Genomic DNA, 222012 nt, shown 5'->3' on the forward strand with positions numbered 1-222012 from the left:
CAGCGTCAGGAAGGCAAAGAGCAACGAAAACAGCCCGCCCGCGACGATGCCGCAGATGATGCCGACATAGGGAGAGCCCGAGATCTGCGCACCGGCGAAGGCGGCGACAGCGCCCATAATCATCATGCCCTCGACACCGAGATTGAGGACACCGGAGCGCTCCGTCACGAGTTCGCCGAGTGCGGCGATGACGAGCGGCGTGGAGGCGGTAATGACCGTCAGAAGAATGGCTTCGAAGATGCTCATGCCACGCCACCCCTGACCCGCGACCAGACGATGCGGATTTTGTAATAGATCAGCGTGTCACAGGAGAGCACGAAGAAGAGGATCAGCCCCTGAAAGACACGCGTGACCTTGTCCGAAACACCGATCGAAAGCTGCGCCGCCTCACCACCCAGATAGGTCAATGCCAGCACCAGACCCGAAGCGATGATGCCGAGCGGATTGAGGCGGCCGAGGAAAGCGACGATGATGGCGGTGAAGCCATAGCCCGGCGAAATCGCCGGCTGCAGGTGGCCGATGGAACCCGAAACCTCGCAGATGCCGGCAAGGCCTGCCAGCGCGCCGGAAAAGAGGAAGCTGAACCAGATCATCTTCTTCGAAGAGAAGCCTGCAAAGCGCCCTGCCCGTTCCGACTGGCCGAGCACGACGATCTCGAAGCCCTTCAGCGTGAAGCGCATCATGAACCAGACGAGCACCGCCGCAATAATGGCGAAGATGAAGGCCCAATGGGCGCGTCCCGATTCCTCCCAGATCGTCGGCACAATCGCCTCCGGCGCGAAATCGCGCGAGACCGGGAAATTAAAGCCTTTGGGATCACGCCATGCGCCCCGGATCAGCCAGTCGAGAAACAGCTGGGCGATATAGACCAGCATCAGCGAGGTCAGGATCTCGTTGGTATTGAAATGCGCCTTCAGGAGTGCCGGAATGGCAGCAAACAGCGCGCCGCCGAGCGCGCCCAGGATCAGCATCAGCGGCAGGACGAGCGGCGAATGCCAGTCGTAGAAGACGATCGGAATATATGAGCCGGTGATCGCGCCGATGGTGAACTGGCCTTCGGCGCCGATGTTCCAGTTGTTGGAGCGATAACAGACCGCGAGACCGACGGCGATCAGGATCAGCGGTGCGGCCTTGACTGCCAATTCATGCAGCGACCACACTTCCAGAAGCGGCTCGAGGAAGAAGGCGTCGAGCGCTTCGACCGGATCCTTGCCGAGCATGGCGAACATGATAGCGCCGAATATCAGCGTCAGGACGAGAGCGAGAAGCGGTGAAACGAAGGCATAGAGTTTCGAGACCTGCGGGCGCTTTTCAAGCTCAATGCGCATGAGCAGCCTCCGCAACATGCTTGCTTTCATGCAGCCCGCCCATCAGCAGGCCGATCTTCTCGCGCGTGAGTTCACCTGCCGCATAAGGTTTCGAAAGACGTCCCTCGGAAATGACAGCGATATCAGTCGCGACTTCGAAGATCTCGTCGATATCCTGGCTAATGACGACGACGGCCGAACCCGCCTTTGCCAGGTCCACCAATGCCTGACGGATGCGGCTTGCGGCACCAGCGTCCACGCCCCAGGTCGGCTGATTGACGACCAGAACGGAGGGCTGACGATCAAGCTCGCGGCCGACAATGAATTTCTGCAGGTTGCCGCCGGAGAGCGAGCCTGCGGCTGGGTCATCTCCGCTCTTGCGCACGTCCATGGCTTCCGAAATGCGACGTGCGGCAGATTTTACTGCGCCGTAGCGGATGATGCCGAGGATGCCGAGGAAGGCTTTGCGGTCGGACTGGCTGCGGGCCAGCACCAGATTATCGGAGAGTTTCATGGTGGAAACGGCCGCATGGCCATGCCGCTCTTCCGGCACGAAGCCGGCACCGAGCAGGCGGCGCGCGGTAATGCCCTGCGCTCCGACCGGCTTCTTGCGGATCACGATCGCTTCGGCCGAGGTGACAGGATATTCGCCTGACAGCGCATCGAAGAGTTCGCTCTGTCCATTGCCCGCAACGCCGGCGATCGCGAGGATCTCGCCCGACCGTACCGTCATGGAGACACCGCGCAGCGGCATGGCAAAGGGCGTGCGTGCAGCGACGGAAAGGTTCGAGACCGCAAGCTGCACATCACCCTTGTCACTGCGCTCGGGATGCGTGACGGAAGCTACCTCGCTGCCGACCATCATGCGGGCGAGAGAGGCTGGCGTCTCCTGCTTCGGATCGCAGGCGCCGGTTACGCGGCCATGACGCAGCACGGTGGCGCGATCACAGATGCGCTGCACTTCTTCCAGTCGGTGGCTGATATAGAGAACGGAGCGACCCTCGGCGCGCAGCTTGAAGAGGGTTTCGAAGAGCTTGTCGGCCTCCTGCGGCGTCAGCACCGATGTCGGCTCGTCGAGAATAATAAGCTTCGGGTTCTGCAATAGAGCGCGAACGATCTCGATCCGCTGGCGCTCACCGACCGAGAGATCGGCGACATGGGCGTGCGGATCGAGCGGCAGGCCATAGGCCTGCGACAGCGCCCTCGCCTCTTCGGCGATCCTGCCGATCGGAATGCTGTCATCAAGCGAAAGCGCGATGTTTTCCGCAACGGTCAGCGCCTCAAACAGCGAGAAATGCTGGAAGACCATGCCAATGCCGAGCTTCCGGGCCTCGCCCGGCGAGGTGATCGTGACCGACCTGCCCTCCCAGAGGATATGCCCGTCCGTCGGCTCCAGAACGCCGAACAGCATCTTGACCAATGTCGATTTGCCTGCGCCATTTTCGCCGAGGAGCGCATGAATTTCGCCCGGCGCTATATCGAGATCGATTTCATTGCAGGCGGCAAAGCTACCGAAGAATTTCGTCAGCTTCTGGACCGATAATAACGTACCGGAAGCCGGCACATTCAATGGCGACACGTTCCCCTCATTTCTTCTGCCGACCGGTCCGTTCGGATCTCATGGAATCAGCAGCGTCGTTCCGGTTGTTCTTCTTGTTTCCAGATCTGCGTGGGCCCGCCCAACCTCACGCAGCGGATAGGTTTGGTTGATATTGATACGCACTTTGTTGCTGCGCACAACATCAAATAGATGGTTTGCACAATCGGTTAGCTCCTGACGTGAGGCGATATAGGTGAAGAGCGTCGGCCGCGTGGCATAGAGCGAGCCCCTCTGGGCGAGATGCGCCATGGTAAAATTCTCGATCGCGCCCGAGGATTGGCCAAACGACGCGAAGAGCCCGCGCGGCTTCAGGCAATCAAGTGATTGCGGGAAAGTATCGCGGCCGATCGAGTCATAGACCACGTCCACACCCTTGCCACCGGTGATCTCCCGCACGCGCTCTGCGAAGTTCTCGGTCTTGTAGTTGATGACATGATCATAGCCATGTTCGAGCGCCAACTGGACCTTGTCGGCGGAACCTGCCGTGCCGATGACGGTTGCACCGAGCGCCTTCGCCCACTGGCCGGCGATGAGGCCGACGCCGCCGGCTGCGGCATGAAACAGCAGCACGGTCTCGGGGCCGACCTTGAAGGTTCGGTTCAACAGATATTCCGCCGTCATGCCCTTCAGCATCATGGCAGCGGCCGTTTCCAGGCTGATGCCGTCAGGCACCTTTACCAGATGTTTCGTCTCGATATTGCGTTCCGCGCTATAGGCGCCATCGGCACTGGCATAAGCGACGCGGTCGCCCACGGCGAAATCGGCTGCGCCGGGGCCGACGGATGTGACGACGCCGGCGCCTTCCTTGCCGGTCACGAAGGGCAGATGCGGCGCCTTGTAGGTGCCGTCGCGGAAATAGACGTCGATGAAATTCAGTCCGACCGCTTGCTGGCGGATCTGCACCTGCCCCTCAGAAGGCGGCGGCAGATCGATATCGACATATTCGAAAACCTCGGGACCACCGTTTCTGGAGAAAGAAACCGCTTTCGTCTTTGTCATCTCAGTCTACCTCATTTACGTCCAAGCGCCGGGAAGAATTGGAGCACGGCACCGATAACGTAAAGATAGATCCCGCTCACGATGAAGAGAACGACCGCCCATTGCGGCATGTCGAAATACTTCAGCAGCGAATAGGCACCGAGTGCCGACCACAGCAGAAAGACGCCGAGGTTCAAAGGGCGCAGACGCTGGACCCGTACGGGGTGCAGGAAGTTGATCGGCAGGAAAGTCAGGATCACGGAGACAGTGACGACGATAAAGGCGGTCATTTCGCTCGCATGCATGACGAAGAGCGTGAAGACCACCATATTCCAGACGACGGGGAAGCCGGAAAAGAAATACTCCTCCGTCTTCATGCCCATATCGGCATAATAGATGGCACTGGAAACGACGATCATGCCGGCGGCCGCAAAGGACCAGGGCTCGCCGATCATGCCGCTCTGATAGAGCGCAAAAGCCGGCAGCAGCACATAGGTCACGTAATCGATGATATTGTCGAGCGTATCGCCGGACCAGTTGGGCAGGACTTCCTTGACGCGCACCTTGCGGGCGATCGGCCCGTCGATGCCATCCACCAGGAGTGCCAGGCCCAGCCACCAGAACATATCGACGAAACGATGCTCGGCGGCGGCCACCACACCGAGAAAGGCGAGGAAGGAACCGGACGCCGTCAGTATATGGACGGAAAATGCGCGCATTTCCGCGTAAGGAACGCGCTTGTAATTGAAGATTTTCATGTTCCCCCGTGACCACCTGTCGCGCCCCGCGCCGCGGCGGGCGTCATTTTTCGCCTAATATGCATCCTTTGAATAGCTTAGCCAGCGCAAAAGCGACAGTTCATCACAGGCCAAGAATCCTGACCGTGACATGCATATTTCGCTCCCCAGCCGTGCGATGGAATGGATTGCCTTTAATTCAGCGAGGTTTTGTAATATCTGCCTCGCATGCCGATGATCATCCTGCGAACGACGAGCCCGATATCGAAATGAACGCTCCTGCAAAGACCGAAGAATTCGCCTCCGCCATTCCCGCCGGCGTTTACGCCGAGACGGTGCTGAGCGTGACGCATTACACTGACCGGCTCTTCCGTTTCACGATGACCCGGCCGGATGGCTTCCGTTTCCGTTCGGGCGAATTCGCGATGATCGGCCTGATGGTCGAAGGCAAGCCGGTCTTCCGCGCCTATTCGATCGCAAGCCCGGCCTGGGCCGAGGAGCTGGAATTCTTCTCCATCAAGGTGCCGGATGGCCCACTGACCTCGCATCTGCAGCTCATCAAGCCGGGCGACCAGGTGCTGATGCGCAAGAAGCCGACGGGCACGCTGGTTCTCGACGCGCTCACCCCGGGCAAACGCCTCTACATGTTCTCGACCGGCACCGGCGTCGCGCCGTTCGCGAGCCTCATCCGCGATCCGGAAACCTACGAGAAGTTTGACGAGGTCATCCTCACGCATACGACACGCGAGATTTCCGAGCTGAAATATGGCTTCGATCTCGTCCACGAGATCCAGAACGACGAGCTCCTCAAGGAAGTCGTCGGCGACAAGCTGCGCCACTATGCGACCGTCACCCGCGAAGATTTCGAATATCGCGGCCGCATCACTGATCTTATTTCCTCCGGCAAGCTCTTCACCGATCTCGGCGTTCCGCCGATCGATCCGGCGATCGACCGCGGCATGATCTGCGGTTCCTCCGCCATGCTGAAGGACACAAAGGAGCTTCTGGAAAAGGCCGGTCTCGAAGAAGGCGCCAACAGCAAGCCCGCCGAATTCGTGATCGAACGCGCCTTCGTCGGCTGAAGCCAGAAAATAGATTTCCAGGTAACGGCTCCGGAAACGGGGCCGTTTCTATTTCTGGCTCAGATAATCGATCAGATCGGCCATGGCCTCGCGCGCCTGCTCGACCTCACCCTGCTGAATAGCCGTTATGACTACGACGTGGAGAGAGATGGAGCGATCCATCCGTTCCGGATTGGCGGTCGAATACCACAGGCGGCGGGAATGGGTCTGGACCGGCCCCAATGCTGCGGTCATGAAGCTGTTCGGGCAGGCATCCTCGAGGATCTCGTCAAAGGCCTTGTCGGCTGCGAAAAAGCCCGCCACATCGCCGCTGACAGCACATTCTTCCATCGCGCGGGCGCAGGCAACGAGCCGGGCCCTCTGCTCCTCATTCGCAGCATCGGCGACGAGAGCTGCCGCAACCGGCTCCAGCTTGCGGCGCACCTGCATGACATTGGCATGATCTTCAGCATGGATTTCGGCGATCTGCAGGCCGACGCGCGGCTTCACTACGATCAGCCCCTGCCAGGCAAGCTTCTGGATCGCTTCACGCACCGGTGTGCGGCCATGGCCCGCAAGATCGATGAGCTGTTTTTCCGTTACCAACGCACCCGGCGCCAAAGCCAGCGTCACGATAGCGTGCTCCAGCGCCAGGTAGGCGAGATGGCTTAGCGATTCCTGCATGCGGGCGAATCCCAGACTGATATATCAATACTGGCACGGTTAAATGCCAAAGACAAGTTATCCTGATATATCAAGGTCATGCAGTACGCGAAAGCACTCCCTTATTCGTGACGCAGCGCCTCGATGGGATTGAGCTGTGCTGCACGTCTGGCCGGAAAGAAGCCGAAGATCATGCCGATCGCCGCCGAGAAGACGAAGGCAATGAAGATGATGAGCGGGCTGACCACGAAGGGCACATTGAGGAAGCTGACCGTACCGTATGCAAGTGTCAGACCCAGCATGATGCCGGCTATGCCGCCGAAGAGCGACAGGGCGACGGCCTCGACGAGGAATTGCGTCAGCACCTGATTTTCAAGTGCGCCGATCGCAAGACGGATACCGATCTCGCGCGTGCGCTCTGTCACCGATACCAGCATGATATTCATGATGCCGATACCGCCGACGAGCAGGCTGACGGCGGCGACCGCGCCGAGCAGGCCGGTCAGCAACGTCGTCGTACCGGTCATGGCCTCGGCGATCTGCGTCATGTCGTTGACGTTGAAATCATCCTGACGGCCGGGGATGATCTTGCGGCGTTCGCGCAGCAGGTTCTCGACATCGGCTTGCACCTTTGATGTCGAGACGCCGTCACGCGCGGAGATGAGGATCGTCGGCACATTGGAGCTGCCGCTGATGCGTCGCTGGAACACCTTGACGGGCATGATGACGGCATCGTCCTGGTCGTTGCCCATGCCGGACTGGCCGCGCTTTGCCAGGACGCCGATGACCGGGCAGGAAACCTTGCCGACACGGATCAGCTGGCCGGTCGGATCGGCGGCGCCGAAAAGCTGCTCGCGCACAGTCTCGCCGATGATGCAGCGCGACTGGCCGCGCTCTTCTGCCGGCGTGAAATTGCGGCCAAGCGCCAGATCCCAGTCCTGTGCGATGAAATAGTCGTTGGTCGTGCCATAGACCGTGGTGGAATGGTTCTGCCCACCGAAGATGACCGTCGCCGTCGACTGATTGGATGGCGCCACTGCCCGCAGGCCGGAGACCTGATCGCGGATCGCCTCGACATCCTTCAGCGTGAAGCGCCGCGCCTCGGAACTGGCGCGGCCGGGACCGAACTGGCCGGGGCGCACAAAGAGCATGTTGGTGCCAAGGCGCGAAAGCTCGGTCGAAACCTGCGCCGTCGTGCCATTGCCGATGGTGACAAGCGCGATGACGGCGGCAACGCCGATGACGACGCCGAGCACGGTCAGGAAGGAACGCAGAAGATTGCGGCTGATGGCGCGCAGCGCCAGCTTCAGCGTCTCAAAGAACATGTTCTGCCCTCCGCTGATGCTCGACCTCTGTTTCCAGCTTGCCGTCGACGAAGCGCAGCAGGCGCCCTGCATAGGCGGCAATATCGGGCTCGTGGGTGACCATGACGATGGTGATGCCCTGCTCGCGGTTCAGCCGCGTCATCAGATCCATGATCTCCATGCTGGTCTTGGTATCGAGGTTGCCGGTCGGCTCATCGGCAAGCAGCAGAGCGGGTTCGGTGACGATGGCGCGGGCGATCGCCACGCGCTGCTGCTGACCGCCGGAAAGTTCCTGGGTCTTGTGGTTTTCCCTGCCCGACAGGCCGACAAGGCCGAGCGCTTCCCTCGCCCGCCTGCGCCGCTCGCCGACCGCCATACCGCGATAGATCAACGGCAGTTCGACATTCTCGACTGCAGATGTGCGCGACAACAGGTTGAAGCCCTGAAAGACGAAACCCAGCATATGGCGGCGCAAAAGTGTCAGCTGGCTGCGATCGAAGCCACCTGTCGAAATACCCTGGAAGACATAGTCGCCCGAGGTCGGTACATCGAGGCAACCGAGAATATTCATCCCCGTCGACTTGCCGGAACCGGACGGTCCCATGATCGCGACGAATTCATGCTCGCGGATCGAAAGGTCTACGCGGTCGAGCGCGCGGATGGCCGCAGCGCCCTCACCGTAGATTTTCGAGACCTGCCTGAACTCAAGAAGTGGCGGGCGTTCCATCATCGGCTCCCGTCAGTTCGTCCGTGCCGCGGCATCGGTGATGATTGCATCCTTTTCGGTGAGTTCGCCCGATGTGACCTGGGTGAATTGACCATCGGAGGAGCCGACCTGGATCACGACGGGCGCGGGGTGGCCGTCGCGCAGCACCCAGACGCGGCGCTGCGTGCCGGTGAGCTTGGAATCACCACCGCCGCCACTGCGGGGCAGACGCGGCGGACGGAACAGGCTGAAGATGCCGCGACCACCGCGCCCTTCCACTTGCGGCGGCGCATAACGGAGGGCCGCATTCGGCACCATCAGGGTATCCTTGACGGCCTCGACGGTGATATCCGATGTCGCCGTCATGCCGGGGCGCAGCAGCAAGTCGGCATTGTCGACCGAGAGGACCGCCTTGTAGGTGACGACATTGTTGACCACTTCGGAAGCAAAGCGGATCTGCTCGATCACGGCCGGGAAGGTGCGGTCGGGATAGGCATCGACAGTGAAAGTCGCCTTCTGGCCGACGGCGATCTGGCCGACATCAGCCTCATCGACATCCACTTGCAGCTCCATCTTCTTGAGATCGCCGGCAATTGTGAAAAGCACGGGCGCCGAAAGCGAGGCAGCAACGGTCGCACCCGGATCGACGGAGCGGGTGAGGATCACGCCATCGATCGGCGAGACGATCTTCGCCTTGCCGAGATTGACCTCGGCAAGCTGCAGGTCCGCCTCTGAGGCCAGGACCTCGGCCTCATTGATATCCTTGGCGGCGACTGCCGAGTCATATTTGTAGGTCGCATCGTCGAGGCTCTGCTGGGTGGAGACGTTACTTTTCACGAGGCTCTTCAGGCGGTCGAGCGAGGTCGCAGCCGATTCCAGATCTGCATTCGCCTTGACCACGTTGGCCTTTGCCGAGTTGAGCTTGGCACGCGAACTCTTCACATCGGCTTCCAGCTTGTTGGTATCGAGGACGGCCAGAACATCGCCTGCCTCGACGGTGCTGTTATAGTCGACATTGACGTCACGCATGGTACCCGACAATTCGCTCGATATATCAACCTGCTGGGTCGGCTGGACGGAACCGGTGGCGGTGACGAGCACTGTGAGGTCGCCGTGCTTGATCGGCTGGGTCGTGTAGGTGATTTCGGCACGGCCTCGGCCCGCATAGAAATAGGCGGCAGCGGCGGCAGCCAGGATCACGAGCACCAGAACGATCAGGCGTCCACGCCAGCGACGGCCCTTGCTCTGCCGGCCAGCAACCAGCACGGCAGCCAGATCGGCATTTGCGCCTGTTACAGAACCGGTCTCTTTACCAGCCTCCAAATTGTCCATCTAATCCTCGATGTATGCTTCGCCGTATCAGCCCTGCTTCACGCCGAGATAATCATGCCGAAGATGAACCCAACATTACCGATGCCCTGACGATGGCACGGAAATGCGGCTGAAAAACATGAAATATTCGTAAGGAAACGGCTGGATGGCGCAGTCAGCGAAAGCTGTTCGGCAACAAGCCCGCGGGCTCGACGCGAATAATTCGGTCGACCTAGAGCGATCCACGGCTCTGGAAAGGCCGCGGCATCGTCCAAGCCCTAACGTGCAGGCAGAATTGCGGCGCCGCCTGCCGCCTGAACCGCGAGGCTGCCCATGGCAATGCCTTCGCGCAGGCAGATATCGGCGCTCGCGCCGCCAAGCCAGGCATGGATGAGCCCGGCATTGAAGGCGTCCCCCGCACCGGTCGTATCCACGACGTTGACGGTGGGGGCATTCTGATGGAGGCGCAGATCTCCGGCCGCGAAATAAGCTCCGCCGGCGCCAGCCTTCAACGCCACCGCCGGGAAGCGCTCGGCGAGCCTATCCAGCGCTACGTCCGGATCGGAGTATCCGGTGATGGCGACGGCTTCCTCGACATTCGGAAGGAAGAGATCGACGCCCTCGCAGCGATCGAGGAAATCGTGCTGGTAGATCAGCGTCTCGTCCCAGCTCGGATCGAGAGATACGGTGAGACCGTTCTCCCTCGCCTTTGCGATCAGACCGGGGATTTCCGCCAAGGTGGCAAATTCGGCGATGTGCAGATGACGCGCCTCGTTCCACGCAAGCGCCTCACCGAGCGTAGCCGGCTCCGCGCCGCCGGCACGACGGGACAGAAAGGCCCGCTCCTCGCCATTGTTGATCGCGACCGTGACCTGTGGACCGGCATCAGCCGCCCGGTCGAGAAAACGAAGGTCGACGGCGCTCGCTTTCAGTTCCGCGATCAGGCCATTCGAAAGCCCATCAGTGCCGAGACGGGAGAGCAGAGCCGTCTTGCGGCCGATATGGGCCGAATAAGCGGCCATGATGAAAGCGCCACCGCCTGCTGCAATACGCAAGTCATCGGCAAAGAGCTCACGCCCGAGCACAGGCATGGTCTCCAGTCCTGTGAAAATCAGGTCGCAATAGATCCGGCCGATGCTGAGCACCGCGGATCGCATGTCATTATCAGATGTCATTGGCGCCCGAGGGCCTTTTCCGTTTTTGCATCGAAAACATAGAGAGCACCGGAGGCTGCATGGGCATTCACGGTGCTGCCGACGGCCGGTATCACCTTACCGGGGGCGGTTGCAATCACGGACGTGCCCGTCACATCGAAATGCACCAGCGTTTCGGCGCCGAGCGGCTCGACGGCCGTCACCGTACCTGAGAGCGAAAGGACGCCCGTGCCTTCGCCGATAACCAGATCATGCGGACGCACGCCGATCAGATGCGGACCGCCCTGCCCGATGCGCAAACCATCGGCAGCAGCCGTGCCCGGCAGAAGGTTCATCGACGGGCTGCCGATGAAGCGCGCGGTGAAGACGTCGGCGGGGTTCTCATAGATATCCATCGGCGTTCCCGCCTGCAGGATGTGACCATCCTTCATGACGACGATACGGTCGGCCATGGTCATGGCCTCGACCTGATCATGGGTGACGTAAACGATCGTCGTGCCCAAGCGCTGGTGCAGGCGTTTGATCTCGATGCGCATCTGGGTGCGCAGCTGGGCGTCGAGGTTTGACAACGGTTCGTCGAAGAGGAAGGCAGAGGGATTGCGCACCATAGCGCGGCCGATCGCAACACGCTGACGCTGGCCGCCGGAGAGCGCGGCCGGACGACGGGCAAGATAATCCGTCAACCCGAGGATCTGCGCCGTCTCATCGATGCGCTTGTCCTTGTCCGCCTGCGAGAGCTTGGAGGTGTAGAGACCGAAGCCGATATTCTGGCGCACGCTCATATGCGGATAGATGGCGTAGTTCTGGAACACCATGGCGATGTTTCGCTGTTTCGGCTCGCGCTCGTTGACCACCTCGCCGCCGATCCTCAGCGTGCCGCCGGAAATGTCTTCAAGGCCGGCGATCATGCGCAGCGTCGTCGACTTGCCGCAGCCGGACGGGCCAACGAAGACAACGAATTCACCATCGGCGATCGCGAGATCAATGCCGTGGACGACATCCAGCTTGCCGTAGCGTTTGACGAGCCCCTGCAGTTCAATATTTGCCATCAGGCCGTCCCCATCAATGCCGTGAATCTGGTTTGAAGTTCCTGAGCAGCGGCGGCTTCGCGCGCTGCATTTTCCTGCGCTTGTCTGGCGAATGCGGCAGCCTTTTCCTGGTAGGCTGCAAGCGCATCCGCCATCGGTGCCGGCGCGGGGCCGCCGAAGCGGGCGCGGACGGCAACGAAATGTTCCGGCGAGACGATCTCGGCAAATTGCGCCTTGTCGATACCGGGTTTGCGGCCGGCCAGTTCCTCGAAAGCTGCGAGGAAAGGCTCGTAACCGTCATCCGAAAGACCACCGCCCTTGGCGACCACCGCGCGGGCCACCGTTGCGGCAATTTCATGCGCCTGACGGAAGGAGAGCCCTTCCAGACGCACCAGCGAATCCGCCAGTTCCGTGATCGTGATGCAGGAGCGGCGGATATTGTCCGCTACGCGCTCGGGATCGATGCTGATCTGGGAAATGAAGGCGGCCAGCAGGTCAAGTACGCGGGCGGCCGAGTGGAAGGCCTCGTAGCCCATGCCCTGCGTTTCGCCTTCGCTGTCGTTCATATCGGTGAAGGGCGTATTGTGCATGACGTCGAGCACAGTGCGGGCGCGGCCGAAGGTCTGGCTCGCGAGATGGCGCATATGCTCGATCGGCACCGGATTTCGCTTCTGCGGCATGATCGAGGAAATCTGCACCAGCGCGTTCGGCACATAGATCTGGCCGACCTCGAAGCTCGTCCAGAACTGGAAATCCTGGATCAGGCGGCCGAGATGCAGGAACATCAGCTCGATCGCGCTATAGGTCGAGGTCGTATAGTCCACAGCGGCGATGCAGCTGTAGGAATTGCGCAGCGGCGCGGCAAAACCCAGCAGTTCGGCAACGCGGGCGCGGTCGATCGGGAAGCCCGACGTTGTGATCGCCGCAGCGCCCATGGGGCTGAGATTGACGATCTCGCGAGCTTCGGCAAAGCGCTCGATATCGCGGATCAGGACTTCAATCGCTGCCGAGAGATAATGACCGAAGGTGGTCGGCTGGGCCGGCTGGCCGTGGGTATAGGCGACGATCAGCGTCTGCTTCTCCCAGTCGGCCGTGGCGATCATCGCATCGAGCAGCTTGCGCGCCTTGACCATGAGCGCATCGATGCGTTCCTTCAGGCCAAGCTTGAACAGCGTATGGTCGATATCGTTGCGTGAGCGCGCCGTATGCAGGCGGCCGGCGATATCGACGCCAATGCGAGCCTTCAGCTCCTTCTCGATGAGGAAGAAAAAGTCTTCGACCTCGCCGGTATAGACGAGCTTTTCGGGATTGATGTCATGGTCGATCGCCTCGAGCGCGCCGGCGATCTTGCCGGCCTGCTCACGGTCGAGAATGCCGGTTTCGACCAGCATGACGAGATGAGCGCGGTCGATGCGGCGGAAGCCATCAACATGATGGGTCTTGGCGCCATCGAAGAGCGGCTTCAACACCGTTTCCTTATAGACAGGATCAGGAAAGACGCTCTTGTCGGAAAGACGGGGGTTGGTTTCGGTCATGTTTTATCCCTTCAGACCGGCCAGCATGACGCCGCGCACGATGTAGCGCTGCAGCACCAGGAAGACGAGCAGCGTCGGCAATGTCGCAAGTGCTGCACCGGTCATGATCATTTCCCATTGGATGGATTGCTCGACGGCAAAGCTCGAGAGGCCCACCGGCAGCGTGTAGAGTTCGCGGCTGGTGGTGACGATCAGCGGCCAGAAGAAGGCCGTCCAGTTGCCGAGGAAGGTGAAGATCGCCAGCGCCGAGAGGGCCGGCGTCACCAGCGGCATCGCCACCTTCCACCAGATCTGGAATTCGTTCAGGCCATCGATGCGGGCAGCTTCGAGGAAATCGTTCGGCACGGTTTCAAAGAACTGCTTCATCAGGAAGGTGCCGAAGGCCGTCATCATGCCCGGGAACATGATGCCCCAATAGCTGTCCAGCCAGCCGAGTTGCGCCGACATCAGATACCAGGGAATGACGAGCATTTCCGTCGGGATCATCAGGGTCGAGAGGATCGCCAGGAAGATCAGGTAGCGACCACGGAATTCGAACTTGGCGAGCGTATAGCCGACAAGGCTGTCGAAGAAGACGTTCGAGAGCGTCACCGTGCAGGCAACGATCGTCGAGTTCAGGAACCAGCGCATGAAGCGGCCGTCCGAGAGAACGGTGATGTAGTTCTGCAGCGTCGGTTCGGCCGGGATGAGGCGCAGGTCGTAGACCTGGCCTGCTGTCTTCAGCGATGTCGAGAACATGAAGAGCAGCGGCGAGACCATGATCAGGCCACCGATGAAAAGCAGCGTCCAGATGAGGATGGCGCCGGGGCGGATATTGGCTTTCGGCAGCGGTGCCGTGGTGTTCGTGGTCACGGCACTCATTTGCGCTCCCTCAGGATCCAGAGCTGCAACAGGGATACACAGAGCAGGATGGCGAAAAGCACCACGGTTTGAGCTGCCGCATAACCCATGTTGTAGGATGAAAAGGCCGTCTGATAGATCATGAGAACCAGAGGCTTGGTCGATCCGAGCGGGCCGCCGGGATCGTTGGTTGTCATGTTGTAGACCTGGTCGAAGATGCGTAGGAAGCCGATCGAGGAGAAGACGACGAGGAAGACGGTCGTCGGCTTCAGGAGCGGCAGAGTGATCTTCCAGAGGATCGGCCATTCGCCGAGACCATCGATCTTCGCAGCCTCGTAGAAGGTGCTCGGGATGGCGCGAAGGCCAGCCATGAAGATGATGATCTGGAAGCCGAGGCCAGCCCAGATGGACGTGACCATGATCGACGGCAGCGCCTGATCGACGGAGCGGATGAACTGCTGCTGCGGCAGGCCGATCATGCCGAGCACATCGTTGATGACGCCGATCGGAGCCGGCTGATAGAACCAGCGCCAGACCCAGGCCATGGCGGCAGCCGTCGTCAGGAACGGCAAGAAATAGAGCGCGCGGATCAACCCGTGCAGGAAGCGCACGCGATCCAGGAAGAAGGCCACGACGAACGAGATGATGAGGCTCAGCGGCGTGCCGATGACGAGATAGGTGAAGGTGTTGCGGAAAACCTTCCAGAACTGCGGGTCGTTATAGAGCTTCACATAATTGGCGACGCCGATGAATTTCGGCGGCTTCATCAGGTTCCAATTGGTGAAGGACAGGTAGAAGGCCTGCAGCGTCGGATAAAAACGGATCACGCAGTAAAACAGGATCGGCAGGGCAAGGAATGTCCAGACCCAGACGAGGCGCTTCTGGCGCATCGTCAGCCGATCCCAGAACGATCCGGCGGGACGGCTCAAGGCCGCCCCCTCCGTATTCGCGGGTGCGGAGCTCATGGCCGTCCCTTATTTGCTCTTGGCATTGTCGATGATTTCCTGCTCGGCCGTTGCGGCCTGGGCAATGGAATCCTCGGGTGATTGTCCCTCGAGCAGAACGCGGTTGACCATGTCGATGGCGTTCTGGCGCTGGCCGGCTTCATCCACGAAGAGCGAGGTGTGGGAGTATGCGAGCGCCTTCAGGAAAGGCGCGTAGATCGGATTCTTGAGGTTCTCGTCGGTCAGCGCTGCTTCGCGGCGGGCCGGCAGTTCGCCGACGGTGCCGAGCCAGATCTTCATGGCTTCCGGCGAGGTCACGTAAGCGAGGAACTTCTTGGAGGCCTCAAGCTTTTCGCCCGATACCTTGGCGCCGATGCCGTTGGCGAAGTAGCTTGCATAGTTCGAGCGCAGGCCATCGGCATTGGCCGGCAGCTCGGTCACACCCCATTCGAAATCCTTGATGCTGCCGAAGGAGCCGAGACGGAAAGTGCCGTCGATGGTCATCGCCGCCTTGCCGCCGCGGAAGGCTGCCTGGCCCTCATCCATGAAACCGGTCTGACCGACCTTCTTTTCAGTCTGCAGGCTGGTGTAGAATTTCAGCGCCTTGATGCCGGCATCGCTATTGTAGGTCACCTTGGAATAGTCGGCAGTATAGGGCTCGCCGCCAAACTGGCGGATCAGCACTTCACGCCACCACTGGTGATCCTGGCCGCCCATGTCGAGCGTCGTGCCTTCGACGGCAATGTTGCCGGCGGCATCGCGCTTGACTGTCTTTTCGGCGGCAGCGACGAATTCATCGACGGTCTGCGGCGGCTTGTTCGGGTCGAGACCAGCTTCCTGGAAGAGCTTCTTGTTGTAGAAGAGCGCCAGCGAACGGACGGCGGTCGGCAGGCCGTAATAGTCGTCACCGCGCTTCATGGCTGATACGATCGGGAAGAAGTCCTTCTCGATCTGGTCATGCGGGAAAGCGTCTGTTGGCAGCGGCTGCAGCAGTCCACCAGCGATGAACTGGTCGAGCCAGCCATAGAAGAGCTGCATCACATCAGGACCATTGCCGGCGAGATTGGCGGCAACGACGCGCGTCTGGTAGTCAGCATAGGGGAAGGTCGTCTGCTTGACGGTAATGTCGGGATTGGCCTTTTCGAAATTGGCGATCAGTTGGTCCATCGCCTTGACACGCGTATCGTAGACATACTGCCAATATTCGATTTCGACGGCCTGGGCGCTGTTGACCGCAACCATGCTGATGCCGGCAAAAAGCCCGGCCAATAAGATTCCGCGACGCATATTATCCCTCCATTGCCGAGCCGGCCTTCGAACCGCTCGCGCTCATCTGGTTCCCCAGGGCATCCCGCATATCGGCAGCGCCCCGATTTGATTGGCTCGGGAAGATGGAACTGAGGCTCCTCTTCCTCGGCATCGCACTGCGACCCTTTCAGGCTGGTTCGGGCGAAAGGTTTTGTCAATAAGATAATTTAGTTTAATTATTCTATTGCTCCTTTCATGATATCGGCGCTATCCATATCGGCAGAGACGAGGGCGGCGAGATGACACGGCAATCCGGCAAGCAGCAGATCGCGATGGGCAAGAACCCCGAGCGCAGCCGTGACCACAATCGTCGTGTCGTGCTCGATGTCGTGCGCATGCATGGTTCGCTCGGCCGCATGCATATCGCCAAGCTGACGCACCTGACTGCGCAGGCGGTGGCCAATATCGTCGACGAGCTCGTCAGCGAAGAGCTGCTGATGGAGATCGGCCGCTTGCGTTCCGGCCGCGGCCAGCCGCCGATCCAGTTTGCCGTCAACCCTGATGGAGCCGTCACGATCGGCGTCGAAATCGCTGCCGACCATATGGTTACGACGGTACTCGACCTTTCCGGCAAGGTGCGTTCCGAGACCATCATGCCGGTGGAGAATACGAGCCCGGAACATATCGTTCCGCTCTTTACCGGCGAGGTGAAGAAGGTCCGCAAGCACTTCCCGTCCAAGCTTCTCGGCATCGGTGTGGTCATGCCTGGCCCCTTCGAGATCGAAGGCATGAGCTCGGTCGGCCCGACCACCCTGCCCGGCTGGAGCAGCATCAATCCGGCTGCATTGCTCAGCGAAGCGAGCGGCGAGACCGTTATCGTCGAAAACGATGCGAATGCTGCCGCCGTCGGCGAGCGGCTGTTCGGTGCGGGCCGCGCCATTTCCAATTTCTGCATGATCTATTTCGGCGTCGGCGTGGGCCTCGGGCTGATCCATGACGGCGCACCTTTCCGTGGCGCCTTCGGCAATGCCGGCGAAATCGGCCATGTGGTCGTTGCCCCGCGCGGAAAACCTTGCCCGTGCGGCCAGCGCGGCTGCCTGGAACGTTATGCATCCCTGCATGCGCTGAAGGAGAAGCTCACCGAGGCGGGCTATGAGAATGCTGATTTTGCGGCGATCGAAGTGCTGCACCGGGACGGCAATCCCGTCGTGAAGGAGTGGATCGCGGAGACCGCTGACTATCTCTCGCCGATGGTGGCAATGCTGGAAAACGTTCTCGATCCGGAGACCGTCATCCTCGGCGGTGCGCTCCCCGATGCCGTCATCGATGAGATCGTCGCGGCCATGCAGACCCTTCCCGTTTCTGTTGCCAGTCGGCGCACGCGCGCCTTGCCGCGCGTCATTCGCGGCCAGACGGGCCAGTTGACGGCCGCACTTGGCGCAGCGGCGCTGCCGCTCTTCGAAGCCGTCACCCCCAAACTCGACATTTCACCGACCGCCGTCGCCGATAACGCAGCTTAAGATGCGCGCCACCGGTCTGCCCCAATGGAGGAACCATGCTGACCGATCGAGATCGTATTGAGAAACAGAAGCGGAGCCTTTCGCTCACGCGGCTGCACCGGGCCCTGTCCCGCCTGACCTCGACCGTCACCATGATGAATACCGGCGCGCATCCCGATGACGAGCATAACGGCCTGCTCGCCTATCTGCGCCTCGGCCTCGGCATGCGCGTCATCGTCGCCTGCTCGACGCGCGGCGAAGGCGGGCAGAATGCGCTCGGACCGGAACGGCTCGGCGCGCTCGGCATCATGCGAAGCCGCGAGATGGAAGAGGCTGCCTACGAACTCGACGCCGATGTCTACTGGCTCGGCCACGGCCCTGATGATCCGATCCATGATTTCGGCTTCTCCAAGAATGGCGACCGGACATTCGACCGATGGGGCGAAAAGCGCATCGTCGAGCGGCTAGTGCGGGCCTATCGCACGGAGCGTCCCGATATCGTGCTGCCGACCTTTCTCGACGTACCGGGTCAGCATGGGCACCACCGCGCGATGACGCGGGCGGCGGAAGCCGCTGTCGGACTTGCCGCCGATCCCTCGGCTTTTCCCGAACATTTCGACGAGGGTCTGTCGCCATGGCAGGTCGCGAAATTCTATCTGCCGGCATGGTCAGGCGGCGGGGATACCTACGATGACGAAGTGCCGCCGCCGGTTATGACATTGCCGCTCGAAGCCACTGATCTCGAACCTGTCAGCGGCGTCACCTACGACCATATCGGCGAATGGTCGCGGTATTACCATGCCTCTCAGGGCATGGGCCGCTGGTACGATATCGGCGATACCGAATGGCCACTGCATCTGAAGCTCAGCGCGCAGGGTTCCGTCGCGGAGGCGTCCATCCTCGATTCGCTTCCCTCGACGCTCGCCGATCTCGCCCGCGAAACGGAGCTGCCGCAAAGTGTCGTCGATGCGCTGATGCGCGCGGATGGCGCAATCGGCAAGGCGATCGAGCGCTTTCCGGAACGATCCGCCATCGTCGATGCGCTGCTACAGGCGGCACATCAAGTTGAAAAGGCGCTTGAGGAAGCGCCTGACGCCTTCCTCGAAACGCACGGGCATCGTCTGCAGCGCAAGCTCGTGGAAATCGATGCCGCACTTTGCGAAGCCGAACAGGTCTTCGTCCGGGCGGTTGCCGAACCCGCCGCGCTTTCGCCTGGAGCAACCGGCACGCTGATCCTTCATCTCAGCGGCAATGCCGGAACCGCTGTTGTCGACGCCAGCATCAGATTGCCGGCAGGCATTTCGGCGAGCGTCAAGGAAACCTCGCCGAAGCAGATTGTGTATGCGCTGACAGCAACCGCAGATGCGCCGCTCACGCGGCAATATCAGCCAGGATGGTCGAGCCTCGGCGGCAACGGCAATGCCTTCGTCGAGGTAACGGCACAGGTCGGAAGCCGTTCAGTCACGGTGACCGTCGATCTTGAGGAGCCGCTTACAGTCGCGTCGCAACACTCGCTGAACCTTCAGCCCAATGCTTTCATCATTCCCGTAGATGGCGAGAGGCCGGAGCTGGAGATCAAGGCTGCGTCTGCAGGACCTGTCAGCTTTTCCGCGCCGGCCGGCTGGGCGATCAAGGAGGCTGATGGCGCGCTTACGCTTTCCCCTCCTACCTCGATAAGGCCTGGCCTCTTCGCCATCACGCCGCTCGTGGACGGGCAGCCGGCGATGCGCATCTCGCCGATCGCCTATCCGCATATCGGCCGCACCAGCTTTCGCGAACCGGAACTGCTGCGCGTTTTGGCGCTCGACCTCAAACTGCCTGATGGCGCCAAGATCGGCTATGTCGGCGGCGGTGCCGATCGCGTCGGGCTCTGGCTTGGCCGCATGGGGCTCGATGTCACCGAACTCGATGCGCGGGCCCTGTCCGGCGATCTCTCGCGCTTTACGACCATCGTCGTCGGCATCTTCGCCTTCGGCAGCCGCAAGGATCTGGCAGCTGCAACCGCCCGCCTGCATCGCTTCGTGGAAGATGGCGGCCACCTGCTGACGCTCTATCATCGCCCGAGCGATGGCTGGCAACCGGATGCCACGCCGCCGAAGCGCATCGATATCGGCTCGCCCTCCGTCCGTTGGCGCGTGACCGATCCGGCAGCAGAGGTGACTGTGCTGGAGCCCGAGCATCCACTGCTTAAGGGGCCGAACAGGATCACATCCGTGGACTGGGATGGCTGGGACAAGGAGCGCGGCCTCTATTTCGCCGCCCGCTGGGACGAGGCCTATGTACCGCTGCTTGCCATGCATGACCCCGAGGAACAACCACTCAAGGGCGCATTGATTTCGGCTGAAATCGGCAAGGGGCGGCATACACATACGAGCCTCGTACTGCATCACCAGCTCGACAAGCTGACATCAGGTGCCTTCCGGCTGATCGCCAATCTCGTCCAGCCCGCCTGAGGCAACAGGAATGGATGCATCCACTGCAGCCAGGGACAGCCGTTTCGGCATTGTCTGGCTGCTTTCCGATACGACGCTGGTGACCGGCATGACGGTGCTGGTGAAGATGCAGGGTGCGTCCTATCCGGCGATCCAACTCGTCTTTATCCGCGCGCTGATCGGGCTCGTGCTTATCTTGCCATTAATTTGGCGACACCGCCGGCAGCTTGCCGGTTCCAGGGATCCCCTGCGCAACATCATGCGCATCAGCTGCAATGCCGTCGCGCTGACCAGCAATTTCGTGGCGCTGACCATGCTGCCGCTGGTGCTCGTCAATGCACTTGGCTTCACGCGGCCGCTGGTTTCGATGCTGATGGCCGTCGCCATGCTCGGCGAGAGGGTCAGCCGGTGGCGGTGGATCGGCGCGGTATTTGCCTTCGTCGGCGTGCTGATCATGTTGGCGCCGGATACATTCGCCTGGAATCTCGGGCTGTTGGCAGTGCTCCTCTCGATCATCTTCGGGGCGCTGGCGACGATCCAGACTCGGATGCTGCATTACGAAAACACGACTGTGATGATGGTCTTCTATACGGCCGGCCTGACCGTCATCACCTTCATTCCGGCGCTTTTCGTATGGCAACCGGTACGCAGCGAGGATTGGCCCGCCCTGCTCGGAATCGGACTGCTGGCGCAGATCGGGCAATTCTGCTTCCTGCGCGCCTATCAGATCGCCAGCGCCAGTCTGCTTGCGCCGTTCGGTTATCTGTCAATCGTCTTTGCAACGGCGAGCGGCTATGTCTTCTTTAGTGAGGTGCCGGACTTGCGCACGCTCATCGGCATAATCGTCATCATCGCAACGCTGCAGGCAGTCGCCTTCCTGGAACGACGCAAACGCTAGCGTAGCGTCGGGTCCAGCCAGTCGCGGAGCCAGTCACCCACAACGGAGACGGACAGAGTAGTGATGACGATCACCGCGGCCGGCATGAGCATGATCCAGGGTGCGGACTGGATATAGTCGCGACCGTAACCCACCATATTGCCGAGGCTCGTCTGTGGCGGCTGCAGACCGATGCCGAGGAAGGAGAGGCTCGATTCCAGCAGGATCACAGCGGGGATGTTGAGCGTCATGGCGATGACGATCATGGCGGAGATATTCGGCAGGATGTGGCGCAGATAGATACGCCAGGGCGAAGCGCCGATGTCGCGTGCCGCCGCCGCATAGCCCTGCGCATTGGCCGAGATCGCAAGCCCCCGGGCGATGCGGGTCACCTGCTCCCAGCCGTACAGGCCGAGCAGCATGATGAAGATCGGAAGCGAATTGCCGAGGAAGGCGAGCACGGCGATTGAGATGATCATGAAAGGCATGGCAAGCTGCGCATCGACGAAGGTCAGAATGACCTGATCGACCCAGCTGCGGAAATAGGCGGCGATAAAGCCGAGCGTCACGCCGACCACGGTCGAGAGCATCGTGGCGCATATGGCGATGGTCAGCGAGATGCGGATCGAGATCAGCGCACGCGAAAACACGTCGCGGCCGAGCTGGTCCGTTCCGAGGATATGAGCGAAATCGCCGCCGAAGAAGACAGGTGGTTTCAGGCGTGCGCGTACATCGACCGCCATGAAATCATAGGGGACGATCAGCGGCGCGATCACGGCGACCAGGATCACCAGAGCAAGCCAAAAAATCGCGATCAGAACCGCCGGCGGCCAGGCCTCCAGAAAAGCGGTGATCTTCTTCTTTTCCTCGATGACGCTGCCGCTGGCGGCAATCTGCTGGTCGATAGCCATTTCGTTCTCCCTCAAGCTGTGACGCCGCGACCGCGGCTGCGCATCCGCGGATCGATGAGCCCGTAGAGCAGATCGACCACGAGGTTGGAAATCACCATCATCAGACCGATCAGGAGCACGATGACCTGCACCACGGCGAGATCGCGCGCCTGGACCGAGGAGACGAGCAGCCGGCCGATACCCGGCCAGGAGAAGACGCTTTCGACGATGACCGCGCCACCGACGAGATTGCCCATCATGAAGCCGAAGATCGTGACGATCGGCACGGCGGCATTCGGCAACACATGGCGGGTGACGACCTCCGAGGACCGCACGCCCTTGGCGGCTGCGGTGCGCACGAAGGGGCGGCCAATCACCTCGATCATGGCCGAGCGCGTGTAGCGGGCAATGATGGCGGCACCTGCAATGCTCAACGTCGCGATCGGCAGGATCATGTGGGCGTAGGTCGAATAACCGCCTGACGGCAGCCAACGCAATTGCACGGCAAAGATCAGCGCCAGCACTAGGCCGAGCACGAAGGTCGGCACCGTGAAGCCGAGGACTGAGAGTGACATGATGAAGCGGTCGAAGAAGGAATTACGATACAGCGCCGCAGTGACGCCGGCCGTGATGCCGAGCGCGGTCTTGATGAACAGCGTCGGCACCATGATCTGAAGCGTCGCGGGCAACCTCGCCAGCACGGACTCAATCGCCGATCGGTTCTCGCGCATCGAATTTCCGAGATCGCCGTGGATGATGGCGATCAGGTACTTATAGAACTGCACCCAGAGCGGCTGATCGAGGCCCCACTGACGACGGAAGGCGGCAATCACCTCAGGCTGGGTTTGCGCCGGATCGAAGAAGCGCGTCGCGGGATCCCCGGCAACACGCAGAATGATGAAGGTAAAGGTGACGATGATGAAGAGCGTCACCAGCGCCCGCAGCAGGCGGATCAGAATGAATTGCAGCATGTCAGGCCGCCTCCCCGCCTGTTAGCGACGGATTGTTGACGAGATGGCAGGCGACGGAGCGGCCGCCTTCGGCGATGAGTTCGGGTTTGAGCGAACGGCAGACCGGGCGCGCCTCCGGACAGCGTGTGTGGAAGGGACAGCCGGAGGGTACGTTGACGGGATTGGGCGGATCGCCGGTCAGGATGATGCGGCTGCGCGCCGGTCTTCCCGGTTGCGGCACGGCCGAAACCAGGGCCTTCGTATATGGGTGGGCCGGAGACTGCAGGATATCTTCCGGTATGCCCATCTCGACGATGCCACCGAGATACATGACGGCCACGCGGTCCGAGACCTGGCGCACGACCTTCAGATCGTGGCTGATGAAGACGCCGGTAAAGCCGGTGCGGGCGCGGATATCCTCGAAGACATTCAACACCTGTGCCTGCACCGAAACATCGAGGGCCGAGACCGGCTCGTCACAGACCAGCAGCTCCGGCTCCATCGAGAGGGCGCGGGCGATGATGACGCGCTGGCGCTGGCCGCCTGAGAGTTCATGCGGATAGCGGCTGCCGTGATGGGCGATCAGGCCGACGGCGGCCATCACTTCGGCGACGCGGCGCTTGCGGTCGGCCGGCGTCATTTCGGGATTATGGATGATCAGAGGCTCTTCGATCTGGCCGGCAACGGCGATGCGCGGATCGAGCGCGCCGAGCGGATCCTGATAGATCATCTGCATGCGTTTGCGCATGGCACGCCAATGGGCGTTCGGCACCGCACCGACTGGCTCGCCGCCGAACCAGACATCTCCTGATGTCGGCGGGACATGGCCGAGCAGCAGCCGCGCGGTCGTCGACTTGCCGCTGCCGCTTTCGCCAACGATGCCGAACATTTCGCCCGGCGCCACGGTGAAAGTCAGGCCATCGACTGCCTTGAGGGTCTTTGCCGACGAGAACAGGCCGCTGCGCTGGCGGAGCGTATAGTGGCGCTTCAGCGCGCGAACGGAGAGAGCGCCCTTCACTACGCCACTCCCGCAGCATTTGCCTGAACGACAGCTGATGTCTTCGGCACAAAGGAGGATCCCGCGCCGAGATGGACGCAGGCAGCCAGGTGCCTGTCATCCACGCCCGCCGAACGCATGGGCGGCACGCAGTGCAGGCAGTCCTCATCGGCCAGCATGCAGCGCGGCGAGAAGGTACAGCCCGGCGGCAGCGCGCTCGGCGGCGGTACCGTGCCGGGAATGGCCATCAGACGCTGACGCGGGCCGTCGATGCGCGGCAGCGCGGCGATCAGGCCGCGCGTATAGGGATGGGCCGGATTGGCGAACAGATCCGATGTCGGGCTATCCTCGACGATGCGGCCGCAATACATGACCGCGACACGTTCGGTCATTTCTGCCACCATGCCGAGATCGTGCGAGATCAGCACCAGCGCCATGCCGCGCTCGCGCCTGATGTCGTCGAGCAGGTCAAGAATCTGTGCCTGGATGGTCGCGTCGAGCGCGGTCGTCGGCTCATCGGCAACGAGAAGATCAGGATTGCCGGCAAGCGCCATGGCGATCATGACACGCTGGTTCATGCCGCCGGAAAATTCATGCGGATATTCGCCGAGCCGCTGGCGGGCATTGGCGATGCCGACGCGGTCGATCAACCTTTCGGCCTCCTTGCGGGCCGCCTCCCCCCGCATGCCCTGATGCAGTCGCAGCGCCTCCGTCAACTGCCAGCCGATCTTGTGCAGCGGATTGAGCGAGCTCGACGGGTCCTGGAAGATCATGGCGATCCGCCCGCCGCGCACGCGGCTGAGCGTTGCGTCGTCGGCACCCAGTATCTCCTGGCCGTCTGATGTCACAGAGCCGCTGACACGAGCGTTGCGGCCGAGAAGGCCGAGCGCCGCCATCCAGGTGATCGACTTGCCGCAGCCGGATTCGCCGACGATGCCGAGCACCTCGCCGCGGGAGAGTGTCAGATCGATGCCGTGCAGCGCACGGGTGAAATGGCGGTTGCTCTCGAAATCGACCGAGAGATTGCGGATTTCAACAAGGCTCGACGGCGTGCTCATGCTCGTCCTTCCGTTACTGACTCTCTTGCTGGGTGATATTGCCGACCTGCAGGACGTAACGTTCCCGGCCTTCCAGGATCACGCAGCTCAAGATCTGCTGCACATAGGCGCCGGTATCGACGTTGATGCGGTTCGGAAAGCTTTCGACTGCATCGCGGTGGCTGTGTCCGTGGACGACGACCTTGCCGAAATTCTTGCGCGAGAGCAGAAACTTGTCGCGTATCCATGTCAGATCCTCACGCCGCTGATCGGCGAGCGGGCGATCCGGATCGACCCCGGCATGGGCGAAGAAATAATCGCCATCGCTGTGCGAGAATGGCAGCGAGAGCATGAAATCCTTATGACGTTTCGGAAGCGCGGACAGAAATTGCTGCCGCAGCGCCTCGGCAAGATCCGGATCGGCTACTGCTGCGAGCACATCATCTTTCGAGAGCCCGTAGGAGGTGAGCGTCTCAAGTCCACCCTTCAAAGCCCAGGGCGAAACGACACCGGCATCGTCGACAAAGGCGATCAGCCAATCGTCATGATTGCCTCTGAGGCACATAACCTGCGCATTGGCCGGCGGGTTTGCCCTGTGGTCGATGATCATGTCGATGACATCAAGAGAATTCGGACCGCGGTCGATGAGATCGCCCAGATAGATGATCAGCGCCTGCTCTGCCGGGTGCTGCTCCATATCGGCAGCAATCGCCTGCTGCATGGCTTCGAGAAGATTGCCATAGCCGTGGATATCGCCGATCGCATAGATCCGGCGCGCGCCTGTAACGGCAGGGCTTGCAGTGTCGAATTCAGGCCAGTCACCATCCGTCCTGTCGACGGGCAGCACGCGGCGCATCGGGGCAATCATCAATACTATCCTCGGGAGAATGGAGGGCGGGTTGGCCAGCACCCCGCCCCGCCTGCATTACTTCTTGATGGAGAAAGCGCCCGGACGGAAATCCATGACGAACATGGCCGACGGCTTCCACTGGATGTCGGCGCGCTTGCCGTAGAGGATGGCGTTCTGGTGCAGGACGATCAGAGCCGGATCCTCGACTTCGATGATTTCAAGCGCGCGAGCGAAGGCTTTCTTGACTTCGGCCCTGTCTGTCGAGGTGTTCAGGACGTTGCAGAGCTTGTCGAACTCCTCGTTCTTCCACATGCCGGTCTTCGGGTTCGTACCGCTGTGGTAGGTGCCGTTCGGGCAATTGTTGGCGAGCAGCGCGACCGGATAGGCGAAATATGCCGTATTCGAGAGATCCTGCATCATACGATCAGGAGCGGGGTCGTTCGGGTTGTCGACAACCGAGAAGTCGATGTTGAAGCCGATATTGCGCAGATTATCGAGATCGAACTGGGCGACCGTCAGCTCGTTCGGATAATAGTCGTTGTGCACGCGATAGGTGATCGGTTCGCCCTTGTAACCGGCCTCGGCCAACAGCTTCTTGGCGAACTCCGGATCGTAGGCCGGCGACTTGAAATCGTCCACGAAGAGATCGCCGAACAGCTTATGCTGGAAGCCCTGCGGAACGGCGGTAAGGCCACCCCAGAGCGAGTCGACGATCGTCTGGCGGTCGATCGAGTGCGAGAGAGCCTGGCGGATCAGCTTGTTCTTCAGCGGGCCGTTGTTGGTGTCGAGCGCGATGAAGCGGATATTGGCAACCGGACCGCCGGCGACTTCGAAATCGGAATTGCCCTTGATCATCGGAACCTGGTCCGGACCGACGTCGCTAACGATGTCGTATTCGCCGGATAGCAGGCCGTTGATGCGGCTTGCGGCTTCTGGAACGATGTTGAAGTTCAGCTTGGCGATCGGTGGCTTGCCGCCCCAGTAATCGTCATGGGCAACGAGATGGATGGCTGAATCCTGATCGACGCTGTCGACCTTGTAAGGGCCGGTTGCGACTGGATGCAGGGCGAAATCCTTCCAGGACTTAGCGTTCTGGAAGGCGCGCTTGGAGATGATGGCGGCATAGTTGACGCGGGCGAGACGCGCTTCGGTGTCAAGCGTCGACTTCTGCATGACAAAGCGGACGGTGTAGTCATCGACCTTCTCGACCGACTTCAAGAGCGGCCATTCAGACTTGCGGCCTGCGGCGGTAACGGCCGGAGGAACGATGCCGGTCGTGCCGTCGGCGCGGGCGAAGGTGGGCTGGTTGGCGTCACGGGCCTTTGCCTGTTCCGGCAGCAGGCCATAGCGTTCGTCGGAGAAGGAGAAGACCACGTCATCGGCCTTCATCTCATCACCGTTGTGGAACTTGACGCCCTGGCGCAGCTTCACTTCCAGGATCTCAGGCGAAACCCACTTCCATTCGGTGGCGAGGCCCGGTTTGGCGCCGAGGTTCGGATCGGACAGATCGAGCGCGATCAGCTGCTCGTAGATGTCGTTCTGATATTTGCGGGCTGCCGTACCCGTATTGTCGGTCGTGTCGAGCGTCCCGGCGCTGCCCATGCTCTGCAGCGCGACATTGATGGTCGGACGGTCTTCGGCACGCGCGATCTGGTTGAAGCCGAGGACTGTAGTGGCAAGAAGGGCTGATGTCAGTGACAATGTTCTGAAATTCATGTTCATGGCTATGTCTCCGTTCGGAAAAATGGCGCCGGCTTCGGAAAGCCGGCATGGCTTCGCCGTTCGCCTGCCACTCCTCAGTCGGCCTGCGTCCGGGATCTGAATGAAGCGCCCCGGCTAATCGGGGCGCTGTTTGGTGAAAATGCTTAAAGCGTGCCGCGATCTTTCAGATGCGTCTGCCACGCTTTAGTTTTTTGTTTTGCGTATGCCGTTATCGCAAAACCGCTGCGCGTTTTTGCGCGTCATGCTTATGCGGTCTGCAATTCGACCTTCAGTTCCTCGCGCCGCATCGGCTCGGCGGCCGGCCTGCCTTCGAGGACGAGATCGGCTTCGTCGATATAGTGATGGGTCCCGACGCGGGCGATCGCGATGCGGGAGACCTTGTCGCCGGCAGATGCGGTAAAGTGGGTGACGACAGGTGCCGAAACTGGCTGGCCGCCTTCCAGCAATTCGTGCATGACGCGGCCAGTCATCGTGGCGGCCGGCTCGACACCGAGAAGATGCAGCACGGTCGGGGCAATGTCGTAGATACCGGTGCGCGAGGCGATCACCTCGCCGCCGCTGCGGATGCCGGCGCCGCCACCGACGAGCACGGCAGCAAGCTCGGTCGCATGCAGGCCGCCATGCGTGCCGCCCCCAACCGGAATGTTGTAGTTTGCAGCATCGCAGTAAGAGGTGCCGGGAATGCCATGGGCGTTGCTGTCGTTATCGCCCTTCAGGTTGATATAGAGATCCGGCGCACGGCGATGTGCCGCGCCCGACAACCCTAGCGCCAGCGTGCCGGCGATGATGCCCTCACTTGCGCCCGGTGCGATCGCCCGCGTGAAGGTCGCGCCGTACCATTCCTGTGCGGCCAGCACATCGAAGGCTGCCTGCAGCAGACCGCGGTCGAACTTGCGCAGCCAGAGACCAGGGGCGCGGCCGCCGCGGTAAAGGATGTCGGCGTCATTATCGAAGTGGTGGTCCGCCGAAATGCCCGCGTCTCTCAACGCTTCGCCGACGGAAATGAATTTCGCCGAGGTGGAATGGCCGTGATCCGAGGTCACGAATATCGCAATTGCATGCCGCTCCGGCTGGCGTTCGCGCCACTCCATGAGGTCACCGATCGCCGCATCGCAATCGCGCATCGAGGCGAGCATGCCTTCGGCGCCGAGGCCGTGGACATGCGAGGCGCTGTCGACCTCGGTCAGCCAGATGATCGCCGCCGACGGTTTCCTGGCAGGCCAGACGCTATCGGTGAAGACAGAGACCGCGCGCCGCTCGGCGCCGCGGTTGAAGCCGGTCGGCGGAACGGAATGCCGTTCGGCAATCTCGACGGCAAGCTCCGGCGGGAAGGCGATTGCCGGATGGCGAACATTAAAACCCGCCTGCCCCCAGTCGGCGCCCTTCCAGTTCAGCGCGGTGAAGGAGCCCTGCCCGCTCGACGTGACGGTCGCGAAGGAGAGCCCATGCTTGGCAAGCGTTTCCGACAGATTGGTCGCGGTCGCCATGCCGCCGACGAGGCGCCGGTCGCCGGCCCGCCAGTCGTGGATCGTGTCGGTGCCGGTCAGCCGGCCGGAGCCATCGCGCGAGTAGAACTCGTTGCCGAGAACGCCCGTCGTTTCGGGGCGTGCACCGCTTGCAAGCGCCGTCAGCGCGCCGCGCGTCTCGCTCGGGAAAACCGTGCGGTGATCGCGGCTCGTAACACCGGACGTCTTCAGCGCCGCGAGATTGGGCATGGTCGTCGCGTCGATCATATCCGGCCGCAGGCCGTCGACACCGAGCACGATGACATGGCGGACATCAGTCATCTTCATTCACCTTCTCTTCTATTGTCGTGCCGGTCGGACCGGCATTGTCATTGACGCTTTGGGGATAGAGGACACTGGCGCCGGCCTCCGTCAGCAGGCGCACGAATGGCTCCTCCAGCGGCTGGTCGGTCACGAAGGTCTCGATTTCGGAGAATGGAATACTGCGGTAGCGGCCGACGGCGCCAATCTTGGTGTGGTCGGCCACATAGACATTGGAACGGCTCTGTGCGGCGAGCCGTGTCTTGAGCTGCATGTAGTGCTTGGTGCGCTCGACCAGCCCGTATTCGGCATCGAGGCCGTAGACGCCGATGATCGACAGGTCGAAGCTGCAGTCGCGGATCGCGTCGAATACTTCGTCGCCCAGCAGCGTCTTGCCGTTATAATCATATTCGCCGCCGGTCAGGATCACCTTGTGACGCAGGCCCGCCTGCAGCGCCTCGCCGATAGCTGGCATGTTGGTCATGACCGTTACCGGCGGGCCATTGCGCATCGCCTGGGCGACAGCAAGCACCGAGCTTCCGCCCGTCATGAATATCCATTGATCGGGCTGGATCATCGCGGCGACGAGATTGCCGATCGCCTGCTTTTCAGCCCGCTCCATGTTGACGCGCTCGTCGAGCGCCGCCTCGCGGCCTGATGGAATCGCGCCGCCGTAAACACGCTGCAGCGAGCCGCCCCGCTCCAGCGTCACGAGATCGCGCCGGATGGTTTCTGTCGAAACACCGAAGGTCTCGGCAATCGCGCTAATCGACATGCCGCTGCCGCCATTGATGAGACGGATGATGGTCTGGTGACGGCTGGCTGCGGGAAGCTTGGACATGAAACAACTGCTCGCCTTGATGACGTGGCATTTCTAGGCCGGTCATGTTTCAATGCCGTGACAGTTTTTTGATGTTTTTGTTTATTCCCTCAAAGTCGCACAAAGCTCCACATTTTCGCGCTATGCGCCTTTGTCGCTCGCTGTGACGAGATCAAATGATCGGTGGGTGGGCAGTTTCCGAAAAATGGCACGTCCGCAAGAAATGCGCCAAACGCGTAAATAGGAGGATTTTTTCAGTTGACCGCGATAGGTCACCTGCATATGTTCCGCGCACTTCCGGCCGGGGTGCTTCGCACCGCGGAGAGTGAGAGCGTAGCTCAGCCGGTAGAGCAACTGACTTTTAATCAGTAGGTCTCGGGTTCGAACCCCGACGCTCTCACCATAATTTCCTAATGAAATCAAATCCGTAGAGATAACAACCGGCGCAGATTGTTGACGCCTATTGCCCAGCCTTTACGGCACATGGCGAGCATTTGCGGAACACGACTGGCGCAAGCCACATCGGGAATTTGCCGAGTTAGCAAAGCGATGGGCCGGCCGCCTTCCAGTCGAATCGCGAGGAATCTGCGACACTGCCGCCTTCTGTGTCATGTTCACGCCTTGGCCATCGGCCGCTAACTCCTGTGATTTCTCTGAAAGTTTGGTCATGTCCTTCTCTCTGGCAACGCGGCACAGGCACGCCCAGTTGATGAACGACTCGCTCTTCTCTGAGGCTGGGGGGTCGCTCAGGTTTTCTTGACGTTCGCATACAAGGCGGGCATTCGCTGGCCAATCAAGCGGCGTCGGTGTAAAGCACGTGCCATGGCCCTAGATCCTCAGAAGGCATTTACAGATTACAGTGCGGCGGACTGCAGCGTGCAGTTCTGGACCGCCAACGCACCGGCCGTGCAATTCACCTCTCTGGAAGCCGCTGTCAGGTTCGCAAAAGACCATGGCGGCAGATGGGAGGAGATTGAGATAACGGTCCATCTGCCGCGCGAAGACATCGTCTTCGCCACCGGAAAGGTGCATCAGCTAATTGATGCTTTGCCAGGTGACGCCCGGGAAAAGCGGTAGCCAGGTCGATCAGTTGCAAATCGGAACCGTACTGCGCATATACCGGCCGGGTTGTAAGGGCTGCCAGGGGCACAAGCCCAATGATCCCATCTCCTCACTGCGAGGCGTTTTCATTGATTAATTTCGCTCACAATGATAATAAATCCCATCGACAGAGCGTATCGGGCGATATTTTCATAATGAGCGATTTTGATCATTTAACCGGCCGACAGTTGGCGGCCGCCCGCGTTTTACTGGGGATTGGTCAGGTTGAGCTGGCCAGCAGGTCAAATGTATCAGCACCGACCCTGCGACGCATGGAAGCCAGCGAGGGCGCTGTCGAGGGCATGCGCAATAACGTCGCTTCAGTCATTGCGGTATTGCAAGCCGCCGGCGTCACCTTTCTTGATGGGAACTATTCCGGTTCAGGCGGCCCAGGTGTACGCCTGACGCAGCCTTCCGGCGCGTCGATCGACGTCAAAGAGCGCGAGACCATTCAGTATCGCGAGTTTTATGAGAATGATGCACCTCCTGGTGCTGGAGGTTAAAATGGCGAAAACACCCAAAGAACCAAAGCTCGAGCATTCCGATTTCTCCGGCGAGTTCGAAGACGACGGCGTAACCGTGCTCGTCGATATACATCGGCCGGCGGGCACCAATGGCGATTGGACTCTCGAGGTCATTTCGCAAACCGAGGTCGTGACGACCTGGGAAGATGCATTCGCCACGGATCTGGAAGCTTGGGAAGAGTTCCTGGCCACCGCAGAACGAGATGGCGTGCGAAGCTTTCTCGATGAGGATGAGCCGCTGGTGCATTGATGGGATCGACCCGTTCCCTGGCCTCTCCTCGCGGCCTACCAATCCGTGCACTGCCACATTGAGGAGACCTTTAAGCTTCCGGCACTGGTGCCGGAAGCGAGTTTCTCAACGCGAATTCGCGATGCTCACCGTCAGTAGCTGCAGGAGCGACCATCCCTGGGCCTGAAGCCATCTGCACAGGCGCGATTCATCGAATCTCCCGGCACGTAGCCCGAAGCGGAGCCGTATGAATTCGGGGGAGTTGCGCACGCGGTGAGCAGCGAGATGCCGATCAGCGCTCCGGCTGCTACCAATGCCCGAAATCTGCTCATCAATGTTTCTCCTCGGTGGATGTTCCAGCGTCAATCTCTGACGCTAGAGCGCCCTGCGTTCATTCGGATGCACAAAGGACGCTCTAACTCTTTGAATCTACGCATCGGCTTTCCGAAAATCGATTCCGATTTTCGGGCCGATGCTGTAGCGCATACCAGCACCAAACAGTCATCGCAACTAAACGACATCACAAGCTTGCTCTTGGCCGCCGTAGCCAACAGGCCGGATAGAGTAGCGAGAGATCCGGCGTCGGCCTCGTATGTCCGCCGGCCGGACCTCCCGGCATTCGCAGTGGGGTGCCTGCAAATGCCGGGCAATACCACCGGTCATGCCCGAGTCGATCCACTCACAGAGCCAAAGATGGTTTGCGCGCGGTTAATATCCACATGCCCTGTCCCGTGTTGGGATGGACAGAGCTGCCTCAAGGCCTGCGGCAATTTGGAGATCCGCCCGGCTGCGCTCAGCGCAAAAAGGTGATTGGCAATCACCCCTTTGCGGCGCTAGGAACATCGCTCAGACTGCTGCCGGAGAGAATGCGTGTCGATTGCCGATATTTCCCTTTGGAGCGCGCTGCTTGCCGGAGCGCTTTCCTTCCTGTCGCCTTGCGTGCTTCCACTCGTTCCGCCTTATCTCTGCTATATGGCGGGCATTTCGGTCGAGCAGTTCCGCGGCGGCGGCACGGTTGCTGCGGCACCGGATGTGCGGCGCGGCGTGCTCTTTTCGGCGCTTTTCTTCACGCTCGGCTTTGCGACCGTCTTCGTGGCGCTCGGCGCCGGCGCCTCGACCATCGGCATGGTGCTGCGCCAGCACCTCGATCTGCTTTCCAAGATCGGCGGCCTGATCATCATCGTCATGGGGCTGAATTTTCTCGGGCTTTTCCGAATCGGCCTCTTGGCGCGGGAAGCCCGTTTCCAGGGCAATGGCAAGCCGGCGACGCTGACAGGCGCCTATATCATGGGACTTGCCTTCGCGTTCGGCTGGACGCCCTGCATCGGGCCCGTGCTCGGGGCAATCCTCGGCGTTGCCGCATCGCGTGAAACGGTCGGCTCAGGTGCGGGTTTGCTTGCCGTCTATTCGCTCGGCCTTGCCGTGCCCTTCTGGATCGCTGCCGGCTTTTCCGGGGCCTTCATGCGCTTCCTGTCGCGCTTCCGCCGGCATCTCGGCACGGTGGAGAAGATCATGGGCGTCTTCCTTGTGCTGACGGGGCTTGCCTTCCTGCTTGGCTGGGTCAGCAATGTCGCGATCTGGTTCCAGCAGACCTTTCCGATCCTTATGCAAATCGGCTGAGCGAAAGGCTCAGCCGGTATATTGCGACAAATCAGGCTTTCTTCCGGCTCAGCCGTTCCTTGATCGCATCCGGAATATCGCGGAGGCCGCGCCCCGGTTCGATGCCTTCGCGCATGACGATATTGCGCAGCGGCGGAATGGCTGAGAGGACATGCAGGCCTGCGGCGCGCAGAACCTGTACCGGCAAGAAATCGGAGAGCAGCGAACGATTCAGAAGATCGACGCTTGCGGTGCGCGTCATGATATCGGCACGGCGTTTACGGTCGAAGCTTGTGCCGGCATCGGCGGCGACAGGCAATTCCGCGCGCGCGCAGAGAAGATCGGTCAGCGCCATGATATCGCGAAGGCTGAGATTCAGGCCCTGGGCGCCGATCGGCGGGAAGACGTGTGCGGCCTCGCCGATCAGTGCGATCCGGCCTTTGCCAAAGCGATGCGCCATCATGCCCGACAGCGGCCAGATCTGCACGCCCTCCTCGACAGTGACTTTGCCCAGCAGGGATTGCATGCGCTCTTCCACGACATTGCCGAGTTCGGCGAGCGACAGCTCGACGCGGGCGGCGGCATCCGAGGGATTCTGTACCCAGACGAGGCTGGAGCGGTTGCCCGGCAGCGGTACCTGGGTGAAGGGGCCGTGCTCCGTGTGGAACTCTGTGGAGATGTTCTGGTGCGGCAGCGTGTGGGCAAAATTCAGCACCATGGCCGATTGTGGGTAAGACCAAGTGCGCACATCGATGCCGGCCGTCTCCCGCAGCTTCGATTTGCGGCCATCAGCACCGATAGCAAAATCGGCACTGATCTCTTCTCCGCCTGCGAGCGTGATCGTTACGGATTCCGGAGCGATCCCGATCGTCTCGGCCATGTCGCTGAAACGGCTGATATTGCCCTCAGCGGCCACCGCAGCTTCGAGCACATCCATCAATGCCTTGTTCGGGAAATTATAGCCGAAGGCATCCAGCCCGACTTCGGCGGAGCGGAAGGTCGTCGTCGGCGCACGCAGCAGACGGTTGGTGCCGTCGATGATGCGCATGCTGGTGAGTGGTGCGGCTGCCGGGCGAAGCTTTTCCCAGAGTGTCAGGCGATCCAGAAAGCGAATCGACTGGTCCATCAACGCCGTGGTGCGGCGATCTTCCTTGGGGGATGGAGGGGCGACCAGCGCCACGTTGCGACCGCCGCGCGCCAGGGCGACTGCGGCGATCATGCCGGCGAGACCGCCGCCGATCACCGCCACTTCGAATTTGCTCATGCTATCGTTCCGTCATCAAAAAGACGGCAGAACCGGCAGCCTCAGGCGGCCGGCTTTGCCTGACGGCGCCAACTATAGCCCTTGCCGGCTTCGGCGTCACGCACCGCCGGCTGATAATGATGCGGAATGGACGGCAGGCGCTTTTCCGACAGGCGGCGGATCGCCGTCTCATTGGTAACGGCGAAACTATCGATGCCGACGCGCAGCATCAGCGGCACCTGGTCGATCAACACGTCGCCAACGGCGCGCAGCTCGTTGGTGTAGCCGAGGCGCTGGCGCAGCAGCGAAGCATGGCTAAAAGCACGGCCATCGTTGAAGGCCGGGAATGCGACAGCCACGATCTCCAGACGATAAAGATAGGGCTCGAGCTTCGACACATCATCCGCCGGCCTGATGACCACGCCCAAGCCGACATCATTGCTCTCGTCAGCCTTGGCGACCAGCTCGTCGAGCGTCAGCAGCGGCTTCTGATCGCCCGTCGCCTTCACCTCGTCGGTCTCGATCACCCAGGGATCGTTCTCGATAAAACCGGTTTCTCTCCAGATCTTCGTCATCATCCCCTCCTTATGCCGCTTCCGCTGCCGAGCCGTAGAGCGCTTCCTTGAAAGGCTGCGGGCCGACGCGGCGGTAGGCGGCGAGGAAGATTTCCGAGGGATCGAGACGCAGGCGGAGATAGGTATCGACGATCGTTTCGATCGCATCCGTCACCTTGTCCGGCTCGAAGCCGCGGCCGATGATTTCGCCGATCGAGGTGTGCTCGTCGCCGGAACCGCCCAGCGTGATCTGGTAGAGTTCGGCACCCTTCTTTTCCACGCCCAGAAGGCCGATATGGCCGACATGGTGGTGGCCGCAGGCATTGATGCAGCCGGAGATCTTGATCTTCAGCTCGCCGATCTCGGCCTGACGGGCCGCATCGCCGAAGCGGCGGGAGATTTCCTGGGCGAGCGGAATGGAGCGCGCATTGGCGAGCGCGCAATAGTCGAGCCCCGGACAGGCGATGATATCGGTGATCAGGCCGGCATTGGCTTCAGCCAGATTGATCGCGACGAGGCCGCGATAGACGGCTTCGAGATCGGCGAGAGCGACATGCGGGAGGATGAGGTTCTGCTCGTGGCTGACGCGGATCTCGTCGAAGGCATATTCCTCTGCGATATCGGCGATGGCATCCATCTGTGAGTCCGACGCATCACCCGGAATGCCGCCGATCGGCTTCAGCGAGATCGTCACCATGCCGTAATCGGGGTTCTTGTGCGGCTGGACATTCTGCTGAACCCAGCGGGCGAAAGCCGGATCGGCCTTCTTCCAGCGGGCGAGGTTTTCCCAACCCTCGGCACGTTGCGGCAAAGCCGGCGGCGCGAAATAAGCGGTGATGGCCTGCACGTCCTGTTCCGGCAGCTTCAGCTCGGAATCCTTCAGCTGTGCGAATTCGACTTCGACCTGACGGGCAAGCTCTTCAGCGCCGGTCTCGTGAACGAGGATCTTGATGCGGGCCTTGTACTTGTTGTCGCGGCGGCCATGCAGGTTATAAACGCGCATGACTGCGGTCGTGTAGGACAAGAGATCCTCTTCCGGCAGGAAGTCGCGGATCAGCTTGGCAACCATCGGCGTGCGGCCCTGACCGCCACCGACATAGACGGCAAAGCCGATTTCGCCCTTGTCGTTCTTCTTCAGATGCAGACCGATGTCGTGGACCTGGATGGCAGCGCGGTCGCGCTCTGCACCGGTGACGGCGATCTTGAACTTGCGCGGCAGGAAGGAGAATTCCGGATGAACGGAAGACCACTGGCGCAGGATTTCGGCATAGGGACGCGGATCGGCGACTTCATCGGCGGCGGCACCGGCAAAATGGTCGGCCGTCACGTTGCGGATGCAGTTGCCCGAGGTCTGCATGGCGTGCATTTCGACCGTCGCGAGCTCGGCCAGCACATCAGGCATATCCGACAGCTTCGGCCAGTTGAACTGCAAGTTCTGGCGCGTGGTGAAGTGGCCATAACCGCGGTCATAGGTGCGCGCGATATGGGCGAGCATACGCAGCTGGCGCGAGCTCAGCGTGCCATAGGGAATGGCGATGCGAAGCATATAGGCATGAAGCTGCAGATAAACACCATTCATCAGGCGCAGCGGCTTGAATGCGTCCTCGGCCAGTTCGCCGGAAAGGCGGCGCTGAACCTGATCGCGAAACTGCTCGACGCGCTCGGCGACAAAGGCGTGGTCAAATTCGTCGTAACGGTACATCGTCTTCCTCAGACTGCAATGAATTCTGGATCGGCCGGCTTGTAGCCAGGCGCATATTCCATGGTCGGGCCTTGGGCGCGGATACGCTCGCGCAGACGTAGCGGCCAGAGCTGGCCGTTGGTTTCCTGAACTTCGACGACAGCAACGTCAACGACCTTGTTGTCGGCATAAGATTTCTTGCCGATCTCCTCAAGGGCAGCGACGGCTTCGGCATGGCGGGCGACGAGCGCCTCCTGCAACGAGGTCACCCATTCGCCATTGGCGTTCAGCCAGACGGCAACGCCGTCCGTCAGGCGGTTGGCGGTCAGAACCTTGTCTACCATGTCAGCTCCTTGCAAGTTCATCGAACCGGATGCGTTCACGCACCAGCGGTTCGGACAGTTCGAAATTGGCGCCTGCGACCGCATCGCCGATAATGACCATGACCGGTCCCGTCAACTCGTCACGGTGCTGCAGGTCGGGAAGATCGCGCAGGATTCCGTGCAACAGGCGGCGATCCGGACGGCTGGCATTTTCGATGACAGCGGCTGTGGTTTCCGAGGGAATGCCGGCCTGCATAAGACGTTCGGCAACAGAGGCCGCGACGGTGCGGCCCATATAGACAGCGATCGTGGCGCCCGACACGGCAAGGCTCGCCCAATCCGGCAAAACGTCGCCGGTCAGATCATGTCCGGTCGTAAAGACCAGCGAAGAGGCAACGCCGCGCAGTGTCAGCGGCAGCTCGAAATCGGCGGCAGCGGCAAAGGCGGAGGTGATGCCGGGCACGATCTCATAGGAGATGCCGGCCGCGCGTAGCGCTGCCATCTCTTCCCCTGCCCGGCCATAGACGAGTGGATCGCCGCTCTTCAGGCGCACAACGCGTTTTCCCTGGCGACCGAGATCGACCAAGAGATCGTTGATCTCCTCCTGAGACTTCGAATGGCAGCCCTTGCGCTTGCCGACCGAAAGACGCTCGGCATCGCGGCGGCCCATATCGACGATCGCCTGCGGCACGAGCGCGTCATAGACGATGACATCGGCCTCCATCATCACGCGCTGGGCGCGCAAGGTCAGGAGATCTTCGGCACCGGGACCGGCGCCGACCAGCCAAACATGGCCTTCAACGCGATCCAGCGAGCGCAACAGACCATTGGCGGCGCGGCGGGCCTGCGGCAGGTTGCCGTTAGCGACAGCATCGGCGACCGGGCCTGCAAAGAAACGACGCCAGAAGATGCGGCGGGAAACGCCACGGGGAACGAGGTGTTCGACGGCCTTGCGATAGCTGGTCGCAAGAGCGGCGAGACGGCCGAGCGAGGGCGATAGGAGCTGATCGATCTGGGCTCGGATCATCTGCGCCAGCACCGGCCCTGCCCCTTCGGTACCGATCGCAACGGCAACAGGCGCACGATTGACGAGAGCGGGCGTGTAGAAATCGCAATAATCGGGCTGGTCGACGGCATTGGCCGGTATCTTCGCGGCGCGTGCGGCATCGACGATACGGCGATCCTGATCCGCGTCACCGGTTGCCGCAAACACCAATACGGCACCCTCGACCTGTTCGGGCGCAAAAGCTTCGCGGACAGTCTCGATGCGGTTGGCAATCAGAAAAGCGTGGTAGTCGGCTTCAGGGCGATCCGCATGCGCGACAATGCGCGCCTGCGTGTTCAAGAGCAGGCGGACCTTGGCGAAAGCTTCGTCGCCATTGCCGAAAACGGCCGCAGTCCGACCTTCCACGCGAAGGAAGGCGGGAAATACCGAAAGCTGTTCAGTTCTGGGAGGCATTCTCAATCCACTTCGAAGTTCTCCGAATATGCATTCTCCGGACAGGCGAATGAAGAAACAGAATTCCAAAGGCCGGCCAGTCGCGTATTCTTTTACCCGCTTGATCAATGATTTGAGAAAACTGACCCGTGCGGCGCAAAAACCACATATCTTGAGCGGTTCGCGCAGCTTTTCGCCCAAAGGATGAAGCGATAAAGCCTGTGGCAAAGTCCCCGGCGCTGGACTTATGCATTCCGCTTCATTCCGCGGGGCGATAGGATGAGCCAAACAGGAGATTTTCATGCCGGAAAAGACAATCGCCTCCCGCCTTCTGCAGGTCATGGAGGATAACATCCTGCCGATGACGGAACTTGGGGTCGCTTCCGGCAACAAGGTGTTCGGGGCAGCGATCCTGCGCAAATCCGATCTTGCGCTCGTCGTCACTGAGACCAATAACGAGCTCGAAAATCCGCTCTGGCACGGCGAAGTGCATACGCTAAAGCGCTTTTACGAGCTCAACGACAAGCCGGCGACGAAAGACCTGATCTTTCTCTCCACGCACGAACCCTGCACCATGTGCATGTCGGCGATCACCTGGGCCGGCTTCGATAATTTCTATTATTTCTTCAGCCACGAGGATTCGCGCGACAGCTTTGCCATCCCGCACGATCTCAAGATCCTGAAGGAAGTCTTCGGGCTCGAGCCGGGCGGCTACAGGCGGCAAAACGCTTTTTGGAAGAGCTTTGCGATCGCCGATCTCGTCGAGACCGAGGATGCTGCGCTGAAGGCCGAACTCAAGGCGCAGACAGAGCGGATCAAATCGCGCTACGCCGCGCTCTCCGACACCTATCAGGCCACCAAGAGCGCCAACGACATTCCGCTGAGCTGAGAGACCATGGAACCTTCGAAAGACATTTCGCGCCTGATCGAGATCATGGCCGCGCTTCGCGATCCCGAGACCGGCTGCCCGTGGGACATTGTGCAGAATTTCGAGACCATTAAGCCCTATACGATCGAGGAAGCCTACGAGGTTGCCGACGCGATCGAGCGCAAGGATATGGACGATCTCTGCGACGAACTCGGCGACCTGCTGCTGCAGGTGGTCTTTCATGCGCGCATGGCCGAAGAAGCCGGCGAGTTTTCCTTCGGCGATGTGGTGGAAGCCATTACCCGCAAGATGATCCGTCGCCACCCACATGTTTTTGCCCGTTCGGATGCGGATACGCCCGACGCCGTGAAGAAGCAGTGGGACGAGATCAAGCAGGCAGAGAAGCGCGAGCGCACGGAGCGCCGAGCGCTACGTGGCATCACGGAAGATTTCAAGACGGGCTTCCTCGGCTCGGTGCAACGCAGCTTTCCGGCGCTGACGGAAGCGTTGAAGCTTCAGGAACGTGCCGCCAAGGTTGGTTTCGACTGGTCGGCACCTGAGCCCATCCTCGACAAGATCGAGGAGGAGGTCGATGAGCTGCGCGTTGCGCTGCGTGAGGGCGATAAGTCAAAGGTCAGCGACGAACTCGGCGACCTCATCTTCGCCGTCGTCAATATCGGCAGGCATGTAAAGGCCGATCCGGAACAGGCGCTTCGTGGTACAAATACGAAATTCCGGCGCCGATTCAATCACATCGAGACGGTTCTTGATGCAGAAGGTGAGAGCCTGGAGGCGGCTAGTCTGGAACGGATGGAAGAGATCTGGCAGGCGGCCAAGGCGATCGAGCGGGCTGTCGTAGCCGGGGCGGAGTGAAACTCCGCTCGAACGGGATTACCGCTCCCAGTCTTCCTTTGCAGGCTTCGGACCATTGCCGATCCGGCGCTCGAGCTCGGTAGCCTCCGTCTCAGATAGACGCAGGTCCAATGTCACGGAGCCATCCTCATTGTCCTCGCGGCTATCGACGATAGCGTGGTCGTAAAGCCAGGGCAGCAGCGCGAGCTTGTCGACCGGCAACGTGACAGTCGTTTCCGTCATGACACCGGACAAACGACGGCTGATTTCATCCATCAGCCTGTCCACGCCCTCACCGCTGATAGCGGAAACGGCAATGACATTCTTCATGCCGGAGGACTTCTGCACCATGGCGTCATGGGCTTCGGGTTCCAGCCGGTCGATCTTATTCCAGACTTCGAGAATGCGGCGCTCGCCTTCGGCCTCGTCGATGCCGAGGTCATTCAGGATGCGCAGAACATCAGCGCTCTGGGCCTGATTGTCCACATCAGACATGTCGCGGACATGCAGGACAAGATCGGCTTCCAGCACCTCTTCCAAGGTCGCGCGGAAAGCGGCGACCAGATGGGTCGGCAGGTCGGAGATGAAACCGACGGTATCGGACAGGATGACGGTGCGGCCATGCGGCAGCTTCATACGGCGCAATGTCGGATCGAGGGTGGCGAAGAGCATGTCTTCGGCGAGAACCCCTGCCCCGGTAATGCGATTGAACAGCGTCGATTTGCCGGCGTTGGTATAGCCGACGAGCGCCACGATCGGATGCGGCACCTTCCTGCGCTTGGCGCGGTGCAGCTGGCGTGTGCGCACCACCTGCTCAAGCTCGCGTTCGAGCTTGATGATGCGGTCCTGCAGCAGGCGTCGGTCGGCTTCGATCTGGGTTTCACCCGGACCGCCCATGAAGCCGCCACCGCCGCGCTGGCGTTCAAGGTGGGTCCAGCTTCGGACCAGCCGGCCCTTCTGATAGTTCAGATGCGCAAGATCGACCTGCAGCGTGCCTTCCTTGGTGGAAGCGCGGCGGCCGAAGATTTCGAGGATCAGGCCCGTCCGGTCGATGACCTTGGCGTTCCATTCCTTTTCCAGATTGCGCTGCTGTACCGGCGTCAGCGGATGGTCGACGATGACGAGGCCGGAATCACGCTCATCGAGCTGGTTCTTGATCTCTTCGATCTTGCCGGTGCCGAGCAAGGTTGCCGGGCGCGGATCGTTGACCGACACGATGGAAGCGTTGACGACGTCGAGGTCGATCGCCTGAGCCAGGCCCGTCGCTTCGTCGAGACGGCTTTCGGGAGTGCGGGTCGATGCCGATTCGGTCTGCCCACCGCGCGAGCGCGACTTCAGCACGGGGACGACGACGGTCGCGCGCATATCATCCCTGTGCTTGGCTGCCTCAGGGATGATGGAATCGTTCTTTGTATCGCGTGTCGAAATGACGGCTGGCCTTGGTTAGGAAGCTGCTTCTTCGCTCTCGAACATCTGCATTGGCTGACCAGGCATGATAGTCGAGATCGCGTGCTTATACACGAGCTGCGAATGGCCGTCACGGCGAAGCAGAACACAGAAATTGTCAAAAGAAGTGACAACGCCCGTGAGTTTCACGCCGTTAATGAGAAAGATTGTCAGGGAAATCTTTTGCTTGCGTACAGTATTGAGAAATAAGTCCTGCAGATTCTGAGAACGTTCCGCCATCGCGCCGCTTCTTTCTTTATTGCCGACCTGATCAAGCCGGTAGAATATCAATCAACCTCACCAGCAAGGCAGGTGGCACCCTCATTCCACCTGTCCAGCAAATCTTGGTATCAAATCGTAATCTTTTCCGCAACGTCGAAAAAGGCTTCCCGAATATTCTGCGAGAGGCTTCCGGGATGACCATTCGCAATCGCCTGTCCATCAATGGAAACCACTGGAAAACAAATGCTTGTGGCTGCGGTAATGAAGACCTCGCGAGCGGCCATCATCTCCGAAACGGAGAACTTTCGCTCGACGATTTTAACCCCCAATTTGGCCGCGACATCGATCAGAGTCGTGCGGGTGATGCCGCGCAGGATGCCATGTTCGGCGGGCCGCGTTACCAGTGTACCGTCGGCATCGACGATCCAGACATTGGTCGCAGCCCCTTCCTTCACCATGCCATCGGCATCGACGTAAATCGCTTCCTGGGCACCGGCTTCCTTCGCCTGCTGGCGCGCAAGCGCATTCGACAGCAGCCCGACCGACTTGATGTCGACGCGATCCCAGCGATTGTCGGGAACGGTGATCGCCTTGATGCCAGCGGCATTCTTCTTGGTAATGACAGATGGATCCGTGCTTTTGGCAGTGACGACGATCGCTGGCGGCGTGCCTTCGGCGGGGAATACATGATCTCGGCGGGCAACGCCGCGCGTCACCTGCAGGTAGAAAAGGCCGTTGCGGACGTGGTTGCGGCGCAGCGTCTCGCGAATCACCTGCGTCAGCGCCGCACGGCTCATCGGCCAGGCGATGCGCAGCTCAGTGAGCGAACGGTCGAGACGGTTCAGATGCCGGGTCAGGTCAACGATCAGGCCGTGACGGACCTCACAAACCTCATAGACGCCATCCGCGAACTGATAGCCACGATCCTCTATATGCACCATGGCGTTGGAATGCGGCACGTAGCGTCCATTCACATAGGCAATTCTTGGCATTGAAAACCTGTTTGGGGCAAAAGAAGGGAGCCGGCGCGACTTGAGCCCGCGCCGGAGAAAATCAGACGCCGAGCGACTTCAACTTGCGATGCAACGCCGAGCGCTCCATGCCGACGAATTCGGCCGTGCGTGAAATATTGCCGCCGAAGCGGTTGATCTGGGCGATCAGGTAGTCCTTCTCGAACATCTCGCGGGCTTCGCGCAGCGGCAGTGTCATGATGTGGTAGTCGTTCTTGGCTGAGACCTTGGGCAGCATGTCCCCGAGATCCGTCGGCAGCATGTCTGCGGTGATCGGCGCATCCGGACCGTCTGTGCGGGCAAGGATCATCAGCCGCTCGATATTGTTGCGGAGTTGGCGGATATTGCCGGGCCAGTCATGGGCCTGCAGCACAGCCATGGCGTCATCGCCGATGCGGCGCGGCCGGATACCCGCCTGTTCGGAAATCTGGCGCATGAGCTGGTCGACGAGGAATGGAATGTCCTCACGGCGCTCGGCAAGCTGCGGCACGCGCACCGGCACCACGGCCAGGCGATGATAGAGATCCTCGCGGAACCAGCCCTCGGCGATGCGGCTTTCCAGATTGTAGGCGGTCGAGGAAATGATGCGGACATCGACCTTCACCCGCTTGGATCCGCCGACACGCTCGAACTGCTGATCGACCAGCACGCGCAGGATCTTGTTCTGAGTTTCACGCGGCATTTCGCCGACTTCATCGAGATAGAGGATGCCGCGATGGGCCTCTTCTAGCGCGCCGATCTTGCGCGCCTGCCCCGGCGCCCCCTCGGTGCCGAACAGCGCCACTTCCATGCGGTCGGGGGTGATGTTGGCGGCATTGAGCGCCACAAAGGGGCCGTTGGCGCGCGTCGATTTCTTGTGGATCATGCGCGCCACCAGTTCCTTGCCGGAGCCGGATGCGCCGAAGATCATGATGCGGCTATTGGTTGGCGCGACCTTTTCGATCGTCTGGCGCAATTGCGAAACAGCGACCGAAGTGCCGATCAGCTCCAGCGCATCGCCGGCGCGGCGCTTCAATTCGACGTTTTCGCGCTTCAGCTTGGAATTTTCCAGAGCGCGCTCGGCGATCAGGATCAGGCGGTCGGCCTTGAAAGGCTTTTCGATGAAGTCGAAGGCGCCGCGCTTGATGGCGGAAACAGCCGTCTCGATATTGCCGTGGCCGGAAATCATCACCACGGGAAGCTCGGGATGGCGCGTCCTGATCTCGTCGAGAAGCGAAAGACCGTCGAGCTTGCTGCCCTGCATCCAGATATCGAGGAAGACAAGACGCGGCACGCGATCGGAAATTGCCGCCAGCGCGCTGTCGCTGTCATGCGCCATCCGGGTTTCGTGGCCTTCATCCGACAGGATACCGGCAACGATCTCGCGAATGTCATGCTCATCGTCGACGACGAGAATATCAGAGGCCATAAACGCTTTCCTTGTCACTGGCTGACGGGGTAGCGGCCACATCCCGGCGTGGCAGATGCACGCGGATCATGGCCCCTCTTCCCTGGTCAAAATCTGCGGGTGCATCGTGCAGTTCGAGCTGCCCGCCATGTTCTTCGATGATCTTCTTGACAATGGCGAGGCCGAGGCCGGTGCCCTTCTCGCGCATCGTCATATAGGGTTCCAGAATGCTGTGGCGGTTCTCGACAGGCAGGCCGCGGCCATTGTCGACGATATCGACGGTAAAGCGGTCGCGCGCCTCATCCAGAGAGGCGCGGACGAGGATCTTGCGCGCTTCGCGTTCCTCGCTCGGCACGGCCTCGATTGCTTCCACAGCGTTCTTGATGAGATTACCGAAGGCCTGCCCCAGCATGCGACTGTCGAACATGCCTTCCAGCCGCTCCTCGCCGAGTTCCTGCTGGAAGGCGATATGGTTGTTGCCCATCTCGCGCAGGAAGATTGCGTCGTGAAGGATAGCGCGCAGATCGCTCGGTTCCTTCGTCGGCTTCGGCATGCGGGCAAAGGCGGAGAATTCATCGACCATGCGACCGATATCGCCGACCTGGCGGATGATCGTGTCCGTGCACTGGTCGAAAACGGCGCGATCGTTCTCGTCGATCTGCTTGCCGTAGCGACGTTGGATACGCTCGGCCGACAGCTGAATCGGCGTCAGCGGATTTTTGATTTCGTGAGCGATGCGGCGGGCGACATCGCCCCAGGCGGTGGAGCGTTGCGCAATGACGAGATCGGTGATGTCATCGAGCGTGATGACGTAGGATTCACTCAGATCGCGCACTTCCTCGCGCGTCACCTGGACGCTCAGTGTGCGCACCGTGCCACCACGCACCAGCGCGATCTGCTTGCGGAAATCGCCGCGGTAGCGAGAGGCGGCTTCCGTCAGTACCTGTTCCACTTCGGGGGTGATTTCCGACAGCTGCTTTCCGAGCATTTCGTCGGCATGCAGCGCCATCAGCGCCTCGGCTGAACTGTTGACGATGGTGATGCGCCGGTCCTGCTCAACGCCGATGACGGCGGCGGTGACACCCGAGAGCACGGCTTCGATGAAGCGGCGGCGATCGTCCACCTCGTCCTTCGCCTCGAGGATCTCGTCGCGCTGCGTGCGGATTTCCGAGATCATCTTGTTGAAGGTGCGCGACAGGCTGGCAACGTCGCCATCGACAGCGTGAACGGGCACAACGATATCCATGTTGCCGGATGCGACGCTATCGGCAGCAGTAATCAGCAGGCGGATCGGCCGCACGATACGGTCGGCCACCGCAATCGCGGTCCAGATCGCCGCGAGCAGCACGATCAGAGCAAAGCCGATGTAGAGCACTGCAAAGGCGATCTGCAGCGAGACGCGACCGGCTTCCATCGAACGGTATTCGGTGGCGTTCTCCTCCATCATGCGCATGGCATTCATGACCTTGGGGTCGACTGCGCGCACCGTGTAGAGGAAGGTTCCGGGGATCGACTCGAGCCGGATGATGGCGCCGACAAGGTTGGTCACACCGGGCGGGATCAGCGTCGGCTGGCCGGCCGCCGCCTTTTCCAGCGCATCCTGCGGGATGGCGGGCAGCGGTTTTTCCGTGGCGATGTCTGCCTGGACGATGACCGAGCCATCGCGCTCGACAAGGAAGGCGCCAAGCAGGCCGCGGCCCCTTGCCTGACGGGTCATCAGCTCACCGAAGCCGGTCTTGTCAAGGCTGTAGAGCGCGCGGTTACGCTCGAGATCGTTTGCCATCGAAACCGTCTGGCCCTGCAGATAGCTGGCGTTTTCCAGCATGTAGGCCTGGCCGATATTGCGGGACGAACTGACGATCGCCTGGGTTCGGAGAGCAAACCAGCGGTCGAGGCCGGCGTTCAGCGTGATACTGGCAAAGATCGCAACAAGGATCGCCGGCGTGATCGCGACGATCGAGAAGAGCACGACGATCCGGATGTGCAGGCGTGCAGCGGCGCGGCCGCGCGTGCGGGCCTTGAAAAGCCGCGCAACTTCGCGACCGATCAGCGCGATCAGGCCGAGGACGAAAAAGGAATTGATGACGACGGAGCCGATGACGACGTGAGAGGTCGGGGCAATCGGCGTCACGCCGAGCAGCACGAAGAGCGTGACGGTTGCGCAGACCAACGCGCCGCCGGCAAGCACAAGACCGGGTACGGCAAACAGGGCACGACGATCGGTCACCGTTGTCACCGCCTCGTTCGCCGTTTCCGGCGATACCCCTTCTTCGTCCATTCAGCCTCTCTTCGAACGGCAGTGCCGTCGCGCCCAACGAGAAGCCCAACCAACGCCGGTTTACGAAAAACCGGCGTTCCAACGACTCGATCGTGGGCGAATGTCCAAACCCTATGCGTGACCTTTAAGCAACGCATTGTGGCGAAAATGCAACGCACATTGCCACAATGTCAAGGTCGAAGGTCAGGCTGTACGCGAGCTTCTGTAGACGGAAACGCCGAGTTCGCGGATCTTTTTGCGCAGCGTATTGCGGTTCAGACCCAGCAAATCGGCAGCCTTGATCTGGTTGCCACGGGTAGCCGTCAATGCCGCAAGTATTAACGGATATTCCATTTCCGTCAGCACGCGGTCGTACAGGCCGGGCGGTGGCAAGTTTTCGCCGAAACTGGCGAAATAACTACGCATATTCTCTTCGACCGCCTGGGCAATCGTCATCGAACCGCTGCGGATCGGACCCTTGTCGATCGGGCTATCGGGAACATCGGAGCGAAGCTCGGCGTCGATGATTTCGCGGGTGATGACATCCTGTGGATAAAGCGCCATCAGGCGGCGGATGAGGTTTTCCAGCTCGCGCACGTTGCCCGGCCAGGCATAGGCCTTCATCAGTTCCAGCGCTTCCTGATCGAAACGCTTGGAGCCGAGGCCTTCCTTTTCGGCCTGCTGGACGAAATGGCGGACGAGATCGGGAATATCCTCCGCACGGTCGCGCAGCGGCGGCAGGCGCAGCGGCACGACATTGAGGCGATAGTAGAGGTCTTCACGGAAGAGGCCCTGATTGATCGCCTGCTTCAGATCCTTGTTGGTCGCGGCAACGATTCGCACATCGGTGCGGATCGGCGTGCGGCCACCGACGGTCGTATATTCACCCTGCTGCAGAACGCGCAGAAGACGCGTCTGGGCATCCATCGGCATGTCGCCGATTTCATCGAGGAAAAGCGTACCGCCTTCGGCCTGTTCGAAACGGCCCGTAGAGCGGGTCTGTGCGCCGGTAAAGGCGCCCTTCTCGTGGCCGAAGAGCTCGGACTCGATAAGGTCACGCGGGATGGCCGCCATGTTGATGGCGACGAAGGGGCCGTTGCGGCGCTTGCCGTAATCATGCAGCGCGCGGGCGACGAGCTCCTTGCCGGTGCCGGATTCGCCGGTGATCATCAGCGTCAGGTCCGTCAGCATGAGACGAGCGAGAACGCGGTAGATTTCCTGCATCGCCGCCGAGCGGCCGACGAGCGGCATGCCGTCCTGTGTGTCGTCGTCGAGCTTTGCCGGCTTTCTCTTCGGTTCGGCGAGCGCCCGGCTGATGATACCGATCAGCTCCGTCAGGTCGAAGGGCTTCGGCAGGTAGTCATAGGCGCCCTTTTCCGACGCCTTGATCGCCGTCATGAAGGTGTTCTGCGCGCTCATGACGAGAACGGGCAGGTCCGGCCGCGCCTTCTTGATGCGCGGCAGAAGGTCGAAGGCATTCTCATCCGGCATGACGACGTCGGTCACAACGAGATCGCCCTCGCCGGCCGAAACCCAACGCCACAGCGTCGCGGCATTGGAAGTAATGCGCACATCATAACCGGCGCGGCTCAAGGCCTGATTGAGCACCGTGCGGATGGCCGCATCATCATCGGCAACGAGGATCGTGGCTGTCATCGATTGGGTCCTGTCGAGCTTGCAATAGCGGCGTCATCAAGCGAGGCATCCTTTGAGGCCGGCATGAGGACGCGGAAAATCGTGCGGTTGTTCTGGGTGTCGCATTCGATGATGCCGCCATGATCGCCGATGATCTTGGCAACCAGGGCGAGGCCGAGACCGCTGCCATTCGGCTTGGTGGTGATGAAGGGATCGAAGAGATGCGGCAAGAGGTCCGTCGGCACGCCGGGACCATTGTCGATGACACAGAATTCCAGCGGCAGCGAGATTTTCTCGCGCGTGCCGGCGACCGAAAGACGGATGCCCGGACGATAGGCCGTCGTCAGGATGATCTCGCCATCCGGCCGGTCACCGACGGCTTCGGCAGCGTTCTTCACCAGATTGAGGAAAACCTGCACGAGCTGGTCGCGATTGGCGTAGACGGCCGGCAGCGACGGGTCGTAATTCTCGGTCACGCGGATATTGCGGGCGAAACCCGCCTTGGCAACGGCCTTCACATGATCGAGCACGGAATGGATATTGACCGGCACGCGGTCAACAGGGCGCTCGTCGGAAAAGACTTCCATGCGATCGACCAGCGAGACGATGCGATCCGTCTCGTCGCAGATCAGGCGCGTCAAGGCGCGGTCGTCATCGATTACGGACTGTTCGAGAAGCTGGGCAGCGCCGCGGATACCGGAGAGCGGATTCTTGATCTCATGTGCGAGCATGGAGGCAAGACCCGTGACCGAGCGGGCAGCCGCGCGATGTGTCAGCTGCCGGTCGATCTTGTCTGCCATCGACCGTTCCTGGAAGACGACAACGACCGAGCCCGGCTCCGCAATGACCGGCGCAACATAGAGATCGACGAGCTTGTCCTGGCCGAGGCGCGGCGAGCTCAAATCAACGCGGTATTCGTTGACCGGCGCCTTGCGTTCGCGCACCTGATCGATCAGCGCCAGAAGCGGGCTGCCGAAGGGAATAAAGGTCGAGATGCGGTAGCGGGAGAGATGCGCAGCGCTGGCGCCAAAGAAGGCCTCGGCTTCCCAGTTCGCAAAAACGATGAAACCGCCCTCATCCACCATGACGACGGGGTTTTGGATGGCGTTCAGCACCGCCATTGCCATAGCGTTGACTGGATTCTCGGAAGAAGCTGTGCCGTCCGTGCTCATGCCGCCTCCCGCCGCTCTACTGCACCTGCCGCTATCGCATCGCCGAAGCGGGCAATCACATTATCAGGATCGCGCGATGTCATGATCGCAGCCTTTTGCTCGCCCGGAAGATCCGGCGCGAAGCGCTCCAGATACCATCCGAGATGTTTGCGGGCGTGCCTGACGGCAACGGTCTCGCCATAAAATTCCAGCATCATGCGATAGTGCTCGACGGCAATGGCCGCGATCTCTTCGCGCGCTGGTTCACGGGCACCTGCCAAAACACCGGCATGCCACGGCCTGCCCTGGCTGCCGCGGCCGATCATGACAGCATCGGCGCCCGAGCGGCGCAGGATCTCCTGCGCATCCTCAGCCGTTTCAACATCGCCATTGGCGATCAGCGGCACGGAAATGACATCGCGCACGGGACGGATGGCATCCCAGTCCGCCCTGCCCTCATAAAACTGCATGCGGGTGCGGCCGTGGATGGTGATGAGCTGGACGCCAGTCTCTTCGGCGCGCTTGGCAATATGTGGTGCGTTGATGGAATTCTCGTCCCAGCCGAGGCGCATCTTCAGCGTGACGGGGATATCGACTGCCTTGACGGTCGCCTCGATCAGCTCCAGCGCATGATCCGGATCGCGCATCAGCGCCGAACCGGAATAACCACCGATGACCTTCTTGGCCGGGCAGCCCATGTTGATGTCGATGATATCGGCGCCATGATCGGCCGCGATCTTGGCGGCTTCGGCCATCCAGCGCGCTTCACGGCCGGCGAGCTGCACCATATGCGGACGGAAACCGGCAGCCCGCAGGCGCACCCAGGATTCGGCGGTATCATTCACCAGTTCCCGGCTTGCTACCATTTCGGTGACAACGAGGCCCGCGCCATGGCGCCAGGCAAGTTCGCGGAACGGCATATCCGTGACACCCGACATCGGCGCAAGCACAACGCGGTTCCGCACGGACACTGGTCCGATTCGGAAAGGCGCTGCGAGGTCCTTGGAAATCAAATGATTATCTTTCAGGCACACCATGTAACTGCATTATTTTTAGCCATAGTTCTGCGGCTTGCCAAGAGGGTCGAGACCGAATTGATATTTTTTGGGCAAATGCTGGAAAAGGTCCGAGCAAGACGATAGAGCAACTGACATCCATTCCGCATATTCAGGGATTTATGCTGCAAATGCATACTAAGCAACCGATATCGGCTGGAATTGTCGTCGTTGCGGCGGGCCGCGGTGAACGCGCCGGATCACACGAGGAAGGCCCCAAGCAGTATCGGATGGTCGGCGGCAAGCCGGTTATCGTTCACACGCTTGAAAATTTCATGACATGGGAAGCGGCAACGCACATCGTCGTTGTCATCCACCCCGATGACGAAGCGCTTTTTGCCAGGGCATCCCGACACGTCATCTCCGCAACGCCGATCGAGACGGTTCATGGCGGCGCGACCCGACAGCAGTCGGTGCTGGCCGGCCTGCGACACCTTAGGGATAAGGGCATCAGCCACGTGCTGATCCACGACGCGGTGCGCCCCTTCGTCGATCACCAGCTTCTCGACCGGATCGCCGATACGCTTTCGGCCGGCGCGCCCGCGGTTCTTCCGGCAACGCCGGTCGCTGATACGCTGAAGCAGGCCGGCAGCGACGGGATCGTAGTTAAGACCATTCCGCGCGACCAGCTCTATGCGGCCCAGACGCCGCAATCCTTCGATTTCGCCACCATTCTCGAGGCGCATGAGAAGGCAGCCGCCAGCGGCAGGACGGATTTCACCGACGATGCATCAATCGCCGAGTGGCTCGGTATTCCTGTAACCATCGTCGAAGGCGCACCGACCAACGTCAAGCTGACAGTCAGAAGCGATATAGCCATGGCCGACGATAAGCTCTCAAACGCCCGTATCCCGGATGTGCGCACCGGCAACGGTTATGACGTGCATCAGCTCGAGCCCGGCGACGGTGTTACACTCTGCGGCGTCTTCATTCCGCATGATCAGAAGCTCAAGGGCCATTCGGATGCCGATGTGGCGTTGCATGCCTTGACGGATGCGCTGCTTGCCACCTGCGGCGCCGGAGATATCGGCGATCATTTCCCGCCATCCGACCAGCAATGGAAGGGTGCCCCTTCCCGCATCTTCATCGAACATGCAGCAAAGATCGTGCGCGATCATGGCGGCACCATCACCAATGCGGACGTCTCGCTGATTGCAGAGGCGCCGAAGGTCGGGCCGCATCGCGAAGCCATGCGCGCCAATCTTTCGGAATTCCTCGGCATCGACATCGAGCGCTGCTCGGTGAAAGCCACCACCAACGAGACGATCGGTTTCGTCGGCCGCCGCGAGGGGATCGCCGCGATTGCAACGGCAACCGTCGTCTATGGAGGCAGGAAGCGATGAGCCTGTTTCCCGCAGATATCACTTCGATGGCGGAAAACATCATCCGCAATTTCACGGCTGCGGGTCTGATGGTATCGACGGCAGAGTCCTGCACCGGCGGACTGATTGCCGGCGCGCTCACGGAGATCTCGGGATCGTCCGCTGTCGTTGACCGTGGCTTCGTGACCTATACGAACTTGGCCAAGATGCAGATGCTCGGCGTGCTGGAAGAGACGCTCATCCGTTTCGGCGCGGTTTCAGAGGAGACGGCCCGGCAGATGGTGCATGGTGCCCTCTTCCGCTCGCGCGCCGACCTTGCGGTCGCTGTGACGGGCATCGCCGGGCCTGGCGGCGGATCACCGGAAAAGCCAGTCGGGCTGGTGCATCTTGCGGCGAAATCACGTTCGGGTAAGCTTGTCCATCGTAAGATGCTTTACGGCGACATTGGCCGCACGGAAATCCGCCTGGCAACAATCCGGACGGCACTTCAAATGGTTATTGAAATTGCGTGATATTGAGTGAAGGAACAAAACGCAGGAATTTCAGTTTTTGCCGCGTGTAGGCAAGAACTAGTTTTGAAGGAACGGTCAAATGAGATACTTGGCATGCATCGGTGTCGTCTTGAGCCTCGCCTGCGTTTCGGCGGCTGAAGCACCATCCAACTATCAGGTTAATGGTGGCGTGCGGGTGGATTCGGACCCCGTTCTTCTGCGCAAATACGACCATGCGCTCCGCCGCTGCCAACCGGAAGCGCTGGGCTATCGCGGATCGCCTGATACCACCAGCCTGCTCTACAACGCAGCACTCAGAGGCTGCCTCTATCGCTACAGCTTCATCGACCGTGGCTCCTACGCTTATCCCGCGACGCAGATCTTCGACCATTTCTTCGATCGCTGACTGTCAGCCGTAGATCGTTGCCGCCCGTTTTTCGAAGGCGTCCGTGAACATGCGGAAAGCCCTGTCGAACATTGACCCCATGAGCGCGCCGAGAATGCGGCTCTTGAACTCATAGTCGATGAAAAAATCGACCGTACAGCCGCCGCCTTCCGCCTCGACGAACCGCCAGCGATTGTCGAGGTAGCGGAACGGGCCGTCGATATATTTGACGTCGATGACGCGCTCGGCCCTGTTGAGCAGGACCTGGGTCGTGAAGGTTTCGCGGATCGCTTTGTAGCCGACCGTCATGTCGGCGATCAGCAGTTCCTTGCCGTCACGCTCCTTGCGGTTCTTCACCGACAGAGCTTCGCAGAGCGGCAGAAATTCCGGATAACGTTCGACATCAGACACCAGGTTGAACATCTGGTCGGGCGTGTGCGGGACAGGGCGATGCGTTTCGAATTGCGGCATGAAGCGCAGTTAAGCCGGGACATCGAGAAGATCAAGAAGCGCTCGCATCTGGCGGCGGGATTTCACCTGCAAAACGGGCACATGCGGTCCGTGCGCAGCAATGGCTGATGTCACGCGCGGCGAGAATTTCTTCTCGAAGGTCCAGATGAATTCCAGAAACTGCCAATCGACCTTCTCGATGCAGCCGGGTGCCATTTCCGGGCGTGTGCGGCCAATGTGCTTCAGCCAGCGGGTCACAACTCCCCAGACGCAAAGCAGGCGCGGCATCCGCACCCAGATGACGATATCGGTGCGCGGCAGGCGGATATCGAAAGTGGACGGATTGGTGCCATCCATGATCCAGCGCTCGCCGGCAATCCTTTCGACGATCCGCTGGCGCTGTTCCTGCCTGCTGCGTTCCACCCAGCCCGGCAGCCAGAGGATATCGCGGTCGATCGAGAGATAGGTCAGGTCGAAATGGTTCGCCAGTTTCTGAGCAAGCGTCGACTTGCCGCCGCCCGAGCAGCCGATGACCAAGATGCGTCTCGCGTCGCGAATCTGCCCGGCGGCAAAGGCGTCGTCGACATAGTTGATTGCCTCGTCCGATTGCCGTTCCATTGCGAGTTCCTTCTTACTCGTTCACAGCCGGCAGTCTGGAGAGCAATTCGTCGCTCTCTTGGAAGGACTTGAGCGTCAGAACCGGGATGTCGCGGCCATGGCTTGCCAGCATCGCCGCGAATTTCGGCGCTTCCCGCTTTTCGAACGTCCAGATGTATTTCAGGAATTGCAAGTCGATCCGCTCAGGGCATCCCGGTGCCATGTCCGGCCGGGTCCGACCGCGATATTTCCACCAACGCCCGAGCACGCTGCGCACGGAAACGCTGCGCGCCGGGCGGCGCCAGAGCACCATATCGGCGCGCGCCAGACGGATCCGGCAATGTGCTTGGGTTGTTGCCGTCCATGATCCAGCGTTCGCCCGCAACGGCATCGCGGATGCGCTGAACGGATTCCTCCCGCGGACGCAGCTTCCAGCCGGGCAGCCAGAAGATGTCGCGGTCCATAGAGACGTAAGTCAGTCCGAATCGCCGTGCGAGCGCCTGGGCAAGCGTCGACTTGCCGGTGCCGGAGCAGCCGAAGACCAGGATGCGCTCGGCACGGGGAATAATGGTGGCAGCTTCGGCAATGGAGACTGCACGCACGGATTCAGGCGACGTCGTCACTTGATGCATGGCAAACTCGCTTTCGACAGGATCGCCTTCGCGGACCGATCTGTTGCGAAGAGCGGCGTGCTGGCTAGCTGCTTCGCGTGACCTGATGATGACAATGAAGCGAACAAAGAAAAACCGCGGCGAAAATCACCGCGGTCCTATTAAACACATGTGGCAAGCTCTTACTCGGCAGCCATCAGCAGCTTCTTCTCACGCGCAGCCTTCAGGCGGGCGAAGTCGTCGCCAGCGTGATGCGAGGAGCGCGTCAGCGGGCTGGAAGCGACCATCAGGAAGCCCTTAGTGTAAGCGACCGTCTCGTAGGACTTGAACTCTTCCGGAGTGACGAAGCTCTCGACCTTGTGGTGCTTGCGGGTCGGCTGCAGGTACTGGCCGATCGTCAGGAAGTCGACATCGGCGGTGCGCAGATCGTCCATGAGCTGGAGAACCTCGTTCCGCTCCTCACCGAGGCCGACCATGATACCGGATTTGGTGAACATGGTGGGATCGAGCTCCTTCACGCGCTGCAGCAGGCGGATGGAATGGAAGTAGCGGGCGCCCGGGCGAACCGTCAGATAGTTGCCGGCAACCGTTTCCATATTGTGGTTGAAGACGTCGGGCTTGGCAGCGACGACGCGTTCCAGCGCGCCAGGCTTCTTCAGGAAGTCGGGCGTCAGGATTTCGATCGTCGTCATCGGCGAAGCGGCGCGGATTGCCCAGATGACCTTTTCGAAATGCTCGGCGCCGCCATCTTCCAGATCGTCGCGGTCGACGGAGGTGATGACAACGTGGCTCAGGCCCATCTGCTTGACGGCCTTGGCGACGTTTTCCGGCTCGGCCATGTCGAGCGCATTCGGCTTGCCGGTCGCGACGTTGCAGAAGGCGCATGCGCGCGTACAGATCTCGCCCATGATCATGAAGGTGGCGTGCTTCTTGTCCCAGCACTCGCCGATATTCGGGCAGCCCGCCTCTTCGCAGACGGTGACGAGCTTGTGCTCCTTCACGATCGAGCGGGTTTCGGCGTAGCCTTTCGAGGTCGGCGCCTTCACACGAATCCAGTCCGGCTTGCGCAGGACTTCCGTATCCGGGCGATGCGCCTTTTCCGGATGCCGCACACGCTTTGCGTCTGGATTGATCGTGTCGAGAATGGTGACCATGTCAGTTCAACTTTCCGCCGCCCCATGCGGCCCGGATTGTCATATTGCGCATCGTTCGTTTATTCAAATCTTTCGATCTGAAGGGATGCGCCCTGTCTTCGCACTTTATCTTCGAACCAGCCGCGCGAAGAATATCAGCAGGCAGGCGCCAATGAAGCCCGTCACGAAGTAGCCGAACCTTCCGCCGGCAACCTCGATATGGAACTGTGCCAGGATGGCGGTGGCGACGACCGAGCCGACAATGCCGAGCACGATGTTCAGCAATATGCCGTAACGCGCTTCCATCAGCTTGCCCGCGAGCCAGCCCGCAAGTCCACCGATAATGATTGCCGAAATCCAGCCGACGCCTTCCATCCCGTGTTTCTGCCCTACGCTATCGCCCTTGCGATCAGCACCACGACAATGGCGCCGACAGTGGCGTGGATGATCTGAACCACCAGTGCATTTTCAATGCCCAGAGAAATCCCCAATGCATTAAACAAAAACCCGCCCACGAACGCGCCGATGATGCCGCTGAGCAGGCACCGTATCAACCCACCACCACCGACGACCAGGCTCGCGAGGAAGCCCGCGACCAGACCGATCAGCAGAAAGACGAGAAGCGACTGCGTGCTCATAGACATGATGATTTCCTTTCGTTTTTTCCACCCCGGGGAGCGAATGGATTTTCCATCCCGGGCAATGGCGTTCCGCCACGGGATAGAGGGCGCACAAGAAAATTATCAAGCGTTCAGAACGCGGCCGTAAGCATCGAGCACGCTTTCCTTCATCGTCTCCGAAATGGTCGGATGCGGGAAGATCGTGTGTATCAGTTCTTCTTCCGTCGTCTCCAGGTTCATGGCGACCACGAAGCCCTGGATGAGCTCGGTGACTTCGGCGCCGACCATGTGGGCGCCGAGCAGTTCGCCGGTCTTCTTGTCGAAGATCGTCTTGACCAGACCCTGGTCTTCGCCGAGCGCGACAGCCTTGCCGTTGGCGCTGAAAGGGAAGCGGCCAACGCGGATATCGCGGCCCAACTCCTTGGCCTTAGCCTCGGTCAGGCCGACAGATGCGACCTGCGGGTTGCAGTAGGTGCAGCCCGGGATCTTGAGCTTGTCCATCGGATGAACGTTCGGCAGGCCGGCAATCTTCTCGACACAGACGACGCCTTCATGCTCGGCCTTGTGGGCCAGCAGCGGCGGGCCGGCAACGTCGCCGATCGCGTAGATGCCAGGCACATTGGTCCTGCCATAGCCGTCGATGACGATGAAGCCACGATCGGTCTTCACGCCGACAGCCTCAAGGCCGATGCCTTCGACATTGGCCTGCACGCCGACGGCTGAAATCATGCGGTCTGCAGTGATCGTTTCCGTCGTTCCGTCTTTCTTCTGGATGGTGGCAGTGATCGAATTTGCGCCCTTCTCCACCTTGGCGACCTTGGCCTCCAGATGGATCTTCATGCCCTGACGCTCGAACTGCTTCTTGGCGAGAGCGGAGATTTCCACATCCTCGACCGGCATGACCTGGCTCATGATCTCGACGACGGTGACGTCGACGCCCATCGTGCGGTAGAAGCTTGCGAATTCGATACCGATCGCGCCCGATCCCATGACAAGCAGGGACTTCGGCAGTTCGTCCGCCTTCATTGCTTCAAAATAGGTCCAGATCAGCTTACCATCCGGCTCGATGCCCGGCAGTGCGCGCGGACGCGCGCCGGTCGCAACGATGATGTGCTTGGCCGTATAGGTGCCTTCGCCGAGCGCGTTCTTCGGCACCGGACCCATCGGCTCCATCGGCTTCTTCGTCGTCTTGGAAACGACAATCTCGCCGGGCTTGGTGATCTTTGCCTCACCCCAGATGACATCGACCTTGTTCTTCTTGAACAGGAAGCCGACGCCGTTATTCATGCGATGCGCAATACCGCGCGAACGGGTGACGATCGCCTTGATATCGGGCTTGATCGTGCCTTCCAGCACCAGGCCGTAATCCTTGCCGTGCTGGGCGGTATGCAGGACGTCAGCCGAGCGCAGCAGCGCCTTGGTCGGAATGCAGCCCCAGTTGGAGCAAATGCCGGCGAGATGTTCGCGCTCGACGCAGGCGACCTTGAGGCCGAGCTGCGCGGCGCGGATGGCGGCGATATAGCCGCCGGGACCGGAACCGATGACGATGACGTCGTAGGATTGAGCCATTGCTTTCCTGCCTTTGTTACGCTCGCGCGCGGGTCATGAGAACCCATGCGTGCTTTTTGCTGTTATCGAAGAGCGGCACGGCATTCATGCGCGCCGCTTCCGAAAATCCGTTTCTTCCGTAAAGCGACAGAGCCGCTTCGTTACTATCCGACGTGATCAGGCTGACCGGCAGCACGTCTGCCCTTGCGAGCTGATCTTCCAGCAGCCTCTTGCCGATGCCGATACCGCGCATATGGCGATAGACCGCGAGACTGCCAATGAACCAGTGTCCGATCACCGATCTCTGCATCGCCAGCATCGGCTCTATGGCCGGATGCCGCGCTTCGAGATCACGTATGCCTTCATCCACTTCGTAACCGATCGCCATTCCGGCGATCTCATCATAGGCCTCGCCGATGACGGCGTTCTTCCAGCCGCCGAGCGCCTCGTCGCTCATCTTCAGCCGGCCCCGCTCCAGCGGTGTATCGCTCGTGCCGCTTGCGACATCGGCAAACCAGAGCCATGAGGCAAAGCCGTGAGAAGCAATATCCGCCAGTATCGCCAGTTCCGAAGCATCCCGGCGGGAGGCCTGTCGGAGAGCGAGAAAGGCAGTCATCGTCAGAGGCCCAGCATCATCCGCACGATGGGCTCAAGGCCGCGACCGAGCGCACGCGTATTCTCCGCATCGAGGTGAATACCGTCGATCGGCGTCGTCTTGGCGACGGAATTGCCGTCGAAGAAGCCGCAGCCGAGTTCATCAGCGAGATCACGGTAAAGCGTCGGAAGCTTTGCCGATTCCTCGATGCCACCGGGGAAGGATGCCGCGAAGGGCACATTGCCCGTCGCGCAGATTGCCGGCGACGCCACGATCAGGATCTCCGGCCCATCGAATTCGAAGGGCCAGGCATGATTGCGGATCAGCCGCACCAGACGGCCGATGCCCTGGCACGCGGCAAAGGCCGAGCCGGCAACGACCGGCTTCATGTCGTTGGTGCCGAGCAGCAGGATAACGAGATCGAGCGGCGCATGCGTCTGCAGAACAGTCGGCAGAATGCGTGCGCCATTGCGATCGCAATCGGCAAGATGGTCGTCAAAGGCGGTGGTGCGGCCGTTCAGGCCTTCCGCGATGACGCGAACTCCGCTTCCGAGCGTTGCCTGAAGCACGCTCGGCCAGCGGTTTTCGTAGGCATGACGGCCGATCGTGACGGCGTCATAGCCCCAAGTCAGCGAGTCACCATAGCAAAGAACAGTCTTCGTCATGTCCGCCCTCCCGCGTCCTGCTTAGACCAGCATGCCCATCGGATTTTCGATGTAGCCCTTGAAGGCCTGCAGCAACTCAGCACCGAGAGCACCGTCAACGCAACGATGGTCAGTCGAGAGCGTCACGGTCATGACCGTAGCAATCGCCATTTCGCCGTTCTTGACGATGACGCGCTGCTCCCCCGCGCCGACTGCGAGGATGGTCGCATGCGGCGGGTTTATGACGGCTGCGAAGTTCTTCACGCCCATCATTCCCATGTTGGAGACCGAGGTCGTGCCGCCCTGATATTCCTCAGGCTTCAGCTTGCGATCTTTCGCGCGCTTGCCGAGATCGCGCATCTCGTTGGAGATGGTCGATAGCGTCTTCTCCTCAGCCTTGCGGACGATCGGGGTGATCAGGCCGCCAGGGATCGAGACAGCCACGCCGACATCGGCATGCTTGTGCTTGACCATGGCATTTTCGGTCCAGGAGACGTTGGCATCCGGAATGTCGCGCAGTGCCAAAGCCATGGCCTTGATGACCATGTCGTTGACCGAAAGCTTGTAGGCCGGAGCACCGTCCTTGCGGGGAGCGGCGTCGTTCAGCTGCGCACGCAGCGCCATTAGCGCGTCGAGTTCGCAATCGACCGAAACGTAGAAGTGCGGAACGGTCTGCTTGGATTCGACGAGGCGACGGGCAATCGTCTTGCGCATGCCGTCATGCGGCACGAGCTCGTAGGAGCCCGGCTCGAAGAGCTTGAGCACGGCTTCATCCGAAGCGCCCTTCGGAGCGGCAGCGGCCGGAGCCGGTGCAGCAGCCTGCGGGGCAGCAACAGCAGCCGGAGCGGCCTTGGCGCCACCACCGGCAGCAGCAGCTTCGACATCACTCTTGACGACACGGCCATGCGGACCGGTGCCGGCAACGGCAGAGATATCGATACCGGCTTCCTTGGCGAGACGGCGAGCAAGCGGCGAAGAGAAGGTGCGAGCGCCAGCCGAGGAGGCGGCAGCCGGGGCGGGGGCCGGAGCTGCCGGTGCCGGAGCGGGTGCTGTCTCAGCCTTCGGTGCTTCGGCTGGTGCCGGAGCAACCGCAGCCTTCGGCGCCGGAGCGGCGGAGCCGGCACCGCTTGCGGCGGCGGCGACATCTTCGCCATCGGCGGCGAGAACGGCGATCAGGGCGTTGACCTTCACGCCTTCGCTGCCAGCCGGAACGACGAGCTTGGCAACGGTGCCTTCGTCGATGGCTTCGACTTCCATCGTCGCCTTGTCGGTCTCGATCTCAGCGATCACATCGCCGGACTTGACCTTATCGCCTTCCTTGACCAGCCACTTGGCCAGATTGCCTTCTTCCATGGTCGGAGAGAGGGCGGGCATCGTGATATTGATCGGCATCGAAAGGCCCTCCCCTTATTTGTAGCAAACGGCTTTCACCGCATCGACCACTTCGCCGACATTCGGAAGCGCGAGCTTCTCGAGATTGGCGGCGTAAGGCATCGGAACGTCCTTGCCGGCGATCGTCAGGATCGGCGCATCGAGGTAATCGAAGGCCTGCTGCATGACGCGGGTGGCGATTTCGGTGCCAACGGAGTTCTGCGGATAACCTTCTTCGACGGTGACCAGACGGCCTGTCTTCTTGACCGATTCGATCACGGTCGGAAGATCCATCGGGCGAAGCGTGCGCAGATCGATCAGTTCGACATCGATGCCGAGCTTTTCGAGTTCAGCAACCGCCTTCGTCGCATAGGTCATGCCGATGCCGAAGGAGACGACGGTGACATCCTTGCCCGGGCGGTGGATGCGGGCATTGCCGATCGGCAGAACGAAATTATCGAGCTTCGGTACATCGAAATGCTGACCGTAGAGAATTTCGTTTTCGAGGAAGACGACCGGATTCGGGTCACGGATCGCGGCCTTGAGCAGACCCTTGGCGTCGGATGCCGTGTAGGGCATGACAACCTTCAGGCCGGGGATCGCGCTATACCAGGCCGCGTAATCCTGGCTGTGCTGGGCGCCGACGCGGGCAGCAGCACCGTTCGGGCCGCGGAAAACGATCGGGGCACCCATCTGGCCGCCCGACATATAGAGCGTCTTGGCAGCCGAGTTGATGATCTGGTCGATCGCCTGCATGGCGAAGTTGAAGGTCATGAACTCGACGATCGGCTTCAGGCCGGCCATGGCAGCACCGACGCCGACGCCGGCGAAGCCGTGTTCGGTGATCGGCGTATCGATAACGCGGCGAGCGCCGAATTCCTGCAGAAGACCCTGGGTGACCTTGTAGGCGCCCTGGTATTCGGCAACTTCCTCGCCCATGACGAAGACGTTGTCATCGGCGCGCATTTCTTCGGCCATGGCGTCACGAAGGGCTTCGCGCACCGTCATCGACACCATCTCGGTACCGGCAGGAATTTCCGGGTCGTTCGGCACGAAAGCCTTGGGCTCGGCCGGAACCGGAGCAGCAGCTGCAGCCGGCTTTTCTTCCTGGGCAGCAGGCGCCGCGGCGGCCGGAGCCGGCTGAGTGGCAGCCGGAGCGGCGGAAATCGCGTCGGCGGATTCGCCATCCTGCAGCAGGATGGCGATCTTGGCATTCACCTTGACGTTTTCGGTGCCTGCCGGAACCAGCAGCTTGCCGATGACGCCTTCATCGACGGCTTCGACTTCCATCGTCGCCTTGTCGGTTTCGATTTCGGCAATCACGTCACCGGACGTGACCTTGTCGCCTTCATTCTTGAGCCACTTGGACAGCGTGCCTTCTTCCATCGTCGGAGAGAGGGCGGGCATGAGGATATCGATAGGCATGGGTTCCCTCCCCGATTAGAGCAGAATGTCGGTGTAGAGTTCGGATGCATCCGGCTCCGGATCGGCCTGGGCGAAATCGGCACTGTCGGCGACGATGTCGCGGACTTCCTTGTCGATCGCCTTCAGATCGTCTTCGGTCGCCCAACCCTTTTCCATCACGCGCAGGCGAACCTGCTCGATCGGGTCCTGCTCGGAGCGCATCTTCTGCACTTCTTCCTTGGTGCGATACTTCGCCGGGTCCGACATGGAGTGGCCGCGGTAGCGATAGGTCAGCATTTCAAGGATGATCGGGCCCTTGCCCGAGCGGCAGTGCTCGAGCGCCTCATCGGCAGCAGCTTTGACGGCGCGAACGTCCATGCCGTCAACCTGGACGCCCGGGATACCGAAGCCGGAACCGCGAAGCGAATAGTTCGACTGAGCCGTCGCGCGAGCCGTCGACGTGCCCATGGCATAACGGTTGTTTTCGACGATGTAGATGATCGGTAGCTTCCAGAGAGCAGCCATGTTGAAGCTCTCGTAGACCTGACCCTGGTTGGCAGCACCGTCGCCGAAATAGGCAATCGAGACAGAGTTGTTGCCGCGGTACCGGTTGGCGAAGGCGAGACCGGTGCCGAGCGACACCTGCGCGCCGACGATGCCGTGACCGCCGTAGAAATGCTTCTCCTTGGAGAACATGTGCATCGAACCGCCCTTCCCGTGGGAATAGCCGTTGCGACGCCCCGTCAGCTCAGCCATGACGCCGCGTGCTTCCATGCCGGTAGCCAGCATATGACCGTGGTCGCGATAGGCGGTGATGACCTGATCGCCTTCCTTCTGCGCCATCTGCATGCCGACGACGACAGCCTCCTGGCCGATGTAAAGGTGACAGAAACCACCGATGAAGCCCATGCCGTAAAGCTGGCCCGCCTTTTCCTCGAAACGGCGGATGAGCAGCATCTCGCGATAGGCCTTCAGCTCCTCGTCGCGATCGAAATCGGCGATAGGACCACCGTTCGATGCCTTGGCTGCGGATTTCGCACTGTTTTTGCGGCTGGAAACGGTCGCGGTTTTGCGCAACGCCATTCAACCCTCCCTATGGGTTTATCGGTTCTCAGGTGGCGCGTACCATAGGGAAGAAAAATGACCACAGCAATGCCATAATTGCATGGCTCATATTCGCAGGTAAATTATTGATAAATAACAGGAATTTTTGATTAACCCAAATTCGGTTAATTGCGGTAGTGATTGTAAATGACAATCTCATCCGCGCGCGACATGTTGAGCTGATATCGCGCCTTTTCGTCGAGCATATCCTTGTCCAGCGAGCCGTCACTCAGGAGCGCTACCTGCGCCTCCAGATGCTCACGCTTAACCTTCAGCACAGCCAATTCCTTCTCACGCGCGACACGCTGGCGCTCGAACGCCTCCGTCGCACGCAGACCATAGTCACCGTGAATGCAATGATAACCGAAATAGGAAAGGAAGGCGACCGTCATGGCCGGAATGACGAAGCGGCCAGTCTTTCTCTTCTTATGATGCTTTGTCCACATACACGCATGCTCTAACGCATTACCAATCGTTTCAATTTACCGCGCAGAGATTAACCGTTCGTTGACTCAAAGCCCACCACGGGCAGACTCAACAAAAAACCCGCGCCGGAGCGCGGGTTCCAAATGACTGATTTATCAGTTCGTATTAGCCGCGGATGATGGAGCGGCCGGCATACTGAGCCTGCGGGCCGAGACCTTCTTCGATGCGGATCAGCTGGTTGTATTTGGCAAGGCGATCCGAGCGCGACAGCGAGCCGGTCTTGATCTGGCCGCAGTTGGTGGCAACTGCGAGATCGGCGATCGTGGAATCTTCCGTTTCGCCCGAGCGGTGCGACATCACGGCAGTGTAGGCCGCCTTGTGCGCGGTGTTGACGGCATCGAGCGTTTCCGTCAGCGAGCCGATCTGGTTGACCTTGACGAGGATCGAGTTGGCGACGCCCATGCGGATACCGTCACGCAGGCGAGCCGAGTTGGTGACGAACAAGTCATCGCCGACGAGCTGGCACTTTTTGCCGACGAGATCGGTCAGTGTCTTCCAGCCTTCCCAATCGTCTTCTGCCATGCCGTCTTCGACGGAAATGATCGGGTACTTGCCGACGAGTTCGGCGAGGTATTCGGCCATTGCGCCCGGTTCGAGCGTGCGGCCTTCGCCTTCCATCACATACTTGCCGTCCTTGAAGAATTCCGTCGAGGCGCAATCGAGGCCGAGATAGATGTCCTCGCCCGGCTTGTAGCCGGCTTTCTCAACCGACTTCATGATGAAGTCGAGGGCTTCCGGAGCGCTCTTCAGGCCCGGGGCAAAACCGCCTTCGTCGCCGACATTGGTGTTGTGGCCCTGGGCGGCGAGTTCCTTGCGCAGCGTATGGAAGACTTCCGAGCCCATGCGGACAGCTTCACGGATAGAGTCTGCGCCAACCGGCAGGATCATGAATTCCTGGAAATCGATCGGGTTGTCGGCATGTGCGCCACCGTTGATGATGTTCATCATAGGAACCGGTAGCAGGCTGGCCGAAGCGCCACCAACATAACGGTAGAGCGGCAGGCCGGAAGCCTCCGCGGCGGCCTTGGCAACAGCGAGCGAAACGCCGAGGATGGCGTTGGCCCCAAGGCGCGACTTGTTCGGCGTACCGTCGAGCTCGATCATGATCTTGTCGATCTGGATCTGGTTTTCAGCGTCGATGCCGCCGATGGCGTCGAAGATCTCGGTGTTGGCGGCTTCGACGGCCTTTTCGACACCCTTGCCCAGGTAGCGCTTGCCGCCGTCACGTAGTTCGACGGCTTCATGCGCGCCGGTCGAGGCACCCGAGGGAACAGCCGCACGGCCCATGCTGCCGTCTTCGAGATAGACATCGACTTCGACGGTGGGGTTACCACGGCTATCAAGAATCTCGCGGGCGATGATATCGGTAATTGCAGTCATGGTTTTTTCCTGCTCGGTGGGTGGATAAATCGTTTGAAACCGTCTTAATCGAAGGTGCGCAAATTACAATGCCGCAATTTTGCACGTTCGGGCAGCGCATCAGACGTGGCCTATAGCACAATCATGTCAGGGTTTTGAAGGGAACGGCAGTCGCCGGCCAGCATATCCCATCCATCGAAAGACGATAAACTGTTTATCCGGGCGGAATGTTGGCAAGCCACCATCGTTGGCAGCAACCCACGGCTGAAAATTCCTGCAACAGCCCCAATTTTGGACGGCTTCTCGCCCTTTGATTTCAGCCTTCGGTAACCATCCCGGTTTAATTTTGAAAGCTTGGGAGAGGCCCTCAAAAGTCGGTCGTTTCGGCCACTCAGGCAAATACGGAACGGCTGGAATGAACAGCTGCGGCCCCCTCCAAAAACAACCAGTACGGGATTTTATCGACTCTCTTGGCGGCATTTCATATGAGGCACAGATGAAACTCAATATTGCACGCAGCCTTGCCATTTTCGGTGCCGTTGTCATCCTCGGACTGGTGACCTCCATCGGCTTGCAGAATTACGCGTTCAACATGCTTCGCGTGAACGGACTGATGTATAAGCAGATCATCTATGGCAAGGATCTCGTCGCCGATATTCTCCCGCCGCCGCTCTATGTCATCGAACCCTACATGCTCGCGCTCGAAGCCGTCGAGCAGCCGGCCTCGGCAACGGCCAATATCGAACGCATCCGAACGGTTCTGAAGCCGGCTTATGAAGACCGCCGCAAATATTGGTCAGAAACGCCGCTCAGCGCCGATCTCAAGCGCAAGCTTCTCGATGACGTTCTCGTCAGGGGCGACGCCTTCTGGCAAGTCATGGATGAGGAGGCGGTGCCTGCAATACTCAAGGGCGACAAGGCCGCCGTCGAACCGGCGCTCCTCAAGCTTGCGACGAATTTTCATGTTCACGAAAAGGCCGTGAACGAACTCGTGGCGATGGCGAACGCCTTCCAGGCGGATGCCGAAAAGCAGGCTGCCGAACAGACGGAACTGCTCTCCGCCGTTACGCTGTCCGCCGCCGCGCTTTCCTTCGTGCGGGCTCTACATGTTCCGCAGGCGCGCGATCGTGCCGCTATCGGCGATGCGCGACTACATGGCGGTCCTCGCGAGCGGCGACTATTCCCGCGAAGTTCCCTATGTCAGACGATCCGACGAAATCGGAGAAATGGCGCGCGCAGTCACGGTCTTTCGCGAATCGGCGGAAGAACGGAACGCCATCCGCGCGCACCAGGACGAGGAACGGCAGGCACAGATGCGCCGCGATGCAGAACTCGACGCATCGAAGAGCGTGGAGAATGCCACGCGCCAGCGCGTCATCGAAAGCCTGAGCGCCGGCCTGGAGCGTCTTTCACGCGGCGACCTGACCGTGCGTCTCGACGAGCAGTTCGCCAACACTTATGAGAAGCTTCGCGAGACCTTCAATACCAGCATCATCATTCTTTCCGATGCCATGAAGGACATCTATGCCGCCACGAATACGGTCGGCGACAGTTCGCGCGAAATCGCACTCAGCACCACTGATCTGGCACAGCGTACCGAGAGTCAGGCTGCCTCACTCGAACAGGCGGCTTCGGCGCTGGATCAGATCACGGTTACGGTGAAAAACTCCTCGGAGCGGGCCCAGGAAGCCAATGCGATGATGTTGGCCACGAAGGAGAGTGCCGCGCATTCCGCCGAGATCGTTCGCGAAGCGGTTACCGCCATGGAGAAGATCGAGGAATCAGCGGTCAGGATCGGCGATATTATCAACGCCATCGATGAGATCGCCTTTCAGACCAATCTTTTGGCGCTCAACGCGGGCGTCGAGGCAGCACGCGCCGGAGACGCAGGGAAAGGCTTTGCCGTCGTAGCTCAGGAAGTCCGCGAGCTTGCCGGCCGCTCCGCCAATCTCGCCAAGGAGATCAAGCTTCTCGTCGAGACGTCGTCGCGGCAGGTCTCCGCGGGCGTGGCACTTGTCAACCGCACCGGCGAGGCACTCGGCGATATCGACCGCCAGGTGCTGCAGGTGACGGCGCTGACCGAAGCGATCGTGCGCTCGTCTTCAGAACAGTCGGTCGCGCTCGTCGAGGTCAACGCTGCCGTCAACCGTATGGATCAGGTGACACAGCAGAATGCGGCGATGGCCGAGGAGACAAACGCCGCCTGCCAGGAGCTCGGCAACGAGGCGTCCCATCTCGGGCGCATGCTCTCCCGCTTCGCACTGGAGGAAAGGCGCCCGTCCCGCGCGGCAGCCTGATGCTGCCTGCCGTTCAGGCGGCCTTGGCGATCGCGTCGAAGGCGAGAAGCTTCTCGAGAAGCCGCGGCATGTCCTTGAGATAGACCATGTTCGGCCCGTCGCAGGGCGCGTTATCCGGATCCTGATGGGTTTCGATAAAGATGCCGGCAACGCCGACGGCAACGGCTGCACGCGCCAGCGTTTCCACGAACTGCCGCTCTCCGCCGGAGGTTTCCCCCTGCCCGCCAGGCTGCTGGACTGAATGCGTGGCGTCGAAAATAACGGGGGCGCCGGTTGCTGCCATGATCGGCAGGGAACGCATGTCGGAGACCAGCGTATTGTAACCAAAGGAAGCGCCGCGCTCGCACAGCAAGATGTTCGGATTGCCGCTCTGGTTCAGCTTGCCGAGCACGTTCTTCATATCCCAAGGCGCCAGGAACTGGCCCTTCTTGACGTTGATAACGCGGCCGGTCTTTGCCGCAGCCACCAGGAGATCCGTCTGACGAGACAGGAAGGCCGGTATCTGCAGGATGTCGACGACCTTGCCCACTTCGGCGCATTGTTCTTCAGTGTGGATGTCGGTCAGAACCGGAATGCCGAGTTCCTTCTTGAGATCGGCAAAAACCTCCAGGCCCTTTTCAAGGCCGACGCCGCGTTTGCTCGACAAGGAAGAGCGGTTCGCCTTGTCGAAAGACGTCTTATAGACGAGCCCGATACCGAGCTTGGCGCACAGTTCCTTCAACGTGCCGGCAACCATGAACGCATGGTCGCGGCTTTCCATTTCGCAAGCGCCGGCAATCAGCGACAGGCGCCCGGCATTGGAGAAAGTGACCTTGCCGGCGCCTTCGCCGACCGTCACCACGGAGTTGGTAGTAGAGCTCATGATGTTTCCTCGAAAGCGAAGAGCACGCCCTGGCCGGGCGCGGGCTTCACCAGAATACGGTTGCCCTTGCGTGTGTAGGTCACCCCGTTAGCAGCCAAATGCGCTTCTGTCACGGCCAGATCGCCAACCGCAAAGAGGATTGCCCGGCCGCCCAGGCCGCGATCGATATCCGGCGTCGCCAGATCGAAATAGGCCTCCAGCCCCTGCGGGGTCATCAGGCTGATCTTTGCGTTTCCGGTAAGCACCTCCAGCCCGAAACTCGTATCGCCAGCAGAAGCGGCTTTTGCCGCCGAGCGAACGAAGTCGCCGAAGGCTGTCGGCTCGGGGGCTGCGAGAGCGATCTCGGCAATGCCTGTCACGCCATTGGCGTGGGTCTCCAGCACGTTGCGGTCGGCAGGAAGCGGGTTGATGCGCTCGACAGCGAAGAGAAAGAAATCCGGTGCCCGGAGGTCGGCAGCGAAGGCGAGCCGGAAGCCGGCAATGCTCTCAGTGCCATCCGGCATTTTCACAGGGCGTTCGAACTGCAGCACAGAACCGGCACTGATGCTGCCCTCCACGAATCGAGCATGTTCGTGCTTTGCATCCGCGGTGGCGAAGGCGATGGCGGACAGTCCCTCGCTGCCGCAGCGGAAGCGGAAAGCCTGATCGCGAGCCGTGAAGACATTGCCCTCACGTGCCGTCACCTCGCTCTCCTCGACGCTCGCGACACCGAGCGGCTCGATATAGGTTTTGTCGGCAAAGAAAACACAGGCATTCTCCGTGCCGAAGGGATGGCGGGCATCGGGCGCGACGGTAAAGCCCAGCTTGCCCAGCCTTTCGCGGGCAAGGTCGATATCGGTAACCGGCAAAACGAGATGATCGATCGGAAGCGTGTCTTGGCTCATCGGTTCTTCTCCCAGCAGTGACAAGGAGATGTGCTTCAGCAGGTCTCGTGAAACAAGGCCAGACAGGCCTAAGGGCGATAAAAATCAAATTCTCGACAGATTGAACAGAAGTTTTACGAAAATTTAGCTACTTGCGGAACACATATGGAACATATAGTGTCCGTTCTGGATTTGTTTCAAGACTGGGGAGACGCCATGCTCACGCGCAAACAACAGGAACTCCTTCTTTTCATTCATGAAAGGATGAAGGAGTCAGGCGTTCCACCGTCTTTCGACGAGATGAAGGACGCACTGGATCTGGCCTCGAAATCCGGTATTCACCGGCTGATCACGGCGCTCGAAGAACGCGGCTTCATTCGCCGGCTTCCGAACCGGGCGCGCGCGCTCGAAGTCATCAAACTGCCGGAAGCCTACAGCCCGAGCCTGCAGCCTCGGCGCGGCTTTTCACCGAGCGTCATCGAGGGCAGCCTCGGCAAGCCCCAGCCCGTGGCGCCTCCTGCCTCGGCGAAGCCAGCACCCGCTGCCGATAACGGCAATGCGGTCTCCGTTCCCGTCATGGGCCGCATCGCCGCCGGTGTTCCGATCTCGGCAATCCAGAACAATACGCATGACATCACCGTTCCCGCCGATATGCTTGGCTCCGGTGAACATTATGCGCTGGAAGTTCGCGGCGACTCGATGATCGAAGCCGGCATCTTCGATGGCGACACGGTCATCATCCGCAATGGCAGCACAGCCAATCCGGGTGATATCGTCGTCGCGCTCGTCGATGACGAGGAAGCAACGCTCAAGCGTTTCCGCCGCAAGGGCGCATCGATTGCGCTCGAGGCAGCAAACCCTGCTTACGAGACCCGCATCTTTCCGCCGGATCGCGTCAAGGTCCAGGGCAAGCTCGTCGGCCTCATTCGCCGCTATCACTGACCGGTGACAGATTGGCGTCTGCGAATGTGTTACTGCGCCAATCATAGGCGCGGTGGCGCATCCAGGGTCGCCCCAATGTGTCGAATGCGGTTGCGACCTCAATTCCCTTATCGGTGAATCGAAGTTCGACAGAACCTGTCTTGCGCAGCGTCTCGCCGGTAAAGAGCAGCGCGCCGGAACGACAGCGGTCGAAGCGCAATCGGACAGGGGTCACCACAATATCAGCCGTATCGCAGGCTGGTCCGAGATAGGCAGCATTGTCGATGACGGTCAGTTTCTTTCCATTGACGAGCAAAGTGGTGCACCAGGCGCCCTTCAGGCAGGAGAAGCGTGACGGCGGGCTAATGGCGACTGCCTGTCTCATTGCCTCTCTGGCTTCATTCTGTTGGTCGGGTGACAGTTGCAGTCTTTGACCATCAGGCGCAGTGGGCGCCTTGGCAGCTTGAAGCATAACTGGCTTCTGATGCTCTTCGACGGCAAGGGCCCTCTGCCATTGTTCGAAGATGAAGGCGGGCGGCTTTTCACGGTTCGAAGCCATCGCCTCTCCATCGACTATAGCGACCAGGCTGCCATCTTCGGAGATAGCGATATCGGGCATCGCCTCCGATGGAAGAAGGACAACAGCGAGCGTCGAGACCGCGACAATTGCCGTTCCCATGTGCCGCAGCCGGGTTCTGAGCAGGGTCAGCAGCAGAAATCCGAAAACGGCGGTCGGGAAATACCAGCCGGGCAAGCGGCCTACATCTATGTTGCCGCCCCACCCCGCTACTGCCTTTGCGATGGTGATCACCAGATCAAGCCCGAAGCCTGCCACCGGCCATAGCCAGCCGTCCAGACCAAACGGCATCAGCAGCATTGCCAGCATCCCGGCCGGCATGACGATGAAGGTGATGACCGGCATGGCCGCGAGATTTGCCGGCAGGCCATAGGCAGTCAGCCGGTGGAAATGCTCGATCGAAAACAGCGCCGTCGAGAAACCACCGATCAGCGACGTCAGGAAAACGCCACCGAAGAAGCCACCAACCATGAAGAAGGGCTTCATGATCGGCAGCTTGGCAAAGGCATTCTCCCGCATCGGCCGCCCCTTCCAGAGGTCGTAGCCGGCGACCAGTGCAAGCGTTGCGGCAAAGGACATCTGGAAACTCGGCCCTAGCCCCTCCGATGGCGAGACCGCGAGGATCACGAGAGTGGATAGCGCCACGTTTCTGAGACTGATCGACGGCCGGTCGAAGAAGACCGCAACCAGCATAATCGCCATCATGATGAAGGCGCGTTCGGCGGAGACGGCAAAACCCGAGATCAGATAGTAGGCCGTCACCGCAGCAAGCGCACCGGCCGCCGCGATCTTCTTGGTTGGCCACGCCTGGGCAATGCCGGGAAAAAGACTGAGAATGACGCGCAGCCCGACAAAGAAGATGCCAGCGGAAAGCGCCATGTTGAGGCCGGAGATCGCGATGATATGCGCAAGGCCGGACTGCCGCAGCGCCTCCGTCGTTTCATCCGAGATCGCCCGTCTCTCGTCCGTGACGAGGGAGGCGGCAAAAGCCCCGGTGTCGCCGGGTAGTGTGGAGCGAATCCGATCGCCGATGCCGCTTCTCAGGCGGTAGAGCGACTCCAGAATTGCCTCACCGACCGAGTTCGATCGCTCCGGCTGTTCCGCAACCCTCTTGGGTACTCCATAGAAGAAGCCGTTGGCACCGATGCCGTCAAAATAGGCGCTGAAGGCAAAATCATTGAGGTGGGAGAGCGCCGGCCCCGCCGGAGGCGTGAGACGTGCCCTGCCCTCGATGACGTCGCCGAGTTCGAACGGCTGGGCGGCTCCGCGGACCAGCACGGAGATGCGTTCGGGCGGACGCTTGATCTCAGGAGCATCCGTACCGGTGACGTCAAGAATATAACGCCAGCGCCCTTGGCCATCGCCTTCTCGGCGTTCGATCCGGCCGGTCACCGTTGTCGTTACGGCTGAATCGAGGATCAGGGTCTTTGCCCGCCATGTTTCGATCTGCGCGGAGAGCATTCCACCGGCAAAAAGAAGTAGAGCAAGCAGCGTCGCCTGCAGTTTCGTCCGGGCATAACCGCAGAGCGCAACGGCAATAAGGAGAACAAGCAGGCAGAGACCGAGCGACACGGCCGGAAAGTCCGAGGCCGCCAGAAACCAGGTCGCGGCACCTGCACCAAGGAAGACCGGAGAGAAGAGGATGAGGCGACCGTGGCCGGCCTCTTCGGTGGCCATACGCATCGACGACCCGACGTATCGTTTCGCAACAGTCACCAATCGCCATCGAAATGGGATCGCAACCTGGGTCCGAGCCGATTGCGTCACAATGGCGCGCGGGGCAATGCCAGCAAAATCCATCTTTTCATCAATGGATTGCTCTTGTCGTTCTCTTGTCTCTATCCCCGCCATGATCGCCTGGACCCGCCCCCGGATACCGGCAGAATGCAACCTGAAATCAAAACGAGCAAACAATAATCGATTGAAATAAGAGGAAAATTCGCGGGAGCAAAAAATCCAGTCAAATCATGGTGTTCTGATATGCATTTAGCTCATCGCTGCACTGCCTAAAAGATGATGCCGCGATGCACAAAATGGCATCACGGTAACTTGGCATTAGCTTCGCGATCATATAGCTATCGCTTAGGACGCTTAACCCTTATGGCGCTTTTGCGGCGCCACCGCCACCCCGGAGGATCAGCATGACGGATCAAAGCGCTACAATCAAAATCGGTGACAAATCAGTCGATCTCGCCGTGCGAAAAGGCACGGTTGGACCCGACGTCATCGACATCGGTGCCCTCTACAAGAACACGGCTTCCTTCACCTACGATCCCGGGTTTACGTCGACTGCATCCTGTGAATCGAAGATCACCTATATCGACGGCGACGAAGGCGTTCTGCTGCATCGCGGCTACCCGATCGAGCAGCTTGCCGAGCATGGCGACTTCCTGGAAGCCTGCTACCTGCTGCTCTACGGCGAATTGCCGACCGCCGCCCAGAAGAAGGACTTCGACTATCGCGTCACGCACCACACCATGGTGCATGAACAGATGAGCCGCTTCTTCACCGGCTTCCGTCGCGACGCCCATCCGATGGCCGTCATGTGCGGCTGCGTCGGCGCGCTTTCGGCCTTCTATCACGACTCCACCGATATCACCGATCCGCACCAGCGCATGGTCGCCAGCCTGCGCATGATCGCCAAGATGCCGACGCTCGCAGCGATGGCCTATAAGTACCATATCGGCCAGCCCTTCGTTTACCCGAAGAATGATCTGGATTACGCGTCCAACTTCCTGCGCATGTGCTTTGCCGTTCCCTGCGAGGAATATGTCGTCAATCCGGTGCTCGCACGCGCCATGGACCGTATCTTCATCCTCCATGCCGATCACGAGCAGAATGCCTCGACCTCGACGGTCCGTCTCGCAGGCTCCTCGGGTGCGAACCCGTTCGCCTGCATCGCCGCCGGCATCGCCTGCCTCTGGGGGCCCGCTCACGGCGGCGCCAACGAAGCAGCCCTCAACATGCTGACGGAAATCGGCACTGTCGATCGCATTCCGGAATATATCGCCCGCGCCAAAGACAAGAACGATCCGTTCCGCCTGATGGGCTTTGGTCACCGCGTCTACAAGAACTACGATCCGCGCGCCAAGATCATGCAGAAGACCACGCATGAAGTTCTCGGCGAACTCGGCATCAAGGACGATCCGCTTCTCGAAGTCGCGATGGAGCTGGAGCGCATCGCTCTGACCGACTCATACTTCATAGAGAAGAAGCTCTACCCGAACATCGACTTCTACTCCGGCATCACGCTGAAGGCCCTGGGCTTCCCCACGACCATGTTCACCGTGCTCTTCGCTCTGGCTCGTACCGTCGGCTGGATCGCACAGTGGAACGAAATGATCGAGGATCCGGAACAGCGCATCGGCCGTCCGCGCCAGCTCTATATCGGCGAACCTAAGCGCGACTACGTACCGGTTTCCAAGCGCTGAGCGCTGACTTCGAAGCAAAAAGAAAACCCGGTCAGGAATGGCCGGGTTTTTTGTTGGTTAGAACATCGAGCAATATCTGTGCTGCATGCTCTCCAGGCGGCTTTTCTGTCTGCATGCGCTGCCAGATGAGCTCGTAGCCTTCCTTCATCGCCTTGAGCTGGTAGGTGTCGGCTGACAGCCTCTCCATCCAGCGCGCGAGGCTTGCGCCGCGAACGATATCGTTCAGATATTCCGGCACGACCGCGTAGTCGGCGATCAGATTGGGCAGTGCGCCGCTCCAGGTCTTGATGTCTGACGTCAGCATGCGCATGATCCAGTCGACCTTGTAAGCGGAAACGACGGGTACATCAGCCAGCGCCAGTTCCAGGATCACCGTGCCGGACGCTGCCATGGCCGCATCGGCTTCGGCGAAGGCCTTCCATTTCGCTTTGGCACCCACAACGATTTCCGGCTTTATCTTCCATCCCGCCGTCATTTCGCGCACAAACGCTTCCTTGTGCGGCACAGTCGGCAGCATGAAGCGTATCGGTCCATTGCGGGCGACGAACTCATTGGCGGCGGCTTCGAAATAAGGCAGAAGCTTCTTGATCTCGGAGGAGCGCGAGCCGGGAAGAAGCAGGATCGCACCGTTGCCGGGCTGCCGGCCAGCGCGCAGGCGCCGGGTCTCCAGGAGCGCTGCGTCCGCAACCAGACGGTGACCCACATAGGTTGTCGCCGGCCCGTTGAGACGCTGCATCACCGCCGGCTCGAAAGGAAGTACGGCCAGCACATGGTCAACATAGGCGAGCATGCGCTGGGCGCGATATTCCTTCCAGGCCCAGACACTGGGACAGACATAGTTGACGACTGGGAGGTCCGGCAGCGCCTTGCGCACGCGCTTGGCGACGCGATGGGTGAAGTCCGGGCTGTCGATGATGAGCAGGATATCGGGTTTCGCCGCGATGATCGCCGCTACCGTCTGCCGGATGAGAGACCAGAGCTTCGGCAGCTTCGCCAGCACCTGGGTGATGCCCATGATGGAAAGCTCGGAGAAATCGAAGAGCGATTTCAATCCCTGGCTCTGCAACCCCTCACCGCCGACGCCGACGAGTTCGATCGGCCCGGAATGGATCCTCTTTAGCGCGGCAATGAGATCGGCACCTAAGAGATCGCCAGAGACTTCGCCGGCTATGACGGCAATCTTCAGCGGTCTGTCGCTCATTGAAGCCCCCATCCCGGCAAGCCCTTGTCGATACCGCAGACAAAAAGACCGTTTTCGTCTGCCACTTTAATGAGTGCGTCGCGATCAAGCACCAGCGCCCGGCCGGCTTCGATGGCCACTCCTGCAAGCCCGGCGGCTTTGGCGTTGAGCACGGTGGACACACCAATCGCCGGCAGGTCGGCGCGAATATCCTGCTGCGGCTTACTGAGCTTGACCAGCACACCGCGCCGGCGCGGCGATATGCGGCCTGCTGCTCTGAGGTTCGCCACGCGGTCAAGCATGCCGTCCGTGCCCTCAACGCCCTCAACAGCGACGACGCGTCCGCCGATCGATACAGCGCCCTGCCCGATATCCAGACTGCCAAGCACATCCGCCGCCTTGCCTGCGCGCTCTATGTCACGACGATCCTCTTCATTGGGCGAAACAGCGCCCAGCGGACCTGCGGTTGCCAGCAGATCCGGTGCAATCTCATGGGCGCCGACAACACGCAGACCTCGCCCTTCTATCAGCTTGATGACCATCTTCAGAACGGTGTCGTCGCCCCCGGAAAGCAGCGTACGGATGGCGGCGGGTACCTTGGTCAGAATACGCAGCGTCGGCCGCACCTCGCGCCATTCCGGTCGCCGACGGACGCTGCCCGACATGACGACACGGCTCACTCCATACCGCTTGAAAAGCCGATCGAGCGAAGCGAAATCACCGATACCGATCGTGGCGTGGTCGAAACCGTCCCAACGACGGTCGCCCTCATCCTTCAGTATAACGATAACTGGATTTTCGCCGGCCGAACGTGCAGCTTCGGCGACATAGGACGGCAGAAGGCCGCCACCAGCAATGATCGCCAGCCGGCCTTCAGCGGTGTCGCCGTCGGAAGCCACAGATCAGCCCTTCTGTCCCCGGCTCGGCGAAGACAGCGCGCGATCGCTTTCGGCCGCGATGAAATCGAGGATCTCGATCACCTGCTCGCAATCGGCATATTCGTCGCGAATTTGGGCGGCATTCTCGCGGATCGAACCGGCACCCTCGAAGATCGACTTGTAGGCACGTCGAACGGTGTGAATGACAGCACGATCAACGCCGGCGCGCGTCATGCCGACGACGTTGAGACCGCTCAGAATGCCGGGATTGCCGTTCAGCATACCATAGGGAATCACATCGTAGCTGACGGCCGAGAGGCCGCCGACAAAGGCATATTTGCCGACCCGGGTGAACTGGTGCACTGCGGCGCCGCCGCTGATGATCGCGTGATCGCCAACGAAAACATGGCCAGCCAGCATGACATTGTTCGACATGATGACATGGTTGCCGACCCGGCAATCATGGGCGACATGCGAGTAGGCCAGGAAAAGGCTGTTGTCGCCAATCACCGTCGAACCGCCATGTTCGACGGTGCCGGTGTTCATCGTAACGCCCTCGCGAATCGTGCAGTTGCGGCCGATGATCAGCGACGTATCGACGGCGCTGTGACGGGCGCTTTGAGAGTCGCCACCGATGACTGCCGAAGGAAATATACGCGTACCGGCGCCGACGGTCGTCATGCCGAGAACAACCACATGGCTGATCAGTTCGACATTATCGTGAAGCGTGACCTTGGGGCCAACATGGCAAAATGGGCCGACCACCACGCCTTCGCCGATCGTGGCGCCATCCTCGACCACGGCCATCGGATGGATTCTGGCGCTTTCGGCGATCATACTCATGCGTTGTCCTTACGTACGATCATCGCGCCGATATCGGCCTCGGCGACGAGTGCACCGTCGACCTTTGCGTCGCAATGGAATTTCCAGATATTGCCGCGCTGCTTGATTTTCTGCACGTGATATTCAACGCGGTCGCCCGGCACGACCGGCTTGCGGAAGCGGGCATTGTCGATCGTCATGAAGTAGACGAGGTTGCCGGTCTGGCCTTCCTTCTTGGCGCAGATCGCGCCTGCCGTCTGTGCCATGCCTTCGACGAGCAATACACCCGGCATGATCGGTGCTTCCGGGAAGTGGCCGGTAAAATGCGGCTCGTTGACCGTTACATTCTTGATGCCCACGGCGGCATTGTCGCCATCGATATTGACGATCTTGTCGACCATCAAGAACGGATAGCGGTGCGGCAGCAGCTTCATGATTTCCATGATGTCTGCCGAAGAAAGCGTGGCGGCTGTTGCTTCAGTCATTCTTGCCTCCCTTTTTTCCGCGAGCCCCTGATTTTGTCATGAGCTGTGCAACATATTTCAGATAGTCATTTAGAGGACGTGCAGGTATTCCGCCATAGCGGCCGCCCGCGGCAAGATCGGTCATGACACCACTTTTTGCAGCGATCTGCGCGCCATCGCCAATGGTGATATGTCCCTTGAGGCCAACCTGCCCACCGATCTGCACGCCATCGCCGATGATGGTGCTGCCGGCCATGCCGACCTGCGAAACGACGGCGCAATGGCGACCGATACGGACGTTGTGGCCGATCTGCACCTGATTGTCGATCTTGGTTCCCTCGCCGATGACAGTGTCGTCCATGGCACCGCGATCGATCGTGGTGTTGGCGCCGATCTCCACGTTGTCCTGAATGATCACCCGGCCGATCTGCACGATCTTGATCATCCCGCGCGGACCGGGCGCGTAACCGAAGCCATCCTGACCGATACGAGCGCCGTTATGAATGATGACGCCATTGCCGAGGAGTGCACACAGAATGCTCACACCAGTTGCGATGGAGCAATTGCGGCCGATTTTGACATTGGGACCGATGATCGTCTGAGCGCCGATGCGCGTGCCTTCGCCGATCTCCGCGCCAGGGCCGATAATCGCCATCGGCTCGACAATCACGCCCTTCTCAAGCCGGGCGGTCGGATCAATGATAGCGCTCGGCGCGATCTCCGTCTCACCGGATGAAAACGTCACCGGCTTGAGCGCTGCGGGATAGAGAAATCCACCGGCCATCGCGAAGGCAGCATGCGGATTGGAGGAAATCACCACAGGAATATGCGGCGGCACCAGCTGAGCCAGTGCCTTGTCGCAAATCACGGCTGAAGCCTCGCAGGTCAGGAACTCGTCACGGTTACGGCGGGAGAGGATATAACAGATATCTCCCGCCTGCGCCCTGGCTATAGGAGAGACAGAGCGGATAATGACATCGCCATGATCGGAATTGCCAAGCTCTGCCCCAAGAAATTGCGCTAACTCAGCAAGTCTCACGCCTTCATGGGGCAGAAAAAAAGTATTTTGCTCCATCGGCAAAACTCCAGAACGGAATTGAAATTTACAGTTCCGGACTGCCGATATCAGAATTGGTTGTTAATGCCAAACTTGAAGCGCTGAGTCTTGTCGAAGTCTTCCTTCACGACCGGGATCGCGTAGTCGACGCGGAGCGCACCGAAGGGCGACTGCCAGATCAGACCGACACCCACCGAAGCACGCAGCGAGGAACCGTCACCTTCTGCAGTATCCGAACCGAGAAGCTCGACATCGTTGCCGAACAGCGTGCCGGCATCTGCGAAGACCGCGCCGCGCAGGTTGAAGTCACGCGGGAAGCCCGGCATCGGGAATGTCGCTTCGGCAGAAGCGGTAAAGTAAGTCGTACCACCGAGCGGATCGTCCGGGTTGGTGATGCGCGGGCCGATACCCTTGTTCTCGAAGCCGCGAATATCGGAATTGGTCAGCGTGAACTGGTCGAAGACGTTCAGGTGATCACCGAAGCCGACAACATAACCAGCTGAAGCCGAGAGCGAACCGATGATATCGGCATCGTCAGCGAGCAGATGGTAGTAACGGGCCTTACCGTAGATCTTGTAATACTGGGAGTCGCCGCCGAGGCCGGCGATTTCCTGCGTCGCAGTAGCGTAGATACCTTCACGCGGCAAGACGGTATCGTCGAGCGTATTGTAGGTCAGCGTCTGCGATATGGAGGACCGCGTCCACGGGCTCTCGTTGACCAGGTTTTGATAGGTAGCAGACAAATCGGCCAGACTGCTTCCGCTGGAATCGTACTTCATCTGTTTGTAATTATAGCGGAACGTCGTTGCCAGATCTTCAGTGATCGGCGCCGTTACGCGCAGAACACCGCTGGTTTCCTCGTAATCGTAGTTGTCGTTGCTCGACGTCTCGCTGTGATTGACGTCAAAACCGGCGGCAAGGCGATAGCCGAGGAAGTAGGGCTCGGTGAAGTTAAGACCGTAAGCGCGCGAGCCTTCCTGACCACCACCAGCCGAAATGCGGATATACTGGCCGCGGCCGAGGAAGTTCTTTTCTTCGATCGAAGCTTCGAGCAACAGGCCGTCACCGCCGGCCGCATAACCGGCACCGATACCGAACGAACCGGTCGACTGATCCTGCACATCGACAACGATGACGACGCGATCAGGCGAACTGCCCGGCTGGGTCGAAATGTTGACTGAGGAGAAGTAGCCGAGCGCCTCAAGACGGCGCTTCGCGCGGGTGATCATCTGTTGATTGAAGGCGTCGCCTTCGCTGAGATCGAACTCGCGGCGAATAACGTAATCGCGCGTGCGGCTGTTGCCGCGGATTTCGATACGCTCGACATAGGCGCGCTCGCCCTGGTCGACGAGGTATTCGACGCCGATCGTATTGTTGTTCAGGTCGCGGTTGCCGCGCGGCGTGACGCGCGCGAAGGGATAACCGGCCGAAGCAACCTGATCCGAAATCGCCTCGATGGACTTCTGGACTTCCTTGGCGTTGTAGACCTGGCCTTCGCGGGTCCTGACCAGCCCCTGTAGCTGCTGGGCATCAACACCTTCAACGGTCGACTGAACGCTGACCGCGCCGAAATCATAACGCGGGCCTTCTTCGATGTTGAAGGTCAGCGTGTACTTGTTCGTCGCTTCGTCGAAAGCGGCATCGGAAGAAACGATGCGCATGTCGGCATAACCGCGATTGTAATAGAACTGGCGCAGCGCGTCTTCATCAGCGTGCAGCTTGTCTTCGTTGTAGACGTCCTTGCGGGTCAGGAACGAGAGAAAGTTCGAACGCTTGGTCTGGATGACTGCGGCGAGACGTCCGGCACTGTAGGCCTGGTTGCCAACGAAATTGATGGCGTCGATCTTGGTGCGGTCGCCTTCATTGATGACGAAAGCGAGGTTGACACGGCCTTCGCCGAGCGGAACAACCTGCGTGGTCACTTCGACTTCGCTGCGGCCGGTAGCGGCATAGGCTTCCTTGATCGCCGCGATATCGGACTGGATCTGCGCATCGCTATAAGGACCAGCGGCATGCGTCTTGACGACAGCTGCCAGCTTGTCGTCCTTGACCTTGCGGTTGCCGTTGAAGACGACCTGGTTGACGAGCTGCGCTTCCTGAACATTGACGACGAGGGTGCTGCCGGAAACCGAAATCTTGACGTCGGAGAAGTAACCGGTGCCGTAAAGCTGCTTTACGGAGTCGTCGATATCGGTGTTGGAGAAGCTCTTGCCGGGAGTAATGGTGATGTTCGACCGGACGGCCTCAGCACCGACGCGGCTTGCACCGTGTACATCGATCCGCTGAATGACGGCAGCTTCCGCAGCCGTAGCCGAAACGAAAGTCAAAGCACCTGCGCCAGAAGCAACAACACTAGCAGACAGCGCAATCGCCGATACTGCGTTCAAAAACCTTGAACCAGCCTTCATTTCACCCATTACCTTTTTTCCCTCGTCTCCGGCCCCAGGGGACCCCCCGATTCCGGCCACGTGTGTCGTTTTACCCGCTTTTGACATACAAGCAAGGGAGCTCGTTAATTTCTGTTTACTTCATTTCGAAGCGTGACCCATTCGCCACTACAGCTTTGAAACATCGTAAATAAACAGTAATTTTCCCTATCTTTTTACGCGCTAGCCGATGAGCGCGCTAATGTCATTCCAGGTGGCAAAAACCATTAATGTAAGCACCATGGCCAAGCCAATGCGAAACGCAATTTCCTGAGCCGAAGAACCCAGCGGCCTTCCCCTAACCGCTTCCACCGCATAGAACATCAGGTGGCCGCCATCAAGTACCGGAACCGGCATCAAATTCAGCAATCCAATCGAAACTGACAAAACCGCAGCAAGCTGCAGCAACGCGCCTATTCCAAGCGTAGCCATCTGGCCCGAAGCTTGCGCCACGCGGATCGGCCCACCCAATTGGTCGGCTTTCATCGATCCATTGAGCAAATTGCCGATATATTTGAAGGTGCCGGTCACGATGTGCCACGTCTGCGTCACACCTTCATTCAGCGCCTGAAGCGGCGTATAGGTCTGCAGACGGAAGTGGCCAACCTCTTCGTTCGTGACGATCCCGATCAGGCCAACCTCGATCTTGTTGCCGAACTGGTCGGTGATATCGGTGCGCTGCGGCACCATCGGCAGGTCCATCTTCTCGCCGTTGCGCTCGATGGTCACGACGATGTTCTGGTTCGGACGGATGCTGACATAACGCCGCACGTCGTCGAAGGTCTGAACCTTGGTGCCATCGATTGAGACGAGCAGGTCGCCCGGCAGGACGCCGGCTGCCGCAGCAGCGCTATCCGCCTTCACTTCGGCGACGACGGGATCGGACACTGTACGGCCGTAGACCGCGAAAAGGACCGTGAAGATGGCAATAGCAAGGATGAAATTGGCGATCGGGCCGGCTGCAACGGTTGCGGCGCGCTTCCAAAGCTTTGCACCGGCGAAGGAACGTTCGCGCTCCTCATCCGTCATCGCGGCGAGCCTGTCCGTATCCGGCTTGCTGGACGCATCCTCATCGCCGAAGAAGCGAACATAGCCGCCGAGCGGGATCGCCGATATCTTCCAGCGCGTTCCGTGGCGATCGGTGAAACCGACAATCTCCGGGCCAAAGCCGACGGAGAAGGCGAGGATACGGATGCCGCTCCAGCGCCCGACGAGATAGTGGCCCATCTCATGCACGAAGACGAGCAGCGACAGGACGATGACGAAGGGGACGATATAGCCCGTCAAAAAACCGAATATGCCGGTCACCGCTTCCATGACTTCCTTCTTCTATCTGGCCGTAATGATCAAAGGCCGAACAATGCCGCACCGAGCGACGGCGTTCCGCCGCCCTTTATCAGCGAAAAAAGGCCAGCAAGCAAGAACGCTGAAAAACAGGCAAAAATCAGTCCATCGACACGATCCATGACGCCGCCATGCCCCGGAATGAGACGGCTGGAGTCCTTCACGCCGAATTTTCGCTTGATGAAGCTTTCGAAAAGATCGCCTGACTGGCTGAAGACGGACAGGACGAGCGCGATCACCGCGGCACGATCCAGGGCTTCCGGAATCAAAAAATGGACAATGACGGCTCCGGCGATGACGGCTGAAATGGCGCCACCGACTGCGCCCGACCAGGTCTTGCCGGGCGATATGCGCGGAGCAAGCTTTGGACCGCCAAGCGCGCGCCCAACGAAATAGGCGAGAATATCGGTCGCCCAGACCACGGCGAAGATGAAGAGCATCGCGTAGAGGCCAAGCGTTTCATCGCCGCGGATCGCCGCAAGCGCCAATCCGGTGCCGCCGGCATATAAAAGCCCCGGAGCGAACCAGCGGCTGGCACGATGCAGGAAGATCATGGCAATGCCGACCGCAGTCAGGGCAATCAGCATTCCGAACGCATATTCGAACGCACCCGCCAGAACGAGCAGGGCAACCAGCACCTCGCCCACCCAGCCGAGCACGTTGGTCACCGGGTCGCGCACGATCCCTGTGATCGTCGACCATTCGTAATAGATCAGAAGCGCGATCGCCGCCGCCACGGCGCGGAAGATAAAGCCGCCATACCACGTGGCGGCAAGAACGATGATTGCGAGAATCAGGCCTGAAACAATGCGGAGCTTCAGTTCCTGCTTCATCAGGTGTTCACTGCAGCAGCCTGCGCGGAAAGACCGCCGAAGCGGCGATCGCGCGAGGCAAACTTCTCGAGTGCCGACAGGAAAAGCTCGCGGCTGAAATCCGGCCAGTATTCCGGCAGGAAGACAAATTCCGAATAGGCGGCCTGCCACAACAGGAAATTGGACAGCCGCTCTTCACCGCTGGTGCGGATGATGAGATCAGGGTCGGGGATGCCGGCTGTATCGAGCCGGGCGTCGATCAGCGCAGGGGTGATATCCTGCGATCTGAGGCGCCCCTCCTCCACATCCTTGGCGAGGCTCATCATGGCGCGGGCGATCTCATCGCGAGAACCATAGTTGAAGGCGATGACGAGTGTCAGCGCCGTATTGGCCTTGGTCGTCTCCTCGGCTTCCAGCAGAAGCTTGAGGATATCGCTGCGCAAGTTGACGCGGTCGCCGATCACCCTGATGCGCACATTCTGCCGATGAAGCTCGGCCAGGTCACTGCGGATGAAGGCCTTCAGCAGGCCGAGAAGGTCAGTGACCTCAGCCTCCGGGCGACGCCAGTTCTCCGAGGAGAAGGCAAAGAGCGTCAGGTATTTGATGCCAAGATCGCCGGCAGTGCGCACGGTCTGGCGAACGGTCTCGACCGCCCTGCGGTGTCCCATCGTCCGCGGCAGGCCGCGCTGCTTTGCCCAACGACCGTTGCCATCCATGATGATGGCAACATGTTCTGGCGCAGTCAAAAATGAGGTTTCCGACATTTTCCGTCCGGTCTTTCTTGGCAAGGACGCAAGTATACTAGACCTGCATGATTTCCTTTTCTTTCTCGCCAAGCAAGCGGTCGATTTCCAAAATCGTCTCGTCCGTCATTTTCTGAACGCGTTCCGACTGTGCCCGACTTTCGTCCTGGCCGATTACGCCATCCTTTTCGGCTTTCTTAAGGCCGTCCATGCCGTCTCGGCGAACATGGCGAATCGCAACCTTGCTCTTTTCGGCATAGTCATGAGCGACCTTGACGAGAGACTTGCGGCGCTCTTCGTTGAGTTCCGGCAGCGGAATGCGAAGGTTCTGGCCGTCGACGATCGGGTTCAGGCCGAGATTCGATTCGCGAATCGAACGATCCACGGCGCCGACCATGCTCTTGTCCCAGACGGATACCGTCAACATGCGCGGCTCCGGAACAGTGATGTTGGCGACCTGGTTCAGCGGCATGCGCGAACCATAGGCTTCAACCGTCACCGGGTCGAGAATGTTGGCCGAAGCGCGGCCCGTACGCAGCGATGCAATGTCGCTCTTGAACGCGGAAATGGCACCATCCATGCGGCGCTTCAGTTCCTTGATATCGATACCTTCACTCATGTCTATGCTCCCGTATCAGAAGATTTGCGCCGGCAACCGCGCAGCTCCCTATCAGTTGTCGGATACGATGGTCTTGAGACCACCACCCGTCAAGATTTCAGCGAAACGTCCCTTCTCGTGGATCGAGAAAACAACGATCGGAATGGAATTCTCGCGTGCGAGCGCAACAGCGGCGACGTCCATAACGGCGAGGCCCCGGTCGAGAACCTCCTTGTGGGTCAGATGGTCGAAACGCGTCGCCTCCGGATCTTTCTTCGGATCGGCGGTATAGATGCCGTCTACCTGTGTACCCTTGAAGATCGCCTGGGCACCCATTTCGGCAGCGCGCAGCGCTGCAGCAGAATCGGTGGTGAAGAAGGGATTGCCGGTTCCGCCGGCAAAGATCACCACCCTGCCGAGCGACAGGTGATACAGCGTGGCGCGCTGAGAGAAACTTTCGCAGATTTCCGGCATGGAAATGGCCGACAGAACCACCGTGTCAATGTTGAGCTTGCGCAGCGAGGTCGCGAGTGCGAGCGCATTGATGACGGTGCCGAGCATACCCATGTGGTCGCCGGTGACGCGGTCGCCGCCCTTGGACGCAACCGCCACGCCGCGGAAAATGTTACCGCCGCCAATGACGACGCCGACCTCGACGCCCATCTGCCGTGCATCGGCAATGTCGGACGCGATGCGGTCCGCCACCGCAACGTCGATCCCGAAGCCTTGGCTTCCCATCATGGCTTCCCCGGAAGCCTTGAGTAGAACACGTTTATAGATTGGTTCCGACGTCATGTTGGCTCCTCGTATATTGCCGCAATTGCCCGATACACGAAGGGCACCGCGTTGTCACGCGATGCCCTTCGGTTTTCCCAAATACGGCAGCAAGATCAGCCCTTGGCGACAGCGGCGACTTCGGCTGCAAAGTCAGTTTCTTCCTTCTCGACACCTTCGCCGAGGAGCAGACGAGCCATACCGACGACTTCGATCGGGGCGCCGGCTTCCTTTTCGGCTGCTTTGATCGCAGCGCCGACCGTCAGGTCCGGGTTGATAACGAAAGACTGCGAGAGAAGAGCCACTTCCTCGAAGAACTTGCGCATGCGGCCTTCGACCATCTTCTCGATGATGGCTTCCGGCTTGCCGGATTCGCGGGACTGCTCGATGAAGACGTTGCGTTCGCGCTCGGCGACTGCGGCATCGACTTCTTCGGCGCGGATCGCCAGCGGGTTGGTAGCAGCAATATGCATGGCAACCTGGCGGCCGATCGACGTCAGAACGGCCTTGTCGCCGACCGACTTCAGAGCAACGAGAACGCCGAGCTTGCCGATGCCGTCGCCGGCAGCGTTGTGGATGTAGGTCGCGACAACGCCGTGCTCGACTTCCAGCTTGGCCGCACGACGAAGCGTCATGTTCTCGCCGATGGTCGCGATTGCTTCCTTGACGGTGTCGGCGACCGGCTTGCCGGATGCCGGATAGGTCGCAGCCGAAATGGCTTCAACCGTACCGTCCGTGGACAGCGCAACTTCGGCGATGCCGCGTGCGAGATCCTGGAAGGCATCGTTACGGGCAACGAAGTCGGTTTCGGAATTGAGTTCGATGACAACGGCCTTGTGACCGGCGCCGGCGATGGCGACCAGACCTTCAGCAGCGGCGCGGCCCGACTTCTTGTCGGCCTTGGAGATGCCCTTGGCGCGCAGCCAGTCGATCGCGGCTTCGATGTCGCCGTTGGTCTCGGTCAGCGCCTTCTTGCAGTCCATCATGCCTGCGCCGGACTTTTCGCGCAGTTCCTTCACCAGTGCAGCCGTAATCTCGGTCATAAGTTTCCTCTTGTCGGTTCAAGCGGTGCCCGCAGTTTGCGGCGCGGCACCGGATTGAGGCACGAAATGTACCTGTATGTATGACAGCGTTATGAAGACGCGTCACAACAGAATTCATTGAGGCAAAAGCAGTCACAGCTTCCGCCTGAAAAGGGCAAGGCCGCCGAACTTCAAAGAGTCGCGAGCGGCCTTTCCCAATCTTTGCAAGCTTTGACGGAGCTTTGCTCCGCCTGCTTTTATCAGGCTTCGGTCGCCTCATCGAGCGCCGGCTCGAACGGAGCTTCCGCAGAAGCGCCGAGGTCGCGGCCCGATCCGCTCTGCTGACGGGCAATACCGTCGATGGCAGCGCGGGCGATCAGGTCGCAGTAGAGAGCGATGGCGCGCGAAGCGTCGTCGTTGCCCGGGATCGGATAGTCGATCAGGTCCGGATCGCAGTTCGAGTCGATGATGGCGACGACCGGGATGCCGAGGCGCTTGGCTTCGTCGATCGCGATCTTTTCCTTGTTGGTGTCGATGATGAACATCAGGTCCGGCGTGCCGCCCATGTCCTTGATACCGCCAAGGGCCTTATCGAGCTTTTCGCGCTCGCGCTCGAGGGTCAGGCGCTCCTTCTTGGAGTAGCCAGACTGCTCGGACGACAGGATTTCGTCGAGCTTGCGCAGGCGCTGGATCGAGTTGGAGATCGTCTTCCAGTTCGTCATCATGCCGCCGAGCCAACGCGAGTTGACGTAGTACTGGGCAGAACGCTTGGCCGAGTCAGCGATCAGCTCGGAAGCCTGACGCTTGGTGCCGACGAAGAGAACGCGGCCGCCACGAGCAACGGTGTCGGACACGACCTGCAGGGCGCGCGACAGCAGCGGAACGGTCTGGGCCAGGTCGATGATGTGGATGTTGTTGCGATCGCCGAAAATGTACGGCTTCATCTTCGGGTTCCAGCGGTGAGTCTGGTGACCGAAGTGGACGCCGGCTTCCAGAAGCTGGCGCATAGAAAAATCAGGCAATGCCATGCCTTGTTACTCCTTTTCCGGTTGAACCTCCGCAAGGCGAACAGCATCCTCTTCGAAGATGCCACCGGGCGGAAAAGCCGGATTTCTCCCGGACGATCCCATGCCTTACGTGTGGAATGCGCGTGGCCTTACATTCGATTTCCTGCAAAAGCAAGGCTTGCGCCAAAAAATCTGACGAGAACGGACGAATGAGCCGCGCCTGCAATATATACGCGTTGCCGGCTCAGCTTGCCAGCATGTTCAGCAGCGACAGCATCACGCCGGCGTCCGGGATCGGCAGCACGGCATCGATCTCGGCCGGCAACTGGCCGGCAATCGGCCCTTTGGTATCACCGGTCGCCATGCCGAGCGGCCCGCGAAAGCCGTGTTTGGTCCAGGCGAGCTCCTGCAGGCGGGCGCTCGTCAGCGCCTCGATCAGGCGTTCGGCCGTTTCGTCGACGACGATCAGCGGATGGGCCGAATAGACCGTCGGGCGCGGATAGAGGACGACGGGCTTGGCGCCCGGCCCCGACTGGATGCGGCTCCATCGGTCGGCATCGGCGAGCGCCCATTCGACGAGTTGATTCTCATAACCGACAATCATCGGTTCGCCACCGAGGCCGCCTGCCAGATACTGGTCAAACAGCTTGCCTGACGATGGCGACTTGAAACCCATATTGCGGAAGATCGACTGCACCTTGCCGCCGTATTGGGCGAGATCGTCTGATGTCGCGACATTGCCGCTGAAGAGGCTGAGCGCGAGGCCCGAGAACATGAAGCCCGAATTCGACCGGTTCGGATCGGTGGAGACGATGCGCGCCCGGCCGTAGAGTGCATTGACGCCAAGTTTCGACCAATCCGTCCCGGCAAGGATGGCATCAAGCAGCGCCTTCAGGTCGAGCTGGTGATGGCCGTTGATTACCGTCACGAGGCCCGATTTGATCAGCCCGTCCACGACCGGCTGCCACGTGTAGACGACGACAGGCGTGTTCAGCATGACCCTGTCATCGCGGATCTTCACGCCGCTCTGACGGGCGATATCCACCATGATGGAGGAGGACGGCCAAAGAAATTGCGGGTTCTGCGAAAGCAAGGCCCGCTCGCGCACCATTTCGACCGAGCCGGCGACGCGACTGTCGATCGAAAGGCCGTAGCCCTTGATAGCGTCAACGACATCGGGATCGGCAAGGAAAGCCTCCTTTTCGCCGCCGATGAAGCCGAACAGCTTTGTGCGCGTACCCAGCAGGCCCTGCAGTTCCGGCCTGTCGCGGACGGCGAAATAGCCGCCCGTGCCGGCAATACCGGTGGCGAGCAGTCCAACTCCAAAGGCGCGGCGGGAAAGGGCCATCAGCGTCCGAGATCCTCTTTGAGCGATGCCTGGATGAGGCGCAGGTCGGTATCGAGCGTGCCAAGCTCAGCATCGACAAGGCTGTCGGCATAATGAACGAAGGCATCCTCGAGCTTCACCAGCACGGCGCGGACATCCTCCAACTGCTTGACGTCAGGCGCGCGTTTCGCCTCGATTGCCGCAAAGCCCTCGGCAACTTCGGCCGCACGCGGCAGATAGTAGCTGAGGAAACGGCGTACGGAATTGGCACTTTCCGGCCTCGCCTCCACCTCGCGGAAGACATCGGCGGCGATTTCCGCCAGGTGGCGTACGCGCGCCGCCGTCTGCTTGTCGGTAATATCGTCCGCGGCCGTCTCCAGCCTTTGTGCGGCGGGCACAGCCCCTTCCAGCAATTCTCTCGCGAAGGCAACGCGACCGCGGCCGATCACCTTGATATCGAGACCTTCGAAAAGCCTGCGTGGCGCCAGCAGGAAAACGAGGCCGGCAAAAACTAGGAGGCCGATGACAGCGGCAATCCAGAACGGCATGCCGGCAGCAAAAGTCAGAATGGGGACGAGAATGGCCGTCACCACTCCCGCCACGATCCAGTTGCCATCATTGCCGAGCCAGTTACCCATGCCGGTCCTAGTTATAACCGCGTGCGGTGCGGAACGCTGCCGCAAGGTCCGAGCGTCCGTCGAAGACGCGTGCCGCCGTCGCTGTCGCCAGACTGTCCAGCTGGGTCTTGTCCGCATCGCCGAAAGTAATGCCGAAGATCGGCACGCGTGGTTCCATCGCGTTCCAATCGCTCATGAAGGCCGCACTCTGGTCATCGGATCTGCCGTCGGTCATGATGATGATCGCCGGCAGATAACTGGACAGGTCCGCGGTTTTCGCCATCTGCTGGAGCGCCCTGTCGGCGCAGGCATACATATTGGTGCCGCCGCCGGCATGCTGACCAGAAACTGCGTTGAGAAGCCCCTGCTGCTCCATCGTGTCACCCGAAGCCGAGAAGATATCGCGGACATTGGCATCGAAAGGAATGACGAAGATACGGTCGGCCGGCGACCACTGCACCAGCACCTTGCTGGCCTCCTCGGGCGTGAACAGGAAACGCATCGCCTGCTGCAGACTGTTCTCGCCGTCCCCCTGCATCGAGCCGGAGAAATCGAGGCAGAGCGCCGTCAGTGACGGTTTGCGCAGTGCCGCCTGATAGAGCGTAAGCGCCTGGCGGATCACTGTCGGTTCCGGCATACGGATCGCGGTCACCAGTTTGGCCGGATCGAAATTCCAGCTCGGCTGCGGCTCAGCGGCGACGCTGCCGAGCGGCAGGCGGCGACCGGTTTCGGCGATCTTCTTCTGAACATCGGGCGAGCGCAGATAGGCGAGCAGGTCCTTGAAGAAGGTCTGAACCTGGGGACCGCGGCCATGATCGACGAAACCGAGCGGCGAATCCGCCATCGCTACGCCATCGGCAGGATAGATGGCGTAAAGCGGCTCCTTGCCCATACCCGTGAGCTTGTCGTTGGTTTCCTTGATGACCGCCTCATAATTCCACATGGCATCGTAGATCGTGCCCTTGCTGGCGGAATCCGTATAGAGGTCGGCGAGCCAGCCCGAAGAGCCGGAGGAGCGCGCAACACCGGCAAGCAGGCTTCGAACGGTGTCCTGAACCGTCTTGTCGTCGAGATCGCCGGGCTCGATCACTGGCTTGTTGCCGAGCGCACTGGAGAGCATGGCGAGATAGGCGCTGGCACCGGAATTCGATTGGGTAGCCGATGTCATCAGGAACTTCAGTGAGCCGCTGTTCACCGCTGCCAGGATATCCTTCATGAAGACATCCTTGCCGACCCAGCCGAGCTGCTCGGCCTTCGACTTGCGCACGCCGAGGATGACGGGCGTCTGCGCCACCGACGTCAGGTCCTTGACCCTGCGTTTGGTATCGAACATGTCGACCCAGACGCTGGAGGCCGGCCAGACGGCATCCTGCTCGACACCCTGATCGCTTTGCAGCGCAAGGCCGATATCGAGCGTGCCTTCATATTTGAAGGAGCAGGTCGCGTGCTTCTCCTTGCAGAACTCCTCGACGATCGGCTGCAGGACGGTGTTTTCCGAGCCGGAAACGATCGAGAAATTTGGCCCGCTGCTGAAAGCATCGCAGCCTGCCAACGCCGCGAGACCAGATAGCGCCAGTGCGCAGAGGAATGAGCGGATCATGGTTTTGCCGGTCACGCCTGGGTCATCGCCTTCTTGAGATCGATCGTCAGCTGTTCCATCTGCTGCTCGGCCTGGGCCCGCTTCTTGCGGCCCTCTTCCTGCACGCGCAGCACGCCGGTGACGGTGTCGATCAGATCCTGATTGGCCTTGGCAAGCGTCTCCATATCGACGATGCCGCGCTGCGACTGCTGCTCGATGGCGATCGCCTGATCCTTCATCATTTCCGAGGCCTGGCGGATCATGTCATTGGTGGCGTCGGTCACCGACTTCTGCAGGTCGAGGGCCGATTTCTGCTGCGTGAGCCCGAGGAGGATGACCATCTTCTGCTTCCAGGCAGGCACAGTCAGCGCCGAGGTTGCCTGCAGATTCTCGATCAGTGTTTCATCGCCGGCCTGGACGATGCGGATCTGCGGAAGCTGCTGGATGCCGAGCTGGCGGGCCTGCTGCAGATAGAAGATGCGCTTTTCCAGCCGGTCGAGCGCCTGGAGGCTGTCCTGATAGGTCTGCGCTTCCAGCATGCCGCCACCGGGGCCGGAGACTGCAGCGTCGGCTGCGCTCTTCAATTTCGGCAGCTCGACCGAGCGGAAATGCTCGGCGAAGTTCTTGCCTGCTTGCACATAGGCATCGAGCTTTACGATCGACTGTTTCGTCTCTTCATGCAGATCGTCGAGCAGGGCGATGTCGCGACGCAGCGTATCCTTGTGGCGGTCGAGCTCCAGGCCGATGCGGTCGATCTGGCCTGCAACATCCTCGAACTCCTCCTTGAAGCGCTCGAGGCGCGCCTTGGCGGAGAGGAACATACGGCTCAGGAAACCCTTGTCCTTGAGGGACGCGGGATCGAGGCTCTTGGATTTCAGAATGATATCGGTCAAAAGCTTGCCGACATCGTCGAGATCCTTGTTGCGCACCTCGCGCAGGATCCTGTCGGCATAGTCACTGACGGCCTGCTGGGCGCGATCGCCGTAAACGGAAATTCCGGCGCGGTCTGTAATACTGATGGTGTCTGTAATGCGGGCGACTTCCGCAGGATCGGCGGCAATGGCCGGCAGGGAAGCAGTCTGAACAGTTGCGAGATCGGTATCGGCCATTCGGGTCGTCTTTCTCGGCTTGCGGCGCAATTGGTCTTACGAATTGTAAACCCATTATCTGAGCAACTGGGCCATCCACTATGTAGGGTCGGAAAAGGCAGACTTCCACAAAGACCGGCCCGCGATGACTCATCTGCGGGACGACAGTTTAGCTGTACTAGAAATAATATTTTATGACAAATGCTTAAGCTTGTCGCAGACGCGGCCTCACTGGCAGACCGGCGCGGCCTTCTTGTCGAGAAGCTCGAGCTTGGCAAGCTTGCCGGTCAGGACGAAATCGCCGTAATCCATCGTCAGATCCCGCGTAATGCCGTTCTCATAGAGCTTGAACGACATGCGGTAGACCGGCAGGGTGTCGGATTTGGCATTCTCGTTGAAATAGGAGATCGTCACGGGCCAGAAGGCGGCCTTGGCGAACTCGCCGGCATTGCCTGCATCAGCCTCATTCGTGACCGGAGTCTCCTGCTTACCCACGATCGTCGTTGTCACCAGGGATTTGTCGCCATCGTCGGAGCCGTCGAAGACGCGAGCCTCGAAGAAGCGCTTGCCATCCTTGGCGTTCTGAATGACGTCGAGCATGTGCTCGGTCGGAAAGCGGCTTTCCTCGAGTTGCAGCTCACGGCTTGCCGGCTGCGTGAGGTCGACCTTCACGCCTTCCGGCTTATCCTGAGCCGCGCCGTTGACTTCCTTGTCGAGCTGATCGTCGGTGAAAGACTTGGTATCGAAGGTGAACTTGCCATCCTTCAGGCTCTCGAAGGTCTTGGTCTGCTGGTCGCTGACACGCACGTTGTCGCCGGTGTCGATCTGGGTGACGAAGCGGAAATTCGTGGTGAAGCCTTCGCAGTAATTGCCGTCGAACTCATAGACCATGCGGCCATACATGGAGGAGATGCCGGAGCGTTCCGAAGCGTCCTTCAGTTCCAGGTCGTAGATGGCGCGGTGAGCGACGAGCCCGGTTGCGATCGCAGCGCTCGTCGCCGGCGCGGCCGCCCAGGCATTGGCGGAAACGCTTGCGAGAAGAAGAGCGGCAAGTGACGATCGGAACATTCATTAACTCCTGTTGGACTCGTCCGCGATGTTATAAGAACGCTTTCGGCCAAATCGAGGCTCGAAACTGTCACATTAAAGATTCTAGTCTTGATGCATTCTTTTTGAAGAATTGACAACAAAAGCGGAGACGAAAATGTCCGATGTAATCGCAACGCGCCTGTCGGAAATGGGGATAACCCTGCCCGAGGCAGCAGCACCCGCCGCCAATTATGTCCCCTATGTCATCAGCGGCAACCTTCTCTATATTTCTGGCCAGCTGCCGCTCGAAGGCGGTAAGGTTGCCGTCTCCGGCCACCTCGGCAAGACTGTCGATGTTGCCACTGGCCAGCGTGCCGCAGAGCTTTGCGCCATCAACATTCTTGCTCAGGCAAAGGCAGCGCTCGGCGGCAATCTCGGCCGCATCCGCCGCGTCATCAAGCTCAACGGCTTCGTCGCGTCGGCGCCTGATTTTGTCGAGCAGCACCTCGTTATCAACGGCGCCTCGAACCTGATCGCCGGCGTGCTCGGCGAAGCCGGCAAACATGCCCGCGCTGCCGTCGGCATGGCAGCCTTGCCGCTCAGTGCAGCAGTCGAAATAGATGCTATCATGGAAATCGCATAATGACGAATGCCGCCTGGATCAAAGAGCTGCCGGTTGCGCACCGCGGCTACCACGACCTCAACAATGTCGTCTGGGAAAACACGCTCTCGGCTTTTTCACGGGCCGTCGAAGCGGGCTTCGCCATCGAATGCGACCTGCATTACGCCTCGGATGCCGTGCCGGTCATCTTCCATGATGAAGATCTGGAACGCCTCTGCAACCTCAAGGGCGATGTGCGGGAACGGACCTCCCAGGAACTCGGGCTGATCGCCGTCGGCGGCACGAAGGACAAGGTGCCGACGCTGAAGCAGCTTCTCGCGCTCGTGCAGGGCAAGGTGCCGCTTGTGCTGGAACTCAAGGGCCGCGAAGCCGACGACGAGGGCTTTGCCGAATCCGTTCTCGACGTACTCGAGGGCTATGAGGGCAAGGTTGCGCTGATGAGCTTCGACCATTGGCTGCTGAAGGATCTCAAGGAGCTCAACGCGCCCTACCCGATCGGGCTGACGGCCAACGGCAATACGCCGGAGGAATATGCAGGGCATGAGAAGGCGATGGAGATCGGCCTCGATTTCATTTCCTACTATTATGCCGACCTGCCGAACCCGTTCATCACCGACCAGCGCGACAAGGGCGTTCCGGTCATCACCTGGACGGTGCGTGATGAACAGGCTCGCAAGCAGACTTTCGAGAATGCCGATCAAATGACTTTCGAAGGCTTCGATCCGCGCGCGGCAGTTTGACGCTCGCTTTTTCGACAAGATCGTGCGCAGACTGGGAGGGAGCCAACTCCCTCCCCCAACGGCTTCGCATTTGCTTCATGACAGACGAATCGTCAGACGAACTTTCCATCCGCATCGAGCGATCATTCACCGCAATTTCCCCCGACCGCTGGTCCAGGCTTTCGGGAGCATCGAAGACGTGCGACAGCGTCGCCTATAATCCCTTCGTCTCGCATGCCTTTCTCTCGTCGCTGGAAGAATCCGGCTCTGCCACTGCGCAGACCGGCTGGCTTGGCCATCACATGCTTCTGGAGACGGACAAGGGTGAACTGGTCGGCGCCTTGCCCGGCTATCTCAAGAACCACAGTCAGGGCGAATATGTCTTCGATCATGGCTGGGCCGACGCTTTTGAACGGGCCGGCGGCAGCTATTATCCGAAGCTGCAGTGCTCGATCCCCTTCACGCCCGCCACCGGCCCGCGCCTGCTTGTGACCGAAGGCCTTGCCCGCCTGCCAATTCAGAATGCCATGGCGGAAAGCCTCAAGGAGGTCGTCCGACGCCTCGATATTTCCTCGGCCCATATCACTTTTGTGCCCGAGGACGAGATGCCTGTCTTCGAGACCGACGGCTATTTGCATCGCACGGACAAACAGTTCCACTTCATCAATGAAGGCTATGCCAATCACGACGCGTTCCTGGAAACGCTTGCCTCCCGCAAGCGCAAGGCACTGCGCAAGGAGCGTCGAACGGCGGTTGAGAACGGCATCACCATCGACTGGCTGACCGGCAAGGACCTGACCGAAAAAATCTGGGACCAGTTCTTCGCCTTCTACATGGATACCGGCGGCCGCAAATGGGGCCGGCCTTATTTGACGCGCAAATTCTATTCGCTGATCGGCGAGCGCATGGCCGACGACATCCTGCTCGTCATGGCCAAACGCGACGGCCGCTATGTGGCAGGCGCCATCAATTTCATCGGCGGTGATACGCTCTACGGGCGGCACTGGGGTTGCATCGAAGAACACCCCTTCCTGCATTTCGAGGTCTGCTACCATCAGGCCATCGATTTTGCGCTGGAAAAGGGCCTCAAGAAGGTGGAGGCCGGTGCCCAGGGCGAACATAAACTTGCCCGCGGCTACCTGCCGGTGACAACGCATTCCGCCCACTATATCGCCCATGCGGGATTGCGGCGCGCCGTTGCCGACTATCTCGAGCGCGAGCGGGAGGATGTCGAATATATGAATGAGATGCTTGCCGAACACACTCCCTTCCGCAAAGGCGAAAGGCTGCAGGAGGATTGACGCGCTTGGTTCCGCCGCGCTACGCGATCAAGGCAAACACGAGGAGATTTCGCCATGACCAGCGCTGCCTATGACGACAACAACATCTTCGCCAAGATCCTGCGCGGCGAGATCCCGTCGCATCGCGTCTACGAGGACGACAAGACCGTTGTCTTCATGGATGTGATGCCGCAAGCGCCGGGCCATGTTCTGGTCCTGCCGAAGGCACCTTCCCGCAATATCTTCGATGCTGATCCGGCTTCCCTTTCCCATACGATCACCGTCGTCCAGAAAGTCGCGAATGCCGTCAAGGAAGCCTTCGACGCAGATGGTGTGTTCATCGCCCAGTTCAACGAGCCGGCAGCAGGTCAGACCGTTTTCCACCTGCATTTCCATGTCATCCCGCGGCATGAGGGCGTGGCACTCAAGCCGCATTCCGGCAAGATGGAGGACGGCGCGGTGCTCGCCGCAAACGCGGAGAAAATCAAGTCGGAACTCGCGTAACGGAAGCGCCGCCTTATTTTTCGGAATACTAAATTGCTTCATCGATTTAGGAGGAAATCATGATCCGCCACACCGTTGCATTCCGCCTGAAGCAGGCTGCAGGCTCTGCCGAAGAAAAGGCTTTTCTCGATGAGGCGCTGACGCTCAAGCAGATCCCGAGCGTCAGAAATTTCGAGCAACTTCGCCAGACGAGCCCAAAGAACGATTTCACCTTCGGCTTCTCGATGGAGTTCGACGACCAGGCCGGTTACGACGCCTATAATGTCCACCCGCTGCATGTCGCCTTCGTGCGCGACCGTTGGATACCCGAGGTCGCAGACTTCCTCGAGATCGACTACGCGAAGCTCTGACATCCTGAAGCGTGTCGCTGCCACGCTTTAGGTCTTTTCTTGCCCATATCGTTATCGCAAACCACTACACGCTTTCGCGCGACATGCTTTGGAGCAAACAAAAAGGCCGCTTCGCAGCCGCCTTTTTTCATTGTCTGTTGCAAAACTTACTTCTTGCGCGGAACCTTCGGAACCGTCGAGCCCTTCTTGGGAGCATCGCGGACTTCCGGTTCAGGCTGCGGCACGGTCTTGGCCTTCGTCTTCTTGACCGGCTTGGTCTTTAGCTCGCCATCATCCTCATTGACCGCTCCCGGATGAACCAGTTCGGCTTCCGGCTTCGGCTTGATAGGTGCTGTTTCCGGAATGGCTTCCAGAATGAGGCCCGGCTTGCCATCTTCCTTCGGGCCGACGGTGACGTTGACGACGCCGCCCTTCTTCAGCTTGCCGAAGAGGATTTCGTTCGCCAGCGGCTTCTTGATGTTTTCCTGGATCACGCGGGACAGCGGGCGGGCACCCATCTTCTCGTCGTAACCCTTTTCTGACAGCCAGGCGATCGCATCCTCGTGCAGGTCGAAGGTGACGTTGCGTTCGGAGAGCTGAGCTTCCAGCTGCATAATGAACTTCTGCACGACCTTGTGGATAACGGCCGTCGGCAGCGCCGCGAACGGGATGATCGCGTCGAGACGGTTGCGGAACTCCGGCGTGAACAGGCGGGTCAGAGCCTCTTCGTCTTCGCCGGTGCGCTTGGACGAACCGAAGCCGATGGCGGCCTTGGCCATTTCCGAAGCGCCCGCATTGGTCGTCATGATCAAGATGACGTTGCGGAAGTCGATCTTCTTGCCGTTATGGTCAGTCAGCGTACCGTGGTCCATGACCTGCAGCAGGATATTGTAGATATCCGGATGCGCCTTTTCGATTTCGTCGAGCAGGACCACGCAATGCGGATGCTGGTCGACGCCATCGGTCAAGAGGCCGCCCTGGTCGAAGCCGACATAGCCGGGAGGTGCACCGAGCAGACGGGAAACCGTATGCCGCTCCATGTATTCCGACATATCGAAGCGCAGAATCTCGACGCCCAGCGAGGCGGCAAGCTGCTTGGCGACTTCCGTCTTGCCGACGCCGGTGGGACCGGAGAAGACATAGGCACCGATCGGCTTGTTCGGCTCGCGGAGGCCCGCGCGTGCCAGTTTGATCGCGGTGGACAGGGCTTCGATTGCCACATCCTGACCATAGACGACCGAGCGCAGTTCCTGCTCAAGATTGGCAAGAACGGCTTCGTCGTCCTTCGAGACGGTTTTTGCCGGGATGCGGGCCATCGTCGCAATCGTCGCTTCGATCTCCTTTTCGGTGATCAGCTTGCGGCGCTTGGACGGCGGCAAGAGCATCTGGGCGGCACCGGTCTCGTCGATGACGTCGATCGCCTTATCGGGCAGCTTGCGGTCCGAAATGTAACGGGCCGACAGCTCGACGGCCTGCTTGATCGCCTCGTTCGAGTAGCGCAGATGGTGGTACTCTTCGAAATAGGGCTTCAGACCCTTCATGATCTCGATCGCATCATCGATCGACGGCTCATTGACGTCGATCTTCTGGAAGCGGCGGACCAGAGCTCGGTCCTTCTCGAAGAACTGGCGGTATTCCTTGTAGGTGGTCGAACCGATGCAGCGGATCGCGCCCGAAGACAGAGCCGGCTTCAGGAGGTTCGATGCATCCATGGCTCCGCCCGACGTTGCACCAGCACCGATGACGGTGTGGATTTCGTCGATGAAGAGCACGGCGCCCGGATATTCTTCCAGTTCCTTGACGACCTGCTTCAGGCGCTCTTCGAAGTCACCGCGATAGCGGGTGCCGGCAAGCAGCGTGCCCATATCGAGCGAGAAGATCGTGGCATCGGCCAGAGCTTCCGGAACCTTGCCTTCGACGATGCGCTTGGCAAGGCCTTCAGCGATAGCGGTCTTGCCGACGCCGGGATCACCGACGTAGAGCGGGTTGTTCTTGGAGCGGCGGCACAGGATCTGGATGGTCCGGTTCACCTCGGCGTGACGGCCGATCAGCGGGTCGATCTTGCCGCCCTTGGCCTTCTCGTTGAGGTTTACGCAGTAGGCCTTCAGCGCATCCTGCTGCTTCTTCGGCCCGCTTTCTTCCTCGTTGCCGCCGCGTGCGGTCGGCTTGGATTCGGACTCGTCCTCAGCGCCGCGCGGCGGCCGGCTTTCGGAAACGCCGGGGCGCTTGCCGATGCCGTGGGAGATATAGTTGACGGCGTCGTAGCGGGTCATTTCCTGTTCCTGCAGGAAATAGGCAGCATGGCTTTCGCGCTCGGCGAAGATCGCAACGAGCACGTTGGCGCCGGTCACTTCCTCGCGGCCGGAAGACTGGACATGGATCACCGCGCGCTGGATGACGCGCTGGAAACCTGACGTCGGCTTGGAGTCTTCGTCATAACCGGTGACCAGGTTGGAGAGTTCGTTATCGACATATTCCAGGAGCGTTTTACGAAGCGCGTCGAGGTCGACATTGCAGGCACCCATGACCGCGGCCGCATCGGCATCGTCGATCAGGGCGAGCAGCAGATGCTCGAGCGTCGCATATTCATGGTGCCGCTCGTTGGCAAAGGTCAGTGCCTGATGGAGCGCCTTCTCAAGACTAGGCGAAAATGTTGGCACGTTCAGTTCCTCACTTCTTTTCCATGACGCATTGCAGCGGATGCTGGTGCTGCCGGGCAAAGTCCATCACCTGGCTCACCTTGGTTTCCGCTACCTCGTATGTGAATATTCCGCATTCGCCGACGCCGTGGTTATGGACATGCAGCATGATGCGGGTGGCACTTTCCCGATCCTTCTGAAAAAAACGCTCCAGGATATGGATGACGAATTCCATTGGGGTGTAGTCGTCATTCAAAAGCAGTACGCGATAGAGATTAGGCTTCTTGGTCTTCGGCTTGGTGCGCGTGATGACCGAGGTTCGATTTCCGTTATCCCCGTTCCTTTCGCTGTCGTTTTGCATCCGGATCGGTCTGGCGATCATTGTCATTCATTCCTCAATCAATCCGGCAGGCAGCATGGGAGGGGTGCTTTCCCGACGAATATCTGAAACCCTAAGGTAGTTCATAATAGAGCGATTTTAAGCCCCTTGTTTCCGACTGCAATCACAATTCCGCAGGACTTGACGCAAAGGCCAAAAAAGTCTGCGTAAAAACCAGGGCGCGCTTCGGGAAACAAAAAAGACCGGCCGCAAATGCGGTGCCGGTCTTTGATTTTCAATAGGCGGCGCGCAACGCGCCACAAGATTTATGCGGCGGCGGGGGCTACCGGAGTGGCTTTCGAGACCTTGGCGGCAGCGGCGGCCATCGGTGCTTCGTAGGGCTTGTAAGCATTTTTGGCGAGGTCGGCATACATTTCGCCGAGCTTGGTCGCTTCGGAAACAAAAGCCTCATAGGAAGACTTCGCATAATTGGTCTGCAATTCGAAGGCCGCCTCGAAGCTCTTTAGGCCTGACAGCGTCTCGAAATGGGTGACGGCATCCTGGAAGGACTTCTTTGAATATTCGGCCGCCTCGGAGGCAATCGCCTGGAAACCCTTGGCAGTATCGGAATAGCTCTTGAGCATCGAATCTACGGCTTCCTTGCTCTTCCGGTTTGTATCGTCGAAATTGAACATGACCATCCTCCAATTGGCAGTTGCAAGCAGAGGGTAGCTGCAACGCACAAAGAGTCAAGTAGTCTTGTGCATCGCAAAACACCCAATGGTTGCACCCGCTGTCAGCGCTAAAGACCGGATTTTTGGGCACGTTCGTCTTTTATTGATTTTGCTAAAATATATCAGGCGACTGCAACCACAGGGTTAGCAGAAATTTTAGTGAACCAGCGTATTTGGCGATCGGCGCAAACAAAAAAGCCGTGTATCGCCTGGCGATCCACGGCTTTTGATCGATGTGACGGCGATCAGAGATCGACGTCGAGAATTGCCATCGAGAAATTGTAGGAACGGTCGCCGTCCTCGTCATCGATGTAGATGACACCCAGAAATTCTTCGCCAATGTAGACTTCCGCGGAGTCGTTCTTGCGCGGACGCGCCTTCACCACGATCTGCGGGTTCAGCGTGCGTTTGAAATAGGCGTCGAGCTTCTTGATTTCTTCAGGCTTCACTCTTTTGATCTCCGTAAGCGATCTCGGTTGGCCGCTTCTTGCACAGGTAAAGCTGCGCTGTAAAGGTCGCGAGCTCGTGTTAGCAGTGACTGTCTCCACCGGGATCTAGGCGCTTTTACGCATTTTTCCAATGAAGGCTCAGATATCGGCGCCGATAACCTGATCCATCACCCGGGCAGGCTCGGAACAGCCCGCTTCACCGACGACCTTGGCGGGCACGCCTGCCACCGTGGTCTTTGGCGGCACCGCCTTCAGGACGACGGAGCCGGCAGCGACGCGCGAACAGAAGCCGATCTCGATATTGCCGAGGATCTTTGCGCCTGCGCCGATCATGACGCCCGTGCCGATCTTCGGGTGACGATCGGCCCCCTCCTTGCCGGTGCCGCCGAGCGTCACACCATGCAGGATGGAGACGTTATCGCCGATAACAGCCGTTTCGCCGACGACGAGGCCGGTCGCGTGGTCGAGGAAGATACCCTTACCGATGCGAGCGGCCGGATTGATGTCCGTCTGGAAGACGCTGGAGGAGCGGCTCTGCAAGTAAAGCGCGAAGTCGCGCCGGCCGCGGTTCAGCAGCCAATGCGCCAGCCGGTGCGTCTGCAGCGCGTGGAAGCCCTTGAAGTACAGAACGGCTTCCATGAAGCGCAGGCAAGCGGGGTCACGATCATAGACTGCCTGGATATCCACGCGCAGGATCGAGCTCCATTCCGGCCAGTCCTCGAGCATTTCCTCAAAGGTCTGGCGCAGCAGGTTTGCCTGCATGTCGGGATGGTCGAGGCGCTCGCAGATGCGGTGAATGACGCATTCTTCGAGCGAGCGATGGTTGATGACCGTCGAATAAAGGAAGGCCGCCAGCACCGGATCGCTTTCCGCAGCGAGGCGCGCTTCTTCTCGCAGGCTGTCCCAGATAGGGTCCATCACCTTCAGCGGATGGGCTCCCTCCAGCGTGCGGATATCCGTCTTAGCGACCATTTCCGGCCTCCTCATTTCCCGTTGGAATGCGATTATATAGAGGAAAACGCCGATAACATAAATGGGTGCCCGCGGCACACCGGTTCAGCATGTTTTTCTTTGAAATCACGTTTATGTCACCTGCCGGGGACGTCAGCCGGCAGCGACCTTTGCGTAGAATTCCAGGACGGCCTTCTTGAACACCCGATCACCCACGGCGAGCATGTGGTCGCGGCCGGGAATATCGAGTGCTTCGGCGTGAGGCATCAGCGCTGCAAGCTCCTGGGGAGAACCGGCAATATCGTCCTTCGTCCCAACTCCGATCAGGGTGGGCGCATCGATCTTGCCCATGTCAGCGCGGGCAACCAGATCGCGCGAACCCTTGATACAGGCGGCAAGGGCTTCGCGGTCACTCTTCGTCTGCTCGGCAAAGGCGCGGAACATCTGGCCGCGCTGATGGATGACGTCGGCAAGCGACGGTGCAAGCAGCGCATCGGCGATCGGGTCCCAATCGCCCACCCCATCCGTCATCCCGATACCGAGGCCGCCGAGCACCAGCGAGCGGACGCGGTGTGGATGGGCAAGCGCCGCAAAGACGGAGATGCGGGCGCCCATGGAGTAGCCCATCAGATTGGCCTCGGAAATACCGAGATGATCAAGCAGCGCGATCGCGTCACCAGCCATGAACCATGGCCTGTAAGCTTCGGCATCGCGCGGCTTGTCGCTGGCGCCATGCCCTCTGTTGTCGATGGCAATGACACGGTAACCGGCATCCCCTAGGGTCTTCAGCCAGCCCGGATGAACCCAGTTGACGCTCGCCGACGAAGCAAAGCCATGGATCAGCAGCACCGGCGGGCCGGAGGGTTCACCCTCATCGAAGAAAGCGAGTTTCAGTCCATCATGGGTGAAGCTTGAAAATGCAGGCGTATTCAGGTTCATCGGGCCGTCCTTATTTGGCGAGACCATAGTCGAGCGGCCTTTCAGCGTGAAGCCAAAAACTCGCAATGGAGCCATGCTTTGGCACTACACTTTTGCTTCGAAGGCCTATAAAGTCCGCGCAGAATTTCAAAGCATTCGGAGACAGACATGGCCGGCCACAGCATTCCCCACTTCCAGAACGACGGCGGTCACCGCGTTATCGAAGTCGGCGTCAAGGAATTCATGTGCACCGGCGCATCCGCTCCCTTCGATCATCCGCATATCTTCATCGATATGGGCGAAGACAATGAGAAGGTCTGCTCCTACTGCTCGACCCTCTACCGCTACAATGCTTCGCTGAAGTCCAACCAGACAAACCCGCCCGGCTGCGTCTTCCTCGTCAAGGCGGCGTAATTTCCCCCCTCTTTAGATCGGATATCCCATGCCGGTCGAACATGCCGCCATTATCGGTGCCGGAATTGCCGGACTGACGGCTGCTCTGGCACTCTCAAGACGTGGCATCAGTTCGGATATTTTCGAACAGGCGCCCGAGCTTGCCGAGGTGGGTGCCGGCCTGCAGATCTCTCCCAATGCATCGCGCGTGCTTGCCGAACTCGGTGTGCTCGATCGGCTGACCAGCCTCTGGCTCGAGCCGCAATCCATCCGGCTGATCTCGGGCAGTTCGCTGCGCGAACTTGCAGCTGTCCCGGCCGGAAGTTTTGCCAGGAACCGCTGGGGAGCGCCCTACGGCGTCCTGCATCGCAAGACGCTTCAGAAGGCCCTGCTGGATGCCGTCAGCGCCAATCCGCTCTGCGCGCTCCATCTCGGAACACGTTTCGAATCAGACTTGCCACAGGGCCGGCGCCCGGCCGATGTCATCATCGGCGCCGATGGCGTCTGGTCCAGGCTGAGGCAGACAATACCGGGCGCCCCTGCCCCACAATTCTCCGGAAACGTCGCCTTCCGTTTTACCATCGCAGAAGCAGAGGCGCCGGGCTTTCTGGACCGCACCAGCGTCTCGGCCCTGCTCGGCTCCTCGGCGCATATGGTCTGCTATCCGCTGAAGGAAACCGGCGGCTTCAACATGGTGGCGATTACCGCCGGCAATATCGCGCCGCAGGCCTGGCAAGGCGAGCCGACACAGGCTCAGCAGGAGCTTCTGCAGTCACGCTTCCGTCGCTGGCATCCTGTTATTGCCGGTTTGCTCGGGCGGCGCAGCGACATCACCTTCTGGCCGCTTTTCGAGGCAACGCCGGGCAAATGGCAGGACGGTAACAAGATCGTGCTGATCGGCGATGCGGCACATGCCATGATGCCCTTTGCGGCACAGGGGGCCGCGATGGCGATCGAGGATGCATTCGAGCTTGCAGCCTTCCTCGCCACCCGCCCGGTTTCCGAAGCCATCTCGCTCTTTGAACGGCATCGCATGCCGCGCATCGCCAAGCTCCGCCAGCGCGGCGCTTTTAACCGTTTTGCCTATCATGCGAGCGGACCGATCCGTCTCGGCCGGGATATCGTGCTGTCGCTGAAACCGCCGCAAAGCCTCGCCGCGGATCTCGACTGGATTTACGGCTATCGCCCAGTCGGCTGATCAAATGGTGGCTGATCAGACGGCGTTTGCTGCAGCAAAGCCGCGCTCGATATCAGCCTTGAGATCAACGACATCTTCCAGACCGATCTGCAGGCGAATGACCGGACCTTCGGCCGGGGCCCTGGCGATCTCTCGGTCCGAAAGATTGACCAGTATGGCAAGGCTTTCGTAGCCGCCCCAGGAATAGCCCAGTCCGAAATAAGAGAGCGCATCGAGGAAGGCATGTGCCTTCGGCTTGACCTTTTGCGGATCGTCAACCTTCAGCACGAAGGAGAAGATGCCGCTGGCACCCTTGAAGTCGCGCTTCCATATATGGTGCGACGGGAAGCTCGGCAGGGCCGGATGCAGGACGCGGGCAACCTCTTCGCGGTTTTCGAGCCACGTGGCGATTGCCAGCGCGCTTTCGTAGTGGCGCTCCAGCCGGATCCCCATGGTGCGCAGGCCACGCAGGATCTGGTAGGAATCATCAGGCGCGCCACAAAGGCCGAGTGTGCCATGCGTTTCGATCAGCCGCGGCCAGTGCTCGGCATTGGCGGAAATGGTTCCCATCAGAATGTCGGAATGGCCCGATGGATATTTGGTCGAGGCATGGATGGACACGTCGACGCCAAAGTCCAGCGGCCGGAAATAGAGAGGTGTGGCCCAGGTGTTGTCCATCAGCACGACGGCGCCGTGTTTGTGCGCCACAGCCGCGATGGCCGGGATATCCTGCATCTCGAAAGTATTGGAGCCTGGGGCTTCGGTCAGCACGACCGTGGTGTTCGGCTTGAAGAGCGTCTCGATGGCCGCGTCGATCGCCGGATCGAAATAGTCGACCTCGACACCCATGCGCTTCAGGACCGTGTCACAGAAATGGCGCGTTGGACCGTAGACGGAATCGACGACCAGCACGTGATCGCCTGCCGCAACATAGGCCAGGATGGCGACCGTGACGGCAGCGAGGCCGGAGGGCACCAGCACAGTGCCGGCCGAGCCTTCGAGCGCATTGATCGCCTCGGCAAGGGCGTCGGTCGTCGGCGTGCCGCGGGTGCCGTATGTGTATTTCTTGTTGCGCGTCTCCATGGACTTGGCGTCGGGAAAGAGCACCGTGGACGCGCGCACCACCGGCGGATTGACGAAACCGTGATAATCCGCGGGGTCATAGCCGATATGGGAAAGACGGGTATTTATGCCGGCGCCCGGCAGGAGACTGTCTAGATCTTTCATGTTGGAAATGGCCTTCTGGCGAGGGTATGCAAAGGCCGAACTCTTGAACCCCGTCGCCATCAGGGTCAACCCCTACAACTTGACGTGATAGCCTCGCCCGCGAAGCCGCCGGCCTTTACTTCGCGATTTCAGCGCTATTTTTTTCCTCAAGCTAGAGCCCAATTTCTAGCCAAGTGCCTAGAGACGCAGCGCAATCCACCAAAATGCTGAATTTTGCCGCAATTATTGGCCGCGACACTTGACCATAGTGACATTTGCGACTGTGATAGACCCACTCGCGCCGGGAGGGTTGCGGGAAATGGGGAGGTACATGGGCTAGTTCAATCCGGCCACTCCCCGAAAAGATAAAGATAAGACAACGGAAAAAGGTTGGGAAAAATGAAGTACAAGCTCCTGTCCGCAGCAGCCGGCGCAGCAGTTTTCGCTCTTGGCGCTTCGGCCGCTTCGGCCACTACTCTCGGAGACGTAAAGGCAAAAGGTTTTGTCCAGTGCGGCGTCAACACCGGTCTTGCCGGCTTTGCTGCACCTGATGCGTCCGGCAACTGGTCGGGCTTCGACGTCGACTTCTGCCGCGCGGTTTCCGCTGCGGTCTTCGGCGATCCGACCAAAGTGAAGTTCACGCCGCTTAGCGCCGCGAACCGCTTCCCGGCCCTGCAGTCCGGCGAAGTCGACGTTCTGGCCCGCAACACGACCTGGACGATCAACCGTGATACGGCTCTCGGCCTGAACTTCCGCTTCGTCAACTACTATGACGGCCAGGGCTTCATGGTTCGCAAGAGCCTGAACGTGAAGTCGGCTCTGGAACTCTCCGGCGCATCCGTCTGCGTGCAGTCCGGCACCACCACCGAGCTCAATCTCGCCGACTACTTCAAGGCCAACAACCTCCAGTACAATCCGGTCGTCTTCGAGAAACTGGATGAGGTCAACGCCGCTTATGACTCCGGCCGTTGCGACGTCTACACGACTGACCAATCGGGCCTCTACTCGCTGCGTCTGACGCTGAAGAACCCGGACGAGCACATGATCCTGCCGGAAATCATTTCCAAGGAGCCTCTCGCCCCGGCCGTTCGCCAGGGTGACGACCAGTGGTTCGATGTCGTCAGCTGGGTCGGCTACGCGATGATCAACGCCGAAGAATTCGGTATCACGCAGGCCAATGTCGACGACATGAAGAATTCGCCGAACCCGGATATCAAGCGCTTCCTCGGCGTTGAAGCCGACACGAAGATCGGTACCGATCTCGGCCTGACCAATGACTGGGCCTACAACATCATCAAGACCGTCGGCAATTATGGCGAAGTCTTCGAAAAGAACATCGGCCAGGGGAGCCCGCTGAAGATCTCGCGCGGCCTCAACGCTCTCTGGAACAAGGGCGGCATTCAGTACGCTCCGCCGGTTCGTTAATCGGCACTACGCATGAAAAGCCGGAAAGGCGGATAACCGCCTTTCCCTCCTCCTATAAAAAAGCTCCGAAAAGGAGCGCATAACGTGGGGAATTGGCCAGGCATGACGCATCAGGTTGCGGATTCAACATCTTTGCCCAGGAGCGGCTGGAGCTTCCAGTCTGCCCTCTATGACCCGACAGTTCGGGGCATCTTCTTCCAAGTCCTTACCATTGTCTTGCTGGTCGCGCTGATCTGGTCGATTGCTCACAATACGGCAGTCAATTTGGCGCGCGCCAACATTGCATCGGGTTTCGGCTTTCTGAACGGACGCGCCGGCTTCGAAGTCGGCCAGTCGCTGATCCCGTATTCGAGTGATTCGACCTATGGCCGTGCGCTGCTCGTCGGCCTTCTGAATACTATCCTGATCGCCGTTACCGGCATCATCACTGCAACGATTATCGGCTTCGTTGTCGGTATCGGCCGTCTGTCGCGGAACTGGCTGATTGCCAAGCTCTGCACGGTCTATGTGGAAGTCTTCCGCAACATCCCGCCGCTGCTGGTGATCTTCTTCTGGTATTCGGGTGTTCTGGCGATTCTGCCCAATGCCCGTGACTCGCTGCATCTGCCTCTCGGATCATATCTGAACAATCGCGGCCTCGCCTTCCCCAAGCCGATCTTCGGCGACGGTTTCTGGCTGGTCGGCGTTGCCTTCGCTGTCGCGATCATCGCCACTATTATCACCGCACGGTGGGCGCATCGTCGGCAGGCCGCGACAGGTCAGCCGTTCCACACGATCTGGGTTTCGATCGGCCTCATCGTCGGCCTGCCGCTCATTGCATTCCTGCTCGCAGGCGCACCCCTGTCTTTTGATTTCCCGGTCGCCGGCAAGTTCAATCTGACCGGCGGTTCCGTGGTCGGCCCGGAATTCATGTCGCTTTTCCTGGCGCTTTCCTTCTACACGGCGGCCTTCATCGCCGAGATCGTGCGCTCAGGTATCCGCGGCGTGCCCAAGGGACAGACGGAGGCGGCAGCGGCACTCGGCCTGCATCCTTCGGCAATCACCCGGCTGGTCGTCATTCCGCAGGCTTTCCGCATCATCATCCCGCCGCTGAGCAGCCAGTATCTGAACCTCACCAAGAACTCGTCGCTGGCGATCGCGATCGGCTTTGCCGATCTCGTTGCTGTCGGCAGCACGACGCTGAACCAGACGGGCCAGTCCGTCGAGGTGATCCTGATCTGGGCGGTCATCTACCTCAGCCTCAGCATCGTGACCTCTCTGCTCATGAACTGGTTCAATGCCAAGATGGCGCTGGTGGAGAGATAAGATGAGCGACAGTTTCGTCAGAACCACCATACTCGCACCGGAGCCGCCTCCGGCTGGAGAAAAGGGTGCGGCAGCCTGGATACGCCGCAACCTGCTTGCGACACCCAAGGATATCATCCTCACTCTTCTGGCAGCGACCTTCCTCGCCTGGGCTCTACCGCATGCCGTTAACTGGCTGTTCGTGCAGGCGGTCTGGACAGGTCCGGACCGCACCTTCTGCGCCACGACAGTCCAGGGCGGCATTCAGCCGGATGGCTGGAGTGGTGCCTGCTGGGCCTTCGTCAATGCCAAGTTCGACCAATTCATCTACGGACGCTATCCACTCGACGAGCGCTGGCGGCCGACACTGGTCGGCATTCTCTTCGTACTCCTGCTCGTGCCGATGCTCATCCCATCTGTGCCGCGCAAGGGGCTGAATGCGATCCTGCTCTTCGTCGTGCTGCCGATCGTCTCTTTCGTCCTGCTTTATGGTGGCTTCGGCCTCGAAATCGTCGACACGCCGCTCTGGGGCGGGCTGATGGTGACGCTGGTGCTCTCTTTCGTCGGCATCGTCGTCTCCTTCCCGGTCGGTATTCTTCTAGCGCTCGGCAGACGCTCGCATATGCCTGTCATCCGCATGGTGAGCATCATTTTCATCGAGGTCGTGCGTGGCGTGCCGCTGATCACGGTTCTCTTCATGGCAAGCGTAGTGCTGCCGCTTTTCCTGCCGGCCGGCTGGACGGTGGACAAACTGCTGCGAGCGATCGTGGGTGTATCGATCTTTGCCTCCGCCTATATGGCTGAGGTCATTCGCGGCGGCCTGCAGGCCATTCCAAAGGGCCAGTTCGAGGGTGCGGATTCGCTTGGCCTCGGCTACTGGCAGAAGATGCGGCTGATCATCATGCCGCAAGCGATCAAGCTCGTGATCCCCGGCATCGTCAACACCTTCATCGGGATGTTCAAGGACACGTCACTGGTATCGATCATCAGCATGTTCGACCTGCTTGGTATCGTTCGCCTCAACTTCACCGATGCCAATTGGGCAACGGCTGTGACGCCGCTGTCCGGGCTGATTTTCGCCGGCTTCACCTTCTGGCTTTTCTGCTTCGGCATGTCGCGCTATTCAGCATTCATGGAACGCCATCTCGACACCGGCCACAAACGATAAGAATAGGAACCCGCAATGGCAGAGCCTCTCACCAAGAAATTGACCGTGTCGGCGACCGATGTGGCCGTCGAGATCATCAACATGAACAAGTGGTACGGCGACTTCCACGTTCTTCGCGACATCAACCTCAAGGTCATGCGCGGCGAGCGCATCGTCATCGCCGGCCCTTCGGGTTCAGGCAAGTCGACGATGATCCGCTGCATCAACCGTCTGGAAGAGCACCAGAAGGGCCGGATCGTGGTTGACGGCACGGAACTGACCAACGACCTGAAGAAGATCGACGAAGTGCGCCGCGAAGTCGGCATGGTGTTCCAGCATTTCAACCTTTTCCCGCATCTGACGATTCTGGAGAACTGCACGCTGGCGCCGATCTGGGTGCGCAAAATGCCGAAAAAGCAGGCCGAAGAAGTGGCCATGCATTTCTTGAAGCGCGTCAAGATCCCCGAACAGGCCAACAAATATCCAGGCCAGTTGTCGGGCGGCCAGCAGCAGCGTGTGGCGATTGCCCGTTCGCTCTGCATGAACCCGAAGATCATGCTGTTCGACGAGCCGACCTCGGCGCTCGATCCGGAAATGATCAAGGAAGTGCTGGATACGATGGTGGGCCTTGCCGAAGAAGGCATGACCATGCTCTGCGTCACCCACGAAATGGGCTTTGCCCGCCAGGTCGCGAACCGCGTGATCTTCATGGACCAGGGCCAGATCGTCGAGCAGAATTCGCCGGCCGAATTCTTCGATAATCCGCAGCATGAGCGCACCAAGCTGTTCCTCAGCCAGATCCTGCACTGATCAGGCAGATATAACATTCAAAACCCGCCGGCTGATTACCGGCGGGTTTTTCATGCGTTCTAACGGGAAGCCGTAGAGCGCAGCAGACCGAACAGCCCTGCGAGGCCAGAATCATACCCGCTGGAAACGGATATATCCCGACAGCGAACAAGCATCTTCTTCTGGTCATTGACAGACATTTCCCGGAAGCGCTGGAGCACCACTGTCGGCGTGAGGCTGCCGGACCCTACCCCGGTACCGTCGCCGGAACTCGCGCCTCCACCTGTGCTAGCGGCTCCGAGACCAAGGCCGAGATTCAAGCCATTCGGCCCGAAAAGCGCAGGGCCTGTTCCATCACCACCGCCGATGCTGGCATTGACGTTTATGCCGCTGCCCGAATTGCCAAGGGCGACGCTCATTGGATTAGCCCGTGCGAATTAAACGCGGTCAGGTTCCAAATGTTTCAGGGAAGCTGCCGAGAGAAAATCATGGTTAAAATACCCTAAAATTTACTAGATTCGTGCGTTTCAACTTGGGACAAATACCACCTTTGGATGAGGCGACTGACCTCTCGGGCCAGTCGCAAATGCCCGTTGCAATCGTCCTCACGTCAGTTGCGGCCGTCGTTCGGCCGTGACTTTCGTGCCTCGGAACTGCTGGAAGAGGCCGTCTTGCCATCGGGCTGCTGGCCGAAATAAGTCCCGCCAAGATGTCCTCCGGCACTGGTGTTCTCTACCTGCCGCTCTGTTTTCTTGCGGATTTCGTCTGCATTGGTCTTGCTCATTCTGATCTCCATTGTTTGAAAAATGGATATCTGGACAACCGATGCAGGCCGATAGAGTTCCATAAAAGATGGGTGCGGCAGCTTGGCACAGATGACTGTCGGAACCAAAATGACCGCAAAGACTTTCCTGCCTTGGTTATGACAAAGCCGACGTTATATCCTTCCTGCGATATCCAAAGGAGACGAAAATGAAAAAGATACTCGCGACCACAATCGCCGCAGCCTCGTTGCTCCAGGCTTTTGCCATGAGCGCCAGTGCGGCGGACCTGGTACGGACGGAGCCGCCGGTGGCTCCCGATGTAAGCGGGGGCGTGAAGATCGGCTATCTCGATTGCGATATCGGCGGTGGTGTCGGCTATGTGCTTGGTTCTTCCAAGCAGATCGATTGTGTCTTCCAGCCGACGAGCCGTGGCGAATCGCCTGAACATTACAGCGGTGCTTTGCGCAAGTTCGGCGTGGATCTCGGCTTCACCACGCGTGGTCGTCTGCTTTGGGCCGTCTTCGCGCCGACAGCCGGCTATCACCGCGGCTCGCTGGCCGGCCTCTACCAGGGTGCGACCGCTGAAGCCACGCTTGTCGGCGGCCTCGGCACCAACGTCCTCTTTGGCGGCACTTCCGGTTCGATCCATCTTCAGACGATCAGCGTCACGGGCCAGCTTGGCCTCAATGTTGCCGCGACAGGCACGTCCATGACGCTGTCGCCCGAGGGTTAAGGCAGCAAGAGCCAATAAAACAAAGGCCGGCGGCGCGTCGTCATATCCGATGCGCCGCCGGCTTGTTGTTGTTACCGATTCTAATGCTGCCCTTGGCCACGAACAGAGTTCATAGTCATGTCGCGATATCTAGAAAATTCTGAAAAAGTGGCGACCCCTGCAGGACTCGAACCTGCGACCTGCTGCTTAGAAGGCAGCTGCTCTATCCAGTTGAGCTAAGGGGCCGTCTCGCATGTCGCGATCCCGCGACATGCGGCATATTTGTCTTGAACCGCGTACGGATCAATGCGTCCAGGGCTGGGTGCGGGTATAGCGGAAATTATCCGGATAAGCGACGACCTGACGGATGGGATCCTTCGGAGCAATCACGCGGTATTCGATGCCGCTGCGCTTGGCATAGGCTTCTGCGAGTTCCTGCGTTTCGAAGGTCAGCTTGACCTGCTGGCGCATGTCGCCTGACGAGGTGTAGCCCATGATCGGATCGATCTTGCGCGGCTGCTCCTGATCGAATTCCAGCACCCAGAGATGGGTCTTTGCCTTACCGGACTGCATTGCGGTCTTGGCCGGACGATAGATCTTAGCAGACATGCTGCAGTGCCTCCGATATGCGGGCGGCGCCCGCCTTTCATAAATCAACCCTGATCAGGCTCGCTTGCATATCCCAGTATGGCAGCAAGAAGTGAATTTTGATTATCCGCGAATCCTCGTCTTTTCAAGGGAAAAGCGCCGTTATCACAGCATGGACAGGTGAGCGAAACCGATTGCCGCTCCGTGCGTTTCTAATACGGAGCGCCCAAGGCGCAGCCCTCTTTGCAGCCGGGTGTGGATAAGCGGGCAATCCTGTTACACAATCCGAAATGTTTCGGATTGTTGCATGTTTTGATCGCTTTCTAATTGTTATGGCCGGCATAGGCGACTAGGGTGCCTACCAACCGTTGTGACACGGGTGAGAACTATGAGAACCTCTGCAGAATTCCACGCCATCATGATTGGAGCCAGCATCACTGCGTTTTTTTACGCGGCGATCAGTTATGCCCAATATGTCGGCCTGCTTGCTCAGGGCTGAATCACGGCACGCATAGACAGGCGTGCTTTAGCGACGTGAATGATATTGTCGCATGTTCCCGATGCCAAAATCCGCCTTGTGACGGCAACGCAACAAATTGTGGCGCCAATCTCAAATCACTAGGGATATAGGGAAAAACATGGTCGGAGTGGAGAGATTCGAACTCCCGACCCTCTGGTCCCAAACCAGATGCGCTACCAGACTGCGCTACACTCCGAGCCGTTGTTGGCAGCGGGAATACACGCTTCCCCCTGTCCTAGCAACCCCATAAATCCACCTAGGCCGGCAGATTTCACAGGCTTACTTCGCCTTTTTCGTTGTCGTGGCGCTGACGATACGATCGCCGGGGCGGATATTGAGCTTGCGGGCGATGCCGGCGTTTATCTCGACCACATATCGGACCTCACCCATCGAATCGATGATGTCGCGGGAATAGGGCGTGGCGTCTTCCTTGATATGGGTGATCACGCCCCTGTCGTCCGCAAAGAGCATGTCGAGCGGCAGGACGGTATTTTCCATCCACATGGTGACACGCCGCGATACGCCGAAATCAAAGATCATGCCGACGTTCTCGGCCATCGTCTTGCGGAACATCAGGCCGTAGGCGCGTTGGTCGCCGGTGGCAGCGATCTCTACGGTGAAGTGCAGCATTTTGCCCGCAGCCGTCTGGATGATCAGCGGTTCTCTATCGAAGTGCATGTCCTGCTGTGCAAATGCCGGCAGGGCGACCATGAAAAAAAGCGCCATGGAGGCGCTTCTCATCATCTCAACGGAGAAAAGGCTGCGCATCAGTGAGACCGGCCAACCGGGCTCGGAACGTCAGGATGGATCTCGGCAGCCATCAGGCCCTTCTCGCCGTCGCCGAAGCGCACCAGCACCACCTGGCCGGGGCGCAGTTCGGTGAGGCCGAAGCGGCGGAGCGTTTCCATGTGAACGAATATGTCTTCCGTGCCCTCACCGCGCGTCAGGAAGCCGAAACCCTTGGTGCGGTTGAACCACTTGACCAGGGCGCGCTCGAGGCCACTGGTTGCCGTGACCTGCACATGGGTGCGAACCGGAGGCATCTGCGAGGGATGGATCGCAGTCGATTGATCCATGGAGAGGATCTTGAAGGCCTGGAAGCCACGCTCGCGACGCTGGATAAGCGCGACGATTCGGGTGCCCTCAAGAATGGTCTGGTAGCCGTCGCGTCGGAGGCAGGTTACGTGCAGCAGCACATCCTGCATGCCATTGTCGGGAACGATGAAGCCAAAGCCCTTGGCCACGTCGAACCATTTCACCACGCCGGTGATTTCAACGAGGTCAACCGGTTCCCCCGACAACTCCTCAAGGTCGGTAAAGCCATTCGATGAAATCCTGTCAGCCATGTCGCCAGCCCCTCAATACGCGTCACACTGTTACGGTTAACTGATTCTTGAAATCAAGATTAACATCTTGGTAACGGATAAGCGCAAGTCCTAGTTTTCGGTTATTCCCAACTGTACATTTTATAGCGATGACTTGCCCGAAACTGGCGTCTGTTACTCCAGATGGGCTAGCCTAAATAGAGAGAGGAAACACAATGCGTTATCTCCACACCATGGTTCGCGTCAAAGACCTCGACGCTTCCCTCCATTTTTACACCACACTCTTCGGACTCGAGGAAATCCGCCGCCATGAGAACGAGAAGGGCCGCTTCACGCTCGTTTTCCTGGCCGCTCGCGATGATCTCGACCGTGCCCGCAGCGAAAAAGCTCCCTGCCTGGAGCTCACTTATAACTGGGACACGGAAGATTATACCGGAGGACGCAATTTCGGTCACCTCGCCTATGAGGTGGATGACATCTACGCGATCTGCCAGAAATTGATGGACAATGGTATTACGATTAACCGCCCCCCGCGTGATGGTAACATGGCCTTCGTACGCTCGCCCGACGGCATCTCGATAGAGATCCTGCAGAAGGGCGAAAAACTGGCCCCGGCCGAACCCTGGCTGTCCATGGGCAATACCGGCGCCTGGTAAGCCAAGCTGCAGGCAAGCTTCACGAGGCATTCTCCGGTTCTATCGTAACGGAAGCGCGCTTTCGGGCGCCTTCCGCATTCACCGGAGATTTCTCGGTTGCCCAGAAACAACAAGCGGATTGCCCCTCCGAGCCGGCAGGCTGTCGGTGCTTTGCTGATCGCCAGCTCTATCCTGGCGCTTTCCGGCTGCGTCTCCGACAAGAAGGCGCTTGATTCGGCCGCCGTCGCCACACCGGCTGTGGGGGGACAGCCGGCGCCGAGGCTTGCAGCAGCAATGCCCGCCGCATCGTCCCCCGCGTCGAAACAGCTCTATCGCGATCCGATGCTGACCAATGTCTCCGGTGTCAATCCGCAGGCAGCAGTGCAAGATCCGAATGCGGCAACGGCCGCGCCGCCCGTCGATCCGTCTATGCAACAGCAGCAGCCGGCCAATATCGGCGGTCTCGTCATGCAGTCGACGCGAATCAATGCGCAGGCGATGAGCATCTTTTCCGATCATCAGCCGCTGCCGCAGAACAATTCGACCTCGACGGTCATCCAGCGGCAGGGCGTGAACGCCTACGCACCTGAGAACGCTGGCCCAAGATCGAGCGTGTTCAGCGCGCCGCCCGAGCCACAGCAAGGCGAGATGCTGCCGCAGCAGTCGTCACAGAATACCAGCACGAAGCTTGCGCCTGATCAGACGGCTTCGCTTGCCGGCGGAAGCATTCCGGGATCGACGATGAATGCGCTCTACAGCGCGCCGAAGCAGAACCTGCTCAGCAGCCTTTCCGGGCTGCTGCAGAAGGCATCGCTGCCCGGCATGACGCGTGTGGCGCCGAACGGCCTGCATGTGCAGAACGACAGCGTCCAGGTCGGCTGCTTCAAGCCCGATCTCATGCGGGTCATCAAGACGGTCGAGACTCATTTCGGCAAGCCCGTCGTTATTACATCGGGCTATCGCGATCCGCAGCACAATCGTGAAGTCGGCGGCGCCGAGGAGTCGATGCACAAGAGCTGCGAGGCCGCCGATATCCAGATCGACGGCATCAGCAAATGGGATATCGCCCAATATATCCGCTCGCTCCCGAACCGCGGCGGTGTCGGCACCTATTGCCACACGGATTCGGTCCATCTGGACACCGGCAATGCCCGAGACTGGAACTGGGGCTGCGGCCGCAAGAGCGCGCCGATCGCTTCGGCAAGGGCGATCTGACCTTCCCCCTCTGAAAGAGTGACGTAGGGAAAGCGGCCGGACCCCGATTTCCAGCCGCCACTGCAGCTCTTTGATTCAGCTGCAATAATCTTCATTTTCCACAAGCGGAAACGGCTTGTCATTTTTTTGAAAAATTTCGAATTTGCCGCTTGCGGGATCGGAAGTGCCTGACTATAAGGGCGCCACCACAGCACGCGCCCTTCGTCTATCGGTTAGGACGACAGATTTTCATTCTGTAAAGAGGGGTTCGACTCCCCTAGGGCGTGCCACTTCTTCTTCCAATTCGACATTATACTTACCGCTTGCGGAACGCATTGCGCTTTCCTATTTGAGCTGAAAGCCTGCGCCCTTCGTCTATCGGTTAGGACGACAGATTCTCATTCTGTAAAGAGGGGTTCGACTCCCCTAGGGCGTACCAAAAGCCACCGACCGAAATTTCACGAAGAACTAAATTTGTCCTTGTAGCCGGACGAGAGAAATCGGAATTTTGACAGCAAGTTCCGGAATTCCGATTTGCCTACGCGGCCTCTTCGGCTCTCCAATTGGCTGCGCTCAAGTTGCGTTCCGGCGAGGAGCGAAGCCGACCCAGAGCACGACGGCGAATAGTTCTCCGAAGATATTCCACCACGATTCGCTTTTCACGTGTCGCAGGAACCCCTGCAGGCCAGATGAATGCTCTAAAAGATGTCTTATGATATGGCCACCAAAGCCCGTGTAGCACGGTCTATTGCCGCCATGACCGATTTTTCCTTCCCACCACAACACGACGTTTTCTGGAAGCCTCTCCTCGAGAGGTCTATCGCCCAACCCGTTTTTCATGTCGTAGTAATGACTAAACCTCTGGTCCGCGGGTACACCTCCGGCAATCTCAGTTTCCTCGATCCGTCGCAATGCGTGAAGCTGTGCGGCCTTATCTAAAGCGAAAGGGAGTTGTTCAAGAACCGAGAGCGGCACGAGATTCTCGATTTCACGACAAGGAAGGCAAAGCGCCCACGCGAAAGGCCATTGCTCGCGCTCAGCATCTGCACGAGCCCTTCTAACTTCGCTCTTCTCGTCTTGATCGTAATGGTCGCGGTCGGAATCCACGAGTAAACAGGTGAGACGCTTCGCGTCTATCTGCTGCTTCCAGACCTGATAGGCGCTTTGGCCTCCCCCGTTTCGAATTTCGAAACCCACTGCTGGCGCTTGCACGTTGTTCTTAACCGCATCAAGGATGGCTTGATAAAGCTTTCCATCGTACTGAGAGTCTTCGACAATCAACTGTGCACGTTCAGTAAGATCGAAGGTTGCCGCGTCCAATAGTCCAACAACGATCCGGTTTCCATCAGAGACCGGACCACTTTTATGCGCGATCTCAATTGAGACTCTGACCAACGCCTTATTTCTAAGCCCGCCTGCTTGGGTGAAGTCGTGGCGAATTCGCGAGAGCGTTGCGCGTTCCTTGCTATTTAAGTCCAAATTGTCGGCCAGCCAGTCACACTCCGCCCTCGGGATGATTAGAAGATGATATCCTCGCCGATGGGCTCTCAGTAGTTCGCAAACTAGATCAGTGAGTTTGCCTTGATCTGCCGAGGCGAAGTCATGCGCAGTAGCTAGAAGATCGAAAATCATCGTTAAACGCTGGGCTCAAAGAAGCCGTAAGGCCAGTTAGTCAACGTGCCTTCGTCGTCGAAATGGGCAAGTCGCACGTTGGTGAGGCGTTCGGTTGGATCGTCCTCGCCTTCAAAAATTAGGATCTGGACATCTTCAGGCTCTATCTGCCCAAGGGCAACCAACTCCCCAAGCCTGTTAACGAGAGCCTCGCTGTGGGTTTCGATAATGAACTGCACTGGGCTGGGGGCACCACCACCCTTGTTACCTCGCTCAGCCACAATTGCGTCGGCGATGAGCGCCTGGTGTGCAGGGTGCAGATGAAGTTCCGGTTGCTCAATTACAAGAATCGACCCCTGTCCTCTCCGCGTCTGTGACGTTCTTCCACCTACGCCCGTTGATGCCCACCAGATTTGCCCCAGGACCGGCAGGATCTGGGAGATGCCATACCCATTGTCCACGATGTTCGTCGTGTAGTTTCCGACTTTGAGATTGATGCTGATGTGCCCGGAGCGCTGTTCGACTTCGACGCCGTATCCGAAGCGGTCTGCAACCCACGTCGAAAAATCTTCGCGTAACTCATCGTTGAGTGAGTTCAAGAACATTGGAAAGTTTTTGCCATCAGGGTCGATCTCAGAGACCGCAAGATCCTGATATCTGTAGTAGCGCTCGCTCCTCGCGCGCATTGGGCCGATATAAAGTGTCGTTGAGAGGATTGCTCTCAATTCAGTAAATACTGCTGGAACAATCCTGATGAACCTATACACATGGTGAAGCTGAAACAGCCGCTGCCTTAGTCGAAAGGTGTCCTTTCCGCGTATGTCTTCAATGATACGCTTTAGGCCCTTTGCGTTCATCTTAGACGCTAGATCTTGCAAAGAAGCATCTGATAGGTCGCTCAATTCCAAGAAAATGTAAGCGAACATTTCCAGTTGGTGTTCACCCATACGCTTGTTGACATGCGGTGCTACGAGGTTCCTAAAATTCGTTCGAAATAGGATCGTTTCGTCGAAATAGTAGCCGTCTTTATCATTGCCGGCGAGACGTATCGACATCTCCGGCAGGAAAGAGCCGGGCTTGAAATTCACGACTGCCTCAGAGAGTACGGAACTCACATCCGTTTCGTTGAACTGTAACTTAGTTAGATCGCCTTCGGCGTCGAGATGCACGTCAAACCGGCTTTCGCCCTTGTCATACGTGAAAGACAGGTGGTTGAGCGAAACCTTTCCCTCTTCCTCAGCCATGGTGAGTTTCACATCCACCGGATGTCGTACCCGCCGTCGCGGCTGGAAGCGCTCTTGCGGCGAAAACCCTCGGCCGGAAATGTAGCCGTCCACACCAAACGACAGGGATATTGTCTTGGCGCGCCCGTCAGAAATAACAGAGTGAAAATCGCCGAAGTCAACTAAGTCCCCATACCACAAGATTGGAGAGCTAGTTCGCGTCATCAATGACTGCCGCAGTAGCGGAAACGTTCGAAGGAACGTGCTTTTGCCACTGCTGTTTTTGCCTACAAGTAAAGTGATTGGTCTAATTTCGATCGGCGGCACGTGCCGCAAACGCCGCATATTCTCTAAACCGAAACGAAACATCAGTTGCAAGGCCCCATAGAACAACGCGACCATAGGTCGAAATGATAATTGTTTCTAGCGCCATATTATTCGTTACCTGTGGATGCGTTAAATTTTTCGTCATAGCAGTTAATAGGACTCAGATGGACCATTCTCCATTATTTGATGGGCTAACTAGCCGAACGACTCGGCTTCTCGGCTGGAAGTAAAGTGGGCGGGTCTATTCCCCTCAACCCCGCCCTTAAGAATCACTGAACCCACTGCGTCACAAGCACTTCAACGGAATTGAACCACGGGTTGGACTGACCGTTTTCGAGGAGCGGCGTTTTGATCAGTCGTATCGCAGTTCCTTCCAGAGCCGGTGAAACAACCAGAAGCGTCGGCTTCACGCCGAGCGGGCGTCCGCTGTCTCCCTTCTGGGTCTGAAGTGCGGTGCGCGCGGCTTGGTAGTGCGCCTCATCGAGCGTCTGCTTCGATCCAAAAGCAAGCTGCCACAGGCCAAAGCCCGCCGCGCCCCGACTGTCGACGCCGTAGATGTATTCCTTGCGGAAAAACACGTTGTCGTCGCGCGCATCATCCTTCGACACGAAATCAGGCTTGCGGCGCTCCTGATAAATGAGCGGCTTGAACGCCCGGCTCGTGTCCAGCAGGAACCAAGCCGGTCCGGTGCCGCCATCGGTATTCGCGACGGAAACTGGGTTCTCCTCCCCCACCGGATGATCGGTGTCGAAGAAATACTGGCCATCGTAACACTTCTCCGTAAAACCCTTTGTCAGAAGCGAGAACGTCAGTTCGTCAGGCAGCTCCGCCGACGACTTGCCCATTTCTTCCATCAACGGCGAGAAGATGCCGTAAGTGTCATCTTCGACATCGTTGCGACTGACGGAAACCGTACTTTCGAAGTCCTTGTTGGCGATCGTCATCCCGTTGGCGGCAAGCCCTTTGATGACGCGGTCTCCGATCCACTCGCGCATCTTCGGGAACTGCCCGAGCCACGCATAGGTTTCCTGTTTCGTGGTCGATGGGACCTTCATCGCCACTTTGTCCCACGCTGTTGGCGCGGACTGGAAGCCCTTGGCGAAAGCGGCCTTGTAGCCGGTGAAAAGATTATCGAGATTGCCGCGATTGATAAGCATTTTGAAGCTCTGGGATTGGCGCGCTCTCAGGCCCGCGCATTGGTGAAGTCTTCGGGCGAAATGCCCATGTTCGTGCAGATCGCCAGCTCATCATCCGAGAGGCGTGTGTTTGTACGCTCGCCCGGTGGCGTGGCGCTCGCGTGCGATGACGTCGTGATGTGCGAGAGGTGCGGCCCGACGCGTTCCACGAAGGCGTCGTATTGCGGTTTGTTGACGGTACACATCGAGACTGCCCAATCCTTGAGGAAGGGCGCGAGCAGACCGCCGCGCACATGGGCCGCGACATGCTCTTCCGCCGCCTTCTGGCTGATGCCCTGGCGCAGCTTGTTGCCTTCAGCAACGACACGCTCGAAATCGCCAATCGGCACGAATTTCGCCGGATCGGGATTGGCAGCGTTGATCGAGAACGCGGGGTCGCCAGTCAGTCCGGCAAGATCGCTTGCGACAGTAGCAAGCTCCCCGAACTTAGCGAGGATGTCGGGCTGACTGGCGGTTTCCGGCAGCCCGAGCAGCTTGGCAGCCGCGCTGAGCTTAGCGTTGAGGTTTTCGGGATCCATGGAAGTCTCCGCGCGATTGAGCGCCGTGAGTTGATCGAGGTTCGGGGAGTTGGTGAGGGCCGCGTTTTGCAGTGCCAGGACAACGCCGTCCTTGGTGTGGGTGAAGACCGGCGAGATGTACCGGTATTCCTTTTTGTCGATGTGGGCGGCGGCCTTGTCGGTCCATTCGACCAAGCCCCAGATGCCGTCTTCGCGCACTTCGAGCCCTACGATCCAACCGGCTGCTGGCGCTGGCTGTCCGTTCGTTTTGCTGTTGAACGACTGGTGCTCGTAGTCGATGACGATTTTGCGCTTACCGGTTTTCTGCCGGCTTGCCAGCATAACGGCCACGGGATCGTCCAGCCGGTAAGGCCCTCGCCCGTCGACGCCGGAAAACGTTCCGGCAGGGATCAAATGCACCCACTTCGTGCGCTCGCCTGCGTCTTCGGTCATGAGTGCCAAAATTGGCGCGTGAGAAGCGTCCGCGGTCATACTGGCCCCACGGATCGGATTTCATGCCAGACGCGTCCAGCGGGCTTCAAAACGGCTTCAAATTTCCAACGGATAAAGCACGGGCTCACGCAGCGGCCGCCTTTCCCCGCCTGTGCGCATACAAGCGCCGCAGTTCACTTGTTCGGCGCCCGTTCAATATTCGGCGAACCGTCTCGTCCGACACCTTAAGTTTTCGAGCGATTTTTAGCTTCGAAAAGCCTTTACTATGGAAGTAGCGGCACAAGAATTCGCGGCAAATGGGGATTTTTATGTGCCCGGCTCCGATTGCACCGCCTAGCTGCCGAGCCTTATCCGCTCCGACGAGGTCGACAAGATCTCCACCTTGCCGCAAAATGCTGTCAGGGCGCGGCAGATAAAGCGGCGTACCGCCCCATTCAAGAAGAAGGCTCACCGCCAGTTCAACCCCGAGAACATCGAAGAAGGGAGAAACCATTTCTGGGACTTCGGCCTCATGGGCTATGCCATCAATATCCCACCGAATTGTCACTTTGGTCTCATCTATAGCGGGACGGTTCGTCATGCCGCTCTCTCCCCGTCCGCGGCTTCGATAAACCACGTTCCGTACTCTTTCATACGCCGAGCGACTTTAAGTCTGCGGTCGAACTTCTTCTCTTTCGACCACAGATGGTGACGCACCGTTTCGTCGGCTACCCGTAGCCGGCGACCTATTTCGACGATGCTCAATCCGCGCGAAGCGTAGAGCGGAATGAGAAATTCATTGGCCAGAGGCACCCGTCCGACCTGCCCGTTTCCAAATTCTCTGAACATGTTCGACGCCGTCTCGGGACCGAACATCTTGTAGACCGCATTGCTGGGTGTTCCCCTAGAAACGTAAAATGGACCGCCTCCGTACTTCAGGAAAAACTCTGCTGCGTTGTCGATTCCAAGCGCACGGATATAGCGTCCTATCTCCTCGGAGGGGCGATAGGTGCGTTCTTTGCCGTCCCTGTCTGTCCACGTAATTTTGGTCATGTGGACATTGATAAATCCCACACCGTCGGCGGGTAGTCCCGGCTATGCGAGAATTGACTTTTTCGGGGTTTTGTGGGCTGAAAACGCAATGATTTGAGAGGGTTCGGCTTCACCTTGAGAAGCGCGGCGGGGCCTCGCTGGAACCCCGCATAATGGCACCGCCGAAACGGTCCTACGGCCGCGAGATTTTCACCGTGTCACGCGCCAGAAGATTTTAGCGCGGGCTGGGATTCCGGCTAGAACCGCAGCTGTGGGGGCTAAGCGAAAACATTTCGCTTTGAGCAATTGATAGCAAAGGATCAAACTGAGCCTTTGCTCAAAACGACAACTTGTCGCTTTGCTCAATGCGGTTTTACTTCGTCCGCCGCTTCTTGGATCAGCGAGATAAAGCGGCGTTTGTGATCGTCGTCGAGTTCCTGCCACAAATCCAGGAGCTTCAAATATCTCGAACGCTCGTCAGTGATCGGCTCCGCCTCGTCATCGCTGATGTCGGTTTTCTTCGAGCTCACTCGCCCCTCTCCTCACTAATAGCGCAAGCTTTGCGCAATTCCGCAAACTTTCCGAAAATGGATCAACTTGATCCCATTTCCGAGTGGCAGCGGAATTCCGCCAAGCTGTCGCAATTAATTGGGCCAACTTGACCCAATTTCCTGACCGAGAAGAAATTGGGCAAAGTTTGCCCTATTTTCAACGATGCAACCTGCACCTTTGAAAATAGTGCCAAGCTGGCACCATTTCGAAATCGTGCAAACTTTGCACCATTCTCATAGTGCAAACTTTGCACCATGCCTGTCGGTCCGCTCCGCATAAAACGCCTTTGCGGTCGCTGCCATCCGCACATAGGCCTCGAAGAAAACTGGGTTCGCCATCCGTTTTTCTACCGCCTGGACCGCGAGATGGATTGAGCGACGCTGCCTCCCCTGCATTCGCGTCACCTTACGGCGAGCCACATTCAAATCAACGGCCATGATTCGAACGGCAAGTTGCCGCGCGAGCTGCGCGTCCTTGTAAGCGCGGGGCGGCTTGCGGATCTCGCTGATTGACAGCCAGGAGAAGACAGCGCTCACCGCCTCATAAGCGCACTGCGCCAACAAAAGGCCCCTGTCCTCGCAGTCGTAGAGGTTGCGCCCGTTTCGGCGCGACCGCGTTGCCTTCAGCAACTTTCGATGACGCTCCTCGCGTTTTGCAGTGCGCTGGTTCAACCGCCTCACGGCGCGCTGTCCTCTCCAGTTGAATAGCCGTCTGAATAGGCGCCGTCCAAGAGGTCGTAAATTATGCCTCGAACAGTCATGTAGGCACTATCCGCCTTGCCGATCTGCGTTTCGGTGGCGAGCTCCTGCCGGAGTTGCATGATCGCGGCCATAGCCGCCTCAGTGCGCGCGGTGACCGTCTGATGGCTCTTTTTCGTGGGCTGTTTGCCTTTGCTGTTCATTTCGGCAAGTAGCCTTTTTCCTTCAGATGCGACTTTAGCAGCCGCTCGACGTATGAGGCGATCGAGCGCTCTTCCTGCTCAGCCGCTTTCTCAAGTGCTTTCTTGACTTCCTCGTCAATGCGGATGGATAGCGCTGCTGTTTTTGCCATGTGTGCCGTTGTGTGTAGTTGCAATACAATTCGACTTGTGTTTATGATACACACAGTTGCACACAAAGCAACAGCCCGCGCCAGTGTTCGAGCACTGGCACGGGCCTAACCGCAGGCAAAGGAGTTGACCCCATGCCCGAAGCTGTAGCCAGCAATAGCATACCCGCGTCCGAAGGTCAGCCAGAGGAGTTGACCGCCCTTCTCAATCTCACAGCTACCATGGCTTTCGCTCTGGTTGACCGCATGATCACGGCGCGGCTCGCTGGCACCAAGCCGGAAACCGCCGCGCCATCTGGAAAAGTCACCATATGGCCCGACTTATTCCAGCGCATCGGCAAGATCGTCGATGATGTCTATGCCGATCATCGCCTTTCCGTGCCAGAACCCGGAAACGCCAATCCCACGTCGCAATATTTTCACATGGTCATTCGCAAGCTGGAAGGCTCGCGCGACCCTTTCGAAGCCGGTAGCCTCTTGCCGTGGATCGAAATGAAAATCCGCGCCGACGCCGCGAAGCTCGCAGCGCAGCCGATTGAGGCGAACGAAGATGGTTCGCTGCGCGACCGGATCATTGCCGACAACATCGCCGCTGGCATCTCGTCCGCCGATATCGCCCAGGCGATGAACATCAAGCGTTCTACCGTCGAACGCATAATCGGTCGGCTGGAAGGGAGAGATCGAGACAGCCGGAAAGCCGGCTGAAAACTCGAACCACATAGCAGGGGCGCGGCTTCATCCGCGCCCTTTTTCTTGTCTACATTCCGCCGTCGTTTCGGCGCTGACAGCCCGCCAGGATTGCCGCACGTTTCATCGCATCGACAAGCCCGATGGAGGTGAAATTTGTACCCGCGTCCCACCGCCCGAGAGATGCGTGATCTTCTCGCTTATTCGAATGTCACGCCTGTGTGGCTACTCTACTACTGGCGACTTCTCAAGGGCCGCGCGGCCGGCGACTACGCCGCTGCGTTTCGCCTTTTGCCCGATCATTTGCCACGCGGAACGAAGCCGCCAACCATCCCCGAATGCGCGCTTGTTCTGGCCGATCATGGCCTTGCTTGATGTGGGAATCTTTCGCCCTTGAAAAGCGCGCCTCGGCTTCTTTTTGCGCTGTATGTGGGAATCTCTATCGGCTTGATTTATAATGCAATTCCGCCGCTAGCGGGGCCAAAGAGAAGTCGCTGACCGGAGATTTTCATACGAATGTGGAAATCTTTTTTGGTTTTTGGCCGCGCAGTCTTAGACACATTGCCGTTTCCCCAAGTTTCGTGAAGGCTCGAAAAGCCCGGTCTGCAGGGGTTTGAAGGATCTTCGAACGAACTTCGAAGCTTTTTCGAGCGCCTGTTGAAGGAAACCACCTCGCGCATACGTTCGAGCGCGAAACTGGTTAATTCCATTCCACCACGTGTCAAAAAGTTATGTCTCGCCGAACGTCGTTTTCGGTCAGAAAGCCTCTTGTTTTCAGATCATTAACCGCAGGTTACCGGCAAATATCGGCTAATCCCATAAATTCCGATTATTGGTGACAGACAACAGTCCTGTCATATGGTGACCCACCGCTGCAGGCCAACAATTCACGCAGCGACAAGGTCTGGCGAAGACAATCATTCCCGTCCGCTTTCCACTTTTCCACAAGCCCAGAAAAAATCTGCATAATCCGGCGAAAAATTCTCATTTTGCCGCTTGCGGCGCAGAAAGGTGCTGACTATAAGGGCGCCACCACAGAGCACGCGCCCTTCGTCTATCGGTTAGGACGACAGATTTTCATTCTGTAAAGAGGGGTTCGACTCCCCTAGGGCGTGCCACTCTCCTTCATCATTTCCCTGTCTTTTCATAGAGTTCCGTTCGCGGATCCAACTGTGCTTGTCGCGCGAGTTGATGGGGCAAATGCAATGACATCACGCATCATACGCTGCCGTCTGCAGAACGAAGCTCGGCTCGTGAACTCGCTCCGCAATCTTCGGAAAACTCATTCTTTTCAACGATATGATCAGCCCAAAAATGGTTTTCGGTATTTACCGGGGATTAGCGGGCGGCGTCTAAGATCATCAAGGCATTTCTGCTGACACGGCACTCCAACATACTCCTGAGCGACAAGGGATTTTCGGATATGAGCCATACGGAAACGACCTATACCTCGTGGTTTGAGCGCATCAAAAGCGCGCTGATCGGCGCATTGGTCGGCCTTGTTCTGCTTATCGGATGTATCTGGCTGCTGATATGGAACGAAGGACGTGCGATCCAGACCTATCGCGCTCTGTCCGAAGGCGCGTCACAGGTGATTTCGGTCGATGGTGCGGCTATCGATTCGGCCAATGAAGGCAAGTTGGTCCATATCAGTGGCGCGGTGAAATCCGATCAGATCCCGCAGGATAGCCAATTCGGCGTCATCGCCGATCGGGCCGTCGGCCTTTCCCGTAGCGTCGCGATGTATCAGTGGGTGGAAAAGAGCGAGAGCCAGACCAAAAAGACATTGGGTGGCGGCGAAGAAACGACGACGACCTATTCCTACACCAAGGAATGGCGCTCGGACATCGTCGATTCGAGCCGCTTCAAGCAATCTGATGATCATCAAAATCCAACCAGCATGCCTGACGGCGCCACCTTCACGGCAAAAACGGCGCATGTCGGCGCCTTCTCGGTACCAGGCAAGGATGTGGCGGGGATCGGCGACTATTCGCGACTCGCGCTCACCGACAGCGACGTGCAGCGCATAGCGGTGCAGGTTGGCGCCAGCCGGCCGGCAAAGCGCAATTCCGAGGGTGCCTATATCGGTCTGAACGAAAACCTGCCCGACGTCGGCGATCTCAGGATCACCTACCAGAGAATCGACGTGGAAACGGCAAGCATCGTCGGCAAGCAGAGTCACAGCGCGCTCGTTCCCTACGAGACGACCAACCACCGCGATATTTTCCTTACCGCTGATGGCCATGTGGATGCCGGCCAGATGTTCAAAACGGCAGAGAGCGAAAACAGCATTATCACCTGGCTTGTGCGCGCCTGCGGCCTCATCGGCTTGTTCGTCAGTTTCAAGCTGATGTTTGCGCTCCTGCCCATCCTCGCCGACCTGATTCCGTTTCTCGGCTCGGTCATCGGCTTCGGCACGAGCATCGTGGCCTGCGTGTTGACACTGCTCGTCGGCCCTGTTGTCATCGCCATAGGCTGGTTCGCCTACAGGCCGCTGTTGTCCGTCGGAATCATTGCGGGCGGCATATTGCTTGCCGTGATCGTCACTCGCCTTCGCAGAAAAGCACCGCTTTCTCAGCCGCAGCCGGCCTGATCTCTTTCCAAGCCTAGCCCTTCAGCCAGTCACTTGGCCGGTGCGCCGTCGCTGATACGCAGCTGGATTCTGCGCGAGCCCTGATAGTGTTCGGCACCGAGCGAGCCTGCGACATGCAGGTTGGCGCCGCGAGAGTTGAGAAGCAGGTTGCCGAGCGGGGTCTCGGCAGCCCTGAAGGCTATGCCGTCGAGGCGCGCACCGTCCATGGCTTCCAGCGTCACCTTCACATGCCGCTCGCCGACCAGGCGGGAATCACGCACACGATGCGCCGGTATGGCAAAGACTGGCTGGGAATGTCCCGAGCCATAAGGCCCCGCCGTTTCCAGACGGTCGATAAGCTCGATCGTTGCGCCGCTTGCAGCGATAGCACCATCGATCTTCAGCGTTTCATTGGCAACAAGAGCCGATACCGTCTTCTGTGCTTTCTCGATGAAGAAGGCTCTCAGCAGGCCAAGCTTGCCGCGCTCGACGGTCAAGCCGGCAGCCATGGCGTGACCACCGCCTTTCACAAGCAGTCCCTCGTCGACCGCTGCACGCACCATCCTGCCCATGTCGAAGCCGTTGATCGAACGCCCCGAACCGGTGCCCCTGCCTGAGGGATCGAAGGCGATGGCGAAGGCGGGTCGCTTGAACCTCTCCTTCAGGCGCGCGGCAATGAGGCCGACAATACCGGGGTGCCATTTCTCATGCGCGGTGACGATAACGGAAGCCCCCTCGCCGTCTCCATACTCGGCCAGCGCTTCGGCCTCGGCCTCCTGCAGCATGATCGCTTCCATGGCTTGCCGCTCGCGGTTGAGCTCGTCCAGCCGCTGAGCGATGGCTTCGGCTTCTACGGCATCGTCCAGCGTCAGCAGGCGGCTTCCCAGCGCAGCATCACCGATTCGCCCGCCGGCATTGATGCGCGGGCCGATCAGGAAGCCGAAATGATAGGGCGTAACAGGACCTGCCAGGCCCGCCTTGCGGAATAGTGCCGCAAGACCGGCATTGCTCTGGTGGCGCGCCGCGACCAACCCCTTGACCACATAGGCGCGGTTGAGGCCCTTGAGGGGCACGACATCGCAGACGGTCGCGAGCGCCACTATATCCAGCCACTGCAGGAGATCGATCGCGAGAATGCGCTTGTCTCCAGCCTCGCGCAGCAGGCGCAGCGTTGCAACCAGCACCATGAAGACGACACCGGCCGCACAAAGATGCCCTAGCCCGGAAAGATCGTCTTCGCGGTTTGGGTTGACGAGGGAGTGGCAAGGCGGCAGCTCGTGTGTCACCTGGTGGTGATCGATGACGACGACATCGATGTTGCGGTCCGCGGCAGCCGCCAGCGCCTCATGACTGGTGGAGCCGCAATCGACCGTGACGATGAGGCTAGCGCCGTTGTCGATCAACTGATTGATGGCCGTCGGGTTAGGCCCGTAACCTTCGAAGATGCGATCGGGAATATAGATATGCGCCTTGACGCCGAAATGGGTCAGGAAGCGATACATGAGCGCGGAGGAGGCTGCACCATCGACATCGTAGTCACCGAAGATCGCGACGGGCTCGCCGTCACGGATCGCAGCGGCAAGGCGCTTGGCGGCCTTCTCGCAGTCCGTCAGCTTGTAGGGGTCTGGCATGAGGCTGCGGATGGTGGGATCGAGGAATTCGACTGCCTCATCCACCGTCACGCCGCGGCCGGCAAGCACACGTGCGATCAGATCCGGCAGGCCGTGCATCTGCGACATGGCGAGCGCGCGGTTCTGCCCCGCCTGATCGAGGCGTGAAACCCAGCGATTGTCGAGAACCGATTTTTCGACGCCCAGGAAGGCACGCGGTACCGGATCGACCTGATCTGCCATGCCAAACTCCGCTTTCATCATCTGCCCTTTTTACAGATGCAGGGCAGATAGCAAAGCGGTGATTTCAAGCCTGTGGATTACCAGAAAATTGCCCAGATAACCAAGCCGATAACAAGCAGCTGGACGAAGAGGATCGAAAGCAGGATCAGGAGCGTGGCCCAATTCCGCCCTCGCGGCGCCTCGCGCTCGAAGGCAGCTCCAGGCGCCGTAGGGTCAGATTTCTGCAAGCCCGCCTGAGGGTTTTCGATCTCCGTCCGAACATGATCATGCGTATGCTCGATATTCCTCAACCCGCGACTCCAACGGCTCCCAGGTTGATTATATCTATATCTACATATCTGTTAATATAAATTCGGCGAAATGCTTTGATTAATAACAGAAAACCCGTCCGAGCGACCTCGGACGGGTTGAACCGTTCCAAATTGGAACAAAGCGTCAGGATTCTTCCTTGGGACGCTCGATGCGGATGACCTGTGGTTCTCCGACGAGGTAGCCTTCTTCCTTGATTGCAGCGACCGCCTTGCGCACCGAATCCTCCATGGTCGCATGGGTGACGAGGATGATCGTCTGGTGGTGCGAGGGCGCCAGATGCTGCTTGGAACGCTGGACGATCGATTCCAGCGAAATTTGGTTTTCCGCCATGCGCGTGGCGACGCTGGCAAAAACGCCGGTGCGGTCGAGAACGGTCAGGCGGATGAAATAGCCGCCCTCATGGCTCTGGATCTGCGCCTTGCGGTAAGTCTCAAGCGACTTGGCAGGATGGCCGAGAACGGGAACGCGCTGGGCGCCCGGCTGGCTCTTGGCGATGTCGGCGATATCGCCGAGCACCGAAGAGGCCGTGGCGTTGCCGCCGGCGCCGGGGCCGACCATCAGCAATTCGCCGAGGATATCGGATTCGATTGCGACCGCATTGGTAACGCCATCGACCTGGGCGATGACGGAATCGACCGGCACCATGGTCGGATGCACGCGCTGTTCGATGCCGGTATCCGTGCGTTGGGCGACGCCGAGCAGCTTGATGCGGTAGCCAAGGTCGGCGGCGGCGTGGATATCGTCGATCGAGATATTGGTGATGCCTTCGAGATAGATATCGTCGGCGGCGATCCTGTTGCCAAAGGCAAGCGTCGTCAGGATCGAAAGCTTGTGGGCGGTGTCATTGCCTTCGATGTCGAAAGCCGGATCGGCTTCGGCATAACCGAGGCGCTGAGCTTCCTTCAGGCAATCGGCAAAGGACAGGCCTTCCTTCTCCATCTTGGTGAGGATGTAGTTGCAGGTGCCGTTCATGATGCCGTAGACGCGCGAGATCGTGTTGCCCGTCAGCGATTCACGCAGCGCCTTGATAACAGGGATGCCGCCGGCAACGGCCGCTTCGAAGTTCAGGAGCGAGCCCTTTTCTTCGGCGATCGTCGCAAGCTCGACGCCGTGATAGGCAAGCAGCGCCTTGTTGGCGGTCACCACATGGAGACCGCGGGAAAGAGCGGCGCGAACAGCTACGTTTGCAGCCCCTTCAGCGCCGCCGATCAGCTCGACGAACACGTCGATATCGGCCTTTTCGGCCAGTTCTTCCGGACGCTCGTACCAGGTGATGCCAGTCAGATCGATGCCACGGTCCTTCGAACGATCACGCGCCGAAACTGCCGTAATCGTAATCGGGCGTCCGCAGGTGACTGCAAGTTCATTGCTTTTCTGCCTGATGATGCGAACAAGCGAGGCGCCAACGGTGCCCAAGCCCGCAATGCCGATTTTGAGGGCATCTGCCATGGATCGATCCTGAAATGTCTAGTGAGAGACAGCCGCAAATCTGCGGCTGTCTTCGAGGTTGGAATTAACGGTGGGCGTTGAGCGAGATAACGTTGTGCATCGTCTCGTCCGCCGTCGACATGAACTTCTTGATGTTGCGCGCAGCCTGGCGGATGCGGTGTTCGTTCTCGACAAGCGCCAGACGAACGTAATCGTCACCCTGTTCGCCGAAACCGATACCCGGGGCAACGGCGACGTCGGCCTTCTCGACCAGAAGCTTCGAGAATTCCAGCGAGCCGAGATGACGGAACTTTTCCGGGATCTTCGCCCAGGCGAACATGGTGGCAGCGGGCGGCGGCACTTCGAAGCCGGCCTTGCCGAAGCTCTCGACCATGACATCGCGGCGGCGCTTGTAGACGTTGCGGACTTCCGCAATGTCGGAACCGTCGCCATTCAGGGCATGGGTTGCGGCAACCTGGATCGGCGTGAAGGCACCGTAATCGAGGTAGGACTTCACACGCGTCAGTGCTGCGATCAGCCGCTCGTTGCCGACCGCAAAGCCCATGCGCCAGCCGGGCATGGAAAAGGTCTTGGACATGGAGGTGAATTCAACCGTCACATCCATTGCGCCCGGCACCTGCAGAACCGACGGTGGCGGCTCGCCATCGAAATAGATTTCCGAATAGGCAAGGTCCGACAGCACGATGATGTCATGCTTCTTGGCGAAGGCGATGACGTCCTTGTAGAAGTCGAGGGTCGCCACGAAGGCCGTCGGGTTCGACGGGTAATTCAGGATCAGCGCCAGCGGCTTCGGGATCGAGTGGCGAACGGCGCGTTCCAGCGGCGGGAAGAAGCTCTCGTCCGGCTCGACCGACATGGAGCGGATCACACCGCCAGCCATCAGGAAGCCGAAGGCATGGATCGGATAGGTCGGGTTCGGGCAGAGGATGACGTCGCCCGGTGCGGTGATGGCCTGCGCCATGTTGGCGAAGCCTTCCTTGGAGCCAAGGGTAGCGACCACCTGCGTATCCGGATTGAGCTTCACGCCGAATCGGCGCGCATAATAGGCAGCCTGCGCGCGCCGCAGACCGGGAATGCCCTTGGAGGACGAATAACGATGGGTGCGCGGGTCCTGAACGACCTCGCAGAGCTTGTCGACGATCGCCTGAGGGGTCGGAAGATCAGGGTTTCCCATGCCGAGATCGATGATATCGGCCCCGCCCGCTCGCGCGCTCGCTTTCAAACGGTTGACCTGTTCGAAAACGTAAGGCGGCAAACGCCGGACTTTGTGAAACTCTTCCATCTCTTTCCCCATGGAAATGCGGCCAACCTGACCGCTGTCGAAGCTCGTTCCGTCTCCCGGCATCTGCGATACGAGCTTCAGACTCGCAGCGCCGTATTCCTCTTCAACTTAACTGCGCGGCAAATCTTTGACGGAGAAGCCGCGCACGAAGCGCATTATCGGGAAAATTGCGTCTTCCGATCCATCCGGAAGGCTTTGCGTCCAAATCGCCTTAAAGGCAAGGCTTATTTGGTGATTTCGGAGAGCGTCGCGGCCCCGTGGTCGGCGGCAAGCGCGCGCATCTCGGCGACGCGACGCTGGTACTCCGCTTCCGAGATTGCGCCCGACTGCCGCTTGGCGGTCAGGGCCGTCAGCTGGTGCTGAAGCTCGGCCGCCTGTTCGTCGCTCATCTGCACATTGGCGGCCGTCAGCGGCGCACCGAACGACGGGTAGCCGTCCGGGCTTTTGGTAAGGCCGCCTTCAACGGGTTCGCCCTTGGAGGCCGGCATCACGACTGCCGTCGGCGCTGCCATGCGCTGGGCAAAAGCCTTCTTCTCCTCAGCGGTCTTGTTGCATCCGGCAAGCGCAATGGCCATGGCCGCGGCCGCCGCGCAGATTGCTGCGGTGCGGGTGAAGGTCGCGATATGCCCAATGCCTGTCGTCGTCATGCCTGATGATCCAATCCTGCCTGCTTCGACTGTTAAATTCGTCGCAGCGACAAAGCAATAGCATGAGAGCGGGCGCGCGGAACTTGTTTTCTTCATCGCCGCAGATGTACAACGAATGAACAGTGGATGCTGCCGCCGGAGGAAGTGCGTGACCGACAGCAAGCGGGAGAATGGTGCAAAGGTGGATTTCGACGCCAAGGATCTCGATCCCTATCTCCTGAAGGATCCCGAGGCCATGGCGATGAACTTCGCCCGTGCGCTCGAAAACCTCGGCAGGGCAGCTTCGGCGTGGCTCGGCCCGCGTGAGCGCGGCGAAATCTCCGACACGGTCGTCGAACCCGTCACCGATATGGTGAAGACGCTCTCCAAGGTGACGGACTACTGGATTTCCGATCCGCGCCGAACCTTCGAGGCGCAGACGCAGCTGATGAGCTCGTTCTTCGGCATATGGATGAACTCCGTGCAGAGGATGCAGGGCAGCCCGCTGGGAGCGGAACCGATCGCACGGGTGGATAAGCGTTTCGCCGACGAAGACTGGCAGAAGAATCCCTTCTTCGAATTTTTAAAGCAGGTCTATTTCGTGACCGCCGACTGGGCCGAAAAGCTGGTTGCCGAGACCGAAGGGCTGGACGAGCACACCAAGCACAAGGCCGGCTTCTATGTGAAGCAGATTACGGCAGCGCTCTCGCCCACCAATTTTGTGGTCACCAATCCGCAGGTCTACCGTGAGACGATCGCAACGAGCGGCGAAAACCTCGTGCGCGGCATGAGGATGCTGACCGAGGATATCATTGCCGGTCGCGGCGAACTCCGCATGCGCCAGACCGACATGACCAAATTCGCCGTCGGCCGCGACATGGCGCTGACACCGGGCAAGGTGATCGCGCAGAACGAAATCTGCCAAATCATCCAATACGAGCCATCGACGGAAACCGTGCTCAAGCGGCCACTGCTGATTTGCCCGCCGTGGATCAACAAATTCTACATCCTCGATCTCAACCCGCAGAAATCCTTCATCAAGTGGTGCGTGGACCAGGGACATACGGTCTTCGTCATCTCCTGGGTCAACCCGGATAGCCGCCATGCGCTGAAGGACTGGACGGCTTACGCAAGGGAAGGCGTCGATTTCGCACTGGAAACGGTCGAGAAGGCAACCGGTGAGAAGGAAGTCAACGCCATCGGCTATTGCGTCGGCGGCACGCTGCTTGCCGCAACCCTTGCCCTGCACGCCAAGGAAAAGAACAAGCGCATCAAGAGTGCAACGCTCTTCACCACCCAGGTCGATTTTACCCATGCCGGCGACCTGAAGGTCTTTGTCGACGAGGAGCAGCTTCAGGCGCTGGAAGCGCATATGCAGGCGCTCGGCTATCTCGACGGCTCGCGCATGTCGACAGCCTTCAACATGCTCAGGGCGAGCGAGCTCATCTGGCCCTATTTCGTCAACAACTACCTGAAGGGCCAGGAGCCCCTGCCCTTCGACCTGCTGTTCTGGAATGCCGATTCGACCCGCATGGCTGCGGCCAATCATGCCTTCTACCTGCGCAACTGCTATCTCAGGAATGCGCTGACCAAGGATGAGATGGTCCTCGACGGCAAGACCTTGTCGCTGAAGGACATCAAGATACCCATCTACAATCTCGCGACCCGCGAGGATCACATCGCGCCGGCAAATTCCGTCTTCGTCGGCAGCCAGTTCTTTGGCGGCAAGGTGCAGTTCGTTGTTGCAGGCTCCGGTCATATTGCCGGCGTCGTCAATCCGCCGGACAAGCATAAGTATCAGTTCTGGACCGGCGGCCCGGCCAAGGGCGACTATGATGCATGGCTTGCCAAGGCAAAGGAGACGAGGGGTTCCTGGTGGCCGCACTGGCACGCGTGGATCGAATCGCAAACCGGCGAGCGCGTGGCTGCCCGCAAGGTGGGTGGAGCAGCACTCAATGCGATCGAGGAAGCTCCGGGCAGCTATGTGATGGCGCGCAGCTGAAAGCACAAAAATTTCCCGCCGCCTGGTCGCCCTCACCGAGCAGTGACATACCGATCGCGGCAAACCTTTGAAAAATAGCTTTTTCTAAGATATTACGTCTCTTTTCGCGACAATCGAAACGGAACCCTGCACCTGTAAACTAATTGGAAACCATAGTTCGTCATCCTTAAGAAACGGTCGCTTGTCGCGAATGGGCCAAAATTCGGCCTTTTTGGGCAGTTAGCGGCTCCGGCAAAGATCCGTAAGTCAGTGCTGCCGGCCTGCGTAGCGCGTTTTGGAAGACGAGTAGAGTATGGCGTTTGCGGTAGGGACGTTCAATAACGTCGCCCCTTTTGGCGGATCCGCTGTTCATTCAGGCAGATCTCGCGGTTTACTCACCGGCATCGCAATAGCCGGACTTTTGACCTCCACGTGGCTTATCGGCACGATTGCCACAATGCAATCCGTATCGATGCCCTTCTCCTCACCGAAGGAGATCGCTCCGGTCACAGCAGCACCAAGGCCAACGCCTGTTGCCGTCACGCATGAGCGGCTTATCCATGTCAATAAGGCTTCGCGGCTTGCAGCATTCAATGCCAAGCCGGTCATGCCGTTAACGGCTCAGATTATCCAGTCTCACGCCGAGAAGACCTCGGCGGCATCGAGCGCAAAGCTCGCGCTCGCCAAGACCAATCGCCTCCCCGTTGCCGTCGCGGAACTTCAGCCGGTGGCCGTCTCCGACAATCCGCGCTTCAACAAGGAAGACACTGTCAAGGCGGTGGCAGCCGTCGTCCAAACCGCTGCCGCCACTCCTGCCGAGGATGGCGCCGACCGGATCATCATCCCGTCGAAGGATGCAGTCGCTGCGGCCGAAATGCCGGCTATGCTCGCTCTAGCCGACGCCGGCCCACGCGTCATGCCCGCTCCCGTCGAACTGCTGCCGGCGATCCCCGCTGCTCTCGCCGCCAACAAGCCGGCCGAGATGGAGGTTGCCGAGGCAGACGATGGTGCGCGGCCTTTCGATCTGGTTCTCACCCCCGATGAGGATTCCGTACCGCTCCCGATGGCGCGGCCCGATGGCCTCGTCGGCAAGCCGGCGCCTGTCTCCAAGGGTTCGCAGCGGACTGCCGAGCCTGTGCTTGCCTATGCCAAGCCGAACTCGCCGATCGAAGATGACGAAGACGATGCGGTGCCGCGCTATGACAAGCCGGTCTTTACGCCGCGCTTGCGCGCTGGTGTGGCGATCTACGACATTGAAAACGCTACCGTCTACCTGCCGAACGGCGAGCGGCTGGAGGCCCATTCCGGTCTCGGCAAGATGCGCGACAACCCGCGTTATATTGATCAGAAAATGCGCGGACCGACGCCGCCGCACACCTATAACCTAACGATGCGCGAAGCCCTGTTCCATGGCGTGGCGGCCATTCGCCTGACGCCGGTGCAGGGTTCGGACGCGATCTTCAACCGTGTCGGTCTGCTGGCACACACCTATATGCTCGGCAGGAACGGCGACTCCAACGGCTGCGTTTCCTTTAGGGATTACAAGCGCTTCCTGGCTGCCTACAAGCGTGGAGACATCCGGCAGCTCGTCGTGGTGCCGCGGATGAACAACAAGCCGGCTTCGACACTCGCCTCGCTCTTCTCCTCACGCACCTAGAGCCTTTCCTGGTCAGATTGCAGCATTCTGTTGGCTCAAACGGAGTCGGATGGTCGACCGGCCGGCGCGCGTCGTAGCCCAGATCTACGGCCAAGCCGGCCGATCGATCAGGCGACCCGTTTCAGCCAACCCCGGTGGTTTGCTTGCAAACCAGCTAGGGCCGGGCATCTTTCCGCCAGGATCAAAGGCGATCGGCTCGGACGTACCTAGGGGTATGCCCTTCGCCCATCGCCTTTGCCCTGACGAAAACCTGCTCCGGCAGAATGCTGCGATCTGACCGAGAAAGGCTCTAAAGATTGGCCGCGAGGAAATCGGCGAGCGACCGGCTCTCCGCCGTGAGGCGCATCTTTCCCCTGACGAGTGCGAGTTCGGATGCCGGCTGCGGATCGAACCCGTCTGCTGCTCCAAGCCGGCGATGTTCAGGCAGGACGGCATCCGACGGCAGCAGGCTGATGCCGAGGCCTGAGGCGACCGCCGCCTGAACGCCCATCAAACCCTGGCTCGTATAGGCGATGCGCCAGCGCCATCCGCTGCGCTCGATGAAGCAGATCGCCCGTTCACGGTAGATGCAGCCGACAGGAAAAACAGCAAGCGGGACCGGCTCATTCCTCACCGACCGGCGCGTGCTCTCGACCCAGATCAGTTCCTCCTTCCAACTCGCCAGACAGGCACCATCACCGGGTTCCCGCTTGATCAGTGCCAGATCGATTTCACCCGTATCGAGAAGGCGGCGAAGCTCGACGCTCCAGCCGCTGACGGTGTCGAGCCTAATATGCGGTGAGGCAGCGGAAAAACCGGAGAGAAGATCGATGAGCCTGCGACCGGCAAAATCCTCGGGAACGCCGAGCCTGACGGTCTTGGGCGCAGCGGGCTTGCGCATGACGTCCATTGCCTCTTCTGCCGTCGCCAACAGACGTCGGGCATAACTCAAGAGAATTTCGCCCTCCTCCGTCGTCTGGATACCACCCGTCGATTTGTCGCGCAGAAGCAGGGTGTGGCCGATATTGGCCTCGAGCTTCTTGATCTGCTGGCTGACGGTGGACTGGGTCAGGTGAACACGCTCAGCCGCCCGCGTGAAGCCGCCGGCATCAACGACCGCTGCGAAGGTCCGGAGAAGATCGAGGTCAAAGGCGAAGCTCATTCGGTTTTCCACTGTCCGTAATTATCACATTTAATTTCTCAATGACGCTGTTCTTTGTCAACATGAAGCAAATCATGGAGATGAGAGATGACCCTTCCCGGAAACCGACCAACCTGGCTGACCTTCGATTGCTACGGCACGCTGATTCAATGGGATGAAGGCCTGCTTGCTGCCATGGGCGCGATCCTGTCAGCCAAAGGCCGCGATATCGACCAGGCCGCCTTCATTGCCGTCTATGACCGCTACGAGCATGAACTGGAACAGCAAAAGCCGCACCGATCCTTCAGCCAAGTCACGGCTCTCGCATTGGAACTTGCCATGAAGGAGTTCGGCCTGCCATTCCACACCGCTGATGCCCATCTGCTGACATCCTCTATCGGCCGGATGCCGCCGTTCCCGGAAGTGGTAGAAACGCTCGGCAGGCTGAAAGCTGCCGGTTTCCGGCTTGCCATTATTTCCAATACGGACGACGCGATCATTGCCGGCAATGTCGCGCAGCTCGGCGGTTTCGTCGACCGGGTGATCACCGCGGAGCAGGCGGAAGCCTATAAGCCCTCGCCGCAAATCTTCCGGCACGCCTGGAAAACGCTCGGCATCGGCATGGATGATCTCGTACATATCTGCGCCAGCCCGCATCTTGACCTTGCCGCCGCGCGAGAACTCGGTTTTCGTGCGATCTGGGTTGATCGTGGCACGGGACGGAAACCGCTCAGCGACTACCGCCCCAACGAGATCGTGCCCACGCTCGACAAGGTACCCGGTCTTTTTGCCGCACACGGCTGGATGTAATTGACGCGATAGGAGACAAGACATGGCCCATGAACTGAACCTGGCGAAGGGACAGCCGGCGATATTGCGCAATCTGCCGCTCGATACCGACGAGATCTGGCAGGCGCGTGTCGATCTCGCAGCGTGCCTTCGAATGGCGGCGCGGCTCGGGCTTGAGGAAGGCATCTGCAACCATTTCTCGGCAGTCGTGCCCGGCCATCCCGATCTCTTTCTCGTCAACAGGCTCGGCTGGGCCTTTCAGGAGGCAACGGCTTCATCGCTGCTGATCTGCGATTTTGAAGGCAACGTCATTGCCGGCGACGGCGTGCCAGAGGCAACAGCCTTCTTCATCCATGCCCGCCTGCACAAGATGTCGCCGCGCGTCGGTGCGGCCTTCCACACGCATATGCCGAATGCGACAGCGCTCAGCATGGTCGAGGGCGATCCCTTCATCTGGGCTGGACAGACGTCACTGAAGTTCTATGGCCGCGTCGCCGTCGACGAGAACTATAGTGGACTGGCGCTCGATGAACGTGAGGGCGACAGGATCGCAGCCGTGCTCGGCGACAAGGACATCCTGTTCATGAAGAACCATGGCGTCATGGTCTGCGCGCCAAACATCGCCGAAGCCTGGGACGATCTCTATTATCTGGAGCGCGCCGCAGAGGTTCAACTCAAGGCGATGAGCACCGGACGCCGGCTGGTGCCGGTATCAGAAGAGATTGCTGAACAGGCGGCAAAGCAGATGCGTGAAGGCGATCCGGAAAGTGCCCGCCTGCATCTCGAAAGCGTCAGGCGCGTTCTCGACCGGCAGGCGCCCGAATATCGGACCTAGGCCTCGCCTATTTCAGCCATACGCCGATGCGCTCTACCGCTTCGGCGATCTCGGCTTCTGAACCGGCATAGGACATGCGGAGCGTACGCGGTCCTTCCACCGGATCGAAATCGAGGCCGGGCGTGGCGGCGACGTTGATTTCCGCCAACATGCGGCGCGCGAAATCCATGCTGTCATTGGTGAAGCGCGATACGTCGACATAGGCGTAGAAGGCGCCATCCATGGGCGACGCCGGTGCAAGGCCGATCTTCGGCAGCCGGTCGAGCAGCAGTTCGCGATTGGCGGCATAACTTGCCTTGACGCGATCCAGTTCCTCGCTGGCGCCGAGCGCTGCTGTGGCTGCGATCTGCGAAAGCTCCGGCGGCGAAATATAGAGGCTCTGGGCGACGCGCTCGATCGGGCGCACCAGCCGCTCAGGCAGCACCATCCAACCGATGCGCCAGCCGGTCATGCAATAGTATTTAGAGAAGGAGTTGATGACGATCGCCTCGTCCGTCAGCTCCAGCGCGCTCGTCTCTTCGCCTGCGAAGGTGAGGCCGTGATAAATCTCGTCGGAGATGAAGGCGATGTCATTGGCATCGCAATAGGCGGCAAGCGCCTTCAGGCCTTCGCGGCCGGTCACCGTGCCGGTCGGATTTGCAGGGCTTGCAAGCAGCACGCCCTTCAGCTTCACGCCCTTTTCCTTCTGGATCGCTTCGAGGCTTTCGGGCGTCAGCGTGAAATGCGTTTCTGATGTGACGGGCACTTCGACCACATTGAGGCCGAGGGCACCGAGGATGTTGCGATAGGCAGGATAGCCCGGCCGGGCAATGGCAACCGCATCGCCGGCATCAAAAAGCGACAGGAAGGCGAGATTGAAGGCCGCCGACGAGCCGGTTGTGATGGCAATGCGGACGGGATCGATCTCAAGGCCGTGGCGATCGCGATAGTGCCAGGCGAGCGCATGTTTCAGCAGCGCTGTGCCGAGCGCATCCGTATAGCCGATCCGCCCCTCGGCAAGCGCTGTGCGGGCGGCCTCAAGGGCTGCCTGGGGAGCTGGATGCGAGGGCTGGCCGACAGCCATGGAAATGACGGGGTGACCGCCTGCCCGTCTCTTCGTCGCTTCGGCCAGAACATCCATGGCGTGGAATGGTTCGACTTCGCTGCGTTTCGATATGGAAAACACGATCACTTCCTGCCTGGCTTCAGATAAAGGCCAGACAATTGCCGCAATAATCGGCTCATCACAATCCCGCGAGGGCTTGGATCGGAGGAAAATTCCTGTTTGATGGCGGCCCGACGCGCCGTAATTTGATGCGGACGCATCCAAGCCCATTAACCCGGCGATGGTATTTTTCGTTCGAAAACCCATCAGTCGACGACGAGGATACCATGGCCTTCTTCTCCAAAACGCTCACCGCGCTGGTGCTTGCAGCCTCCATCGCCCTTCCGGCTCAGGCATTTGCATTCGACGACCAGCAGAAGAAGGAACTGGGTGAATTCATCAAGCAGTATCTGATCGAAAATCCGGAGATCATGCTCGAGGTGCAGGATGCGCTGCAGAAAAAGCAGCAGATGGCCCAGCAGGTGAAGGCGACCATGGCCATCGAGAACAATACCGACGGCATCTTCGATTCCAAGAATGACGTGACACTCGGCAACCCGAAGGGCGATGTCACCGTCGTCGAGTTCTTCGACTATAACTGCACCTATTGCCGTCACGCCCTGCCCGACATGCAGGCGCTCCTGAAGAAGGACAAGAATGTCCGCTTCGTGCTGAAGGAGTTCCCGATTCTCGGACCGGATTCGGTCGCGGCACATCGCGTGGCAGATGCCTTCCGCCGGCTTGCGCCTGAAAAGTACAGCGATTTCCACGTCGCGCTACTCGGCAGCGACGGCCGCGCCTCCGAGGATACCGCAATCCAGGTCGCCTCCTCTCTCGGCGTCAGCGAAGACAAGATTCGCGCGGAGATGAAAAAGAGCCCGAACGATGACATCGTGCAGGCGACCTATCAGCTCGCCGCCAATCTCGGCATCAGCGGTACACCGTCCTATGTGATCGGCAACGAAATGGTGCCCGGCGCCGTCGGCATCGACGATCTTGAAGCCAAGGTGAAGAACATGCGGGCCTGCGGCAAGACGAGCTGCTGAACCCGCGCTCATCAAATCGCCTAAATCGAAGCGTTTCAGCCATGTGGACAAACATGGCGCGACGTCCCTTGCCGATTCTGTAAGGGCTTTCAATAAGCCCGCGTGGAGTCTATAGGTGGCGCTCGCGCATTCCCGTGCCTTTGCTGCCGATAGGCTGGCACAGGACGCGATGAATACAGTGAACCGCGTAGCGGTCGCTTGATCCCGAGAGGATCAAGAGCCGGTGCGCCAAACGGAACATTCGATGACGCAAACGATTTTTGTCCTGAACGGGCCCAACCTGAATATGCTGGGCAAGCGAGAACCTGGCATCTATGGCGGCAAGACGCTCAAGGACATAGAGGCGGACTGCAAGGCTGCGGGCCGCGAACTCGGCTTCGACATCGATTTCCGCCAAAGCAATCACGAAGGCACGCTGGTGGACTGGTTCCACGAAGCGGATGAAAAGGCCATCGGCGTTGCCATCAATGCAGGCGCCTATACGCATACGTCGGTCGCGCTGCATGATGCGATCCGTGCCATTTCCATTCCCGTCATCGAGCTCCACATATCCAACGTGCACGCGCGGGAAGAATTCCGCCACAAGTCGATGATCGCACCCGCATGCAAGGGCGTGATCTGCGGCTTCGGGCCTCATAGCTACATCCTGGCGCTGCACGCGCTGAAGAACATCACGGCATAAGAAGAAGACAGGGCAACACTCATGGCTGAAAAGAAATCCGGTATCGATCAGGCACTGATCCGCGATCTCGCCAACATCCTCAAGGACACGGATCTGACCGAGATCGAAGTCGAACAGGAAGATCTGCGTATCCGCGTTTCGCGCGCAGGCACGCCCCAGTACATCCAGGCACCGATCGCAGGCCCTGCTTATGCGGCGCCTGCAGCGATCGCAGCAGTCCCGGCCGCCGCCGCTCCGGTAGCAGCCGGCCGTAACCCGGCCAATACGGTGAACGCACCAATGGTCGGCACGGTCTATATGGCTCCGGCACCGGGCGCGCGCGCGTTCATCGAAGTTGGCGCCACCGTCAAGGAAGGCCAGACGCTCCTCATCATCGAAGCGATGAAGACGATGAACCAGATCCCCTCACCGAAATCCGGCAAGGTCACGGAAATCCTTGTCGAAGACGGTTCGCCCGTCGAATACGGCCAGCTGCTCGTCGTCGTCGAATAAGGCTTTGCCAATGATTTCGAAGATCCTCATAGCCAATCGTGGCGAGATCGCCCTTCGCGTGCTGCGCGCCTGCAAGGAGCTCGGCATTGCAAGTGTTGCCGTGCATTCGACGGCCGATGCCGACGCCATGCATGTGCGCCTTGCCGATGAGAGTGTGTGCATCGGCCCGCCGCCGTCGCGCGAAAGCTATCTCAATATTCATCAGATCGTCGCAGCCTGCGAAATCACCGGCGCTGACGCCGTGCATCCGGGTTATGGCTTCCTGTCGGAAAATGCCAAGTTCGCCGATATTCTCGAAGCGCACGGCATTACCTTTATCGGCCCGACGGCGGAACATATCCGCATCATGGGCGACAAGATCACCGCCAAGACCACGGCCCAGGAACTCGGCATCCCGGTCGTTCCCGGCTCCGATGGCGAAGTGAAGACCGAAGAGGATGCACTGAAGACGGCAGCCGAAATCGGCTATCCGGTACTGATCAAGGCAACGGCCGGCGGCGGCGGACGCGGCATGAAGGTTGCCAAGACCGAGGCCGACCTGATCGAGGCATGGTCGACGGCCCGCACCGAAGCGGCCGCTGCCTTCGGCAATGACGCCGTCTACATGGAAAAGTATCTCGAAAAGCCGCGCCACATCGAAATCCAGGTGTTCGGCGACGGCGAAGGCAATGCGGTCCATCTCGGCGAACGCGACTGCTCGCTGCAGCGCCGTCACCAGAAGGTCTGGGAAGAAGCCAACTCGCCTGCCCTCAATGTCGAGCAGCGCATGAAGATTGGCCAGATCTGCGCAGACGCCATGATGAAGCTGAAATATCGCGGCGCCGGCACGATCGAATTCCTCTACGAAAACGGCGAGTTCTATTTCATCGAAATGAACACCCGTCTGCAGGTGGAACATCCGGTCACCGAGGCCATCACCGGCATCGACCTCGTGCATGAACAGATCCGCGTTGCCTCCGGCGGCGGGCTCTCGGTCACGCAGGATGAAGTACACTTCCACGGCCACGCCATCGAATGCCGCATCAATGCCGAGGACGCACGCACCTTCGTGCCCTCGCCCGGCACGATTACGCATTTCCATGCACCGGGTGGACTTGGTGTGCGCATCGATTCCGGCGCCTATCAGGGCTACAAGATCCCGCCCTATTACGACAGCCTCATCGGCAAGCTGATCGTGCATGGCCGGACGCGCGTCGAATGCATGATGCGCCTGCGCCGTGCGCTCGATGAATTTGTCGTTGACGGAATCAAGACGACGCTGCCACTGTTCCAGGATCTCGTTTCTAACCAGGATATCGCCAATGGCGATTATGATATCCATTGGCTGGAAAAGTATCTCGCCAACAGCAAGCCGGCAGCGTAGGACAGGAATGGCAGGAGCGCGCAGGAAGTCACCAGGTATTACCCCGGAAATCCTCCTGCGCGCCTATTCGATCGGCCTCTTTCCCATGGCCGAATCCGCCGACGACCCGGAAATTTTCTGGGTCGAACCCGATGTCCGCGGTGTCCTTCCGCTGGGCGATCGTTTTCACGTTTCCAAAAGCCTTCGAAAGACGATCAAGCAGAGGCCCTTCGACATCCGCTTCAACAGCGATTTCGATGCCGTGATCACCGCTTGCGCGCAGGAAACATCCGACCGCCCAAGTACCTGGATCAACGAGACCATCAGGACACTCTATTCCGCCCTGCACCGCATGGGCCACGCCCATTCCGTCGAAGCCTGGGATGGTGATGAATTGGTCGGCGGGCTCTACGGCGTGTCGCTTGGCTCCGCCTTCTTCGGGGAAAGCATGTTCTCGCGGCGCACCGATGCTTCGAAAATCTGTCTCGTGCATCTAGTCGAGCATTTGCGCCAGAAACATTTCACCCTGCTCGACACGCAATTCACGACTGAGCATCTGAAGACATTCGGTGCCATTGACGTGCCTAAGGCGGACTATGCGCTACTGCTCGCCGCCGCAATGGAATCGCCGCATCTCGCGTTCTAGGGAACGATTATTCCGTCAGAAAAAGCTTATTTCGCGCCGGCGCTGTCCGGAGGCGGGACGTCGGAGTTCTGCTTGCAGTCTTTTAACCAGACGTCATAGATCGGATGCTCGACGGCGTTGAGGCCGGGGCTGTCGGCAAACATCCAGCCGGTGAAGATGCGGCGGATCTTGCGGTCGAGCGTGATCTCGTCGACTTCGACGAAACCATCGATCTTCTGGGCTTCCGACTGATCGCGCGAATAACAGGCCTTCGGCGTCACCTGCAGGGCGCCGAACTGGACCGTTTCGTTGACATAGACGTCGAAAGTGGTGATACGGCCGGTGATCTTGTCGAGGCCGGAGAAGACGGCGACCGGATTGTCGATGCGGGCAGCCTGTGCCTGATTGGAAAGAAGCCCGGCGGAAAGCGCCAATAGCGATACAGCTCCCGCAGCCGGCAGGACCGTGTTTCGCAGGGAAAGCTTCATATCTACCCGTCTCCAGCACATATCAGGTTCATGGCCGCAGCGATTGCGGCCAACCTGCGGGTAAAGGTCAATTGTGGCCAAAGCGCGGGGCAGAACCCGCCATCAGATGCTTGACGCTCAGTTGCCCGGCGTCCAGGCGTCGTAGTCACCGGTCACGCGCGGACGTTCGCCGGCAACCGAGAGCGAGCCCGGCGGACGGTAAGCCTGCGGCGAACCGGTCGGGTTGGCGCGGTGCGGCTTCTGCCATTCCTTAGCGACGTAGGTTTCCTTGGACGGAGGAACATCGGTGCGGTGATGCATCCAGCCGTGCCAGCCCGGAGGAATGGCGGAAGCTTCGGCGTAACCCTTGTAAATCACCCAGCGCTTCGGCAGGCCGTAGGAGGAAAGACCGCCTTCGTAATAGACATTGCCCAACTCGTCTTCACCAACGCGCTTGAAGCCGCGAAGGGCGAAGAGCGTGCCGAAAGTGTAATTGTTCCACCAGGTGAAGGTGTGCAACAGGAACTTGATCATGTCTTTTCCTCGTGGCCGCAGGACGCGGACGAAAGCAGATAGGCTTTTTCGCTTATGCCGCCGCCAAGCCGAATTGTCCAGTGATTCCCGCCGAAACTACGGTCATTTCAGAGCCATCTTGAAACCGAGATGCGATGGCTTGAAGCCCAGTCTTTCGTAGAAACGATGGGCATCCTTGCGTACCGCATTCGATGTCAGTTGGACGAGCCGTACGCCGCGACCTTTCGCCTCGGCAATGGCAAATTCGATCATCCGCGCACCGATGCCCTGCCCGCGCATATCGGAGCGCGTCTGCACCGCCTCAATGATCATGGCGGATGAGCCGCGTGCATTGAGCGAGGTGGTGATCATCGTCTGAAAGGTGCCGACGACGTCAGCGTCCCGTTCGGCAACATACAGCGTCTGGTTGGGAGACGCAGCGATCCCCGCAAAGGCGCGGGCGTACTCCGGATAGGCCTCCGGATCACTCGTATCCCCATGGCCGCCGAGCTGACCGGCAGCAAACATGGCAATCAACGCCGGCAGATCGGCTTCACGTGCTTCGCGGATGATAATGTCGCCGGATGCCATATCAGTGGAGCTCGAGCGCTTTCTCGAAAACCAGCGTCGGAACGCCGGACTGGCCGGGGCCACTGTTCTCATTGCGTCCGGCTTCGACGAAACCGAGCCGGGTGTAGAAATAGATGGCTTCGTGGTTCTGAACCTCGACTTCCAGCCGCATGATTTCCGCATCCGGAAAACAGGTCTCAAGCTCCGCGAAGATATCGCGGCCGATGCCCTGGCGCTGCAGATCCGGCTTTACATAGAGGAGATGCAGCATGACAGTCTTCGTCATCTCGGATGACATGGCCGCATAGCCCATGCCGCCAATATTCCGACCGTCATCGGCAACGAGGAATTCGGCATTCTTCTTCGTCAGCCGCGCCTTCAGCGCAGCCGGCGAAAAGAGATGAGCGATCAGTTCTTTGACCTTCGCAACGCCATGGCTTGCATCATAGGCCGCATGGAAACTCTCGACCAGCAGGGCGCGGACATTCTCCAGATCGCGCTCGCCAGCCGTTCGGACGAAATAAACCAAGACCTTCTCCTCACGGTATCGGTCTTCCGAACACCGCTCCACGCTGTTTGGCCGAGGCCGTTGGCTTATTCTTCCTCGATGCTGAGCTTGGCCTTGACGAGGGCCTGAACAGCCTGCGGATTGGCTTTGCCGCCGGTCGCCTTCATGACCTGACCGACAAACCAGCCGGCAAGCGTCGGCTTTGCCTTGACCTTGGCGACCTGGTCCGGATTGGCGGCGATGATCTCATCGACAGCCTTCTCGATCGCGCCGGTATCCGTCACCTGCTTCAGGCCGCGGCTTTCGACGATCTCGGCGGGATCGCCGCCTTCGTTGAGGATGATCTCGAAAACATCCTTGGCGATCTTGCCGGAGATGGTCTCGGCCTTGATGAGGTCGATGATGGCGCCGAGCTGAGCCGGGGAAACCGGCGTTTCCTCGATATCCTTGCCGGTGCGGTTGAGCGCGCCGAGCAGATCGTTGATGACCCAATTGGCGGCGGCCTTGCCGTCACGACCTTCGGCAACGGCTTCGAAATAATCGGCGATCGCCTTTTCCGAGACGAGCACGGAGGCATCGTAGATAGAGAGACCGAGCTCGCGGACGAAACGCTCTTTCTTGTCGTCGGGCAGTTCCGGCAGATACCGAGCAAGATCACGGACAAAGGCGTCGTCGAATTCGAGCGGCAGCAGATCCGGATCGGGGAAATAGCGATAGTCATGCGCATCTTCCTTGGTGCGCATGGACCGCGTCTCGCCCTTGTTCGGGTCGAAGAGACGGGTTTCCTGATCGATGGTGCCGCCATCCTCCAGGATACCGATCTGGCGGCGGGCTTCGTATTCGATCGCCTGGCCGATGAAGCGGATGGAGTTGACGTTCTTGATTTCGCAACGCGTGCCGAAGGGCTCGCCCGGTCGGCGCACGGAGACGTTGACGTCGGCGCGCATGGAGCCTTCGTCCATGTTGCCGTCGCAGGTGCCGAGGTAGCGCACGATGGAGCGCAGCTTCGTCATATAGGCCTTGGCCTCGTCAGAGGTGCGCATATCCGGCTTGGAGACGATTTCCATCAGCGCAACGCCGGAACGGTTCAGGTCCACATAGGACATGGTCGGATGCTGGTCGTGCATCGACTTGCCGGCGTCCTGTTCCAGGTGCAGGCGTTCGATGCCGATCTCGATGTCCTCAAACTGGCCCTGGCGATCCGGGCCGAGCGAGATGACGATCTTGCCTTCGCCGACGATCGGGTCCTTGTACTGCGAGATCTGATAGCCCTGCGGCAGGTCCGGATAGAAATAGTTCTTGCGGTCGAAGACCGAACGCTTGTTGATCTCGGCCTTCAGGCCGAGACCAGTGCGCACCGCCTGCTTGACGCATTCCTCGTTGATGACGGGCAGCATGCCGGGCATGGCCGCATCGACGAGCGAGACGTTCGAATTCTGCGGCTTGCCGAACTCCGTCGAAGCGCCGGAGAAAAGCTTGGAATTGGAAAGCACCTGGGCATGGACTTCCAAGCCGATGATGACTTCCCAATCGCCGGTGGCGCCGGGGATATAACGTTTCGGATCAGGCGTGCGAACGTCGACAATGGTCATGAGATGCTCTTCGAAGGCTGTTCTTTTCAACAGGTGAGGTAAAGGAAATGGCCTGCCGGTGCAAGGCTTTCGGCAGCCTAGAAACCCGGGCCGTAGCCTTCCGGCTCCTGCGGGCCGAGATGCTTGCTGAGACCGACTGATGGCACGTCGCGGTCGAGCTTCGGATTATAAGCGACCGAAAGCCAGTGGATCGTGTAGCCGTGCTTCTGGAAGAAGGAGATCGCCTCCGTATTTCCAGAATGGGTCTGCATCGCCGCCTCCTCGAAGCCCTGCTCGAAAATATCAGACTCGATATGCTCCAGAAGCGCGGTGCCGAGGCCCTGACGATTGAAGCTCGGATCGATCCAGAAGTCAGAGATGGTCTCGTCCAGTCCTTCGCGCGCGGCCCAGCCGGCAACCTGCCCGTTCTGTTCGACGACAGTGATGGTGAGCCAGTTATTATCCACGAACGTTCGGAAGGCGGTGCGGGCTCCATCCGTCATGGCGTCCGATTCGCCGATCAATGCCATCGCTCTTTGCCAGGCTCGCAAGCCGATTTCGCTCAAGAGCGCCGTGTCGCCTTCGCGGGCATTGCGAATGTGGATCAATGGCACCTCCGCGTTACTACAGAGTAGTAGACCATTGAGTCGGGCAATTTTCCAGTCCCTGCAATGAGATGAAGAAGCGAAAGCAATATTATCGGCGGCTTTTTTGTTCCGCTGCGGCTGATTGACCGGATTGTGGTTGCTGATAAAAAGCCCGTCAGAGGTGTTTTATGTCTAACCTGCCTGAGACCCGGTAAAGGCCCTGCCCGCAAGCACAGCCTCGCGCGCATGGGCCCTAAAAACGAAGCCGCGGCGTATCGGCTAAACCCGAACGCCAGATCGTTTTCGTGCGCCTTCCTGAAGGCGCGTTTCCGGATCAACAGCAATGGACATCTCGCGCGCAGAACAGCGCATCCTGCACCTTATGGCCCAGGGCGGCCGTATCGAAATCACCCGAGACGACAATAAAAAGATCGAAACGGTAAGTTGCTTCACCCGCGACGGCTGGGTCTATCCCGGCTTCGGCATGGAGCTTTTCCGCAAGCTGAAACGGCTGAAGGCAATCAAATCTTCCGCCGGCCAGCCCTATCGGATCACCGAAAGAGGACTGAAGCTCGTCAGATCGCAGCTCGATAACAGATAGGTCTGACAAAGCCTGGCCGCGCGGCGCCGTCGTCGTGCGGCCAGGAACGTTTCAGAGCTTTTCAGAAAGCTCCGGGCGCATCGCCGCCCATTCTTCGGCAATCGTGCCTGCTCCAATCGTCTTGCCGGCGCGGCGATACCAATAACCGGCGTTCCAATCGTCGCCTTCGACGCGGTGGCAAAGGGCATGGCCCCAGTCGAAAACCTGTTCACCCTCGTGGTTCTGGCAGATTTCGTGAACCGCCTCCCACTCTGCGCCCAATTTAAAGCCACTGGCGGCGAGGCGATCAAAGGCCCCGATCAACCGCGCAAGATCCTGTTTCGGCATGAGGCCCTCCTCGCAAAGACCTCCCTCTATAACAGGCGCCGCCTCGAAATCCGAGACGGCGCCTGCCTTTCTTCAATCACGGAGATTGATGATGTCGTTCATCAATCCGCCCGTGCCGTTGTGGATGGTCAGGTGACCAACCTTGCCGGCAATGGTTTCAAGAGCCTCAAGCTCCTTCAGGCGCAGCATGACCGGGTTTTCGGCCATGACCTTCGCCGTGTTGAGGAGCGAACGCGTGGCGTTCGTTTCCTCACGGCGGCGAATGACGTTCGCTTCGGCCTGCTTCTCAGCAGCAACGACCTGGTTGAGGATCTCGCGCATCTCGCCCGGCAGGATCACATCCTTGAGTTCGATGCCGGAGACCTCGATCCCAATCGTCGCCATGTCCTCGCGGACCTTCTCGGCGGCCTCCGCATTGATCGTCACCTTACGCTCGAGAATCTGATCCAGTGTCAGGCTGCCAAGCGTGCGGCGGAAGACGAACTGAAGCGCGCGGTAGAGCGCATCCGAAAAGTCCTTCACCACAGTCACCGCCTTGACCGGGTCTACGACACGGTATTCGGCAGAGATGTTAATACGGATCGTCACGCGGTCACGGGTCAGGAGTTCCTGGCCAGCAACATCGAGCGTCTGCCACTTCAGATCGATCACCTTCACCTGGAAAGCCTTGCCGACATTCCAGAAAGCGTGAACGCCTGCGGAAAGCATTCCGGACTGCACACCGTCGACGAAAAGCAGGCCGACCTGCCCTTCATTGACCAGATGCACGCTCACTGCCTCAACCTTTCGGGCCTGCAGAATGCGGCGCCTGAGCTCTGGATCGACCGTCAGATTTTCAGAAACACCGATCCTCTTTTCTGTCCAGGGTCCAGCGTCCTTCCAGACTGCCAGCTTCTGGTTCGGCAGCATCACTGCGAAGATCGCGCCATCCCGTTCGATTACCGCCACCTCGAAGGCAGCGGTACGGAAAACGGTCAGATTCTGCTTGGCGACATCGGGGAGCTTGTCGAACAGAGCCTTCTCATAGGCCGAAACGAATACCGGGTTGTTCAGGTCGTGACGGACAATCTCCAGACTATTGCGTGTGTTCGGCAGCCAATGCAGACCCGATCCGAATACACCGATAATCTGGCCCTTGTTCAGGGCGATCACACGTTCGTTTTCCTTCACAAGGACGCGCCTGCGTCCCAAAATCATCGAGAGAAGTTCTATCATGTTCGTTACTCCTTCGGTTCGCTAAGTCATCGACCGAATTTTCCTTGTGTTTGTGTTTCAATCATTCAGTTCAGGCATTCACACCCGGTATTGATCCGGGAACCGGTGACAGGCTGCGTTTGCGGAAGAACAGGAGAGGATGTCGCGGCAAACAGACGGGCCTTGGAACGCGCTCCTCGGCAGACCGGCTTGCGGCTTGATCGTCACTGTCACTCTGGCTTGCGCCCCTGGTTCTGGAATGGGCCGAGACCTTTCGGCCTCTTTCCGCTCCTCGACATTCCGGTCCCCGAACCGTCAATTTCAGCTTCTCTGGTGCCGCGAACCAGCGCTTGGAGAAGGATTCGAACCTTCGACATTCAGGTTACAAGCCTGACGCTCTACCTACTGAGCCATCCAATGGTGCGGAATGGGACTCGAACCCGCGACCTCCGGATGATAATCCGGCGCTCTTCCTCTGAGCTATATCCGCTTCCGACCTCCGATGCGGCATCCGTATACAGCGCGGCAAAGCCGACTGCACGGGAGGAGGTTTTGAACTCCATCCGTTGACGTCCACACCGGCTGACGACCGGGAGGCGGTGTTTAGGGTATTTCGTGGTGTTATGGCAATGGGAAAAATGAAACGCTAAGTTGCGATCGACTGTGCGTTGCGCAAATGCAACAGGCTCTCGGGGCTAATCTTGAGCCAGCTGCTTCTGCAAATGCACCTTTTCGAGCGGAACACCCATGCTCTTGGAAAACTCGATCCCGTGCCAGATGATGGCGAAGCCGCAGCGTTTGTAAAGCCGGATCGCGCCGTTGTTTTTGGCGTGTGTATCGAGCCGCGCCGTGTCCAAACCTTCGCTTTTCATCAATTCGCAGAGGTGGAGCAGAAGAGCCTTACCGATGCCTTTGCCCTGATGAGCGGGATGCACCCACAGATCGGAAATATAGTTCGGGGCATTTTCGCGTGCGCCCCAGCCGACGATTTCGCCATTCAACTCGGCAACAACGATTTCGGCTGCCGTCGTATTGGCGAAGGTCGCGAATTCCTGCCGCACGCGCTCGATAATGTCCGAATCGCGGTAACTGTCTTCGTAGGGATCGCTTGCTGCCCATGCGGCAAAACCGACAACGCCGACCGTTTGAAGGTCGGCGTCTTTGATTTTTCGGATCGTGAGGTCCGTTACCACCACTTGGCTGGCGTGAACTTGCCGGCGGCCTGCTCGATGACATGGGCGGTTTTGAAGAGGGTTTCCTCGTCGAAGGCCTTGCCGATGAGCTGCAGGCCGAGCGGCAGGCCTTTGTGGTCGAGGCCGGCGGGAACGGCGATGCCCGGCAAGCCGGCCATGTTGACCGTCACCGTGAAGATGTCGTTCAGGTACATCTTGACCGGATCGGCGGCGAGGTTCTCGTCTGCAACGCCGAAGGCGGACGACGGGGTGGCCGGCGTCAGGATGGCGTCGACGCCGGCATCGAAGGCCAGTTCGAAGTCGCGCTTGATGAGCGTGCGGACCTTCTGAGCTCGCAGGTAGTAGGCATCGTAGTAGCCGGCCGACAGCACATAGGTGCCGATCATGATGCGGCGCTTGACCTCCTGGCCGAAGCCGGCAGCGCGCGTCTTTTCGTACATATCGACGATATCCTTGCCGTCGACGCGCAGGCCGTAGCGTACGCCATCATAACGGGCGAGGTTCGAAGAGGCTTCAGCGGGTGCCACGATGTAATAGGCCGGCAGGGCGTATTTGGTATGGGGCAGCGAGATGTTGACGATCTGCGCACCTGCATCCTTCAGCCAGGCGATGCCCTGCTGCCAGATGGCTTCGATCTCGTCGGGCATGCCATCGACGCGATATTCGTTCGGAATGCCGATCTTCATGCCCTTCAGCGACTGGCCGATGGCGGCTTCGTAGTCCGGCACCGGCAGGTCGACGGAAGTGGTGTCCTTGGCATCGACGCTTGCCATCGACTTCAGCAGGATCGCAGCATCGCGGACGTCGCGGGCGATCGGGCCGGCCTGATCGAGCGAAGAGGCAAAGGCAACCGTGCCCCAACGCGAGCAGCGACCGTAGGTCGGCTTGATGCCAACCGTGCCGGTGAAGGCTGCAGGCTGGCGGATCGAGCCGCCGGTGTCGGTTGCGGTAGCACCAGCGCAGAGATGCGCGGCAACGGCTGAAGCCGAACCGCCAGACGAGCCGCCCGGAACGAGTTGCTGGTTGGAGCCTGCGGCGCGCCAGGGATTGATGACTGCGCCATAATGCGAAGTCTCATTGGAAGAGCCCATCGCGAATTCGTCCATATTGAGCTTGCCCAGCATGACGGCGCCGTCATCCCAGAGGTTCTGGGTTACGGTCGATTCATAACGCGGCTCGAAACCATCGAGAATATGGCTGCAGGCCTGCGTGTGCACGCCGACGGTAGCGAAGAGGTCCTTGATGCCTAGCGGAATGCCTTCGAGATCGCCGGCCTTGCCGGAGGCGATGCGCTCGTCGGAATTCTTCGCCATAACACGGGCGAGATCCGGCGTGACCTTGATATAGGCATTGAGCTGGCCATTGGCCGCATCGATCGCCGAGATATAGGCCTCGGTCAGTTCGGTCGCGGTGATTTCCTTGGCGCGCAGCTTCTGGCGGGCTTCGGCAATGGTCAGGCTGGTGAGTTCGCTCATCGTGTTTTCGCTTCAGATCTGGAAATGGCAACAGGGTCGGAAAGAGGCGGCCAAGGCCTTATTCGACGACTTTCGGCACCAGGAAGAAATTGTGGTCGGTGATCGGCGCATTGGCAACGATATCGGCGGCCTTATTGCCGTCATTGACGACATCGGTGCGCTTCTTCATGTCCATCGGCGTCACCGAGGTCATGGCCTCGACGCCCTCGACATTCACTTCGGAAAGCTGCTCGACGAAGCCGAGGATACCATTCAATTCGCCGACCATGCGATTTGCCTCTTCTTCCGAGACGGCAATACGGGCAAGGCGCGCAACGCGCTTAACGGTGGCGAGATCGACGGACATGGCATTCTCCGGATAGGAATTTTCCTATCGCTATAAAGACCATGTCCGTCCTGTGCAACGGGTTTGCCTTTTCGGCAATGCAGAATTCCTGGCCCCAAACCCACCAGGATTTGGGGGCTTGTGCATCAGAGCGACAGGCTTTCGCCAGGCTTCGGCGCCTTCACTTGCGTCTTCGACGCTTCCATACCAGCAATGAATTTTTCCGGCGTCTGGTCGATGATCGGGAAGGTGCCGTAGTGGCAGGGAATGGCTGTCTTGAAATTGAAGTAGCGCTGGCAGGCGAGAGCCGCCACCGCACCACCCATGGTGAAACGGTCGCCGATCGGCACGATGCCGATATCCGGCTGATGCAGCTCGTTGATCAGCGCCATGTCGGAGAAGATATCCGTGTCGCCCATGTGGAAGAGGCTTGGCTCGTCGTCGAAATGCAGCATGAGGCCGTTCGCGCTACCGAGCGAATGGGAAACGCCGTCTTCAGTGGTCTGTGCGGAAGAATGCAGCGCATTGGTGAAGGTAGCGGTGAAGCTGCCGAGCGGGACGGTGCCGCCGGTATTGCCCATTTCGAGTTTATCGACCCCCTTGGTTCCGAGCCAGGAGGCAAGATCGGCATTGGCGAGAACGACGGCGCCGGTTTCCTTGGCGATCTCCACGGTATCGCCGACATGGTCGCCATGGCCGTGGGTCAGCAGGATATGGGTGGTGCCGCTGGTCACTTCCTTGATATCCTGGCCGACGAAGGACGAATTATAGGTCAGGAAGGGATCGATCAGGATTTTGGCGGCTTTCGTCTCTATCCGGAAAGCAGAATGGCCGAGCCAGGTGATCTTCATGAAAAGTCTCCTTTATTACATGATGCAAAAGCGATTTCCGGGCCAGAACGGTCTAAAGCAATTCCGGTCGGAAAACCGTTTCGCACTTTTTCTGGAATTGCTCTAAGGACATAGCCGATATGGCCGCAAAGAAAAGCGGTGGGAACTTCAATTTCTTTTGAGAGGATGACACGGCAATGACGGTGCTTACGATCGAGGAACTGGCCGGAACGCTCGGTCCTGGACAGGCAATCGCCGGCCTCGATCTCGGCACCAAGACGATCGGTCTTGCCATGTCCGATCTCGGACGCCGCTTTGCGACGCCGCGCCCGGTCCTCAAGCGTGAGAAATTTACCAACGACGCCGAGACGCTGCTGAGCTTCGCAGCAAAGGAGAAGGTCGCGGCCTTCGTCATCGGCCTGCCGATGAATATGGATGGATCCGCAGGACCGCGCGTGCAGGCGACGCGGGCTTTCGTGCGCAACATGGAGCAAAAGACCGCCATTCCCTTCATTTATTGGGATGAGCGGCTATCGACGGTGGCTGCCGAACGTGCCCTGCTGGAAATGGATGTTTCGCGGGCAAAACGCGCCGAACGGATCGATTCGGCTGCGGCAAGCTTCATCCTTCAGGGAGCGCTCGACAGGCTTTCCTTGCTGGCGAGATCTGCCGACGGCACGGAAGCGTGACGCGCCTTCCACCAGGTGGCGATCTGGCGGCGCTTGCGGAAGCCCATGATGGCGAAGACGACGAGGCTGTCGACGGCAATCGCGCGGGCGACGAGCGGCGGGATTTCCTGCGGCGGCAGGCCGAGCGCCTTGCCGTAAATCTGGAAGGTCAGGTCATGGACCTGCCGCGTCAGCATGAAGATGCCGAAGTTCAGATCGTAATAAGAAAGCCAGTACCATCCCGCCAGGAAGACGATCGGACCGGCCCAGAAGATCAGAAACCACTTCATGCGGCCTCTCCTTCGTGCTTGTGTAGGACCGGCATATCAAGGGAAACGAGCCAGACCGACGATGCCATGATGCAGAGTACGAGCGTGGGCACGGCGATATCCAGCGCCAGCACGGCGAAAAACATCATCGCCGCGACAAGCAACGCGGTTCTGGCTGCTCTGGTTCCCATCACTGAACTCGGGTCCACAATTGTTACATTTCTAATGTGGGCCACACTGGCGAGTTAACCAGCGTCACGCAACGTAAACCAATTGTTAAGGTTAATGGCCGGGCGGAGGCTGTGGATTGTTCAGCCGTAGACGCCGCGCACCAGCCGTTTCAACGCGGTGGCCGCCTTCTCCCAGTCCTTGCCGTTCTTCAAAACCAGACCCGCGCACTGACCGCCGGCGGCCGCCGACAGCACAAGATGCTGGATCGAGGCAAAGATCAGCGCATTGACGGCTGCCGGATCGATGCCCTTCGGCGGCGTCAGCGAGCCGCGCATGCGATCCAGCCACAGTCCGAGCGCTTTTGAGCGCGCCTCGGAGAGACGCCTCACTTGCTCGGTATTTTCCGAGATCTCCCAGGCGACGATGCGGCGCATTAGGGGATCGTCGCGCAGCGCTTCCAGGAAAAGCAGCGACAGCCGCTCCATGAGATCGCCATAGGTCAAGAGGAACATGCCGCCGGTATCTTCGGGGATGCGGTCCTTGACCCAGTTGCCGAGATCGGCGCCGATCGCCTCGACGAGGCCGTCGAGACCACCGTAATAGCGGTAGATGAGCTGCTTATCGCAGCCGGCGCGGCGGGCGACGGCATTGATGCCGAAATTCTGGAAACCCTCTTCCGCCAGCAGGTTCTTGGCGGCTTTCAGGATAGCGCGTTCCGTAGCGCTTCTGTCGCGGATACGCTTTTCAGGCTCATTGGCACCCGTCTGTTCGAGCGCGGCCATGGCAGTTTCATTCAGCATTCGGTCAACCCCGGTCTGTCACCAATCGGTGAGTAACAGTGGAATTTTCCGTTCACAATCCTATCTTATTGAGAAGACTGTGGATATTGATGGTCCGCAGCTCTGCTGACGCTGGTGGGCGGCCCGGCGGCATTTTTTCACCCGGTACAACGCGCCCGAGAAATCTTGCCCATGCGGTTGATCGCGATGGACGAACCCGGCATAGCTGCATTATGAAAAGAGACGACAATTTCTGCTAAGGCCTTGCAATGGTGAATTATATCGAAGCCTCCTCCGCGCCGCCGAAGAATACCGGCGCCATCAGGCTTTATGGCCCTGAAGCATTCGAGGGAATGCGCAATGCGTGCCAGATGACCGCGCGCTGCCTCGATGCGCTTGCCGATATCGTCAAGCCGGGTCTCGCAACCAATGAAATCGACCGCTTCGTTTTCGAATTCGGCATGGATAACGGCGCCTATCCGGCGACCCTGAACTATCGCGGCTATACCAAGTCCACCTGCACTTCGATCAATCATGTGGTCTGCCACGGCATTCCCGATGACAAGCCGCTGCGCGAGGGCGATATCGTCAATATCGACGTGACCTTCGTCGTCGACGGTTGGCATGGGGATTCGAGCCGCATGTATCCGGTCGGCCAGGTCAAGCGCGCAGCCGAACGTCTGCTGGAAGTGACCTATGAGTCGCTGATGCGCGGCATTGCCGCCGTTCATCCCGGCGCGCGCACCGGCGCGATCGGCGAAGCGATCCAGACCTATGCCGAAGCGGAGCGCTGCTCCGTCGTGCGCGATTTCTGCGGCCATGGTGTCGGCCGTCTCTTCCACGATTCGCCGAACATCCTGCATTACGGCCGCGCCAATGAAGGGCCGGAACTGCGTGAGGGCATGATCTTCACCATCGAGCCGATGATCAATCTCGGACGCCCGCATGTGAAGGTGCTGGCGGACGGCTGGACCGCCGTGACGCGCGACCGGTCGCTATCAGCGCAGTACGAACATACGGTCGGCGTGACCGCCAATGGCTGCGAGATCTTCACGCTGTCGCCCGCCGGTCTCGACCGGCCAGGCCTGCCGCCGCTCAACGGGTAACACTCGCCATGGCGAAAGGTCCCGTTCCGCAGGTTGGCAACGACGAACTGCCTTTCGACATGGACGAGGATATCGCTATGGACGAACGGGCGTTTTTCGGACAGCCGTCAAAGGCGGCAGCTTCCGCCAAAAAAGCCGCCCTGCCCGCCAAGGAAGAGCATTATCACGGCCATCGCGAGAGGCTGCGCAATCGCTTCCGCGACCATGGCGATACGGTGCTTGCCGATTATGAAATCCTCGAACTTCTGCTTTTCCGGCTGATCCCGCGCCGCGACACCAAGCCGATTGCCAAGGCACTGATCGATCGCTTCGGGTCGCTTGCCGGCGTCTTCGGCGCACCGGCAGCGCTGCTGCAGGAGGTCAAGGGCGTCGGAGAGGCGGTGGCGCTCGATCTGAAGCTGATATCCACCATTAGCCATCGCACGTTGAAGAGCGAGCTCAAGGGCAAGCAGGTGCTTTCCTCGTGGTCGTCGGTCATCCAGTATTGTCATGCGGCCATGGCGCATGAGACGCGCGAGCAGTTCCGCATTCTTTTCCTCGACAAACGCAACGCGCTGATCGCCGACGAGGTGCAGGGGCGCGGAACCGTGGACCACACACCCGTGTATCCGCGCGAGGTGGTCAGGCGGGCGCTCGAGCTTTCGGCAACGGCGCTTATTCTCGTCCACAACCATCCCTCGGGCGACCCTACACCATCGCGCGCCGATATCGACATGACGAAGATGATCATCGATGCTGCAAAGCCGCTCGGTATTGCCATCCACGATCACATCATCATCGGCAAAGACGGACAAGCAAGCCTCAAGGGCCTGCGCTTGATATAAGACTGCGGCTAAGGCATGAAAAAGCCATCTTGGCGTTCTCCAAGCTGAATGACTGACAACAGGATGGGAATTATGGGCATTTCTCCTGGTCGCTTGTACGCGCCGCCGAGCCTTCGATCGCTGATACGACTGACACTTCTGCTGCTCGTCGTAACCGGTCTCTATCTCGGATACCTGCAGGTTTCGACCAATGTTCATGCGGTGGTCGATGGCCAGGTCTACCGCTCCGCCCAGCCTTCGCCCGCGAAGCTTGGCGAACTCGTCAAGGAGTACGGCATCAAATCCGTACTGAATCTCCGCGGCGATAGCAGCGGCGAGGCCTGGTACGACAACGAGGTCGCCGCAGCAAAGGGCCTCAATGTCCAGCATATCGATTTCCGTATGTCGGCGACGAAAGAACTCTCCATCGAGGAAGGGCGCCAGCTGATGGCGATCATGGCCGCCGCGCCCAAGCCGCTGCTCATCCACTGCAAGGCCGGCGCCGACCGTACGGGACTGGCTTCAGCCATCTACGTCGCCGGCGTTGCCAAGGAAGGAGAGATCGCGGCGGAGTCGCAGATCTCGCTGACATACGGCCATCTATCGCTTTTCTTTATCGGCGCCTACGCGATGGACCGCACATTCGAGCGGCTTGAGCCAATGTTCGGCTTTTTGAACTCCTAAACTGCGCCGGAATACAAACTGTAACATTGACCGGCTACCGATGAACGCGCGACATTTCGCGTCGCAATATGATTCCAATTCCAGTTCGGGGCTAAAGATGTTCCAGTACGATCTCGTGGTAGTCGGCAGCGGTCCGGCAGGGCGCCGCGGCGCAATCCAGGCTGCAAAACTCGGCAAGAAAGTGCTGGTCATCGAGCAGGGAAAACGTGTCGGCGGTGTGTCCGTCCATACCGGCACGATCCCTTCCAAGACGTTGCGCGAAACCGCACTCAATCTTTCCGGCTGGCGCGAGCGCGGTTTTTACGGCCGCAGCTACCGCGTCAAGCAGGAGATCAGCGCTGAAGACCTGCGCCGTCGCCTGCTGATCACGCTGGATCATGAAGTGGAAGTGCTCGAACATCAGTTCGCCCGCAACCGCGTCCAGCATATCCGCGGCAAGGCAAGCTTCGTCGATACCAATACCCTGCAGATCATCAAGGACGACGGCGACACAATGACGGTGACTGGCGCCAGCATCCTGCTCGCCGTCGGCACCAAGCCGTTTCGGCCTGACTACATGCCCTTCGACAACAAGACCGTGCTCGATAGCGACGAACTGCTCGATATCGAGGAGCTGCCACGCAGCATGGTCGTCATCGGCGCCGGCGTCATCGGCATCGAATATGCAACGATCTTTTCGGCGCTGGATACGGTCGTGACCGTCATCGATCCAAAGTCGACCATGCTCGACTTCATCGACAAGGAAATCATCGAGGATTTCACCTATCAGCTGCGCGACCGCAATATGAAGCTGCTGCTCGGCACGAAGGCCGAGAAGGTCGAGCGACTTGAGACAGGCAAGGTGCAGCTGACACTCGACAGCGGCCGGCATCTCGTGACCGACATGGTGCTTTTCGCCGCCGGGCGCATGGGCGCCACCGATACGCTCAACCTGGATGCCATCGGTCTTGAGTCGGACAGCCGCGGACGCCTGAAGGTCAATCCCGAGACGTTCCAGACGTCCGTGCCTAATATCTACGCCGCCGGCGACGTTGTCGGCTTCCCGAGCCTTGCCTCGACCTCAATGGAACAGGGCCGCATTGCTGCGCGCGTCGCAATCGGCGCCGTTGCGAAGGAACCGCAGAAATATTTCCCCTATGGCATCTATGCCGTGCCTGAAATCTCCACCTGCGGCCTGACCGAAGAGGAAATGAAGGAGCGTGGCATTCCCTATGAGTGCGGTATTGCCCGTTTCCGGGAGACATCGCGCGGCCACATCATGGGCCTCGATACAGGGCTTCTGAAGCTCATCTTCTCGTTAAAGACGCGCCGCCTGCTGGGCGTACACATCGTCGGCGAAGGTGCTACCGAGCTCGTGCATATCGGCCAGGCTGTGCTCAACCTGAAGGGTACTGTTGAATATTTCGTCGAAAATACCTTCAACTACCCGACGCTTGCAGAAGCCTATAAAATCGCCGGCCTCGATGCGTGGAACCGCATGGGCGACATAAAATCTGAACTTTGAAGAAGCGAGGGAACGCCCTCGCCTTTCCAGGCTAGAGCACGTAAGCCACTGATCCTCAATTCTTATTTTACTACTGCGCGCCTCATTGCACGCTGTTGGTGGCTGCCTGTGGTCTGCGGCAACTGCCTATATCCTATGTCAAAAGATATTGGTAAGGTCAGGTGTTCGTGCCTTGCATTGTTCTATTGCGTTTTGCCTATCGCCTTCCCAAGTATGGGGCGCGCCTTTCGACAGCCTGAAATCCGTGTCTTAGACCGGCCTGCAGTACCACCAAGTCCAGCTATGCAGACCACAACGAAAGATAGTTATTTTGCCCGATATTTCAGAGGCTGCTCGCAGACGGTTTCAGCTCGTCCTGATAAAGCCGTCGCATTATGACGACGACGGCTACGTGATCCGATGGTGGCGGGCAATGATCCCCTCCAACTCGCTGGCGGCGATCTTTGGGATTGCCGCCGAGTGTGCGGAGCGGCAGGTGCTTGGGGCCGACACCGCCATCGACATCACCGTCATCGATGAGACCAATACGCGGATCGATTTTGCGGCGCTGATCTCCCAGTTCAAACGCAATGACAACTTCGGGATGATTGCGCTTATCGGCGTCCAGTCCAACCAGTATCCTCGTGCGCTCGATATCGCCCGCCCCTTCCGCGAAGCCGGACTGCCGGTTTCGATGGGTGGTTTCCATATCTCGGGATGCCTGTCGATGCTGAGTGGCGATGCCATCGGGCTCGACGAATGCCGCAAGATGGGTGTTTCGATGTTTGCGGGCGAGGCTGAAGGACGGCTGGAGATGGTGCTGCGCGATGCAGCCGCCGGCGAGCTGAAGCCACTTTACAATTTCATGAACGACCTTCCCGGCATCGGCGGCACGCCGGTACCTTTCCTGCCGAAGGATAATATCCAGCGCACGCTTGGCCTCAGCACCAGTTTCGATGCGGGCCGCGGCTGCCCCTACCAATGCTCCTTCTGCACGATCATCAACGTGCAGGGCCGCAAATCCCGCTTCCGCTCGGCTGACGATGTCGAGAAGCTGGTGCGCATGAACTGGGCGCAGGGCATCCATAAATTCTTCATCACCGACGACAATTTCGCCCGCAACAAGGACTGGGAAGCGATCTTCGACCGGCTGATCGAGCTCAGGGAAAAAGACGGCATTCCGCTCGGCCTGATGATCCAGGTGGACACGCTCTGCCACAAGATCCCAAACTTCATCGAAAAATCGAAGCGCGCCGGCGTCACCCGCGTCTTCATTGGCCTCGAGAACGTCAATCCTGACAATCTGACCGCCGCCAAGAAGAACCAGAACAAGATCACCGAATATCGAAAGATGCTGCTGGCCTGGAAGGCACAGGGCATCATGACGCTGGCCGGTTATATCTTGGGCTTCCCGGCCGACACGCCGGAATCGATCCGTCGCGATATCAAGATCATTCAGGAAGAACTGCCGCTCGACGTCATCGAATTCTTCATTCTGACGCCCCTGCCCGGCTCCGAGGACCATCAGGTCCTCTGGAAGAAGGGCATCGAGATGGATCCTGATCTCAATATCTACGATGTCGAGCATGTCTGCACAGCGCATCCGAAGATGAGCAAGAAAGAGTGGGAAGATATCTATCAGGAGGCCTGGTCGCTCTATTACTCGCCTGAGCATATGAAGACCCTGCTGCGCCGCGGAGCGGCAACCGGCATCAAGCTCTCCAGCCTCGTCAAGGTACTGGTGTCGTTTGCGACCACCGTGCCTCTTGAAAACGTTCATCCACTGCAGAGCGGTCTGGTTCGCCTGAAGCATCCTTCGGAGCGCCGCCCCGGCCTGAAACGCGAGCATCCGCTGCTCTTCTGGCCGCGCTTTGCCTTCGATACGATCCGCAAGCACGTATCGCTCGCCGGCACGATCATCAATCTCAGTGTTTCGGCCTTCCTGATTGCCCGCGATGCCGGCGCCAAAAGCTACATGGACAAGGCTTTGACACCGGTCGCCGAGGACGACGAAGATGTTCTCGACCTCTTCACCAAGACCGCCGGGGGCACCGCTGCCGTCAGCCACATCAAGAAGGTTGCCGAACTGACCCATGCCCGCAAAGCCGTGTAGAACGCCCTGCGTCCATCTGGACGCATCAAGGACGCTCTAACTCTTTGAATCACTCTATCCGACATCCGAAAATCGATTCCGATTTTCGGATGGTGCTGCAGGCGTATTTGTTGAGGGACCAAGAGAGAACGGCCACGTGATCTCGTGGCAGCGACGTGACGTCAATCTGCCGCCCGACCCCATTCTTAAGTTAATGGCGGTCGCGTCCTGTCACAGCCTCTATATCATCCAGTTGTCAAAGCAAAGCAGGGGCCGATCAATCGTCCCGTCTCTCGTCGCTCCAGCCAACAGCATGAACCGCTCTGGAGCGTGTACGCTTGATCGAACCCGGCCTAGTGCCGGTTCTCGATCCTGTGTCGTGGCACCGCTTTGGCTTGGCTTCGCGTCTTGGCCGTGGGGCACGCCGATCTGAGCACGATCAGTCTGATTTCAGCGCGTCAACAAAAAAGCCCTGCCGCGAGCGGCAGGGCTTTTTGAATTTCAGCTTGAAAAACCGATTACTCGGCGCTGTCCTCGGAAGCCTTCTTCTTCGGAGCAGCCTTCTTCTTCGGAGCGGCTTCTTCGCCTCCGGCAGCTTCTTCAGAAGCTTCGGCCTTGGCAGCAGCCTTCTTCTTCGGAGCAGCCTTCTTGGTGTCGGCCTTTTCAGTGCCTTCGCCTTCTTCGTCGGCGAGCAGCTCTTCCTTGGTCACCTTCTTGTCGGTGACGGCGATTTCGGTCAGCAGGTGGTCGATGACCTTTTCTTCGAAGATCGGAGCGCGGATCGAAGCGGCTGCACCCGGCTGGCTGCGGAAGAACTCGAGGATCTGCTTTTCCTGGCCCGGATACTGGCGCAGCTGTTCGTAGATCGCGCGCTGCATTTCGTCTTCGCTGACTTCGACGCCGGCCTTTTCGCCGATTTCGGAGAGAACGAGACCGAGGCGGACGCGACGCTCGGCGAGCTTCTGGTACTCTTCGCGCGCCTGTTCTTCGGTGGTGTCCTCATCCTCGAAGGTCTTGCCGGACTGAGCGAGGTCGTTGCTGACCTGGCTCCAGATGCCGTTATATTCGGCTTCGACAAGCTTGGACGGGGTTTCGAACTTGTAGAGCTCGTCGAGCTGGTCGAGAATCTGCCGCTTCAGCTTCTGGCGCGTCAGCGAGCCGTACTGGGATTCGATCTGGCCGCGGACGATTTCCTTGAGGCGGTCGGCAGATTCGAGGCCGAGCTTCTTGGCGAGTTCGTCGTTGATTTCGACATCAGCCGGAGCAGCAACTTCCTTGACGGTGACGTCGAAGGTGGCTTCCTGGCCAGCGAGGTTCTTGGCCGGATAGTCGGCCGGGAAGGTCACAGTGATGGTCTTCTCATCGCCAGCCTTGAGACCGACGAGTTGCTCTTCGAAGCCTGGGATGAAACGGCCGGAGCCGAGAACCAGTTCAGCGTCCTGATCGGTGCCGCCGTCAAAGGCAACGCCGTCGACCTTGCCGAGATAGTCCATCTTGACGCGGTCGCCGTTGGCAGCCTTGCCCTTCTTTTCGGCGTAGTCACGGGCGCTTTCAGCGACCTTGAGAACCTGCTCGTTGACTTCGTCGTCGGAGATGTCGACGACTTCGCGCGTGACCTTGATGCCCGCGTTGGACTTCAGCTCGATCGGCGGGAGAACTTCATAAGAGAGGGTGAATTCGAAATCCTGCTCGGCGGCGAGGATCTTGTCTGCCTCGTCCTTGTCTTCCGTCATGTTGATTTCCGGCTGGGTAGCCGACTTTTCTCCACGGCTGGACAGGATCTGGGTCGGCTGGTCGCGCACGATCTCGTTGACGAGATCGGCCATGATGGACTTGCCGTAAACCTTCTTGAGGTGGGCGGGCGGAACCTTGCCCGGACGGAAGCCGTTGATGCGAACCTTGTCCTTTACGTCGGCAAGGCGCTCGTTCAGCTTGTTTTCCATGTCCTTGGCCGGGATAACGACCTTGATTTCGCGCTTCAGCCCTTCAGCGAGCGTTTCGATAACCTGCATGTCTTCCTACCTTCATTTCAGTGGCGGCCGTGCCCAGACGCCGTTCGTTTCGGTGAGCACGACGCCGGCCAACTGCCGCACGTGGCTTTTTCTCAATTCCTGTTCGTTCCGTTCTAAGCGGAACAGCACTCGCTTTCCGGGTATCCGGGACAACTAAGTTCCAGTCCTCCCGCCCTGCAAGGCAGCTTGGTGCGGGTAGAGAGACTTGAACTCCCACGCCTTGCGGCACCAGAACCTAAATCTGGCGTGTCTACCAATTTCACCATACCCGCGTTCGCAAAACCGCATGCATATGCCTGCGCATGAGGCCTTCCGGAGCGCGGCGTCTCTATATCATCCGATTCAGAACAGGCAAAGGAAAAATGAACGGCAAATGACAGGGATTTGCGGGCAAAAGCGCACCGTTCCCGTCAGCCACCCCGGCTCTCAATAGAGAGGCTCCTCGTAGGCCGGCTTGCCGTCCACAACGAGGCTGCGGATCTGCGCGGCACCAGAGGAGGAAACGCTGGCAGCGATCGAAACGACGCCCTCGTTCCGGGCCTCCTCCAGCGGCCTGCCTTCGCCCTCCGGCACGTAATACCGCTCTATCCCGTATTCGACGCGGATCGTTTCGCCGTTATTGGGACCATAGCTATAGAAAGGCAGGCTGCGCAGTACGACCGTATCTGCTGCTGTCGGCAATTCCTTGAATGACGATTCGGCAATGCCCCAGAAGCCATCCTGCTGGCGCTTGAGGCGCACCCACAGGGTCTGCTCGCCGGCTTCCGCCGGAATGCCGCCGGTGACTGTCGAGATCGGGACCGACGATATATCGTAATTCAGAACCACGTAGTCGCCACGCAGAAAATCGCGCGGATCAACCGGGGCCGTCTTCAGCAATACTTCGGCGCCGCTTGCCAGGATAGAAGCACGGCTCTGGATGATGTAACCGAGGATCAGCGTCTGCAAGCCAGCGACGAGGATCGCGGCAACAATATAAGAGCGGCCAGCCTGTGGTTTTGCGAAGGCAAAGCTCATGCGCGTTCCTCCCCTGCCTCAACTGTTGCTGGTCCGGCCGCGAAGCGTCTTTCGAGGCGGATGACAACCCAGGCGACGGCTGCGACCACCAGGCCCGAGAACAGGAAGAGGCTCGACGTGCCCAAGATCGTGCCGACCGTCACCGAGGCCAGATAGAGCATCTCGGCGGCGAAGGCGCCATAGGCCAGATAGCGTACGGCGCCATTGTCCCGGCCATGCAGCACGATGCCCACAACGGCGGCGGCAAGCGTTAGCAGGCCGATCACGACCATACGCCCGCCTTCGTCCATCTCGGTATGAAGCAGGAACAACCCCATGATGGCGACGAGGAAACTATAGAATGCCGGGGCGGCACCTGCGGTCCTGACGAGCGTAGAGATCGGGCGGATGGGCAAAGCTGTCAGCAGGAAAGCCACCATGCCAAGGACGGCGAAAGCGATCGCCACGGAGATCTCTTCCGTCAGCACATAAAGCCAAGCGAGCCAGCCGACCACCAGCAGATAGGCGAGATGGCGCGCCCGATCGGCACCGGTAAAGCGCACGAGCCCGATAACAACAGCCGCCATGACAAGCGGCGCATAGGGACCAGAGCCGACCCAGCGCGTATCGAAATTCTCAAGATAGACTGCAAAGGAGGCCCAGGAGAGGAAGCCAGCGACAACGGTCACCGCAGCCGAGCGGAATAGGATTGCTGAAACGGTCGCCACGGCAAACCACAGATACATGACCGTCTGCTCGTCGCCTGAGAGATGATACATCTGGCCGATGAGCGAGATGGCGCCGCCAAAGCTCAGCGTACCGACGATGAGCAGACCGCCGGCGGTAGCGAGCGCGCCGCGCATAAGAAGAAGTGCAGCGCCGATGTGAACCGCCCAGATGAGCGCCAGCATCAGGCCCACGCGGACAAGGCGCGGGATATACTCCCAGTTCGAAGCGACGAGAAGCAGCAGGGCGGCCCCGAGCAATACGGCCGCCAATCCCATCAGCACGCGGCCGAGGCTGAAACTTGCCGGGCGCGTATCGTATTCGGCCAGCAGCGTCTTCGCCGTCTCTTCCTCAAGGAGCCCCTTCTCCACCCAGAGCGAGAGATCCCGCCCCAACCTGCCGCGATACATGCCCTACCCCGCATTGATCCGCCATCTTCGGCTTCTGCATTTATAGCGCAGGATCGGCGCTCGGAAACGCCGGTATTTGAAATATGCAAATTCCTCACTGGTCTTAATTGGGTCAGCCATTAACGAAACACTAACCGCATCATTGCTAATATATAAACGCCACACAGGAGGCATGCATGAACCGCATAGCCCTCATGAATATATTGCACTGCAAAACAATCAAAAGTCATACTATTTAACTCATATCGAAGCACGGGGATGGCGCCCCGGCCCGGTTTTCCGGAAGCCTGCGGATGATATGTCCGTGACGAGATTCGCAGACGCGCACTCCTCCTCCCAGCGCCCTGCGATAGACTGGCAACACTCCTCCTCCCAGTTGCCAGTCACCATCATGACGCCCACCGGATCCTCCCCCGGTGGGCGTTTTGCTTAACAGGTGGTTAAACGATTAGCATGCCAGCTTTTCGGGCCTTCGCGCGAATCAAGGTAAAGCAAGCGTTAAGCCGCCTGGGGCAGTCGGTAGAGCGCTTCAGAGCCCGAAGCCTGTTGTTGTTCGCCGAGCCGCATCGAGAAAATGCGCCTATAGGAAAGACCATTCGCGGACGGCCCGGCAGGCCAAATATCCATCTGCGAAAACGGCAGCCTGAGAAAAAATCATTCTGCCTATTCGTTGACCAGAAAATGGCCAAAGCGTGTAAATAACGGCCCGAGCTTTGCGAATCATGCATAGGTGGCTTGAAATCTTGGCTCTGTTAGTTCTTCGCGGCGCAACATATATTCCGGTCATCAAATAGAGGTCAGCGCCGAAGACAGGCTGCTGGCAGGATCAAGCCCTAGGAAAGGGGATTAACATGAACTTCTCTCGCTCTTTCAATAACTGGCGCAAGTATCGTCAGACGGTTACTGAACTCGGTCGCATGACCAACCGCGAATTGCATGACCTCGGCATCGACCGTTCGGACATCCATCGCGTTGCTCGCGAAGCTTCCGCCCGCTAAGTACAGGTAATCGCTGCTCCTCCGAAGCAGATTGCCTTCCCAAAACGCCTGCTGCCTCCGCAGCGGGCGTTTTCTTTTTGCCTATCGGGCCAGACTGCCGCAAAAGTTGCGGAAGTGTTAATTCCTGGCCTGCTCAAAAATCGTGCTCTGCGTAATTAGCGGGCATCAGATTGCACAATTGCATAGCAGACGCCTTTTATTTGCACTGCACAATATCAGGGATCTCCACTATATAGATGTCAACCGCAGACACGGCGATCCCGCCGGTCGCGCAAGACATCCGAGGAAAAGATCATGAACCCGATCCGCATTGCAAAGAGCTGGATTAGCTACCGCCGCACGCTCAACGAACTGGGCAACCTGTCCAACCAGACCCTGTCCGATATCGGCGTCAGCCGTTACGACATCCGCAGCATCGCATCCCGCTCGTTCCGCTAATATAGCGAGCACCATTCCCCAAGACGGCGCCATCAGGCGCCGTTTCGTTTTTGGCTTTGCCTCGCCTTATCGGAACCCTGGGGCTTTCCGGCAGTTCTCCTTGACGAAAGGAGACCATCCCATGGCAAACCAACTCAATGCAGGCTTCACCGGGCGACCCGCCAACAAGCCCGAGGGCATCCGCAAGGCTGCTTCGGATACCGCCTCCGCAGTCAGGCGTGAGGTGCAGGCCGTTGCGACAGGCGCTGCCGATCACCCTCACATGGCAAGCTCTGTCGTCGTCGGTATCGGCGTCCTCGCCTTCAGCATCGGCTATCTGCTTGGGCGCCAATCCGCCGCGCCGGACCGCTTCTGGAGGTGAGATGATGACCAGGACCCTCCCCGAAAAACCAGATAAGAGCACCCGGTCGCCAAAGGGCGGAATCGATACGCTCAACGAACATGCGCCGGAAACAACTCCGGACGACGTTCCTAACCTTGCTGCGCAACGGGAAGCGGCAAGGGAACATAGTGACGCCTATATCGTCGACACCGATCTGGAGGATGCCGACCAGCGCGAGGCATCGCCCGGAACACGAGAGCAGAGCTAGTTACCTTGCGGCGCCGGAAGGCGCCGTTTCGATTCTGCTGTTGGATCGCGTTCCCCGCCGTGATATCAGCCGCCAATGACCAAGAACTCCTCATACTCCCCTATCCATGTCATCGGCGGCGGACTGGCCGGCTCTGAAGCTGCGTGGCAGATCGCCAATGCTGGCGTTCCTGTGATCCTGCATGAAATGCGCGGCGTGCGCGGCACGGATGCGCACAAGACCGATGGACTTGCCGAGCTTGTCTGCTCCAACTCCTTCCGCTCGGACGATGCCACCAGCAATGCCGTTGGCGTCATCCATGCGGAAATGCGCATGGCCGGTTCACTGATCATGGCATCGGCCGACAAACATCAGGTGCCGGCAGGTGGCGCGCTGGCAGTCGACCGCGATGGCTTCTCTGATGCCGTAACCAAGGCAATCCACGAGCATCCGCTGATCACGGTCGTGCGCGAGGAAATCTCCGGCCTGCCGCCGAAGGAATGGGATTTGGCTGTTATCGCCACCGGTCCGCTGACGGCCCCGTCGCTTGCGAGTGCCATCCAGGCGGAAACGGGTGAGGATTCTCTTGCCTTCTTCGATGCCATCGCGCCGATCGTCTATCGCGACAGCATCGACATGGATATCTGCTGGTATCAGTCGCGTTATGACAAGGTCGGTCCCGGCGGCACCGGCAAGGACTATATCAACTGCCCGATGACCGAAGAGCAGTACAATGCCTTCGTCGATGCCCTTATTGCCGGCGACACTGTTGGATTCAAGGAGTGGGAGGGCACGCCCTATTTTGACGGCTGCCTGCCGATCGAGGTCATGGCCGAGCGCGGGCGCGAGACGCTGCGCCATGGGCCTATGAAGCCGATGGGCCTCACCAATGCGCATAACCCGACCGTGAAAGCCTATGCCGTCGTGCAGCTTCGCCAGGACAATGCGCTCGGCACGCTCTACAACATGGTCGGCTTCCAGACGAAGTTGAAATATGGCGCGCAGGCCGATATCTTCCGTATGATCCCAGGGCTTGAGAGTGCCGAATTCGCCCGGCTCGGCGGCCTGCACCGCAACACCTACATCAACTCGCCCACCCTGCTCGATCCGTCGCTGACTCTGAAGTCGCGGCCGGGCCTGCGTTTTGCCGGCCAGATCACCGGTTGCGAAGGTTATGTGGAAAGCGCAAGCGTGGGTCTGCTGGCCGGCCGCTTTGCCGCCGCGGAACGCAAGGGAGAGCCAGTTTCGCCTCCTCCTGCAACAACGGCGCTCGGCTCGCTGCTCGGCCACATCACCGGCGGCCATATCGTCACCGATGAGGAGCCCGGCAAACGCTCATTCCAGCCGATGAACATCAATTTCGGTCTGTTTCCGGAGCTTCAGCCCGGCTCTATCGTCAAGCCTGAAGGGGTCAAGCGCTTCCGTGGCAAGGACAAGACGGTCATGAAGCGGCAATTGATTGCCAAACGGGCGCTTGCAGATTGCGCCGCGTGGCTGGGTCAGGACCTCAAGCTCGCCGAAAGCGCCTGAGATCGGGCATTTCCGTTTTTCTTCGGTTTACGGGAATGCCCTATGTTTTGTTTTGACTAATGGCCGTTTGCGGCGGACGAATTCGGCGCAGGCAATTCCTTATCCGGCTCGGCGATATAGTTGCCGAGCAGCCAGAGCGACACTTCCGACGCCTCCTTGGCCGAAGCAAACTCGTAAGTGCCGTTGTGATGGGGCGCATTGATAAATTCGATGCTCAGCCCCCTGCCGGTTTCAGAAGCCAAAACCCGCACAGTACCGGGCTCGATCAGATGGCAGGCGAAGTGGCGCGACATGTTGCGCATGAAGCCGGCCTTGTTGTCATGCAGACGCACGAAGACGGCCTGACCGTCAACGGTCGCCTGAAGCTGGCGGATCGCTTCATTGGGGAATGCGCGCCCAAACTCGATGATGGCAAGGCCCGTGTCATGCAGGCCATCTTCCTTGTTCTGAGCAGCCATGCGCGTAGCCACGAAGGCGAAGAAGATGACGATGGCGAAAAGAACGCACCAGACGATAATGCCCACGCGGATTCTCCGTTTAGAATGGGGTTATGCCTGACATAACGCGCGAGACTTGCGCGAGTTTGACCGTTGTCAGATTTTCTTGCGCATGCCGGCAAATGCCATGCGCATCTGACGGCGCCATTGCGGCTCTTGCAGCGAGGTTTCCAGAACAGCCGCACCGCGCTTCTGTGCCTTCACCAGCACCGGTTCCGCAAGCGCAACCGGCAGGAAGGCGGGCAGCACAGATGGCGGCAGGGCAGACGCCCTCGCCTTGGCAAGGTGATCGCGGCCGAGCCCGGCAAACGCTTCGATGGCTGCAGAGATGCGCGGCTTGTCCGCACCAGCCAGGAAGGTCTCCCGGTCGAGGCCCGTCGCCGAGAGAATTTCGAGCGGGATATAGACCTGGCCACGGCGTTGATGGAGCGGCATCAGCAACAGCATGCCGGAAATGGCCTGCGCCACGCCGGCATGACCGGCCGCATCTGCAGATTTCATCGCCTCTTCCGGGGAAAGGATGAGGCCTGCAAGCTGGATAAGTGCTGAGGCTGTTTCGCCTGCATAGCCTTCCAGCACGGTTCGACTTTCCATCGGGTCGTCGTAGAGATCGAATATTCGCGCCTCTATCATATTGACGAGCGTCTGGCGTGGAAGCCGGTGCGTCTCGACGGCCGAAAGAAGGGCTGCCGCGAGCGGATTGGCCTCGGTCGAACCATGTGCATTGCCTTCCAGAAGGTCGCGCCAATATTGCATGCGGATCTCGCCGGGCAGCGGCTCGTGCACGAGGTCGCGGATACGCGCGAGTTCGGCGTTGAAGGCATAGAGGGCGGCGAGCGCACCGCGCTTGTCATCAGGCGACAGCAGGCAGGCGAGGTAGCGATCGCGATCGATGTCGCGCAGCATCGCCAGGCTGATCTCCTGGTTCGTCTTCGGATCGGCCATGTTCAAACCGCAATCAGGGCGGCGGCGACGGCGCGCTGTTCGGAGAGCATGATGTTGAAGGTGCGCACGGCAGCACCCGTGCTCATTGGATCGGAAGAGATACCCCGTGCCTTGAGAGCAGCACGCAACTCCTGGGGCAGGCGGCGAAGCTCCGTGCCCGTGCCGACGAGCAGCACTTCGATATCGGCGGCTTCATCAAGCACACGGCGGAAATTTTCCACCGACAGCGGCTTCGTCATGTCCATATCCCAGCCGTGGATGCCCGATGGCAGGCAGAGGATGGAGCCGCGATGCGACATATCCGCAAAGCGGAAGCCGCCATTGCCATAGGTGTCGATGGGAGCGCGGCCCGGGAAATGGGCGTCGCGGATTTCAATGCCTTTTGCCATGTATCTATACCGCCGGCTTGCCGGATTTCATGCTGATATCGCCCTCGTCCTCGCCACCGCTCTCCCGGCGCAGCCGGAAGATGATGAGAACGGGCGCGGCTATATAGATGGAGGAGAATGTTCCGAGCGCAACGCCGAAGAGCATGGTGAAAGTGAAGGAGCGGATGACGGCGCCGCCGAAAATATAGAGTGCAAAGAGCGCAAGCAGTGTCGTGGCCGCCGTCAGAATGGTGCGCGAGAGTGTCTGGTTGATTGCCGCATCGATTAGGATCGGCAGTGGCATCTTCCTGTAGCGCTTGAGGTTTTCGCGCATGCGGTCATAAACGACGACGGTATCATTCAGCGAATAGCCGACGACGGTCAGGAGTGCTGCGACGCTCGTCAGATTGAATTCCATACCGGTCAGCACGAAGAGGCCGAGCATGATGATGACGTCGTGCAGCGTCGCAACAATTGCGCCGACCGCAAACTGCCACTCGAAGCGGATCCAGATATAGACGAGGATGGCGAATAGCGAAGCAAGGATGCCAATCGTCGCCAGCATCGTCAGTTCGCCGGAGACAGCCGGGCCGACAACCTCGACACGGCGGAAATCGTAGTCCTCGGCCAGTTCGCCGCGAATGAATGTTGCGACCGACTGCTCGGCATTTTCGCCGCCATCCTGCGAGCCAACACGGATCAGGGCGTTGGTGGCATCGCCGATGCGCTCAACGCGCACCGGTCCGAGGTTCAGTTCGTTGAGACGGGCGCTGAGATCGGCAATATCGGCATTGCCCTGCTTCGCCTTGACCTCGACCAATGAACCGCCGGTAAAGTCGATGCCGAGCTGCAGGCCTACCGTTGCGAAGGCGAGCATGGCGGCGATGCAAAGTGCTGCCGATGCCGTAAAGACATAGCGGCGAATACCCATGAAGCGGATATTGGCATGCTCGAAGAGGCCGGTCAGCGCGCTCTTCGGCAGATGGCGAGGATGGCGTCTTGCAAGCCAGGCAACCACGAAGCCGCGCGTCAGCGTGAAGGCCGTCAGGATGGTCGTGAGGATGCCGACGGCCAGCGTCACGGCAAAGCCGCGAATGGATTCGCTGCCGACAAAGAAGAGAATGACAGCGGCGATGAAGATCGTGACGTTGGCATCGACGATGGTAGCGAAAGCCCGCGAGAAGCCACGCTCGACCGCCTGGGCGAAGGTGGTATGCGGCACTCTCTCCTCTTCGCGGATGCGCTCATAGATCAGCACATTGGAATCAACGGCCATGCCGACGATCAGCACGAGGCCTGCAATGCCTGGAAGCGTCAATATCGCACCCGCAAGGCTCAACACTGCGACGATCAGCACCAGATTGAAGGCCAGCGACACGACGGCGATGATGCCGAGCATCCGGTAGAGCGCGATCATCAGCGTTGCGACGAGCACGACAGCGACAATGCCGGCGACAAGACCGGAGAAAACGGATTCCGAGCCGAAGACCGGGCTGACGGTGCGCTCTTCCACTGATGTCAGCGTCGCAGGCAGTGCGCCGGCCCGCAACATGACGGCCAGATCCTGAACGCCCTCTTCGGAGAAATTGGCTGATATCTCGCCGCTACCATCTGTGATCGGCGCTTCGATGACCGGGTTCGCCATGACTTGATCATCAAAGACGATGGCAAGATGTTTTCCCACATTGGCGGTCGTTGCCTGCGCCAGACGCTTTGCCGTCTCGGCATTCAGCCGGTAGACAATGGCGCTGTCCTGCGTTTGCGGATCGGTCTTCGTATCGACTTCGGCAAAATCAGCGCCTGTCGCTATCGCCGTGCGATCGACGAGATAGGGAACCGGCGGATCATCCAGCGAATAAAGCACCTGCGATGTCGCGGGCCAGCGGCCGGCAAGCGCCTGCTGGCCGGTCATGCTCTCATCAATGAGGTGGAAGGAGAGCGCGGCGGGTTCGTTCAGCAGGTTCTTCAGCCGTTCGGCATCGACGGAGCCTAGAACCTGTACCGCGATACGATCGTCCCCGTCAGGACGAACAGTGAAATTCTCTTTGCCGAAACCGGCGATGCGGCGGGCGACAATATCGAGCGAGCGGGTCTGCGCAGCAACCGTATCGGCATCGATCGCCTTGTCGGAGATCTGCAGCGTCAACTGGCCGTCATTGCTCTGCTGCAGCGAGACATTAGCTGAGGTCAGTGATTTCAGGAGATCGGCTGCGGCCTGAAGCTGCGCCGTATCGGTAACCTTGACCGTCACCGTCTGTGCAGTTCCGGTAAGCCCCGTATAGCGGATGCCGGCTCTACGAAGCGCATCACGAACGCTGGCAACCGTTGCCTCGAGCCGGCCACGGATAATGTCGGAGCGTTCGAGGCGGAGTACGATATGAGAGCCGCCCTGCAGATCGAGACCGAGGGTGACGCGATCCTGCCGAATCCAGCTTGGCAAGGAAGAGAGCTGCGCCTGGCTCAGGAGATTGGGCGCAGCGACGATAACTGCGACAATCGCGACCAACCAGATCAGAAGTGTCTTTAAGCGGGAAAAATGGTGCATTCTCTCGACTATCTTCCGATCCGGCGGGTGTTGCTATCGCATGTTATGCAGCGTCGGCCTTGACCGGCTCGCCCTTTACGCGGACTTCGGAAATGCCGGTGCGGACGATGCGGACGCGCACGCCTTCGGCGATTTCGACTTCGACTTCCTTCTCGTCGACAACCTTCGTGACCTTGCCAACGAGGCCGCCGCCGGTAACGATCTGGTCGCCGCGACGGATCGCCTTCAAGGTCTCTTCACGCTTCTTGGCCTGCGCGCGTTGCGGGCGGATGAGCAGGAAATACCAGACCACCATCAGCGGCACGAACAGGATGATCATTTCGAGGCCTGAGCCGCCGAAAGCACTCGTGGCGTCAGTTGCGCTCTGGGCAAATGCCGGGGTGAAAAACATGCTAAGCTCCTCAGGCTATGGGCGGCGGAACCCCGCCTCTCTTTTCAAGTCGCCGGACTATAGTTGCAGCCTTTATGAATGCAACAAAAACAGCCGGAAAGCGTACCGATTCCGCTGCCTCATAACCTTTCCGCTGTGGAAAGGCCATGCTACCCGGCATCAAAAAAGCGAAAGCGGATTATCGCTGCAATCTATCAAGGAGGCACCCGATGGCCGAAGAAATCAATAGTGTTCTGCTTCAGGAGCTGAAGAGGCTTGCGGATGCGGTCGAACGGTTGGCGGGACCGGCGCCCGCTGCCAATGACTGGAACGCCGCTGACTGTTTCGTCTGGTCCCCTGCGCGCCATTATCTGCAGCCCGTCAGGCGTCCCAATCGCGTGGCGCTAAAGCTTATCCGTGGCGTCGATCACGTGCGCGACATCCTGCACGAAAACACCGTGCGTTTTGCCGAGGGCTATGCAGCCAACAACGTGCTGCTCTGGGGCGCGCGTGGCATGGGCAAGTCCTCGCTGGTCAAGGCCGTGCATGAAGATGTGCGCCGCGAGAGCAGCGTATCGTTGAAACTCGTCGAAGTGCATCGCGAAGATATTGCCAGCCTGCCGACGCTCCTCGACCTCCTCAAGGATACGCCGCATCGCGTTATCGTCTTCTGCGACGACCTCTCCTTCGACCACGACGATACCGCCTATAAGTCGCTCAAGGCGGCGCTCGATGGGGGCGTGGAAGGGCGGCCGGACAATGTGCTGTTCTATGCCACGTCCAACCGGCGCCACCTGCTGCCGCGCCACATGATGGAAAACGAGCAGTCGACGGCAATCAATCCGTCCGAAGCTGTCGAGGAGAAGGTGTCACTCTCGGACCGCTTCGGCCTGTGGCTCGGCTTCCACAAATGCAGCCAGGAAGATTATCTGACGATGATCGATGGCTACGCCGAACACTTCAAGCTCGGCCTTGAGCGCGAGAGGATGCATGCCGAGGCGCTGGAATGGGCAACGACCCGCGGCGCCCGCTCCGGTCGCGTTGCCTGGCAATATATCCAGGATCTGGCCGGCCGCATGCGCGTCCATCTCGACCGCGCTTGAGCATTTCCTCACGCGTGTCGTTCTAGCAAAATCACTGCGGACTTTGGGCGACACGCCTAAAACGACAAAAGCCCGGCTGCTGGCCGGGCTTTTGCACTTTCCTGAGACGCTCTACCTGCTCAGAAATCTCACCTATTCAAGAAATGTCATGGGGTTGACCGGGGACGCATCCTTGCGAACCTCAAAGTGAACCTGCGGCTGCTTGACGTTGCCGCTCATGCCCGACATGGCGACCGTCTGGCCACGCTGGATCTTCTGGCCGCGGGTAACGCTCAGCGTATCGGCATTGCCGTAGACGGTGACGGTGCCGTCGTCGTGACGGACGAGAACCGTGTTGCCGAGTTCCTTCAGGCCGTTACCGGCATAGATGACAACGCCGTTTTCGGCAGCCTTGATCGCAGTCCCCTGCGGAACCGAGATATCGATGCCATCATTGCGGCTGCCGTTGACGTTGGCGCCATAGGCAGCGATCACCTGGCCGCGAACCGGCCAGCGATATTTGCCGATGCCGGTGGCTTCAGGAGCAGCAGCGCTGACATCGGACTTCTTCTCGACGTCATCGACTGTCTGCGTGGCGGCAGGGGCCTTGTAGGGCGCCGGCTGCGCGGAGGCCGTCTGGACCGGGGCGCTCGCCGGCTGGGCAGGCTTGACCTGCTCGACCTTCTGCGCCGGGATGGAGGCCGTCTTGATCGTGTCGGCAGAAGCTCCGCCGTTCGGGATCTTCAACTCCTGGCCGATGCGGATCGAGCTCGCCGACAGATTGTTGGCTGCCTTGATATCGTCGATGTTGGCGCCCGTCGCCTTGGCGATCTTGGCTAGCGAGTCACCCTGCTTGACTGTGTAGGTTCCCGCGGCACCATTCGGATTCTTGCCGCCTGCCGGAGGAGCTTTGCCCGTTGGATCTGCACTCGCGACAGTCTTGTCGCGAGCCGAATTGGCACCCGGAACGACAGCAACCTTCTGCTCCTGGCCCTTCGTCGGCTGCGGCAGGTCGCCAGGCTTGGAAAGGTCGGCGGACTGAGCTGCAGCCTTGGCAGCATTGTTGCCGCCGTTGAAGGTCGGGATGAGGATCGCCTGGCCGGGCTGCGCAGCTGAAGCCGTCTTCAGATTGTTGACACGCAGGATTTCCTTTTCCGGAACGCCGTAGCGGCGGGAAAGGACAGCGATGTTTTCACCCGGACGCAGCGTGACCGACGGAGCATTGGTCCCCGACCAGCCCGAAACCTTCGGCGTCGTGCCCGTCGTCAGCGTATCGGGAGTAACTCTCGGCGCATTCATGCCCGCCGGAGCGATGCGATCGGGCTTCGGAGCGGCTGGAAACGGCTGGGCAAGCGCAACGTCTCTTTCCCGCTGACGGGGAGAAACGGACCCTGCGCTCGGCGGCGCGAGTTCGGTGCGCTGAACGGAAACCGGTGCGGATGCCATCCGTGCGGCGGAGCCGGATGTGGCAACCGGATCATAGCTCGGGCGGCCCGGATAGGGCTGGCTCATCGTATTATTCTGAGCGTAAGACGGCTGCATGGCCGAACCACCAAGATCGGCGCGCGGCACCGGGTCGCCCTGCGGCCCGTTGAAACCCCTGCGCGGGATCGAATTCGTCGTCATCTGATCCTGCCCGGAGGAAGAAAACAGATTGCCGAAACGTGTTACATCGGAGCTGCAGCCTGTTGCTGCACTCGCCAGCAAGGCGACGACCAGAAAATTGCCGGCCGATTTCCCGAACTTCGGCGAAAGACTGAAACGCATGACTCGACCCACTTAGAACGCAACCATTTGTGAATCTATTAAAGCGCGTTAGTGTTACCATGCGGTTAAGGCGCTGGAATCAGTGCTATATTTTTGAGAACTTGATAACCATAAGTTTGCGGGCGAAAAATCATAGCCCGTCGGGCCTTGCGGGCTGCCGGTCTAGAGCTGCGAAGCAAGCCTTGGAACAATCGGCAGATAGGGAGCGTCGAAGAGCTCTTCCCGCTCGAAGCGGCTGCCGGTCTTTGTCAGCCGCACCATGCGGCATTCATTCTCGGAGATCATCAGCGGCGCAATCATGGAACCGCCGGACACCAGCTGATCGGCATAGAAGCGCGGCATGGAATTGAAAGCGGCCGTAACGAGGATGCGGTCAAAAGTGCCCTCGCCCTGCATGCCGCCGCTGCCATCGGCATGGCGGATGATGACGCTGCGCAGGCTGAGCTTTTCCATGCGGCGCTGGGCCGAAAACGTCAGCGTCTTGTAGCGATCGACCGTCAGCACGCGTTCTGCAATGCGACCGATAACCGCCGCGGTAAAGCCGCTGCCCGTGCCGATCTCGAGTACGCGCTGACCGGGGCGGACCTTCAGGTGATGCAAAAGACGGACGGCGAAATCGACGCCCTCCAGAAATGAGCCGCACTCGATCGGGATCGTGCGGCTGGAATAGGCGTTCTCGGTAAATTGCGGCGGGACGAAAAGCGAGCGCGGCGTCTGCTCGACAGCCGTCAGCAAATCGATGTCGGAAATGCCTTCCGCGCGCAATCTCAAGACCAGCGCTGCGAAGCCTTCCTTCTCGGCCAGTTTTGCCGTCAACCCTTTACTCCGCGTCCGAGGGCCCGCGCCACGCGGTCCGTCACGGAATAATCGGTCAGATCAAGTTTCAAAGGTGTTACCGAAATCTTATTATGCTTGAGGGCGTGAATATCGCTGCCCTCGGTAAAGGCGCCGGCGCGTTCGCCGAATTTCAGCCAGTAATAGGGGAAGCCACGACCATCCGTGCGCGCATCGACCTGCAGGTTGAAGGCAAGCTTGCCTTGCGCGGTCACTTCAACGCCCTCGACTTCATCGGGACGACAGTTCGGGAAGTTGAGGTTCAGGAAGGTGCCTTCAGGAAGATCGACCGTCATCAGCTTTTCGAGCAGCGCCGGAGCGTGAGCCTCGCACACCTCCCAGGGCAGGATGCGGGCACCGTCATCATAGATATAGGCCTGACTGAGGGCGAAGGAGCGCACGCCCTGCATCGTGCCTTCGATGGCGCCGGCGATGGTGCCGGAATAGGTCACGTCGTCGGCGACGTTGGAGCCGGAGTTAACGCCGGACAAGACGAGGTCCGGCTTGATATCCAGCACCTGCTTGATGCCCATGATGACGCAATCGGTCGGCGTGCCGCGGAGCGCATAGTGTTTGTCGGAAATCTTCCGGAGCCGCAACGGCTCCGAAAGGCTGAGCGAATGCGCAAGGCCGCTCTGGTCGGTTTCGGGGGCGACAATCCAGACATCGTCAGAAAGCGCCCTTGCGATCCGTTCCAGCGCACCCAAGCCTTCGGCATGGATACCGTCGTCATTCGTCAGCAGGATGCGCATGGTCTCAAGCCGCCCGTTCGATCTTCGTCAGGCCGCCCATATAGGGCTGCAAAACGTCCGGAATCGTGACCGAACCATCCTCGTTCAGATAATTTTCCAAGACCGCGATCAGGCAGCGGCCGACAGCCGTACCGGAGCCGTTCAGCGTATGAACGAACTTCGTTGCCCTGTCGTCCTTGCCGCGATAGCGCGCGTTCATGCGCCGCGCCTGGAAGTCGCCGCAGACGGAGCAGGACGAAATCTCGCGGAACGTATTCTGGCCCGGCAGCCAGACTTCGAGGTCGTAGGTCTTGCGCGAGCCGAAGCCCATATCGCCCGTGCAGAGCGTCATCGTGCGGAAATGCAGACCGAGGCGCTTCAACACTTCTTCGGCACAGGCCGTCATGCGCTCATGTTCGGCGAGCGAGCTCTCGGCGTCGGTGATCGAGACCAGCTCGCACTTCCAGAACTGGTGCTGGCGCAGCATGCCACGGGTATCGCGGCCGGCAGATCCCGCCTCCGAACGGAAGGATGGCGTAAGAGCAGTGAAGCGCAGCGGCAGCTTTTCCTGATCGAGGATTTCTTCACGAACCAGGTTGGTCAGCGTCACTTCCGCGGTCGGGATGAGGTAACGACCATCCGTCGTCTTGAAGAGATCTTCCTCGAACTTCGGCAGGTTGCCGGTGCCGAACAGTGCCTCGCCCCGCACCATCAACGGCGAAGACACTTCGGTATAGCCGTGTTCGGTTGTGTGGAGGTCGATCATGAACTGGCCGAGCGCGCGTTCCAGCTTGGCGAGCGGCCCGGTCAGCACCGTGAAGCGCGAACCGGAGAGCTTGGTGGCACGTTCGAAATCCATATAGCCGAGGGCTTCGCCTATTTCGAAATGCTCCTTCGGCGCGTGGTTCCAGCGCGGCCTTTCGCCGACGATACGCGTTACGACATTGTCGTGCTCGTCCTTGCCGACAGGCACCTCATCGAGCGGCACGTTCGGGATGCGCGAAAGCTGGTCGTTGAGCTCGGCGGAAAGTGCACGCTCTTCCTCTTCGGCAGCCGGCAGAGTTTCCTTGATCTCGGCGACCTCGCCCTTCAGCTTGTCGGCAAGCTCGGCGTTCTTCTGCGCCATGGCCGCACCGATCTCCTTGGAGGCGGTGTTGCGGCGGGACAGCAGATCCTGCGCCTTCTGCACGGCGGAGCGGCGCTTCTCGTCAAGGGCGATGAGAGATTGCGACTGAGGCTCCGCTCCGCGCTTTGCAAGGGCGGCATCGAGGGCCTCGGGATTCTCACGGATCCATTTGATATCGAGCATCGTCGTTCCAGATCGTTTCAACAGGAATGAACCGGTCGGAGAAAACCCCGACCGGATGGGAAACGGCAGAACTCAGTGAAATGTCCTGATGCGCTCAGACGCTGTCCGTCTTGGCGACGTCAGAGGATTCGCTGGCCTCTTCAAGCGCCTGTTTGGAACGCTGACGCTCCACGAGTCGTGCCGCGTAGATGGAAATCTCGTAGAGAAGGATCGTCGGCAGCGCAAGGCCGATCTGGGACATGGGATCGGGCGGCGTCAGCACCGCGGCTACGACGAAGGCAAGCACGATCGCAAACTTGCGCTTTTCAGCCAGCCATTGCGACGTGAGAAGACCGACGCGGGCCAGAAGCGTGGTGATGACCGGGAGCTGGAAGACGAGGCCGAAGGAAAAGACCAGCGTCATGATGAGGCTCAGATATTCCGAAACCTTCGGCAAAAGCGAGATTGCCACTTCGTCATGGCCCGGTGCCTGCTGCATCGACAGGAAGAACCACATGACCATCGGCGTGAAGAAGAAATAGACCAGCGCGCCGCCCATGAGGAACAGGATCGGCGATGCGATCAGGAACGGCAAAAAGGCCTGGCGTTCGTTCTTGTAGAGGCCGGGAGCAACGAACTTGTAGATCTGTGCTGCGATGATCGGGAAAGCAATCACAAGACCGCCGAACATGGCGACCTTGACTTGCGTGAAGAAGAATTCCTGCGGCGCGGTGTAGATGAGCTGGGCTTTCTCGACATCGAGATGAGCCCAGCCGACAGCGAGCTTATAGGGATAGACCAGATAGTTGAAGATGTGCTTGGCGAAGATGAAGCACGCGATGAAGGCAATGAAGAAGGCTGCGATCGACCAGATCAGCCGCGTGCGCAGCTCCATCAGGTGCTCGATCAATGGCTGCGGCTTGTCTTGTGTGTCACCGCTCATGCCTCATCCTTCTTCTTTTTGGCGGCCGGCTTTGCGACAGCGGCCGGCTTCTTTGTCGCGGCAGCGCGCTTCGGCTTCTCGACCGGTGCCGCGACTAATGCAACGGCATCAGCCTTGTCTGCAGCCTTCACGCGCGGCTTGCGCACGGCCTTCGGCTTTTCGGCCACGGCGACCGGAACAACGGTGGCGGCAGCGACCGGCTGCGGCGCAGGAACGACCGGCGGTGTTTCCGGCAGGCTCATGGACGGCGCCGGCACGGAAACTTCCGCAGGCGGCACTTCCGTCGCAGTCTCGGCGCCCTGCTCTAGCGGGCGCTGTTCTGCCGGCTTCTCGACCTTCGTCGAATTCTGCAGGTCGGCTTTGATCTCGTTGCCCATCTGGCGCAGCGGGTTCATCGCCTCGCGCAGGCTGTTGACCGGGTTGAGTTTCTGGGCGTCGCTGATCGTGCTACGCACGTCGTCAAGCTCGGCTTCGCGAAGCGCTTCGTCGAACTGGGCACGAAACTCGCCCGCGACCTTGCGGGCACGTGCCGTCATCTTGCCGAAAGCGCGCAGCATCGGTGGCAGATCCTTGGGACCGACAACCACGATCAGAACGACCGCGATAACCAAAAGTTCGGTCCAGCCAATATCGAACATGCAAGGCTCCTGAACGGGCGGCGCGGGGGCAGCGCCCTTTCCCGTACGTGATTACTTCGTTTCGTCGGCCTTGTGATCGACGGTCTTTGCTGCTTCCGGCGCGTCTTCGTCCGTCATGCCCTTCTTGAAGCTCTTGATGCCCTTGGCAACGTCGCCCATCAGTTCCGGGATCTTGCCGCGACCGAACAACAAAAGCACGATGGCCAGAACGATCAGCCAGTGCCACATGCTAAAAGAACCCATTACCCATACTCCCTGTTGCGATGTTCCCTCGATGTAAGAATTTCCAATACGGTTTCCAACATCAATCCTTCTGGATTGAGCTTAATGTCACGGTATCGGCCTTTGTGACAAGTCATTCATCCATCGAAAAGTCGTGATTGACATTGTTTTGCGCGGGCGTGGCAAAAGCAAGACCAAGCTTCGTTATTCCTCGGACGCGCCGCCGGGGGCCAGCAGTCCGAGTTCCTCGAGATCCATCTGGGTGATCGGATCCTCATCCTCGGTCAGTTCGTCGTTCATGAGGGGCGAAGGAATATTGAAATTGGCGGGGATGCGGCCGGACAGGAGGCCGGCACCCTTCAGCTCTTCGAGGCCCGGCAGGTCGCGCAATTCCTCAAGGCCGAAATGGTCGAGAAAATCTCGCGTCGTGCCGAGCGTAACAGGCCGGCCCGGCGTGCGGCGACGGCCACGGAAACGCACCCAGCCCGCCTCCATGAGAACGTCGAGAGTGCCGCGGGAGGTCTGGACACCTCTGATGTCTTCGATCTCGGCGCGCGTCACCGGCTGGTGATAGGCAATGATCGCAAGCACTTCGAGTGCTGCACGAGAGAGTTTCTTGACCTCGTTCTCGTCGCGGCGGATGACGAAGGAAAGATCTGCCGCCGTGCGGAAGGCCCAGGCGCTGTCGACCTGCACAAGATTGACGCCGCGCGGCGCGTACTGCTCCTTCAGGCGCAGCATGATCTCATGCGCGTTAAATCCCTTTGGCAGACGTTCGGTGATGAAGCCTTCGGATACCGGCTGGGCGGAGGCGAAAACCAACGCTTCAGCTATGCGCTCAGCCTCTATTTCAGCCTGCAGATCGCGGACAATGCCCTCGCCTTCCCCGTCTTCGCCTTCAAAGTCATCGTCTTGCGCGTCGATCAATCCGACTGCTCCTGTTCGACCACTTGCAAGGTGGCATGTTTCGGGCCGCGGCGCATATAGATCGGCTGGAAGGCGCCGTCCTGGCGTATTTCGAGCTTCCCTTCGCGCACTAGCTCCAGCGAGGCGGCAAATGCGCTGGCTACGGCAGTGACGCGCTCGGCGGGACTGGCGAGATAACGCAGCAGATATTGTTCGAGCACTGTCCAGTCGACGATGTCGCCGATCAACTGGGTCAGCAGTTCACGGGCATCGGTAAGCGACCAGACATTGCGGCGCTCGATCGTCACCTGGGTGATCGCGTGGCGCTGGCGCAACGCCGCATAGGCGCTCAGGAGGTCGTAGAGGTTGGCAACATAATCGGACTGCTGGCGATCCGGGATATGCTCCGGCGCGCCGCGGACAAAAATATCCCGGCCGAGCCGGTTGCGGTTGACAAGACCGTCGGCCACCTGGCGCATCGCTTCCAACCGCTTCAGGCGAAAGGCGAGCGTTGCAGCCATCTCCTCACCTGAAGGGCCGTCGTCCTTCACCTGCTGGGGGATCAGCAGTCGCGATTTCAGGTAAGCGAGCCAAGCCGCCATGACCAGATAATCGGCGGCGAGCTCGATGCGGATACGCCGCGCGCTTTCGACGAACTGCAGATACTGCTCTGCAAGGGCCAGGACGGAAATGCGCGACAGATCGACCTTCTGGTTGCGAGCCAGATAAAGCAGGAGATCGAGCGGGCCTTCGAAGCCAGCGACGTCGATGACGAGTGCCGGCTCATGAGTAGCGCGCTCGGCGCCATTCTCCTGCCACAGCTTGTCCATCGGCGTTGCCGCCGCCTGAGACCGCTCCGTGCCCTTGATCGTGTTCACCCTACCCTACCTTTCAGGCCCCTGCTCACGCTGTCGCAAACATCGCGTCGAATTCTGCTCTTATCGCTGCCTCGTCCGTAGCATCGGCCGTCGGGAAACCTTCCTCGACCAGTCGTGCCCGCTCGCGCGCAAGACCTGTCAGCGGCGGAACATTTGCCACGACCTCACGCATCTCGTCCATATAGCCGTTGCAGTGCAGCACGATATCACAGCCGCCTGCAATGATATTCGCCGCTCGTTCGCCGATTGTGCCGGCAAGCGCGTTCATCGAGGTATCGTCCGACAACAGCAGTCCCTTGAAGCCGATCTCGGTGCGGATCACCTCATCGATCACCTTGCGGGAGGTGGTGGCCGGATTATCCGGGTCGATGGCCGTGAAGACGACATGGCAGGTCATCGCCATCAATTCGTCCTTCATGGCAACGAAGGGCGGGAAGTCGTGGGCTTCCAGCTCCTCGCGCGACACCGTTACGACGGGCAGCTCCAGATGCGAATCCGCAAAACCGCGCCCATGCCCCGGCATGTGCTTCATGACCGGCAGCAGGCCGCCGGCTTTCAGCCCCGCGGCTGCGGCCCGCCCCATTTCCGTGACGGTGACGGGATCGCCGCCATAAGCCCTGTTGCCGATAACGTTGCTGCTGCCTTCGACCGGTACGTCCAATACCGGCAGGCAATCGACATTGACGCCAAACCTCTGGAGATCGAAGGCATGCAGGCGCGACATCAGCCAGGCGGCGCGCAGCCCAAGCGCCCGGTCGCGGCGATAGAGATCGCCAAGCGCCTGTCCCGGCGGATAATGCTGCAGGATCGGCGGGCGGATGCGCTGGACGCGGCCGCCTTCCTGATCGATCAGCACGGGCGCGTGCCAACCGACGCATTGGCGCAGCTCGGCAACGAGATCGCTGATCTGCTGGGCTTCGGAAATATTTCGTCCGAAAAGGATGAAGCCCCAAGGGCGTTCAGCCTTGTAGAAGGCCTTCTCTTCATCGGTCAGCTTAAGGCCGCTGCAGCCGAGGATCATTGCTTTTGATTCGGTCATACTCGAATCATAAGGGCCACCCCGCGAATTGCGAGCAAGCTCAAGCGCGATCCCACAAAAAAGAACGGCGGGACAAGCCCGCCGCTCCGATAAGACTAGCCAGAAAGCTCAGCGCGAGATGAGGCAGCTTCCACCGGCAGAGCGATACTGCTCGCAAAGGGCGGCAGCTTCATCCTTCGAGCCGGCCGGGATGCGGACGCGGTAGAAAGTGCCCTTACCGGCAATATCGGCCTTACGGATTTCGTAAGCACGGCCACCGAGCACGCCAGCGAACTTCTTCGACAGGCTGGCGTAGGACTTCTTTGCTTCATCCTCTGACGGCAGCGATGCGATCTGGATGCCGTAGCCACCGCTTGCGGCGGTCGGAGCCTGCTGTGACGGCGGGGCAGCGGCTGCTGCCGGCGCGGAAGCGACCTGTGTCGGTTTCTGCTGAGCCGTCGGGCGGACATTGCCGTTTTCGGTTACCGTGCCGACGACATTGACCGGCTGTTCGGCCGGGCGAGCCGTTGGGACGGGCGCTGTATCGGTCGGCGCAGCCGACGCTGTATCGGTGATCGGTGTCGTCTTGACTGCGCGAACCGGCGGATCAACCTGATTTGCGTTGGCAGCGTTCACCTCAGCCACCTTAGCCGTCTGAGCCGGCTGGGCTGCAGGCGTCGTTCCGACAGGCGGAAGAGCGGTGGACGCGACCTGATTGCCGTTGCTTGCCGGGAAGCTTGCAGCAGACGGCGTCGCTGCCGGCTGGGCTGCGGGCGTTGCCGATGCCACCTCATTGGCCGGTGCGGATTGCTCGACAGGTGCCGGCTCCTCGCGGGCAACGAGCGTGCCGTCCGGCTTGACGATCATCGTGCGGACCTTGCGCGGCGAGACGGACGGTGTCGCATCGTCATCGGCAGCGGACGCGTCCGCGGTCGCGTTGTGGTCGGGCAGCAAGCGCGGATCCTGCGTCTCGCCGACGGCAGTCGGCAGCACGGAATCGCCATTGCCTTCATCGTCATCAGGCGAGACTTCAGGCGTCAGCGTGCGTTGAACGACATCGACCGGCTGTTCGTCGGAGGAGACCAGAGCCTTCTGCTTCGGCTCTTCGGCGGCACCTGCGACACGATCATAGACGGCCTTGTCCTGGTTCGGCACGGTCTTGCCGCCCGGATTTTCGGGAGCGACCTTCACCGGATCCTTGTCGGCAGTAATGACGCGCGGCTCGCCGGAGCCGGCGATGCTGAGGCCGGCACCGTTGGACACCCAGCTGTAGACGCCGTAAGCGCCACCGGCAAAAACGACCAGCATGGCGGCTGCAGCCAGCAGGCGGCGCATGGAGCGAGCGCGGTTGAAATCGGCAGTCTGGCTTGCGGATTCGATATGGACTTCGGAAACGTTCTCGCGGCGCTCGACCGGCTCGCGCACACTGCGGCGGAAGTCCTCTTCCAGCGCGCGTTCGAAATCATCAAGACCGTCGGCGAAGGCGGTGCTTGCCGGTTTGACCGCAGCGGCAGCCGATGCAGCAGCGGCCGGAGGCGCCCAGGCAGGGGCGACCGGCGCTTTTTCCTGCCGCTTGGCAGGCTCGAAGAAGCTTGCGATCTCGGCATCGAGATCGAAATCGAAATCCGCGGTCTTTGTGACCGGCTCCGTATGCTCGACAGGCGGCAGGGTCGGAACATGCATATCCTCGACCGTCTCGGGACGTTCTTCCGGATCGGAGATCATCGAGGGATCGAAGGGCAGATCATCGGTGGATTCGTTTGCCGGCGCCGGCTTGGCGTAGCTCACCGGAGCAGGCTGCGGCTCCGGCACGAAAACCGGTGCGGATTGCGGCTGCGGACGCGGCGCAGGCTGCGCTGCGACCAAGGGTGCTGCACGCACGGGCTCGGGCTTCGGCTGCGGAGCCGGCTGCTCAGAGAAATCGAGATCGGCGAGCTCCAGCTCGATGCCGGCGAGATCCAGTTCGAAATCGTGGCCGGCGAAGGGATCTTCGGCCTCCAGTTCCGGCTGACGCGCGACGACCGGCGCTGGCGCGATAGGCTGCGACACCGGCTCTATCGGCTCCCGAACGACCGCTTCGGGTTGACGAAGAACGGGCGTCGCACGGCTCATCGGCACAGGCGCAATCACCGTCGGCTGAGCCGGTGCACGAGCAACGGGCGCTTCGAAGACAGGCGCTTCGAAGATAGGGGCCTCAAAGACGGGCGCATCAAAGACGGGGGCCCGGAAAACAGGCGCGGCAGGAGCCGAGACCGGCTGCGGCACCGGTGGCGTGGCAACAGTCTCAGGCGTCGCGGCAACAGGTTCGGACACGACGGAGGCACCAGCACGCTGCGGCACGGGATAACGGGAAACATCCGCCAGAAGATCGTCGAGATCAAAGGCATCCGTATCAAAGGCTGACTCCGGCGGCGCCTCCGTCAAGGCTGCATCGGCATGGACGTCACCTTCGGCGGTCGCAGCAATCAGATCGAAACCGGCATTGTCGGGCTCGGTCGGCTCTTCGAAGGCAGCAACATCTTCGAACGTCGCGACAGGCTCTTCAGGGAGGGCGACTTCTTCGTGGCGATCAATCTCGGCCGGAAAACCGAAGGAGGCCGCAACCGGCTCGAAATCTGCCGCTTCAACCGCGGCGACCGCCAGAGGCTCTTCAATTACCTCAGGCGCAACCACTTCGGGTTCGACCGTCAATTCCGGTTCGGCAACAAACTCGGGCTCGTCGACCAAGGCTTCAACCGGAGCCTGAGCCGGCTCAATAACAGTTGTATCGACAACTGGTGTCTCGACGACCGGCTCTTCACGACGCGGCGCGTGAAAATTGGCGAGTGGCAGACGAATGCTGGCAGCCGACCACTGCGGCGCCTTCGCCGGCGACTGAACGGCCGGAGCGACAGGAAGAGCGCCGCCGATCGAAAGCTCAAGCTCTTCGATCAGATCGCGGGCGCCACCATAGGCCGTCAAGGTAACCGGAGGTTCTGCGGAAACAGCGACAGGCTTTGACGGAGCGGGAGCCCAGTCGGTGGCGACAGGCGCTTCCCATTCGGCTGCGACCGGCTCAGGCGCGGCTACTTCGGGAGCTATGGCAGTTTCCGTAGAAAATTCGGGCTTGACGACAGGCGTCTCGAAATCGGACATAACCGACGGCGCGAGCTCCTCGCCTATGGAGGGCACGTCCTCGTGGACTGGCTCGGCATAGTCGTAGGTTTCGACTTCCTGAGCGATTGGCTCGGCCGGATGATCGAGATCAGCCAGGGGACGCGGCGCATCGTAACGCTCGAACTCACGGAGAAGCTCGTCCTCGAGATTGAGGACCGGCTCCTGCCGCTGAGGCTCATCTACAGTATTGGCCGCAATTCGAGGTTCAAAGCCGACGATACGAGCAAGTTCAGCCAACGGATCATCGTCGGCAAACATATCGTCTTTACCGCGCGTGTCATACGCAAGTCGTTTATCAGCCATGCCCATCCCACTCAAAAAACGCAAACACTTCAATGCCAGCGCATTGTGGGGAAATGGTGACGTTATCGCATTTCGTCCGGTGCGGCAGTACCTGTAATGGCAAGTCCCGACTTCAAAACCGACGCGACAGCGTACACCAGCCCAAGTCTGGCAATACTTGATTCTCGGTTCTTATCGTTAACAAATCGTAATTCAGTCTGATCTTTACCTTTGTTCCAGTGGGCATGGAAGGCGCTGGCAAGATCATAAAGGTAAAATGCGATGCGATGCGGCTCCTGAGATTGGGCTGCACTTTCGACGATACGCGGGAATTCTGCAGCCTTGGCAATCAGCTGCAATTCGGCAGAATCCGTAATGCTTGCAACGGATTGCGCCAAAAGCTCCGGTGTCGGGGCGAGATCCGGGAAGGCTTCCTTCGCCTGCCGGAAGACGGACATGCAGCGGGCATGCGCATACTGCACGTAGAAGACCGGATTATCTTTGGATTGTTCCGTTACTTTGGCGAAATCGAAGTCCAACGGCTCCGAGTTCTTGCGGTAAAGCATCATGAAACGGACCGAATCACGCCCGACTTCTTCGACGACATCGCGCAATGTGACAAAATCGCCCGAGCGCTTCGACATCTTCACCGGCTCACCGTCACGGTAGAGCTTGACGAGCTGGCAGAGCAGCACCGTCAGCTTCGCCTTACCGTCGGAAACGCCGCGCGCAACCGCCTCGAGACGCTTGACGTAGCCACCATGGTCGGCGCCGAGCACATAGATCATCTCGTCGAAGCCGCGGTCAAACTTGTTCTTGAAGTAGGCAAGGTCGGCAGCGAAATAGGTATAGGAACCGTCCGACTTGATCAGCGCACGGTCGATATCGTCACCGACTTCAGTCGAGCGGAAGAGCGTTTGTTCGCGGTCTTCCCAATCCTCAGGAAGCTGGCCCTTCGGTGGCGGCAGCGTGCCCTTGTAGACATAGCCCTTGAAGGTCAGGTCGTTGATCGCCGTGCGAATGGCAGCCGCGCCGTTGGCATGCAGCGTGCGCTCGGAGAAGAAGATATCGTGGTGGACGTTGAGAGCGGCCAGATCCTCGCGGATCATCACCATCATCATCTCGATGGCGCGATTCTTGACGATCGGCATCCACTGCTCTTCCGGCATGTTGTGCAGGCGCACGCCATATTCGGCAGCGAGCGATTCTCCGACCGGGACCAGATAGTCGCCGGGATAGAAACCTGACGGAATCTCGCCGATCTTCTCGCCGAGCGCCTCGCGGTAACGCAGGAAGACGGAACGAGCGAGCACATCGATCTGCGAGCCGGCATCGTTGATGTAATATTCCTTGACGACATCGTAGCCGGCAAAGGCAAGCAGGTTTGCCAGCGCGTCACCGACGACGGCGCCGCGGCAATGACCGACATGCATGGGGCCCGTCGGGTTGGCCGAGACATATTCGACGTTGACCTTCTTGCCCTGCCCCAGGCCCGAGCGGCCGTAGCCGGTGCCTGACTGGATCATCGAGGCAAGCAGGCGCTGCCAGTAGCCGACGGAGAGCCTGATATTGATGAAGCCCGGGCCGGCAACCGAAACCTCGGCGACGTCGGTGTCTTCCTGCAGCTTGGCAATGATGATTTCGGCAAGCGCGCGCGGATTGGTGCCAAGCGGCTTGGCAAGCACCATGGCGGCGTTGGTCGCCACATCGCCGTGGCTCGCATCACGCGGCGGCTCGACTGCAATGCGACCGAAATCGAGCTCGGATCGCTTTTCCTTGACCAGATCGAGCTGTTCAAGGGCGTTTTTAATCCTGGCTTCAAAATCGGTAAAAAGGTTCATCGCATTCTTCCATGCACAGGCCGTGCCAACGGGTTTGCCGGCGGCTGCCGGGCGCCCGCTGCCTATCGCAAATCCGGAGTGTGGTCAAACAATCGCCTGTGGGCACTGATGGCATAAGTATCCGTCATGCCGGCCAGATAATCGCCGACATGCCGCGCTTTCGGCGCATCGGAAAGGCCGGCGATATGGTCGACCCAATAATGGCTTTGCATCTCCTTGGGATTGGCCATGTAGGCGCCGAAGAGATCCTTGACGATCTGGGCGGCACCAGCGCGGATGCGCATAATATCTGCATTCCGGTAGATGCGCTTGAAGAGCATCGCCTTGATCTGCCTGTCGGTCTCGGCCATCTCATCCGAAAAGGTCGCAATCACATGATCCGCCTTACGGATATCATCGGCACTCTGCGGTTTCAGCTCTGCCAGGCGCTTCTGCGCCACACCGATGACATCCTCAACCATGCGCGTGATCTGGCGGCGCATGATTTCATGCGTGAAGCGGCTCGGCTCCAGATGCGGGTAGCGCTCCCTTACCTCGGCCATTAGCCCGGCAAGGAACGGAATTTCCTCCAGCATCTCGAAATTCAGGTAGCCCGAGCGCAGACCGTCATCGATGTCGTGGGTATTGTAGGCGATATCATCAGCAATCGCTGCTGCCTGGGCTTCCAGGCTCGCATAGCTCGCAAGTTCCAGATCGTGCAGCTCGCAATAATCAAGAATCGGCTGCGGCACCGGTCCACGCGTGCCGACGCCATCGGCCGTCAGCAGCGGACCATTGTGCTTGACGAGGCCTTCGAGGCTTTCCCAGGTCAGATTGATGCCGTCGAATTCGGCATAACGCCGCTCGAGTTTGGTGACGATGCGCAAGGATTGGGCATTGTGATCGAATCCGCCATAGGGCAGCAGTTCTTCATGCAGCGCATCCTCGCCGGTATGGCCGAAGGGCGTATGGCCGAAATCGTGGACGAGCGCCACGCCCTCGGCCAAGTCCTCGTCAGCCTTCAGGGCGCGGGCAAGCGCGCGGGCAATCTGTGCTACCTCTATCGTGTGTGTCAGGCGCGTGCGGTAATGGTCGCCGTCCTGGGCGATGAAAACCTGCGTCTTATGCTTCAGCCGGCGAAAGGCGGTCGTATGGATGATGCGATCGCGGTCTCGCTGGAAATCGGAACGCGTCGGGCTGCCGCTCTCGTGATAGAGACGCCCGCGCGAGTTCCATGGATCTGCCGCATAAGCCGCCCGTTCGCCATAACCGAAACCCAATGCATGCCTGTCGAAGCTCATTCTTCACCGTCACTAACGCGTTGTAGCCTTGCCCATTGACGCGGCTATCCGCTCTTCATACCTATAGCTTACAGAAACGGCAAAGAGGCGCTTCATTGTCCGCTTCGCCAGATCCTGTCCTTTACCGAAGGAACATGATAAGTTTCTTTGATATCATGCGTTTGAATATCAAACGCCGAAAAAGAATTCTCTCCGGATCTTGACCCCGGCAGGAGGAAGAATGACTGAAGTGAATGTAACCCTTTCCGATGCCGCGGCAAAGCGTATTGCCGCTATCGTCGGCAGCGATCCCGGCAAGAGCGCGCTGCGCGTCTCCGTCGAAGGTGGTGGCTGTTCCGGCTTTTCCTACAAGTTCGATCTTGTGGATGGCGCAGCTGACGACGATATCGTCGTCGAGAAGAATGATGCCAAGGTGCTGATCGACAGTCTCTCGCTAGTCTACATGGCAGGCTCCGAGATTGATTTCGTCGACAACCTGCTCGGCCAGTCCTTCCAGATCAAGAATCCGAATGCGGTGGCAAGCTGCGGCTGCGGCACCAGCTTCGCGATCTGATCCAAGAACGACTTTGAACGACTTTCCATTGATAACCGGCCGAAGATTTTCTTCCGGCCGGTTTCTTGTCTTGTCCTCTGACGCGGGAGCGAGATAAAAGAGCGTTCAGCACAGAGAGCAGGATGAAGCCATGAAGATCGCGACTTGGAACATCAATGGCGTCAAGGCGCGTATCGACAACCTCACGCAATGGCTGAAGGATTCCAGTCCTGATATCGTCTGCCTGCAGGAAATCAAGACGGTCGACGAAGGCTTCCCGCGGCTGGAAATCGAGGCGCTCGGTTACCATGTCGAAACGCATGGACAGAAGGGCTTCAACGGCGTTGCCATTCTTTCCAAGAGCTCACCATCCGAAGTCAATCGCGGCCTGCCGGGCGATCCGCTCGATGAGCAGGCGCGTTTTCTCGAAGCCGTCTTCTCCTTGCCCGGCAACAAGGTGGCGCGCGTCTGCTGCCTCTACCTGCCGAACGGCAACCCGCCGGAAACGGAAAAATACCCCTACAAGCTCGCCTGGATGGAACGGCTGCGCAAGTTCGCGGCCGAGCGCCTTGAATACGAGGAAATTTTCATTCTGGCCGGCGACTACAATGTCATTCCCGAGCCGCATGACTGCTTCGACCCGAAGGTCTGGGAAAGCGATGCACTCTTCCTGCCGCAGACGCGCCAAGCCTTCCGCCGGCTGGAAAATCTCGGTCTCGCCGATGCGGTGCGTTCGGCAACCGATGCGACGGCGCTCTATTCCTTCTGGGATTATCAGGCCGGCGCCTGGCCGAAGAACAACGGCATCCGCATCGACCATTTGATGCTGTCGCCGGAAGCCGCCGACCGCATGACGTCAGCGGCCATCGAAAAGCATGTGCGTGCCTGGGAAAAGCCGTCGGACCACGTGCCCGTCGTCGCTTACTTCGATTTCGCTGCCTGAGATTTAAAGCACTTCCGTTTTACGCAATTCCGGACGCAAAACCGCTAAGCACTTTTGCTGTAATTGCTCGAAAACTCAATCGTCCGAGCCGCTCGCAATCGTGTGCGACAGGGATACGGCCGTGCGCCGATCCGCTTCGCTGGCGATCGAGAAGGCATCTTCCTGAAGCGATTGCATCCAGCTGCAATCCTTCGGCTTACAGCGATCGAGAGCCGCCGTCATCAGCGCGAGACCGCGAGCAGACTGGCCTTCATCGAAGAGGATGTTGCCGAAGACCGCCATGGCGCCGGGATGGCCGCTCTTGCGGGCCTGATTGAGCCATTTCTTGGCCTGATTGACATTGGCGCTACCGCCCTCGCCAGCCAGCATCATCTGCGCTAGCTGGAACTGCGCCTCGGGAACGCCGAAGGTGGAGGCAACCTGGAAATAGAGCTGGCGGGCCTGATTGAGATCGATCTTCACCGGGCTGCCGGAAATGCCGTGCTTGTAGTAGTTGGCAAGCGACAGCAGCGCGTTGATGAAGAAGCCGGTATCCTCCGAGCCAGGCTCCACGCCCTGCTGTGCAATCTCGCTGTAGATCTTGAAGGCCTCGAAATCGTCCTGCGCGACACCGTCGCCGTCAGCATACATATTGGCGAGCGCCCAGCGCGAACCGGTGTGGCCCTTTTCGGCGGCGTATTTATAGGCCTCGACCGCCTCTTCCTTCTGACCGTTCTTGTAAGCTTTGAAACCGAATTTGAAGAGATCGAAGGGCCCCGATTCCTTCGTCACGCCCGTCTTGATGTCGAATGCCAGGACCGGACAGGCCAGGGCCAGCGAAACGGCCATCGACATGCTGAGCAGCATGAATTTGAACAATCTGAACTCGGACGTTACCATCTTTACCGGTTTCTTTCGTTCATCACAGACGCCTGGCGGCGGCTTTTTTTCGCCGTTCTGCCCGCGTGGATGCATTCCTTCCAGGCGAGCGATCCCGCGGCGGGCTCCAAGGCCCCTTTACCCGCGTCGCTTCCAGCCCCATACCCCTCTTTCAAAACCAGCACATCCTTGTGAACCATCCGGCTTCCGGCACGGCCCGCATGTGATGCCTGCGGTACTCCTTTCGCGACCCAGGTCCCCACCCGTCCGCCTTTATCGTCTTCGTAAACAGCAAATGTGACCAAACCGGTATCGCACTCTTCCGTGGGGAACGAAGCTTCATGCCGGGAGACTGAAAATGATTGAAACGAGTAAATCTGCAACACTACCGAAGGGGCGGATTTCCGGCCGGAAATGCCTTTGGCGAAAAGCAAAACGGCTGCTGCCGCTGGCTTCTCGCCCGCGCCATCGCGATACCTGGCGTTACCGGAAAAAACTCGACCCATGCTACTGCTTACGCACACCCTACGCTTGTCATCTCCTCGCCCGCTAATAGCGCTGCGCCCTCTTTGTGGCGGGAAATGGACAAATTCGCCCCGCCGACACCATACGCGAACCGTCGTAAAAAAGTGTTGCTGAATCGTCACAAAACGAGGCGAGAAGATGGAATGATTAAGAGCGGCAAACAAAGAAGAGCCCGGCACTGCCGGGCTCCTCAATTCTTCAAATCAGGGAATTAAAACTTGACCTTTAGGCTGGTCGATAGCGCAGCAACCAGATCGTTGCCAAAGGAATAGGAGACATCATCTCCAAACGTGACGCCATTCTGTGTCACGACGCCAGACGAACCACTCGTCAGCACGCCGACGGCACCGGCGACGCGCCATTCGATGTGCTCGGTCGGCGTGAAGGCTGCACCGACACCGAGTGTCCAGCTATCGGTCTGAGCGCCATAGCCCTGGCTGGTGCCACGATCCCAGGTCAGGCTGACGGCGCCTGCCCATTGGTCATTGAACTTGTGGCCGACGCCACCGGTGATGGTCCAGCCGTCGCGATAGAGAAGGTCGAGCGAAGTCAGTTCTGTCTTACCGCCAGATGTGCAGGCGATCACGCCCTTTGTCGATGTCGGGCAGAAGGGCACGGACTGAAGGACACTCCAGTTCGTCCATTTGACCGAACCGAAAGCGAGCCAATCCGGAGCGATACCGCTCTGCAGCTTCAATTCCAACGAATCCGGCGCTTCGGCGGAACCGAAAACGGGCGTGACGCGTCCGTAAGGCGCAGCATTCAGCGGCGCAAAAGGTGCGGTAACCTGGGTCAGATCTACCGTGCCCGTCAGGTTGTCGTACTTGACGCGGCTGTTATAGACGAGGCTCGCGCGCATCGCATATTCCGGGATCTCGTATGCGAGACCGGCGCGCCAGCCCCAGCCATTGTCTTCGAGATCGAGGCGACCGATGCCATTACCCGTACCGACCAGAAGCGGAACCGTCGAAACCAGACGCTCCTTGAAGCCCTCGACTTCCTGATAGAAGGCGCCGCCGATGAAGCGAAGCTGTCCCGGACCGACATCGAAGCGATAGGAGCAGGTGCCGCCATAATTACGGGTTTTGATCTCCGTCTCGATATTGTTGTTGGCGCCAGCCCAGTTCAAGCCGGGATCGGTGTGCCCGCCGAAGGGCTCGGAATAGTCGACAAGGCAGTCGATCGCATCGCCGAAACCGGCCTTGAAGCCAATATAGGGAACGGCGTAATTCGCGGTATCGTCGGCGGTGCTCGAACGGCTGTTCAGATTGCCCCCCCCTGGAGATACAGAGGTATCCGTGTCGCGAGCATTCTTCAGCTTGCGCTGGGGCGTGACATAAATAACGCCCGATTGAAACGAGAAGGGCGAGGTATCGAACAACTGATCGATATTATAGCCGCCGCGCTCCAGACCACCCGCAAAGGACGGTGAAGCGAGCGCCGAAAGGATAACGAGCGATGTTACGCCCCTGAAAAACATACGCGCTGCCATTGTGTCTCCCCCACTCAAGCAATTGATGTAATCACACTGTGCTAGTGAACTTAACAAATCGCAACGAGGCGCCCCGCTGCGACGCGAAGTTGCGTTATGACTAATTTACGTAACTAATTGACGGGCACGTCAAAAAATCGGATGGATAAAATTCTATTCTTCCATCTCTGGATTTTTAAGGGCCTGTTAGATTCTTTTTCCATCAAGAGTGGAAGCTGTATCAAACTGACAACAGTGTTAGTTTTCGCGCACAGCATGCCCAAAATGGGTGATATCCACAGTGGTTGCGGCCCTAACGGGCCAAATTTAAGAGAATCATCATACTTTTGAACGCAAAAGGCGCGCTCCAAGGGAACGCGCCTTCAGGAATAATATACTCGTTCCCCGCGATTATCCTGCTTCGCTAACTCGCGCTAGAGCAGTCCTCAGGCTTTCGATCTGGCTCGTCAGTTCGGCGTGACGCTCGCGTTCCGCCTCCACCACTTCCGGGTTGGCATTGGCGACAAACTTCTCATTCGAGAGCTTGCCATCGATGCGGGCGATCTCGCCCTCGGCCTTTGCAATCGCCTTTTCGAGACGGTTCTTTTCCGCCGCGAGATCGATCAGATTGCCAAGCGGCAAGCAGGCGGTCGCTTCTGCGACGATGATCTGAGCAGCACCCTTCGGTGCGGATTCCGCCAGTGAGATACCCTCGACACGCGCCAGGCGCTTGATGGCCGCGTCGTGACGGAACAGCCGTTCACGCGTCAGGCTGTTGGCGCCAACGACGACGAGCGGCGCGGTGGCCGACGGCGGCACGTTCATTTCCGAGCGGACCGAGCGGATGCCGGAAACGAGGTCGATCAGCCAGTTGATCTCATCGGCCGCAGCATTGTCGGCATAAGACGGCGACGGCCATTCGGCGTGGCAGAGCAAGCCGTCACGTTCCTGGCCCTCACCCGCCGTGTGCGCCCACAGCTCTTCGGTCATGAAGGGCATGAAGGGGTGCAGCAGCTTGTAGATCTCTTCCAGAACATAAGCGCTGCACGCTTGAGCTTCGGCCTTCGCACCCTCGTCTTCACCTCCGAAGACCGGCTTCAGAAGTTCGAGATACCAATCGCAGAACTGGTTCCAGACGAAACGATAGAGCGCACCGGCGGCATCGTTGAAGCGGTAGGCTTCAAGCGCTTCCGTAACGTCACGTTCCGTGCGGGCAAGCTCCGTCAGGATCCAGCGGTTGATGGTGAGCTCGGCTGCTTCCGGCACAAAATGCGGATCGCTCTTGACGCCGTTCATTTCGGCAAAGCGCGTGGCGTTCCAGAGCTTGGTGCCGAAATTGCGGTAGCCGGCGATGCGAGCCGGGTCGAGCTTCACGTCGCGGCCTTGGGCTGCCATGATCGCCAGGGTAAAGCGCAGGGCATCGGCACCATATTCGTCGATCAGTTCGAGCGGGTCGATGACGTTGCCCTTGGACTTCGACATCTTTTGCCCGTTCTTGTCGCGCACCAGAGCGTGAATATAGACGGTATGGAACGGCTCGACCGGGTTATCGTCCTCGTCCTTCATGAAATGCAGGCCCATCTGCATCATGCGAACAACCCAGAACGGGATGATATCGAAACCGGTGACAAGAACGCTGGTCGGGTAATATCGCTCCAGTTCGGGCGTCTTGTCCGGCCAGCCAAGTGTCGAGAACGGCCAGAGGGCCGAAGAGAACCAGGTGTCGAGCACGTCTTCGTCACGTACCAGAATCTCGCCCGGCTTGAAGTTCTCAAGCAGGTCCTCGACATAGGCCTTCATCGGTCCTTCATGCGACAGGTAGTGCTGGATGGCGGCCTGCAGCGCCTCCTCTTCGGTCTTCTCGACGAAAACCTGACCATCCGGGCCATACCAGGCCGGAATCTGGTGCCCCCACCAGAGCTGACGTGAGATGCACCATGGCTGGATATTGTCCATCCATTGGAAATAAGTATTTTCCCAGTTCTTCGGGACGAACTTTGTCCGGCCCTCGCGAACAGAGGCAATGGCAGGCTTGGCAAGGGTCTTGTTGTCAACCCACCATTGCTCGGTCAGACGCGGCTCGATCGGCACGCCACCACGATCGCCATGCGGAACCATATGCTTATGCGGCTCGATCTTGTCGAGCAGGCCGGCTTCCTCGAAAATCTCGACAATGATCTTTCGTGCAGCGAAACGATCCTGGCCTTCCAGCCGGTCCCAGGCGCCATGCAAGGCGGCCGGATGATCGAGACCTTCCAGGAAATCCTCATTGTCCTTGATGGTAATCGTGGCGTCGACATTCATGATGTTGATGACACGCAGCCCGGTGCGCCTGCCGACGTCGAAGTCGTTGAAGTCATGCGCCGGCGTAACCTTGACCGCGCCGCTGCCGGCGGTTGGATCGGCGTAGCTGTCAGCAACGATCGGAATGCGTCGGCCAACGATCGGCAGGATGACATGCTTGCCGACGATCGACTTGTAGCGCTCGTCCTTGGGATTAACTGCAACGCCGGTATCGCCAAGCATCGTCTCCGGCCGCGTGGTCGCAACCACGAGGTAGTCGCGCGTTTCGAATTCGGTGGGCTTGCCCTCCTCATCAAAAGCGATTGGATACTGGTAGGTGACGCCGTCTTCCAGGGGATAGCGCAGATGCCAGAGATTGCCTTTGAGCTCGATCTGCTCGACTTCCATGTCGGAAATCGCTGTCAGCAACTTCGGATCCCAGTTGACGAGGCGCTTATCCTTGTAAATCAGCCCTTCCTTGTAGAGCGTGACGAAGACTTCGAGAACTGCCTGCGACAGGCCCTCGTCCATGGTGAAGCGCTCACGCGACCAGTCACAGGAAGCGCCGAGACGCTTCAGCTGGTTGAAGATCAGGCCGCCCGATTCACCCTTCCACTCCCAAACCTTTTCGATGAAGGCATCGCGGCCCATCTCGCGGCGGCCGGGAAGCTGTTGTTCCATCAGCTTGCGCTCGACAACCATCTGCGTGGCGATGCCGGCATGGTCCATGCCCGGCTGCCAGAGCACATCCTTGCCGCGCATGCGCTCGAACCGCACCATGACGTCCTGCAGCGTGTTGTTCAGCGCATGACCCATGTGCAGCGAACCGGTCACGTTCGGCGGCGGGATGACGATGGTGAAGCTGTCGGCGCCCGGCTTGGCATTGGCGCCGGCGCGGAAGGCATCGGCCTCATCCCATTTCGCAGCGATTTTCGGTTCGACGGCGGCGGAATCGTAGGTCTTTTCGAGCATTTTCTGACCAATTCGAGGTTCGAGGATGGGCGTTTTGTAAATAGGATGGTTACGGCCAAGTCAATAAAAAAGCCGCCCCGGAGACCGGAGCGGCTCTTGTCTGGAAAAAGCGTTTCCGATCAGCGGCGCGGGCCGTGCGCCACACGTTCGATCTCTTCGCGCACGAGGCGTTCGACGAGCGTCGGCAGATTGTCGTCTAGCCATTCGCGCAGCATCGGCCGCAGCATGTCTTCGGCAATCTCATCCAGCGAGCGGCGCTCGGCTGCGCCATCGATGGCAGCGGCGAGCTCTTCGAAGGAACGGGCAACCTGCAGGCCAGTGTTCTGGGACAGAAGTGACGGCTGAACGTCTTCCGCTACACGCAAAGGTGTAACTTCGGCAGGCTGGAAGGCCACCGGCTCGACGCGCTGTTCGACGACGGGAAGCATGGGTGCCTCCTCGACGAGCGCGGGCTGCGGAACCTCGGGCAGGCGCTGCTCGGCAAAGACCGGCGCAGGCTCGGGCGCATAATGGGGGACGGGGGCAACGCGGGGAGCCGGAGCCGGCTCGACCGGGCGGGGGGTGGGCGCTGCGTGCGGCGCGTCATAAGCTGACTGCGGCTCGAATTGCGGCTGCGGTTCGCGGAACACCTGGGGCATATCACGCGGCATGTCACGGAGAGCCTGGCCGGCCTGAACGGCGTTACGCTCTGAAGCAGCACGGACGCGGGCTGCGACGTCGGCAAGTGACATGGCGCGGGCCGGCATTTCCGGCTCAGGCGCAATACCGGCAGAATTTGCAGCGACGAAACGCGGATCGGGACGCAGCGCAGACGGCTCCGGGAACTCGACGCCGGCATAGGTATCGTCAACCGTCAGATGGATTTCGGAGTCGTTGTCCTCTTCCGCACCGTAAACGGGAGGAAGCGAGGCGGAAATCGCCTTTCCGGCGCCTGGCTCATTGCTTTCGATGATCTGGCGAATGGAGGCCAGGATCTCTTCCATGGACGGTTCACGCACTACACCTGGCTGAGCCATATCTATCCCCGTTATCCCTTAACAACGACCGGATGGCGTGGAGCATGCACCCGAATCACCATGACCTTAGAATACCCCAAAGGGGAAAAAAATCAGCGCGAATCAAACAAATGCAGCCATGCACAGTTTTGTTACCCAAGTGTAAGCGAAGTCTGTGAAGGCTTTTAAGACAGCCGAAACGAAAACGGGCGCCCATGGCGCCCGCTCAAAAAAATCGGCGGTAGAAACGCCTTAGAATACGAATTCACGAGCCTTGGCGAAACCGGGCAGCGGCTTGACCGAAGCATTGAAGAAGACGTTTTCGGAAACAGCCCCGCGCTCGCTGACGAAGACTTTCGCGCGGGCAGCATTGCCATAACCCTGCACGACAACGAGACGGCCGCCATCCTGCAGCTGGCCGAGAAGTGCCGCGGGAACCTCTTCAACCGAACCGTTGATGAAGATCAGATCATAGGGAGCGCCGGCGGCATTACCCTTCTCAAGCGGGCCAGTCGCCACCTGCACATTTGCATAGCCGGCGAGATTTGCCTTGGCTTCAGCCGCAAGGGTCTCGTCCGATTCGAGCGCCACGACGGAGCCCGCGATCAGCGACAGCAGCGCGGAGGCGTACCCCGTGCCAGCGCCGACTTCGAGAACGGCATCATCCTTGGTGACGGCGGCGAGCTGCAGCAGCTTGGCGAGCGGCGACGCCTCCATGATGAAACGGCCCGGATTGCCGGCGGTTGCCGGAGCAATCTCGATATCATTGTCGATATAAGCCAGCACCTTCGCCTTCTCCGGCACGAATGCTTCGCGCGGGACGGTGAGGAAGGCCGTCAGCACCGAATGCGAGGTAACGTCCGTGGTGCGGACCTGGTTGTCGACCATCTTTACGCGTGCTGCTTCGAAATCCATCATATCCTCTCGCCGATGAAAGCGGTTCTGTCTTCCGTCTCTTAATCTCCGGCACGAATGCTTTCAAGGCTTGCCGGAGACCCGTTTGAAGAATCCCGGAAACCCCTTCCCACATGCAACAGCTGAAAAACGATAGCTGCAACTTCTGCGTGGAGTAAATTGCGATTTCATGATACTGTTCTAACCGGAGGAAATGAGGAGGAGCAGGCCATGTCTGCCATTCTGGAATATTTTACGCTGTTCGACTTTTTCATCGGCGCAGCACTCGTCGGCATATTCTGCTGCGGGCTCCTGGACCGCGAGATGAACTGAACAGATTGCACTCTCTCAGTAAAAGTTTCCTGGCCGCCTGCTCGGCGCGCCGGAAAAATGGATTTCGGCGTCCAGTCGGATCAAGCCGGCACAGTCGATCGCGCCATTAACTCTATATCAACCATATTGTTGCGCCAATCGCGGCTTTCGCTAGTTTGGCCGCATGCAAACATTCGCCATTCAATCGCCAGATATCGAAGCGCTTCACTACAATCCGGAAGCGCGGCTGCTGCTTGTGAAGTTCAAAAGCGGCGCCATCTGCAATTTCACACGTATCTCAGCGCAGGCGCTGCAGCGACTGCTCGGCCCCGATGTGCAGATAGAGAACCCAACGGCAGAGGACGATGCCAGCTATCTGGCGGGCCTGCGTAGCGGCGGATTGCGGGCGCTTTATTCACTCACCGGCATCAAACCAGCCCAATTCGATTTCGCCCAAGTTCCCGGCATCTGGTGATGCGAGACTGCCGAATCGATGCCGCGCCTCATTTCTGAAGCGGATCGGATTTCTATGTCGGTGGAATTTTTTGGAGGCCTCGCCCGGAATTGAACCGGGGTACAAGGATTTGCAGTCCTCTGCGTCACCACTCCGCCACGAGGCCTCACCTCTGACCGATATGTCAAAATATCGTGTGGTGGCGCGGATTTAGAATCATCCTAACGGAAGTGCAAGAGGCTTCATTCTGAATTCGGTCCTTTTTTCATTCTGAATAACTGTTTCCAGAACGTTCCTCCGCGTCGTTGGCGACGGGCGGCAGTCGTCTACCGGCTGTAGCGGTTGTGCTCTCTGTTGGATGAACGAATTTGCTGTAGTCGTTCCAGCTGGACCACGCGAAGCGCGTCGAAAAATGTGCGCGCATCAAGCTTCGTATTAGAATGCTGTTTGAAATACCCTTCGGCGGTGTCGAAGAACTCACCAAGATCGACATCGAAACGGTCGGGCATCCGTTGTCGGATGAAGGCAATGAGTAATCGGTCCAAGGCTGCCTCCAACGCCCGCTAAAATCGAACGCGCGGGACCAAATTAAACGAAGCCATCGATCTTTTGTTCCGGAAGGCCACCGGTCACCAAGCCAAGCTAGCTGTCACCGGTCTTGCAATTGATATACTTCGGCATTGTCCTGCTTTTCCCGCAGGCCTTTGTAAGACGCGTGGCGAAGCTTGCCGTCATGGGTCCATGCGCGATATTCGATCTCAGCTATCAGCGTTGGCTGGAGCCAGACAATGTTCTTCCGGCTCCCCTCGTATTCCACGGCCGGCCGGTTTGCCTTCAGCTTGTCCATTATCTCGCGCAGCTGCCAGGCATCCTTCTCTTTGAAGCCCGTCCCTACCGACCCGACATAGACCAAGCTATTGCCGCGATAGGCTGCAAGCAGAAGTGAACCAATCTGGCCGCGAGCCGCCGTCGACTGCTCATAGCCGACGATCATGAAGCTGTCGCTTTGGATGCACTTGATCTTCAGCCAGTCACCAAGTCGGCCGGAGCGATAGGCGCTGTTACGATCCTTCGCGATGATCCCCTCAAGCCCGTGCTCGCACGCCAGCCGCAGGAGCTGTTCACCGTCCGCTTCCACTTCCTCTGACAGCCGAATGGCGCTTTCCCGACCTGGCAGGATCAACCCTTCGAGCAGATGCCGGCGGGTCGAGAGCTCGGTGTTCGTCAAATCGTGGCCGTCGAAATACAGAAGATCGAAAGCCATCAAAACGGATGCGCCGGAGTTCAGTTTCCCGCCGCGGCCGCCTAGCGATTGCTGCAGCTGGCCGAAATCCGAGCGCCCATGCTCATCGAGAACCACGGCTTCGCCATCGAGGATCGCCGTCGCCGCGCCGAGCTGCGCTGCCTCCGCCGCGATCGCCGGGAAGCGGTGCGTCCAGTCATGGCCGCCGCGCGTCAGGATGCGAGCGCCTTTCGGCTCGATATGCACAGCAATCCGGTAACCGTCCCACTTCACTTCGAAGGCCCATTGCGGCCCTTTCGGCGGTTTCGACTTCAGGAGGGCAAGGCACGGATCGACGCGAGCCGGCATTGGATCGAGGGGAAGATTTGGCTGCGAAGGATCTCGCGGCTTGCGCGCTCGGGAGCGGAGCGGCTTGTCAACCTGAAGGAGCGGCTTCGACTTGGGAGGCTTGGTCATGGGACCACTCCATCAGCAAATGCTTAAAATGCCGTCTATTGACAGATCCGGCAAGCGGGACAAGTTTTCGGCTATGAGCAAGATCCCGCCGCCTAAGGTCCCCGAGAAACATCCGGATCGTTTTTTGAACTGCCAGGATGCAATGCATGTAGGCTTTCAAGATCTGGTGGACAGCGCAGTTAAAGCGGGCTGGCGGCCAGAGGAGGTTCTAGTCTCGCTCATCGAACTTGCGGATAATCAAGCACTGATGATGGAAGCCAACGCCGAGGTCGAGGCGGCGCTAAAGATCCTGAAGCGGAAGGGTCTGTTCTAGGAATCAGACTCCGCTTGACTCTCGAAACAATGAGAACATAATAAGAACACCTTGCAAGGTGAACGGAGCCGCGCGGCAACCTCCTTGTTAACCGCTAGAGACCCGCGCGGCTTCGCCTATCCCACCGTTAAAACTAAGTGGACATGAAGCGATTTGATGAAATCCGTTTGCCCGGCAAACAGGTCGTGCGTTGGCGTTTTCTTGATCGAGAGAATCGCTGGGAGATCGCGGCCTATCGAATACCGACCGGCGGCGAGCTTCTGATGTCTGTAACTGGCGAGCCGATTCAGCGATGGTCAGCCGGCGGCCCGAGCACCGATGAATTCAGCGAAGCTCTCGGGATGGTCGTGATGAGCGCTTCGCTCAGGGTCCAGAGCGATCGGCTCAATGGCCGCCGAAACCTTCATTGAAGGTCCCTACCAACCCCTCTACAAATGGCGCCGGACGCAGATCGACGAGAACGATCCTCCGAGCGATGACGACTGGATGGGGTGGGATGGAGACGTACCACTCGGTCGGATCACAAAACAGTTGCACGGCCTGATGAAGGACCGTTGGATGTGGTCTGCCCATGGCCCTCGGACGAGGAGACGTCTATTGCCGCATCAGGGCTACGAAGGCGAAGGCCGAGACGCTATGCGGATGGTGGAAGACTATTACCACCGGCTAATGCGATATAACGGAATGCGGGGAAGTCGTGATGAGCAATGAAGGGCACAGCAGCGCGCCAGGTGCCAATGTGATTGTCGAGCACTATTGCGACCACGAGGGACTGGACGGTTCGAGGTGCCCGAAATGGGGATGCTACGGCTTTGAGGAGAGTAAGGCGATCACGCTCTGGTATTGCCGGGAGCACCAGCCATCGAACTATCGCGGCTGGCCGGCGCACGGATCTGGCCAGCAATGATAGCAGCTATCTTGATATGCGGCAGTCTGACCGCCGTCGATGGCGACACCGTACGCTGCGATGGGCAGCTCATGCGGCTATTGGGAGGAGGAGTGCCGTTTCAGTCGGGCATTGACACCCCGGAGATCGGATCGCACGCGAAATGCATCAAGGAACGGAAGCTGGCGCTGATCGCCAAGGGAAGGCTGAAAGAGCTTTTGGAAGAACGCGGCCTGCGGATTGATATAAAGGGCTACGACAACACACCGAAGCACCGGCCGCTCATCAACATCTATCGAACGAATGGGGAAGAGATAGGGAGCAAATTGCTCAAGGACGGATTTGCCAGGACATGGACTCCGCACCATAAAAACGATTGGTGCACTGGCTAGCGTCCACTATCACGCTCGGCAGCCTTCATCTCGAACAGAATGAGCTTCAGGCCTGCTGTTTCAACTGAGAGGATATTATCGAGTGGAGGCGCGCTCGTTTCGAACTCTATAACTGGCTTGTCCATGTGGCGGCTAAGCTCTGCATAGAGAAGTTCATGCGATTGCTTGGCAAGAAGGACCATGCTCACCGCCTCACACATCGCGCGGCGTCCACGTTGACTGTCCACGGGCGTCCGATGGGCGGAAGACCATTTCTGAACGACTGCTGTAATCTGATCGATTTCTTCGTCCTGCAACGAAAGCAGATGGAGTAGAGACATCGCCGGCACCTAATGTTGCGGCAAGAGCACCCATTGTCTCCCAACCGGCCTCTACCGTTGTACTTCCGGGCCGACGAGAGGACCGTACTCCTTTTTGCGTGTAGAGTCCCAATTAATTCAATCCCAGGATGGTACAGCGTATCGAGGAAGAGCTTTGGCGCCAGAACTGCGGTTTCGCCTCTTTGGTGCGCCAGCGCATCGTGCCGCAACAGGGATGGGCAGAGACGGCGAGAGAGGCGTCGCGGATGGCTGAGGAGCATTATGAGAGGTTGAAGGGGCTTCACGGGTGACGGGCATTATATATATCTACTCGCCCTAAAATATTGCCACACTGCAACAGTGTTAGGTATTTGCTAACCGATACTTTGACTTCTAGTTGTGGCTGTGGAAGAAATCCCCCGCTCGCAGAATTTTTAGGGGGTTTTATGGGTACGCTTGTTTTTACGCAGACTGGAGACGTATCCTTCGGTCAGTTTATCGATGATACGACATTTACCGGCGGATCGGCCGATACTTCCCTTTTGATAGGTTCCTTTAAGACATCTCTCGGCCTCACTCTCGGATCGGGAGATTTTCTGACCTATTTCTTGGCCGACCCGATCATGAACAATGCGTTCTTTGGCGGTGAATCGTCGGATGCGCCGCTGAATACCTACGGCTTGATTGCCGACCATCTCGATATTTACGGGGGCAACGGCGACAATCATATCGAAGTAACGAGTGCAAACGTTGCGAATATTTATACAGGCGCCGGCGACGATTACATAAAGATAAGCGGTGGCTGGACCTCCTTCATAAATCCCGGCGCTGGCGCTGATACAATGATTGGAGGAAGCGAAAACGACACATATTTCGTGGAGGATGTCGGTGATCAGGTCATCGAGCTTGGCGGCGACGGCATCTTTGGTTCTCGCGATAGCGTTAGGACAACGCTTTTGAGCTACACACTCGGCGCCGGCATCGAAGAGCTCTGGCTTTACGCGGGCGATGCGTCAGGCTACGGCAACGAACTCGACAACTGGATTTATGGTAGCGACGGCAATAACGTCCTCAATGGCTTCGCGGGGACAAACTATCTCGACGGTCGCGAAGGCAACGACAAATTCCTGGTCACAAGTGACCAATCGCGCAACGGCATTTTCGGCGGCACCGGCGACGATACACTGGTCTATAAGCAGGGACTGGGCGGAGGGGAAGATCCATGGGCGTTCGACCACGGGCAGTCGGCATATTTTGATGGTGAAGACGGCACCGATAACGCTGCACTGGACTTCTCTCTCGCTCAGTCTGTAAGCGCAACGATGAACGGCAGCACGGTCGTCTACGATATCCTCGGCGCTGATGGCTACCATTCGACCGTCACGCTGATTTCGGTGGAGCGCGTGAACATCGTCGGTTCGGCCGCTGCCGACACGTTCTACGGCACGTCAGGCAAGGACTGGATCGACGGCGGCGCCGGCGCGGACACGGTCCATGGCTCGGCTGGTGATGACGGCTATGTCTTCGACAATGCCGGCGACCGCGTCGTCGATGAAGCGGCAGGCGGCGGCACGGATACGATCTGGGCTTCGGTCAGCGTCAATCTCAATGACAACGCCTTCGTCGAAAACCTCCGGCTTTCCGGCGGTGCCATCAATGGCACTGGCAACAGCCTTGCCAACATGATCACTGGCAATGCCTCGGCCAACGTCATCGCCGGCGGCGCCGGCAATGACAGCCTCTATGGCAAGGGCGGCGCCGATACGTTCCATTTCAATGAAATGGGCGCGGCCAACAAGGATTCGATCTGGGACTTCGATGCCGACGACAAGATCTCGCTTGGCTCCGTCTTCACCGGTCTCGACAAGGACAATAACGGCATCGTCGATGACGACGCCTTCCTCGTGCTCGTCAAGAACGGCCCGAAGGTCAGCGGCGATCATGCGGTGCTCACCTACAATGCCGCCACCGGCGTGCTTTCCTACGATCACGACGGCGCCGGCAAGGATGCCGCCCAGGACATCGCCTTCGTCGGAGTCAACAAGACCTTCTTCGACCACAGCGATATCCTGATCAACAGCTCGCTCCTGGTTTGAGGCGATATAGGCGGAACAACGCTTGAAACCCGCGGAAATCCCTGCGGGTTTCATCGCCACGTTACGGGGGGCTGCTCAATTAATTTTCAGCCAGTGGCGGATGGCAGAGACGGTACCGTCACCGATATAGGCGACGATACCGCCGATCGTCAGGCCGGCGAAGGCTATCAGCCCTGAGATCCCCACCCCGAGCGTCTTCATCCGTTTCCACTCCTCCAAGGCAGGCTGGACGGAGGCGTGATTGCGGTCCACGGTCTCCTTGAGGGCTTTGATCTCCTCGCGGATCTGGGCATCAACACCGCCGCTAATTGCGACCGTGGTATCGAGGTGGCCGATTTGCTTGGCCTGGCTATCTAACCGCGCATGGATGACGGCTCGGCTCTCATGAGCGTTGTGTTTCTCCTCTTGGAAATCCTCTCGTATACGCCTCACGCCCTCTTCGACCCGCCCAAGCGCTCGAAGGATATCGTCATTGGAAGTCATCGTCCGCCTGTTCGTTTCGATGCGATGCTGTTGGCGCCAAAGCGCCCCGGATTACTTTTGAAGTTTCTGATGACGCGCGGGTCGCCCGGAGGGGTTATTGACGGAACGAATCACCTGCGCATCTGTTGAGTCGCGAATCAGTGATGCGTGAGGTTCCGCGATGTACGCCGCGACTGGAGTTCCGATTAAGCCGGTGCTCGTGCACTTTGAAGACGAGCGAGATGACCGCCCCGCCTCCACGGTCGAAGATCTTATGGGCATGCTCATGAGCGACGGTTGGCCCAAACGACCGAACGACATTGTATGGGGCAAGGCCCTATCGTCCTGCATGAGCGCGATCACCACGCAAAGCGGCGGCACAAGGGCTCGGAGGGCTTTCGTCGAGGCCGCGCACCTTGCGCAGTTTCGTGTCCTGCCCGATGACGACCTGCCTAAGTCCCGTCGCAATGGTAAGCTTGGAACCGCCCGCGATGCTGAGCGATCGACACGGCTGTCTGCCGGTCATTCGCGATAAGGTAGCTGTTCGTCGATGGCTTTGGGTTGATCGCGACCAGGACGTCGCAAGGCTCAGCGACTTTCGCCGTCTGGCAGCTCGCACCCGCCAAGCATAGCGCAAAGGCCGGGATCATCAGCAGCAAGTGCTTTCGCATCGATATTCTTCCCATTTTTGAGGATTTTGACACGGCTGGCTTGGAGATCGGCATAGACGTCGGAGCGTCCGCCCGAGTACCCGAAGCCGTAGCCGACAAGGAACGCGATCCCCGACGCAGCCAGTGCGCCGAGGGCGAGCTTGAGGAGAGTTCCGATAGTCATGACGCCACCGGAATATCGAGGGCATCCTTGAGCCGGTCCTTCTTGCGCTTTGCATACCAGCGATAAGCGAGGCCGCCGATCGTCAGGCCGGCACTGACAACTATCAAGCCAGCGACCACCTTGCCGATAAGCTCACTGGAATAGCTGAGCGGAGAAAGCTGGTCCTGCACCTGCTGGAGCGTGGCAGCGAGGGTGCCAGAGCCGATACCGCCGCCAGTGGACGCATCGGCAACAGCAAGCGCCGGAGCAGGTTTAGCGCTGGACAGGAACGCCTTTGCCTCGCCGCCGACCTTGTAGCTGATCTCCGGCCCGACAGAGCCGGTTGCCCATGCTTGCCCAACGGCCTTCACATCCCTGATACGGCTTATCCAGCCCTTGCCGAAGGTCTTGAACGTCTTCAAGGCGCGGAGGAACGCTTCACGGCGCTCGATGATGCGTGCGACCAACATATCATTGTCGTTGACGCCGGCCGCCGCCAGGATTGTCCCCTGCCCGATGATGCCGTCGATCGCGCCCTGATAGAGCCCGAGGCCCTGCAACGCGCGCTGCAGCCATTTGATGGACTGGGAGACGCCGGAATTCACGTTGCCGTCGAAGACCACGTAGGAGACGCCGGGCGCCAGCTTATCGAGCTTGGCGATGTCCCAGTAGCGCTTGCGGTAGATCGCGGCGACTTCCGCATTCGTGATGGTCTGGACATCGCGCGAAGGCTTTCCGTCCGCAGCCAGCCATTCGGTGAAGACTCGCTGCGTGACGCCCTTCATTGTGGCGCCACCTGGATCGGCCGGGTGGTTGCTATAGCCGCCTTCGTGCACCAGCACCTTGGCGAGTGAGCGCGAGAATTCGCTTGCCGTGTCATAGACTGGCATTGGTGATGTCTCCGATGTTGGGAAAGTTTCGCGCAAGCTTCGCGATGGATTCATCCGCTTGCGGGAATCAAATGACGCGAGCATGTTCTCGCGGGTGATCATGAGGATCTTCGGTAATGGCCTATGACTGGACCGGCGAGCGCACAACGCGCGCTCGCCGTATTAAATTAGCTCTCGCTTCCTTGATTATTCTGGCAGCGGTCACCGCGCCCGTGCTAGCTCTTAGCTGACCACAGCGATAACGGCTCACCAGATTGAGCATTCGGAGTTCATGGGATGTCTCCGATGTTGAAATGGAAAAGGCCCGCCGAAGCGAGCCTTGGATCAAAAGTTACCGCACATAACGTTCTTAGGGTTTGGCGCAGCCGATCTGGCTGCGAACTTTCTCCGCGATGGACTGAGCAAGGTCATCAGAAGCACTTTTATCTACGCTCACCACGGGCGTACCATTGAGGCTGTCGCCGATATCAATTCCTGAGACGACAATAACCTTTGCCTTGGTCTTTGTGGCGGCGTCCAGCAGAACGGATTTCGCAGAACTGTCATCTGCGTCAAAGATGCTGGCGTTGAGAACTACCAGATTGCAAACATCCGGCAGGCGTACGGCTTCGTCCGCCATAGTGCGGCCAGCAAAGACGTAAACTGGCAGATTCAAAGTAGCCATCTGCTCAGCTTTCGCGCCGATAGCCACATTTCGCCAATAAAAATGATCGTCCTTAGCTATTGCGGATGTGGCTGTGAGCACGCTCGCTGTTGCGAGTATTTCCCACATCTTCACCATGGCATCCAACCTTTGTTACCTGAACACGATACGCCCTTTTCAGACGCCAACGTTTCATCCCACTTCCGGATAATGTCAAGCCGGCGATCCTGAACCGCAGGCTTGAGGTGGACGCCATCATTCACGACCGCGCTTGCCACGGCGTATCCGTCCAAACCCGTGAACTCATCCGCCCAGTGCTCCTCAAAAGAGACGCCTCGATCTGCCGCAACTTTTCGAATGATCGAATTGATAGATGCTCGGTCGCCAGCGCTACCGAACGCTGAAGATGTCGGCGGGATCGCCCAGAGCACAACGGCGGCACCTTCATTCTTGAATCCGTCTACGACCTTGCCAAGATCAGACTCCATCGAGTCCCAGCGGTTTCGCCACCACCCGGTCGAGTTGGAACCGGGGCGAAGGTTGTTCGTCCCCAGCATAATGTGGACGATTGCGGGCCTGGCCGCCTCAGCAAGCGGATCCACATAACTGATCACATCCGAAATCCCAGCAGCCCCAAAGCCAGCGTTCAGGATTTTGCATTCCCCCGCCACATTTGGCCACAGCGCCTCGGTGTTGGAGTCGCCGAAGAGCATCACCTGACCGAGGCCGACAACGGGCGCCTGAAGCATAATGGTATTGCTCCTGGCGACCCAATGGCCTTCCCACGATCCGTCAAAGGCTTTCGCACTCGATAAAGCCGTCAAAAGAGCTACTGAGGAATAAAGAACACCCCTGAACACGAGTCACAGCCCTTTTGACGCCGTACCCAGAAATCTCAGCGCTGCATCCGTGTCCAGCGCATCATGGCCACCGGGGTGCGTCACGAAATCGATATCTCCATTCTCCCTCGACCAGATATTCTTGAGCATTAAATAGCCGCCATAAATCTCATCGCTGTACATGCCGCGCTTAAACCCAGAGAAGCTTGGGTCGGGCGCCCATCCGGTCAACCTCGGAAAAAAAGGATCAGCGCGGCCCATCTGTATCTGCGTCGGCTTCGGAGCGATCAATCCGAACAAGGTCGAATAACTGTAGATATTCTTAATGTCCCAGCACATCGGGTGATTCCACACTCGATATTCGCGACGACTCCAGTCGAGAGAGAAGAACGATTCGGCATAAACGCCGCCATCAATCCGCTCGTCCATTCCCGTCAAAACCGTGGCCACGAGTCCGCCAAGGGCCAGACCGACCGTCTTGAATCCTTTGTGCTCTGGAAACTCCGAAGCGACAGTATCGAGGGATTGGCTTGCGTATTTCGCCCATACCGGCGTGTAGTCAAATTCTTTGGTGAGCGGCTCGATCCACTCATGGAACGCCGTCGATGGAGCCCAAACGACATATCCACCCTGAACTAGCTTCGACGCCCAAGTATCCTCAGTGAATAGCCCTACTGGCGGCGCGCCGGGATCGTGATACTCATGTCCATGAAAAACGATCAAGATAGGCTTGTTGGGGTCGACCTTGTCAGGAACGGCCAATACACCTCCAAGTGAATGACCAAACAGGATGCCTGAGCCGTATTTGAAATCGATCTTCCGGAACCTGTAGCCGCTCCCTGTTTGCCAATCCTCTATCTTGTAGGAGTCTGCTGGCGCGAGCGGTATCGCTGCATATTTAGTGCGGAATGTCTTCAGCGCATCGGCTTGCCACGCCTTGAAATCTGCATCCGTACCCAGCGCAGCCTCATACGATAAGTCCACTATGTCAGGCGCGTAGTCCCAATCGAACGCATTCGCTTGATCGACCTCGCAATTAGCGATAGCGGACGAAAGGCAAATCAGAGCCGTAAATCGAATAGCGCGAGGCAGCATGCGAAGATTTTTTCTCTCAAGAGTGGCTACTCTCTGCATATCCGCTGCGCTTACAGTGTCAACCGCCTTACCCTTGCGCGCCGATGACGCAGACCCGTGGGCAGCGCTTGCTGTTCACTGGGATCTACGCCAGTCGATCATCGCTCTCCAGGCCGATGCTATCGGTCCCGGAGCGGTTTTATTGCTTGGCGATTCCCTGATTGAGTCTTTCGCATGGGATGGTGTCGCCGGGTGCCGCCTGATAAACGCCGGGTTTGCGGGGATTTGGACAGAAAAGCTCGCTCCCCGCGTCGAGACGCTGCTAACGCTTAGCCGCCCCTCGGCAGTCGCAGTTCTTGTCGGGACAAATGATGCCGACCCCCGAAAACCAGAGCAGTGGGATGTTTTCGACGCAAAGTACGGCGATATAGTCAGAGCGATAAAGACTAGAAACATTCCACTCATCGTTATCACACCGCCGCCCCTGGAAGCTGGGAAAGGCGTTGCCTCATTGTATTCTCCCGATCGTCTTTCCCGTGTCGTCTCTTCGATCCTCGTCGAAGCGAGACGGAACGGCGCCGCGATCATCGATCTAAACAAAGAAATGTCCAATGCAGACCATATGGCGCAACCAGGGACTACGGCGGATGGCATTCATTTGGCCGGCGCTGCATCTAGACATCTGCGGGAGCTTCTTTCACAAACCCTCACCAACATTCACCCGCCGTGTTTAACTCCCTAGACGCCATCCCTTGATGATGGGGCGGTGGGGCCTTAACCTTACTGGTGATTTGATGATCCGTCTCCTCAGCCCTGAGGATCTGGCCAGGTCGTCGCGTCTGCCGCCGCCTGCGCGGCCTCTTCCGTCTCTGCGTTTTCGATGGCCGCCTTCGTGCCCAACCGACTTGCCTCGATCTGGGCGCCGATGACACGCCACTGCCCGTAGGCGGCAGCAACGATGGCTGCAACGCCAGCCATATCTGCCGCCGTTATGCCGATCTCGGCGGACAGGAGCGGGTACTGTGCTGGATCTAGGCTTTCGTCGGAAAGGAAGGCCGCCGCTTCTTCGGCCTTCTGCTGGTAGGTCATCGCCTGGCCGGTGCCGGCAGTGATGTATTTCAGCCGCTCGCGTTCGGCGGCGGTGTCGATCTGCGCTTTCAATTTCCTCTTGGTTGCCTCCAGAGAGGCCGTCTGCAGAGCAGACCATGTCGGCTTCTGGCGTTCGTCGAGCCAGTCCAGGGCGTCAAATTCGTCGAGCGTCCCGCCTGTCAGCGTTCCGAAATATTGAGCCCCCGGAACAAGCGCATCGATAGCAATAGCGATATCCATTGTGTTCAATCCAGTTTCTGTGCGCGGATGATGGCGTAGGTCTCAAGCCCGTTGTTCGCGCCGAGACCATAGTCAGAGGCAATGCCAAAGCCGATCGAGGCCATGGTCGTTATGCAGACGTGTTGCAGCTCAAACTGCTTTGATGCCGCGAGAGTTAGTGTCGCGACCAGTGAAGCGCGCGTCTGGACCTGATCCGACGTTCCGTTCGCTGTCGCATTTTCAGTGGTTCCATATGCCGCAACGGCGCTGTCTGTCACGTTGTAGAGCCTAGCCTTGTGCCCATCGACGCCCAGTGCCGGCGCAGACGCCTCGATATTCCATTTGCCTGCAGACAGCGTGATGCGATTTGCACTTAGCGAAACCAGACCGCCGGAAACCATGGCTTGAGGATCTGCGACAACAGTGTTGAGATCGCGCGTGCGCCACGCGCCCGAAGTAAAGGAACCACCCGCGACGCCCGCAGCCTTCTGGTCGGCAATCAGAACGAAGTTCTGTAGGCGTTGGCTGATGGTCGATTGCTGGGCACCACCCGACAGCAGAAGAAAGACCGTCCCGTTATAGACGATCTCGAAAATGGCATTGGCCGGAATCACGCCGGCTACCAGATCGGAATTGTCGATCTGGTGGACAGGAACATTTCCGAGACCATTGGGATTGACGGTCAGAGTGCCGGGATTGGCGGACGCGCCATTCTTGATGCGGATCGGCACACCGACCAGATCCGAGAGCGTAGCGAACGCCGGGCTGGGCGTAATCGTCATCGCGCTAGTCGTGCCGCCGGGAACGAAATAGTTCATCCGCTGTGAGCGGATTGCACGCGCCAAGTCAAATAGCTTGTCGGTATCTGGCACGATGCCTGCACTCAACAGGATGTTCCAGATGTTGCCGATTGGCCAGCCGGCCGTCCAGTTGAACAATTCCTGATCAGCAGGCCCACATGGGTAGCCGCTTTCGAGCTCCGATGCTAGTGGAGCGCGCGTGTTGTCGTTCAGGCTGTTCCAAGGAACAGTCCCGTCAGTGTAAAAAGGCATTTTGTGAACCTCGCTTAAGCGCAGTTGTAAGGGTCAAATTCCTGAGGGCAGAACCAAATAGCGCCTTCGCAGAGACCGCCCCATCCAGCCCCGAAACCGAAGATCTTTCCGACATCTCGTGAGATGTGCGGCGTGATACCGGGTGCTAAGGGCAGAACGCGAAACGCGACTGGTAGCTGGATCTCTTCGAGCGCTGTCAATGGTCGCCCCGGCTGGATGGCAACGCGTGCGCCGCCCATGCTGGTGACGGTGACATCATCACCCCAGATATGCTCTGCCGCCGCCTGCAGACTGTCGATGTCCCAAAGCTGCCGCGCTTGATATCGCCTGGCCAATAGGTAGCGACGATAAGTTTCATCGTCATCGAGACAGATATCGCCGTCGCCGGCTTCCTGGCAGCCTGACCACACGCCACCTTCGCAAAGACCGACGATGGTCACGTTCGGGTTTGCGGGGCCGCAGTCGAATCCGAACACCGGAACAGGTACGCAAATGCAATGGCATCGCGGCCAACCAAGCCGTTTCCCCAGTAGCGTCAACTGATCGCCGACAGCGGAGAGAATGTCGAATTCGCTCGGCATCTCGCAGGAGGAGACGATGATATCCGCCAACTCGCCTAGGTCGCGGCGGATGATGCCGAGCAGGTTTGGGCTTTCGCGATATTGCGTGAGGATACGGTCGATCCGCTCCTCAACGATGACCGCCTTGTCTGGGCATTCCATGTCAGACCGCCGTGATAGCGATGTTGGCCAGCGTTATTGTGGCCATTTCATCGAAGTCGATAACGATTGGCAGCGCTGCGGCCCCTGACCCAACGCGATTGCCCGTGGCGGCCGTCACCTCGACGTTTGGATAGACACAGGAGATGGCCGTCCGGATGAGGTGCAAGGTGATATCCTGGCCATTCACGGGCCGGTTGGCACCAGTCAGCCCTGCGAAAAGCGTCTGTGCAATGGCAGCGTTCGACGGCGGCGGGCAGCCGGCGGCATCGTTGGTCTTGGAGACCGTCACATTCAGGAATATCGGTATTTGCTCCGGCCTCATGATCTGTATTGAGCGACAAAAGCCTTCGACTTCCGTCGACACCATGGTGTTGCCATAGGTCGAGATGCCGGGAACAACATATTGCCGCGCGGCAAGTGCGACCTCCTCGTCGTCACCGCCGAGAGCAACGACCGAAACGCTGTGGGCCGCAAGTCCGTTCGCATCGGTCGCGCCGGTGTCGTTGCTGTAAATCTTCGCCCAGGTCACACCGTCGATATTGATGACGGCCCGATAGAAGTCTGCATCGCGCGTGTTCGGGACACCGAGATTGGTAATCGCCTGTCGAAGTGACGTATCGCTTTCCCCGGGCGCTCTCGCGATCAGCCGCAGGCGAGCCAGAATGTCGAGACGTGTCTCCTCGGCCTGGTCTGGATCATAGCTCTGATAGATATCCTCGAACATCTCCCAAGCGGCGGCGAGGAGATCAGCGCGAAGCCCGTTCAACTGCCCCATCGGCGATTGCGATGTCTGGATCACGCCCGGGCCAAATATGCCGATGTTGGACTGCTCGATCTCGCCCAGGATGACCGACAGCGGCTTGCGGGAAAAGCCAGAGACGACGACGCCATAATCAGTCATCAGACGGAAACCTCTTCATCAAAAATCGTGCCGACGTCGACCGAGCGGATGATCAACCCTCGGGTGGCCTTGTCGGTAGCCGTCGTCGGTCCGCCGTGTACCGGCCAAAGTAACTGCATCCAGGAATTGCATTAGCGCCATCTTATAGTAAGCTGTTACAGGGAATTCCTATGGGGGGAATAATGAGAGCGTTCGTCGCCACAATCTGTGCAATCGTCACAGCACTGCTGCCTGCTCGCGGTTATGCGGAGCAAACATTCGCAACAGCTGATATCGTGCTAAGCAGTCCCGAAAACATGACTCTGACGACTATCCACGCCGCCGCCGATACACAGCCGAGAGATGGGGCCTACGTCTTCGAAGGTACCGTTGTTTATCTGAAGACAGGGAAAACTGTTCCCATTTCAGTCAGCGTTCCGGCTGACCCAACTATCGCAAAAACAGGCTTTGGCGATACAGGCGATATTCGGATCTCAGAGCGCTTCAAAGGAAGCACGAAAATTCCCTCGGGAACGCTGAATAAAATCGTCTACTCAATCGAAGGCGAGCGAAGCGGGTCAATTGTCTTCACTGATGATCCCATCCCGGTGATTGTCTATCTCATAGTCGGAGCAGTTACGATCGCGCTTGGGTGGGCAATCATCGATAAAGATTGCAACGGGAAGTTCGAGTCCCGAACAACTCTTGACTCCTTTGGCAAAATGACCCGCGAGACGGTGTGCACACCAGCTTAACGTCGATGGCCAACGAGGAGAGCCGTTCACCAAACGACTCATGGCCGTCGCAAGCTGGAAATCGGCCGGCGGCTCAGGCCGCCAGTTGCCATGCCGTTCGCGGGCTCGCAATCTTGCGGATGATCGGCGCCCCGATCTTGGCAACGCCAGTGCCGCCCGTATTGCACAGGTGCCTCAAGATCAGCAGGTTATCGAGCCTGATGTTCGTCATGGTCAGCCCCGTCGGCAGCCAGAGTTTCGAGCCGCAGATGAGCGACCGTCCCCGCCCGCCGACATAGTTGCCCGTCGTCCAGCCGCCGCCGGTGACCGTGACCGTATTGCCGATCTGGACGGGGCCGCGGATGGAACTGTCGAGGTAGTCCCAGCCCGCCCAATCGTTCAGCTCGACGGGGATCTGGATTTCAAGCCAGTCGCCGGCGACGAGGCCGAGGGTTGCGAGGCTGAGGTTTGCCGGCAAGCCGTAGGTCACCGTATGAACTGGAGCCGCGTCGTTGACAGGCGTGATGGTAATCACCTGCTTCTCGTTGCCGGCCGCCACCACTTCCTTGCTAGCGACATAAGTCGAGGTGCCGGTTCCGCGAACCAGGCGCATGCCGGTGGCAACGTCACCAGTGACGTTGGTCTTGGTTCCGGCTATCCCCGGCGTGCCCTTGGGCGGAAAGATGTTGTAGGCAGCGAGTGGATCGAGCGACCTCGTCTCGCCTGATGAGACCATTCCCTGCAGGATCGGCAGCAGAATATCGGAGCGCTTCGCCATCAGGTCCGGCTTGGGGTGAAGCCCATCGACAAACATAGTCGGCGAGATGCCCGAGGCCGGTCCATCGAGCGAAAGCGTGTTGCAGAGCACGACGCCGCTGCGTCCCGCCTGCGCAAGGATCCACGTATTAATGCCGTCGAGGATGCCAGGCCAGGCCGGATCGTCAACGCCTGGCTGATCGTCGAGCGTGTTGGTCCAACTCAACGTCTGCAGAACGACGTAGACGCCGGCATCAACGATCCGCTGCACCTGCGTATCGAAGTCGGCAATGATCGCCGCCAGGCTTCGACCCCGGACGATGTCGTTGTAGCCTATGTCGATATAGACGATGTCGGGTTTCTGGCTGAGAGAGTAGGCCGTGCGCGCGAGCGTGCCCGGAAACTGCGCCTCAAGACCGGGAACAGGAAATAAGCAATCGCCTGACTTGCCAGCCATTGCGCCCGAGAAGGCCGCAAATGAGCTAGGCGCAAAGAAAGGACTGTTCAACTCGGCGAACATGTCGATGTTAAAGCGGCCATCGGCCGCCTTGATCCACGAGAGGACCGTTCTGCCATTCTCATAGAAGCCGGTATGGCCATTCGTTGCTGTCTGACCGGCGGTATATGTCTGCGCGGTGCCGAGGCCGATGAAGCTGTGACCGAGGCCCATGATTTTTGCGCCTGCGGCCAGAGGCAGGGCCGGCAGTGGCACCACGCCACCCTGTATCGGAACAGTATCGATCCACTGCCCTGCGCTGTTCTGCGCAGCCTTGCCCGTCACGACACGGACGGGGATACCATTCGGATCTTCGGTGACCTGGATGATATCGACTGGACGCCCTGCAGCGTCTGTTTCGCCCGCGCTCGCATTGCGAACCGGGATTGCATCGATCGGCTTGCCGGTGCTGTCAGTCGTGACAACTGTCGAAACGGTCTTGATAAGCATTGCCAACCTTTTCGATATGCACCACAAAAGCAGGCATGACCGACGAACAATTCCGAGCCTTGCGGCAGTTGATCCTTGACCAGAGCGTCAAGATCGAAGCCTTGTCGCTGGAAGTCCGGAAACTGAAGGAGATCCTCGAAACGACCGAGGTTCTCGTCGTGGAAGATGAGCGCGTCACCAGCGCCGAGCTCGACGACCTTCTCAAAACTCGACAATCCCGCGGGCCACACAACGACAGTTGATCGGCTGACCTGGCGGTAGGCCTTGCTCAGCGCCGGTGGCCTCACCCCACTTGTATGTGTTTCCGTCCAGCTTCTTATGCAGCGGCCGAACGCGCTCATCGTGCGCCGTCATCCACACGTATGAAGTAACGCCTGCCTGCTGTTGCCGGATTTTGTTCAGATCCGAGTTGAACTTGGCGGTCTGGTCCCGAGCAATGAGCCGCGCCCGCCGATCCGTGATCCCGAACTGTGTCTGCAACTCTTTGCGCAGCGTCGTGACCGAATTGCCGGCGATGCTGTTCGTATAGACGGTCTGCTCGATCCGCTTCACGATGTCGTCAGACAGGCTCTGGATCAGCGATGTATTGCGGGCGACTGCCGCCTGCAGATATTCAGCCAGATCCTCGTCACGGACGACCGAAGACAGGTTTATGCCCAACGCCCGCTTGGCCGTCGCCATGAAGGTATCGGTGTGCCGCTGGGCTTCCAGATCGAGAATGCGGCTGACCGTATCCGAGGCGATCCGCTGCAACTGATTGGCCAATGCCTGCAATGATGCAAACCAAGCGCGGTCCGCGTCGCCCGTGAAGGCCCGTGCGGCGCGCTTCATGTCCTGTTCCTGCTGGTAGAGCGGGATGATGTATTCCCGCGCTTCCGTGGCGATCCCGTTCAGCATTGACCGCAGGGCGGCATATTGCTGCTTTTCTGCCGAGAGGCGGACGTCGACAGGCGGCAGCTCGACGACAGTCCCTTTCGGTCGGTCGACCAGCTTGGCAAGTGAATAGCGGAGCATCACGCCTCGACGATCTTACTCTTCCAGTCGTCATTGACCTCTTCGAAGATCTCCGGGCCGAGGACGATCTCACCGCGGTACGGCTCGACCTTCGACAGGTCCATCCCTTCTGGCTTCTGCCACGAGATCGTGACATGTGGCTGGTACTCGGGATAATCCGTGTCGGCTCCCAGGCGTTTGATGTCCTCATGCCGCCAGGTCAGGCGAGAGCTTGCGAACTGCAGAACGACGGCATCCCCGAACTGCTCCATCAGGCGTGGCCCACCGGCGAGGATCTTGATCGTGTTACCGCTGTCAGCCCATTCGATGTCATTGCCGACCTTTATCCAGTCGATCGGAGTCCGAGTGTGGATGATGGTGACATGCAGGCCATCCTGGACGGTGTCGAAGCCCTGCGACTTCGCCCATTTCTTGATATCGTCGGCGTTGACCACGTCGCGGCGGATGTAAAGCGTGCGAGGAGCAGCGTCGTTCGCCTGCTGGCGCTTCGGCTGCTGATCGTCAGGCTCATCGGTATCATCATCGCCGCCGAGATCGAACTCACCCTTGGCGTCGGTGGCCGCCACCGCCTGGTCAAGGCCCGGATAGAAGCTCGACTCCACAAGCTGATTTGTCACAACCGTCCGAAGCTCGACGGGCGTGAAAATGCCGGTGGTCGCAAGGATGTTTGCGGTCTCGGCATTCAGTTTGCCGATTTCAGCCTGCTCCTTCTCGGTCATCTGCTTGAGTGGTGACCACTCGTAGAAGACCTCATCGGGGCGGCTGCCAAGGGCGGAGCGGATCAGGCACTCGTCGAGGCGATAGAGCGCAGGCGTCACTTCCAGCGTCTGGATGGACGACACCCGGTCATAATAGTTGTTCATGTCGGATTCGCCGGTCGCCGACATTCCGGCCGGAGATTGACCGAGAAGGCGTGTCACGGGGATATCGGCGGCACCAGCGGCCATCTGCAGGAACGACTGCATGACGTCCGGCAATGTGGCGAAACTTATCGTCTTGCGTTCGTATTCCTCTTCCTTGTCGAGGATTAGTGCGCGGTTGATGCCCTTAGCCGTGGCGGCAAGCGAAAATCGCTCGAGCAGTCTGGACTTGTAGTCCGGATCGGAGAGCCCGTTCATGAATTCCGGGATGCGGAAAACATCGACATTGGCTTCGAAGACGAGGCTTGCGATATTGGCAGCCGTCGCGTCCGCATTCTTCATCGCAGAGTAGACGGCCTCGATGATGCTATCGCCCCAACCCTCGCTAACGCCGAAGGTAAGCAGGTTGTCACCGTGAGGCGCACCGATGAAGACGGCGAGCCGAGACGGGTGAATTCGCACCATCGCTGCGTTGCCGGTCACTTCGTAATAGGCAGGCCTGCCGTAGAACTCGGACAAAACATTCTGCTCAATCGGACCGGCGGTGACGTCACGCCGCGACAGCACGGTCAGATACTTGATCCCGCCCTTCTTCGTCCCCTCAACATTGAGGGGCTGCATGAGATCCTGCTCGCCGGTACCGATGAACAGCGCTGCGCCGCCCCATAGGCGGGCTTTGACCTTCACCTCAAGCAGCTTGCTCCAGAAGCCGAGGCGCTTTTCCTCTGCTTCGATAAGTTCAATCTGGTCCTGCTCCGCCTGCCAGTCCCTGCCCTTGCGGACAGCGTCCATGGCGGGGATGTCGACGATCTTGCGACCGAGCCAATTGCTCTTGTAGATCGCTGCGAGCTGGTAGTCGTCGATATACTGCAGGCCATAGGAGGCCGTCGCCATCTTGTCTCGGAAAGGATCGCCGAGGCCAGCGACCATCGAGCGCAGGCTGTCATTCGCCCGTAGCTGGATAACATCACCCATTGCGGCTCTTCCTGATGTTCGGCGGGTTCTTCACGACGTCACGGGCGACCTTCGGCAGCACCTTCAGAACGCCCTTGGCTCCGGACTGCTTCCGTGCTTCGGCGATCATCTGCCGGCGCTTTTCACAAGGTCCACAGGCCATTGAAACCCTCAGATGTTGGCGAGCGTGTAAGTGCTTGCGCTGAGCAGGGCATTGAATGCTCTGCTTGTGCTGTCGGCGTCGTCGTCATGCTTCGCTTCAGGGAAGCTTTCCAACGAGTTGAACCAAGCCTCATTCCACGGCGCGCGAAGGACGAGGACGTTGCCCGCTTCCGCCTGGGCTGAGAACGGACTGAAGCGGGTGATCTTGTCACCGGATTCCGGTGTTGCCCGGACGTTGAAGCCGGCGAGCAGCTTCGTCAGGTTGGTAACTTGCGACTTGCCCGCCTGCCCCGGATCTTGCGGAAGCGATATCTGCGTCTGCCTTCCGTCGGATTCGGCGGTATTCTTGATCAGCCTCTCGACACCGGACGGTGACAAGAAGTCTGAAACATGATGCCCGACGATGTACCGACCATCTGGCAGCTTCCCGATCTTCGTCCCTGCGGTCGCGTCCGGGTCCGTTCCTTCGGTCTTCGGCGTCGACGCCAAGTCCCATCCGCGCATCCAGCGGACACCGGCGGGCACAGCGTCAACGACTTCGCACCATCCGCGCTGAAACAGCAGGCCAGCGGCCGGCCGGATTTTCCAGTTTCCGCCAAGCAGGCGTTCCCGCTCGACCGTCGGCTGCGCCATCAGGTTGGCGAGATAGCCAGGATCGGCCGCCATCAGCAAAGCGTTGTCGCTAAGCTTGGCCGGGATGAATGTCACCGACTTGGGCGGAATAGGCTCGCCGGTCAGCGGATTGACGTGGTGCGCAAGCTCTTCGGGACTGTCGCCCCAGATGATCGTGTCACCAATGCGGATGAACCACCGAAGGACGCCAGCGCGCTCTTGGATGGCAAACCCGGTA

The 222012-nt window shown here is 59.4% G+C and carries 224 protein-coding genes, 8 tRNA genes and 3 pseudogenes (2 of these 235 running past the window's edge); 72 read left to right on the top strand and 163 right to left on the bottom strand.

The features are described from left to right. The 5 genes in view from AB4Z13_RS14820 to pcsA are tightly spaced (at most 39 nt apart) and all read right to left on the bottom strand, a layout consistent with a single transcriptional unit that may run on beyond the window. Window positions 1-246, bottom strand: the beginning of a protein-coding gene (locus AB4Z13_RS14820) for an ABC transporter permease (protein WP_439014924.1). The gene continues 675 nt to the left of window position 1, outside the view; 246 of the gene's 921 nt are visible here — the first part of the coding sequence; its start codon is at window positions 244-246; its stop codon lies beyond the left edge, outside the window. Beyond that, the gene (locus AB4Z13_RS14825) at window positions 243-1328 is read right to left on the bottom strand and encodes an ABC transporter permease (RefSeq protein WP_439014923.1); all 1086 of its coding nucleotides are present in this window, start codon (window positions 1326-1328) and stop codon (window positions 243-245) included. The genes AB4Z13_RS14820 and AB4Z13_RS14825 overlap by 4 nt, the downstream gene beginning before the upstream one ends. Next, complete coding sequence (locus tag AB4Z13_RS14830; protein ID WP_439014922.1) at window positions 1318-2886, bottom strand: ABC transporter ATP-binding protein; 1569 nt, start codon at window positions 2884-2886, stop codon at window positions 1318-1320. Before AB4Z13_RS14830 ends, AB4Z13_RS14825 begins: the two co-directional genes overlap by 11 nt. A gap of 39 nt (window positions 2887-2925) precedes the next feature. Next, window positions 2926-3906 carry a quinone oxidoreductase family protein gene (locus AB4Z13_RS14835; RefSeq protein ID WP_439014921.1) on the bottom strand — a complete coding sequence of 327 codons (981 nt, stop codon included), beginning with the start codon at window positions 3904-3906 and terminating at the stop codon, window positions 2926-2928. Window positions 3907-3917: 11 nt separating this feature from the next. Further along, entirely contained in the window at window positions 3918-4643 is a 726-nt protein-coding gene (pcsA, locus tag AB4Z13_RS14840) for a phosphatidylcholine synthase (protein ID WP_113319895.1), read from the bottom strand. A gap of 248 nt (window positions 4644-4891) precedes the next feature. Here pcsA and AB4Z13_RS14845 point away from each other — a divergent pair, with 248 nt between their 5' ends. Then, window positions 4892-5704: a ferredoxin--NADP reductase gene (locus AB4Z13_RS14845; protein WP_113319894.1), complete on the top strand. Its 813-nt coding sequence runs from the start codon at window positions 4892-4894 to the stop codon at window positions 5702-5704. Between the two features lie 48 nt (window positions 5705-5752). On the opposite strand, the gene AB4Z13_RS14850 is transcribed toward AB4Z13_RS14845, so the two are convergent. The 10 genes from AB4Z13_RS14850 to AB4Z13_RS14895 form a co-directional block, all read right to left on the bottom strand. Continuing rightward, entirely contained in the window at window positions 5753-6367 is a 615-nt protein-coding gene (locus AB4Z13_RS14850) for a GntR family transcriptional regulator (protein WP_439014920.1), read from the bottom strand. A gap of 101 nt (window positions 6368-6468) precedes the next feature. Further along, entirely contained in the window at window positions 6469-7671 is a 1203-nt protein-coding gene (locus tag AB4Z13_RS14855) for an ABC transporter permease (protein ID WP_439014919.1), read from the bottom strand. Beyond that, window positions 7661-8377 carry an ABC transporter ATP-binding protein gene (locus tag AB4Z13_RS14860; protein ID WP_439014918.1) on the bottom strand — a complete coding sequence of 239 codons (717 nt, stop codon included), beginning with the start codon at window positions 8375-8377 and terminating at the stop codon, window positions 7661-7663. The genes AB4Z13_RS14855 and AB4Z13_RS14860 overlap by 11 nt, the downstream gene beginning before the upstream one ends. Before the next feature lie 12 nt (window positions 8378-8389). Then, window positions 8390-9688: an efflux RND transporter periplasmic adaptor subunit gene (locus tag AB4Z13_RS14865; RefSeq protein ID WP_439014917.1), complete on the bottom strand. Its 1299-nt coding sequence runs from the start codon at window positions 9686-9688 to the stop codon at window positions 8390-8392. 257 nt (window positions 9689-9945) lie between these two features. Further along, entirely contained in the window at window positions 9946-10842 is an 897-nt protein-coding gene (locus AB4Z13_RS14870) for a carbohydrate kinase family protein (protein ID WP_439014916.1), read from the bottom strand. Beyond that, window positions 10839-11870: an ABC transporter ATP-binding protein gene (locus AB4Z13_RS14875; RefSeq protein WP_439014915.1), complete on the bottom strand. Its 1032-nt coding sequence runs from the start codon at window positions 11868-11870 to the stop codon at window positions 10839-10841. The genes AB4Z13_RS14870 and AB4Z13_RS14875 overlap by 4 nt, the downstream gene beginning before the upstream one ends. Next, the gene (argH, locus tag AB4Z13_RS14880; RefSeq protein ID WP_439014914.1) at window positions 11870-13384 is read right to left on the bottom strand and encodes an argininosuccinate lyase; all 1515 of its coding nucleotides are present in this window, start codon (window positions 13382-13384) and stop codon (window positions 11870-11872) included. Before argH ends, AB4Z13_RS14875 begins: the two co-directional genes overlap by 1 nt. Window positions 13385-13387: 3 nt before the next feature. After that, the gene (locus AB4Z13_RS14885; protein ID WP_310389578.1) at window positions 13388-14245 is read right to left on the bottom strand and encodes a carbohydrate ABC transporter permease; all 858 of its coding nucleotides are present in this window, start codon (window positions 14243-14245) and stop codon (window positions 13388-13390) included. After that, entirely contained in the window at window positions 14242-15114 is an 873-nt protein-coding gene (locus tag AB4Z13_RS14890; protein ID WP_439017200.1) for a carbohydrate ABC transporter permease, read from the bottom strand. The genes AB4Z13_RS14885 and AB4Z13_RS14890 overlap by 4 nt, the downstream gene beginning before the upstream one ends. A gap of 84 nt (window positions 15115-15198) precedes the next feature. Next, window positions 15199-16455 (bottom strand): extracellular solute-binding protein, encoded by a 1257-nt coding sequence (locus AB4Z13_RS14895; RefSeq protein WP_439014913.1) that lies wholly within the window; start codon window positions 16453-16455, stop codon window positions 15199-15201. A gap of 260 nt (window positions 16456-16715) precedes the next feature. On the opposite strand from AB4Z13_RS14895, the gene AB4Z13_RS14900 reads away from it, so the two are divergent. From AB4Z13_RS14900 to AB4Z13_RS14910, 3 genes are read left to right on the top strand one after another with little or no spacing between them, the layout of a single operon-like run. Further along, on the top strand, window positions 16716-17936 hold the full coding sequence (locus AB4Z13_RS14900; RefSeq protein WP_439014912.1) for an ROK family protein: 1221 nt from the start codon (window positions 16716-16718) through the stop codon (window positions 17934-17936). 35 nt (window positions 17937-17971) lie between these two features. Continuing rightward, complete coding sequence (locus AB4Z13_RS14905) at window positions 17972-20368, top strand: PIG-L family deacetylase (RefSeq protein ID WP_439014911.1); 2397 nt, start codon at window positions 17972-17974, stop codon at window positions 20366-20368. Window positions 20369-20378: 10 nt separating this feature from the next. After that, complete coding sequence (locus tag AB4Z13_RS14910) at window positions 20379-21245, top strand: DMT family transporter (protein WP_439014910.1); 867 nt, start codon at window positions 20379-20381, stop codon at window positions 21243-21245. Here the strand turns inward: AB4Z13_RS14910 and AB4Z13_RS14915 are convergent. The 8 genes from AB4Z13_RS14915 to AB4Z13_RS14950 all read right to left on the bottom strand — a co-directional run bounded on the left by AB4Z13_RS14915 (window position 21242) and on the right by AB4Z13_RS14950 (window position 30277). Next, window positions 21242-22135 (bottom strand): ABC transporter permease, encoded by an 894-nt coding sequence (locus tag AB4Z13_RS14915; protein WP_439014909.1) that lies wholly within the window; start codon window positions 22133-22135, stop codon window positions 21242-21244. The two genes, AB4Z13_RS14910 and AB4Z13_RS14915, sit on opposite strands and share 4 nt — an antisense overlap. Window positions 22136-22146: 11 nt before the next feature. Then, complete coding sequence (locus AB4Z13_RS14920) at window positions 22147-23085, bottom strand: ABC transporter permease (protein ID WP_439014908.1); 939 nt, start codon at window positions 23083-23085, stop codon at window positions 22147-22149. 1 nt (window position 23086) lies between these two features. Continuing rightward, window positions 23087-24082: an ABC transporter ATP-binding protein gene (locus AB4Z13_RS14925; protein WP_439014907.1), complete on the bottom strand. Its 996-nt coding sequence runs from the start codon at window positions 24080-24082 to the stop codon at window positions 23087-23089. After that, a complete protein-coding gene (locus AB4Z13_RS14930) occupies window positions 24082-25119 on the bottom strand; it encodes an ABC transporter ATP-binding protein (RefSeq protein WP_439014906.1) in 1038 nt (345 codons plus the stop codon). The genes AB4Z13_RS14925 and AB4Z13_RS14930 overlap by 1 nt, the downstream gene beginning before the upstream one ends. Before the next feature lie 13 nt (window positions 25120-25132). Further along, window positions 25133-25966 (bottom strand): metallophosphoesterase family protein, encoded by an 834-nt coding sequence (locus tag AB4Z13_RS14935; protein WP_439014905.1) that lies wholly within the window; start codon window positions 25964-25966, stop codon window positions 25133-25135. A gap of 57 nt (window positions 25967-26023) precedes the next feature. Continuing rightward, a complete protein-coding gene (locus AB4Z13_RS14940; RefSeq protein WP_439014904.1) occupies window positions 26024-27670 on the bottom strand; it encodes an ABC transporter substrate-binding protein in 1647 nt (548 codons plus the stop codon). A gap of 245 nt (window positions 27671-27915) precedes the next feature. Continuing rightward, on the bottom strand, window positions 27916-29463 hold the full coding sequence (locus AB4Z13_RS14945; protein WP_439014903.1) for an alkaline phosphatase family protein: 1548 nt from the start codon (window positions 29461-29463) through the stop codon (window positions 27916-27918). Then, the gene (locus AB4Z13_RS14950) at window positions 29450-30277 is read right to left on the bottom strand and encodes a DeoR/GlpR family DNA-binding transcription regulator (RefSeq protein ID WP_439014902.1); all 828 of its coding nucleotides are present in this window, start codon (window positions 30275-30277) and stop codon (window positions 29450-29452) included. Before AB4Z13_RS14950 ends, AB4Z13_RS14945 begins: the two co-directional genes overlap by 14 nt. A 306-nt stretch (window positions 30278-30583) precedes the next feature. On the opposite strand from AB4Z13_RS14950, the gene AB4Z13_RS14955 reads away from it, so the two are divergent. The 4 genes from AB4Z13_RS14955 to AB4Z13_RS14970 all read left to right on the top strand — a co-directional run bounded on the left by AB4Z13_RS14955 (window position 30584) and on the right by AB4Z13_RS14970 (window position 32131). Further along, a tRNA-Lys gene (locus AB4Z13_RS14955) sits at window positions 30584-30659 on the top strand. 419 nt (window positions 30660-31078) lie between these two features. Next, a complete protein-coding gene (locus AB4Z13_RS14960; protein ID WP_007826740.1) occupies window positions 31079-31333 on the top strand; it encodes a hypothetical protein in 255 nt (84 codons plus the stop codon). Window positions 31334-31413: 80 nt separating this feature from the next. Then, entirely contained in the window at window positions 31414-31860 is a 447-nt protein-coding gene (locus tag AB4Z13_RS14965) for a helix-turn-helix domain-containing protein (RefSeq protein ID WP_439014901.1), read from the top strand. Between the two features lies 1 nt (window position 31861). Continuing rightward, window positions 31862-32131 carry a hypothetical protein gene (locus AB4Z13_RS14970; RefSeq protein WP_007826745.1) on the top strand — a complete coding sequence of 90 codons (270 nt, stop codon included), beginning with the start codon at window positions 31862-31864 and terminating at the stop codon, window positions 32129-32131. Window positions 32132-32262: 131 nt separating this feature from the next. Here AB4Z13_RS14970 and AB4Z13_RS14975 read toward each other — a convergent pair whose 3' ends face one another. Further along, entirely contained in the window at window positions 32263-32442 is a 180-nt protein-coding gene (locus tag AB4Z13_RS14975; RefSeq protein WP_113183065.1) for a hypothetical protein, read from the bottom strand. Window positions 32443-32980: 538 nt separating this feature from the next. Between AB4Z13_RS14975 and AB4Z13_RS14980 the strand changes: the two genes are divergently transcribed. Further along, complete coding sequence (locus AB4Z13_RS14980; protein ID WP_007822496.1) at window positions 32981-33730, top strand: cytochrome c biogenesis CcdA family protein; 750 nt, start codon at window positions 32981-32983, stop codon at window positions 33728-33730. A 31-nt stretch (window positions 33731-33761) separates the two neighbouring features. Here the strand turns inward: AB4Z13_RS14980 and AB4Z13_RS14985 are convergent, their stop codons facing one another. From AB4Z13_RS14985 to cysG, 5 genes are read right to left on the bottom strand one after another with little or no spacing between them, the layout of a single operon-like run. After that, a complete protein-coding gene (locus AB4Z13_RS14985) occupies window positions 33762-34973 on the bottom strand; it encodes a UbiH/UbiF family hydroxylase (RefSeq protein ID WP_439014900.1) in 1212 nt (403 codons plus the stop codon). A 41-nt stretch (window positions 34974-35014) separates the two neighbouring features. Further along, entirely contained in the window at window positions 35015-35527 is a 513-nt protein-coding gene (locus AB4Z13_RS14990) for a DUF934 domain-containing protein (protein ID WP_439014899.1), read from the bottom strand. Between the two features lie 10 nt (window positions 35528-35537). After that, window positions 35538-37208, bottom strand: a complete 1671-nt coding sequence (locus AB4Z13_RS14995; protein ID WP_037106157.1) for a nitrite/sulfite reductase — start codon at window positions 37206-37208, stop codon at window positions 35538-35540. A gap of 8 nt (window positions 37209-37216) precedes the next feature. Further along, window positions 37217-37531, bottom strand: a complete 315-nt coding sequence (locus tag AB4Z13_RS15000) for a DUF2849 domain-containing protein (protein WP_007822491.1) — start codon at window positions 37529-37531, stop codon at window positions 37217-37219. A 1-nt stretch (window position 37532) separates the two neighbouring features. Then, window positions 37533-38969, bottom strand: coding sequence for a siroheme synthase CysG (gene cysG, locus AB4Z13_RS15005; RefSeq protein WP_442206254.1), 1437 nt, complete (start codon window positions 38967-38969; stop codon window positions 37533-37535). A gap of 49 nt (window positions 38970-39018) precedes the next feature. On the opposite strand from cysG, the gene AB4Z13_RS15010 reads away from it, so the two are divergent. From AB4Z13_RS15010 to mazG, 3 genes are all read left to right on the top strand, one after another. Continuing rightward, the gene (locus AB4Z13_RS15010) at window positions 39019-39156 is read left to right on the top strand and encodes a hypothetical protein (protein ID WP_162748161.1); all 138 of its coding nucleotides are present in this window, start codon (window positions 39019-39021) and stop codon (window positions 39154-39156) included. 93 nt (window positions 39157-39249) lie between these two features. Then, window positions 39250-39837 (top strand): nucleoside deaminase, encoded by a 588-nt coding sequence (locus tag AB4Z13_RS15015; RefSeq protein ID WP_113325285.1) that lies wholly within the window; start codon window positions 39250-39252, stop codon window positions 39835-39837. Window positions 39838-39843: 6 nt separating this feature from the next. Then, complete coding sequence (mazG, locus tag AB4Z13_RS15020) at window positions 39844-40689, top strand: nucleoside triphosphate pyrophosphohydrolase (protein WP_113325286.1); 846 nt, start codon at window positions 39844-39846, stop codon at window positions 40687-40689. An 18-nt stretch (window positions 40690-40707) separates the two neighbouring features. On the opposite strand, the gene hflX is transcribed toward mazG, so the two are convergent. The 8 genes from hflX to dusB form a co-directional block, all read right to left on the bottom strand. Then, entirely contained in the window at window positions 40708-42033 is a 1326-nt protein-coding gene (gene hflX, locus AB4Z13_RS15025; protein WP_113325287.1) for a GTPase HflX, read from the bottom strand. A 78-nt stretch (window positions 42034-42111) separates the two neighbouring features. Continuing rightward, on the bottom strand, window positions 42112-42354 hold the full coding sequence (gene hfq / locus AB4Z13_RS15030; protein WP_003539403.1) for an RNA chaperone Hfq: 243 nt from the start codon (window positions 42352-42354) through the stop codon (window positions 42112-42114). A gap of 110 nt (window positions 42355-42464) precedes the next feature. Continuing rightward, window positions 42465-43328: a D-amino-acid transaminase gene (locus AB4Z13_RS15035; RefSeq protein WP_439014897.1), complete on the bottom strand. Its 864-nt coding sequence runs from the start codon at window positions 43326-43328 to the stop codon at window positions 42465-42467. 61 nt (window positions 43329-43389) lie between these two features. Then, the gene (gene ntrX, locus AB4Z13_RS15040; protein ID WP_007822479.1) at window positions 43390-44754 is read right to left on the bottom strand and encodes a nitrogen assimilation response regulator NtrX; all 1365 of its coding nucleotides are present in this window, start codon (window positions 44752-44754) and stop codon (window positions 43390-43392) included. Further along, on the bottom strand, window positions 44744-47011 hold the full coding sequence (locus AB4Z13_RS15045) for an ATP-binding protein (protein WP_439014896.1): 2268 nt from the start codon (window positions 47009-47011) through the stop codon (window positions 44744-44746). Before AB4Z13_RS15045 ends, ntrX begins: the two co-directional genes overlap by 11 nt. Window positions 47012-47194: 183 nt before the next feature. Beyond that, a complete protein-coding gene (gene ntrC, locus AB4Z13_RS15050) occupies window positions 47195-48646 on the bottom strand; it encodes a nitrogen regulation protein NR(I) (RefSeq protein ID WP_007822475.1) in 1452 nt (483 codons plus the stop codon). Continuing rightward, on the bottom strand, window positions 48643-49797 hold the full coding sequence (locus AB4Z13_RS15055) for a two-component system sensor histidine kinase NtrB (RefSeq protein WP_113325290.1): 1155 nt from the start codon (window positions 49795-49797) through the stop codon (window positions 48643-48645). The genes ntrC and AB4Z13_RS15055 overlap by 4 nt, the downstream gene beginning before the upstream one ends. Next, window positions 49794-50813 carry a tRNA dihydrouridine synthase DusB gene (gene dusB, locus AB4Z13_RS15060; RefSeq protein WP_439014895.1) on the bottom strand — a complete coding sequence of 340 codons (1020 nt, stop codon included), beginning with the start codon at window positions 50811-50813 and terminating at the stop codon, window positions 49794-49796. The genes AB4Z13_RS15055 and dusB overlap by 4 nt, the downstream gene beginning before the upstream one ends. A gap of 140 nt (window positions 50814-50953) precedes the next feature. Between dusB and AB4Z13_RS15065 the strand changes: the two genes are divergently transcribed. The 3 genes from AB4Z13_RS15065 (at window position 50954) to AB4Z13_RS15075 (ending at window position 53050) form a co-directional block, all read left to right on the top strand. Further along, window positions 50954-52174 carry a bifunctional 2-C-methyl-D-erythritol 4-phosphate cytidylyltransferase/2-C-methyl-D-erythritol 2,4-cyclodiphosphate synthase gene (locus AB4Z13_RS15065; RefSeq protein WP_439014894.1) on the top strand — a complete coding sequence of 407 codons (1221 nt, stop codon included), beginning with the start codon at window positions 50954-50956 and terminating at the stop codon, window positions 52172-52174. Continuing rightward, window positions 52171-52665, top strand: coding sequence for a CinA family protein (locus AB4Z13_RS15070; protein WP_439014893.1), 495 nt, complete (start codon window positions 52171-52173; stop codon window positions 52663-52665). Before AB4Z13_RS15065 ends, AB4Z13_RS15070 begins: the two co-directional genes overlap by 4 nt. A gap of 79 nt (window positions 52666-52744) precedes the next feature. After that, on the top strand, window positions 52745-53050 hold the full coding sequence (locus tag AB4Z13_RS15075) for a hypothetical protein (RefSeq protein WP_113325294.1): 306 nt from the start codon (window positions 52745-52747) through the stop codon (window positions 53048-53050). A 3-nt stretch (window positions 53051-53053) separates the two neighbouring features. Here AB4Z13_RS15075 and AB4Z13_RS15080 read toward each other — a convergent pair whose 3' ends face one another. The 14 genes and pseudogenes from AB4Z13_RS15080 to eno form a co-directional block, all read right to left on the bottom strand. Beyond that, window positions 53054-53500 carry a type II toxin-antitoxin system RatA family toxin gene (locus tag AB4Z13_RS15080; RefSeq protein WP_439014892.1) on the bottom strand — a complete coding sequence of 149 codons (447 nt, stop codon included), beginning with the start codon at window positions 53498-53500 and terminating at the stop codon, window positions 53054-53056. A 9-nt stretch (window positions 53501-53509) separates the two neighbouring features. Next, the gene (locus AB4Z13_RS15085) at window positions 53510-54097 is read right to left on the bottom strand and encodes an AAA family ATPase (RefSeq protein WP_439014891.1); all 588 of its coding nucleotides are present in this window, start codon (window positions 54095-54097) and stop codon (window positions 53510-53512) included. Window positions 54098-54110: 13 nt separating this feature from the next. Continuing rightward, a pseudogene (locus AB4Z13_RS15090) lies at window positions 54111-54708 on the bottom strand (AAA family ATPase). A gap of 161 nt (window positions 54709-54869) precedes the next feature. After that, the gene (gene lipA / locus AB4Z13_RS15095; RefSeq protein WP_113325298.1) at window positions 54870-55841 is read right to left on the bottom strand and encodes a lipoyl synthase; all 972 of its coding nucleotides are present in this window, start codon (window positions 55839-55841) and stop codon (window positions 54870-54872) included. Between the two features lie 105 nt (window positions 55842-55946). Next, a complete protein-coding gene (locus AB4Z13_RS15100; RefSeq protein ID WP_113325299.1) occupies window positions 55947-56195 on the bottom strand; it encodes a GlsB/YeaQ/YmgE family stress response membrane protein in 249 nt (82 codons plus the stop codon). A 14-nt stretch (window positions 56196-56209) separates the two neighbouring features. Then, a complete protein-coding gene (locus tag AB4Z13_RS15105; RefSeq protein ID WP_113325300.1) occupies window positions 56210-56464 on the bottom strand; it encodes a GlsB/YeaQ/YmgE family stress response membrane protein in 255 nt (84 codons plus the stop codon). Window positions 56465-56563: 99 nt separating this feature from the next. Next, the gene (gene lpdA / locus AB4Z13_RS15110) at window positions 56564-58009 is read right to left on the bottom strand and encodes a dihydrolipoyl dehydrogenase (RefSeq protein ID WP_439014890.1); all 1446 of its coding nucleotides are present in this window, start codon (window positions 58007-58009) and stop codon (window positions 56564-56566) included. A 16-nt stretch (window positions 58010-58025) separates the two neighbouring features. After that, entirely contained in the window at window positions 58026-58604 is a 579-nt protein-coding gene (locus tag AB4Z13_RS15115) for a GNAT family N-acetyltransferase (RefSeq protein ID WP_439014889.1), read from the bottom strand. Between the two features lie 2 nt (window positions 58605-58606). Continuing rightward, window positions 58607-59248 (bottom strand): SGNH/GDSL hydrolase family protein, encoded by a 642-nt coding sequence (locus AB4Z13_RS15120; protein WP_439014888.1) that lies wholly within the window; start codon window positions 59246-59248, stop codon window positions 58607-58609. A gap of 21 nt (window positions 59249-59269) precedes the next feature. Then, a complete protein-coding gene (locus tag AB4Z13_RS15125; protein ID WP_439014887.1) occupies window positions 59270-60619 on the bottom strand; it encodes a pyruvate dehydrogenase complex dihydrolipoamide acetyltransferase in 1350 nt (449 codons plus the stop codon). A gap of 15 nt (window positions 60620-60634) precedes the next feature. After that, a complete protein-coding gene (locus AB4Z13_RS15130) occupies window positions 60635-62023 on the bottom strand; it encodes a pyruvate dehydrogenase complex E1 component subunit beta (protein ID WP_442206255.1) in 1389 nt (462 codons plus the stop codon). 15 nt (window positions 62024-62038) lie between these two features. Beyond that, window positions 62039-63085, bottom strand: a complete 1047-nt coding sequence (pdhA, locus tag AB4Z13_RS15135) for a pyruvate dehydrogenase (acetyl-transferring) E1 component subunit alpha (protein WP_113322839.1) — start codon at window positions 63083-63085, stop codon at window positions 62039-62041. 146 nt (window positions 63086-63231) lie between these two features. Continuing rightward, window positions 63232-63552 carry an FtsB family cell division protein gene (locus AB4Z13_RS15140; protein WP_007822443.1) on the bottom strand — a complete coding sequence of 107 codons (321 nt, stop codon included), beginning with the start codon at window positions 63550-63552 and terminating at the stop codon, window positions 63232-63234. 145 nt (window positions 63553-63697) lie between these two features. Further along, window positions 63698-64972 carry a phosphopyruvate hydratase gene (gene eno, locus AB4Z13_RS15145; protein ID WP_037106212.1) on the bottom strand — a complete coding sequence of 425 codons (1275 nt, stop codon included), beginning with the start codon at window positions 64970-64972 and terminating at the stop codon, window positions 63698-63700. A 475-nt stretch (window positions 64973-65447) separates the two neighbouring features. On the opposite strand from eno, the pseudogene AB4Z13_RS15150 reads away from it, so the two are divergent. Next, window positions 65448-67248, top strand: a pseudogene (locus AB4Z13_RS15150) (methyl-accepting chemotaxis protein). Between the two features lie 13 nt (window positions 67249-67261). Here the strand turns inward: AB4Z13_RS15150 and kdsA are convergent. Together kdsA and AB4Z13_RS15160 are read right to left on the bottom strand one after the other, a co-directional pair. Beyond that, window positions 67262-68110 carry a 3-deoxy-8-phosphooctulonate synthase gene (gene kdsA, locus AB4Z13_RS15155; protein ID WP_439014884.1) on the bottom strand — a complete coding sequence of 283 codons (849 nt, stop codon included), beginning with the start codon at window positions 68108-68110 and terminating at the stop codon, window positions 67262-67264. After that, a complete protein-coding gene (locus AB4Z13_RS15160; protein WP_439014883.1) occupies window positions 68107-68994 on the bottom strand; it encodes a VOC family protein in 888 nt (295 codons plus the stop codon). The genes kdsA and AB4Z13_RS15160 overlap by 4 nt, the downstream gene beginning before the upstream one ends. Before the next feature lie 195 nt (window positions 68995-69189). Between AB4Z13_RS15160 and lexA the strand changes: the two genes are divergently transcribed. Beyond that, on the top strand, window positions 69190-69915 hold the full coding sequence (gene lexA / locus AB4Z13_RS15165; RefSeq protein WP_007822432.1) for a transcriptional repressor LexA: 726 nt from the start codon (window positions 69190-69192) through the stop codon (window positions 69913-69915). Here the strand turns inward: lexA and AB4Z13_RS15170 are convergent. Beyond that, window positions 69896-72271 carry a ComEC/Rec2 family competence protein gene (locus tag AB4Z13_RS15170; protein WP_442206256.1) on the bottom strand — a complete coding sequence of 792 codons (2376 nt, stop codon included), beginning with the start codon at window positions 72269-72271 and terminating at the stop codon, window positions 69896-69898. The two genes, lexA and AB4Z13_RS15170, sit on opposite strands and share 20 nt — an antisense overlap. A 341-nt stretch (window positions 72272-72612) precedes the next feature. On the opposite strand from AB4Z13_RS15170, the gene gltA reads away from it, so the two are divergent. After that, on the top strand, window positions 72613-73902 hold the full coding sequence (gene gltA / locus AB4Z13_RS15175; RefSeq protein WP_007822430.1) for a citrate synthase: 1290 nt from the start codon (window positions 72613-72615) through the stop codon (window positions 73900-73902). A gap of 31 nt (window positions 73903-73933) precedes the next feature. On the opposite strand, the gene lpxB is transcribed toward gltA, so the two are convergent. The 18 genes from lpxB to AB4Z13_RS15265 form a co-directional block, all read right to left on the bottom strand. Then, window positions 73934-75103: a lipid-A-disaccharide synthase gene (gene lpxB / locus AB4Z13_RS15180; RefSeq protein ID WP_439014881.1), complete on the bottom strand. Its 1170-nt coding sequence runs from the start codon at window positions 75101-75103 to the stop codon at window positions 73934-73936. Then, window positions 75100-75981 (bottom strand): LpxI family protein, encoded by an 882-nt coding sequence (locus AB4Z13_RS15185; RefSeq protein ID WP_439014880.1) that lies wholly within the window; start codon window positions 75979-75981, stop codon window positions 75100-75102. The genes lpxB and AB4Z13_RS15185 overlap by 4 nt, the downstream gene beginning before the upstream one ends. Before the next feature lie 3 nt (window positions 75982-75984). Then, on the bottom strand, window positions 75985-76803 hold the full coding sequence (gene lpxA / locus AB4Z13_RS15190) for an acyl-ACP--UDP-N-acetylglucosamine O-acyltransferase (protein ID WP_162748012.1): 819 nt from the start codon (window positions 76801-76803) through the stop codon (window positions 75985-75987). Then, on the bottom strand, window positions 76800-77267 hold the full coding sequence (fabZ, locus tag AB4Z13_RS15195) for a 3-hydroxyacyl-ACP dehydratase FabZ (protein WP_113322821.1): 468 nt from the start codon (window positions 77265-77267) through the stop codon (window positions 76800-76802). The genes lpxA and fabZ overlap by 4 nt, the downstream gene beginning before the upstream one ends. Continuing rightward, entirely contained in the window at window positions 77260-78321 is a 1062-nt protein-coding gene (lpxD, locus tag AB4Z13_RS15200; protein WP_439014879.1) for a UDP-3-O-(3-hydroxymyristoyl)glucosamine N-acyltransferase, read from the bottom strand. The genes fabZ and lpxD overlap by 8 nt, the downstream gene beginning before the upstream one ends. 50 nt (window positions 78322-78371) lie before the next feature. After that, window positions 78372-80711, bottom strand: a complete 2340-nt coding sequence (bamA, locus tag AB4Z13_RS15205) for an outer membrane protein assembly factor BamA (RefSeq protein ID WP_439017199.1) — start codon at window positions 80709-80711, stop codon at window positions 78372-78374. 201 nt (window positions 80712-80912) lie between these two features. Then, window positions 80913-82046 (bottom strand): RIP metalloprotease RseP, encoded by a 1134-nt coding sequence (gene rseP, locus AB4Z13_RS15210; protein WP_439014878.1) that lies wholly within the window; start codon window positions 82044-82046, stop codon window positions 80913-80915. Between the two features lie 29 nt (window positions 82047-82075). Next, the gene (locus tag AB4Z13_RS15215) at window positions 82076-82906 is read right to left on the bottom strand and encodes a phosphatidate cytidylyltransferase (RefSeq protein ID WP_439014877.1); all 831 of its coding nucleotides are present in this window, start codon (window positions 82904-82906) and stop codon (window positions 82076-82078) included. Then, complete coding sequence (locus tag AB4Z13_RS15220; protein ID WP_029869054.1) at window positions 82906-83649, bottom strand: isoprenyl transferase; 744 nt, start codon at window positions 83647-83649, stop codon at window positions 82906-82908. The genes AB4Z13_RS15215 and AB4Z13_RS15220 overlap by 1 nt, the downstream gene beginning before the upstream one ends. A gap of 37 nt (window positions 83650-83686) precedes the next feature. Beyond that, complete coding sequence (gene frr, locus AB4Z13_RS15225) at window positions 83687-84247, bottom strand: ribosome recycling factor (protein ID WP_113322813.1); 561 nt, start codon at window positions 84245-84247, stop codon at window positions 83687-83689. A gap of 51 nt (window positions 84248-84298) precedes the next feature. Further along, window positions 84299-85021 carry a UMP kinase gene (gene pyrH, locus AB4Z13_RS15230; protein ID WP_007822401.1) on the bottom strand — a complete coding sequence of 241 codons (723 nt, stop codon included), beginning with the start codon at window positions 85019-85021 and terminating at the stop codon, window positions 84299-84301. A gap of 95 nt (window positions 85022-85116) precedes the next feature. Then, a complete protein-coding gene (gene tsf / locus AB4Z13_RS15235) occupies window positions 85117-86043 on the bottom strand; it encodes a translation elongation factor Ts (protein ID WP_113322811.1) in 927 nt (308 codons plus the stop codon). A 239-nt stretch (window positions 86044-86282) separates the two neighbouring features. Then, a complete protein-coding gene (rpsB, locus tag AB4Z13_RS15240; RefSeq protein ID WP_439014876.1) occupies window positions 86283-87050 on the bottom strand; it encodes a 30S ribosomal protein S2 in 768 nt (255 codons plus the stop codon). A gap of 223 nt (window positions 87051-87273) precedes the next feature. Continuing rightward, complete coding sequence (locus AB4Z13_RS15245; protein ID WP_439014875.1) at window positions 87274-88377, bottom strand: hypothetical protein; 1104 nt, start codon at window positions 88375-88377, stop codon at window positions 87274-87276. Beyond that, complete coding sequence (locus AB4Z13_RS15250; RefSeq protein ID WP_439014874.1) at window positions 88377-88994, bottom strand: 5-bromo-4-chloroindolyl phosphate hydrolysis family protein; 618 nt, start codon at window positions 88992-88994, stop codon at window positions 88377-88379. The genes AB4Z13_RS15245 and AB4Z13_RS15250 overlap by 1 nt, the downstream gene beginning before the upstream one ends. Before the next feature lie 7 nt (window positions 88995-89001). After that, on the bottom strand, window positions 89002-90573 hold the full coding sequence (locus AB4Z13_RS15255; RefSeq protein WP_439017198.1) for a substrate-binding domain-containing protein: 1572 nt from the start codon (window positions 90571-90573) through the stop codon (window positions 89002-89004). Between the two features lie 11 nt (window positions 90574-90584). After that, window positions 90585-91661: a toxic anion resistance protein gene (locus tag AB4Z13_RS15260; protein WP_439014873.1), complete on the bottom strand. Its 1077-nt coding sequence runs from the start codon at window positions 91659-91661 to the stop codon at window positions 90585-90587. A gap of 207 nt (window positions 91662-91868) precedes the next feature. Then, window positions 91869-92708, bottom strand: a complete 840-nt coding sequence (locus tag AB4Z13_RS15265; RefSeq protein WP_310389484.1) for a cell envelope integrity EipB family protein — start codon at window positions 92706-92708, stop codon at window positions 91869-91871. 136 nt (window positions 92709-92844) lie between these two features. On the opposite strand from AB4Z13_RS15265, the gene AB4Z13_RS15270 reads away from it, so the two are divergent. The 5 genes from AB4Z13_RS15270 (at window position 92845) to AB4Z13_RS15290 (ending at window position 96144) form a co-directional block, all read left to right on the top strand. Further along, a complete protein-coding gene (locus AB4Z13_RS15270; RefSeq protein WP_113322799.1) occupies window positions 92845-93312 on the top strand; it encodes a RidA family protein in 468 nt (155 codons plus the stop codon). Continuing rightward, the gene (locus AB4Z13_RS15275) at window positions 93312-94031 is read left to right on the top strand and encodes a glycerophosphodiester phosphodiesterase (RefSeq protein WP_439014872.1); all 720 of its coding nucleotides are present in this window, start codon (window positions 93312-93314) and stop codon (window positions 94029-94031) included. The genes AB4Z13_RS15270 and AB4Z13_RS15275 overlap by 1 nt, the downstream gene beginning before the upstream one ends. A 77-nt stretch (window positions 94032-94108) precedes the next feature. Continuing rightward, the gene (locus AB4Z13_RS15280) at window positions 94109-95311 is read left to right on the top strand and encodes a GNAT family N-acetyltransferase (protein WP_113322795.1); all 1203 of its coding nucleotides are present in this window, start codon (window positions 94109-94111) and stop codon (window positions 95309-95311) included. Window positions 95312-95365: 54 nt separating this feature from the next. Next, complete coding sequence (locus tag AB4Z13_RS15285; RefSeq protein ID WP_439014870.1) at window positions 95366-95794, top strand: HIT family protein; 429 nt, start codon at window positions 95366-95368, stop codon at window positions 95792-95794. A gap of 59 nt (window positions 95795-95853) precedes the next feature. Then, window positions 95854-96144: a Dabb family protein gene (locus AB4Z13_RS15290; protein WP_439014869.1), complete on the top strand. Its 291-nt coding sequence runs from the start codon at window positions 95854-95856 to the stop codon at window positions 96142-96144. 146 nt (window positions 96145-96290) lie between these two features. Here the strand turns inward: AB4Z13_RS15290 and clpA are convergent, their stop codons facing one another. The 6 genes from clpA to AB4Z13_RS15320 form a co-directional block, all read right to left on the bottom strand. Then, the gene (gene clpA, locus AB4Z13_RS15295) at window positions 96291-98783 is read right to left on the bottom strand and encodes an ATP-dependent Clp protease ATP-binding subunit ClpA (RefSeq protein WP_439014868.1); all 2493 of its coding nucleotides are present in this window, start codon (window positions 98781-98783) and stop codon (window positions 96291-96293) included. Between the two features lie 10 nt (window positions 98784-98793). After that, window positions 98794-99144, bottom strand: a complete 351-nt coding sequence (gene clpS / locus AB4Z13_RS15300) for an ATP-dependent Clp protease adapter ClpS (protein ID WP_037072724.1) — start codon at window positions 99142-99144, stop codon at window positions 98794-98796. Between the two features lie 263 nt (window positions 99145-99407). Continuing rightward, on the bottom strand, window positions 99408-99776 hold the full coding sequence (locus AB4Z13_RS15305) for a phasin family protein (protein ID WP_007827401.1): 369 nt from the start codon (window positions 99774-99776) through the stop codon (window positions 99408-99410). 284 nt (window positions 99777-100060) lie between these two features. Further along, window positions 100061-100264 (bottom strand): DUF3126 family protein, encoded by a 204-nt coding sequence (locus AB4Z13_RS15310; protein WP_007827403.1) that lies wholly within the window; start codon window positions 100262-100264, stop codon window positions 100061-100063. A gap of 138 nt (window positions 100265-100402) precedes the next feature. Continuing rightward, window positions 100403-101236 carry a serine O-acetyltransferase gene (gene cysE / locus AB4Z13_RS15315; RefSeq protein WP_007827405.1) on the bottom strand — a complete coding sequence of 278 codons (834 nt, stop codon included), beginning with the start codon at window positions 101234-101236 and terminating at the stop codon, window positions 100403-100405. 132 nt (window positions 101237-101368) lie between these two features. Continuing rightward, a complete protein-coding gene (locus tag AB4Z13_RS15320; RefSeq protein WP_439014867.1) occupies window positions 101369-102154 on the bottom strand; it encodes an alpha/beta fold hydrolase in 786 nt (261 codons plus the stop codon). A 147-nt stretch (window positions 102155-102301) separates the two neighbouring features. Here AB4Z13_RS15320 and AB4Z13_RS15325 point away from each other — a divergent pair, with 147 nt between their 5' ends. Together AB4Z13_RS15325 and AB4Z13_RS15330 are read left to right on the top strand one after the other, a co-directional pair. Next, window positions 102302-102547, top strand: a complete 246-nt coding sequence (locus tag AB4Z13_RS15325) for a zinc-finger domain-containing protein (protein ID WP_113322789.1) — start codon at window positions 102302-102304, stop codon at window positions 102545-102547. A 28-nt stretch (window positions 102548-102575) separates the two neighbouring features. Beyond that, the gene (locus AB4Z13_RS15330; protein WP_442206257.1) at window positions 102576-103724 is read left to right on the top strand and encodes an FAD-dependent monooxygenase; all 1149 of its coding nucleotides are present in this window, start codon (window positions 102576-102578) and stop codon (window positions 103722-103724) included. A 15-nt stretch (window positions 103725-103739) separates the two neighbouring features. Here AB4Z13_RS15330 and AB4Z13_RS15335 read toward each other — a convergent pair whose 3' ends face one another. Continuing rightward, a complete protein-coding gene (locus tag AB4Z13_RS15335; RefSeq protein ID WP_439014865.1) occupies window positions 103740-104930 on the bottom strand; it encodes a cystathionine beta-lyase in 1191 nt (396 codons plus the stop codon). Between the two features lie 378 nt (window positions 104931-105308). On the opposite strand from AB4Z13_RS15335, the gene AB4Z13_RS15340 reads away from it, so the two are divergent. The 4 genes from AB4Z13_RS15340 to AB4Z13_RS15355 all read left to right on the top strand — a co-directional run bounded on the left by AB4Z13_RS15340 (window position 105309) and on the right by AB4Z13_RS15355 (window position 109575). Then, the gene (locus AB4Z13_RS15340) at window positions 105309-106334 is read left to right on the top strand and encodes an amino acid ABC transporter substrate-binding protein (protein ID WP_113322785.1); all 1026 of its coding nucleotides are present in this window, start codon (window positions 105309-105311) and stop codon (window positions 106332-106334) included. A 102-nt stretch (window positions 106335-106436) separates the two neighbouring features. Beyond that, window positions 106437-107639, top strand: a complete 1203-nt coding sequence (locus AB4Z13_RS15345) for an amino acid ABC transporter permease (protein ID WP_113322783.1) — start codon at window positions 106437-106439, stop codon at window positions 107637-107639. A 1-nt stretch (window position 107640) separates the two neighbouring features. Continuing rightward, the gene (locus AB4Z13_RS15350; protein ID WP_113322781.1) at window positions 107641-108786 is read left to right on the top strand and encodes an amino acid ABC transporter permease; all 1146 of its coding nucleotides are present in this window, start codon (window positions 107641-107643) and stop codon (window positions 108784-108786) included. Between the two features lie 15 nt (window positions 108787-108801). Continuing rightward, window positions 108802-109575 carry an amino acid ABC transporter ATP-binding protein gene (locus tag AB4Z13_RS15355; protein WP_007827421.1) on the top strand — a complete coding sequence of 258 codons (774 nt, stop codon included), beginning with the start codon at window positions 108802-108804 and terminating at the stop codon, window positions 109573-109575. A gap of 59 nt (window positions 109576-109634) precedes the next feature. Here AB4Z13_RS15355 and AB4Z13_RS15360 read toward each other — a convergent pair whose 3' ends face one another. Beyond that, entirely contained in the window at window positions 109635-109973 is a 339-nt protein-coding gene (locus tag AB4Z13_RS15360) for a hypothetical protein (protein WP_439014864.1), read from the bottom strand. Window positions 109974-110164: 191 nt separating this feature from the next. Further along, window positions 110165-110338 (bottom strand): hypothetical protein, encoded by a 174-nt coding sequence (locus AB4Z13_RS15365; RefSeq protein ID WP_439014863.1) that lies wholly within the window; start codon window positions 110336-110338, stop codon window positions 110165-110167. Window positions 110339-110526: 188 nt separating this feature from the next. Between AB4Z13_RS15365 and AB4Z13_RS15370 the strand changes: the two genes are divergently transcribed. Next, on the top strand, window positions 110527-111051 hold the full coding sequence (locus tag AB4Z13_RS15370; RefSeq protein ID WP_439014862.1) for a DUF992 domain-containing protein: 525 nt from the start codon (window positions 110527-110529) through the stop codon (window positions 111049-111051). Between the two features lie 148 nt (window positions 111052-111199). Here the strand turns inward: AB4Z13_RS15370 and AB4Z13_RS15375 are convergent. The 5 genes from AB4Z13_RS15375 to AB4Z13_RS15395 all read right to left on the bottom strand — a co-directional run bounded on the left by AB4Z13_RS15375 (window position 111200) and on the right by AB4Z13_RS15395 (window position 113484). After that, window positions 111200-111276 (bottom strand) — tRNA-Arg (locus AB4Z13_RS15375). A 57-nt stretch (window positions 111277-111333) separates the two neighbouring features. Beyond that, entirely contained in the window at window positions 111334-111639 is a 306-nt protein-coding gene (locus tag AB4Z13_RS15380) for an ETC complex I subunit (protein ID WP_310383286.1), read from the bottom strand. A gap of 618 nt (window positions 111640-112257) precedes the next feature. Further along, window positions 112258-112334, bottom strand: a tRNA-Pro gene (locus AB4Z13_RS15385). 83 nt (window positions 112335-112417) lie between these two features. Further along, a complete protein-coding gene (locus AB4Z13_RS15390) occupies window positions 112418-112906 on the bottom strand; it encodes a DUF192 domain-containing protein (protein ID WP_439014861.1) in 489 nt (162 codons plus the stop codon). Next, window positions 112906-113484, bottom strand: coding sequence for a cold-shock protein (locus AB4Z13_RS15395; protein WP_007827433.1), 579 nt, complete (start codon window positions 113482-113484; stop codon window positions 112906-112908). Before AB4Z13_RS15395 ends, AB4Z13_RS15390 begins: the two co-directional genes overlap by 1 nt. Before the next feature lie 194 nt (window positions 113485-113678). Here AB4Z13_RS15395 and gloA point away from each other — a divergent pair, with 194 nt between their 5' ends. The 4 genes from gloA to AB4Z13_RS15415 all read left to right on the top strand — a co-directional run bounded on the left by gloA (window position 113679) and on the right by AB4Z13_RS15415 (window position 115731). After that, window positions 113679-114119, top strand: a complete 441-nt coding sequence (gene gloA, locus AB4Z13_RS15400; protein ID WP_112545722.1) for a lactoylglutathione lyase — start codon at window positions 113679-113681, stop codon at window positions 114117-114119. 96 nt (window positions 114120-114215) lie between these two features. Next, window positions 114216-115313, top strand: a complete 1098-nt coding sequence (locus AB4Z13_RS15405) for a YcbK family protein (protein WP_439014860.1) — start codon at window positions 114216-114218, stop codon at window positions 115311-115313. Between the two features lie 194 nt (window positions 115314-115507). Further along, window positions 115508-115582 (top strand) — tRNA-Glu (locus AB4Z13_RS15410). A 74-nt stretch (window positions 115583-115656) separates the two neighbouring features. Beyond that, a tRNA-Glu gene (locus tag AB4Z13_RS15415) sits at window positions 115657-115731 on the top strand. A gap of 134 nt (window positions 115732-115865) precedes the next feature. On the opposite strand, the gene AB4Z13_RS15420 is transcribed toward AB4Z13_RS15415, so the two are convergent. The 10 genes from AB4Z13_RS15420 to AB4Z13_RS15465 all read right to left on the bottom strand — a co-directional run bounded on the left by AB4Z13_RS15420 (window position 115866) and on the right by AB4Z13_RS15465 (window position 123212). Then, window positions 115866-116924 carry a hypothetical protein gene (locus AB4Z13_RS15420; RefSeq protein WP_442206258.1) on the bottom strand — a complete coding sequence of 353 codons (1059 nt, stop codon included), beginning with the start codon at window positions 116922-116924 and terminating at the stop codon, window positions 115866-115868. A 2-nt stretch (window positions 116925-116926) separates the two neighbouring features. Then, window positions 116927-118495 carry a DUF3696 domain-containing protein gene (locus AB4Z13_RS15425; protein WP_442206259.1) on the bottom strand — a complete coding sequence of 523 codons (1569 nt, stop codon included), beginning with the start codon at window positions 118493-118495 and terminating at the stop codon, window positions 116927-116929. Window positions 118496-118722: 227 nt separating this feature from the next. Further along, window positions 118723-119610 carry a Mu-like prophage major head subunit gpT family protein gene (locus AB4Z13_RS15430; protein ID WP_442206260.1) on the bottom strand — a complete coding sequence of 296 codons (888 nt, stop codon included), beginning with the start codon at window positions 119608-119610 and terminating at the stop codon, window positions 118723-118725. 26 nt (window positions 119611-119636) lie between these two features. After that, entirely contained in the window at window positions 119637-120638 is a 1002-nt protein-coding gene (locus AB4Z13_RS15435; RefSeq protein ID WP_442206261.1) for a phage protease, read from the bottom strand. 85 nt (window positions 120639-120723) lie between these two features. Beyond that, complete coding sequence (locus AB4Z13_RS15440; RefSeq protein ID WP_442206262.1) at window positions 120724-121179, bottom strand: hypothetical protein; 456 nt, start codon at window positions 121177-121179, stop codon at window positions 120724-120726. Continuing rightward, window positions 121176-121631, bottom strand: coding sequence for a hypothetical protein (locus AB4Z13_RS15445; protein ID WP_442206263.1), 456 nt, complete (start codon window positions 121629-121631; stop codon window positions 121176-121178). Before AB4Z13_RS15445 ends, AB4Z13_RS15440 begins: the two co-directional genes overlap by 4 nt. A 341-nt stretch (window positions 121632-121972) precedes the next feature. Then, on the bottom strand, window positions 121973-122140 hold the full coding sequence (locus tag AB4Z13_RS15450) for a hypothetical protein (RefSeq protein ID WP_442206264.1): 168 nt from the start codon (window positions 122138-122140) through the stop codon (window positions 121973-121975). Window positions 122141-122395: 255 nt separating this feature from the next. Further along, the gene (locus tag AB4Z13_RS15455; RefSeq protein ID WP_442206265.1) at window positions 122396-122842 is read right to left on the bottom strand and encodes a hypothetical protein; all 447 of its coding nucleotides are present in this window, start codon (window positions 122840-122842) and stop codon (window positions 122396-122398) included. Next, on the bottom strand, window positions 122839-123063 hold the full coding sequence (locus AB4Z13_RS15460; RefSeq protein ID WP_310383265.1) for a hypothetical protein: 225 nt from the start codon (window positions 123061-123063) through the stop codon (window positions 122839-122841). Before AB4Z13_RS15460 ends, AB4Z13_RS15455 begins: the two co-directional genes overlap by 4 nt. Next, entirely contained in the window at window positions 123060-123212 is a 153-nt protein-coding gene (locus tag AB4Z13_RS15465) for a ribbon-helix-helix protein, CopG family (RefSeq protein ID WP_310383263.1), read from the bottom strand. The genes AB4Z13_RS15460 and AB4Z13_RS15465 overlap by 4 nt, the downstream gene beginning before the upstream one ends. A gap of 132 nt (window positions 123213-123344) precedes the next feature. Between AB4Z13_RS15465 and AB4Z13_RS15470 the strand changes: the two genes are divergently transcribed. The 4 genes from AB4Z13_RS15470 (at window position 123345) to AB4Z13_RS15485 (ending at window position 126489) form a co-directional block, all read left to right on the top strand. Beyond that, entirely contained in the window at window positions 123345-123914 is a 570-nt protein-coding gene (locus tag AB4Z13_RS15470) for a hypothetical protein (protein ID WP_310383261.1), read from the top strand. 138 nt (window positions 123915-124052) lie between these two features. Next, window positions 124053-124271 carry a hypothetical protein gene (locus AB4Z13_RS15475; RefSeq protein ID WP_442206266.1) on the top strand — a complete coding sequence of 73 codons (219 nt, stop codon included), beginning with the start codon at window positions 124053-124055 and terminating at the stop codon, window positions 124269-124271. A 668-nt stretch (window positions 124272-124939) separates the two neighbouring features. Beyond that, a tRNA-Glu gene (locus tag AB4Z13_RS15480) sits at window positions 124940-125014 on the top strand. Window positions 125015-125319: 305 nt separating this feature from the next. After that, complete coding sequence (locus AB4Z13_RS15485) at window positions 125320-126489, top strand: TMEM43 family protein (RefSeq protein WP_439014859.1); 1170 nt, start codon at window positions 125320-125322, stop codon at window positions 126487-126489. A gap of 29 nt (window positions 126490-126518) precedes the next feature. On the opposite strand, the gene recJ is transcribed toward AB4Z13_RS15485, so the two are convergent. The 4 genes from recJ to AB4Z13_RS15505 form a co-directional block, all read right to left on the bottom strand. After that, window positions 126519-128321 (bottom strand): single-stranded-DNA-specific exonuclease RecJ, encoded by a 1803-nt coding sequence (recJ, locus tag AB4Z13_RS15490; RefSeq protein ID WP_310383255.1) that lies wholly within the window; start codon window positions 128319-128321, stop codon window positions 126519-126521. A gap of 435 nt (window positions 128322-128756) precedes the next feature. Then, entirely contained in the window at window positions 128757-130082 is a 1326-nt protein-coding gene (locus tag AB4Z13_RS15495; RefSeq protein WP_007825159.1) for a homoserine dehydrogenase, read from the bottom strand. Between the two features lie 64 nt (window positions 130083-130146). Next, window positions 130147-131364, bottom strand: coding sequence for an LL-diaminopimelate aminotransferase (locus AB4Z13_RS15500; RefSeq protein WP_007825161.1), 1218 nt, complete (start codon window positions 131362-131364; stop codon window positions 130147-130149). 224 nt (window positions 131365-131588) lie between these two features. After that, on the bottom strand, window positions 131589-132011 hold the full coding sequence (locus AB4Z13_RS15505) for a hypothetical protein (RefSeq protein WP_113322389.1): 423 nt from the start codon (window positions 132009-132011) through the stop codon (window positions 131589-131591). Between the two features lie 126 nt (window positions 132012-132137). Here AB4Z13_RS15505 and phaC point away from each other — a divergent pair. The 3 genes and pseudogenes from phaC to AB4Z13_RS15520 all read left to right on the top strand — a co-directional run bounded on the left by phaC (window position 132138) and on the right by AB4Z13_RS15520 (window position 135905). Continuing rightward, window positions 132138-133992, top strand: a pseudogene (phaC, locus tag AB4Z13_RS15510) (class I poly(R)-hydroxyalkanoic acid synthase). A gap of 292 nt (window positions 133993-134284) precedes the next feature. Continuing rightward, window positions 134285-135628 (top strand): DUF2778 domain-containing protein, encoded by a 1344-nt coding sequence (locus AB4Z13_RS15515; protein ID WP_439014858.1) that lies wholly within the window; start codon window positions 134285-134287, stop codon window positions 135626-135628. Window positions 135629-135677: 49 nt separating this feature from the next. After that, window positions 135678-135905 carry a hypothetical protein gene (locus AB4Z13_RS15520; protein WP_439014857.1) on the top strand — a complete coding sequence of 76 codons (228 nt, stop codon included), beginning with the start codon at window positions 135678-135680 and terminating at the stop codon, window positions 135903-135905. A 12-nt stretch (window positions 135906-135917) separates the two neighbouring features. Here the strand turns inward: AB4Z13_RS15520 and AB4Z13_RS15525 are convergent, their stop codons facing one another. After that, a complete protein-coding gene (locus AB4Z13_RS15525; RefSeq protein WP_439014856.1) occupies window positions 135918-136769 on the bottom strand; it encodes a LysR substrate-binding domain-containing protein in 852 nt (283 codons plus the stop codon). 87 nt (window positions 136770-136856) lie between these two features. Between AB4Z13_RS15525 and AB4Z13_RS15530 the strand changes: the two genes are divergently transcribed. Next, entirely contained in the window at window positions 136857-137558 is a 702-nt protein-coding gene (locus tag AB4Z13_RS15530) for a haloacid dehalogenase type II (RefSeq protein WP_113322394.1), read from the top strand. A 22-nt stretch (window positions 137559-137580) separates the two neighbouring features. Continuing rightward, on the top strand, window positions 137581-138372 hold the full coding sequence (locus AB4Z13_RS15535) for an aldolase (protein WP_113322395.1): 792 nt from the start codon (window positions 137581-137583) through the stop codon (window positions 138370-138372). A gap of 7 nt (window positions 138373-138379) precedes the next feature. Here the strand turns inward: AB4Z13_RS15535 and AB4Z13_RS15540 are convergent, their stop codons facing one another. After that, window positions 138380-139537: an aminotransferase class I/II-fold pyridoxal phosphate-dependent enzyme gene (locus tag AB4Z13_RS15540; protein ID WP_113322396.1), complete on the bottom strand. Its 1158-nt coding sequence runs from the start codon at window positions 139535-139537 to the stop codon at window positions 138380-138382. 206 nt (window positions 139538-139743) lie between these two features. On the opposite strand from AB4Z13_RS15540, the gene AB4Z13_RS15545 reads away from it, so the two are divergent. The 5 genes from AB4Z13_RS15545 to aat all read left to right on the top strand — a co-directional run bounded on the left by AB4Z13_RS15545 (window position 139744) and on the right by aat (window position 143664). Continuing rightward, window positions 139744-140502, top strand: coding sequence for a DsbA family protein (locus AB4Z13_RS15545; protein ID WP_113322397.1), 759 nt, complete (start codon window positions 139744-139746; stop codon window positions 140500-140502). 244 nt (window positions 140503-140746) lie between these two features. After that, window positions 140747-141184, top strand: coding sequence for a type II 3-dehydroquinate dehydratase (gene aroQ, locus AB4Z13_RS15550; protein WP_113322398.1), 438 nt, complete (start codon window positions 140747-140749; stop codon window positions 141182-141184). 21 nt (window positions 141185-141205) lie between these two features. Beyond that, window positions 141206-141676 carry an acetyl-CoA carboxylase biotin carboxyl carrier protein gene (accB, locus tag AB4Z13_RS15555; protein ID WP_439014855.1) on the top strand — a complete coding sequence of 157 codons (471 nt, stop codon included), beginning with the start codon at window positions 141206-141208 and terminating at the stop codon, window positions 141674-141676. A gap of 10 nt (window positions 141677-141686) precedes the next feature. Then, window positions 141687-143039 carry an acetyl-CoA carboxylase biotin carboxylase subunit gene (gene accC / locus AB4Z13_RS15560; RefSeq protein ID WP_310383234.1) on the top strand — a complete coding sequence of 451 codons (1353 nt, stop codon included), beginning with the start codon at window positions 141687-141689 and terminating at the stop codon, window positions 143037-143039. Window positions 143040-143046: 7 nt separating this feature from the next. Next, window positions 143047-143664 (top strand): leucyl/phenylalanyl-tRNA--protein transferase, encoded by a 618-nt coding sequence (gene aat, locus AB4Z13_RS15565; RefSeq protein WP_310383232.1) that lies wholly within the window; start codon window positions 143047-143049, stop codon window positions 143662-143664. Window positions 143665-143690: 26 nt separating this feature from the next. On the opposite strand, the gene AB4Z13_RS15570 is transcribed toward aat, so the two are convergent. From AB4Z13_RS15570 to AB4Z13_RS15595, 6 genes are all read right to left on the bottom strand, one after another. Beyond that, window positions 143691-144131: a DUF2155 domain-containing protein gene (locus AB4Z13_RS15570; RefSeq protein ID WP_037106339.1), complete on the bottom strand. Its 441-nt coding sequence runs from the start codon at window positions 144129-144131 to the stop codon at window positions 143691-143693. 117 nt (window positions 144132-144248) lie between these two features. Then, window positions 144249-144644, bottom strand: a complete 396-nt coding sequence (locus AB4Z13_RS15575; protein WP_113322402.1) for an NADH:ubiquinone oxidoreductase subunit NDUFA12 — start codon at window positions 144642-144644, stop codon at window positions 144249-144251. Window positions 144645-144746: 102 nt separating this feature from the next. Continuing rightward, the gene (locus tag AB4Z13_RS15580; RefSeq protein ID WP_442206267.1) at window positions 144747-145214 is read right to left on the bottom strand and encodes a GNAT family N-acetyltransferase; all 468 of its coding nucleotides are present in this window, start codon (window positions 145212-145214) and stop codon (window positions 144747-144749) included. Window position 145215: 1 nt separating this feature from the next. Beyond that, window positions 145216-145722: a GNAT family N-acetyltransferase gene (locus AB4Z13_RS15585; RefSeq protein WP_439014854.1), complete on the bottom strand. Its 507-nt coding sequence runs from the start codon at window positions 145720-145722 to the stop codon at window positions 145216-145218. 65 nt (window positions 145723-145787) lie between these two features. Continuing rightward, window positions 145788-147293: an Asp-tRNA(Asn)/Glu-tRNA(Gln) amidotransferase subunit GatB gene (gene gatB, locus AB4Z13_RS15590; protein WP_439014853.1), complete on the bottom strand. Its 1506-nt coding sequence runs from the start codon at window positions 147291-147293 to the stop codon at window positions 145788-145790. A 77-nt stretch (window positions 147294-147370) separates the two neighbouring features. Next, window positions 147371-147880 carry a GNAT family N-acetyltransferase gene (locus tag AB4Z13_RS15595; RefSeq protein WP_439014852.1) on the bottom strand — a complete coding sequence of 170 codons (510 nt, stop codon included), beginning with the start codon at window positions 147878-147880 and terminating at the stop codon, window positions 147371-147373. Window positions 147881-148202: 322 nt separating this feature from the next. On the opposite strand from AB4Z13_RS15595, the gene AB4Z13_RS15600 reads away from it, so the two are divergent. Continuing rightward, complete coding sequence (locus tag AB4Z13_RS15600; RefSeq protein ID WP_310383221.1) at window positions 148203-148460, top strand: YjhX family toxin; 258 nt, start codon at window positions 148203-148205, stop codon at window positions 148458-148460. Between the two features lie 51 nt (window positions 148461-148511). Here AB4Z13_RS15600 and AB4Z13_RS15605 read toward each other — a convergent pair whose 3' ends face one another. From AB4Z13_RS15605 to AB4Z13_RS15630, 6 genes are all read right to left on the bottom strand, one after another. Then, window positions 148512-148787: a hypothetical protein gene (locus tag AB4Z13_RS15605; protein ID WP_007825228.1), complete on the bottom strand. Its 276-nt coding sequence runs from the start codon at window positions 148785-148787 to the stop codon at window positions 148512-148514. A 72-nt stretch (window positions 148788-148859) separates the two neighbouring features. Continuing rightward, window positions 148860-149999, bottom strand: a complete 1140-nt coding sequence (locus tag AB4Z13_RS15610; protein WP_439017197.1) for a slipin family protein — start codon at window positions 149997-149999, stop codon at window positions 148860-148862. A gap of 677 nt (window positions 150000-150676) precedes the next feature. Further along, the gene (locus tag AB4Z13_RS15615; protein ID WP_439014851.1) at window positions 150677-151177 is read right to left on the bottom strand and encodes a GNAT family N-acetyltransferase; all 501 of its coding nucleotides are present in this window, start codon (window positions 151175-151177) and stop codon (window positions 150677-150679) included. Next, window positions 151168-152649, bottom strand: a complete 1482-nt coding sequence (gene gatA / locus AB4Z13_RS15620) for an Asp-tRNA(Asn)/Glu-tRNA(Gln) amidotransferase subunit GatA (protein ID WP_439014850.1) — start codon at window positions 152647-152649, stop codon at window positions 151168-151170. The genes AB4Z13_RS15615 and gatA overlap by 10 nt, the downstream gene beginning before the upstream one ends. Window positions 152650-152707: 58 nt before the next feature. Then, window positions 152708-152995: an Asp-tRNA(Asn)/Glu-tRNA(Gln) amidotransferase subunit GatC gene (gene gatC, locus AB4Z13_RS15625; RefSeq protein WP_310383213.1), complete on the bottom strand. Its 288-nt coding sequence runs from the start codon at window positions 152993-152995 to the stop codon at window positions 152708-152710. A gap of 125 nt (window positions 152996-153120) precedes the next feature. Beyond that, window positions 153121-153825 carry a metal-dependent hydrolase gene (locus AB4Z13_RS15630; RefSeq protein ID WP_439014849.1) on the bottom strand — a complete coding sequence of 235 codons (705 nt, stop codon included), beginning with the start codon at window positions 153823-153825 and terminating at the stop codon, window positions 153121-153123. A 176-nt stretch (window positions 153826-154001) separates the two neighbouring features. On the opposite strand from AB4Z13_RS15630, the gene ruvX reads away from it, so the two are divergent. Next, entirely contained in the window at window positions 154002-154493 is a 492-nt protein-coding gene (gene ruvX, locus AB4Z13_RS15635; protein WP_439014848.1) for a Holliday junction resolvase RuvX, read from the top strand. Here the strand turns inward: ruvX and AB4Z13_RS15640 are convergent. The 3 genes from AB4Z13_RS15640 to AB4Z13_RS15650 form a co-directional block, all read right to left on the bottom strand. Next, complete coding sequence (locus tag AB4Z13_RS15640; RefSeq protein ID WP_439014847.1) at window positions 154433-154762, bottom strand: DUF6105 family protein; 330 nt, start codon at window positions 154760-154762, stop codon at window positions 154433-154435. The genes ruvX and AB4Z13_RS15640 overlap by 61 nt on opposite strands. Further along, the gene (locus AB4Z13_RS15645) at window positions 154759-154932 is read right to left on the bottom strand and encodes a hypothetical protein (protein WP_439014846.1); all 174 of its coding nucleotides are present in this window, start codon (window positions 154930-154932) and stop codon (window positions 154759-154761) included. Before AB4Z13_RS15645 ends, AB4Z13_RS15640 begins: the two co-directional genes overlap by 4 nt. A 120-nt stretch (window positions 154933-155052) precedes the next feature. After that, on the bottom strand, window positions 155053-155712 hold the full coding sequence (locus AB4Z13_RS15650) for a TetR/AcrR family transcriptional regulator (protein WP_113322414.1): 660 nt from the start codon (window positions 155710-155712) through the stop codon (window positions 155053-155055). A gap of 248 nt (window positions 155713-155960) precedes the next feature. Between AB4Z13_RS15650 and map the strand changes: the two genes are divergently transcribed. The 5 genes from map to AB4Z13_RS15675 all read left to right on the top strand — a co-directional run bounded on the left by map (window position 155961) and on the right by AB4Z13_RS15675 (window position 161880). Then, window positions 155961-156797, top strand: a complete 837-nt coding sequence (map, locus tag AB4Z13_RS15655) for a type I methionyl aminopeptidase (protein WP_113322415.1) — start codon at window positions 155961-155963, stop codon at window positions 156795-156797. Between the two features lie 8 nt (window positions 156798-156805). Next, the gene (gene radC, locus AB4Z13_RS15660) at window positions 156806-157621 is read left to right on the top strand and encodes a RadC family protein (RefSeq protein WP_439014845.1); all 816 of its coding nucleotides are present in this window, start codon (window positions 156806-156808) and stop codon (window positions 157619-157621) included. A 72-nt stretch (window positions 157622-157693) separates the two neighbouring features. Beyond that, window positions 157694-158284 carry a dual specificity protein phosphatase family protein gene (locus tag AB4Z13_RS15665; protein WP_439014844.1) on the top strand — a complete coding sequence of 197 codons (591 nt, stop codon included), beginning with the start codon at window positions 157694-157696 and terminating at the stop codon, window positions 158282-158284. Window positions 158285-158381: 97 nt separating this feature from the next. Further along, window positions 158382-159788 carry a Si-specific NAD(P)(+) transhydrogenase gene (gene sthA / locus AB4Z13_RS15670; RefSeq protein WP_442206268.1) on the top strand — a complete coding sequence of 469 codons (1407 nt, stop codon included), beginning with the start codon at window positions 158382-158384 and terminating at the stop codon, window positions 159786-159788. A 310-nt stretch (window positions 159789-160098) separates the two neighbouring features. Beyond that, window positions 160099-161880: a B12-binding domain-containing radical SAM protein gene (locus AB4Z13_RS15675; protein ID WP_439014842.1), complete on the top strand. Its 1782-nt coding sequence runs from the start codon at window positions 160099-160101 to the stop codon at window positions 161878-161880. 497 nt (window positions 161881-162377) lie between these two features. On the opposite strand, the gene tig is transcribed toward AB4Z13_RS15675, so the two are convergent. The 4 genes from tig to AB4Z13_RS15695 form a co-directional block, all read right to left on the bottom strand. Next, window positions 162378-163871, bottom strand: a complete 1494-nt coding sequence (tig, locus tag AB4Z13_RS15680) for a trigger factor (RefSeq protein ID WP_007813556.1) — start codon at window positions 163869-163871, stop codon at window positions 162378-162380. A gap of 187 nt (window positions 163872-164058) precedes the next feature. Continuing rightward, a tRNA-Leu gene (locus AB4Z13_RS15685) sits at window positions 164059-164143 on the bottom strand. Between the two features lie 154 nt (window positions 164144-164297). Then, window positions 164298-164888 (bottom strand): GDYXXLXY domain-containing protein, encoded by a 591-nt coding sequence (locus AB4Z13_RS15690; RefSeq protein WP_439014841.1) that lies wholly within the window; start codon window positions 164886-164888, stop codon window positions 164298-164300. Beyond that, on the bottom strand, window positions 164885-166003 hold the full coding sequence (locus tag AB4Z13_RS15695) for a DUF2157 domain-containing protein (RefSeq protein WP_439014840.1): 1119 nt from the start codon (window positions 166001-166003) through the stop codon (window positions 164885-164887). Before AB4Z13_RS15695 ends, AB4Z13_RS15690 begins: the two co-directional genes overlap by 4 nt. Window positions 166004-166854: 851 nt before the next feature. Here AB4Z13_RS15695 and AB4Z13_RS15700 point away from each other — a divergent pair. The 5 genes from AB4Z13_RS15700 to trmFO all read left to right on the top strand — a co-directional run bounded on the left by AB4Z13_RS15700 (window position 166855) and on the right by trmFO (window position 169538). Next, complete coding sequence (locus AB4Z13_RS15700) at window positions 166855-167001, top strand: DUF1127 domain-containing protein (protein ID WP_003558908.1); 147 nt, start codon at window positions 166855-166857, stop codon at window positions 166999-167001. Between the two features lie 294 nt (window positions 167002-167295). Continuing rightward, a complete protein-coding gene (locus AB4Z13_RS15705) occupies window positions 167296-167439 on the top strand; it encodes a DUF1127 domain-containing protein (RefSeq protein ID WP_007813564.1) in 144 nt (47 codons plus the stop codon). Between the two features lie 121 nt (window positions 167440-167560). Beyond that, on the top strand, window positions 167561-167800 hold the full coding sequence (locus AB4Z13_RS15710; protein WP_007813566.1) for a hypothetical protein: 240 nt from the start codon (window positions 167561-167563) through the stop codon (window positions 167798-167800). Next, on the top strand, window positions 167691-168029 hold the full coding sequence (locus AB4Z13_RS15715; protein WP_442206359.1) for a hypothetical protein: 339 nt from the start codon (window positions 167691-167693) through the stop codon (window positions 168027-168029). Before AB4Z13_RS15710 ends, AB4Z13_RS15715 begins: the two co-directional genes overlap by 110 nt. A gap of 75 nt (window positions 168030-168104) precedes the next feature. Next, entirely contained in the window at window positions 168105-169538 is a 1434-nt protein-coding gene (gene trmFO, locus AB4Z13_RS15720; RefSeq protein ID WP_007813571.1) for a methylenetetrahydrofolate--tRNA-(uracil(54)-C(5))-methyltransferase (FADH(2)-oxidizing) TrmFO, read from the top strand. Window positions 169539-169594: 56 nt separating this feature from the next. Here trmFO and AB4Z13_RS15725 read toward each other — a convergent pair whose 3' ends face one another. The 5 genes from AB4Z13_RS15725 to yajC all read right to left on the bottom strand — a co-directional run bounded on the left by AB4Z13_RS15725 (window position 169595) and on the right by yajC (window position 174284). Next, on the bottom strand, window positions 169595-170062 hold the full coding sequence (locus AB4Z13_RS15725) for a hypothetical protein (protein WP_007813572.1): 468 nt from the start codon (window positions 170060-170062) through the stop codon (window positions 169595-169597). A gap of 69 nt (window positions 170063-170131) precedes the next feature. Further along, window positions 170132-170986 carry a phytoene/squalene synthase family protein gene (locus AB4Z13_RS15730; RefSeq protein ID WP_439014838.1) on the bottom strand — a complete coding sequence of 285 codons (855 nt, stop codon included), beginning with the start codon at window positions 170984-170986 and terminating at the stop codon, window positions 170132-170134. Further along, entirely contained in the window at window positions 170983-171369 is a 387-nt protein-coding gene (locus tag AB4Z13_RS15735; RefSeq protein ID WP_007813576.1) for an Mth938-like domain-containing protein, read from the bottom strand. The genes AB4Z13_RS15730 and AB4Z13_RS15735 overlap by 4 nt, the downstream gene beginning before the upstream one ends. A gap of 4 nt (window positions 171370-171373) precedes the next feature. Further along, window positions 171374-173893 carry a protein translocase subunit SecDF gene (gene secDF, locus AB4Z13_RS15740; protein WP_439014837.1) on the bottom strand — a complete coding sequence of 840 codons (2520 nt, stop codon included), beginning with the start codon at window positions 173891-173893 and terminating at the stop codon, window positions 171374-171376. 43 nt (window positions 173894-173936) lie between these two features. Continuing rightward, window positions 173937-174284 carry a preprotein translocase subunit YajC gene (gene yajC / locus AB4Z13_RS15745; RefSeq protein ID WP_439014836.1) on the bottom strand — a complete coding sequence of 116 codons (348 nt, stop codon included), beginning with the start codon at window positions 174282-174284 and terminating at the stop codon, window positions 173937-173939. Window positions 174285-174493: 209 nt separating this feature from the next. Here yajC and AB4Z13_RS15750 point away from each other — a divergent pair, with 209 nt between their 5' ends. Beyond that, window positions 174494-175366, top strand: coding sequence for an ATP-binding protein (locus AB4Z13_RS15750; protein ID WP_113322426.1), 873 nt, complete (start codon window positions 174494-174496; stop codon window positions 175364-175366). A 132-nt stretch (window positions 175367-175498) separates the two neighbouring features. On the opposite strand, the gene AB4Z13_RS15755 is transcribed toward AB4Z13_RS15750, so the two are convergent. The 13 genes from AB4Z13_RS15755 to AB4Z13_RS15815 all read right to left on the bottom strand — a co-directional run bounded on the left by AB4Z13_RS15755 (window position 175499) and on the right by AB4Z13_RS15815 (window position 191129). Further along, complete coding sequence (locus AB4Z13_RS15755) at window positions 175499-177112, bottom strand: peptidoglycan DD-metalloendopeptidase family protein (protein ID WP_113322427.1); 1614 nt, start codon at window positions 177110-177112, stop codon at window positions 175499-175501. Between the two features lie 162 nt (window positions 177113-177274). Next, window positions 177275-177928, bottom strand: a complete 654-nt coding sequence (locus AB4Z13_RS15760) for a protein-L-isoaspartate(D-aspartate) O-methyltransferase (RefSeq protein WP_442206269.1) — start codon at window positions 177926-177928, stop codon at window positions 177275-177277. Continuing rightward, the gene (surE, locus tag AB4Z13_RS15765) at window positions 177925-178698 is read right to left on the bottom strand and encodes a 5'/3'-nucleotidase SurE (RefSeq protein ID WP_439014834.1); all 774 of its coding nucleotides are present in this window, start codon (window positions 178696-178698) and stop codon (window positions 177925-177927) included. The genes AB4Z13_RS15760 and surE overlap by 4 nt, the downstream gene beginning before the upstream one ends. A 4-nt stretch (window positions 178699-178702) precedes the next feature. Next, entirely contained in the window at window positions 178703-179986 is a 1284-nt protein-coding gene (serS, locus tag AB4Z13_RS15770; protein ID WP_439014833.1) for a serine--tRNA ligase, read from the bottom strand. A gap of 94 nt (window positions 179987-180080) precedes the next feature. Further along, a complete protein-coding gene (gene tatC / locus AB4Z13_RS15775; protein ID WP_439014831.1) occupies window positions 180081-180908 on the bottom strand; it encodes a twin-arginine translocase subunit TatC in 828 nt (275 codons plus the stop codon). Next, window positions 180905-181546: a Sec-independent protein translocase protein TatB gene (tatB, locus tag AB4Z13_RS15780; protein WP_439014830.1), complete on the bottom strand. Its 642-nt coding sequence runs from the start codon at window positions 181544-181546 to the stop codon at window positions 180905-180907. Before tatB ends, tatC begins: the two co-directional genes overlap by 4 nt. A 51-nt stretch (window positions 181547-181597) precedes the next feature. Then, a complete protein-coding gene (locus AB4Z13_RS15785) occupies window positions 181598-181789 on the bottom strand; it encodes a twin-arginine translocase TatA/TatE family subunit (RefSeq protein ID WP_007813596.1) in 192 nt (63 codons plus the stop codon). Window positions 181790-181972: 183 nt separating this feature from the next. After that, window positions 181973-182695 (bottom strand): SMC-Scp complex subunit ScpB, encoded by a 723-nt coding sequence (gene scpB, locus AB4Z13_RS15790; protein WP_113322433.1) that lies wholly within the window; start codon window positions 182693-182695, stop codon window positions 181973-181975. Continuing rightward, window positions 182692-183552, bottom strand: a complete 861-nt coding sequence (locus AB4Z13_RS15795; protein ID WP_439014829.1) for a segregation and condensation protein A — start codon at window positions 183550-183552, stop codon at window positions 182692-182694. The genes scpB and AB4Z13_RS15795 overlap by 4 nt, the downstream gene beginning before the upstream one ends. A 25-nt stretch (window positions 183553-183577) precedes the next feature. Beyond that, window positions 183578-184591, bottom strand: coding sequence for a beta-N-acetylhexosaminidase (nagZ, locus tag AB4Z13_RS15800; protein ID WP_439014828.1), 1014 nt, complete (start codon window positions 184589-184591; stop codon window positions 183578-183580). Between the two features lie 108 nt (window positions 184592-184699). Then, entirely contained in the window at window positions 184700-188029 is a 3330-nt protein-coding gene (locus tag AB4Z13_RS15805; RefSeq protein ID WP_439014827.1) for an SPOR domain-containing protein, read from the bottom strand. A gap of 62 nt (window positions 188030-188091) precedes the next feature. Then, complete coding sequence (argS, locus tag AB4Z13_RS15810) at window positions 188092-189849, bottom strand: arginine--tRNA ligase (RefSeq protein ID WP_439014826.1); 1758 nt, start codon at window positions 189847-189849, stop codon at window positions 188092-188094. Between the two features lie 62 nt (window positions 189850-189911). Then, window positions 189912-191129: a deoxyguanosinetriphosphate triphosphohydrolase gene (locus AB4Z13_RS15815; protein ID WP_113325717.1), complete on the bottom strand. Its 1218-nt coding sequence runs from the start codon at window positions 191127-191129 to the stop codon at window positions 189912-189914. A 220-nt stretch (window positions 191130-191349) separates the two neighbouring features. Between AB4Z13_RS15815 and erpA the strand changes: the two genes are divergently transcribed. Beyond that, the gene (gene erpA, locus AB4Z13_RS15820; protein WP_007815592.1) at window positions 191350-191682 is read left to right on the top strand and encodes an iron-sulfur cluster insertion protein ErpA; all 333 of its coding nucleotides are present in this window, start codon (window positions 191350-191352) and stop codon (window positions 191680-191682) included. Between the two features lie 130 nt (window positions 191683-191812). Continuing rightward, complete coding sequence (gene xth, locus AB4Z13_RS15825; protein WP_113325716.1) at window positions 191813-192604, top strand: exodeoxyribonuclease III; 792 nt, start codon at window positions 191813-191815, stop codon at window positions 192602-192604. 75 nt (window positions 192605-192679) lie between these two features. Here the strand turns inward: xth and exoR are convergent, their stop codons facing one another. The 6 genes from exoR to AB4Z13_RS15855 form a co-directional block, all read right to left on the bottom strand. Beyond that, a complete protein-coding gene (gene exoR / locus AB4Z13_RS15830) occupies window positions 192680-193483 on the bottom strand; it encodes an exopolysaccharide production regulator ExoR (protein WP_113325715.1) in 804 nt (267 codons plus the stop codon). Between the two features lie 2 nt (window positions 193484-193485). Beyond that, window positions 193486-194166, bottom strand: a complete 681-nt coding sequence (locus AB4Z13_RS15835) for a hypothetical protein (protein WP_439014825.1) — start codon at window positions 194164-194166, stop codon at window positions 193486-193488. Between the two features lie 32 nt (window positions 194167-194198). Beyond that, window positions 194199-195479, bottom strand: a complete 1281-nt coding sequence (locus tag AB4Z13_RS15840; protein WP_113325714.1) for an OmpP1/FadL family transporter — start codon at window positions 195477-195479, stop codon at window positions 194199-194201. A gap of 390 nt (window positions 195480-195869) precedes the next feature. Beyond that, the gene (locus AB4Z13_RS15845; protein WP_439014824.1) at window positions 195870-198713 is read right to left on the bottom strand and encodes a valine--tRNA ligase; all 2844 of its coding nucleotides are present in this window, start codon (window positions 198711-198713) and stop codon (window positions 195870-195872) included. Window positions 198714-198832: 119 nt separating this feature from the next. Beyond that, window positions 198833-199729 (bottom strand): DUF2497 domain-containing protein, encoded by an 897-nt coding sequence (locus tag AB4Z13_RS15850; RefSeq protein WP_439014823.1) that lies wholly within the window; start codon window positions 199727-199729, stop codon window positions 198833-198835. 231 nt (window positions 199730-199960) lie between these two features. Continuing rightward, complete coding sequence (locus tag AB4Z13_RS15855) at window positions 199961-200626, bottom strand: protein-L-isoaspartate O-methyltransferase family protein (RefSeq protein WP_439014822.1); 666 nt, start codon at window positions 200624-200626, stop codon at window positions 199961-199963. A gap of 472 nt (window positions 200627-201098) precedes the next feature. Here AB4Z13_RS15855 and AB4Z13_RS15860 point away from each other — a divergent pair, with 472 nt between their 5' ends. Then, complete coding sequence (locus AB4Z13_RS15860) at window positions 201099-201389, top strand: hypothetical protein (RefSeq protein WP_037106434.1); 291 nt, start codon at window positions 201099-201101, stop codon at window positions 201387-201389. 71 nt (window positions 201390-201460) lie between these two features. Here the strand turns inward: AB4Z13_RS15860 and AB4Z13_RS15865 are convergent. The 3 genes from AB4Z13_RS15865 to ligD all read right to left on the bottom strand — a co-directional run bounded on the left by AB4Z13_RS15865 (window position 201461) and on the right by ligD (window position 203067). Further along, window positions 201461-201534: transfer RNA gene (locus AB4Z13_RS15865), tRNA-Cys, on the bottom strand. A gap of 160 nt (window positions 201535-201694) precedes the next feature. Further along, a complete protein-coding gene (locus tag AB4Z13_RS15870) occupies window positions 201695-201913 on the bottom strand; it encodes a hypothetical protein (RefSeq protein WP_442206270.1) in 219 nt (72 codons plus the stop codon). Window positions 201914-202017: 104 nt separating this feature from the next. Beyond that, window positions 202018-203067: a non-homologous end-joining DNA ligase gene (ligD, locus tag AB4Z13_RS15875; RefSeq protein ID WP_442206271.1), complete on the bottom strand. Its 1050-nt coding sequence runs from the start codon at window positions 203065-203067 to the stop codon at window positions 202018-202020. On the opposite strand from ligD, the gene AB4Z13_RS15880 reads away from it, so the two are divergent. The 3 genes from AB4Z13_RS15880 (at window position 203066) to AB4Z13_RS15890 (ending at window position 204658) form a co-directional block, all read left to right on the top strand. Beyond that, window positions 203066-203380 (top strand): hypothetical protein, encoded by a 315-nt coding sequence (locus tag AB4Z13_RS15880; protein ID WP_442206272.1) that lies wholly within the window; start codon window positions 203066-203068, stop codon window positions 203378-203380. The two genes, ligD and AB4Z13_RS15880, sit on opposite strands and share 2 nt — an antisense overlap. A gap of 143 nt (window positions 203381-203523) precedes the next feature. Beyond that, window positions 203524-203790, top strand: coding sequence for a hypothetical protein (locus AB4Z13_RS15885; protein WP_442206273.1), 267 nt, complete (start codon window positions 203524-203526; stop codon window positions 203788-203790). Window positions 203791-204283: 493 nt separating this feature from the next. After that, a complete protein-coding gene (locus tag AB4Z13_RS15890; protein ID WP_442206274.1) occupies window positions 204284-204658 on the top strand; it encodes a thermonuclease family protein in 375 nt (124 codons plus the stop codon). Here the strand turns inward: AB4Z13_RS15890 and AB4Z13_RS15895 are convergent. Next, complete coding sequence (locus AB4Z13_RS15895; RefSeq protein ID WP_439018609.1) at window positions 204655-204978, bottom strand: hypothetical protein; 324 nt, start codon at window positions 204976-204978, stop codon at window positions 204655-204657. The genes AB4Z13_RS15890 and AB4Z13_RS15895 overlap by 4 nt on opposite strands. A 425-nt stretch (window positions 204979-205403) precedes the next feature. Here AB4Z13_RS15895 and AB4Z13_RS15900 point away from each other — a divergent pair, with 425 nt between their 5' ends. Then, window positions 205404-207053, top strand: coding sequence for a calcium-binding protein (locus AB4Z13_RS15900; RefSeq protein WP_442206275.1), 1650 nt, complete (start codon window positions 205404-205406; stop codon window positions 207051-207053). A 75-nt stretch (window positions 207054-207128) separates the two neighbouring features. Here the strand turns inward: AB4Z13_RS15900 and AB4Z13_RS15905 are convergent, their stop codons facing one another. Further along, window positions 207129-207536: a DUF1515 domain-containing protein gene (locus AB4Z13_RS15905; RefSeq protein ID WP_113324031.1), complete on the bottom strand. Its 408-nt coding sequence runs from the start codon at window positions 207534-207536 to the stop codon at window positions 207129-207131. Between the two features lie 160 nt (window positions 207537-207696). Here AB4Z13_RS15905 and AB4Z13_RS15910 point away from each other — a divergent pair, with 160 nt between their 5' ends. Continuing rightward, a complete protein-coding gene (locus AB4Z13_RS15910) occupies window positions 207697-208050 on the top strand; it encodes a DUF982 domain-containing protein (protein ID WP_442206276.1) in 354 nt (117 codons plus the stop codon). Between the two features lie 53 nt (window positions 208051-208103). On the opposite strand, the gene AB4Z13_RS15915 is transcribed toward AB4Z13_RS15910, so the two are convergent. The 5 genes from AB4Z13_RS15915 to AB4Z13_RS15935 form a co-directional block, all read right to left on the bottom strand. Beyond that, window positions 208104-208349, bottom strand: coding sequence for a hypothetical protein (locus AB4Z13_RS15915; protein ID WP_442206277.1), 246 nt, complete (start codon window positions 208347-208349; stop codon window positions 208104-208106). Then, window positions 208346-209218 carry a glycoside hydrolase family 108 protein gene (locus AB4Z13_RS15920; RefSeq protein WP_442206278.1) on the bottom strand — a complete coding sequence of 291 codons (873 nt, stop codon included), beginning with the start codon at window positions 209216-209218 and terminating at the stop codon, window positions 208346-208348. Before AB4Z13_RS15920 ends, AB4Z13_RS15915 begins: the two co-directional genes overlap by 4 nt. A gap of 349 nt (window positions 209219-209567) precedes the next feature. Then, window positions 209568-209999: a hypothetical protein gene (locus AB4Z13_RS15925; RefSeq protein WP_442206279.1), complete on the bottom strand. Its 432-nt coding sequence runs from the start codon at window positions 209997-209999 to the stop codon at window positions 209568-209570. After that, the gene (locus AB4Z13_RS15930) at window positions 209993-210610 is read right to left on the bottom strand and encodes an SGNH/GDSL hydrolase family protein (protein ID WP_442206280.1); all 618 of its coding nucleotides are present in this window, start codon (window positions 210608-210610) and stop codon (window positions 209993-209995) included. The genes AB4Z13_RS15925 and AB4Z13_RS15930 overlap by 7 nt, the downstream gene beginning before the upstream one ends. 114 nt (window positions 210611-210724) lie before the next feature. Continuing rightward, the gene (locus AB4Z13_RS15935) at window positions 210725-211834 is read right to left on the bottom strand and encodes a hypothetical protein (protein ID WP_442206281.1); all 1110 of its coding nucleotides are present in this window, start codon (window positions 211832-211834) and stop codon (window positions 210725-210727) included. A gap of 34 nt (window positions 211835-211868) precedes the next feature. On the opposite strand from AB4Z13_RS15935, the gene AB4Z13_RS15940 reads away from it, so the two are divergent. Further along, window positions 211869-212516 (top strand): SGNH/GDSL hydrolase family protein, encoded by a 648-nt coding sequence (locus AB4Z13_RS15940; protein WP_442206282.1) that lies wholly within the window; start codon window positions 211869-211871, stop codon window positions 212514-212516. A 65-nt stretch (window positions 212517-212581) separates the two neighbouring features. Here the strand turns inward: AB4Z13_RS15940 and AB4Z13_RS15945 are convergent, their stop codons facing one another. From AB4Z13_RS15945 to AB4Z13_RS15960, 4 genes are read right to left on the bottom strand one after another with little or no spacing between them, the layout of a single operon-like run. Further along, window positions 212582-213103, bottom strand: coding sequence for a hypothetical protein (locus tag AB4Z13_RS15945; RefSeq protein ID WP_442206283.1), 522 nt, complete (start codon window positions 213101-213103; stop codon window positions 212582-212584). 5 nt (window positions 213104-213108) lie between these two features. Then, window positions 213109-214134 carry a hypothetical protein gene (locus AB4Z13_RS15950; RefSeq protein WP_442206284.1) on the bottom strand — a complete coding sequence of 342 codons (1026 nt, stop codon included), beginning with the start codon at window positions 214132-214134 and terminating at the stop codon, window positions 213109-213111. Between the two features lie 14 nt (window positions 214135-214148). Next, on the bottom strand, window positions 214149-214856 hold the full coding sequence (locus AB4Z13_RS15955; protein WP_442206285.1) for a DUF2612 domain-containing protein: 708 nt from the start codon (window positions 214854-214856) through the stop codon (window positions 214149-214151). 1 nt (window position 214857) lies between these two features. Beyond that, a complete protein-coding gene (locus tag AB4Z13_RS15960) occupies window positions 214858-215757 on the bottom strand; it encodes a hypothetical protein (protein ID WP_442206286.1) in 900 nt (299 codons plus the stop codon). A gap of 182 nt (window positions 215758-215939) precedes the next feature. Here AB4Z13_RS15960 and AB4Z13_RS15965 point away from each other — a divergent pair, with 182 nt between their 5' ends. Beyond that, window positions 215940-216491, top strand: a complete 552-nt coding sequence (locus tag AB4Z13_RS15965) for a hypothetical protein (RefSeq protein WP_442206287.1) — start codon at window positions 215940-215942, stop codon at window positions 216489-216491. Between the two features lie 73 nt (window positions 216492-216564). Here the strand turns inward: AB4Z13_RS15965 and AB4Z13_RS15970 are convergent, their stop codons facing one another. Then, window positions 216565-218172, bottom strand: a complete 1608-nt coding sequence (locus AB4Z13_RS15970) for an SGNH/GDSL hydrolase family protein (RefSeq protein WP_442206288.1) — start codon at window positions 218170-218172, stop codon at window positions 216565-216567. A 35-nt stretch (window positions 218173-218207) separates the two neighbouring features. On the opposite strand from AB4Z13_RS15970, the gene AB4Z13_RS15975 reads away from it, so the two are divergent. Beyond that, window positions 218208-218414, top strand: a complete 207-nt coding sequence (locus AB4Z13_RS15975; RefSeq protein WP_162735788.1) for a hypothetical protein — start codon at window positions 218208-218210, stop codon at window positions 218412-218414. On the opposite strand, the gene AB4Z13_RS15980 is transcribed toward AB4Z13_RS15975, so the two are convergent. The 3 genes from AB4Z13_RS15980 to terL all read right to left on the bottom strand — a co-directional run. After that, a complete protein-coding gene (locus AB4Z13_RS15980; protein WP_442206289.1) occupies window positions 218374-219186 on the bottom strand; it encodes a phage head morphogenesis protein in 813 nt (270 codons plus the stop codon). The genes AB4Z13_RS15975 and AB4Z13_RS15980 overlap by 41 nt on opposite strands. Continuing rightward, window positions 219186-221021, bottom strand: a complete 1836-nt coding sequence (locus AB4Z13_RS15985) for an anti-CBASS protein Acb1 family protein (protein ID WP_442206290.1) — start codon at window positions 221019-221021, stop codon at window positions 219186-219188. The genes AB4Z13_RS15980 and AB4Z13_RS15985 overlap by 1 nt, the downstream gene beginning before the upstream one ends. A 150-nt stretch (window positions 221022-221171) precedes the next feature. Then, window positions 221172-222012, bottom strand: the 3' portion of a protein-coding gene (terL, locus tag AB4Z13_RS15990; protein ID WP_442206291.1) for a phage terminase large subunit. 548 nt of this gene lie beyond the right edge of the window; 841 of the gene's 1389 nt are visible here — the last part of the coding sequence; its start codon lies off the right edge, out of view — the gene reads right to left on this strand; the stop codon is at window positions 221172-221174.

The sequence above is a fragment of the Rhizobium sp. YAF28 genome (assembly GCF_052113285.1).
Classification (GTDB): domain Bacteria; phylum Pseudomonadota; class Alphaproteobacteria; order Rhizobiales; family Rhizobiaceae; genus Rhizobium.

Bases quoted from the DNA above. Each gene is read 5' to 3' on its own strand.
- gatC (WP_310383213.1), bottom strand. From the start codon at position 152,995: ATGTCCGTCGATCTCGCCACCGTTAAGCGCGTTGCGCGCCTTGCCCGT.
- gltA (WP_007822430.1), top strand. From the start codon at position 72,613: ATGACGGATCAAAGCGCTACAATCAAAATCGGTGACAAATCAGTCGAT.
- AB4Z13_RS15275 (WP_439014872.1), top strand. From the start codon at position 93,312: ATGACGAATGCCGCCTGGATCAAAGAGCTGCCGGTTGCGCACCGCGGC.
- AB4Z13_RS15945 (WP_442206283.1), bottom strand. From the start codon at position 213,103: ATGGATATCGCTATTGCTATCGATGCGCTTGTTCCGGGGGCTCAATAT.
- pyrH (WP_007822401.1), bottom strand. From the start codon at position 85,021: ATGACGTCGGAACCAATCTATAAACGTGTTCTACTCAAGGCTTCCGGG.
- AB4Z13_RS14940 (WP_439014904.1), bottom strand. From the start codon at position 27,670: ATGAACATGAATTTCAGAACATTGTCACTGACATCAGCCCTTCTTGCC.
- AB4Z13_RS15860 (WP_037106434.1), top strand. From the start codon at position 201,099: ATGCAAACATTCGCCATTCAATCGCCAGATATCGAAGCGCTTCACTAC.
- AB4Z13_RS15260 (WP_439014873.1), bottom strand. From the start codon at position 91,661: ATGGCCGATACCGATCTCGCAACTGTTCAGACTGCTTCCCTGCCGGCC.
- AB4Z13_RS15160 (WP_439014883.1), bottom strand. From the start codon at position 68,994: ATGAGCCAAGACACGCTTCCGATCGATCATCTCGTTTTGCCGGTTACC.
- AB4Z13_RS15955 (WP_442206285.1), bottom strand. From the start codon at position 214,856: ATGGAATGCCCAGACAAGGCGGTCATCGTTGAGGAGCGGATCGACCGT.
- AB4Z13_RS15755 (WP_113322427.1), bottom strand. From the start codon at position 177,112: ATGCGTTTCAGTCTTTCGCCGAAGTTCGGGAAATCGGCCGGCAATTTT.
- AB4Z13_RS14900 (WP_439014912.1), top strand. From the start codon at position 16,716: ATGACACGGCAATCCGGCAAGCAGCAGATCGCGATGGGCAAGAACCCC.
- AB4Z13_RS14890 (WP_439017200.1), bottom strand. From the start codon at position 15,114: ATGCGCCAGAAGCGCCTCGTCTGGGTCTGGACATTCCTTGCCCTGCCG.
- AB4Z13_RS15805 (WP_439014827.1), bottom strand. From the start codon at position 188,029: ATGGCTGATAAACGACTTGCGTATGACACGCGCGGTAAAGACGATATG.
- AB4Z13_RS14965 (WP_439014901.1), top strand. From the start codon at position 31,414: ATGATCCCATCTCCTCACTGCGAGGCGTTTTCATTGATTAATTTCGCT.
- AB4Z13_RS15530 (WP_113322394.1), top strand. From the start codon at position 136,857: ATGACCCTTCCCGGAAACCGACCAACCTGGCTGACCTTCGATTGCTAC.
- AB4Z13_RS15885 (WP_442206273.1), top strand. From the start codon at position 203,524: ATGAAGCGATTTGATGAAATCCGTTTGCCCGGCAAACAGGTCGTGCGT.
- AB4Z13_RS15465 (WP_310383263.1), bottom strand. From the start codon at position 123,212: ATGGCAAAAACAGCAGCGCTATCCATCCGCATTGACGAGGAAGTCAAG.
- AB4Z13_RS15850 (WP_439014823.1), bottom strand. From the start codon at position 199,729: ATGGCTCAGCCAGGTGTAGTGCGTGAACCGTCCATGGAAGAGATCCTG.
- AB4Z13_RS15345 (WP_113322783.1), top strand. From the start codon at position 106,437: ATGACGCATCAGGTTGCGGATTCAACATCTTTGCCCAGGAGCGGCTGG.
- tatC (WP_439014831.1), bottom strand. From the start codon at position 180,908: ATGAGCGGTGACACACAAGACAAGCCGCAGCCATTGATCGAGCACCTG.
- trmFO (WP_007813571.1), top strand. From the start codon at position 168,105: ATGACCAAGAACTCCTCATACTCCCCTATCCATGTCATCGGCGGCGGA.
- argS (WP_439014826.1), bottom strand. From the start codon at position 189,849: ATGAACCTTTTTACCGATTTTGAAGCCAGGATTAAAAACGCCCTTGAA.
- AB4Z13_RS15965 (WP_442206287.1), top strand. From the start codon at position 215,940: ATGAGAGCGTTCGTCGCCACAATCTGTGCAATCGTCACAGCACTGCTG.
- AB4Z13_RS15215 (WP_439014877.1), bottom strand. From the start codon at position 82,906: ATGAAGCAGGAACTGAAGCTCCGCATTGTTTCAGGCCTGATTCTCGCA.
- nagZ (WP_439014828.1), bottom strand. From the start codon at position 184,591: ATGACCGAATCAAAAGCAATGATCCTCGGCTGCAGCGGCCTTAAGCTG.
- AB4Z13_RS15700 (WP_003558908.1), top strand. From the start codon at position 166,855: ATGAACTTCTCTCGCTCTTTCAATAACTGGCGCAAGTATCGTCAGACG.
- AB4Z13_RS14995 (WP_037106157.1), bottom strand. From the start codon at position 37,208: ATGTACCGTTACGACGAATTTGACCACGCCTTTGTCGCCGAGCGCGTC.
- AB4Z13_RS15535 (WP_113322395.1), top strand. From the start codon at position 137,581: ATGGCCCATGAACTGAACCTGGCGAAGGGACAGCCGGCGATATTGCGC.
- AB4Z13_RS15140 (WP_007822443.1), bottom strand. From the start codon at position 63,552: ATGTGGACAAAGCATCATAAGAAGAGAAAGACTGGCCGCTTCGTCATT.
- AB4Z13_RS15600 (WP_310383221.1), top strand. From the start codon at position 148,203: ATGGACATCTCGCGCGCAGAACAGCGCATCCTGCACCTTATGGCCCAG.
- AB4Z13_RS15435 (WP_442206261.1), bottom strand. From the start codon at position 120,638: ATGACCGCGGACGCTTCTCACGCGCCAATTTTGGCACTCATGACCGAA.
- rseP (WP_439014878.1), bottom strand. From the start codon at position 82,046: ATGGAAGCGGTGACCGGCATATTCGGTTTTTTGACGGGCTATATCGTC.
- AB4Z13_RS15285 (WP_439014870.1), top strand. From the start codon at position 95,366: ATGACCAGCGCTGCCTATGACGACAACAACATCTTCGCCAAGATCCTG.
- AB4Z13_RS15710 (WP_007813566.1), top strand. From the start codon at position 167,561: ATGGCAAACCAACTCAATGCAGGCTTCACCGGGCGACCCGCCAACAAG.
- AB4Z13_RS15170 (WP_442206256.1), bottom strand. From the start codon at position 72,271: ATGGATTTTGCTGGCATTGCCCCGCGCGCCATTGTGACGCAATCGGCT.
- ligD (WP_442206271.1), bottom strand. From the start codon at position 203,067: ATGACCAAGCCTCCCAAGTCGAAGCCGCTCCTTCAGGTTGACAAGCCG.
- AB4Z13_RS15515 (WP_439014858.1), top strand. From the start codon at position 134,285: ATGGCGTTTGCGGTAGGGACGTTCAATAACGTCGCCCCTTTTGGCGGA.
- AB4Z13_RS15280 (WP_113322795.1), top strand. From the start codon at position 94,109: ATGACAGACGAATCGTCAGACGAACTTTCCATCCGCATCGAGCGATCA.
- clpS (WP_037072724.1), bottom strand. From the start codon at position 99,144: ATGATCGCCAGACCGATCCGGATGCAAAACGACAGCGAAAGGAACGGG.
- AB4Z13_RS14960 (WP_007826740.1), top strand. From the start codon at position 31,079: ATGGCCCTAGATCCTCAGAAGGCATTTACAGATTACAGTGCGGCGGAC.
- AB4Z13_RS15085 (WP_439014891.1), bottom strand. From the start codon at position 54,097: ATGGAACGGCAATCGGACGAGGCAATCAACTATGTCGACGACGCCTTT.
- AB4Z13_RS15370 (WP_439014862.1), top strand. From the start codon at position 110,527: ATGAAAAAGATACTCGCGACCACAATCGCCGCAGCCTCGTTGCTCCAG.
- AB4Z13_RS15890 (WP_442206274.1), top strand. From the start codon at position 204,284: ATGATAGCAGCTATCTTGATATGCGGCAGTCTGACCGCCGTCGATGGC.
- AB4Z13_RS15015 (WP_113325285.1), top strand. From the start codon at position 39,250: ATGCCGGAAAAGACAATCGCCTCCCGCCTTCTGCAGGTCATGGAGGAT.
- frr (WP_113322813.1), bottom strand. From the start codon at position 84,247: ATGAGTGAAGGTATCGATATCAAGGAACTGAAGCGCCGCATGGATGGT.
- AB4Z13_RS14845 (WP_113319894.1), top strand. From the start codon at position 4,892: ATGAACGCTCCTGCAAAGACCGAAGAATTCGCCTCCGCCATTCCCGCC.
- AB4Z13_RS15985 (WP_442206290.1), bottom strand. From the start codon at position 221,021: ATGGGTGATGTTATCCAGCTACGGGCGAATGACAGCCTGCGCTCGATG.
- AB4Z13_RS14910 (WP_439014910.1), top strand. From the start codon at position 20,379: ATGGATGCATCCACTGCAGCCAGGGACAGCCGTTTCGGCATTGTCTGG.
- mazG (WP_113325286.1), top strand. From the start codon at position 39,844: ATGGAACCTTCGAAAGACATTTCGCGCCTGATCGAGATCATGGCCGCG.
- lexA (WP_007822432.1), top strand. From the start codon at position 69,190: ATGCTCACGCGCAAACAACAGGAACTCCTTCTTTTCATTCATGAAAGG.
- AB4Z13_RS15330 (WP_442206257.1), top strand. From the start codon at position 102,576: ATGCCGGTCGAACATGCCGCCATTATCGGTGCCGGAATTGCCGGACTG.
- AB4Z13_RS15440 (WP_442206262.1), bottom strand. From the start codon at position 121,179: ATGACGAACCGTCCCGCTATAGATGAGACCAAAGTGACAATTCGGTGG.
- map (WP_113322415.1), top strand. From the start codon at position 155,961: ATGGTGAATTATATCGAAGCCTCCTCCGCGCCGCCGAAGAATACCGGC.
- AB4Z13_RS15445 (WP_442206263.1), bottom strand. From the start codon at position 121,631: ATGACCAAAATTACGTGGACAGACAGGGACGGCAAAGAACGCACCTAT.
- AB4Z13_RS15470 (WP_310383261.1), top strand. From the start codon at position 123,345: ATGCCCGAAGCTGTAGCCAGCAATAGCATACCCGCGTCCGAAGGTCAG.
- AB4Z13_RS15570 (WP_037106339.1), bottom strand. From the start codon at position 144,131: ATGAAGCTTTCCCTGCGAAACACGGTCCTGCCGGCTGCGGGAGCTGTA.
- AB4Z13_RS15645 (WP_439014846.1), bottom strand. From the start codon at position 154,932: ATGGGAACCAGAGCAGCCAGAACCGCGTTGCTTGTCGCGGCGATGATG.
- AB4Z13_RS15905 (WP_113324031.1), bottom strand. From the start codon at position 207,536: ATGACTTCCAATGACGATATCCTTCGAGCGCTTGGGCGGGTCGAAGAG.
- AB4Z13_RS15380 (WP_310383286.1), bottom strand. From the start codon at position 111,639: ATGTCTGCTAAGATCTATCGTCCGGCCAAGACCGCAATGCAGTCCGGT.
- AB4Z13_RS15815 (WP_113325717.1), bottom strand. From the start codon at position 191,129: ATGAGCTTCGACAGGCATGCATTGGGTTTCGGTTATGGCGAACGGGCG.
- AB4Z13_RS15950 (WP_442206284.1), bottom strand. From the start codon at position 214,134: ATGCCTTTTTACACTGACGGGACTGTTCCTTGGAACAGCCTGAACGAC.
- AB4Z13_RS15305 (WP_007827401.1), bottom strand. From the start codon at position 99,776: ATGTTCAATTTCGACGATACAAACCGGAAGAGCAAGGAAGCCGTAGAT.
- tatB (WP_439014830.1), bottom strand. From the start codon at position 181,546: ATGTTCGATATTGGCTGGACCGAACTTTTGGTTATCGCGGTCGTTCTG.
- AB4Z13_RS15785 (WP_007813596.1), bottom strand. From the start codon at position 181,789: ATGGGTTCTTTTAGCATGTGGCACTGGCTGATCGTTCTGGCCATCGTG.
- AB4Z13_RS15915 (WP_442206277.1), bottom strand. From the start codon at position 208,349: ATGACTATCGGAACTCTCCTCAAGCTCGCCCTCGGCGCACTGGCTGCG.
- surE (WP_439014834.1), bottom strand. From the start codon at position 178,698: ATGCGCATCCTGCTGACGAATGACGACGGTATCCATGCCGAAGGCTTG.
- AB4Z13_RS15665 (WP_439014844.1), top strand. From the start codon at position 157,694: ATGGGCATTTCTCCTGGTCGCTTGTACGCGCCGCCGAGCCTTCGATCG.
- AB4Z13_RS14825 (WP_439014923.1), bottom strand. From the start codon at position 1,328: ATGCGCATTGAGCTTGAAAAGCGCCCGCAGGTCTCGAAACTCTATGCC.
- AB4Z13_RS14875 (WP_439014915.1), bottom strand. From the start codon at position 11,870: ATGGCAAATATTGAACTGCAGGGGCTCGTCAAACGCTACGGCAAGCTG.
- AB4Z13_RS15010 (WP_162748161.1), top strand. From the start codon at position 39,019: ATGAAGAAACAGAATTCCAAAGGCCGGCCAGTCGCGTATTCTTTTACC.
- lpxD (WP_439014879.1), bottom strand. From the start codon at position 78,321: ATGGAGCAAAATACTTTTTTTCTGCCCCATGAAGGCGTGAGACTTGCT.
- AB4Z13_RS14950 (WP_439014902.1), bottom strand. From the start codon at position 30,277: ATGTCCAAGCTTCCCGCAGCCAGCCGTCACCAGACCATCATCCGTCTC.
- AB4Z13_RS15035 (WP_439014897.1), bottom strand. From the start codon at position 43,328: ATGCCAAGAATTGCCTATGTGAATGGACGCTACGTGCCGCATTCCAAC.
- AB4Z13_RS14930 (WP_439014906.1), bottom strand. From the start codon at position 25,119: ATGAGCACGCCGTCGAGCCTTGTTGAAATCCGCAATCTCTCGGTCGAT.
- AB4Z13_RS15245 (WP_439014875.1), bottom strand. From the start codon at position 88,377: ATGGCCCTTTCCCGCCGCGCCTTTGGAGTTGGACTGCTCGCCACCGGT.
- AB4Z13_RS15360 (WP_439014864.1), bottom strand. From the start codon at position 109,973: ATGAGCGTCGCCCTTGGCAATTCGGGCAGCGGCATAAACGTCAATGCC.
- AB4Z13_RS15900 (WP_442206275.1), top strand. From the start codon at position 205,404: ATGGGTACGCTTGTTTTTACGCAGACTGGAGACGTATCCTTCGGTCAG.
- AB4Z13_RS14905 (WP_439014911.1), top strand. From the start codon at position 17,972: ATGCTGACCGATCGAGATCGTATTGAGAAACAGAAGCGGAGCCTTTCG.
- AB4Z13_RS15895 (WP_439018609.1), bottom strand. From the start codon at position 204,978: ATGTCTCTACTCCATCTGCTTTCGTTGCAGGACGAAGAAATCGATCAG.
- AB4Z13_RS15270 (WP_113322799.1), top strand. From the start codon at position 92,845: ATGTCCGATGTAATCGCAACGCGCCTGTCGGAAATGGGGATAACCCTG.
- aat (WP_310383232.1), top strand. From the start codon at position 143,047: ATGGCAGGAGCGCGCAGGAAGTCACCAGGTATTACCCCGGAAATCCTC.
- pdhA (WP_113322839.1), bottom strand. From the start codon at position 63,085: ATGGCGTTGCGCAAAACCGCGACCGTTTCCAGCCGCAAAAACAGTGCG.
- gloA (WP_112545722.1), top strand. From the start codon at position 113,679: ATGCGTTATCTCCACACCATGGTTCGCGTCAAAGACCTCGACGCTTCC.
- secDF (WP_439014837.1), bottom strand. From the start codon at position 173,893: ATGCACCATTTTTCCCGCTTAAAGACACTTCTGATCTGGTTGGTCGCG.
- AB4Z13_RS15505 (WP_113322389.1), bottom strand. From the start codon at position 132,011: ATGACGACGACAGGCATTGGGCATATCGCGACCTTCACCCGCACCGCA.
- AB4Z13_RS14970 (WP_007826745.1), top strand. From the start codon at position 31,862: ATGGCGAAAACACCCAAAGAACCAAAGCTCGAGCATTCCGATTTCTCC.
- AB4Z13_RS15220 (WP_029869054.1), bottom strand. From the start codon at position 83,649: ATGTCGGAAACCTCATTTTTGACTGCGCCAGAACATGTTGCCATCATC.
- AB4Z13_RS15485 (WP_439014859.1), top strand. From the start codon at position 125,320: ATGAGCCATACGGAAACGACCTATACCTCGTGGTTTGAGCGCATCAAA.
- AB4Z13_RS15705 (WP_007813564.1), top strand. From the start codon at position 167,296: ATGAACCCGATCCGCATTGCAAAGAGCTGGATTAGCTACCGCCGCACG.
- bamA (WP_439017199.1), bottom strand. From the start codon at position 80,711: ATGAAGGCTGGTTCAAGGTTTTTGAACGCAGTATCGGCGATTGCGCTG.
- ruvX (WP_439014848.1), top strand. From the start codon at position 154,002: ATGACGGTGCTTACGATCGAGGAACTGGCCGGAACGCTCGGTCCTGGA.
- AB4Z13_RS15975 (WP_162735788.1), top strand. From the start codon at position 218,208: ATGACCGACGAACAATTCCGAGCCTTGCGGCAGTTGATCCTTGACCAG.
- AB4Z13_RS15340 (WP_113322785.1), top strand. From the start codon at position 105,309: ATGAAGTACAAGCTCCTGTCCGCAGCAGCCGGCGCAGCAGTTTTCGCT.
- xth (WP_113325716.1), top strand. From the start codon at position 191,813: ATGAAGATCGCGACTTGGAACATCAATGGCGTCAAGGCGCGTATCGAC.
- AB4Z13_RS15335 (WP_439014865.1), bottom strand. From the start codon at position 104,930: ATGAAAGATCTAGACAGTCTCCTGCCGGGCGCCGGCATAAATACCCGT.
- exoR (WP_113325715.1), bottom strand. From the start codon at position 193,483: ATGGTAACGTCCGAGTTCAGATTGTTCAAATTCATGCTGCTCAGCATG.
- gatA (WP_439014850.1), bottom strand. From the start codon at position 152,649: ATGAGCGAACTCACCAGCCTGACCATTGCCGAAGCCCGCCAGAAGCTG.
- AB4Z13_RS14975 (WP_113183065.1), bottom strand. From the start codon at position 32,442: ATGAGCAGATTTCGGGCATTGGTAGCAGCCGGAGCGCTGATCGGCATC.
- AB4Z13_RS15255 (WP_439017198.1), bottom strand. From the start codon at position 90,573: ATGATCCGCTCATTCCTCTGCGCACTGGCGCTATCTGGTCTCGCGGCG.
- lipA (WP_113325298.1), bottom strand. From the start codon at position 55,841: ATGGTCACCATTCTCGACACGATCAATCCAGACGCAAAGCGTGTGCGG.
- AB4Z13_RS15325 (WP_113322789.1), top strand. From the start codon at position 102,302: ATGGCCGGCCACAGCATTCCCCACTTCCAGAACGACGGCGGTCACCGC.
- lpdA (WP_439014890.1), bottom strand. From the start codon at position 58,009: ATGGCTCAATCCTACGACGTCATCGTCATCGGTTCCGGTCCCGGCGGC.
- AB4Z13_RS15130 (WP_442206255.1), bottom strand. From the start codon at position 62,023: ATGCCTATCGATATCCTCATGCCCGCCCTCTCTCCGACGATGGAAGAA.
- AB4Z13_RS15500 (WP_007825161.1), bottom strand. From the start codon at position 131,364: ATGGAAGAGTTTCACAAAGTCCGGCGTTTGCCGCCTTACGTTTTCGAA.
- AB4Z13_RS15930 (WP_442206280.1), bottom strand. From the start codon at position 210,610: ATGCTTCAGGCGCCCGTTGTCGGCCTCGGTCAGGTGATGCTCTTCGGC.
- AB4Z13_RS15070 (WP_439014893.1), top strand. From the start codon at position 52,171: ATGAGCCTGTTTCCCGCAGATATCACTTCGATGGCGGAAAACATCATC.
- AB4Z13_RS15125 (WP_439014887.1), bottom strand. From the start codon at position 60,619: ATGCCGATCAATATCACGATGCCCGCCCTCTCTCCGACCATGGAAGAA.
- AB4Z13_RS15650 (WP_113322414.1), bottom strand. From the start codon at position 155,712: ATGCTGAATGAAACTGCCATGGCCGCGCTCGAACAGACGGGTGCCAAT.
- AB4Z13_RS15250 (WP_439014874.1), bottom strand. From the start codon at position 88,994: ATGGGTAACTGGCTCGGCAATGATGGCAACTGGATCGTGGCGGGAGTG.
- AB4Z13_RS15545 (WP_113322397.1), top strand. From the start codon at position 139,744: ATGGCCTTCTTCTCCAAAACGCTCACCGCGCTGGTGCTTGCAGCCTCC.
- AB4Z13_RS15960 (WP_442206286.1), bottom strand. From the start codon at position 215,757: ATGACTGATTATGGCGTCGTCGTCTCTGGCTTTTCCCGCAAGCCGCTG.
- lpxA (WP_162748012.1), bottom strand. From the start codon at position 76,803: ATGAGTATGATCGCCGAAAGCGCCAGAATCCATCCGATGGCCGTGGTC.
- AB4Z13_RS15395 (WP_007827433.1), bottom strand. From the start codon at position 113,484: ATGGCTGACAGGATTTCATCGAATGGCTTTACCGACCTTGAGGAGTTG.
- AB4Z13_RS15575 (WP_113322402.1), bottom strand. From the start codon at position 144,644: ATGATCAAGTTCCTGTTGCACACCTTCACCTGGTGGAACAATTACACT.
- AB4Z13_RS15630 (WP_439014849.1), bottom strand. From the start codon at position 153,825: ATGAAGATCACCTGGCTCGGCCATTCTGCTTTCCGGATAGAGACGAAA.
- AB4Z13_RS15750 (WP_113322426.1), top strand. From the start codon at position 174,494: ATGGCCGAAGAAATCAATAGTGTTCTGCTTCAGGAGCTGAAGAGGCTT.
- AB4Z13_RS15080 (WP_439014892.1), bottom strand. From the start codon at position 53,500: ATGCCGCAATTCGAAACGCATCGCCCTGTCCCGCACACGCCCGACCAG.
- AB4Z13_RS15075 (WP_113325294.1), top strand. From the start codon at position 52,745: ATGAGATACTTGGCATGCATCGGTGTCGTCTTGAGCCTCGCCTGCGTT.
- AB4Z13_RS15840 (WP_113325714.1), bottom strand. From the start codon at position 195,479: ATGGCAGCGCGTATGTTTTTCAGGGGCGTAACATCGCTCGTTATCCTT.
- AB4Z13_RS15920 (WP_442206278.1), bottom strand. From the start codon at position 209,218: ATGCCAGTCTATGACACGGCAAGCGAATTCTCGCGCTCACTCGCCAAG.
- AB4Z13_RS15100 (WP_113325299.1), bottom strand. From the start codon at position 56,195: ATGGAAGGCGTCGGCTGGATTTCGGCAATCATTATCGGTGGACTTGCG.
- eno (WP_037106212.1), bottom strand. From the start codon at position 64,972: ATGACTGCAATTACCGATATCATCGCCCGCGAGATTCTTGATAGCCGT.
- AB4Z13_RS15065 (WP_439014894.1), top strand. From the start codon at position 50,954: ATGCTGCAAATGCATACTAAGCAACCGATATCGGCTGGAATTGTCGTC.
- AB4Z13_RS15855 (WP_439014822.1), bottom strand. From the start codon at position 200,626: ATGATGGATTTCGAAGCAGCACGCGTAAAGATGGTCGACAACCAGGTC.
- AB4Z13_RS15925 (WP_442206279.1), bottom strand. From the start codon at position 209,999: ATGGTGAAGATGTGGGAAATACTCGCAACAGCGAGCGTGCTCACAGCC.
- AB4Z13_RS15265 (WP_310389484.1), bottom strand. From the start codon at position 92,708: ATGTTCCGATCGTCACTTGCCGCTCTTCTTCTCGCAAGCGTTTCCGCC.
- cysG (WP_442206254.1), bottom strand. From the start codon at position 38,969: ATGCCTCCCAGAACTGAACAGCTTTCGGTATTTCCCGCCTTCCTTCGC.
- AB4Z13_RS15055 (WP_113325290.1), bottom strand. From the start codon at position 49,797: ATGAGCACGGACGGCACAGCTTCTTCCGAGAATCCAGTCAACGCTATG.
- AB4Z13_RS15525 (WP_439014856.1), bottom strand. From the start codon at position 136,769: ATGAGCTTCGCCTTTGACCTCGATCTTCTCCGGACCTTCGCAGCGGTC.
- AB4Z13_RS14835 (WP_439014921.1), bottom strand. From the start codon at position 3,906: ATGACAAAGACGAAAGCGGTTTCTTTCTCCAGAAACGGTGGTCCCGAG.
- accC (WP_310383234.1), top strand. From the start codon at position 141,687: ATGATTTCGAAGATCCTCATAGCCAATCGTGGCGAGATCGCCCTTCGC.
- AB4Z13_RS15880 (WP_442206272.1), top strand. From the start codon at position 203,066: ATGGGACCACTCCATCAGCAAATGCTTAAAATGCCGTCTATTGACAGA.
- AB4Z13_RS15045 (WP_439014896.1), bottom strand. From the start codon at position 47,011: ATGGACGAAGAAGGGGTATCGCCGGAAACGGCGAACGAGGCGGTGACA.
- AB4Z13_RS14870 (WP_439014916.1), bottom strand. From the start codon at position 10,842: ATGACATCTGATAATGACATGCGATCCGCGGTGCTCAGCATCGGCCGG.
- AB4Z13_RS15430 (WP_442206260.1), bottom strand. From the start codon at position 119,610: ATGCTTATCAATCGCGGCAATCTCGATAATCTTTTCACCGGCTACAAG.
- AB4Z13_RS15520 (WP_439014857.1), top strand. From the start codon at position 135,678: ATGGTCGACCGGCCGGCGCGCGTCGTAGCCCAGATCTACGGCCAAGCC.
- rpsB (WP_439014876.1), bottom strand. From the start codon at position 87,050: ATGGCATTGCCTGATTTTTCTATGCGCCAGCTTCTGGAAGCCGGCGTC.
- aroQ (WP_113322398.1), top strand. From the start codon at position 140,747: ATGACGCAAACGATTTTTGTCCTGAACGGGCCCAACCTGAATATGCTG.
- yajC (WP_439014836.1), bottom strand. From the start codon at position 174,284: ATGTTTTTCACCCCGGCATTTGCCCAGAGCGCAACTGACGCCACGAGT.
- AB4Z13_RS14865 (WP_439014917.1), bottom strand. From the start codon at position 9,688: ATGGACAATTTGGAGGCTGGTAAAGAGACCGGTTCTGTAACAGGCGCA.
- sthA (WP_442206268.1), top strand. From the start codon at position 158,382: ATGTTCCAGTACGATCTCGTGGTAGTCGGCAGCGGTCCGGCAGGGCGC.
- AB4Z13_RS15605 (WP_007825228.1), bottom strand. From the start codon at position 148,787: ATGCCGAAACAGGATCTTGCGCGGTTGATCGGGGCCTTTGATCGCCTC.
- AB4Z13_RS15355 (WP_007827421.1), top strand. From the start codon at position 108,802: ATGGCAGAGCCTCTCACCAAGAAATTGACCGTGTCGGCGACCGATGTG.
- dusB (WP_439014895.1), bottom strand. From the start codon at position 50,813: ATGGTGTGCCTGAAAGATAATCATTTGATTTCCAAGGACCTCGCAGCG.
- radC (WP_439014845.1), top strand. From the start codon at position 156,806: ATGGCGAAAGGTCCCGTTCCGCAGGTTGGCAACGACGAACTGCCTTTC.
- hflX (WP_113325287.1), bottom strand. From the start codon at position 42,033: ATGCGCGCGACCGTCGTCGTCCCCGTGCTGAAGTCGCGCTCGCGCGGT.
- recJ (WP_310383255.1), bottom strand. From the start codon at position 128,321: ATGGCAGATCAGGTCGATCCGGTACCGCGTGCCTTCCTGGGCGTCGAA.
- AB4Z13_RS14920 (WP_439014908.1), bottom strand. From the start codon at position 23,085: ATGCTGCAATTCATTCTGATCCGCCTGCTGCGGGCGCTGGTGACGCTC.
- AB4Z13_RS15580 (WP_442206267.1), bottom strand. From the start codon at position 145,214: ATGGCATCCGGCGACATTATCATCCGCGAAGCACGTGAAGCCGATCTG.
- AB4Z13_RS14860 (WP_439014918.1), bottom strand. From the start codon at position 8,377: ATGGAACGCCCGCCACTTCTTGAGTTCAGGCAGGTCTCGAAAATCTAC.
- AB4Z13_RS15460 (WP_310383265.1), bottom strand. From the start codon at position 123,063: ATGAACAGCAAAGGCAAACAGCCCACGAAAAAGAGCCATCAGACGGTC.
- AB4Z13_RS14945 (WP_439014903.1), bottom strand. From the start codon at position 29,463: ATGAAGATGACTGATGTCCGCCATGTCATCGTGCTCGGTGTCGACGGC.
- AB4Z13_RS15425 (WP_442206259.1), bottom strand. From the start codon at position 118,495: ATGTTTCGTTTCGGTTTAGAGAATATGCGGCGTTTGCGGCACGTGCCG.
- lpxB (WP_439014881.1), bottom strand. From the start codon at position 75,103: ATGAGCGACAGACCGCTGAAGATTGCCGTCATAGCCGGCGAAGTCTCT.
- AB4Z13_RS15105 (WP_113325300.1), bottom strand. From the start codon at position 56,464: ATGTCTATGAGCACGCAGTCGCTTCTCGTCTTTCTGCTGATCGGTCTG.
- AB4Z13_RS15495 (WP_007825159.1), bottom strand. From the start codon at position 130,082: ATGGCAGATGCCCTCAAAATCGGCATTGCGGGCTTGGGCACCGTTGGC.
- fabZ (WP_113322821.1), bottom strand. From the start codon at position 77,267: ATGACTGAAGCAACAGCCGCCACGCTTTCTTCGGCAGACATCATGGAA.
- cysE (WP_007827405.1), bottom strand. From the start codon at position 101,236: ATGGTCGCTAAGACGGATATCCGCACGCTGGAGGGAGCCCATCCGCTG.
- AB4Z13_RS14915 (WP_439014909.1), bottom strand. From the start codon at position 22,135: ATGGCTATCGACCAGCAGATTGCCGCCAGCGGCAGCGTCATCGAGGAA.
- gatB (WP_439014853.1), bottom strand. From the start codon at position 147,293: ATGACCATTGTCGACGTTCGCACGCCTGATCCGAAACGTTATATCCCC.
- serS (WP_439014833.1), bottom strand. From the start codon at position 179,986: ATGCTCGATATCAAATGGATCCGTGAGAATCCCGAGGCCCTCGATGCC.
- AB4Z13_RS15290 (WP_439014869.1), top strand. From the start codon at position 95,854: ATGATCCGCCACACCGTTGCATTCCGCCTGAAGCAGGCTGCAGGCTCT.
- AB4Z13_RS15365 (WP_439014863.1), bottom strand. From the start codon at position 110,338: ATGAGCAAGACCAATGCAGACGAAATCCGCAAGAAAACAGAGCGGCAG.
- pcsA (WP_113319895.1), bottom strand. From the start codon at position 4,643: ATGAAAATCTTCAATTACAAGCGCGTTCCTTACGCGGAAATGCGCGCA.
- AB4Z13_RS14855 (WP_439014919.1), bottom strand. From the start codon at position 7,671: ATGTTCTTTGAGACGCTGAAGCTGGCGCTGCGCGCCATCAGCCGCAAT.
- AB4Z13_RS15980 (WP_442206289.1), bottom strand. From the start codon at position 219,186: ATGCTCCGCTATTCACTTGCCAAGCTGGTCGACCGACCGAAAGGGACT.
- accB (WP_439014855.1), top strand. From the start codon at position 141,206: ATGGCTGAAAAGAAATCCGGTATCGATCAGGCACTGATCCGCGATCTC.
- ntrX (WP_007822479.1), bottom strand. From the start codon at position 44,754: ATGGCCTCTGATATTCTCGTCGTCGACGATGAGCATGACATTCGCGAG.
- tsf (WP_113322811.1), bottom strand. From the start codon at position 86,043: ATGACCGAGATTACGGCTGCACTGGTGAAGGAACTGCGCGAAAAGTCC.
- ntrC (WP_007822475.1), bottom strand. From the start codon at position 48,646: ATGACAGCCACGATCCTCGTTGCCGATGATGATGCGGCCATCCGCACG.
- tig (WP_007813556.1), bottom strand. From the start codon at position 163,871: ATGCAGGTTATCGAAACGCTCGCTGAAGGGCTGAAGCGCGAAATCAAG.
- AB4Z13_RS14885 (WP_310389578.1), bottom strand. From the start codon at position 14,245: ATGAGTGCCGTGACCACGAACACCACGGCACCGCTGCCGAAAGCCAAT.
- AB4Z13_RS15910 (WP_442206276.1), top strand. From the start codon at position 207,697: ATGTACGCCGCGACTGGAGTTCCGATTAAGCCGGTGCTCGTGCACTTT.
- AB4Z13_RS15690 (WP_439014841.1), bottom strand. From the start codon at position 164,888: ATGAGCTTTGCCTTCGCAAAACCACAGGCTGGCCGCTCTTATATTGTT.
- AB4Z13_RS14850 (WP_439014920.1), bottom strand. From the start codon at position 6,367: ATGCAGGAATCGCTAAGCCATCTCGCCTACCTGGCGCTGGAGCACGCT.
- AB4Z13_RS15640 (WP_439014847.1), bottom strand. From the start codon at position 154,762: ATGAAGTGGTTTCTGATCTTCTGGGCCGGTCCGATCGTCTTCCTGGCG.
- AB4Z13_RS15390 (WP_439014861.1), bottom strand. From the start codon at position 112,906: ATGCGCAGCCTTTTCTCCGTTGAGATGATGAGAAGCGCCTCCATGGCG.
- AB4Z13_RS15845 (WP_439014824.1), bottom strand. From the start codon at position 198,713: ATGCTCGAAAAGACCTACGATTCCGCCGCCGTCGAACCGAAAATCGCT.
- AB4Z13_RS14990 (WP_439014899.1), bottom strand. From the start codon at position 35,527: ATGACGAAGATCTGGAGAGAAACCGGTTTTATCGAGAACGATCCCTGG.
- AB4Z13_RS15420 (WP_442206258.1), bottom strand. From the start codon at position 116,924: ATGATTTTCGATCTTCTAGCTACTGCGCATGACTTCGCCTCGGCAGAT.
- AB4Z13_RS14985 (WP_439014900.1), bottom strand. From the start codon at position 34,973: ATGAGCAAATTCGAAGTGGCGGTGATCGGCGGCGGTCTCGCCGGCATG.
- AB4Z13_RS15120 (WP_439014888.1), bottom strand. From the start codon at position 59,248: ATGACGAAGACTGTTCTTTGCTATGGTGACTCGCTGACTTGGGGCTAT.
- AB4Z13_RS14935 (WP_439014905.1), bottom strand. From the start codon at position 25,966: ATGATTGCCCCGATGCGCCGCGTGCTGCCCGTCGACAGGACGGATGGT.
- AB4Z13_RS15735 (WP_007813576.1), bottom strand. From the start codon at position 171,369: ATGGCAAAAGGCATTGAAATCCGCGACGCCCATTTCCCGGGCCGCGCT.
- erpA (WP_007815592.1), top strand. From the start codon at position 191,350: ATGACTGAAGTGAATGTAACCCTTTCCGATGCCGCGGCAAAGCGTATT.
- AB4Z13_RS15970 (WP_442206288.1), bottom strand. From the start codon at position 218,172: ATGCTTATCAAGACCGTTTCGACAGTTGTCACGACTGACAGCACCGGC.
- AB4Z13_RS15935 (WP_442206281.1), bottom strand. From the start codon at position 211,834: ATGCAGAGAGTAGCCACTCTTGAGAGAAAAAATCTTCGCATGCTGCCT.
- AB4Z13_RS15000 (WP_007822491.1), bottom strand. From the start codon at position 37,531: ATGGTAGACAAGGTTCTGACCGCCAACCGCCTGACGGACGGCGTTGCC.
- AB4Z13_RS15320 (WP_439014867.1), bottom strand. From the start codon at position 102,154: ATGAACCTGAATACGCCTGCATTTTCAAGCTTCACCCATGATGGACTG.
- argH (WP_439014914.1), bottom strand. From the start codon at position 13,384: ATGACCGAAACCAACCCCCGTCTTTCCGACAAGAGCGTCTTTCCTGAT.
- AB4Z13_RS15695 (WP_439014840.1), bottom strand. From the start codon at position 166,003: ATGTATCGCGGCAGGTTGGGGCGGGATCTCTCGCTCTGGGTGGAGAAG.
- AB4Z13_RS15350 (WP_113322781.1), top strand. From the start codon at position 107,641: ATGAGCGACAGTTTCGTCAGAACCACCATACTCGCACCGGAGCCGCCT.
- hfq (WP_003539403.1), bottom strand. From the start codon at position 42,354: ATGGCGGAACGTTCTCAGAATCTGCAGGACTTATTTCTCAATACTGTA.
- kdsA (WP_439014884.1), bottom strand. From the start codon at position 68,110: ATGAGCTCTACTACCAACTCCGTGGTGACGGTCGGCGAAGGCGCCGGC.
- AB4Z13_RS15115 (WP_439014889.1), bottom strand. From the start codon at position 58,604: ATGACTGCCTTTCTCGCTCTCCGACAGGCCTCCCGCCGGGATGCTTCG.
- AB4Z13_RS14895 (WP_439014913.1), bottom strand. From the start codon at position 16,455: ATGCGTCGCGGAATCTTATTGGCCGGGCTTTTTGCCGGCATCAGCATG.